The 195,963-nt window shown below is 60.6% G+C and carries 177 protein-coding genes, 2 tRNA genes and 1 pseudogene (1 of these 180 only partly in view); 74 read left to right on the plus strand and 106 right to left on the minus strand.

Annotated features, from left to right (window positions below; genetic code table 11):
- On the minus strand, positions 1–407 hold the 5' portion of the coding sequence (locus CW354_RS15100) for a beta-helix domain-containing protein (protein ID WP_133162330.1). 2,428 nt of this gene lie to the left of the window's left edge; the window shows 407 of its 2,835 coding nt (coding positions 1–407); its start codon is at positions 405–407; the stop codon falls past the left edge of the window.
- Between the two features lie 324 nt (positions 408–731).
- Here CW354_RS15100 and CW354_RS15110 point away from each other — a divergent pair, with 324 nt between their 5' ends.
- Entirely contained in the window at positions 732–1,544 is an 813-nt protein-coding gene (locus CW354_RS15110) for a prepilin peptidase (RefSeq protein WP_104830930.1), read from the plus strand.
- A gap of 2 nt (positions 1,545–1,546) precedes the next feature.
- Here CW354_RS15110 and CW354_RS15115 read toward each other — a convergent pair whose 3' ends face one another.
- Positions 1,547–2,317 carry an enoyl-CoA hydratase/isomerase family protein gene (locus tag CW354_RS15115; RefSeq protein WP_165793743.1) on the minus strand — a complete coding sequence of 257 codons (771 nt, stop codon included), beginning with the start codon at positions 2,315–2,317 and terminating at the stop codon, positions 1,547–1,549.
- A 122-nt stretch (positions 2,318–2,439) separates the two neighbouring features.
- Between CW354_RS15115 and CW354_RS15120 the strand changes: the two genes are divergently transcribed.
- Positions 2,440–3,897 (plus strand): NAD-dependent succinate-semialdehyde dehydrogenase, encoded by a 1,458-nt coding sequence (locus CW354_RS15120; RefSeq protein WP_104830932.1) that lies wholly within the window; start codon positions 2,440–2,442, stop codon positions 3,895–3,897.
- A 633-nt stretch (positions 3,898–4,530) separates the two neighbouring features.
- Here CW354_RS15120 and CW354_RS15125 read toward each other — a convergent pair.
- The 7 genes from CW354_RS15125 to gyrA form a co-directional block, all read right to left on the minus strand.
- Complete coding sequence (locus CW354_RS15125; RefSeq protein ID WP_207764837.1) at positions 4,531–5,757, minus strand: glycosyltransferase family 4 protein; 1,227 nt, start codon at positions 5,755–5,757, stop codon at positions 4,531–4,533.
- 40 nt (positions 5,758–5,797) lie between these two features.
- Complete coding sequence (locus CW354_RS15130) at positions 5,798–6,193, minus strand: hypothetical protein (RefSeq protein ID WP_133162331.1); 396 nt, start codon at positions 6,191–6,193, stop codon at positions 5,798–5,800.
- A gap of 15 nt (positions 6,194–6,208) precedes the next feature.
- Positions 6,209–6,658, minus strand: a complete 450-nt coding sequence (locus CW354_RS15135) for a peptidylprolyl isomerase (protein ID WP_104830934.1) — start codon at positions 6,656–6,658, stop codon at positions 6,209–6,211.
- Positions 6,655–7,557, minus strand: coding sequence for a peptidylprolyl isomerase (locus CW354_RS15140; protein ID WP_104830935.1), 903 nt, complete (start codon positions 7,555–7,557; stop codon positions 6,655–6,657). Before CW354_RS15140 ends, CW354_RS15135 begins: the two co-directional genes overlap by 4 nt.
- Before the next feature lie 77 nt (positions 7,558–7,634).
- Positions 7,635–8,135 carry a pantetheine-phosphate adenylyltransferase gene (coaD, locus tag CW354_RS15145; protein WP_104830936.1) on the minus strand — a complete coding sequence of 167 codons (501 nt, stop codon included), beginning with the start codon at positions 8,133–8,135 and terminating at the stop codon, positions 7,635–7,637.
- Positions 8,136–8,150: 15 nt separating this feature from the next.
- Positions 8,151–8,894 carry an aspartate/glutamate racemase family protein gene (locus tag CW354_RS15150; protein ID WP_207764838.1) on the minus strand — a complete coding sequence of 248 codons (744 nt, stop codon included), beginning with the start codon at positions 8,892–8,894 and terminating at the stop codon, positions 8,151–8,153.
- Positions 8,891–11,596, minus strand: a complete 2,706-nt coding sequence (gene gyrA / locus CW354_RS15155) for a DNA gyrase subunit A (RefSeq protein ID WP_423793539.1) — start codon at positions 11,594–11,596, stop codon at positions 8,891–8,893. Before gyrA ends, CW354_RS15150 begins: the two co-directional genes overlap by 4 nt.
- A gap of 230 nt (positions 11,597–11,826) precedes the next feature.
- On the opposite strand from gyrA, the gene CW354_RS15160 reads away from it, so the two are divergent.
- The 5 genes from CW354_RS15160 to CW354_RS23490 all read left to right on the plus strand — a co-directional run bounded on the left by CW354_RS15160 (position 11,827) and on the right by CW354_RS23490 (position 16,521).
- Complete coding sequence (locus CW354_RS15160) at positions 11,827–13,251, plus strand: VPLPA-CTERM sorting domain-containing protein (protein ID WP_104830937.1); 1,425 nt, start codon at positions 11,827–11,829, stop codon at positions 13,249–13,251.
- Positions 13,252–13,362: 111 nt separating this feature from the next.
- On the plus strand, positions 13,363–13,962 hold the full coding sequence (locus CW354_RS15165; protein ID WP_104830938.1) for a superoxide dismutase family protein: 600 nt from the start codon (positions 13,363–13,365) through the stop codon (positions 13,960–13,962).
- Positions 13,963–13,996: 34 nt separating this feature from the next.
- Complete coding sequence (locus tag CW354_RS15170; RefSeq protein WP_104830939.1) at positions 13,997–15,058, plus strand: Kelch repeat-containing protein; 1,062 nt, start codon at positions 13,997–13,999, stop codon at positions 15,056–15,058.
- Between the two features lie 417 nt (positions 15,059–15,475).
- Entirely contained in the window at positions 15,476–16,204 is a 729-nt protein-coding gene (locus CW354_RS15175; protein WP_133162332.1) for a hypothetical protein, read from the plus strand.
- A gap of 170 nt (positions 16,205–16,374) precedes the next feature.
- Positions 16,375–16,521 carry a hypothetical protein gene (locus tag CW354_RS23490; protein WP_165793744.1) on the plus strand — a complete coding sequence of 49 codons (147 nt, stop codon included), beginning with the start codon at positions 16,375–16,377 and terminating at the stop codon, positions 16,519–16,521.
- Between the two features lie 50 nt (positions 16,522–16,571).
- Here CW354_RS23490 and CW354_RS15180 read toward each other — a convergent pair whose 3' ends face one another.
- Positions 16,572–17,030 (minus strand): hypothetical protein, encoded by a 459-nt coding sequence (locus tag CW354_RS15180; protein WP_104830941.1) that lies wholly within the window; start codon positions 17,028–17,030, stop codon positions 16,572–16,574.
- A 93-nt stretch (positions 17,031–17,123) separates the two neighbouring features.
- Between CW354_RS15180 and CW354_RS15185 the strand changes: the two genes are divergently transcribed.
- From CW354_RS15185 to CW354_RS15200, 4 genes are all read left to right on the plus strand, one after another.
- Positions 17,124–17,564, plus strand: a complete 441-nt coding sequence (locus CW354_RS15185) for an Rrf2 family transcriptional regulator (protein ID WP_104830942.1) — start codon at positions 17,124–17,126, stop codon at positions 17,562–17,564.
- On the plus strand, positions 17,564–18,016 hold the full coding sequence (locus tag CW354_RS15190) for a group III truncated hemoglobin (RefSeq protein ID WP_104830943.1): 453 nt from the start codon (positions 17,564–17,566) through the stop codon (positions 18,014–18,016). The genes CW354_RS15185 and CW354_RS15190 overlap by 1 nt, the downstream gene beginning before the upstream one ends.
- A 2-nt stretch (positions 18,017–18,018) precedes the next feature.
- Positions 18,019–18,306 carry a TehB family protein gene (locus CW354_RS15195; protein ID WP_207764839.1) on the plus strand — a complete coding sequence of 96 codons (288 nt, stop codon included), beginning with the start codon at positions 18,019–18,021 and terminating at the stop codon, positions 18,304–18,306.
- A 179-nt stretch (positions 18,307–18,485) separates the two neighbouring features.
- Entirely contained in the window at positions 18,486–19,469 is a 984-nt protein-coding gene (locus tag CW354_RS15200; RefSeq protein ID WP_104831090.1) for an NAD-dependent epimerase/dehydratase family protein, read from the plus strand.
- Here the strand turns inward: CW354_RS15200 and CW354_RS23495 are convergent, their stop codons facing one another.
- Together CW354_RS23495 and CW354_RS23130 are read right to left on the minus strand one after the other, a co-directional pair.
- Entirely contained in the window at positions 19,470–19,616 is a 147-nt protein-coding gene (locus CW354_RS23495; protein WP_165793745.1) for a hypothetical protein, read from the minus strand.
- A gap of 28 nt (positions 19,617–19,644) precedes the next feature.
- Entirely contained in the window at positions 19,645–20,022 is a 378-nt protein-coding gene (locus tag CW354_RS23130; RefSeq protein ID WP_133162333.1) for a hypothetical protein, read from the minus strand.
- Positions 20,023–20,101: 79 nt separating this feature from the next.
- Between CW354_RS23130 and CW354_RS23500 the strand changes: the two genes are divergently transcribed.
- Complete coding sequence (locus CW354_RS23500; protein WP_165793746.1) at positions 20,102–20,671, plus strand: hypothetical protein; 570 nt, start codon at positions 20,102–20,104, stop codon at positions 20,669–20,671.
- Positions 20,672–20,769: 98 nt separating this feature from the next.
- On the opposite strand, the gene ssb is transcribed toward CW354_RS23500, so the two are convergent.
- Positions 20,770–21,234 (minus strand): single-stranded DNA-binding protein, encoded by a 465-nt coding sequence (gene ssb, locus CW354_RS15215; RefSeq protein WP_104830946.1) that lies wholly within the window; start codon positions 21,232–21,234, stop codon positions 20,770–20,772.
- A 198-nt stretch (positions 21,235–21,432) separates the two neighbouring features.
- Between ssb and uvrA the strand changes: the two genes are divergently transcribed.
- Entirely contained in the window at positions 21,433–24,366 is a 2,934-nt protein-coding gene (uvrA, locus tag CW354_RS15220; RefSeq protein ID WP_104830947.1) for an excinuclease ABC subunit UvrA, read from the plus strand.
- 15 nt (positions 24,367–24,381) lie between these two features.
- On the opposite strand, the gene CW354_RS23135 is transcribed toward uvrA, so the two are convergent.
- From CW354_RS23135 to CW354_RS15235, 4 genes are all read right to left on the minus strand, one after another.
- A complete protein-coding gene (locus CW354_RS23135; RefSeq protein WP_133162334.1) occupies positions 24,382–25,527 on the minus strand; it encodes a hypothetical protein in 1,146 nt (381 codons plus the stop codon).
- Positions 25,528–26,119: 592 nt separating this feature from the next.
- Positions 26,120–26,410 (minus strand): GIY-YIG nuclease family protein, encoded by a 291-nt coding sequence (locus CW354_RS15225; protein WP_104830948.1) that lies wholly within the window; start codon positions 26,408–26,410, stop codon positions 26,120–26,122.
- 208 nt (positions 26,411–26,618) lie between these two features.
- Positions 26,619–27,005 (minus strand): hypothetical protein, encoded by a 387-nt coding sequence (locus CW354_RS15230; protein ID WP_104830949.1) that lies wholly within the window; start codon positions 27,003–27,005, stop codon positions 26,619–26,621.
- Positions 27,006–27,124: 119 nt separating this feature from the next.
- Complete coding sequence (locus CW354_RS15235) at positions 27,125–29,473, minus strand: TonB-dependent receptor (RefSeq protein WP_104830950.1); 2,349 nt, start codon at positions 29,471–29,473, stop codon at positions 27,125–27,127.
- A 57-nt stretch (positions 29,474–29,530) separates the two neighbouring features.
- On the opposite strand from CW354_RS15235, the gene CW354_RS23140 reads away from it, so the two are divergent.
- Positions 29,531–29,881 (plus strand): hypothetical protein, encoded by a 351-nt coding sequence (locus CW354_RS23140; protein ID WP_133162335.1) that lies wholly within the window; start codon positions 29,531–29,533, stop codon positions 29,879–29,881.
- Between the two features lie 224 nt (positions 29,882–30,105).
- On the opposite strand, the gene CW354_RS15240 is transcribed toward CW354_RS23140, so the two are convergent.
- Entirely contained in the window at positions 30,106–30,540 is a 435-nt protein-coding gene (locus CW354_RS15240; RefSeq protein WP_104830951.1) for a disulfide bond formation protein B, read from the minus strand.
- 271 nt (positions 30,541–30,811) lie between these two features.
- Between CW354_RS15240 and CW354_RS15245 the strand changes: the two genes are divergently transcribed.
- Complete coding sequence (locus tag CW354_RS15245; RefSeq protein ID WP_104830952.1) at positions 30,812–31,741, plus strand: TauD/TfdA dioxygenase family protein; 930 nt, start codon at positions 30,812–30,814, stop codon at positions 31,739–31,741.
- A gap of 80 nt (positions 31,742–31,821) precedes the next feature.
- Here CW354_RS15245 and CW354_RS15250 read toward each other — a convergent pair whose 3' ends face one another.
- The 3 genes from CW354_RS15250 to CW354_RS15260 form a co-directional block, all read right to left on the minus strand.
- Positions 31,822–32,703: a PRC-barrel domain-containing protein gene (locus CW354_RS15250; RefSeq protein WP_165793747.1), complete on the minus strand. Its 882-nt coding sequence runs from the start codon at positions 32,701–32,703 to the stop codon at positions 31,822–31,824.
- A 127-nt stretch (positions 32,704–32,830) separates the two neighbouring features.
- Positions 32,831–33,391 carry an NnrU family protein gene (locus CW354_RS15255; RefSeq protein ID WP_104830954.1) on the minus strand — a complete coding sequence of 187 codons (561 nt, stop codon included), beginning with the start codon at positions 33,389–33,391 and terminating at the stop codon, positions 32,831–32,833.
- A 40-nt stretch (positions 33,392–33,431) separates the two neighbouring features.
- Positions 33,432–33,959: an adenine phosphoribosyltransferase gene (locus CW354_RS15260; RefSeq protein ID WP_104830955.1), complete on the minus strand. Its 528-nt coding sequence runs from the start codon at positions 33,957–33,959 to the stop codon at positions 33,432–33,434.
- Between the two features lie 251 nt (positions 33,960–34,210).
- Here CW354_RS15260 and CW354_RS15265 point away from each other — a divergent pair, with 251 nt between their 5' ends.
- From CW354_RS15265 to cobT, 3 genes are all read left to right on the plus strand, one after another.
- Positions 34,211–36,280, plus strand: a complete 2,070-nt coding sequence (locus CW354_RS15265) for a M13 family metallopeptidase (protein ID WP_104830956.1) — start codon at positions 34,211–34,213, stop codon at positions 36,278–36,280.
- A 147-nt stretch (positions 36,281–36,427) separates the two neighbouring features.
- The gene (locus CW354_RS15270) at positions 36,428–38,140 is read left to right on the plus strand and encodes a sensor histidine kinase (protein WP_104830957.1); all 1,713 of its coding nucleotides are present in this window, start codon (positions 36,428–36,430) and stop codon (positions 38,138–38,140) included.
- Between the two features lie 54 nt (positions 38,141–38,194).
- Positions 38,195–40,042 carry a cobaltochelatase subunit CobT gene (cobT, locus tag CW354_RS15275; protein ID WP_104830958.1) on the plus strand — a complete coding sequence of 616 codons (1,848 nt, stop codon included), beginning with the start codon at positions 38,195–38,197 and terminating at the stop codon, positions 40,040–40,042.
- A 178-nt stretch (positions 40,043–40,220) separates the two neighbouring features.
- Here cobT and CW354_RS15280 read toward each other — a convergent pair whose 3' ends face one another.
- The 3 genes from CW354_RS15280 to CW354_RS15290 form a co-directional block, all read right to left on the minus strand.
- The gene (locus CW354_RS15280) at positions 40,221–41,414 is read right to left on the minus strand and encodes a cytochrome b/b6 domain-containing protein (RefSeq protein WP_104830959.1); all 1,194 of its coding nucleotides are present in this window, start codon (positions 41,412–41,414) and stop codon (positions 40,221–40,223) included.
- A gap of 6 nt (positions 41,415–41,420) precedes the next feature.
- A complete protein-coding gene (locus CW354_RS15285; protein WP_165793748.1) occupies positions 41,421–42,119 on the minus strand; it encodes a YceI family protein in 699 nt (232 codons plus the stop codon).
- A gap of 79 nt (positions 42,120–42,198) precedes the next feature.
- Positions 42,199–42,759 carry a nitroreductase family protein gene (locus CW354_RS15290; RefSeq protein WP_104831091.1) on the minus strand — a complete coding sequence of 187 codons (561 nt, stop codon included), beginning with the start codon at positions 42,757–42,759 and terminating at the stop codon, positions 42,199–42,201.
- 185 nt (positions 42,760–42,944) lie between these two features.
- Between CW354_RS15290 and CW354_RS15295 the strand changes: the two genes are divergently transcribed.
- Both CW354_RS15295 and CW354_RS15300 read left to right on the plus strand, forming a co-directional pair.
- A complete protein-coding gene (locus CW354_RS15295) occupies positions 42,945–45,158 on the plus strand; it encodes a dehydrogenase E1 component subunit alpha/beta (RefSeq protein WP_104830961.1) in 2,214 nt (737 codons plus the stop codon).
- Entirely contained in the window at positions 45,158–46,186 is a 1,029-nt protein-coding gene (locus CW354_RS15300; RefSeq protein WP_104830962.1) for an acyl carrier protein, read from the plus strand. Before CW354_RS15295 ends, CW354_RS15300 begins: the two co-directional genes overlap by 1 nt.
- Positions 46,187–46,474: 288 nt before the next feature.
- Here CW354_RS15300 and CW354_RS15305 read toward each other — a convergent pair whose 3' ends face one another.
- From CW354_RS15305 to CW354_RS15330, 6 genes are all read right to left on the minus strand, one after another.
- On the minus strand, positions 46,475–47,539 hold the full coding sequence (locus tag CW354_RS15305) for a hemolysin family protein (RefSeq protein ID WP_104830963.1): 1,065 nt from the start codon (positions 47,537–47,539) through the stop codon (positions 46,475–46,477).
- 126 nt (positions 47,540–47,665) lie between these two features.
- Positions 47,666–48,367: a Crp/Fnr family transcriptional regulator gene (locus CW354_RS15310; protein ID WP_104830964.1), complete on the minus strand. Its 702-nt coding sequence runs from the start codon at positions 48,365–48,367 to the stop codon at positions 47,666–47,668.
- A 923-nt stretch (positions 48,368–49,290) separates the two neighbouring features.
- Positions 49,291–51,534, minus strand: a complete 2,244-nt coding sequence (locus CW354_RS15315) for a CHASE2 domain-containing protein (RefSeq protein WP_104830965.1) — start codon at positions 51,532–51,534, stop codon at positions 49,291–49,293.
- 13 nt (positions 51,535–51,547) lie between these two features.
- On the minus strand, positions 51,548–53,965 hold the full coding sequence (locus tag CW354_RS15320; protein WP_104830966.1) for a FecR domain-containing protein: 2,418 nt from the start codon (positions 53,963–53,965) through the stop codon (positions 51,548–51,550).
- Positions 53,966–53,974: 9 nt separating this feature from the next.
- On the minus strand, positions 53,975–55,402 hold the full coding sequence (locus CW354_RS15325) for a tetratricopeptide repeat protein (protein WP_133162336.1): 1,428 nt from the start codon (positions 55,400–55,402) through the stop codon (positions 53,975–53,977).
- Between the two features lie 213 nt (positions 55,403–55,615).
- Entirely contained in the window at positions 55,616–56,008 is a 393-nt protein-coding gene (locus CW354_RS15330) for a DUF3307 domain-containing protein (RefSeq protein ID WP_165793749.1), read from the minus strand.
- A 400-nt stretch (positions 56,009–56,408) separates the two neighbouring features.
- On the opposite strand from CW354_RS15330, the gene CW354_RS15335 reads away from it, so the two are divergent.
- The 9 genes from CW354_RS15335 to CW354_RS15375 all read left to right on the plus strand — a co-directional run bounded on the left by CW354_RS15335 (position 56,409) and on the right by CW354_RS15375 (position 74,825).
- Complete coding sequence (locus CW354_RS15335) at positions 56,409–58,859, plus strand: cyclic nucleotide-binding domain-containing protein (RefSeq protein WP_104831092.1); 2,451 nt, start codon at positions 56,409–56,411, stop codon at positions 58,857–58,859.
- A 3-nt stretch (positions 58,860–58,862) separates the two neighbouring features.
- Positions 58,863–59,729 carry a hypothetical protein gene (locus tag CW354_RS15340; RefSeq protein WP_104830969.1) on the plus strand — a complete coding sequence of 289 codons (867 nt, stop codon included), beginning with the start codon at positions 58,863–58,865 and terminating at the stop codon, positions 59,727–59,729.
- Positions 59,730–59,736: 7 nt separating this feature from the next.
- A complete protein-coding gene (locus CW354_RS15345) occupies positions 59,737–61,554 on the plus strand; it encodes a cytochrome c3 family protein (RefSeq protein ID WP_104830970.1) in 1,818 nt (605 codons plus the stop codon).
- On the plus strand, positions 61,551–62,891 hold the full coding sequence (locus CW354_RS15350) for a multiheme c-type cytochrome (RefSeq protein WP_104830971.1): 1,341 nt from the start codon (positions 61,551–61,553) through the stop codon (positions 62,889–62,891). The genes CW354_RS15345 and CW354_RS15350 overlap by 4 nt, the downstream gene beginning before the upstream one ends.
- 71 nt (positions 62,892–62,962) lie before the next feature.
- Positions 62,963–64,492, plus strand: a complete 1,530-nt coding sequence (gdhA, locus tag CW354_RS15355) for an NADP-specific glutamate dehydrogenase (protein ID WP_243396427.1) — start codon at positions 62,963–62,965, stop codon at positions 64,490–64,492.
- A 24-nt stretch (positions 64,493–64,516) separates the two neighbouring features.
- Positions 64,517–66,541, plus strand: a complete 2,025-nt coding sequence (locus CW354_RS15360; protein ID WP_104830972.1) for a heme-binding protein — start codon at positions 64,517–64,519, stop codon at positions 66,539–66,541.
- A complete protein-coding gene (locus CW354_RS15365) occupies positions 66,541–68,271 on the plus strand; it encodes a hypothetical protein (protein ID WP_104830973.1) in 1,731 nt (576 codons plus the stop codon). Before CW354_RS15360 ends, CW354_RS15365 begins: the two co-directional genes overlap by 1 nt.
- A complete protein-coding gene (locus CW354_RS15370) occupies positions 68,271–72,206 on the plus strand; it encodes an LVIVD repeat-containing protein (protein ID WP_104830974.1) in 3,936 nt (1,311 codons plus the stop codon). Before CW354_RS15365 ends, CW354_RS15370 begins: the two co-directional genes overlap by 1 nt.
- A gap of 93 nt (positions 72,207–72,299) precedes the next feature.
- The gene (locus CW354_RS15375) at positions 72,300–74,825 is read left to right on the plus strand and encodes a cation:proton antiporter (RefSeq protein ID WP_104830975.1); all 2,526 of its coding nucleotides are present in this window, start codon (positions 72,300–72,302) and stop codon (positions 74,823–74,825) included.
- Between the two features lie 177 nt (positions 74,826–75,002).
- On the opposite strand, the gene ccmI is transcribed toward CW354_RS15375, so the two are convergent.
- The 6 genes from ccmI to aspS form a co-directional block, all read right to left on the minus strand.
- A complete protein-coding gene (gene ccmI / locus CW354_RS15380; protein WP_104830976.1) occupies positions 75,003–76,583 on the minus strand; it encodes a c-type cytochrome biogenesis protein CcmI in 1,581 nt (526 codons plus the stop codon).
- A complete protein-coding gene (locus CW354_RS15385; protein ID WP_104830977.1) occupies positions 76,583–77,041 on the minus strand; it encodes a cytochrome c-type biogenesis protein in 459 nt (152 codons plus the stop codon). The genes ccmI and CW354_RS15385 overlap by 1 nt, the downstream gene beginning before the upstream one ends.
- On the minus strand, positions 77,038–77,571 hold the full coding sequence (locus tag CW354_RS15390) for a DsbE family thiol:disulfide interchange protein (RefSeq protein WP_104830978.1): 534 nt from the start codon (positions 77,569–77,571) through the stop codon (positions 77,038–77,040). The genes CW354_RS15385 and CW354_RS15390 overlap by 4 nt, the downstream gene beginning before the upstream one ends.
- Positions 77,568–79,553, minus strand: coding sequence for a heme lyase CcmF/NrfE family subunit (locus CW354_RS15395; protein ID WP_104830979.1), 1,986 nt, complete (start codon positions 79,551–79,553; stop codon positions 77,568–77,570). The genes CW354_RS15390 and CW354_RS15395 overlap by 4 nt, the downstream gene beginning before the upstream one ends.
- Before the next feature lie 233 nt (positions 79,554–79,786).
- Entirely contained in the window at positions 79,787–80,908 is a 1,122-nt protein-coding gene (locus CW354_RS15400; RefSeq protein ID WP_207764842.1) for a M14 family metallopeptidase, read from the minus strand.
- A 27-nt stretch (positions 80,909–80,935) separates the two neighbouring features.
- A complete protein-coding gene (gene aspS, locus CW354_RS15405; RefSeq protein WP_104830980.1) occupies positions 80,936–82,735 on the minus strand; it encodes an aspartate--tRNA ligase in 1,800 nt (599 codons plus the stop codon).
- A gap of 200 nt (positions 82,736–82,935) precedes the next feature.
- Between aspS and CW354_RS15410 the strand changes: the two genes are divergently transcribed.
- From CW354_RS15410 to CW354_RS15430, 5 genes are all read left to right on the plus strand, one after another.
- On the plus strand, positions 82,936–84,039 hold the full coding sequence (locus CW354_RS15410) for a S49 family peptidase (RefSeq protein WP_165793750.1): 1,104 nt from the start codon (positions 82,936–82,938) through the stop codon (positions 84,037–84,039).
- Positions 84,040–84,176: 137 nt separating this feature from the next.
- On the plus strand, positions 84,177–85,322 hold the full coding sequence (gene rnd / locus CW354_RS15415; RefSeq protein WP_104830982.1) for a ribonuclease D: 1,146 nt from the start codon (positions 84,177–84,179) through the stop codon (positions 85,320–85,322).
- A 654-nt stretch (positions 85,323–85,976) separates the two neighbouring features.
- Complete coding sequence (locus CW354_RS15420; protein WP_104830983.1) at positions 85,977–86,714, plus strand: N-formylglutamate amidohydrolase; 738 nt, start codon at positions 85,977–85,979, stop codon at positions 86,712–86,714.
- 26 nt (positions 86,715–86,740) lie between these two features.
- Entirely contained in the window at positions 86,741–87,883 is a 1,143-nt protein-coding gene (locus CW354_RS15425) for a carboxylate-amine ligase (RefSeq protein ID WP_165793768.1), read from the plus strand.
- Positions 87,884–88,048: 165 nt separating this feature from the next.
- Positions 88,049–88,125 (plus strand) — tRNA-Met (locus CW354_RS15430).
- A 304-nt stretch (positions 88,126–88,429) separates the two neighbouring features.
- Here CW354_RS15430 and mdlC (CW354_RS15435) read toward each other — a convergent pair.
- The 5 genes from mdlC (CW354_RS15435) to CW354_RS15455 form a co-directional block, all read right to left on the minus strand.
- The gene (gene mdlC, locus CW354_RS15435) at positions 88,430–89,986 is read right to left on the minus strand and encodes a benzoylformate decarboxylase (RefSeq protein WP_104830985.1); all 1,557 of its coding nucleotides are present in this window, start codon (positions 89,984–89,986) and stop codon (positions 88,430–88,432) included.
- A gap of 94 nt (positions 89,987–90,080) precedes the next feature.
- The gene (locus tag CW354_RS15440; RefSeq protein ID WP_104830986.1) at positions 90,081–90,560 is read right to left on the minus strand and encodes a DUF3237 domain-containing protein; all 480 of its coding nucleotides are present in this window, start codon (positions 90,558–90,560) and stop codon (positions 90,081–90,083) included.
- Positions 90,557–92,230, minus strand: coding sequence for a CocE/NonD family hydrolase (locus CW354_RS15445; protein ID WP_165793751.1), 1,674 nt, complete (start codon positions 92,228–92,230; stop codon positions 90,557–90,559). Before CW354_RS15445 ends, CW354_RS15440 begins: the two co-directional genes overlap by 4 nt.
- A gap of 2 nt (positions 92,231–92,232) precedes the next feature.
- Complete coding sequence (locus CW354_RS15450) at positions 92,233–92,727, minus strand: DUF3237 family protein (RefSeq protein WP_104830988.1); 495 nt, start codon at positions 92,725–92,727, stop codon at positions 92,233–92,235.
- 50 nt (positions 92,728–92,777) lie between these two features.
- Positions 92,778–95,642, minus strand: coding sequence for a TonB-dependent receptor domain-containing protein (locus CW354_RS15455; protein ID WP_104830989.1), 2,865 nt, complete (start codon positions 95,640–95,642; stop codon positions 92,778–92,780).
- Between the two features lie 179 nt (positions 95,643–95,821).
- Here CW354_RS15455 and CW354_RS15460 point away from each other — a divergent pair, with 179 nt between their 5' ends.
- From CW354_RS15460 to CW354_RS15475, 4 genes are all read left to right on the plus strand, one after another.
- Complete coding sequence (locus CW354_RS15460; RefSeq protein WP_104830990.1) at positions 95,822–96,337, plus strand: MarR family winged helix-turn-helix transcriptional regulator; 516 nt, start codon at positions 95,822–95,824, stop codon at positions 96,335–96,337.
- Between the two features lie 200 nt (positions 96,338–96,537).
- Positions 96,538–97,986 (plus strand): carotenoid oxygenase family protein, encoded by a 1,449-nt coding sequence (locus CW354_RS15465; protein WP_104830991.1) that lies wholly within the window; start codon positions 96,538–96,540, stop codon positions 97,984–97,986.
- Positions 97,983–98,504, plus strand: coding sequence for a nuclear transport factor 2 family protein (locus tag CW354_RS15470; protein ID WP_165793752.1), 522 nt, complete (start codon positions 97,983–97,985; stop codon positions 98,502–98,504). The genes CW354_RS15465 and CW354_RS15470 overlap by 4 nt, the downstream gene beginning before the upstream one ends.
- A gap of 38 nt (positions 98,505–98,542) precedes the next feature.
- Positions 98,543–99,403 carry an alpha/beta hydrolase gene (locus CW354_RS15475; protein WP_133162337.1) on the plus strand — a complete coding sequence of 287 codons (861 nt, stop codon included), beginning with the start codon at positions 98,543–98,545 and terminating at the stop codon, positions 99,401–99,403.
- 12 nt (positions 99,404–99,415) lie between these two features.
- On the opposite strand, the gene CW354_RS15480 is transcribed toward CW354_RS15475, so the two are convergent.
- Genes CW354_RS15480 through CW354_RS15490 form a run of 3 tightly spaced genes read right to left on the minus strand, consistent with a single transcriptional unit; the run spans position 99,416 to position 101,682 of the window.
- Complete coding sequence (locus CW354_RS15480) at positions 99,416–99,829, minus strand: nuclear transport factor 2 family protein (protein ID WP_104830993.1); 414 nt, start codon at positions 99,827–99,829, stop codon at positions 99,416–99,418.
- Positions 99,830–100,240, minus strand: a complete 411-nt coding sequence (locus CW354_RS15485) for a nuclear transport factor 2 family protein (protein ID WP_165793753.1) — start codon at positions 100,238–100,240, stop codon at positions 99,830–99,832.
- A 47-nt stretch (positions 100,241–100,287) separates the two neighbouring features.
- The gene (locus tag CW354_RS15490; RefSeq protein ID WP_133162338.1) at positions 100,288–101,682 is read right to left on the minus strand and encodes a spinster family MFS transporter; all 1,395 of its coding nucleotides are present in this window, start codon (positions 101,680–101,682) and stop codon (positions 100,288–100,290) included.
- A 167-nt stretch (positions 101,683–101,849) separates the two neighbouring features.
- Between CW354_RS15490 and CW354_RS15495 the strand changes: the two genes are divergently transcribed.
- A complete protein-coding gene (locus tag CW354_RS15495; RefSeq protein ID WP_104830996.1) occupies positions 101,850–102,761 on the plus strand; it encodes a ketopantoate reductase family protein in 912 nt (303 codons plus the stop codon).
- A 9-nt stretch (positions 102,762–102,770) separates the two neighbouring features.
- On the opposite strand, the gene CW354_RS15500 is transcribed toward CW354_RS15495, so the two are convergent.
- Positions 102,771–103,613 carry a TauD/TfdA dioxygenase family protein gene (locus CW354_RS15500; protein ID WP_165793754.1) on the minus strand — a complete coding sequence of 281 codons (843 nt, stop codon included), beginning with the start codon at positions 103,611–103,613 and terminating at the stop codon, positions 102,771–102,773.
- A 206-nt stretch (positions 103,614–103,819) separates the two neighbouring features.
- Here CW354_RS15500 and CW354_RS23835 point away from each other — a divergent pair.
- Together CW354_RS23835 and CW354_RS15515 are read left to right on the plus strand one after the other, a co-directional pair.
- Positions 103,820–104,070 (plus strand): annotated as a pseudogene (locus CW354_RS23835) (integrase core domain-containing protein); the annotation flags it as partial.
- A gap of 774 nt (positions 104,071–104,844) precedes the next feature.
- Positions 104,845–104,921: transfer RNA gene (locus CW354_RS15515), tRNA-Met, on the plus strand.
- A 6-nt stretch (positions 104,922–104,927) separates the two neighbouring features.
- On the opposite strand, the gene CW354_RS15520 is transcribed toward CW354_RS15515, so the two are convergent.
- The 6 genes from CW354_RS15520 to CW354_RS23510 all read right to left on the minus strand — a co-directional run bounded on the left by CW354_RS15520 (position 104,928) and on the right by CW354_RS23510 (position 107,946).
- Positions 104,928–106,016 carry a Ppx/GppA phosphatase family protein gene (locus CW354_RS15520; protein WP_104830999.1) on the minus strand — a complete coding sequence of 363 codons (1,089 nt, stop codon included), beginning with the start codon at positions 106,014–106,016 and terminating at the stop codon, positions 104,928–104,930.
- 102 nt (positions 106,017–106,118) lie between these two features.
- Positions 106,119–106,283 (minus strand): hypothetical protein, encoded by a 165-nt coding sequence (locus CW354_RS23505; protein ID WP_165793755.1) that lies wholly within the window; start codon positions 106,281–106,283, stop codon positions 106,119–106,121.
- Between the two features lie 91 nt (positions 106,284–106,374).
- Positions 106,375–106,848, minus strand: coding sequence for an envelope stress response membrane protein PspC (pspC, locus tag CW354_RS15530; protein WP_165793756.1), 474 nt, complete (start codon positions 106,846–106,848; stop codon positions 106,375–106,377).
- Entirely contained in the window at positions 106,841–107,086 is a 246-nt protein-coding gene (pspB, locus tag CW354_RS15535) for an envelope stress response membrane protein PspB (protein ID WP_104831002.1), read from the minus strand. Before pspB ends, pspC begins: the two co-directional genes overlap by 8 nt.
- Before the next feature lie 23 nt (positions 107,087–107,109).
- Entirely contained in the window at positions 107,110–107,793 is a 684-nt protein-coding gene (gene pspA / locus CW354_RS15540; RefSeq protein WP_104831003.1) for a phage shock protein PspA, read from the minus strand.
- A gap of 12 nt (positions 107,794–107,805) precedes the next feature.
- Positions 107,806–107,946 carry a hypothetical protein gene (locus CW354_RS23510; protein ID WP_165793757.1) on the minus strand — a complete coding sequence of 47 codons (141 nt, stop codon included), beginning with the start codon at positions 107,944–107,946 and terminating at the stop codon, positions 107,806–107,808.
- Between the two features lie 205 nt (positions 107,947–108,151).
- Here CW354_RS23510 and CW354_RS15545 point away from each other — a divergent pair, with 205 nt between their 5' ends.
- The gene (locus tag CW354_RS15545) at positions 108,152–109,165 is read left to right on the plus strand and encodes a sigma 54-interacting transcriptional regulator (RefSeq protein ID WP_104831004.1); all 1,014 of its coding nucleotides are present in this window, start codon (positions 108,152–108,154) and stop codon (positions 109,163–109,165) included.
- Positions 109,166–109,218: 53 nt separating this feature from the next.
- Positions 109,219–109,449: a DUF1413 domain-containing protein gene (locus CW354_RS15550; protein WP_104831005.1), complete on the plus strand. Its 231-nt coding sequence runs from the start codon at positions 109,219–109,221 to the stop codon at positions 109,447–109,449.
- A gap of 12 nt (positions 109,450–109,461) precedes the next feature.
- Here the strand turns inward: CW354_RS15550 and phhA are convergent, their stop codons facing one another.
- The gene (gene phhA / locus CW354_RS15555; protein WP_104831096.1) at positions 109,462–110,349 is read right to left on the minus strand and encodes a phenylalanine 4-monooxygenase; all 888 of its coding nucleotides are present in this window, start codon (positions 110,347–110,349) and stop codon (positions 109,462–109,464) included.
- Positions 110,350–110,456: 107 nt separating this feature from the next.
- On the opposite strand from phhA, the gene CW354_RS15560 reads away from it, so the two are divergent.
- Positions 110,457–110,921 carry an Lrp/AsnC family transcriptional regulator gene (locus CW354_RS15560; RefSeq protein WP_104831006.1) on the plus strand — a complete coding sequence of 155 codons (465 nt, stop codon included), beginning with the start codon at positions 110,457–110,459 and terminating at the stop codon, positions 110,919–110,921.
- 62 nt (positions 110,922–110,983) lie between these two features.
- Here CW354_RS15560 and CW354_RS15565 read toward each other — a convergent pair whose 3' ends face one another.
- The 9 genes from CW354_RS15565 to CW354_RS15605 all read right to left on the minus strand — a co-directional run bounded on the left by CW354_RS15565 (position 110,984) and on the right by CW354_RS15605 (position 119,227).
- Positions 110,984–111,517 carry a hypothetical protein gene (locus CW354_RS15565; protein ID WP_104831007.1) on the minus strand — a complete coding sequence of 178 codons (534 nt, stop codon included), beginning with the start codon at positions 111,515–111,517 and terminating at the stop codon, positions 110,984–110,986.
- A 167-nt stretch (positions 111,518–111,684) separates the two neighbouring features.
- Entirely contained in the window at positions 111,685–112,629 is a 945-nt protein-coding gene (locus CW354_RS15570; RefSeq protein WP_104831008.1) for a sterol desaturase family protein, read from the minus strand.
- Positions 112,630–112,633: 4 nt separating this feature from the next.
- The gene (locus CW354_RS15575) at positions 112,634–113,038 is read right to left on the minus strand and encodes a hypothetical protein (RefSeq protein WP_104831009.1); all 405 of its coding nucleotides are present in this window, start codon (positions 113,036–113,038) and stop codon (positions 112,634–112,636) included.
- 9 nt (positions 113,039–113,047) lie between these two features.
- Positions 113,048–113,266 (minus strand): hypothetical protein, encoded by a 219-nt coding sequence (locus CW354_RS15580; protein ID WP_104831010.1) that lies wholly within the window; start codon positions 113,264–113,266, stop codon positions 113,048–113,050.
- 71 nt (positions 113,267–113,337) lie between these two features.
- Positions 113,338–113,919 carry a hypothetical protein gene (locus tag CW354_RS15585; RefSeq protein WP_104831011.1) on the minus strand — a complete coding sequence of 194 codons (582 nt, stop codon included), beginning with the start codon at positions 113,917–113,919 and terminating at the stop codon, positions 113,338–113,340.
- A gap of 100 nt (positions 113,920–114,019) precedes the next feature.
- Entirely contained in the window at positions 114,020–115,096 is a 1,077-nt protein-coding gene (locus tag CW354_RS15590) for an alpha/beta fold hydrolase (protein WP_104831097.1), read from the minus strand.
- 130 nt (positions 115,097–115,226) lie between these two features.
- Entirely contained in the window at positions 115,227–115,649 is a 423-nt protein-coding gene (gene ndk, locus CW354_RS15595; RefSeq protein WP_104831012.1) for a nucleoside-diphosphate kinase, read from the minus strand.
- Positions 115,650–115,788: 139 nt separating this feature from the next.
- A complete protein-coding gene (locus tag CW354_RS23950; RefSeq protein WP_104831013.1) occupies positions 115,789–117,990 on the minus strand; it encodes a 3-hydroxyacyl-CoA dehydrogenase NAD-binding domain-containing protein in 2,202 nt (733 codons plus the stop codon).
- A gap of 28 nt (positions 117,991–118,018) precedes the next feature.
- Positions 118,019–119,227 carry an acetyl-CoA C-acetyltransferase gene (locus tag CW354_RS15605; RefSeq protein WP_104831098.1) on the minus strand — a complete coding sequence of 403 codons (1,209 nt, stop codon included), beginning with the start codon at positions 119,225–119,227 and terminating at the stop codon, positions 118,019–118,021.
- A 205-nt stretch (positions 119,228–119,432) separates the two neighbouring features.
- On the opposite strand from CW354_RS15605, the gene putA reads away from it, so the two are divergent.
- The 3 genes from putA (at position 119,433) to CW354_RS15620 (ending at position 125,244) form a co-directional block, all read left to right on the plus strand.
- A complete protein-coding gene (gene putA, locus CW354_RS15610; protein ID WP_104831014.1) occupies positions 119,433–123,116 on the plus strand; it encodes a bifunctional proline dehydrogenase/L-glutamate gamma-semialdehyde dehydrogenase PutA in 3,684 nt (1,227 codons plus the stop codon).
- A gap of 104 nt (positions 123,117–123,220) precedes the next feature.
- Positions 123,221–124,432 carry a sensor histidine kinase gene (locus CW354_RS15615; RefSeq protein ID WP_104831015.1) on the plus strand — a complete coding sequence of 404 codons (1,212 nt, stop codon included), beginning with the start codon at positions 123,221–123,223 and terminating at the stop codon, positions 124,430–124,432.
- Positions 124,429–125,244, plus strand: coding sequence for a LytR/AlgR family response regulator transcription factor (locus CW354_RS15620; protein WP_104831016.1), 816 nt, complete (start codon positions 124,429–124,431; stop codon positions 125,242–125,244). Before CW354_RS15615 ends, CW354_RS15620 begins: the two co-directional genes overlap by 4 nt.
- Here the strand turns inward: CW354_RS15620 and mobA are convergent.
- From mobA to CW354_RS15690, 14 genes are all read right to left on the minus strand, one after another.
- Positions 125,241–125,798, minus strand: coding sequence for a molybdenum cofactor guanylyltransferase (gene mobA / locus CW354_RS15625; RefSeq protein WP_165793758.1), 558 nt, complete (start codon positions 125,796–125,798; stop codon positions 125,241–125,243). The genes CW354_RS15620 and mobA overlap by 4 nt on opposite strands.
- Positions 125,799–125,810: 12 nt before the next feature.
- Positions 125,811–126,986 carry a molybdopterin molybdotransferase MoeA gene (locus tag CW354_RS15630; RefSeq protein ID WP_104831018.1) on the minus strand — a complete coding sequence of 392 codons (1,176 nt, stop codon included), beginning with the start codon at positions 126,984–126,986 and terminating at the stop codon, positions 125,811–125,813.
- Between the two features lie 131 nt (positions 126,987–127,117).
- Positions 127,118–127,600 carry a cyclic pyranopterin monophosphate synthase MoaC gene (gene moaC, locus CW354_RS15635; protein WP_207764843.1) on the minus strand — a complete coding sequence of 161 codons (483 nt, stop codon included), beginning with the start codon at positions 127,598–127,600 and terminating at the stop codon, positions 127,118–127,120.
- Positions 127,601–127,616: 16 nt separating this feature from the next.
- Positions 127,617–128,147, minus strand: coding sequence for a molybdenum cofactor biosynthesis protein B (moaB, locus tag CW354_RS15640; protein ID WP_104831019.1), 531 nt, complete (start codon positions 128,145–128,147; stop codon positions 127,617–127,619).
- Positions 128,147–128,608, minus strand: a complete 462-nt coding sequence (locus CW354_RS15645) for a molybdenum cofactor biosynthesis protein MoaE (protein ID WP_104831020.1) — start codon at positions 128,606–128,608, stop codon at positions 128,147–128,149. The genes moaB and CW354_RS15645 overlap by 1 nt, the downstream gene beginning before the upstream one ends.
- Before the next feature lie 18 nt (positions 128,609–128,626).
- A complete protein-coding gene (locus CW354_RS15650; RefSeq protein ID WP_104831021.1) occupies positions 128,627–128,878 on the minus strand; it encodes a MoaD/ThiS family protein in 252 nt (83 codons plus the stop codon).
- Between the two features lie 3 nt (positions 128,879–128,881).
- On the minus strand, positions 128,882–129,886 hold the full coding sequence (moaA, locus tag CW354_RS15655; RefSeq protein WP_104831022.1) for a GTP 3',8-cyclase MoaA: 1,005 nt from the start codon (positions 129,884–129,886) through the stop codon (positions 128,882–128,884).
- Between the two features lie 71 nt (positions 129,887–129,957).
- Positions 129,958–130,683, minus strand: a complete 726-nt coding sequence (locus CW354_RS15660) for a class I SAM-dependent methyltransferase (protein WP_207764844.1) — start codon at positions 130,681–130,683, stop codon at positions 129,958–129,960.
- Between the two features lie 28 nt (positions 130,684–130,711).
- Positions 130,712–132,412 carry a formate--tetrahydrofolate ligase gene (locus tag CW354_RS15665; protein WP_104831024.1) on the minus strand — a complete coding sequence of 567 codons (1,701 nt, stop codon included), beginning with the start codon at positions 132,410–132,412 and terminating at the stop codon, positions 130,712–130,714.
- A gap of 59 nt (positions 132,413–132,471) precedes the next feature.
- On the minus strand, positions 132,472–133,281 hold the full coding sequence (gene fdhD / locus CW354_RS15670) for a formate dehydrogenase accessory sulfurtransferase FdhD (protein ID WP_104831025.1): 810 nt from the start codon (positions 133,279–133,281) through the stop codon (positions 132,472–132,474).
- A 53-nt stretch (positions 133,282–133,334) separates the two neighbouring features.
- Positions 133,335–136,184, minus strand: a complete 2,850-nt coding sequence (gene fdhF, locus CW354_RS15675) for a formate dehydrogenase subunit alpha (protein ID WP_104831026.1) — start codon at positions 136,182–136,184, stop codon at positions 133,335–133,337.
- Positions 136,185–136,195: 11 nt separating this feature from the next.
- A complete protein-coding gene (locus CW354_RS15680; protein ID WP_104831027.1) occupies positions 136,196–137,752 on the minus strand; it encodes a formate dehydrogenase beta subunit in 1,557 nt (518 codons plus the stop codon).
- A complete protein-coding gene (locus CW354_RS15685; RefSeq protein WP_104831028.1) occupies positions 137,749–138,207 on the minus strand; it encodes an NADH-quinone oxidoreductase subunit NuoE family protein in 459 nt (152 codons plus the stop codon). The genes CW354_RS15680 and CW354_RS15685 overlap by 4 nt, the downstream gene beginning before the upstream one ends.
- A gap of 59 nt (positions 138,208–138,266) precedes the next feature.
- Complete coding sequence (locus CW354_RS15690) at positions 138,267–139,511, minus strand: LysR family transcriptional regulator (RefSeq protein WP_133162339.1); 1,245 nt, start codon at positions 139,509–139,511, stop codon at positions 138,267–138,269.
- Between the two features lie 105 nt (positions 139,512–139,616).
- Here CW354_RS15690 and CW354_RS15695 point away from each other — a divergent pair, with 105 nt between their 5' ends.
- From CW354_RS15695 to CW354_RS15740, 10 genes are read left to right on the plus strand one after another with little or no spacing between them, the layout of a single operon-like run.
- Positions 139,617–140,318, plus strand: coding sequence for a 4-carboxy-4-hydroxy-2-oxoadipate aldolase/oxaloacetate decarboxylase (locus CW354_RS15695; protein WP_104831030.1), 702 nt, complete (start codon positions 139,617–139,619; stop codon positions 140,316–140,318).
- Entirely contained in the window at positions 140,312–141,406 is a 1,095-nt protein-coding gene (locus tag CW354_RS15700) for a 4-oxalomesaconate tautomerase (protein ID WP_423793540.1), read from the plus strand. Before CW354_RS15695 ends, CW354_RS15700 begins: the two co-directional genes overlap by 7 nt.
- On the plus strand, positions 141,403–142,284 hold the full coding sequence (locus CW354_RS15705) for an NAD(P)-dependent oxidoreductase (RefSeq protein WP_104831032.1): 882 nt from the start codon (positions 141,403–141,405) through the stop codon (positions 142,282–142,284). The genes CW354_RS15700 and CW354_RS15705 overlap by 4 nt, the downstream gene beginning before the upstream one ends.
- Positions 142,281–143,303, plus strand: a complete 1,023-nt coding sequence (locus tag CW354_RS15710; RefSeq protein WP_104831033.1) for an amidohydrolase family protein — start codon at positions 142,281–142,283, stop codon at positions 143,301–143,303. Before CW354_RS15705 ends, CW354_RS15710 begins: the two co-directional genes overlap by 4 nt.
- A gap of 7 nt (positions 143,304–143,310) precedes the next feature.
- Entirely contained in the window at positions 143,311–144,222 is a 912-nt protein-coding gene (locus CW354_RS15715) for an amidohydrolase family protein (protein ID WP_104831034.1), read from the plus strand.
- Positions 144,222–144,626, plus strand: a complete 405-nt coding sequence (gene ligA, locus CW354_RS15720) for a protocatechuate 4,5-dioxygenase subunit alpha (protein WP_104831035.1) — start codon at positions 144,222–144,224, stop codon at positions 144,624–144,626. Before CW354_RS15715 ends, ligA begins: the two co-directional genes overlap by 1 nt.
- A gap of 4 nt (positions 144,627–144,630) precedes the next feature.
- Positions 144,631–145,479 carry a class III extradiol dioxygenase subunit beta gene (locus tag CW354_RS15725; protein ID WP_104831036.1) on the plus strand — a complete coding sequence of 283 codons (849 nt, stop codon included), beginning with the start codon at positions 144,631–144,633 and terminating at the stop codon, positions 145,477–145,479.
- Positions 145,480–145,509: 30 nt separating this feature from the next.
- The gene (locus CW354_RS15730) at positions 145,510–146,460 is read left to right on the plus strand and encodes a Gfo/Idh/MocA family oxidoreductase (protein ID WP_104831037.1); all 951 of its coding nucleotides are present in this window, start codon (positions 145,510–145,512) and stop codon (positions 146,458–146,460) included.
- A gap of 35 nt (positions 146,461–146,495) precedes the next feature.
- Positions 146,496–147,494: an aldo/keto reductase gene (locus tag CW354_RS15735; protein WP_104831100.1), complete on the plus strand. Its 999-nt coding sequence runs from the start codon at positions 146,496–146,498 to the stop codon at positions 147,492–147,494.
- A 60-nt stretch (positions 147,495–147,554) separates the two neighbouring features.
- Positions 147,555–148,793 carry a multidrug effflux MFS transporter gene (locus CW354_RS15740; protein ID WP_165793759.1) on the plus strand — a complete coding sequence of 413 codons (1,239 nt, stop codon included), beginning with the start codon at positions 147,555–147,557 and terminating at the stop codon, positions 148,791–148,793.
- Positions 148,794–148,800: 7 nt separating this feature from the next.
- Here CW354_RS15740 and CW354_RS15745 read toward each other — a convergent pair whose 3' ends face one another.
- Positions 148,801–149,910 carry a 5-methyltetrahydropteroyltriglutamate--homocysteine S-methyltransferase gene (locus CW354_RS15745; RefSeq protein ID WP_104831039.1) on the minus strand — a complete coding sequence of 370 codons (1,110 nt, stop codon included), beginning with the start codon at positions 149,908–149,910 and terminating at the stop codon, positions 148,801–148,803.
- On the opposite strand from CW354_RS15745, the gene CW354_RS23515 reads away from it, so the two are divergent.
- Complete coding sequence (locus CW354_RS23515; protein WP_165793760.1) at positions 149,909–150,067, plus strand: hypothetical protein; 159 nt, start codon at positions 149,909–149,911, stop codon at positions 150,065–150,067. The genes CW354_RS15745 and CW354_RS23515 overlap by 2 nt on opposite strands.
- A 60-nt stretch (positions 150,068–150,127) precedes the next feature.
- Here the strand turns inward: CW354_RS23515 and fghA are convergent, their stop codons facing one another.
- The 12 genes from fghA to CW354_RS15805 form a co-directional block, all read right to left on the minus strand.
- Complete coding sequence (fghA, locus tag CW354_RS15750) at positions 150,128–150,955, minus strand: S-formylglutathione hydrolase (protein WP_104831101.1); 828 nt, start codon at positions 150,953–150,955, stop codon at positions 150,128–150,130.
- Positions 150,956–151,025: 70 nt separating this feature from the next.
- Entirely contained in the window at positions 151,026–151,409 is a 384-nt protein-coding gene (locus CW354_RS15755) for a VOC family protein (RefSeq protein ID WP_104831040.1), read from the minus strand.
- A gap of 109 nt (positions 151,410–151,518) precedes the next feature.
- Complete coding sequence (locus tag CW354_RS15760) at positions 151,519–152,631, minus strand: S-(hydroxymethyl)glutathione dehydrogenase/class III alcohol dehydrogenase (protein WP_104831041.1); 1,113 nt, start codon at positions 152,629–152,631, stop codon at positions 151,519–151,521.
- A gap of 197 nt (positions 152,632–152,828) precedes the next feature.
- A complete protein-coding gene (locus CW354_RS15765) occupies positions 152,829–153,707 on the minus strand; it encodes a kinase (RefSeq protein WP_104831042.1) in 879 nt (292 codons plus the stop codon).
- A 3-nt stretch (positions 153,708–153,710) separates the two neighbouring features.
- Complete coding sequence (locus CW354_RS15770) at positions 153,711–154,673, minus strand: 2-hydroxyacid dehydrogenase (protein WP_104831043.1); 963 nt, start codon at positions 154,671–154,673, stop codon at positions 153,711–153,713.
- Positions 154,674–154,720: 47 nt separating this feature from the next.
- On the minus strand, positions 154,721–156,001 hold the full coding sequence (locus tag CW354_RS15775; protein WP_104831044.1) for a spinster family MFS transporter: 1,281 nt from the start codon (positions 155,999–156,001) through the stop codon (positions 154,721–154,723).
- Positions 156,002–156,227: 226 nt separating this feature from the next.
- On the minus strand, positions 156,228–157,355 hold the full coding sequence (locus tag CW354_RS15780; protein ID WP_207764845.1) for a cobalamin-independent methionine synthase II family protein: 1,128 nt from the start codon (positions 157,353–157,355) through the stop codon (positions 156,228–156,230).
- A gap of 4 nt (positions 157,356–157,359) precedes the next feature.
- Positions 157,360–158,208, minus strand: coding sequence for a CmcJ/NvfI family oxidoreductase (locus CW354_RS15785; RefSeq protein ID WP_104831046.1), 849 nt, complete (start codon positions 158,206–158,208; stop codon positions 157,360–157,362).
- A 16-nt stretch (positions 158,209–158,224) separates the two neighbouring features.
- Positions 158,225–158,650 (minus strand): acyl-CoA thioesterase, encoded by a 426-nt coding sequence (locus CW354_RS15790; RefSeq protein ID WP_104831047.1) that lies wholly within the window; start codon positions 158,648–158,650, stop codon positions 158,225–158,227.
- A 2-nt stretch (positions 158,651–158,652) separates the two neighbouring features.
- Positions 158,653–159,081, minus strand: coding sequence for a nuclear transport factor 2 family protein (locus CW354_RS15795; protein WP_104831048.1), 429 nt, complete (start codon positions 159,079–159,081; stop codon positions 158,653–158,655).
- Positions 159,082–159,083: 2 nt separating this feature from the next.
- A complete protein-coding gene (locus CW354_RS15800) occupies positions 159,084–159,803 on the minus strand; it encodes a nuclear transport factor 2 family protein (RefSeq protein WP_104831049.1) in 720 nt (239 codons plus the stop codon).
- 15 nt (positions 159,804–159,818) lie between these two features.
- A complete protein-coding gene (locus CW354_RS15805; RefSeq protein ID WP_104831050.1) occupies positions 159,819–161,207 on the minus strand; it encodes an MFS transporter in 1,389 nt (462 codons plus the stop codon).
- Positions 161,208–161,592: 385 nt separating this feature from the next.
- On the opposite strand from CW354_RS15805, the gene CW354_RS15810 reads away from it, so the two are divergent.
- Positions 161,593–162,204 carry an NAD(P)-dependent oxidoreductase gene (locus CW354_RS15810; RefSeq protein ID WP_104831051.1) on the plus strand — a complete coding sequence of 204 codons (612 nt, stop codon included), beginning with the start codon at positions 161,593–161,595 and terminating at the stop codon, positions 162,202–162,204.
- A gap of 15 nt (positions 162,205–162,219) precedes the next feature.
- Positions 162,220–163,128 carry an SDR family NAD(P)-dependent oxidoreductase gene (locus CW354_RS15815; RefSeq protein WP_104831052.1) on the plus strand — a complete coding sequence of 303 codons (909 nt, stop codon included), beginning with the start codon at positions 162,220–162,222 and terminating at the stop codon, positions 163,126–163,128.
- 156 nt (positions 163,129–163,284) lie between these two features.
- On the opposite strand, the gene CW354_RS15820 is transcribed toward CW354_RS15815, so the two are convergent.
- The 5 genes from CW354_RS15820 to CW354_RS15840 form a co-directional block, all read right to left on the minus strand.
- A complete protein-coding gene (locus CW354_RS15820) occupies positions 163,285–163,824 on the minus strand; it encodes a 2,4'-dihydroxyacetophenone dioxygenase family protein (RefSeq protein WP_104831053.1) in 540 nt (179 codons plus the stop codon).
- A 21-nt stretch (positions 163,825–163,845) separates the two neighbouring features.
- On the minus strand, positions 163,846–164,394 hold the full coding sequence (locus CW354_RS15825) for a 2,4'-dihydroxyacetophenone dioxygenase family protein (RefSeq protein ID WP_207764846.1): 549 nt from the start codon (positions 164,392–164,394) through the stop codon (positions 163,846–163,848).
- A 35-nt stretch (positions 164,395–164,429) separates the two neighbouring features.
- Complete coding sequence (locus CW354_RS15830; RefSeq protein ID WP_104831054.1) at positions 164,430–165,671, minus strand: MFS transporter; 1,242 nt, start codon at positions 165,669–165,671, stop codon at positions 164,430–164,432.
- 177 nt (positions 165,672–165,848) lie between these two features.
- Entirely contained in the window at positions 165,849–166,727 is an 879-nt protein-coding gene (locus tag CW354_RS15835) for an SDR family NAD(P)-dependent oxidoreductase (RefSeq protein ID WP_104831055.1), read from the minus strand.
- 42 nt (positions 166,728–166,769) lie between these two features.
- On the minus strand, positions 166,770–167,648 hold the full coding sequence (locus CW354_RS15840; RefSeq protein ID WP_104831103.1) for a beta-keto acid cleavage family enzyme: 879 nt from the start codon (positions 167,646–167,648) through the stop codon (positions 166,770–166,772).
- Positions 167,649–167,856: 208 nt separating this feature from the next.
- Between CW354_RS15840 and CW354_RS15845 the strand changes: the two genes are divergently transcribed.
- The gene (locus tag CW354_RS15845; RefSeq protein WP_165793762.1) at positions 167,857–168,660 is read left to right on the plus strand and encodes a helix-turn-helix transcriptional regulator; all 804 of its coding nucleotides are present in this window, start codon (positions 167,857–167,859) and stop codon (positions 168,658–168,660) included.
- A 47-nt stretch (positions 168,661–168,707) separates the two neighbouring features.
- Here CW354_RS15845 and CW354_RS15850 read toward each other — a convergent pair whose 3' ends face one another.
- On the minus strand, positions 168,708–170,237 hold the full coding sequence (locus CW354_RS15850) for an AMP-binding protein (RefSeq protein WP_104831056.1): 1,530 nt from the start codon (positions 170,235–170,237) through the stop codon (positions 168,708–168,710).
- Between the two features lie 246 nt (positions 170,238–170,483).
- Between CW354_RS15850 and desA the strand changes: the two genes are divergently transcribed.
- Together desA and mdlC (CW354_RS15860) are read left to right on the plus strand one after the other, a co-directional pair.
- Positions 170,484–171,878: a syringate O-demethylase gene (desA, locus tag CW354_RS15855; protein WP_104831057.1), complete on the plus strand. Its 1,395-nt coding sequence runs from the start codon at positions 170,484–170,486 to the stop codon at positions 171,876–171,878.
- Positions 171,879–172,042: 164 nt separating this feature from the next.
- The gene (gene mdlC / locus CW354_RS15860) at positions 172,043–173,599 is read left to right on the plus strand and encodes a benzoylformate decarboxylase (RefSeq protein ID WP_104831058.1); all 1,557 of its coding nucleotides are present in this window, start codon (positions 172,043–172,045) and stop codon (positions 173,597–173,599) included.
- 7 nt (positions 173,600–173,606) lie between these two features.
- On the opposite strand, the gene CW354_RS15865 is transcribed toward mdlC (CW354_RS15860), so the two are convergent.
- Positions 173,607–174,575 carry an AraC-like ligand-binding domain-containing protein gene (locus tag CW354_RS15865; RefSeq protein WP_104831059.1) on the minus strand — a complete coding sequence of 323 codons (969 nt, stop codon included), beginning with the start codon at positions 174,573–174,575 and terminating at the stop codon, positions 173,607–173,609.
- 259 nt (positions 174,576–174,834) lie between these two features.
- Between CW354_RS15865 and CW354_RS15870 the strand changes: the two genes are divergently transcribed.
- Positions 174,835–177,051 carry a PQQ-dependent dehydrogenase, methanol/ethanol family gene (locus tag CW354_RS15870; RefSeq protein ID WP_207764847.1) on the plus strand — a complete coding sequence of 739 codons (2,217 nt, stop codon included), beginning with the start codon at positions 174,835–174,837 and terminating at the stop codon, positions 177,049–177,051.
- 8 nt (positions 177,052–177,059) lie between these two features.
- The gene (locus CW354_RS15875; RefSeq protein ID WP_104831060.1) at positions 177,060–177,485 is read left to right on the plus strand and encodes a GFA family protein; all 426 of its coding nucleotides are present in this window, start codon (positions 177,060–177,062) and stop codon (positions 177,483–177,485) included.
- Between the two features lie 3 nt (positions 177,486–177,488).
- Here the strand turns inward: CW354_RS15875 and CW354_RS15880 are convergent, their stop codons facing one another.
- Entirely contained in the window at positions 177,489–178,376 is an 888-nt protein-coding gene (locus CW354_RS15880; RefSeq protein WP_104831106.1) for an SDR family NAD(P)-dependent oxidoreductase, read from the minus strand.
- Positions 178,377–178,643: 267 nt separating this feature from the next.
- Here CW354_RS15880 and CW354_RS15885 point away from each other — a divergent pair, with 267 nt between their 5' ends.
- Entirely contained in the window at positions 178,644–179,444 is an 801-nt protein-coding gene (locus CW354_RS15885; RefSeq protein ID WP_207764848.1) for a CmcJ/NvfI family oxidoreductase, read from the plus strand.
- A 23-nt stretch (positions 179,445–179,467) separates the two neighbouring features.
- Positions 179,468–179,680, plus strand: coding sequence for a carotenoid oxygenase family protein (locus CW354_RS22810; protein WP_279303130.1), 213 nt, complete (start codon positions 179,468–179,470; stop codon positions 179,678–179,680).
- On the opposite strand, the gene CW354_RS15890 is transcribed toward CW354_RS22810, so the two are convergent.
- Positions 179,677–180,591: an SDR family NAD(P)-dependent oxidoreductase gene (locus CW354_RS15890; protein WP_104831061.1), complete on the minus strand. Its 915-nt coding sequence runs from the start codon at positions 180,589–180,591 to the stop codon at positions 179,677–179,679. The two genes, CW354_RS22810 and CW354_RS15890, sit on opposite strands and share 4 nt — an antisense overlap.
- Positions 180,592–180,671: 80 nt before the next feature.
- On the opposite strand from CW354_RS15890, the gene CW354_RS15895 reads away from it, so the two are divergent.
- Entirely contained in the window at positions 180,672–181,355 is a 684-nt protein-coding gene (locus CW354_RS15895; protein WP_104831062.1) for a nuclear transport factor 2 family protein, read from the plus strand.
- A gap of 10 nt (positions 181,356–181,365) precedes the next feature.
- Here the strand turns inward: CW354_RS15895 and CW354_RS15900 are convergent, their stop codons facing one another.
- Positions 181,366–182,205: a class I SAM-dependent methyltransferase gene (locus CW354_RS15900; RefSeq protein WP_104831063.1), complete on the minus strand. Its 840-nt coding sequence runs from the start codon at positions 182,203–182,205 to the stop codon at positions 181,366–181,368.
- Between the two features lie 278 nt (positions 182,206–182,483).
- Here CW354_RS15900 and CW354_RS15905 point away from each other — a divergent pair, with 278 nt between their 5' ends.
- Entirely contained in the window at positions 182,484–183,245 is a 762-nt protein-coding gene (locus tag CW354_RS15905) for a glutathione S-transferase family protein (RefSeq protein ID WP_104831064.1), read from the plus strand.
- The gene (locus CW354_RS15910) at positions 183,246–184,028 is read left to right on the plus strand and encodes a glutathione S-transferase family protein (RefSeq protein ID WP_104831065.1); all 783 of its coding nucleotides are present in this window, start codon (positions 183,246–183,248) and stop codon (positions 184,026–184,028) included.
- Here CW354_RS15910 and CW354_RS15915 read toward each other — a convergent pair.
- Positions 184,025–184,924 carry an SDR family NAD(P)-dependent oxidoreductase gene (locus tag CW354_RS15915; RefSeq protein ID WP_104831108.1) on the minus strand — a complete coding sequence of 300 codons (900 nt, stop codon included), beginning with the start codon at positions 184,922–184,924 and terminating at the stop codon, positions 184,025–184,027. The two genes, CW354_RS15910 and CW354_RS15915, sit on opposite strands and share 4 nt — an antisense overlap.
- A gap of 278 nt (positions 184,925–185,202) precedes the next feature.
- On the opposite strand from CW354_RS15915, the gene CW354_RS15920 reads away from it, so the two are divergent.
- The 3 genes from CW354_RS15920 to CW354_RS15930 are packed head-to-tail and all read left to right on the plus strand — an operon-like array spanning position 185,203 to position 189,358.
- The gene (locus CW354_RS15920; protein ID WP_104831066.1) at positions 185,203–186,633 is read left to right on the plus strand and encodes an NAD-dependent succinate-semialdehyde dehydrogenase; all 1,431 of its coding nucleotides are present in this window, start codon (positions 185,203–185,205) and stop codon (positions 186,631–186,633) included.
- Between the two features lie 5 nt (positions 186,634–186,638).
- Positions 186,639–187,697, plus strand: coding sequence for an amidohydrolase family protein (locus CW354_RS15925; protein ID WP_104831067.1), 1,059 nt, complete (start codon positions 186,639–186,641; stop codon positions 187,695–187,697).
- Positions 187,698–187,711: 14 nt separating this feature from the next.
- On the plus strand, positions 187,712–189,358 hold the full coding sequence (locus tag CW354_RS15930) for an MFS transporter (protein WP_207764849.1): 1,647 nt from the start codon (positions 187,712–187,714) through the stop codon (positions 189,356–189,358).
- Here the strand turns inward: CW354_RS15930 and CW354_RS15935 are convergent.
- Entirely contained in the window at positions 189,355–189,813 is a 459-nt protein-coding gene (locus CW354_RS15935; protein WP_104831110.1) for a DUF3237 domain-containing protein, read from the minus strand. The two genes, CW354_RS15930 and CW354_RS15935, sit on opposite strands and share 4 nt — an antisense overlap.
- A gap of 8 nt (positions 189,814–189,821) precedes the next feature.
- Positions 189,822–191,291, minus strand: coding sequence for a lignostilbene-alpha,beta-dioxygenase (locus CW354_RS15940; RefSeq protein ID WP_104831068.1), 1,470 nt, complete (start codon positions 191,289–191,291; stop codon positions 189,822–189,824).
- Between the two features lie 60 nt (positions 191,292–191,351).
- Here CW354_RS15940 and CW354_RS15945 point away from each other — a divergent pair, with 60 nt between their 5' ends.
- Positions 191,352–191,840 carry a Saro_0803 family transcriptional regulator gene (locus tag CW354_RS15945; RefSeq protein WP_207764850.1) on the plus strand — a complete coding sequence of 163 codons (489 nt, stop codon included), beginning with the start codon at positions 191,352–191,354 and terminating at the stop codon, positions 191,838–191,840.
- Between the two features lie 15 nt (positions 191,841–191,855).
- Here the strand turns inward: CW354_RS15945 and CW354_RS15950 are convergent, their stop codons facing one another.
- The 5 genes from CW354_RS15950 to CW354_RS15970 form a co-directional block, all read right to left on the minus strand.
- A complete protein-coding gene (locus CW354_RS15950; protein WP_104831069.1) occupies positions 191,856–192,485 on the minus strand; it encodes a glutathione binding-like protein in 630 nt (209 codons plus the stop codon).
- Between the two features lie 20 nt (positions 192,486–192,505).
- Entirely contained in the window at positions 192,506–193,837 is a 1,332-nt protein-coding gene (locus CW354_RS15955; protein ID WP_104831070.1) for an MFS transporter, read from the minus strand.
- Between the two features lie 30 nt (positions 193,838–193,867).
- A complete protein-coding gene (locus CW354_RS15960; RefSeq protein WP_104831071.1) occupies positions 193,868–194,344 on the minus strand; it encodes a MarR family winged helix-turn-helix transcriptional regulator in 477 nt (158 codons plus the stop codon).
- 71 nt (positions 194,345–194,415) lie between these two features.
- Positions 194,416–195,117, minus strand: a complete 702-nt coding sequence (locus tag CW354_RS15965) for an alpha/beta fold hydrolase (protein ID WP_104831072.1) — start codon at positions 195,115–195,117, stop codon at positions 194,416–194,418.
- A gap of 24 nt (positions 195,118–195,141) precedes the next feature.
- On the minus strand, positions 195,142–195,963 hold an 822-nt coding region (locus CW354_RS15970), incomplete at its 5' end, for a p-hydroxycinnamoyl CoA hydratase/lyase (protein ID WP_243396374.1).

A 195,963-nucleotide genomic window follows, 5' to 3' on the forward strand; every position in this document is an offset into this window, starting at 1 on the left:
AGGGTGACGCCCGGCTGAATGGTCAGGACCGCCGGGTCGCCGCCAGAGGCATCCGCGCCGACGTCTTCGCCGACATTGACGCGGCCGCTGATCCGGTACGCCACCGGAATACCGTCGCCATCGTCATCTTTAAAGGGAAGCGCAATATTGGAAAGAATTGTGCCGGCGACGTCGCAGACGACCTGATCGACGCCGGTCGGATTGGCACCGGTAACCGGCAGGTCGAGCGCGTCGCCCTCGGCGAAACCGGTCGGACAGGCGTCCGCCGACACGGCGCCGCCTGTGCTTCCGCCGCCGCCGCCGCTCGGCGGCGTGCCCGGGTCTGTCGCTCCCGGCGATTCGATATCGCTGCCCTGCGTACAGGCGACCAGCGTCATCGCTGCGCCCGCAAGAAGAAACTTTTTCATGTTCGAGAATTGGCTCATTGAAGAGACCCCCGGGGGAAAGTGTTACAAAGCATGATCGGCGGCGCCCCACGCGCCGGACGGACTGCCGATAGAGGAGGCGTTTGACAGCGGCGTGACATGTTTGTTTCAGTTCGATGACAATTGGCGCGGCGGCGATAATCCGTATGCGCACGGGGTGCATAGGTTAACAAGCGCACCCAGCGCGCACATCGCAACGCACCCAATGCGCATGCGTGAAAAAAGCCTCCATAAAGTCATGCGATTGCGCCGCGGCGGCAAATCGGACAGTTTCCCTCACGGCAAACCGGGGCGGTCTTACAAACCATGCTGAATGGCGGCGCAAACATCGCGGACTGGGTCTTTTACGCCACAGCGGCAATTGGCGGCGCCCTCCTCGGCAGCTTTCTCAATGTCGTCATCCATCGCGGGCCGGTAATGTGGAAGCTGGTCGAGGAACCGGCCCGCGGAAACCTCATTTCGCCCCGCTCGTCCTGTCCCGCCTGCGGCGCGAAGATCCGCGGCTGGCGCCTGATTCCGCTTGTCAGCTATGCGATTCTCGGCGGCAAATGCGCGGACTGCGGCGCGAAGATTTCCCTGCGCTATCCGCTGGTGGAGCTCATGGGGGCGGCGGCGGGCGTCGTCGCGCTGCTGTTATTCGGACTGACAGGCGAAGCCGGGCTCGCCTTTGTCTTTTTTCTCTTTCTTATCGCGCTCGGCGTCATCGATCATGAAACCGGCTATCTGCCCGACGCGCTGACGCTGCCGCTCATTCTCCTCGGTTTTCTCGCCAACGCGTTCTCGCTTTTTGCACCCGTGACGGACGCTTTGCTTGGCGCGATCATCGCCTATGGCGCGTTCCGTCTTATCGATTTGGCCTTCACGCGGCTGCGGGGGCTCGAAGGGTTGGGCCAGGGCGATGCGAAACTCCTCGCCGCGCTCGGCGCCTGGCTCGGCTGGATGATGCTGCCCGTCATCGTCTTCCTCGCCGCGCTTCTCGCGCTCGCCGGGGTTCTCGCAATGGCGCTTGGCGGCGCGAAGATGGAACGCGAGACGCCGGTCGCTTTCGGCCCGGCGCTCGCCGCCGCCGGGGCGCTGGCCATGATCGCGCAGGGGCTGCGCCTGTCTTTCTTCTTCTAAACCTATTTCCCTTTGAAGGCCGGCTTTCTTTTCTGGAAAAGCGCGGCGACGCCTTCGGCGCAGTCTTCGGTGGCGATGGCCTGACGCTGCAGCATGGCTTCATAGGCCATGGCGTTTTTCAGCCCATCCTGCGCCGCGGCGCGGAAGGCGCGCTTGGTGAGCGCCAGGGCGACCGGCGCGCGCGTCGCGATCTCCGCCGCCCAGCCCATCGCGTTTTCCAGAACCTTGTCATCGGCGACCACGCGATTGACGAGCCCCCACTCGGCGGCGCGTTTCGCGTCGATCTTCTCCGCCTCTATGGCGAGTTGATAGGCGCGGGCGTAGCCGATCTCGCGGGTCAGCAGAAAGGAAAGCCCGCCATCCGGCACGAGCCCGATATTGGAAAAGGCGCTCATCAGATAGGCGCCCTCGCCCATCACCCGCAAATCGCAGGTCAAGGCGAGCGTCATGCCGATTCCGGCGGCGGGACCGTTGATCGCGGCGATCACCGGCTTCGGCGCGGACTGAACGATGTTCAGGAAACCGGCATATTCCGTATTCAGAATATCTTCCACATTGCTCATTTCGTCCACGGCGGAGACGTCCGCCCCGGCGCAGAAGGCCCGTCCCTCTCCCGTGACGACCACGGCTCGTATCTTGTCATCGGCGGAGGCTTTGGCGAGCGCCGCCGTCAGGTCCGCCCGCAATTGCCTGTTGAAGGAATTGAGCTTGTCCGGCCGGTTCAGCGTGATCAGCGCGACGCCGTCTCCGGGGCTGTCATAATTGACGGTCATGGAACCATTTTCCTTGTCTTTTCGTCCCTTAGTCAGCGCCATCATGCCGCTGCCCATAACTGATTGCAAAACGCCTGCGCAGTGCTAAGCCATTGATGAAAAACACCCCGGAGGCCCCTACGATGACCCAAGCGATTACCGACAGCCGTTTCTTTCGCCAGGAATGCTATATCGGCGGAGACTGGCGCAGCGGCGGCGAGACCATCGACGTCGTTAATCCCGCCAATGGCGAGACCATCGGGACGGTTCCGGATTTCGGGCGCAACGAGGCGCGCAACGCGATCGCCGCGGCGGCGGAAGCTTTCCCCGCCTGGCGCGCCAGGACCGCCGAAGAGCGCGGCAAATTCTGCCGCGCCTTTTACGAAGCGCTGATGGACAACCAGCAGATCCTTGGCGAAATCCTCACCCTCGAACAGGGCAAGCCGCTGGCCGAAGCCAAGGGCGAGATCGCTTACGGCGCCGCCTTTTTCAAATGGTTCGCCGAAGAGGCCGTGCGCGTTTACGGCGACGTCATCCCCTCGCCCTGGACCGACAAGCGCATTGTGGTCACCAAAGAACCCGTGGGCGTCGTCTGTTCGATCACGCCCTGGAACTTTCCGACCGCGATGATCGCGCGCAAAGCCGCCGCGGCGCTCGCCGCCGGCTGCCCCATTATCGCGAAGCCGGCGAGCCAGACGCCCTATTCCGCGCTGGCCATGGGCGTCATCGCCGAAGACATCGGCCTGCCCAAAGGCGTCTTCTCGGTCATCACCGGCGAAGCCGCGCCCATCGGCGATGAATTCTGCGAAAACCCGGCCGTCAAAAAGATCACCTTCACGGGCTCCACGGCGGTCGGCGAAGAGCTTGCCTCGAGGGCGATCAAAACCATGAAGCGGGTCTCCATGGAGCTCGGCGGCAATGCCCCGCTGATTATTTTCGACGACGCCGATCTCGACAAGGCGGTCGAGGGCGCCATCGCCTGCAAATATCGCAACGCCGGTCAGACTTGCGTCTGCGCCAACCGCATTCTCGTCCAATCCGGCATCTATGACGCCTTCGCCGAGGCCTTCGCCAAGCGCGTCTCCGGGCTCACCGTCGGCGACGGCCTGAAAGACGGCGTCGATCAGGGCCCGCTGATCGAGGAAAAAGCCGTCCAAAAAGTCGAAGACCATATCGCCGACGCGCTGTCGAAAGGCGCGCAAACGGCGGCGGGCGGACACCGCCACCAGCTCGGCGGCACCTTCTTCGAGCCCACCGTCCTCACCGGCGTCACGCCGGAGATGGTCATCGCGAAAGACGAAACCTTCGGCCCCGTGGCGCCGCTCTTCAAATTCGACACCGAAGAAGAGGCCGCGCACATGGCGAACGACACCGAATACGGCCTCGCCTCCTATCTTTACACCAACGATTTGGGCCGCGCCTGGCGCATGATGGAGGCCCTCGAATACGGCATGGTCGCGATCAATGAGGGCATTCTCTCGACGCCCGTCGCGCCCTTCGGCGGCGTCAAGGAATCGGGCGTCGGCCGCGAGGGCTCCAAATACGGGCTCGAGGATTACCTCAACATCAAATACGCGCTCTTCGGCGGGCTCGGGAAATAGTAGCCCGTTTTCTTTTTTCTGCGTCATGGTCGGCTTGAAGGCTGATGTTGCGCCGATGGACATTTCATCCCATCCGCCTGCGACTCGCCACGGCTCGACCGTGGCGTCCAGAATGTTGGGCCGCTGGACCCCACGCTTGAAGCGTGGGGACTCGGCGACGGATAGGGCCGGAACTTCCTGGCGCTACGCTTGCCGTGAAACATTTTACGTAAAACGGATTCTCCTTTTCTTTTTTCTCCCGTCTTTGCTGGCTTTCAGCCAAGTTTGGCGCCTTTTGCGGTAAATGTTCCACGGGAATTTCTCCTCTTCCGCCTGTCATCCCGCGCGCTGCGCGGCATGAAATGACGCGCCGCAGACACGGGATCCAAACTGGATCCCGTGGTCTGACTTCGTCAGCCCCGGGATGACAGTGAATGATAATAAAGCAACCAGCGAACCCGTGGATAACTCCGCACCGAATGCGGGTTTCCGGCAAGAATTCATCACATAGGATGTAAGCTGACGAAACCGTTCGCGTTATTGGGGCGGTGTGACAATCTCCGCTCATCCCCGCGAAAGCGGGGATCCAGAGTGTCGGCAACCCTGAAATGGATCCCCGCTTTCGCGGGGATGAGCGGGAGGGAAGATCGCCGCCTAAAGCCGGTGGCGCTTTACGACGTCGACGAACAGGTTGCCGAGTTTTTCCGCTTCCTTGTCGACATCGTGGCGTTCCTCGACGCGCGCGCGGCCTTCGCGGCCCAAGGCGGCAAGCTCGTCCGGCGAGGCGGCGAGCGCGGCGCCCATGGCTTCCGTCAAGGCCACGCTGTCGCCTGCCGGAATGATCCAGCCGCAGCCCTCGTCGACGAGTTCGGGAATGCCGGCAATGTAAGTGGAGATAACCGGTCGGCCGAGCGCCAGCGCCTCCATGATCACCACCGGCAGGCCTTCAGCGAAAGTCGGCAGGAGAAACGCGCGCGCGTTTTTCACCGTTTCGCGCACCTGCGCGTTCGCCATCCAGCCCTTGATGATCACCTGATCTGCAACGCCGCAGCGCGCGATTTCCGCCTCGATCTCGGGCCGGCTTTCCCCGTCGCCCACAAGGATGATTTTAAGATCCGGAAACTCGTCTTTGAGCGCGGCGGCGGCGGCCGGTATCTGCGCCTGACCCTTTTGGGGGCAAAGCCGCCCGACGCAGACAAAAGTCTGGTTGTCCGGCGGCGGCGTCGCCTCGAAGTCTTCAAGATTGAGACCGCAATGAACGATCTTGATTTTTTCGCCCATGGCGATGGAAGAAAAGCGGATGAGCTGCGATTTGCAGAAATGCGTAATCGCCGCGATGAAAGAGGCGTGCTCGATCTTCGCCGGAAAATCGAGCAGCGGCGCGTCCACAAGCTCGTCGGGCCCGTGCACCGTCGAACTATAGGTCGGCCCGCCCATGATCCGCGCCAGCATGGCGACGGCTGTGGAGTTCGTCAGGAAGTGCACATGCACATGATCGATATGATCGGTCTCGGCGCGCTGGCGGAAATAGCACGCCTCCATCAGATAGGCGACATGACGGACGACGCCGCCGCGCGCAGCTTTAAGGAGCGACCACCACGGGCCTAAAGCCTTCATCAGGCCGCGGGGATTGCCGATCAGTTCACGGAAGAACGCCTTGACGAGGCCGACGGCGTTGCCGGAAAGAATGTAATGGGTGCGGTCCACATCGGCGATGTCGAGCGGATCAACAAGCGCGCCGTCCCATTTACGCACCGCATAGCGGTGGATCTTCATCCCCCTGCGCTCATGAGCCTCGATCTCCCGCCGGATGAACGTCGTCGACGTCAGCGGAAAGGTGTTCATGAGATAGGCGATGTTGATGTGGCGGCCTTCGGTCATATTCGCTCTTCACTATCTTCTGCAAACTGCCCGCAAACCGTTAAAAGTCCTTATCCTTGAAGGGAATCGCCGCCACCTGCCAGTCATCTTCATAGATGATCATGCCCGGCTTGGCCGTCGTCAGCATTTCTGACATCACGCCATGCCTCCCCAACAGTGCAAGTAAGACTCTCGCTCTATCAATATGTTCATCCGCTTCAGGCTTGAACCATGATAAAGCCTTCTCATGCGCATGCTTGTTTTTGGAGCGCGCAAACCGCGTCGGCGCATCAAGATAGTCGTCGAACCAGCTTAAGAGCTCATTCAACTCTTCGACCTCATGCGCCTGCACTCGATTTTCTCGCCGCAAAGCATAAGCCGCTCTAAAAAAGCCAACCAGTTGCCCTGTCACTCCATCTTTCTGATGGGTGACGAAACGTACAAACTTGTCAGCCATGGGCGGGAAGGCGGCTTACGCCGCTGTGCGGAACTTGACGATTTTGGTCGGGTTCGCGGGCGGTTCGCCGCGCTCGGCCGCATCCACATGCTCCATGCCGTCGACCACCTTGCCCCAGGCCGTGTACTGGCCGTCGAGGAAAGAGGCGTCATCGAAAACGATGAAAAACTGGCTGTTGGCGCTGTTCGGGTTCTGGGCGCGCGCCATGGAACAGACGCCGCGCGAATGGTTCACGTCGTTAAACTCGGCCTTGAGGTTCGGCTTGTCGGAGCCGCCGGTGCCGTCGCCGCGGGGGCAGCCCATCTGGGCCATGAAGCCGTCGATCACCCGGTGCAGCGGGATGCCGTCATAAAAGCCTTCGTCGGCGAGCTCTTTGATGCGCGCCACATGGTCGGGCGCCTTGTCGGGGAAGGTTTCAATGGTCACGTCGCCCGTATCGAGGGTCAGGATCAGTTTATCGCTCATCGTTCAATCTTTCCGTCTACTTTGACCGGCACTTTGATTTCGCAGATGTCCTTGACATAGCCGTCATCGCTGACGTCGCCGGTCGCCTTCAAATAATCCATGAAGATCTTCTCATCGGTCTTCATGACCTTGATGTCTTCGCGGTCGCTGGCGGGAATATCCGCCGCGACGCGCATGCGGATGATCGGCGTCGGGCGCGAAGGCGGCTCGCCGCGCACGATGCGCCGCGTCGCCTCATAGCCGTCGACGATCCAGCCCCAGGTGGTGTAGCGCTGGTCGAGATTGAGGCGCGCATCGCCGATCATCAAAAAGAACTGGCTGTTGGCGCTGTCCGGCGGGGTCGCCCGCGCCATGGACATGACGCCGGGACAATGCACGCCCCACAGATCCGCATGGCCGTCGGTGAGAAAGGTTTTGAGACCCTCCGGCTGCGCGGCGACGGGCATGCCGTCGATATAGCCGATGCGCGGCGCGATGCGGTCGCGGCCGATTTCCTTGAAGCCCTCGACGTCGCTCGTATGGCGGGTGAATTCCGCTTTGAGATTCGGCTTGTCGGAACCGCCGGTGCCGTCGCCTTTCGGATCGCCGCCCTGGGCCATAAAGCCTTCGATCACCCGGTGAAAGGTGAGGCCGTCATAAAAACCCTCGCGGGTCAGCTCCTTGATGCGCGCAACATGAGCGGGAGCGAAGTCGGGCCTAAGCTCGATCACCACCGTGCCCGCAGGCAGGTACATATAAAGAGTGTTCTCGGGGTCGAGCGGGCGCCAGTCGGCGTCGGTCGCGCGCTCGATCACCTCTTTCGCGGTCGGCCCCTTGTCTTCCTCGTCGTCGGCCGCAAACGCCGCCGGCGCCGCTAGAGCGATGGCCGCGACCGCCCATGCCATTGATTTTAAATGCATATAAACTCCTTACCGGGGCCCGCCAGCATGTTTCCGGTCATCATATAGGCCGTTCTGCGGGAAAATGCGACCGCGCCTCATTTCGAGAATTTCGCCCGCAGCGCCGCGGCGGCGTGGTCCGGCACGAAGGAGGAGATGTCGCCGTCAAGACGGGCGATCTCCTTGACGAGGCGCGAGGCGATGGACTGGTAGCGCGCGTCGGCCATGAGGAAGACGGTTTCGATCTCGTCATTCAAGGCCTGGTTCATGCCGACCATCTGGAACTCATATTCGAAGTCGGAGACCGCCCGGAGGCCGCGCACGATGATGTTCGCTTTCACCTCTTCGGCGAATTTCATCAGCAACGTTTCGAACGGCTTGACGGTGATCGGCACGCCGCTCGCTTTGGAGATGCGCGCCATCTCCTGTTCGACCATGGCGACGCGCTCCTCGAGAGAAAAAAGCGGGCTCTTGTCGCGGTTGATGGCGACGCCGATCACAAGCTCGTCGACGAGCTTCACCGCGCGTTCGACAATATCCACATGACCGAGCGTCAGCGGATCGAACGTGCCGGGATAAAGGCCGATGAGCTTGGTCATGATCGTGAACTTTCCTTAGGCGGTCTCAACGGGCCCGCCGCGCCATGTCGGCATGGGGGCCCTCCCTGTCGCAACATCGAGCGCTGCTTTGGCCAGGAGCCGGGTCGAATCGAGCGTCGGCAGCGCGGTTCTCACGCTGTCGAGCAGGATCGGAATTTCGGTGCAGACCATGGCGACGCCGTCGCATCCCTCATCGGCGAGTTTTTCGATGACGCCGGCGTAAAACGCCTTCGATGAATCGAGAAACTTGCCGCGCACCAGTTCTTCAAACACCACCCGGTCGATCTCGGCGCGGTCTTTGTCATCGGGGATGGCGCGTTCGATGCCTTGCGCCGCCAGCGCGCGCTTATAGGCCGGACCTTCCATGGTGAAGCGCGTGCCAAGAACGCCGACCTTTTTCATGCCTTGTTTCTTTGCTTCCGCCGCGACCACGTCGGCGATGTTGAGCCCCGGAATCACAAAATCCGGCCCCTCATGCTCCAGCGCGATATGGCTCGTATTGTCGGCGCAGGCGAAAAAATCTGCTCCGGCCCCGGCGAGGTTCAAGATCGACTGGGCGTGGATATTGCGGATGAAGTCGTGATCCCCCTTGTCCCACGCGTCCATGGATTGGCCGAAGGCGATGCAGTCGACGGTGACGTCGGGATGCATGTCCGGCCCCAGACGCTTGCCGCCTTCATGGCAGAAGGTCGTGAAGCAGAGCGCGGCGCCTTCAGCGCTGTGGGCGAGAATGCCGAAATGTTTCAGCCCATCGCTCACGCTTCGCCGTCTTCCCCGTCTTCTTCTTCGCCGTCCTCCTCATCCACATCCTCGATGCGGCCGACGGAGACGACTTTTTCGTCGTCGCGCGTGCGGAAGATGGTGACGCCTTGCGTATTGCGCCCGGCGATGCGGATGTCGTTCACCGGCGTGCGGATCAGCTGGCCGCGATCGGTGACGAGCATGATCTGGTCGGTGTCTTCGACGGCGAAGGCCGCAACCACGGGCCCGTTCCGGTCCGTCGTCTGAATCGCGATGATGCCTTTGCCGCCGCGCCCCGAGGTCCGGTATTCGTAAGACGAGGTGCGCTTGCCGTAGCCGTGTTCGGTGACGGTGAGGACGAACTGCTCGTTGGCGCCGAGTTCGGCGACGCGCTCCGGGCTGATCGCCACATCCGCGACATCCGAATCTTCCGGATCTTCCGCATCGGTCTCGCCCACGGCGCGGCGCATGGCGGCGGCGTGTTTAAGATAAGCCCGCGCTTCTTCGGACGTCGTCTCCACATGGCGCAGGATCGCCATGGAGATGACGTGATTGCCCTTGTCGAGCCGGATGCCTCTGACGCCGGTCGAGGTGCGGCCGGCGAAGACGCGCACCGTATCCACAGGGAAACGAATGCACATGCCCGATGCGGAGGTCAAAAGCACGTCCTCATCCTCGCGGCAGACCTTGACGCCCACAAGCCGGTCGCCTTCGTCGAGCTTCATGGCGATCTTGCCGTTGCGGTTGATGCGCTGGAAGTCCGACAGCTTGTTGCGCCGGACATTGCCCGACTTGGTGGCGAACATGACGTGCAGCTGCTCCCAGGCGTCTTCGTCTTCGGGCAGCGGCAGGATATTCGTCACGCGCTCGTCGGGCCCGAGCGGCAGCAAGTTCACAAACGCCTTGCCGCGCGATGACGGCGCGCCTTCCGGCAGGCGCCAGAGCTTCAGCTTGTAGGCCATGCCCGTGGACGTAAAGAACAGGAGCGGCGTGTGGGTGTTGCCGACAAAAAGCTGGTTGACGAAATCCTCGTCCTTGAACTTCATGCCGGCGCGGCCCTTGCCGCCGCGTTTTTGCGCGCGATAGGTCGACAAGGGCGTGCGCTTCACATAGCCCGCATGGGTGACCGTGACGACCATGTCTTCCTGGGCGATCAGGTCTTCGTCCTCGACCTCGCCTTCGGCCTCGATAAACTCGGTCTTGCGCGGCGTCGCGAATTCATCGCGCACGGCGGAGAGTTCGTCTTTGACGATCGTCAGCACGCGGTCGCGATTGCGCAGAATGTCGAGATAGTCGGCGATCTTTTCGGCAAGCCCGGTCAACTCGTCGCCGATCTCGTCGCGTCCCAGCGCCGTCAGGCGCTGCAGCCTGAGATCGAGGATCGCTTTCGCCTGCTCCTCCGAAAGCTTCAGCGTATTGCCGTCGCTCATGAGGTGGCGCGGATCGGCGACCAGCAGCACCAGCGGGGCGAGGTCCTTCGCCGGCCAGTCGCGCGCCATCAACTGCTCTTTCGCGGTCGCCGGATCCGGCGCATTGCGGATCAGCGCCACGACTTCGTCGATATTGGCGACGGCGATGGCGAGACCGACCAGGATATGCGCCCGGTCGCGGGCCTTGTTGAGTTCGAATTTCGTGCGGCGCGTGATCACTTCCTCGCGGAAGTCGATGAACGCCGTGAGCACGTCGCGCAGCGACAATTGCTGCGGCTTGCCGCCATTCAGGGCCAGCATGTTGACGCCGAAACTCGTCTGCAGTTGCGAGTGGCGGTAAAGCTGGTTCAAAACGACGTCGGGCGAGGCGTCGCGGCGCAGTTCGACGACGACGCGAATGCCCTGACGGCTCGACTCGTCGCGAATGTCGGCGATGCCTTCGATCTTTTTCTCGCGCACCAGATCGGCGATGCGCTGGACCATCATCGCCTTGTTCACCTGATAGGGAATTTCCGTGATGATGATCCCGTAGCGGTCCTTGCGGACCTCTTCGATGGTCGCGCGCCCGCGCATGACGACAGAGCCGCGCCCGAGCAAAAGCCCCGCCTTCGAACCGGCGCGGCCGAGGATCATGCCCCCGGTGGGGAAGTCCGGACCCGGCACGATCTCGATCAGCTCTTCGTCGGAAATGCCGGGATTGTCGATCATAGCCATGGTCGCGTCGACCACTTCGCCGAGATTGTGCGGCGGAATGTTCGTCGCCATGCCGACGGCGATGCCGCCGGCGCCGTTGACCAGGAGATTGGGATAGCGCGCCGGCAGAACCGTCGGTTCTTCGCGCTCGTTCGAATAGTTCGGAATGTAGTCGACCGTGTCTTTCTCGATGTCTTCGAGAAGCGACTGCGCGACTTTTTCAAGACGGCATTCCGTATAACGATAAGCCGCGGGCGGATCGCCGTCGATGGAGCCGAAATTGCCCTGCCCGTCGATCAGCGGCAGGCGCATGGAGAAATCCTGCGCCATGCGGACAAGCGAATCGTAGACCGCCATGTCGCCATGGGGGTGATAGCGGCCCATGACGTCCCCGACCACGGTGGCGCATTTGCGGTACGGCTTGTTATGCAGCATGCCGTTTTCGTGCATGGTGTAGAGAATGCGCCGGTGCACGGGCTTCAACCCGTCGCGCGCGTCGGGAATCGCGCGCGAGACAATGACGCTCATCGCATAGTCGAGATAGGACTTGCGCATCTCGTCTTCGATCGAAATGACCGAGACGCCGTCATGCTGGATCGGGGTCGGCTCGTCGGAATTATCGGGGGTTTCGCCGTTGTCTTCGGCCACGGAATCTATCCTTTGGAATCAGTCGGAAAAGAAGGGTTTGGCATAGCATCCGCGCCCCGCCAAGGCCATGGTTTTGCGACATTTATGTGAAAAATCGGCCTCTGCGCAGCGACCTATAATTTTCCGTCACAAACCCCGTTTAGGAGGACTGTTTTTGTCACTTTTCGGGGGGTTTTCTCATGTTCCGATCCGCGCTTTTCGTTTCAACCGCCTTGGCCGCGCTGGGATTTTCCACATCCGCGGCCTTCGCCGACTGCACGCCGGACAGCCCGGGCGGCGGCGACACGGTGACTTGCGCGAGCGACGACGCGGACGGGCTTGAAGACGGCAGCGACAATGTCACGGTCAATATCAATGCCGGCGTCACTGTCTCCAATCCCGGCGGCGACGCCATCAAGCTCAAGGGCGACGCCAATATCATCAATAATGACGGCGCCCTCGACGGCGACGATGAAGGCGTCCAGATCGAGGGCGCGAACAGCGAAGTCCGCAACAACAGCGGCGCCTCCATCGCGGGCGGCGACCGCGGCGTCCAGATCGAAGGCGACGGCACGATCCTGACCAACGCCGCAGGCGCGACGATCACCGGCGGCGACCGCGGCGTCGAAGCCGAAGATGCGGACAATGTCGAAATCTACAATTCCGGCCTGATCGAGGGCGAAGACAAGGACGGCGTGCGCGCCGGCTCCGGCGCAATCATCCAGAACAACGCCGGCGCGACGATCCTCGCCGGCGATGACGGCGTCCAGATCGCCGGCGACGGCGCGACAATCACCAATAACGGAACCATCTCGGCGCTTGTGGATCAGGGATCGGGCGGCTCCAGCGAAGGGATCACCGGCGATGACGACATCACGCTGATCAACCATGGCACGCTGGAAGCCGATGACGACGCATTCCAGACCCAGCTCAACGCGAACGTCACCAATACGGGAACGATCCGCTCCATCAACAATGACGGGATCGACATCGATACCGGCGCCATCGTCAATTCCGGAACCATCATCGCCGAAGGCGTCGAGGACGGCGTCGATTACGATGCAGGCGTCGATCCCATATCCATCTCCACCATCGACAACCAGGCGGGCGGCGTCGTCGGCGTCAATGTGGACGCGGGCAACGATGCGCGCCAGTTCGTCACCAATGCCGGAACCATCACCGGCACGGGCGGCACGGCGCTGTTCCTCGAAGAAGGCGAAGACAGCCTGACCATGCTCGGAACCGGCGTCATCAACGGCGTCGCCGATCTCGGCGAGGACGACGACCTCCTGACCGTCATGGGCCCGCAACTGGCGGCGGTCGGCGGCGGAAACCTGTTCGACGGCGGAGCGGATATCGACACCATCGCTTTCGACGAGATCGCGTCGGACGATCTCATTTCACTGACCGTCGCGTCCCTCGCCTCGACCCTGACCTTCCGCAATTCGGACGATACGGTCAGCACGCTGCTCTTCGCGAATTTCGAGTATTTCAGCCTGACGGACGGGATTTTCAGCGTTGAGGAGTTCGCCTCGGCCGTGCCGGTCCCGGCGGCGGGCTTCCTGTTCGCGGGCGGGCTCGGCCTGTTCGGCTTCCTGCGCCGGCGGGCCCGTCCCAAAGTCTGATCGGGGCCCGTTCGAGAAACGGTCCGCGTCTGCGTCAAGATGCGGCTGCAACGAGTTTATTCCTAGGCGTGTCTGCTATAGTGTCATCAGCAGAAAGCCTAGGAGCACCTCATGACCTCGGCATCAAAAATTGCAGGAATATCAGCAGCTTCGGCTATAATCCTCGCTGCTTGCGGAAATCCGGGCGAGACCGGATCGGCCCAGGCCGCAGAAACCGACCCGGAAAAAGCCGCTGTTTCACTCGCCGGCTGGGGCGACGCTTCGGCCGCGTTCGTCAATACGGACGGCGAAAAGGCCGGCGACGTCGCTTTCAAGCAAACGCCTCATAGCGGCGTTCTCGTCCGGGTGTCGCTTTCCGGCCTCTCCGAAGGCTGGCACGGCGTTCACCTGCACCAAGTCGGCGATTGCAGCGATGGCGCCGAAGGCTTCAAGGCCTCGGGAAGCCATATCGATCCGGAAGACAAAGCGCACGGCCTTTTGAATCCCGACGGGCCCGAAGCGGCCGACATGCCGAACATCTATGCGGGCGCGGACGGCCTCGCCGTCGCGTCCATTCTCAATCCAATGGTTTCGATGGATTCCGGCGGGCCGCTTGCCGACGAAGACGGCTTTGCAGTCATCGTGCATGCGAATCCGGACGATCACATGGCGCAGCCGATCGGCGGCGCCGGGTCGAGGGTCGCCTGCGCGGCGGTCGCGCTCGGGGAATAAAACAGGTTTCGTGGCGTAAGGGGGGAACCAAAAAATGAGAAACATCGACAGGCGCGCGGTGCTGGCGGGCGGAACGGCGCTCGGCGCCGGCGCGTTTTTGCCGGCCCGCGCTTTCGCGGATGGCGGGCCCATGGGCGCCTGGACGCCGCTCGCCCACATGCCGTTTCCGGTGCAGGAGATTTATCCCGCGCCCTTCCGCAAGTCCTCCGATCCCGGCACGTCGTTGAAACCGAAACCCCTCGACCTTCTTGTCAACGCCGGCGGCCTGACGCCCGACGGCGCGTTCAACGTTACGCCGAAAGTCACGTTTTACGATCCGGCTTATGACGCCTGGGGGTTCGCGACCTTCCTGCCCGAGCCGCGCCATCATCTCGCGCTCGTCAATAATAACGGCTTTCTTTACGGCGTCGGCGGCTTCGCCCGGGACCGTAATGGCGGCTGGCAGATGCGCGCGAACAACTGGCGGCTGACCGAGCTTGACGGCGACTGGAAAGAGATGGCGCCCCTGCCCCATCCGCAAGCGGAAAGCGTGACGCAATCCCTGAACGGCTTCATTCACATGGCGGGCGGACGCGCGCCGGCGGGCAGCCACAACACCGAATGGGCCGATCATATCGATACGGACGAGCACTGGTATTACGACCCGCGCGATAATCGCTGGCGGTCTCTCGCGCCCATGCTGACGCCGCGCAACTCCGCCGCCGGCGCCGTCGTCAACGGCGTGCTCTATGTCATCGGCGGACGCACCGTGAGCGACGGCAATCTGAACGCCGTCGAAGTCTACGATCCGCTTTCCGACCGCTGGGAACAGGCGCGGCCCATGCCGAAGCGCCAGGGAGGGCTCGCGGCGGCGGTCTTGAACGGCAAGATTTATGTGTTCGGCGGCGAATATTTCGACCCGCGTCCCGGCGGCGTTTTCGCGGAAAGCTGGGAATATGATCCCGACAAGGACGAATGGCGCGCCGTCGCGGCGATGCCGCATCCGCGTCACGGTCTTGGCGCGGTGAAACTCGGCGAAGCGATCTATGTTCTCGGCGGCGCCGCGAAACCGAGCGGCGAAGAAACCAGCGCCGCCCTCGACAAGTTCGAGATTTAGGCGGCCGTCCAAATAGGGAAGGAGTTCCTCATGCGCTCGGTCGTCCTTCTCTTCATTGCCTTCTTCGTCGCGCTTATCTTCGGCTTTTTGCCAAGACCGCTGATCACGCCGGACTGGCGCGCGCCCTATGAAAAAGCGCTCGCCGCTGAGAATTGCGAGGCCCTCCGCCGGGCGTTTGGCATTCAAAGGATCACGGACAATCTGCCTGGGTGGATTGAAATACAACTCACATTAGAGCGAAAGGAACTATGCGGCGCAAAACGAAACCCTGATACGGGTTATGAGTTAAACGAAATAGATTTATATGGATCCTCAAATTTCTTTCAGCGCGCGCGCGCAAGTTCATATCTGTGGCCGCGCATTGAACTTTTGCTGAAAAAAGAGCCGCATACAGAAAACCCTATAATAAAAGCATCGATGAAACGCGCCAGATCCGTCCGGCTTCGATGCCGCGGGCATATGTGGCCGGCGCTTTCCTATCCGGATTACCGCCTCATGGCCTATGCGCTCGATCATGACGACTTGAGCCTGGACGAGATTAACCAGATCGCCATGGACCAAACGACAGCTTGCGCCTCCATGCTGTTGGGCGAATCCGTGCTCATGCTCAATGCATCGAAAACCGCTGAAGATTACGCAGTCGCCTTGTCTCACGGCGCCAGCTTCGCCCGTTTAGCCTATGCGGCGCCTGAAATGTTTAGCGAGATGATACGCATCACAAATGCGCTTCCCGACACAATCAAAGAGGACAATGATTTCAGCGTCGGCTTTATTCTCGAATACAGCCTCACACGGGATTTTTTACAAGCCGAGATCGGATGCAAGACTGCGTATGAAAACACCCTCGCCGGCGCGATCGCATGCGCCAATGTCGCTGCTGAAAAAATCGGGGAACGGCCGCTAACAGCGGCTTACGCCTATTATTACGCGCTCAGAGCGAAGCGCCTTGGATGGGAAGATGTCGCCAATGCAGAGAAAGCGGCGCAAGGCGTGCTCACGCCTGACTGCCTCGCCGCCATCGCGACGCTCGAAGAAGCTCATACCCGTGAAAGCCTGGATCACCGGCAGTATCTGACCCTAAATCAGCCCTATGAGCTGAGAAGGCTCCCTGCCTGTGACAATCTTCAGCCCGATTCGCCGGATTGATAACGCCGCAGCGGCGCACGCAACCGTCATGTTGGCTTTGAGCGGTTAACCTCTCCCGCAGGACGCGTAAAACCGCTTCTCCTCCCATGCTTGCTGGCTTTTCTCAGGAGAAAGTCAAGATATAGAACATGGTAGTTAACTGCGCCCGCCTGCGCCGCGCGGATTGCTGATTGCTGATTGCTGAAAAAGCAAAGACCCGCCCGCAGCGCGGAAGCGTAAATAGGGAAGGCATGTTCCAGCAGGCTCTCGACATGCCGCCGGTTCCGGACACCAACCGCTACATCGCTTTCGCCCTGCCAAAGGAAGACATCGAATAAGCGATCAAACTTCAGGGCCGGGCGTTTGCCCGGTCTGACCGCGAGACGGATCACCGGCTCATGGCGATGATCAGCCCCATGCCGGCGCCGGCGATGAGGACGGCCGACGGCACAAGCAGGATTTGCAGCATCGCTTCGCGTCCTGAAACGACGCCGGTCCAGGTTTCGAACGGTTCTTTCAGGAACGCCGCAAAAGATTTTTCCTGAACCGGGTCCACGCGCCCGCCGACGCGGCTCAACATGAAAGGCGTTCCCATATAAGCGGCGAGATAAACGGCGCTGATCGCCACCATGAACAGCGCTTCTTTGTCGCCCGCAAAAGTCAGCCAGAAAACCGCGAGCAGCGCCGCATAGATCAGCGCGAGCGCCTTGAAGACGCCGCCGTGAAGGCTCGTATTCGCCTGTTCTATTTTGACAAGGGTTAAGGCCGGCGCGGCCCGCTCTTTTAGCGCCGACTCGATTTCAGCCTCTAAAATCTGCGTTTCCATCACTTCCGCCGGATATCCCATGACCGTCATCCTTTTCATGTATATAAGATACATCTTTTATATTGCATTCCCGGCCGATATCCAATATATAAGATACATCTTTTAGGAGCGACCATGCGTCTCAATCTTCAAACCGACTACGCCTTGCGCATGCTGATGCATCTCGCCGTCAACCAGGACCGGCTGTGCACCATTGCGGACATCGCCGAGCGCTACGGAATTTCGAAAAACCATCTGATGAAAGTCGCGCATCTTCTGGGGCGGGACGGCTTCATCGAAACGGTGCGCGGGCGCGCCGGCGGATTGCGGCTTGCGCGCCCCGCGTCCGAGATCAATGTGGGCGACATCGTCCGCCGCATGGAGGCGGATTTCGCCGTCGTCGAATGTTTCGCGGGCGGCGCCGGCGAATGCGCCATCACCCCCGCCTGCCGGCTGAAATCGGTATTGAAAGAAGCCCTGGAGGCGTTTTTGACGGCGCTCGACGCCTACACGCTCGACGATCTCGTGAGACGCAATCCGCGCCTGCGCGACTTGCTTGCAGAGGAGGCCGCCTGATGGAGACCCGCATCCGCACCGCCGACGAACGCCGCCGGGAGATCGAGGCGGCCGCCGTGAAAATGGGAATCGACGAAGCCTACATCTCGGTTCTCGTCGACACATTCTATGGAAAAGTCCGCGCCCACCCCGTGCTCGGGCCGGTCTTCGCCGAAAAAATCAGCGACTGGGGCCCGCATCTTGCGAAAATGAAGGATTTCTGGGCGTCGGTGGCGCTGAACGCTGGGCGTTATTCGGGCAAGCCGGTCCCGAAACACGCGGCTCTGACCTCGGTTCAGGAACGGCATTTCGACATCTGGCTCGGGCTTTTCCGCGAGACGCTCGACGAGACCGCGCCGACGCCGCAAGCCGCCGATTATTTCATGGAGCGCGCGATGCGCATCGCAGAGAGCCTGAAACTCGCAATGTTCGGCCTGCCTGGACTTCGCGCGCCGGCGCAAGCGGAGACCTGATTTTGCGTGAAGACCTGCCAGACGGTCTCGTCAATTATGGCGGCACGCCGGTTTTTACCGAAAAGACCGTGCCGGCGAAACTGACCCGCGCCCACGACACCAAGCCCGGCGTGTGGGGCAAGCTAGTCGTCATCGACGGCGCGCTCGATTATGTCATCCCGGGCCCGCCGGAAGAACGAATGCGCATCGAGGGCGGCGATTTCGCAATCATCGAACCGGAAATCGAACACTATGTGACGCCGCGCGGCGCCGTGAGCTTCCGCGTCGATTTCTATCGCGCCGCTCGGTAGCGTCTCAGTTTGCCTTCGCCCTTCGAGACAGCCCCGCTCCTTCATCCTGAGGAGCAAGCCGCAGGCTTGCGTCTCGAAGGACGAAGGAGCGGGGCCTCCTCAGGATGAACGCAAACTGAGACGCTACCCGCCGCTCAAACCGATTGACGCTTTGCGATCATAGCGGCAAAAGCCGCCTCATGACCTTTCTCGTCACCGGCTCCTCCGGCCATCTCGGCGAAGCGCTCTGCCGCACGCTCAAGGCGCAGGGGCGCGGCTATGCGAGCGCCGACATCAAGCCCGGCCCTTACACGACGCATCAGGGCGACCTCGCCGATCCCGATTTCACTACGCGCATCATGAAAGGCGTCAGCGGGGTTCTCCACGCGGCGACGCTGCACAAGCCCCATGTGGTCACGCACAGCTTTCAGCAATTCGTCGATGCGAACGTCACCGGCACGCTCAATCTCCTGGAAGCGGCGGCGCGCGAAGGCGTTGAAAGCTTTATCTTCACCAGCACCACCAGCACCTTCGGCGAAGCCATGCGCCCGTCTAAAGGATCGCCGGCGGTGCTGGTGACCGAAGATCTCGCCCCGATTCCGAAAAACATCTATGGCGTCACCAAGCTCGCGGCGGAAAATCTCTGCCGGCTTGTTCACAAGAAACACAAACTCCCCTGCCTCGTGCTCCGGACCTCGCGTTTCTTCCCCGAAGAAGACGACAGCGCGGCGATCCGCAATGGCTATGACGATCTCAACGCCAAGGTGAACGAGCTTCTCTATCGCCGCGCCGACATCGAAGACATCGTATCGGCGCATATGCTGGCGCTGGACCGCGCGCCGGAGATCGGTTTCGCCCGCTACATCATCTCGGCGACGACGCCTTTTAGGGCGGACGACCTAGAAGAACTCGGTCGCGACGCGCCCGCGGTTCTGAAACGCTATGTGGATTATGAAGCGGACTATGCGCGGCGCGGCTGGCGCATGTTCGATACGCTCGACCGGCTCTATGTGAACGATCTGGCGCGAAAAGAGCTTGGATGGAAGCCGAAAACCGACTTTTCAGCCGCGCTCGACCGGATGAAACGCGGCGAAAGCCCGTTCAGCGCCCTCGCCGGCGCCATCGGCAAGAAGGGCTATCACGACGAGGTTTTCGAAAACGGCCCGTTTCCCGTGGATGAATAATCAGTGCCGATCCACCGGCAGGCAGTCGGCGTAAACCGGATGGCCCACGACCTGGCGGCTCATCCAGTCTTCGCCGGCGGCGATGCAGTCTTCTTTATTGTCATAAACGCCGATGATTTCCGGCTCGCCTGTCGGTCCGGGGGACAAATACCCTTGAGCCGTCCATTCATAGATCTCAGGCTGGGTTGCGCAGGCGGATGCAGCAACAGCGAAAATGATTATTGCAACGCAAAATGATTTTGATTTCATAAGACCTCTCCCCGATCCGGAAATATCGATCGTAAGCGAGGCTGAAAAAGGGCGCAAAAGCGAAATCGCCGCCCCAAAATGCTTTTCTTGTGGAAAACCACTTCAAACGCTTCCTGAAAGATGGAATTTTTTTTGAAGATTGCGCCTCAGGGCTGCGAAAAATCGGGCGGAGCGGCGAAAAAAACGGCCCGGCGCCGTAACGATCCCCAAAAGTAAAGCCCCGGCGATGATACGCGCCGGGGCTTTGAGCGAATAACAACCGTTTAGACAGCTGAATTCTGATTTGGACGAATGCTTTGCGCATTCCGTATTCTGTTTGCGGAGCGCCCCCGCATGTCATCGGCCCGCTACTTTGAACGCCGGCCCGATGAAAAGCCCCTCTTTTGCGCTTCCTCGTGCTTCAAAACACGGTCCTGCGCGAGCGGCTATGCAACAAAACGCTTATAAATCAAGCGCTTCGCGCATTCAAACCCAAGCCGTTAGCGACGCTTGCGCTTCGTGGTTTTGCGCTTGGTCGTCTTGCGCTTCGCCGTTTTGCGCTTAGCAGGCGCTTTGCGCTTCGCGGTTTTGCGCTTGGTCGCTTTTTTCTTGGTGGTTTTGCGCTTGGCTGTCTTGCGCTTCGCGGTTTTACGCTTGGCAGCCTTTTTCTTGGTCGCCTTGCGCTTCGTCGCTTTACGCTTCGTAGCCTTTTTCTTTGCGGTGGTTTTCCGCTTTACAGCCTTGCGCTTGGTCGTCTTGCGCTTGGTTGCTTTCTTCTTTGTGGCCTTGCGCTTGGTGGTTTTGCGCTTAGCAGCCTTGCGTTTTGTCGTCTTACGCTTGGCCGGGGCCTTTCTTGTCGTCTTACGCTTTACAGTTTTTCTTTTCGCGGTTTTTTTCGCCGCTTTTCTCTTGGTCGTTTTTCTTTTGACCGCCATGGTTCACCTCCGAATCATGTGTCGAAAGCGGAAACATAACGCAATTTACTAAAAAAGTATTGTATGCACGCTTTGTTATAGGCGTGCAGCAGCATTTTTTTGCATTTTTTGATTCGTTTTCGCGTTTTACAGCGCGATTAAAACGGAATGTCGTCGTCTAACTCGTAACTTTGTCCGCCTGAAGACCCTCCTCGTTCGGACATTCCGCCCCCATCGCGATTTGAGTCGCGGTCAAAACCGCCGCCGCCGCTTCTTCCGTCGAGCATGGTGAGGTTCGAGTTGAACCCTTGCAGCACAACTTCCGTCGTATAGCGGTCATTGCCGTCCTGGCCCTGCCATTTGCGCGTTTGCAGCTGGCCTTCGATGTAAACTTTCGATCCTTTGCGCAGATATTGCTCTGCAACACGCGCGAGACCTTCATTGAAGATAACAACGCGATGCCATTCGGTTTTTTCGCGCCGTTCGCCGGTGTTTTTGTCTTTCCAGCTGTCCGATGTGGCGACGGAAAGATTTGCGATGCTCTTTCCGTCTTTCGTCTGGCGAATTTCCGGATCGGCGCCCAAATTGCCGACGAGGATGACTTTGTTGATGCTGCCTGCCATGAAATTCTCCTGAAATCTCGCTTTAGAGAGCTAATCGCGCGGATTCGGCGCCGGCTCAATAAATCGTTCTCCCCAATCGGGCGCCTTGCGAACTTGCAAATGTTCACACCTTGTTCTTGCTGTCAACGTCGATATATAGAAACGCTGAGCATCAAGGTTCCACAACGCCCCTATATATAAAGAGGCTCCGCCTTTCTTATGAGTTTGAAATCGATCCGCGTCGCCGGCGCGCGCGAGCACAATCTGAAGAACGTCACGCTGGAATTTCCGCGCGACGAATTGATCGTGATGACGGGGCTGTCCGGCTCCGGCAAGTCGTCGCTCGCCTTCGACACCATCTACGCCGAGGGTCAGCGGCGTTATGTGGAAAGTCTTTCCGCATATGCGCGCCAGTTCCTGGAGCTGATGCAAAAGCCGGATGTGGACCAGATCGACGGACTTTCGCCCGCGATTTCCATCGAACAGAAGACCACATCGCGCAATCCGCGCTCCACCGTGGGCACGGTGACCGAGATCTACGACTATATGCGCCTTCTCTGGGCGCGCATCGGCGTTCCCTATTCGCCCGCGACGGGCGAGCCGATCTCCTCACAAACTGTTACAGAAATGGTCGACCGGTTGATGGACGAAGGCGACGGCGCGCGCTTTTACCTGCTCGCGCCGATCATTCGCGGCCGCAAGGGCGAATATAAGAAGGAATTCGCCGAGCTTCAGAAAAAAGGCTTCCAGCGCGTGAAGGTCGACGGCGAGTATTACGAAATCGCCGACGTTCCCGCCCTCAACAAGAAGCTGAAGCACGATATCGAGGTCGTGGTCGACCGCGTCGTCATTAAAGAGGGCCTGCAATCGCGCCTTGCGGAAAGCTTCGAAACCGCGCTCGAACTCGCCGACGGCATCGCCATTGCGGAGTCGGCCGATAAGAAAGACGCGAAAGGCGCGCCGCAGCGCAGCATTTTCTCCGCGAAATTCGCCTGCCCCGTCTCCGGCTTCACCATCGACGAGATCGAACCGCGGCTTTTCTCCTTCAACGCGCCGGCGGGCGCCTGCCCCCAATGCGACGGGCTCGGCACGGAAATGATCTTCGACGAGGAGCTCGTGGTGCCCGACGGGTCGCTCGCCTTGAACAACGGCGCGATCGCACCCTGGTCCAAGGGCACCTCGCCTTATTATGCGCAGACGCTGCAGGCGCTGGCCCGCCATTACAAATTCAAGGTGACTGTGCCCTGGGACGAGCTTTCCGAAGAGGCGCAGGAGGTCGTCCTCTGGGGCACCGACGAAGAGGAAGTGAAGTTCATCTACGCCGACGGCGCGCGCAAATTCGAGACGGTGAAGCCCTTCGAAGGCGTCATCCCCAATCTCGACCGGCGCTGGCGCGAGACCGACTCGGCCTGGGTGCGCGAGGAGCTGTCGCGCTTCCAGTCCGTCACCCATTGCGAGGCCTGCAACGGCATGCGCCTCAAACCCGAAGCCCTCGCGGTGAAAGTGGGCGGGCTTTCCATCTCCGAAGCGACGGAATTTTCCATCAGGCGCGCGGGCGAATGGTTCGAGGCGCTGGAGAAAAAGCTCACCAAGAAGGAAACGGAGATCGCCGTGCGGGTCCTCAAAGAGATCCGCGAGCGCCTGACCTTTCTCAATAATGTGGGGCTCGACTATCTGACCCTGAGCCGCGCCTCGGGCACGCTGTCGGGCGGCGAGTCCCAGCGCATCCGCCTCGCCTCGCAGATCGGCTCGGGGCTCACCGGAGTCTTATATGTGCTGGACGAGCCCTCCATCGGCCTTCACCAGCGCGACAACGCCCGGCTTCTCGAAACGCTGATGCGCCTGCGCGACCTCGGCAACACGGTGATCGTCGTCGAGCATGACGAAGACGCGATCCGCGCCGCCGACCATATTGTCGATATCGGCCCGGGCGCCGGGGTTCATGGCGGCGAGATCGTCGCGCAAGGGTCCGTCAAGGACATCATGAACGAGAAAGCCTCGCTCACCGGCGATTATCTCGCCGGGCGGCGCGAGGTCCCCGTTCCCGCCGAGCGCCGGCCTTTCGTCAAGAAGAAGACGATCAAGGTCAAAGGCGCGAAGGCCAACAACCTCAAGAATGTCACGGCGGAAGTGCCCGTGGGCCTCCTCACTTGCGTCACCGGCGTTTCCGGCGGCGGCAAGTCGACGCTTGTGATCGAGACTCTCTACAAGGCCGCGGCGCGCCGTCTTTATAATAGTAAGGATGCGCCCGCCGAGCATGACAAGATCACCGGGCTCGAACATTTCGACAAGGTGATCGACATCGACCAGTCGCCCATCGGCCGCACGCCGCGCTCGAACCCCGCGACCTATACGGGCGCTTTCACGCCGATCCGCGACTGGTTCGCAGGGCTCCCCGAGTCGAAAGCGCGCGGCTACAAGCCCGGGCGCTTCTCCTTCAACGTCAAGGGCGGGCGCTGTGAGGCGTGCCAGGGCGACGGCGTCATCAAGATCGAGATGCACTTCCTGCCCGACGTCTATGTCACCTGCGACGTCTGCAAGGGCGCGCGCTATAACCGCGAAACCCTCGAAGTGAAGTTCAAGGGCAAGTCCATCGCCGACGTGCTCGACATGACGGTTGAGGAAGGCGCCGAGTTCTTCAAGGCCGTGCCCTCGATCCGCGAGAAGATGGAGACGCTGAACCGCGTCGGCTTGTCTTACGTGAAGATCGGCCAGCAGGCGACGACCCTTTCCGGCGGCGAGGCGCAGCGCGTGAAGCTGTCGAAGGAATTGTCGAAGCGCGCCACCGGACGCACATTATATATACTGGACGAACCGACCACCGGCCTTCATTTCGAGGACGTCAGGAAGCTCATGGAAGTCATCCAGGAGCTCACCGACGGCGGCAACACCGTCGTCGTCATCGAACACAATCTCGACGTCATCAAACAGGCCGACTGGATCCTCGACCTCGGCCCCGAAGGCGGCGACGGCGGCGGCGAAATCGTCGCCGCCGGCACGCCCGAAGACGTCGCAGAGACGCAAGGCAGCTATACCGGCAAATTCCTGAAGCCGCTTCTTAGCAAGAAGAGCTCAAAAGCCCCGGCGAAATCCGCCGCCGCGAAGCGGAAGAGCGCGACGAAGAAAAAGGCGGTGAAACGCAAGGTGGCTTAGATAAGCTCAAATTACTTATGGGCTGGCATGTAACTGCCTTTTAACTTCCTCAAGGAATTCTGTTCTACATGCTTCAAGATAGTCCATGTTCTTCTCGAAACGAACTTTTCCACCATCAACAAACACTTTTACCGGGCTATTTCTTGACTTTGTATGGCACACAGAAGTGAGCAGTACATATCGCAGCTCATTAAGACGAATATAAAAATGATTGCAATTCCACTCTGCAAGATAATCTATTTCTGCAGACTCAATAGCATCTTCTTGTTTTGGTACAAATCCTAAGCGACGAACTAGCGGTTGGACAGGATACCTTTTTTCCAACAAAAGGTGACTTTCGTTTTGTTCCAACGAATCTGAAATAAGAAGTCGGTTAATAATCAGGTCGTCATTTTTATAGTTGCATTTTGTGACCCCATTCCAAAGGATTGGGGGCTTGGACAGATCGTTCACATCAAAATACCAACAGAAATGGACGACATCATCGATCTTTGTCATACCCGTTTCATTTCCAGCATACGCAACTTCAAAACCGCCGCCGTAATAACTGAAAAGTGTATCACCTGATACTAATTCCAAAGCCAACAAACGCCACGCGGTCCCAGCAGGATCAAGAAGATCTTGTGGGTACCTATTTGGATTATGCCTTTGACGTGACCCGATGCTAAAATTCATCAAATGTTCGTAATACTGAAATTGCCCTGAGCCTGCATATATGAATTCATCATACCCTGGCACGTCAAACATGTGGGCATTTTGAAAAAATGCAGCCACCACACCATTAGACATTCGCAGCATGCCAATAAGAGATACTTTATCCTCTATGACATCGCTATGTTTATCTAAGATTTTTCGAATTAGGTCATACGATAAATCTGAATCTGCCGTTTCATCTCGCAAAATTCTGAGAATTATTCGTGCACGAATGTAATCACCTGACCAAGCGATAACAAGATTTTCAGATAGTATATTTATTTTCTGGGCAAGTCCTACTTGGGTGGTTTTTTCTCGCCTGTTCCAGTTGACTATTCGATCAAAATGCCGCAGCTCGCCTAGCGTAGGCACGTCAACACTTGGAAGTTCAGAATTTTGCCTGGATAGCAATAAGTCACCGATTAATATTGGTGTGCCAGTTGGATTTATCGAGGCTATCAAGGTCATAAATTTTCTAACGCCTTGTATGAAAGCTCTATGTCTAGATAATAATCTGATTTTATTAGAACGTAGAGCAAGCTTATTTCAGTGTTTGATTCGAATCCAACTAAGGTTTGTATCCTATAACTTTGTGCCCTTTAGCACTTAGCAGCTTTCTGTCTCTATCTGGTTTATAGTCTCAATTTTTCGCGAAAACGTCTCTCACCGCATCCGCCGCGAGCACATCCAGCAAGCGTAGGGCGGGTTAGCGAAGCGTAACCCGCCATTCCTTGATGGACCCCACGGTTCCCGGATCAAGTCCGGGGCAAGCAAGCCGTGGCGAGGCGCCGGTGGGTATGTTGGACCCTCTGTTCGCCGACTCCCAGTTTGATGGAGCCCACGGTTCCCCGATCAAGTCCAGAACAGGTAACCCGCAGCGAGGCGCCGGTTGCTGAAGCTCGATCTCTCCCCCATCGACTCCCCACGCTTTAAGCGTGGGGTCCAGCGCCCGCCAGCAAGGTTCCCGCATCTTTTCTATAGGATGCGAAGGCCGAGGCATTGAGGATGGACTCCACAGGCAAGCCGTGGAGAGTCGCTTGAGGCAGTCTCTCATCTTTTTTCAAAACAAGGGCAGATCGTCCCAGTTCGGATTAACCGATTCAATGAGATCGATCTTCCATTTTCGCGGCCAGCGCTTCAGGCGTTTTTCATATGCGATGGCGGGCTCCATTTCGTCGAAACGTTCATACCAGACGAGGCGATTGCAGCCATATTTGGCGGCGAACCAGGAGCCGCGGCCCGTCTTGTGCGCGTCCATGCGCGCGACAAGATCAGCCGTTGAGCCCGCGTAAAGCGTTCCGTTCTTACGGTTCGCGAGCATATAGGCGGCTATGAAGTCAAAGCGGGGCATATCTTAGCGTATCATATGCGCATTGTCCCGCAGATGGACCCCACGGTCGAGCCGTGGGGAGTCGGTTGCGGCTGGCATCACCTTCCAAAATAGACTGCTTAAAAGAGTGGCAAGCCGCCTGATGTCAGCAAGCGTAGAGCGCAGCGATACCCGCCGCCCTCAAACACAAGGCGGGTTACGCCTTCGGCTGACCCGCCCTACGAACTACTTAATTGCCCACCAGCCACGCCCTCGCAGCATCCGCAACGACCACATCCAGCCCGACAAGAACGCCGAGCCCGATCGCGCCGCCGAGCGCGAATTGAAGGCGCGCGGTCCGCTCTTCGGGCAGGAACAGCGTGCTGATGAAAATCGCGCTGTAGATCACGGCGCCGAGCATCACCGCGACCATGGCCCCGGCGCGGGCGCCCTCGAAAAGTTCGACGCCGCCGACGCCCGGCTCCACGAAGGAAAAGAACAGCGCCGCAACCGCGCCGAAGACAGGCAGCATGATCATGCAGAAAAACCCGGCGATTATCGGATTTGAAAACAGAAATCCCGGCAGGCCGCCGAGCTTCGCGACGGCGTCAACCACCGGTTTCGGATTGGGAAACATCGCGCCCCTCCCCTGACTTATATTTACTCTATATTGGGTCAAAGGCGCGCGGTCGCAAGACATGAAAAGGCCCCGGCGCCGGGAGGGCGCGCGGGGCCGCTTTGCTCTGTCTGTCCGCCTTAGAATTCGGCGGTGATGGAGAACTGGAAGGTTCTCGGCGCCAGCGGGCGATAGAAGGCCGTGCCGTTGACGGTGGTGAAGGTGAAGGACAGCGTGTCCTCGTCGGTGAAGTTGGTGACGTTCATGCGCAGCTTGATGTTTTCAAGCGGGCCGTAGCCGCCGACATCGCCGATATCCACATAGGCGTCGAACACGGTGTAGGATTCCATCACCTGCGTGTTGATGAAATCCGCATAACGCTCGCCGGTGCGCCGCGCGGTGACATTGGCGATCATCCACGGCGTCGGCTCCACCGTGACGCCGGCGGTGACGAGCCAGTGCGGCGCGTCGGGCAGCTCGTTGCCCGGCAGGCCCAGCGGATTGCCGCTCCCGTCGAGGAAGTCGTCCTGGAACTCCGCGAAGTTATAGGTGACGTTGGAAGTGAAATAGGCGTAGCCGTTGAGGAATTCCGGCTTCCAGTTGCCGGTGAACTCGACGCCGTAAGCCTCGACCGCGCCGACATTCTGCGCCACGGTTTCGATGGCGCCCATCTGGCCCGCGACCTGAATGCCCGCGGATTCGATGCGGTCCTTGAACTTCACATAGTAAAGCGCGAGGGCGGCGTTGAAGGTCGGCCGGTTGGAGCGAAAGCCAAGCTCGTAATTGGTGGAGCGCTCGCCGCCGACCATGGGCGTGTTGATGTCGTCATAAAGATCGTCGGCCGAGCGCGGGAACGCAAAGTTCTGCGCATAGGAGGCGAAGACCTGTTCGGTATCGGTCAGCGCGTAAACGGCGCCGGCCATGGGCAGGAAGTTGTCGTTGAACTCGCGCGAGATCACCTGCGGGCCATAGCCGATGGTGGGAACGCCCTCGACCAGCCGGGCGTAATCGTCGAAATCGCGATAGCCGTCCAGCGTGTAATCGAGATTGAGTCCCTTGAACCCCGCCTCGATCGTCAGCCGGTCGTCGAGCAGCGACACGGTGTCTTTCAGATAGAACTGAAGGAACTCGCGGTCGGAGGTGTAGTCGCGCCGGTAATAGGCGACTTCATACGGCATGATCAGCGCCCCGGCGGGATTGCCGCCTTCCTTGTTGAGGCGCATCTGCGTGCGGTTATAGGTCTCTTCTTCATACCAGCCGCCCACATCGATGGTGTGGTTGGCGAAGCTTAACGTGAAACCGCCGGTGACGCCGTAACGGTCGCCGCCGACCTCGGACAGGCCGTATTGAACGCCGCGCGGCGCGCTGAGCGGCAGGCCGAACGCGGTCTCGACGCCCGCCGCGAGCTGGCGCTCATAATAACCGAGCGTATTGGAATAGCTGTCCGGCGACACGCCGAACCCGTCCTTGTTCTCCCAATAGCCGGTGAGATGAAAATCGATATTCTCGGTGACGTCAGTGAGAAAGGTGAGCCCGAGCAGCAGATCCTCGCGCACATTCACCCGGTCGATGTAATAGGCGGTGTAGCCGCTGTCCTGGAAGACGACGTCCGGCCCGGCGCCGAGATCGGGCACGGTCCCCGCATAGGTGATGTAGCGCCCCTGCGCCTCGTAGCCGGCGCGCGAGGTCGACGGCGAATCGTAATCGAAAAAGTCGTTATAAACGAGGTTCGCGCGCAGGAGCGTGTCGTCGTCGAATTCGTATTGCGCTTTCGCCTCGATATGTTCGCGGTCGATGGTGCCCGGCCCCCGCCACAGATCGCTGTCGGTTTTCGAGCGGCTTACATAAGCGGAAAAGCCGTTGATGTCGCCGGTCTGAAGTTTGACGAAAGTGCGCTGCAGATCGTCGTCGCCGAAGGTGACGGAGACGATCGCCGAAGGCTCGTCGGAAAGGTCCGTGGTGAAATATTGAACGATGGGCCCGAGCGACGTGGCGCTCGGCAGGGAGACGTCGCCGGCGCCGGGCGAAGCCGTCACGCGCTGCAGGTTTTCATTGTCCACATAACGGAAAATCGGGCTGCCGCCGAACGGGTCCGGCCGGCCCATGGGAATGCCGTCGAGAACGAAGCCGATCTGGCCGAAATCGAACGCGCGCACAGTGACGGAGTTGCCGAATTCGTAAAGCCCGAGCGCGCCGTCGGTCTGCACGTTGAAGCCCGGCAGGCCTTCCAGCGCTTTCAGGCCGGAAACGCCGGCCGGCGCCGAGAGCAGCGCTTCGCGCGTCACGGACACGGTGTTGCTCGCCTCATCGACGCCGACCGCAAGGCTGGCGTTCGAAACCCGGCGGCCGGTGACGACGACCACGTCCTCAGCGCTTTCGGTCTCCTCGGACGGCGTCTGCGCGAGCGCCGGCGCGGCAAGCGCCAGGAACGCTGTCGTCGTCAAAAACCGGGTCGTCAGTTGGCGTTTTGTTTTTTTGCGTGCAGGCATGTGATGGGCTCCTTTAATTTGCACATCACGGCGTCTTCATCCCCTCAGGCGCCGCTCATGGATCGCCGGCCGCGCAAAACCGCCGGCGAAGCGTTCAGTCGATTGGTTTCAGATGGTTTGGCCTTGTCCGGATACGGCGCAGAAGCCGCCGGGCGTAAAGCCGTTGACGATAAGTCAGGGCAGTCCCTCGCCGATCCGCAAAACCGAACATTGCTTCCATGCGCCGTCAGCCTTCGCACAGACAAAAGCCACCCCTCATGCCGGCGCGCAGCAATGCCGACGCCGGCAAGCCTCAAAATCCGCATGCGGCCACATCGCGCAAAACGCTGCGGCGTTGCGAATAAACTGTTGATTTCCACCCTAGAGAAATATGGAAGCTGGCTTAGACGATTACCGCTTCTTTTATGACGTTAATGGTAGGTCATGCTTTTGTGCTTCGCAACAAAAACATGACAAATGACCGGCGCATGACGACGATAATTTTTGTCATAGCAATCAGAAAATCTTTACGTTGCCAATGCGCAACATCTTTGAACCGGCGTTGCATTTTCATTTGCGCGCTGTAATGACGGTTACGACGCTGTGAGCGGCGGCCGCGGCGCGCCCGCTCGGGCGAAGCCGCAATGTTCCGGCTACGCCCGATTCTCGAGCGGGGACTTTCCGCCAAAAGGCTTAGCAAGCCCCAGAATTAAAAAGAGAAGCCAGACCAGCGCCGTGACCGCGAGGCCCGATAATATCCAGGGATGATCGAAGGTCAGCGCCGCCCAGTCGAATTCGCCCTTATTGATCTTCTTGACGTGATTGAAATTCTGCATGACGCCGACGATCAATCCGTAGACCCCGGCCAGCGCGGCGATGAACCGCCAGAACAGCGCGTGCTCGCCTTTCAAGAGAAGGATGAGGGAAAGAATGCCGAGCGCCGCCCGCTCCGTTCGGCAATAAGGGCACGGATGCACCAGCCCCATGACATCGAGGGTCAGCGTGATCGCCACGATGACGAGCACGAAGCCGCCCACAAGATAGCGGTTCATGAAGACCTTGCCCGCCAGATCGTTTATTTTGTTCATTGTCCGCCTCACTCCCAACGCCGCGTCTTTATTATACCGCCGGGTCTGCGGCCAGCCATATGGGCGCCTCACTGACAGTCATTCAATAAAATTCTTACTCATGGCTGGCGGCCCTGCTTATGACGCGTTAGCGCATGACATCGCCCCGCATATCGGCCTTTTCTTTTCTTCGTCCGGCTCTTTCCGGTTCGCCATGCCGCATTGCGCGCCGCTGAAATCCGGCGGAAAATGACGGAAAATCCTCAAGGAAGGCCCAAAAGGAAGACGCCCCATGCTGATTCACCCTACCGGCAAGTTCGATAATACGGCGCGGGACTATAAGACGATTACCGCGCACCCCCTCGCCGCCGCCATGGGCGCGGAAATCCGGGGCGCCGATTTCACGAATATGTCGGACGACCAGTTCGCCGAGATCGAAGACGCGCTCTTCCATCATAAGATGATCTATTTCCGCGATGTCGAGTGGAGCCACGATGAGCACGAAGCTTTTTCGCTGCGCTTTGGAGATTGGGCCGAGGACGCTTATACGGACGGCATTCCGGGACATTTGAACATCCAGCCGCTGGTGCGCGAAGCAGACGCTAAAGGCGCGCATATATTTGGATCGGGCTGGCATTCGGACGGGCCTTTTCTTGCAAACCCGCCAGCGATCGCGCTTCTTTATGGCGTCGAGATTCCGCCTTTCGGCGGCGATACGATCTGGGCGAACACCGTCCTCGCCTATGAAACGCTGTCCGAGACGATGAAAGAGCTGCTCGCGCCCTTGCGCGTCCACATGTCCATGAAGCACGCCTTCGAAAGCTCCATGGATTATGGCGAGGCGGACGACAGCCCTGTGGGCAAACTCGCGAAACTAAAAGGATTAGGCGTCAATGACCTGCCCGAACATGTCGTCAGGAAGGTCAAAGGCAATTTTCACCCGCTGATCCGCACCCATCCGCGTTCCGGCGAGAAGTCGATCTATTTCGATCCATCCTACACCATCGGTTTTGAAGGCATGACGCCGCCGGAGGCTGAAGCGCTCATGGGTTTCCTCACCGCGCATCTGACACAGCCCGCTTTCACCTGCCGCTTGCGCTGGGCGCCGAAAACGCTCGCCGTCTGGGATAACCGCATTTCGATCCACCAGGCCTTCAACGATTATGACGGCTATCGCCGGGAGCTTTACCGCACCACCATCGCCGGCGAGGCGCCGGCCTGATCCCCTTTTATCTTTGCGCATGAAAAAGACCGGCGGGGTGCGCGCCGCCGGCCTTTCCGAGATCGCTGTCCTCGCGGGGATTAATCGACAGCGTCTTCGATCGCGTCGCCGGTTTTTTCGGCGGCGTCTTTCACGCCCTGCCTGGTCTTGTCCCAGGCTTTCTCGACGCCAGACCGCTTCATGGCGAATATCGGCGCGGCGTTCAGCTCGTCTTCGCTCATGTCGAGGACTAGGCCGCCATCGCCTTGCGCCACGGTCAGCTTGTTGTAAGCGACGGCGTATTTGTCGCCGGCGCCGATGGGGCCGATCGCGGTTTTCTGAACGAGCAGATATTCAACGTCGCCGTCGGCGTCGAAGATGATGTCGTTGATCACCACATCCGTCGCGCCCTCGCCGCCCGGCGTCAGCTCAAGCTCGGCGCCGAGAAGTTCGGATGCAAGGCTGTAATCGTTCATCTTGTCGGTCTTGAACTCCGCGACCGCCTTGATGCCTTCCTCGTTGAGGGAGGCGTGGACGTCGGGCTCATAGTCGCGGTTCACGTCAATGTCGACGGCGCGATAGTCGAGCGCGCCGCGCTTGCCGCCGAGACCGAAGATCCCGCCCGACAGGAAAACGACGTCCTCAGCGCGGCCATTCTTGTCGATGACAATGTCGTCGATGCGGGCGATGCGCTCGCCATTGGCGCCTTCAATGCCTTCGCCGAGAAGCTCCTTGGCGCTCAGCGACGCGGCCGGCATGTAAATGACGGCGGCGTCATTCGTCATTTCCGCCCCGGCGGTTTTGTCTTTTTTCGCCTTGTCCTTGTCGTGCTTGTCCTTGTCATAGGCGTTCATGTCGGCGTTCGCCTTCATCTCCGCCTGGGTTTCGGTCTTGGCTGCATCGGTTTTCGGCTTTTCGCCGGCGCTGGCCGCCATCGGCGTCAGCAGCGCAAAAGCAGCTGTAGAGAGCAACAGCTTGTTCATGACAAACCTTCCTTTCCAATCTGATACGCGGTTAACAGCCGCGCCGGCGGATCGTTCCCCGCTCCGGATTGACGATTGGAAAGGTTCGCAAGCGGCTTTTTCAGCTCCCGGCGCCGGCCCTCTTTGTTTAAAACAGCGCGACGCCGGCGATATATTTGTGCGCCCAGAAGGCGATGGCGGCGTAGGCGCCGGCCCCGACGACGACGGCGAGCCCATCGTTCATGACCGGCCCGGCGGCGCGGCCGGTCTCGCCGCGTTTTTTCACGGCGATGCGGTCGATGACGCCATAGGCGAGGAATGCGCCGAACAGAATGACCGAGCGGACTTCGCCGTTCACCAGCAAATGCGCAAAGGCCCAGAGCTTGACGCCCGCGAGCATCGGGTGCTTGGCCGCCGCCGCAATTTTTCCGGCGGGAAGATAGGCCGCCGCCAAGAGGATGAAGGCGATAAGCACCAGCAGATAGGTGATGTGGCGCGTCCAGGCGGGCGTCACATAAAGCACGCTCGCATCCGCCGTCTTCCAGCCGATGATGATGAGAACGAACCCCGCCAGCGAAACCAGAGAATAAAGCCCCTTATACGGCATCTCGCCGAGCTTCGCGACCAGCGCGCCGCGCGCCCCCCGGGCGAGCCCCGTAAACAGGTGCGCGCCGAAAAAGATGATGAGACCGACAAGAAAGAGAGTCATGTTTTGCGCTTCCCTTTTTTCGGACGGCGCAAGCTCGAGGCTATTCGCCCTCGAATTCCACCAACGCCGTCACTTTTTTCCCTAACGCCCGCAACTTGTCGGCCCCGCCGAGATCCGGCAGGTCGACCACGAAAGAGCATAGCATAACTTCGCCCCCGGCGCGCTCCAGCAGCTTGATCGCCGCGCCCGCCGTGCCGCCGGTGGCGATGAGGTCGTCCACCAGAAGAATGCGGTCGCCTTTCTCCACGGCGTCCACATGGATCTCCACCTCGTCGATCCCATATTCGAGTTCATAGGATTCGCTCATGGTCTTGTAGGGCAGCTTGCCCTTCTTGCGGATCGGCACGAACCCGACGGAAAGCTGATGCGCGATGGCCCCGCCGAGAATGAAGCCCCGGGCCTCGATTCCCGCCACCTTGTCTATTTTCTGGCCCGCCAGCGGCTGGACCAGCTCGTCCACGGCCCGGCGAAAGCCGCGCGCGTCGGTTAAGAGGGTCGTGATGTCCCGGAACATGATCCCCGGCTTGGGATAGTCCGGGATGGTCCGGATGACGGATTTCAGGTCCATGGGCCTCGCCTCTTCTCTTCAGTCAAACAGGGCGCACCATGGCCGAAACCGCCCCGCCCGGCAAGAAAGATGCGGCGGTGCAGCATGGAGGCCGCCAACCTCTCCAAACACCGCAAAAGTGAACGCTTCACCCCTGAAACTATTCGTCTCATCCCGCCAGACTTGCCCTGCCGGCTGAATTGGCGACATTCACCTCAAGCAAACCCTTATCTGATCTTGTGATCACCGGACTTCACGCGAGGAGAACACCCTTGAAAAAGCTTTTCTTGTGCGGCGCGGCCGCCTTCGCTCTCGCCGCCTGCGGGCAGCAGGGAGGCGAAAGCCAGGACGCGCGCGCTGACAAAACCGAAACCGCCGCTGTTGAGACAACGCCGGAACTCGGCGACTGGGGCGTCGAGACGGACGACATCGACCCGGAAGTCGATCCCGGCGACGACTTCTTCCGTTACGTCAACGGCAAATGGCTCGACACGTTCGAGATCCCGGAGGAGTATTCGAGCTACGGCTCCTTCACCGTCCTGTTCGAGCGCTCCGAAGACAGAGTGAAGAAGATCATCGAAGACGCCGCGGCGAGCGACGCGCCCAAAGGCTCGCTTGAGCAGAAGATCGGCGATTTCTACGCCGCCTATCTCGATACGGACGCAATTGACGCCAAAGGCTTCGCCGTCGTCGCTGACGACTTTGCGGCGATCGACGCGCTTCAGACCCATGAAGACGTCGCCCGCCTGATGGGCGATCCAGGCTTCGGCGCGGACACGCCTGTGGGCGCCTATGTCGGCGTCGACGCCAAACGCACCGACCGGTACATTACGTACATCACCCAGTCGGGACTCGGCCTGCCGAACCGCGATTATTATCTCGACGACAAATTCGCCGACAAGCGCCCGAAATACATCGCCTATATCGAAAAGGCGCTGAGCCTCGCCGGGGTCGAAAACGCCGGGGAAAAAGCGCAGGCGATTTTCGATCTCGAAAAACGCATGGCCGAAGCCCATTGGGAGCCGGCCAAGCAGCGCAATCGCGATCTCACCTATAATCTCAAGAGCATCGACGAATTAAAGGCGTTCGCGCCGGAAATGCCCTGGGACGTCATGCTGGAGACCGCCGGCCTCGGCGGCGAGACGCAGTTCGTGGTGCGCGAAGACGACGCCATTCAGGCGCTCGCGGAAATCTTCGCCGACACGCCGGTGGAGACGTGGAAAGCTTATCTCAAATTCCATGATCTCAACGATCACGCCGACGTCCTGCCCTCCGACCTCGACGAGGCGCGCTTTGAGTTTTTCGGCACTGAGCTTCGCGGCACGCCGAAACAGCGCGAACGCTGGAAGCGCGGCGTAGCAGCGGTGAACGGCGCCATGGGCGAAGCGGTCGGCAAAGTCTATGTCGAACACTATTTCCCGCCCTCGTCCAAGAAACAGATGGAGGCGCTGGTCGCCAATCTCAGAACGGCGCTTAAAGAACGCATCGCGACGCTCGACTGGATGGGCGAAGACACCAAGGCGCAGGCGCTGGAGAAGCTTTCCAAATTCACGCCGAAAATCGGCTATCCCGACAAATGGCGCGATTATTCCGATCTCGACGTCAATCCCGGCGAAGCCTTCGCAAACGACAAGAACGCGGGCGCGTTTCAATGGAACTGGTCGGTCTCGCGGCTCGGCGGGCCGGTGGACGAAACCGAATGGGGCATGACGCCGCAAACGGTGAACGCCTATTACTCGCCGCCGCGCAACGAAATCGTCTTCCCGGCGGCGATCCTGCAGGCGCCGTTCTTCGATCCGAACGCCGACCCGGCGGTGAACTATGGCGGCATCGGCGCCGTCATCGGCCATGAAATCGGCCACGGCTTCGACGATCAGGGCCGCAAATCCGACGGCGACGGCGTGTTGCGCGACTGGTGGACCGAACAAGACGCGGCGAATTTCCATAAGCTCACCGACAAGCTCGGCGCGCAATACGAAACCTATGAGCCGGTTCCCGGTTTTCCGATCAATCCGGAACTGACCATGGGCGAGAATATCGGCGATGTCGGCGGGCTCGCCATGGCCTATCACGCCTACAAATTATCGCTGAACGGCCAAGAGGCGCCGGAGATCGACGGCTTTACCGGCGACCAGCGTTTCTTCCTCGCTTGGGCGCAGGTCTGGAAGCGCCTCAACCGTGAAGAAGCGCTCAAAAACCAGGTCGCCACCGACCCGCATTCGCCGGCGCAATATCGCGTCAACGGCGTCGTCAGAAACATGGACGCCTGGTACGACGCCTTCACCGTCACCGAAGAGGACGATCTCTATCTGCCGCCCGAAGACCGGGTGCAGATATGGTAAGATAGACGGCAATTTCTTCGGAAAAGCCCCGGCCGTCCGGGGCTTTTCTTTATCCGCCATTGAGGATGTTTCTTACCCGTTACAGCTAAGCATTATTAACCAAATCCGAAGAAACTACGGCGCAGTGTTTGTTAGTAAGGCAGCCAAATGCGCAAGACGTCGTCCGCCGGGGCCTCCGCCTCGCCTTCCATCATCGATCAGCACCGGGACGCCATTTTTTATCTGGTTTTGGCGGTCTTCTTCGCGATGGGCGTGCTGCAGAACACGCTTCCCATCCTGTTCGCCCCGGGGCTCACGGGCGCGCGCATCGCCGGCTATGCGACCCTGGCTTGTTTTGCGGCGATATTCGCCTTCTTTCATTTTACGAAAAAGCTTGAAGCCGCCGCCATCGCGCTCTTAACGGCGACGTATCTCGGGCTTGGCTGGGCCGCGCTCAACCAGGGCGGCGGGCCGGCGACGGCGCTGATTTACATCCCTTTCCTGCCGATGGTCGCCACGGTGCTGCTGGGACGGCGCGCCGGGATTATTTCAGCCGCAATCTCAATCATCATGATGACGGTTTACACGGCCGCCAATGTGAACGGCTACACAACGCCCACGCCTCACACGCCGCACCAGATGAGTCTGCTCTACGCTTCCGGCGCGATTCTTTTGACGATCGGCGTCGCCATGCACGCCGTCATCTACGAACATCTCGTCAAAAACGCCATGAACGCCGCCCAAAAGGCGCAACGCGAATTGCAGGAGAAAGCGGACGAGCTCGCTGAGAACCGTGAATTCCTGTCGACCGTCATGGACTCGATCAATGAGGGCATCGTCGCCGCCGATGCAAACGGCAAGCTTTCGGTGTTCAACAAACAGGCGCGCGCCATGCACGGTCTTGACGCCATGCCGCTCGCCTCATCGGCCTGGCCGCAGACCTACAGCCTTTACGATGCGGACGGCGAAACGCTCCTCGCCGAAAAAGACGTGCCGTTGTTCCGCGCCCTGAACGGCGAAAAGGTTTCCGGCCAGCATCTCGCCATTGTCGCGCAAGACAAGCCGAAACGGTTTTTCTGTTCGAACGCCGCGCCCATGAGGAACGCCAAAGGCGAGCGCATCGGCGCCGTGGCGACCATGCGCGACATCACCCGCGAGCGCGTGCAGGAAGAAAAAATCAGCCGGCAGAACCGCGAAATCGACCAGTTCGCCCGCGTCGCCTCGGTCGACCTTCAAGAGCCCTTAAAACGCATCGTCGCCACGGCCGACACGCTTCGCGACGCGCCGGAAGTGAAAGACTCGGGCCGCATGCGCAACGAACTCGCCTCCATCTCCTCGGCGGCGAAAAGAATGGGCGCGCTGATCAAGGACGTTCTCTACATGTCGCGCCTTCCCATCGGCGAGATGTCGCTGCAGCCCGTCGCCGCCCGCGAGTGCATCGAGGCGGCGATCGATCTTCTGGACATCAACGAGGCCAACTGCCGGCTCGATTTCCGCTTCGCCGGTTCGCCCGAGATCGTCGCCGATCCCCACAGTCTGACGCTCGTCTTCAAACATCTCATTGAAAACGCATGGAGACACGCCCCGGAAGGCGTGAAGCCCCATGTGGAGTTCACCTGGATCGTTGAAGACGGCGCCGCGGTGCTGGGCGTCAAGGACAACGGCGCGGGGCTGACGAAAGAAGAGGCCGAGCGGGTGTTCCTGCCGCTGGAGCGGGTGCGCACGAGCGAGAATGAGGAAGGCTCAGGCCTCGGTCTGGCGATCTGCCGCAAATCCCTGACGCGCATGGGCGGGGAGTTCTGGCTCGAAACCGAACCCGGCGAAGGCTGCCATTTCCGCCTGCGCCTGCCGCTCGCCGAAGCAAAAGCCATGGCCTCGTAGCCCAAGGCGCCGCGCCCCCTTGGTCCGGGCGGGCCGGAGCCCTATAACGGCCCCATGATGGACAAGGAACAGATCCGCGAGGCCTTCAAACGGGCGCTTTTGCAGTCGACCCGGGCGCTCTCCGCCCAGCGCGACGTCGAGGTCGCCTTTGGCGGCGAACATGCGGCCGTGCAGGGCAAATCGGCGCGCATTCCCCTGCCCGCCCGGGTGCTCGACCCGGCCTCGGCGGCCATCGCCCGGGGCGAAAGCGACGCCGCGGCGCTTCGCCTCGCCCATCACGACAGCGGGGCCCACGCCCGTCTTTCTCCGAAAGGCGCGGAGGCGCGGGCCGTCTTCAACGCCCTCGAAAACGCCCGCTGCGAGGCCATTGGCGCCCTTCATCTGAAAGGCGTCGGCGACAATCTCGCCGCCTCGCTGGAAAAGACCATTATCGACAAAGGCTATGACCGCCAGTCCGCAACCGACGCCATGCCCATGGCCGACGTCGCCGCGCTGCTCCTGCGCGAAAGGCTGACCGGCCGCGCGCCGCCGGCCGCCGCCGCCGGGATCATGAAAATCTGGCGCGACGAGCTTGAGGAGCGCGCCGGCCCGGCGCTCGACGCCCTCGCCGACGCGGCCTCCATCGACGACCAGGAAGCTTTCGCGTCGCTCGCCCGCGACTTCATCCGCGATCTCGATCTCGACGACGAGGACCAGGGCGACGAGCAGAGCGACGAAGAACAAAACAGCGACGAGTCGGAAAGCGAATCCGAAGACGACAGCGAGAACGGCGACGACGAAACCGGCGCCGACGAAATGCCCGACGATCCGGGCTCCGGCGAGTCCGAAACAAGCGACAGCGACATGTCCGAAGACGACATGGAGAGCCAGGCCGAAGAAGACGACGGCGCGTCGGAAAACGCCAAGGTCTCCGCGCTGCGCTCGCAATTCGAAGGCGACACGGGCGAAACCTACAAAGCTTACACGACGGCGTTCGATGAAATCGCCGACGCCGTCGATCTATGCGACGCCGAAGAGCTGCAGCGCTTGCGCCGCTCCCTCGACCGCCAGCTTGAAAATCTCCACGCCGTCGTGGCGCGGCTCGCCAACAAATTGCAGCGAAAATTGCTGGCGCAGCAGAACCGCAGCTGGATGTTCGATCTCGACGAGGGCGTTCTCGACGCGGCGCGCCTCGCGCGCGTCATTGTCGATCCGATGCAACCGCTTTCCTACAAGATGGAGCAGGAACAGGATTTCCGCGACACGGTGGTGACGCTGCTCATCGACAATTCCGGCTCCATGCGCGGACGGCCGATCACTATCGCCGCGATCTGCGCCGACATTCTCGCGCGCACGCTGGAGCGCTGCGGCGTCAAGGTCGAGATTCTCGGCTTTACGACGCGCGCCTGGAAAGGCGGCCAGTCCCGCGAAAAATGGGTCGCCGACGGTCGCCCGCCAAAGCCTGGGCGACTCAACGATCTCCGGCACGTCATCTACAAATCCGCCGACGCGCCCTGGCGGCGCGCGCGCACCTCGCTCGGCCTGATGATGAAAGAAGGCCTTCTGAAAGAAAACATCGACGGCGAGGCGCTGATGTGGGCGCATCAGCGCCTGATCGGGCGCCCCGAATCGCGGCGCATCCTGATGGTGATCTCCGACGGCGCGCCGGTGGACGACACCACCTCATCGGCGAATGGCGGCGCTTATCTCGAACGTCACCTGCGCGAGGTGATCGGCTATATCGAGAACAAGTCGCCCGTGGAGCTGCTCGCCATCGGCATCGGCCATGACGTCACCCGCTACTATCGCCGGGCGCTGACCATCGTCGATGTGGACCAGCTCGGCGGCGCCATCATCGACAAGCTCGCCGAGCTCTTCGACGAAGACGCAGCCGAACAAAACGGGCGCGGACGCGCGGCTTAAGGCGTTGCGCTAGTATGCCATCGCACGGTCTCTCAGCAAGCGCGTCCCCACGCTTTAAGCGTGGGGTCCAGTTTTACGGTCAATCTTGGCTGGCTCAGTCATGCGCTTGCAAACATAGACCCCACGGTCAAGCCGTGGGGAGTCGCCCGTTGCATATCCAGCATGACAGCGTCAGCAATCAGTCCTTGCGCGTAGCCTTGATCTCGAATTCGACGCGCACGTTCAGCGCGACGCCTTCCTCCTCCAGCCAGTCGTCGTTTTCGCCGAGGCCGAAATCGGTGCGGACAAGATCGACGCCGCCGGCCGCCGCCGCCGCGTCGCCGTCAATGTCGAGATCGAAGGCAAGCGTCACCGGCTTTTCGTAATCCTTTATTTTGAGGACGCCGTCCGCTTCGTACCCGTCGCCGACGGCGCGGATATCCGTTGAAACGAAACGCGCTTCCGGATGATCCTTGACGTCGAACCATTGCGCATTCGGCAGGTTGGAATCGCGCAAGCTGTCGCCGGTCGAGGCGGACGCGGTCCTCACCGTGACGTCTATGGAGGATGCCTCAAGGTCTTCGGGATAAAACGCGATGACGGCCGTAAAGTCGTTAAAGGCGCCCTCGAAAGGCCTGCCTTTTTCCGAACCGATGAAGGCGAGACTGCTCGCGCCGTAATCGACGGCCCAATTGCCGCCCGCCGCATCTTCATGACCCCCGTCTTCATGCGTATGGGCGGGAAGCGAGACGACGCCGGGCTTCGGCGAGGCGAAATAAACGATGACGCCGGCGCCCAGCGCGGCGAAAATCGCGGCGAAGCCCAGCCACGGGCCCTTGCGTTCGGGAAGCATGCTCTCGAACACGCCGTCCTTATCCATGAACGCGTGCTTCAGCGCCGCGCCCACATGCAGGACCAGAAGAACAAGAATGATCTTCGCCAGCAATTCATGGCGTTCTTCGAACAGATGCTCCGCGGCTTCCCTGTCTTCCACGCCGCCGAAAAACGGCAGATGCGGCACGGGTATGACGCCGAACCATTTGGTCGGAATATCCGTGGGCGAGACCGAAACGATCGCCCAGCCGGCGAGCGGCGTTAAAATCATCAGGGCGTAAAACGCCCAGTGCGTCACGCGCGCGGCGATCTTCTGCCAGCCGGGCGTCGAGGCGGGCAACGGCGGCGCCTTATGGGTGAAGCGCCAGCCGAGCCGAACCAGCGACAGCGCCAGCACCGTCAGGCCGAAAGACTTGTGAAGCTGATAGAGATCGAACTTCACGGGCGAGGAATTCGGCAGGCCGTGCATGTACATGCCGCCGAAAATCTGGCCAATGATAAGCGCCGCAATCGTCCAGTGGAGGATTGCGGCGACAGGGGTGTAGCGCGCCGCCGTCACGCGCCGTTACTCGCTCTCGGGCGCGGGCATCTCCCACTCGGTTTCGATCGTGATGTCGACCTCGTCGCTGACGACCGGGACGAAGGCGCCGACTCCGAAATCGGACCGCATAACGGTGGTCGCGCCGGAAAACCCGAGCTTGTAAATGTTGTTGCGTTCGTCATAAGCGCCCTTGCGGAAGGTCACGTCGAGCGTCACCGGCCTGGTGGCGCCCTTGATCGTCAGCTCGCCGGTGATCGTGCCGGTGTCGGCGCCGGTTTTCTCAACTTCCGTGCTGACGAAAGTGATTTCAGGATAGTTGGCGACGTCGAAGAAACGCTCGCCTTTCAGATGCCCGTCGAATTCCTCGACGCCGCTGTTAATGGACTCGGCGTCAATGGCGATGCTGACGGAGGAGTCGGCCGGCGCCTCGGCGTTCCAGTCGAGCTCGCCGGTCCAATCGTCCCATCTCAGAATCGGCCGTGAATAGCCCTGATGGAGATAGGAAAAAACGATATAACGATGACCGTCGTCCGGCGAATAAACGCCCGAGGGCGCATCATATTCAACAGTGTCCGCCTCTTGCTGCGCGCTGGCGGCTTCGCTCGAGGCGGACGCCTCGCTGGCCGCAGCCTCTTGCGTCGCGGCGTCCCCCGAAGCGTCCTGGCCGCAGGCGGCGAGCGCAAACGCAGCGGCGCCGGCGAAAGCAATTCGTTTGAAATTCATGATCTGTCCTTCTCTTTCACATCCGGTAGGCGCCGTATTTATGAACGCTTTCGCGCAACCGCTCCTCACACTGACGTGATCAGCCCTCATAATGAGAAATAACCGCGGTCATGTCCGGGCGCCCGCGCTCCTTCGGGGCCTCCTGCGCCGTGCCAATATAGATGAATCCGGCGATTTTCTCACCCGGCGCGAGGTCGAGCGCGGCCAGCGCCGCCTCGTCATAGGCGTACCATTCGGTGAGCCATTGCGCGGCGAAGCCATGGGCGGAGGCGGCGAGCAGCATGTTCTGGCAGGCCGCCCCGGCGCACAGGATCTGCTCCCATTCCGGCGTGCGATGGTCGGGATCGGTTTTGGAAATGACCGCCACCACCACAGGCGCGCGCAAAAAGCGGTTCTCCTCATAAGCGGCCTTTTTCTCGTCCGCCTCCGGCTCGTTTTTCAAAAAGGCCTGTTTCAGGGCCCTGCCGAAACGCGCCCGCGCCTCGCCCTGAAACACGATGAAGCGGAAGGGAACGACCCGGCGGTGATCGGGAATCCGCGCGGCGATGGTCAGAATGTCCTTCAGGGCCGCCGCATCCGGCCCCGGCTCGCCGAGGAAATCCGCCGGGCAGGACCGGCGCAGCCTGAGCGCCGTCAGCATGTCGTCGCCCGGATGCGCCGGCGCCAGGCTTTCGCCTAATTCGGGATACCGCACCGTCTTTGTCATTCTGTCTCCTTGGACCCTCTTGGAAAAATTCATGCGCCTGATAGGAGATAGACGCTGCCCCCGCCCGGCCACAAGGGCGGGGCCGGAAATGACTGAAATACGGGCGGGAAATAGATTTTATGGCGGGCGCAATCGCCGCTTCCAATGACGGGTTTTTAACACGGCTCCGGGCCGGGCGTCTGCCGGCGCCGGTCTCGGCGGCGCGCCTCGAGGCCGCCGGCGTGACGGCGCGCGATCTCGCCGCCCTGTTCGAAAGCCAGCTGACGAGCCGCCGGCTCGATCTCGAAGCGCGCCGGCTCGGCGCGGAAAAGCGCGGCTTTTACTCCATCGGCTCCTCGGGCCATGAGGGCAACGCCGCCGTGGCGCGGACCTTCCGCGTCGACGACATGGCGTTCCTGCATTACCGCTCCGGCGCCTTTTACATCGAGCGCGCGGCGAAGCTCGCGGGCGAAACGCCGATCTGGAACATGGCGCTGTCCTTCGTCGCCTCGTCGGAAGATCCAATCTCCGGCGGACGCCACAAGGTGATCGGATCGAAAGAGCTTTTCATCCCGCCCCAGACCTCGACCATCGCCTCGCATCTGCCGAAAGCCATGGGCGCGGCCTTCTCCGTCGCGCTGGCGCGCACCCATAAAAAACCGGATGCGGAGCTTCCCCGCGACAGCGTGGTCCTGTGTTCTTTCGGCGACGCCTCGGCGAACCATTCGACGGCCGTCGGCGCTATCAATGCGGCGGCGCATACGGGCTATCGCGGCCTGCCCCTGCCCCTCGTTTTCATCTGCGAGGACAACGGGATCGGCATTTCAGTGAAAACGCCTGAGGGCTGGATCGCCGCGAATTACGGAAACCGCGCGGGACTGCGTTACATTTACGGCGACGGACGCGACCCCGTCGACGCCATGCGCGCGGCGAAAGAGGCGGAGCAATGCGCCCGCGCCGCCAGGAAACCGGTCTTTTTGCATCTCAGAACGGTGCGGCTCATGGGCCATGCGGGCTCCGACATCGAAACCGGCTATCGCGACAAGGCGGCGATCGAGACGGAAGCCGATCAGGATCCGCTGCTGCATACGGCGCGCCGCCTCGTCGAAGCCGGCGTCCTGTCGCTTGAAGACATCGAAGCGCTTTACGAACAGATTGGCGGGCGCGTCGCTCGCGCCATGGAGGAAGCGACCACGCGACCGAAACTGACGAGCGCCGCGGAGGTAACCGCCTCGCTCCTGCCGCCGAAACGCGTGCGCCGCGCCTTGCGGCCCGGCAAGCCGGCCGCGAATGCGCCGGACGATGCGCGCGCCAAATCCGAACCGCAGCACATGTCGCGGCTGATTTCGCTGGCGCTCGCCGAACAAATGGAGCGCGACGCCAATGTGGTCGTCTTCGGCGAGGACGTGGCGAAAAAAGGCGGCGTATACGGCGCCACGACCCGGCTGCAGCCGAAATTCGGGCCGTCGCGGGTTTTCGATACGATCCTCGACGAGCAATCGATTCTCGGCATGGCCATCGGGCTCGGCCATAACGGCTATATCCCGGTTCCGGAGATTCAGTTCCTCGCCTATGTGCACAACGCCGAGGACCAGCTGCGCGGCGAAGCGGCCTCGCTCTCCTTCTTCTCCAAGGGGCAATATCAAAACCCCATGGTGGTGCGCATCGCGGGGCTCGCCTATCAGAAAGGCTTCGGCGGACACTTCCACAATGACAATTCCGTCGCAATCTTCCGCGACATTCCGGGGGTCGTGCTCGCCTGCCCGTCTTCCGGCGCGGAAGCAGTGAAAATGATGCGCGAGGCCTTCCGGCTGGCGCGCGAAGAGGCGCGCGTCGTCGTCTTTCTCGAACCCATCGCGCTTTATCCGGTGAAGGATCTTTACGAAGACGGAGACGGGCTGATGACCTCGGTCTTCAACGATGTTGAGGGCGCCGCCGCGTTCGGCGCCGTCAACCGGATCGGCGACGGGAAGGACCTTGCGATTCTTACTTACGGCAACGGCGCCTATCTCTCACAGCGCGCGGCGGCGGCGTTGAAAGAACAAGGCGTGAAGGCGCGCATTATCGATCTCAGATGGCTGGCGCCGCTTCCCATGGATGCGGTCATCGAGGCCATCGGCAAGGTGAAGAACGTCCTTATCGTCGATGAATGCCGCAAATCGGGCTCGCTTTCCGAAGAGCTGATCGCGCAATTCGCCGACCGCGGCCTTTCCTACAATCTTGCGCGCGTCACCGGCGTCGACACGTTCATTCCGCTCGGCCCCGCCGCCAATGAAGTGCTGGTGAGCGAAACCGACATCGTCAATGCGGCGCTGGCGCTGACGGGCAAGGCGACGAAGAAGGCGGCGGAATAATGAAACAATCCGCCGTCGTCATATTCCCGGGCCGCGGAACCTACGGCAAGGACGAGCTCGGCTATCTCGCCCGTCATCACGACGACAAGGCGGCGTTCATCCAGGGCGTCGACGACTGGCGCGCGTCCCAGAACCGCGAGACCGTCTCCGCACTCGACAACGCCAAAACCTACTCCGCCGCCAAACACGCATCCAGCCTCAACGCCTCGGCGCTGATTTACACTTGCGCCCTCGCCGATTTCGCCGCCATCGACCGCGAGACATATGACATCGTTGCGGTTTGCGGGAATTCGCTCGGCTGGTATCTGACCCTTGCCGGCGCCGGCGCGGTGAACGAGGCCAACGCCATCCGTCTTGTGGATACGATGGGCGCGCTGATGGAGGCTGAAGGCAAAGGCGGCCAGCTCATCTATCCTTTCGTCGGCGAAGACTGGCGCGAGGCCCGCGCCAATGAAAAGGCCATCGGCGAAGCCTTGCATGCGGGCCGCACGGCGGGCGAGGCTTATCTCTCGATCCGGCTCGGCGGCATGGCGGTGCTCGCCGGCGACGAAGCCGGCATGACGGCGATGGAAAAATCGCTGCCAAAGGCGGAAGGGCGCTATCCGTTCCGGCTGGCGCGCCATGCGGCGTTTCACACGCCGCTGCTCACCCATGTCTCCGACGCCGCTTTCGATGCGCTTTCCGCCGATATATTCGAGGCGCCCCAACTTCCCATGATCGACGGGCGCGGCGCGGTCTGGACGCCGCACGGATCCGATCTCGATGCGCTTTATCAGTATACGCTCGGCCATCAGATCATTGAGACCTATGACTTCTCGAAATCCGTCGAAGTCGCGGTGAAGGAATTCGCGCCGGACAGGCTTATTCTCGCCGGCCCCGGCGCCACGCTCGGCGCGCCCATCGCGCAGGAGCTGATCCGCTGGCGCTGGAAGGGCCTGACCTCGAAAGCAGACTTTTCGGCCATGCAAAAGCAAGACCCGTTCCTCATCGCCATGGGCCGCGAGGACCAGCGAAAGCTGGCGGTGTAGGATTCGCCCCGCCCGCTCATCCCGGCGAAAGCCGGGACCCAGATCAGTTGGCGTTTATCAACACAACTTCTCCGTTATCGATTCCCCACGGCTTGACCGTGGGGTCCATCTTACAACGCATTTGACGTTCTGGACGCCACGCTTAAAGCGTGGCGAAGCGCGGTGGCAGGCTTCAGGCTTCTAATAAAAACTTTCATACTGGATCCCGGCTTTCGCCGGGATGAGCGGGGTTAATTGCGATGCACAACATATCCCTGGACGCTCTTTCGCAGACGAGCGGAGCAAGGCTTATTCCGCTTTTTCTATGCTGTCGGGATCGACGCCGATGGCCTCCATGCGCTGGCGCCAGCGTTGATGGGCGAGCGCCTGCATGTCTTCGACCTTGTCGAGCTCGTCGGTGATTTCGAGCCCGATCAGGGTTTCGACAATGTCTTCGAGCGTGACGAGCCCCTGCACCGAGCCGTATTCGTCGACCAGAAGGGAGATATGACTCTTTTCATGCATCAGCTTGTCGAAAAGCTCCGATGCTGAAAAGACGTCGAGCAGCACAAGGAGGTCGCGCTTGAAATCGGATAGCGGTCTGTCAACTTCGCCATTCGCCTGCGCGATCAGAAGATCGGATTTCAGAACGAACCCGATCACCTCGTCGGAATTTTTCTCGTAAACAGGAATGCGCGAAAACGGCTTGTCCGAATGCTGATCGAAAAACGCGCCGACGCTCATGGATGCGGGCGCCGAAAAAATCACCGAGCGCGGGGTCATGATGTCGCGCGCAGACAGCATTCTGAGGCGCATGAGGTTTTGGACGATTTTCAGCTCTTTTCTTTCGAGCATTCCTTCCTTCTCGCCGATTTCCGCCATGGCCTCGATTTCGTCGCGGCTGAAGGAATAGCCGGCGTCAGGGCGCGACAAGAGCCGCGTCAGTTTCTCCGACAGCCAGACGAACGGAAAAAGAACGATGGTCAGCCCCTCGATCAGCCGGCCGAAGACGGGCGCCAGCGCTTTCCAGTAAGTGGCGCCCAGCGTTTTCGGAATGATCTCCGAGAAAATCAGGATCAGTAGCGTCAAGACGGCGGAGGCGACGCCCACATAGGCGCTGCCGAAGACTTTCGCCGATTGCGCGCCGACGCCCGCGGCGCCGACCGTATGCGCGATGGTGTTGGCCGTCAGGATGGCGGCGAGCGGCCGGTCGAGATTGTTTCTGAGGCGCGTCAGGGCTTTCGCGCCTTTCACGCCCTTGCGCTCGAGCGTCTTGATGTAGGACGGGCGCACGGAGAGCAGCACCGCTTCCGCCACCGAACAGAAAAACGAAACGCAGATTGCGAGCAGGAGATATAAGACAAGCAGCGTCATTCTAAAGAACGCGCCGAATGCTGCGGTAAGCGTGGGGAATCATTTGGAAATTTTAGCAGCCTTCCATGGATAGGCAAGCAAACACGCCCTGGCGCGTTTCGATCCGCCGGCGCCTGAGAGCCCGGCCTATTCCTCGCCGATATGTTTGAACGTGTCCGGCGCGAGAAGGACGATGACGCCGCCTTCCTGACGGATGAGGCCTTCCGACTCCCAGAGCTTTAATTGGCGGTTGACGTTCTCGCGCATCATCCCCGCATGGGCGCCGAGATTGCCCTGGGAAAGCTTCATGTCGATATGGAGCGCGCCGTCGCCGTCCCGGTGGCCGTAGGTTTCGCCGAGGCGCAACAGCGCGCGCGCAAGCCGCGGCGCCGCCGGCAGGGTGGCGATGTCTTCCAGGAGGAAATTGGTGTGGCGGATGCGCTGGCAGAGCGCGGCGATGATCTGCAGCGCGACGCCGTGATTGCGCTCGAGAAAATCGAGCACGTCGCGCCGGTAAAGCCTTAACGCGCGGGTTTCCTGAAGCGCGCTCGCAGAGGCCGACCGGGCCCCGCCGTCGAAAACGCCCATTTCGCCCAGGACCTCGTTCTCGCCCATGAAGGCGAGCACGGTCTCCTTGCCGGCGTCGGAATAGCTCGAGATCTTCACCCGGCCGGAAAGGATGATGTAAAGGCAGTCGCTGTCGTCGCCTTGCGCGAAAATCTGCTTGCGCCCGGCGAAGACGACAGGATGCGCGGACTCAAGCAGGCCCTGCAGCTTGTCGTCCGACAAAGCCTCGAAAAAGGGATGCCGTTTCAGCTCCCAGATCAATCCGGCGTCGGCGCCTTTCATGGGGTCTCGCGCCCTCTCCCACTGCGCTCGCCGGGAAGTCTACCGAAAAATCAGCCTGTTGTCGCGTTGCAATAAAGAAAGGCGGCGCGCCCCTCCCCCAAGGGACGCGCCGCTCTCAAGAGCCCGTCTCATTAGCCCGCAGCGCCGCGCGGCGCGGGATGGACAAATGTTCGCCAGCAGCAATCCCGATGCCCTAAAGGCTCTTAATTCTTAAAGAATCAGAGCCGAAGCTGTATCGGGACGCGGAAAGGACCATCTGGTTTTCCCTCTTTGCATGACGTTGCCGGACCTATCGATCAGGCTCTGGGCGAGGCCGGGACGGGGCGATTGTCCTGACCTCTGGGGCTCTGTTTGTTTCAGCGGCTCACCGTGAACAGGCTGGAAACGCCGAGGGCCGCATTGAGGCCGATGAAACCGATGATGATGATTTCGATGACGCCCATGATGCTCTCCTGTTTCCCTTTGTTCCGGTCTCTCCCGACCGCCGATGGTTAAAAGATAAAAGCGCCCTGGATTTTCCGCTGTGATGGCGGTCACAGGCGCCGCCGGTTTTCGTTAATTCCTGTAGTCTCCTGTTTTTCCTAGACTTTCCGCCCGCATGCGGCGCGCCCTTCCCCCGATGGGCGCGCCGCGTCTCCCCCTGCTTGGGCGGCGCAACGCTTCTCGCTTGGCGTTGCTATCAGCGGCGGACCGTGACGAGGCTGGAAAGGCCGAGGGCCGCGTTGAGGCCGATGAAACCGATGATGATGATTTCGATGACGCCCATTTTGATCTCTCCTGCTTTCCGTCTTCCGGTCTTTCCCGACCGCCGATGATTGAAGGATAGGAGGAGCCCCGATTTATCGCTGTGATGGGCGTCACAGGCCGGACCACATCCTTAAAAAAGAATGAACGCCGGCAGTTTTTGCTGATTTTACAGGGGGTTAGCTTTGGCCTTGGTGACGCATGGCCTCGGCCTTGGCGACAAAAAAGGCGATGGCGTCGTCGAACCCGTAAGTCTCGCCCTGCCCGCAGGCCCCGAAATGTTCCAGCGCTCCATAGGCGTCGCCTTCTTCAAGGGCGAGGATTCCCGCTTCAAAGGCGCGGCGAAACTGCTGGAAAGCGGGACTTGCGGCGAGGGCTTCGTCGCCCGCCAGGGCGAAGATCACCGTCGGGTCGGAGCGCCCCTTCACCGTAAAGGCGCCAAGCGGCACGGCGGCGAAATCGGGAATGCGCTGGCGCATCTCGGCTGAAATGATGATCGGCACGCCATATTGCTTGGTGAGCGATTCCAGCCGCGAGGTGAGGTTCACCATATCGCCGAGCATGGAATATTCGAGCTTGTCTTCGGAGCCGAAATTGCCGACCCGCGCTTCGTCGACATGAAGGCCGATGCCGATGCGGATCTCCGGCACGGGCAGCTCCTTCGTCGACCGCCATCCGTCATTCAGCTTGTCGAGCGCTTTCATCATGTCGAGGGCGGCGCGCGCCGCTTCCGCCGGATGGTCGGCCACGTCGATCGGCGCGTTCCACATGGCGGCGAGGCCGTCGCCCATATATTTGTCGACGAGCCCCTTATGGACGACGACGATACGCGTCATCTGGGTGAAATACTGGTTGAGCATCGCCGTCACCTGTTGCGGCGTCAGCTGCTCCGAAATCGAGGTGAAGCCGCGAATGTCGGAAAAGAAGGCGGTGATCTCGCGCTGCTCGCCTTCGAGCTTCAACAGCGTCGGGTCGCGTTCAAGACGCTCCAGGAGAAGCGGCGACAGGAACTTGCCGAAGGCGCCGCGGATAAAGCGCCGCGCCAATTGCTCCTGCTGGAACATCACCACGAAAGCCGGCACGAACGCCGCCGTGACCACTAGGCCCGGCGTCACCGGATCGATCAAAAGGCGCGAAGACTGAAAGGCGTAAAAGGCGCCGCCGAAAAGCGCGGCGGTGAGGACCGCCCAGATGCCGAAGCCCGCCGCCGCGGAAAGGCGCGGCAGGAAAAGCAGGATCATGAGCGAGACGATCGCCGCAAGGCCGATTTCGATGGGGCGCATCAGATCCCAGGCGCGGAACAGCGTCTTGCCCGCCAGCGCCTGTTCGATGACTTCCGCATGGATGTGCACGCCCGGACGCTCGTCGCCAAGCGGCGTGACAAGGACGTCGCGCAACCCCTCCGCCGAGGCGCCGATCATGACGATCCTGCCCTTGACCGCATCGGCGATATCGGACGGATCTCCTTCGAGAATATCGACGACCGACAATCGTCTTTTCGCAACGCTGTCGGGCCGCGAATAATGCACCCAGAGCTGGCCGTCTTCAGTGGTCGGAAAATGCAAGCGGCACATCACCACTTCGGACACCGACTGGCGCGCAATGCCGGTGACATGGGCGCGGCACTGGCCGTTCTGCGCCGCCTTCACGAAAGCCGGCGTCGCATATTGCGGATCGAGTTTCGGCGCGGCGACGCGGATCGCCTCAAGCGCAAGGCTCGGATAGACTTCCGTCCCGTCGCAGGCGAGCGCGATCAGGGGCACGCTCCGGACAATCGCGTCCTCGGCGAGGCCGGCGCGCGCGAAGCCCTCGCCGCTCGCCGCTTCGCGGAACATCTTCAGCGGCGGCACCACCTGGCGAAAGCTCGGCGCCACGCGCGCAAGATCGCTCGCCGGCATGCCCTGCACGCGGGAGGCGCCAAGCGCCGGCGGACAGCCCCCGTCGGAAGCGCCGGCGCGCGCCGTCAGATGCAGAACCGTCGGCGCCGATGCGAGCGCCGCCGCAAACCGTCGGTCGTGATCGACTGCGGCGAGATCGGAAGCGCCAAGCTCGGCGACAATGGGCGCAAGCACCGGCGAATCGAGCCAGCTCTTGGCGACATTGCCGGGGCTTGTGCGGTCAGGCTCGGCCAGAATGACGTCGAAAACGATGGACGCCGCGCCCGCCTCATTCAGCTTGTCGATGATGGTTGCGAAACGGTGGCGCGGCCACGGCCACTGGCCGTATTTTTCAAGCGCCGCGTCGTCGATTTCGACGACGCGCACCGGATCGGCGTCGTAATCGCGCGGAGCCAGGCGCTGGAACTGGTCGAACACGCGGTCGCGGGCGATGTTGACGAGCGCCGGGTCGTTGAAAACCAGCGCGAGCGCCAGGACCGCGCCGACCAAACCGGCGATGCGAGGCCCGAGGTGATGGCGCCCCATGGGGTCCGCTCCCCTAAAGCGGCGGCGGCGTCGCGCCGGGAACGCGCGGCATCAGTTCGATCTGGCCGGTCCCCTCGCCGCCGGCGCCGTCATTGAAGTTGAAATAGATGTCGGCGTTTTCGCCGGCCCCGCCATTGCCGTCGCGGATCAGGAACAGGGCGTTTTCGATATTCGTCCCGCTGAAATCATCCGCGCCGAAACCGAACACCCCCTGGCCGCCGGCCGCGTCGTCAAAACTGACCGCGCTTAAGTTTTCGAAAATATCGAGATTGAAGTTGTTGAACGTATCGTCGATGGCGACCGACACATAGGATTCGCCGCCGCCCACCGTGCGGTTGGCGAAATTGATGTCGATCTCGGCCTCCGCATCGCCGGAGGAAAACGTCCCGTTCGCCCGCTCGATCGCTGCATAGCCGGCAAAGCCGCGCCCCGCCGCCGTGCCGTCGAAATGGTACGTGCCGGCGCCGAGCGAACCCGCCAGCGCCTCAAGTTCGGCGATGGTCGAAAGCGGCGGAACGCCGGAATCCTGAAAGGCACCCACTTCCGTATACAGATGATTTCCGGCGTCGTCGGACACGATCGCCGCAATATCGGCCTCGAGCCCGTCGCCGTCGCCGATGATCGCCTGACCTTTCAGCGCGTTCGGATCGGAACTAATCGAGGCCAGCGTATGGAAGGCGAGCCCGAAAAGACCGCTGTCGAATGACGCCGCCTGGTCGAGGGCGACATATTGCACCGTGTTCTCGCCGCCGATCGCCGCGTCCGCCGCCGCGGAGACAGCGAGGAAGGACGAGCCCCCGCCGACCGTGCGATTGTCGAAATCGATTTCAAGCTGGACATAAGAAACGCCGGTCAGGGGCGTCGGCGTTCCCAGGGTCGAAATGACATTGGTCGAAAAACCCGTCACCAAAGTCGTGCCGGCGCCGCTCAACCCGTCAAGTTCGGTTATCGACAGGGCGAAGCCGAGCGGCGTCGTGAAATAGGCGAGGTCCCCCTCGCCCGGCGTAAACATCAGGTCGTCGGCGCCGCCTGTAAGCGCAATATTGTTGTTCTGGGCGTCGACGTCCGAATAGTCGATGCTGACATCCGCCGTCACCGTGTCGTTTTCCCCCTGACGGATGGTGAGGTTGTATGTCGGCGTCATATAGACGGCGAGATCGTTGTCGCCGGCGGAGAACGGAACGCCGGCGCTGTCGAACAGGGCGTTCAGATAACCGTCTTCAAAAGCGGCGCCGCCGCCGGTGAAGCCGGAGAAATTGCGCTGGGTGAGATCGTCCGGATCCGTCACCGTCCCGTCAAAGCGCGCGAAACTCGCCAGCGCTTCCGGCGCGATGGTGCGCGAGGCCCAGTCCACATGGATCTGGAAGATCACGACGCCGTCTTCGATGCTCGTCCCATTGTCGATCTGCGCCGGCGCGACGGCGAAAAGCACCCCGTCCGGATTGTTGGTCTGCGCATCCGCAAAATCGTCGAGAACATCGAGCGGCAGGATATCGCCCACGGGGATCGTCACAGGCGGCGGTGGCGGGGGCGGCGGCGGCGGCGGCGCATCGTCATCGCCCACCGAAGGCTGCTCCGGTTTGTTTTCGGTATCCTCGTCGTTCTTTTCGTTCTTGTTTTCGGCGTATCGCCGTTCGTCGTCGCCTTCCTGCGCGCCCTGGCCCGAATTGTTCAGAGGATCGCCCGCATAGTCGAACGCAGAGCCCTCGCTTTCGGGAATGACCGGCACGAAGGCCTCGTAAATGCGCCTCAACAACTCGTCATCGGCGCGGAACGGTTCGGAAACGCCGTCGGGGCCGATGCGCACCGCGAAGCCGGAGCGTTTCAGCACCGCTTCAATCGCTTCGCGATTGCCGTCGGTCCAGAATTCAACAAGGCCTTTCGGCGCCAGACCGCTATTGTCGCGCACCGGCCCTTCGAGCAGCGCGTAAACATACCCGTCGAGCTCCACCAGAATGACATTGGTGCCGCGCACGCCCATGGTGACGCCGCTCTCCTGGATCTCGACTTCCGTCGAGCCCGGTTCGGTGTCGCGCCCGGAGGAGAACCGGAACCCGCCGCGGAAGAAATTGATCACCCGCCGGCGGCCCGCGCCTTGCGCGTCGAAAAATTCGTTGATCGCGGACTCGCTGTTGGGCGAGAAGGTGTAGGTGCTCCAGTCGCACAGCTTTAATTGCAGATGCGAGGCGTCGCCGGTGCGCACCGTGTCCCCGGTAAACATGTCCGCGCCGCTGGACGGGCGGAAAGCGTTTTCGCGGTTAAGGCGCTCAACGTCGACGGCGGGGCCGACGACGGCGGTGGCGTTGCCGGCCTTCGGATCGTTGGTGTCGCGGTCGAAACATTCCGCGGCCTCTGCGCCAAACGGCGCGAGCGCGAGAACAGCGGCGGATGCGGCGGCTTTCAGCGTCAGCATTGAAATGCGTTTCGTCATGATCGCCCCCTAAAACGCAATGCGTTTCGACAGCAAAAGCGCGGCCTTGTGCGCCTTGTAGTCGAAGTTCAAAATATTGGAGTCGACGGTCTCATATTCATACTGAGCGATGAGATTGATGTCCTTCACTCCTTCCGGCGCTTTCGGGAAGAAGAAGGAGAACGGCACGCCCAGCGTCGCGCGCGCGCGATAAAGCCATTCGTCCCGCACTGTGGGGCCGATGAACGGGTCATTGCCGTCATATTCTGATTTTTCCGCCCACAGACCAATCAGCGAAAAGGCGCCGCGCCCTAAAAGCCAGCTATGCTGAACATTAGCGCCATAGCGGTCATAAGACTCGAAAGCGACTTCGCCGTCCTTTATCATGTAGAGGCCTTCGACCTGGACGGCCTGGGTCGGGCTGAACCGCCATTTGGTTCCGCCGCGCAGGCCGATGCGCTTGCCCGAGCGCAAATAAGCAGCCCCGAAATTCGACGTCGCGCGGAATTTTTCATCCTCAACCCGCACCGCGCCGTAAGACGTGATTTTCGGGTTCCAGCGATAGGCGGTCCGCACTTCGCCGCCCCAGCTTGAGAGGTAATCGTCGCCGCCGAGCCAGTAGAAACTCCCGCGCGCCGTCGGCGTGAAGGACCATTTGCCCGAATAGAACGTGCCGCCGGCCGCAACGGTCGCGGCGTCGAGATCGAGCGTGTCGACCTCGACCTTGTCGGAGCGGTAGTAACCGACATCCGCATGCAGCATATGGCCTTCCTGCGATCCGAGATCGTGCAGGAGCCTTCCTTGCGCGGAGAAGACATAGGCCGCATCGCCGTTGCGTTGATTGGCCGGCACGATCGCCTCAAGATAGGCCGTGGGATTGACCGGATCGTTCGGGATCGCGAATTGCAGCATGCCGCTAGACGGCGCCTGATTGCGGTTTGAATCGTAATCGACGCCGGCGGTGACGGTTAATGAGCCGCGCGTCCTGCGCTGCTCGTATTTGATGCGGTTCAAATAAGCTTCGGCTTCGGCGGCGAGCGCCGAGGGCAGCAAGCCGCTTTCCAGCGCCAGCTCCAGCTCATAGCGCGCGCGGTCGTAAAGCCCGAGCCGGTAAAGCACGAACCCGTATAAGACGCGCACGTCATAAAGATCCGGGTTTATAAGAAGGATCCGTTCGAGCGTCGCGCCGGCTTCCTTAAGATCGCCCGCCGCGATCTGCTGGCGCGCATAAGCGATGTTAAGCCGGATATCTTCCGGCGCTCTCAGAATTTGCTCGAAGGGGATCGCCGCCTCGCGCGCCGTATCGCTTTCTTCCGCACGCCGCTGGACGTCCATGAGCCCCTGATCGGCCGCCTCGCGCGCCGATTCCTCCGGCTCCTGCGCCAGCGCGGGTCCAAGCAGGCAAAGCGTCCCGGCGACCAGCGCTCCGGATGCGCGACATGCGGACCATTTCACCATGAAATCCCCCTGATGAGCGTGCGCCCGCATGTTGCAGCGCACAGCAATTCTCTCCCAAATCCCCGTCATGCAAACAGCGCGCCTTTTATCTTCATAGAGACGCTGCAGGCCGTTCTTAATCGCAACTATGCGCCGCGCTCCTTTGCGCCGCAACCGTTTTCTATTCGGCTGGACGCTGAAATTATTGTAAAAACTGGCCGTAAGACGCCGCATTCAGCGGTGCATGAACAACTGCCAGATGATGAAATAATGAGTGCAGTGATGCACCATCTGATCAAAACCAAGCGGTATCCAGAAAGATTGTTTCGTCATGTCCTTAAAGCGGCCCAGATATTTCGGGCCCGATTTGATCCGGTCCATAAGGAAATGGACGGCGAAATCGAAAAGCGCCAGAAACCAAAGACTTGGGTTCACAACCATGAGGATTCCAAGCGTCGTCAGGGCGTGAACGCCCACATGCACGCTCAAAGGCCAGACAAAGCCGGGACCGGGCCGCGCCTTGCCGCGCACCATCCAGCCTGTCTGCAGCACATAATCGCCGATAAAGTGTTTGATCTGAAACGTAACCAGCATCGCAAAGATGAACTGGCTATCGCTCATGCTCATGATCATGGCATCCCCCGCGATGAGCGGCCAACGGCGCCGCAAATGACGCAATGGCGCGGATCGCGCTAGCTTCTTCTCCAGCGCGACGTCGCCCCGCGCCTTGCCCCCGGTTCGCGGCCGCGCGCACTCCATGCGCAGATGATGGAGAGCGCGCCGCCGCTAACAAAAAGGTACGCATAGTTCCGCCAACGAAGCAAGCTGGCGTTAACGATATTTGTGCAGCACTTATGCGGCGCTGCACCTAAAGCTGATCGCCCAGGATTTCCGCTGAAACGGCGCGCGCAATCGTCAGGGTCCCGCTGAAATGCAAGCAAGAGGCAATGAAAAGGTGGATTGAGGGGGCGATATTGGGTATGGGGTTTAATGAGAGGGTTGACCGGGGGACCCGTAGTTGGAGAGCGTGAAAATCGCCATTGTCGGCTCAGGCCCTGCCGGGCTGAGCGCGGCGGGCCGCGCCGCGGCCCGGGGGATTTCGCACGTTCTCCTGGAAAAGGCCCCTCACCTTTCCGACACGATCTACAAGTACCAGCGCGGCAAATACATCATGGCGACGCCGGACCAGTTGCCGCTCAGGTCCGACATCGAGTTTCAGGCGGGCTCGCGGGAAAGCATCATCACCCGCTGGGACGACGACGCCGAAGACCTCAAGATCAATGTTCGCCATAATTCCGAAGTCACCGCGATTTCCGGTTCGAAAGGCGCCTTCCAGATCTCGCTCGCCGACGGCGAGACAATCAACGCCGACTTCGTCGTTCTTGCGGTCGGCGTTCAGGGCAACCCGAACAAACTGAAAAATCCGGGTACGGACCAGCCCTTCGTCCAATATCAGCTCGACGATCCGCGCGAATATTACGATGAAAACATCATCGTCATCGGCGGCGGCGACGCGGCGATCGAAAACGCGCTCGGCGTCGCCAATCCCGACCAGGGCAATATCGTCACGCTGCTTCAGCGCTCGGACGGCTTTCCCCGCGCCAAGGAAGCCAATGTGCAAACGCTTTACAAGGCGCGCGACGAAGGCCGGCTCGACTTCATCACCGAAGCCTCGCTCATCCGCCTCGAACGCGGCGGCTCCGGCGAAAATTTGTGGATCGCCGTTGTCGATACGAAAGACGGCGAAGCGCGGCTTCCCTGCGACCGCATCATCGCCCGCCTCGGCGCCGCGCCGCCGCGCAAATTCGTCGAGGCTGCTGGCGTCGAGTTCACCGGCCCCGACCGCGAAGCTTTCCCGGTCCTGACGCCGCAATACGAAACCACCGTGCCGGGGCTGTATGTCATCGGCGCGCTCGCCGGTTTCCCCCTGATCAAGCACTGCATGAACCAGGGCCATGACGTGGTCGAGTTCATCGCCGGCAACACCGAGCTGCAACCGCCGGACACGCCGCTCCTTGAAAAACTTTTCGAAGGCGCGCCCGCGAAACGCAGCGTCGATCAATGGCTCGAGCATATCCGCTCGACCGTGGACGTGTTGCAGGACGTTTCCCCCCTGCAGATGCGTGAATTCCTGCTCGCCTCGACCATCCATTATAAAAAGCGCGGCGACATTATCATGAAGCGCAACGACACAGGCTCGTCGATCTTCGCGATCATCGAGGGCTCGGTCGCCGTCGAGGTCGATCCGAAAAACCCGTCCGTCACCGTGCCGATCAAGAAAGGGAACATTTTCGGCGAGCTCGGGCTCATCTCCGGGCGCCGGCGCACCGCCACCATCCGCGCGGCCGAGCCCGCCATGCTGCTCGAAATTCCGCGCAATGCGACGCTGAAATTGATGGCCTCGGTGCCGGGCGTCAAACGCCGCATGGACCGGCTTTCCATGGAGCGCCAGGTCGGCCAGATCTTCGGCCAGCTCCTGCCTCAGAGCGCCATTGACGAAATCGTCGATGCGGCGGAAATCATTCCTTTGAAAGCCGGCGACGCCTTTATCGAAGAAGGCGAGCGCAACACCGATATTTTCATCATCCGCTCCGGCAGCGCCGTCGTTGAAAAGCGCATCGGCGGCAAGGACGTTTTTCTCTCTTACGTGCTCGCCGGCAATTATGTGGGCGAGATGTCGCTGTTTTACGAAGGGCTCAGGACCGCGACCGTGCGCGCGGCGATCAAATCGGAAGTGGTGCGTCTGCCCGGCGAAATCTTCGAGCGTCTGCTCAATCAGAATCCGGATCTGTACCGCGCCGTCGACGACCTCGTCGCCTCGCGCCGCAAGCTCAACGATTATGTGGAGGCGAAACGCGAAAGCTTCTCCTCCGTCGTCGACATGCACACCTCCATCGCGCGCTTTCTGCTCGAAGAAGAAGGCCTGTCGGAAGCGACCGACGCGCTGGTCATCGACGAAACGTTATGTGTGGGTTGCGACAATTGCGAAAAGGCCTGCGCCGACATTCACGAAGGCATTTCCCGCCTCGACCGCGAAGCCGGCAATTCCTACGCCTATATTCACGTCCCGACCTCCTGCCGCCACTGCGAACATCCGCACTGCATGACCGACTGTCCGCCGGATGCGATCCATCGCGGGCCCGACGGCGAAGTCTTCATCGACGAAAAATGCATCGGCTGCGGCAACTGCCAGCGCTATTGCCCTTACGGCGTCATTCAGATGGCCGCCGTGCCGCCGGAAAAACCCGGCATCCTCTCCTGGCTTTTCTTCGGCCGCGGTCCGGGGCCTGGCGAACCGGATAAGGACTGGATCGAGAAGACGCGCAAGAAAGACGACGCACCGCCGAAGCTCGCGGTCAAATGCGACATGTGTTCAGGGCTGAAAGGCGGACCCGCCTGCGTGCGCGCCTGCCCCACCGGCGCCGCCCAGCGGGTTTCGCCGGAGGACTATCTCTCCATCGCCGAAGGGAAGGGCTAGGCCATGGCGGACCACATGCGCTCTTCCGGTTTGCCCATCTCCCATGAAGGGTTTTTGAACCACAAAGGCTTTCGCTATCTGAAAGTCGCGCTTGTCGTCAGCCTGATCGCAATCATCGGCTATCTCGCGGCCGATGTGCGCCTCAGACCCAATGGCGGCACCTGGTACGGCTATAGTCTCGGCGCGATCTCCGCTTTGCTTATCGTCTGGCTGATGCTGCTCGGAATCCGCAAGCGCGCCATGACGTCAGGCCACTGGTCCTTAAAAGCGTGGACGTCGGCCCATGTCTATCTCGGCGCGTCGCTTCTGGTGCTGGCGACGCTGCACACCGGTTTTCAGTTCGGCTGGAACGTGCACACCCTCGCCTATGGGCTGATGGTTGTGGTCATTCTCTCCGGCTTTGTCGGGATTTATTATTACGCGACCGTGCCGCGCAAAATGAGCGACAACCGCGCGCATCGCACCCAGAAAGACATGCTGGACGCAATCCGCGCGCTCAATCGTGAATTGCGCGAGGCGGCCCAGCCGCTCGACCAGAAATATGTCGAGGTGGTCAAGCGCGCGATCCGCAACACGAAGCTGAAGCCCGGCCTCTTTCAGTCCATCGCCGGCGCCCAGCGCCAATGCGCGACGACGCGCGCCGCAAAACGCCTCAGGAAAGCCGCGGCGAACGCCGATCCCGAGATGCGCCGCCCGCTCGAAGCGGTGACCGCGATCCTCGAGCGCAAGTCCGCCCTTCTCCTCAGGACCCGCCGCCATATCCGCAACAAGACGCTGTTGCAGCTCTGGCTTTACATCCATGTGCCGATCTCGTTTGCGCTGCTCGCGGCGCTGACGGCGCATATCATTTCCGTCTTCTTCTACTGGTGAGGCGGAAATGGGCATTCGCGTAGAATTCATCAAAAGACGGCCCGGCGGACGCATCACGGTGCGGCCCACGATTTACGACAAGAAAGACGTCACCCTCGGCCGTGCCACCGACTGCGATGTTTTCCTGAGCGATCTTCGCGTCGGCCTTTATCACGCCAAGCTGACCCAGCTTTCGGCGAACAAGGCGCGCCTCGAAGCCAACGGCGATCATCGCGTGCGCGTCGACGGCGCCCAGGTGCGCCGCCGGGAGATCGGCCTCAAGGACGGTTCGACCATCCGCATCGGCCCTTATAAAATCGCTTTAAGCCCGGCAGACAACAAGGGCGACATGCTCATCACCATCGAGCTGGTGGAGGAGCCGACGCCGGTGCGCGACAAGCGCGACGAAGAGGCCGTCTTCACCATGCGCGGTTATGCGCCCGACAAGCGGGCGAGCGCCTGGGTTTTGCTGTCTTTGATCGCCATCGTCTTTCTGGCGGCGCCCGTCGTCCTGCATTTCCGCGCCAAGGATCCGGAAACGCCGGGCCTCGCGGCGCATCTCGCGATGACGACGAACCAGACCTGGCTCGCCGGCTCCATGGCGTCGTCCCACGCCAACCTCACCGAGGATTGCCGCTCCTGTCACGTAACGCCTTTCGAGCGGGTGACGGACGCGGCCTGCCTTTCCTGTCATGAAGACATGCGCGATCACGCCGATCCGCACGCCATGCTGGCGGCGATGCCGGACCATAAAGGCGCCGATATCGTGCCGGCGGCGTTGCGCAAAGGGCTTTCCATTCCCGAAAGGCGCTGCGGCTCCTGCCATTTCGAACATAACGGGCCGACCGGCGTCATCCCGTCGGACGCGCAGCTTTGCGTCGATTGCCATGACGAACTCGACCAGCGTTTCACGGAAACGACGCTGGTCAATGTTTCGAATTTCGCGCGCCGCCATCCGGAATTCTCGCCCGCCATCGTGCTCGACCCTGAGGCCGAGCCGCCGGAGACGACGCGCATCTCCCTCGTCAAACACCCGAAAGAAAACAACGGCCTCACCTTCCCGCACGATCTTCACCTCAAAGACGAAGAGGTCATCCGCAAACTCGAAACTCTGCCGGCCAATGTAAGGGCGCGCTATGGCGACGAACTCGATTGCGCGGACTGCCACGAAACCGACGCAGCGGGCGCGCTCATTAAACCCATCGAGATGGAAGAGCATTGCAGCGACTGCCACTCTCTTGCTTTCGCCGCGAGTGATGATGAAGTGCGCAACCTCCCCCATGGCGAGCCGACGGAAGTGCGCCGCGTGCTCGAAGATTTCTATCTCGCGCAGGCGACTAATCTTTTGCTCGGCGACCGGCCCGACACCCTTCTCGAACGCCAGTTGAGCGCCGAAGCGCGCGCCCGGCGCGAACGGCTGCGCGCGCAGGCCTTCGCCGACGCCAAGAAAAACACCGATGAAATGATCGCGCGCATCTTCTCCGAGGAAGGCGTCTGCCGGAAATGCCATGACAACGTTGATCCGGCGACGCGGCAGGGCCTGCCCGAACTGACGCCGGTGCGGCTCACCACGCACTATCTGCCCATGGCGCATTTCAATCACGCCGATCACATGACCGGCAACATCAAGTGTCAGACCTGCCACAAGGCCGAGACATCCGCCTCCTCAGAAGACGTCCTGATGCCCTCGATCACGGTCTGCCGGGCCTGCCATGACGATACGGCCGGGCGGACCGCCATCGCTTCGGATTGCTTAACCTGCCATTCCTATCATGATGAGGATGAGGAAACGCCGCTGATGAGCCCTGCGGGGCTCAGGTCGGCGATGAGCGGGGGACGGCGATGAGTAGAGTTTTCATTGTCTTAGCGCTGACTTTTGCGAGCCTGACTGCGCCCGCCGCGGCGCAGGCCCCTTTCGGGGACCATCCCGTTCCGCTGAATGACGGCCTCACCCATATGGGCGTCGCCAGCTGTTCGACCGCCGGCTGTCACGGCGATCAGGTCTCCGGCGTCGGCGCCGGTCCCGTGGTCGGCCAGAACGAATATTTCCAATGGGCCTCGCGCGGCGAAAAAGGCGCCCATTCGCGCGCTTACGAAGTCCTTCTGACGCCGCATGGGAAACGCATCGCCGCCAATCTCGGGGTCGGCCGCGCGGAAGCCGCGCCCGAATGCCTTTCCTGTCACGCCGACGCGGCGCCGAACAAAACGGCGCGCTTCCAGATTTCCGACGGCGTCGGCTGCGAGGCCTGTCATGGCGGCGCGCAGGAGTGGCTCGCCTTTCACCGCATCGGCGCCGGCCATGAAGCCAACATCGAGGCGGGGCTCTATCCCACCGAGGACCCGGCGGCGCGGGCGCGCCTTTGCATGGGCTGTCATTTGGGCTCCAGTTTCGAAAACCAGTTCGTCAATCACCGCATTATGGGCGCCGGTCATCCGCGCCTTAAATTCGAACTCGATCTTTATACGACCATTCAGCAGCATCACGTCGTCGATGACGATTACCGCACGCGCAAAACCGTCGCGCCGGGCGCGCAAGTCTGGGCCGTGGGGCAGGCCATGGGGCTTGAACGCACGCTCGAGCTTCTTCTCGACAATGACACGGGCTCGGCGGGCGCTTTTCCCGAACTCGTCTTTTTCGATTGCCACGCCTGTCACCAGCCGATTTCCGAAGGCGACGGCCAGTTGAGCTGGCGGCCGAATCCCGGCCGCGCCCTCGGCCCCGGCGCGCCGATCCTGAACGACGCCAATCTCATCATGCTGCAGGCGGCGATGCGCGTCGTCGATCCCGCCATTGCGGAGAGACTCGACAGCGAAGGCCGCGTCCTCCACGCCGCCTCGCAGCATTCGGGCGATCATTTCCATAATGCGGCGCGAACGCTCAAAGGCACCGCAAATGAGGCCGTCGCGCGCATACTGGGCTCGGATCTTTCGAGCCCTTCAGCCGCACGCGCCATGCTGGTCCAGGTGACCGACGCTAAATTCGCCAAGCGCTACACGAATTACGCCGCCGCCGAACAGGCGCTCTTCGCCGTGCAGCGGCTGACGGCGGCGATGAATGCGGACAATGCGGCCATGCGCGCGGCCATTGAAAAGGCGAGCCGCGCGGCGCAGAGCCCTTATGCGTATAATCAGAATGCGTTCACAGCCGCCCTCGCCGATATCGGGGCCATGGCGGGCGGTTGAGAGAACAACAAGCGCCGGACGCGGGCGTTACTGTCATCGCGTCGGTTTTGGGGATAGCGGGAGAGACGACTATGTTCTGGCGTAAGAAAAACAAGCAGTCGTTCGATGCGGCGCCGGCGGAAACGCCGCCGCGCGAGACGAAGGAAACGCCTGCGCCGATCGCAAAGGCGCACAAAGATATGAGCCTCGATCTGAGGCGCAAAACCGGCGAGCCCGTGCAGCGCTTCGCGGTCGGCATCGCCGGCGGCGGCAATGTGGTCAGCGAGATCGATCACTTCATGGACGGGCTGATGCGGCGCAATCCGCATGAGCCGGAATTCCATCAGGCGGTGTTCGAATTCGTCGAAACGGTGATGCCGTATTATCTCGATCACCGCAAATACACCGATGCGCGCATTCTCGAACGCATGACCGAGCCGGACCGCATCGTTTCGTTCCGCATCGTCTGGGAAGACGATAATGGCGTGCCCCACGCCAACAAGGGCTTCCGGGTGCAGTTCAACTCCTCCATGGGCCCTTACAAGGGCGGGCTGCGCTTCGACCCGAGCGTTAATGTCAGCATTCTGAAATTCCTTGGCTTCGAGCAGACCTATAAAAACGCTCTCACCCGCCTGCCCATGGGCGGCGGCAAGGGCGGCTCGAACTTCAATCCGAAAGGCCGCTCGGACCGCGAGATCATGCGGTTCTGTCACGCCATGATGAGCGAGCTGTTCCGCCATATCGGCGAGAGCACGGACGTGCCCGCCGGCGACATCGGCGTCGGCGCGCGCGAGATCGGCTATCTTTTCGGCAAGTACAAACAGCTCTCGAACCATTTCACCGGCGGCGTTCTCACCGGCAAGGGCCTCTCCTTCGGCGGCAGCGAAATCCGCAAGGAAGCGACCGGCTACGGCGTCGTCGTTTTCGCCGAAGACATGCTGAAACACCATGGCAAGACCATGAGCGGCAAGACCGTCGCCGTTTCCGGATCCGGCAATGTCGCGATCTACGCCGTGCAGCGCGCCATGCGCATGGGCGCGAAAGTCGTCACCGTTTCCGACAGCCGCGGCTTTGCGCATCTGCCGAACGGCTTCACCGATGAAAGCTTCGCGATCCTGCAGGACATCAAGGAGAACCGGCGCGAAAGCCTCGCCGTCTTCGCGCAGGAAGCCAAAGGCGTCACTTACCACGCCGGCAAGTCGCCCTGGTCCGTCCCGGCGCAAGTGGGCCTGCCCTGCGCCACGCAGAACGAAGTCGACGAAACCATGGCGCGCGTTATGGCGAAGAACGGCATGGAATGTCTCGCCGAAGGCGCGAACATGCCGCTCACCGCGCAGGCTATACACGTACTGAAAGACGCCGGCGTCATTTTCGGCCCGGCGAAAGCGGCGAACGCCGGCGGCGTCGGCTGCTCCGGCCTTGAACAGGCGCAGAACGCCCAGCGGCTTTTATGGACCCGCGACCAGGTGGAGCAGGAGCTCGAGAAAATCATGCGCTCCATCCACGAGCAATGCGTGGAATACGCGCCGGTGAAAAACGGCGTCACGGACTATCAGGCCGGCGCGAATATTGCGAGTTTCGCGCGGGTCGCCGACGCCATGATCGGCTACGGCTATCTCTAGGCGCTGAGGGGGAAGAAAACAGGCATGACGGGCGGAAGACATCTCTTCTTGGCGGGCCTCTTGGCGCTGACGCTCAGCGCCTGCCTTTCCGCTTGCGGGGGCGGCGCGGAAGAAACCGCCTTGCCCGATCCGGGAACGCCGCCGCCGGCGCCGCCCGCCTCTTCGCCGCTTTTCAAACCGGTCGTCCGCAGCCTGACGGCGTCCGAGGTCGAGACCATCATTGCGCAGGCCGTCGGCGAAGCGAACGCCCGCTCGACGCCCGCAACCATCGCGGTCACCGACCGCGTCGGCAATGTGCTCGGCGTTTTCGTCATGAACGGCGCGCGCACGACAACAACCGTGCGCGAAGGCCCTTCCGGAACGCCCGACACGAGCCTGCAGGGCGTCGAGGTGCCGGCGACGCTCGCCGCAATCTCGAAAGCCATTACCGGCGCCTATCTGTCCTCCGGCGGCAATGCGTTTTCTTCACGCACAGCAAGCCAGATCGTGCAGGAGCATTTTCCGCCCGCGCCCTCGACAACCGGTCTTGAAAGCGGCCCGCTTTTCGGCGTGCAGTTCTCGCAGCTTCCCTGCTCCGATTTTGCGACGCGCTTTTCCATGGGCGGGCCGGGGATCGGACCGAACCGCGCGCCTTTGGGCCTTTCCGCCGACCCGGGCGGCTTTCCGCTCTACAAGAACGGCGCCGTCGTCGGCGGGATCGGCATCGTCACCGATGACGATTACGGCTTCGACCCGAACATTCTCGATGTGGATGAAAGCGACGAAGAAGCCATCGCCTGGGCGGGCGCATTCGGCTTCACGGCGCCCAAAGAGATCCGCGCCAATCGCATCTTTGTTGACGGCACGGCGCTGCGCTTCACGGATGCGGGCAATGAAGACCTGATGAGCGATCCCGCTTCGGCCCCGGCCTATGCGGCGATCGCCGCCGGCGTCGAAGGCGACTTGACTGACGTCACCGCTTATTTCGACGGCGCGTCCGGCGGCGGCGTTTATGCGGGAACGGCTTACGGCGCCGAAAGCTCCGGCATTCGTCCGGCGACGCCTGCTGAATATTCCAACGAAGACATTTATGTTCTCACCGACGGCGCGGGAACGAACCGCTACCCCGCAACCGGCGGCACGGACGGCGCCAGCGTCGCCGCGCCGCTGACGGCCGCAGAAGTCACCGCCATTCTCGAAGAAGCTTACGGCGTGATGACCGCGGCGCGCGCACAGATCCGCCAGCCGCTCGAAAGCCGCGCGCAGGTTTCGATCTCGGTCGTCGACACGAACGGGCAAATCCTCGGCATCATTCGCGGCCCCGACGCGCCGATTTTCGGCACGGATGTCTCGTTGCAGAAAGCGCGCACGGCGGCGTTCTTTTCCGGCGCCGAGGCCGCCTCGGATTTGACCGGAACGGCGGGCCCCGCCGTCGCCGGGTTCAATACAACGAAGCCGGTCGCCTCCTATGTGCAGGATGTGCGCGACTTCATTCCCGATCCGGCGGCGCTCACCGGAACCGTCGCTTTCGCCGACCGCTCCGGCGGCAATCTTTCGCGTCCCTATTTCCCGGATGGCGAAGTCGGGACGGCCAACGGCCCCCTGTCGCTGCCCATCACGGAATGGAGCCCCTTCGCCACGGGTCTTCAATCGTCCTTGATCGTCGACAACATCCTTGAGCATGTGATTCATGTGCTGGGCGGCGGCGCAGATACGGCCATCGGCTGCACGGGCCTGCCTGACATTCCCTCGCTTGCGGGCGTGCAGAACCGCCTGCAGAACGGCATTCAGATTTTCCCGGGCTCGGTGCCGGTCTATCGGGGCGACACGCTGATCGGCGGCGTGGGCGTTTCCGGCGACGGCATCGACCAGGACGACATGATCTCGTTTCTCGGCGTTCATCGCGCGGGCGAGCGCCTCAATGGCGCCCTCGGCAACGCGCCCGAAGCGATCCGCGCCGATCAGATCGTGATTTCCGTCAACGGGGCGCCGGTGCGCCTGCGCTTCGTTAATTGTCCGTTCAATCCGTTCGTCGGCTCGAACGAACAGAATGTCTGTCAGGGGAAATGATGATCCGCAAACTCATCATATCCCTTTCTCTCGCCGCGCTTGCCGCGCCTGCGCTCGCACAGGAAGAAGCCCCCTTAAACCCCGGCGCCGTGGCGCCGCCGCGCATTGGCGATTACCCAGATTGCCGCGACGACGGCCGCGAGTTCACCGAATGCGCCCCGGCGATTCCCGACCGCTGGCGCCTTGCGGAAACTCTCGGGCTCGTCAAAACCCGCTGGTGGGACCCTTACAATCAAAACACGTTGAAGGGCGACCGGCCCATCTTCGGCGATGACTGGTTCTTTGTCGCCGCGCTCGTTTCCGACACAGTGGTGGAGCCGCGGTCCTTCCCGATCCCCGTGGGCGTGCAGACGACGACCGACGCGGGCGACATCGACGTTTTCGGCGATAGCGACAGTTTCGCTTTTAATCAGAACCTCATCACCAGTTTTTCGCTGATCAAGGGGTCGACGGCGTACAAGCCGCAGGATCTGGAATTCCGCGTCACGCCGGTCTTCAATTTCAATTTCGCCCATGTGAACGAAAAGCGCATTCTCTATGTGGAGCCCTCGGAGAAGCTGAACCGCAAGGACGGCTTTATCGGCCTGCAGGAAGCCTTTGTCGATTATCACCTGCGCAATGTTTCCGAACGCTACGATTTCGATTCCGTGCGCGTCGGCATCCAGCCCTTTTCGTCGGACTTCCGCGGCTTCCTCTTCCAGGACAACCAGCTCGGCGTCCGCTTTTTCGGCAATCGCGACAATAACCGCTTCCAGTACAATCTCGCCGCCTTTATGCGCGTCGAGAAGGATACAAATTCCGGTCTTAATGACGTATCGCGCCGCCCCCGCGACGATTTTGTTTTCCTCGCCAATCTCTATCGCCAGGACCTGCCCTTCCCCGGCATGACCAGCCAGGTGACGGCGGTTTACAATCTCAATCGCGAGGCGGACGACATCGAGATCGACAAGAACGGCTTTCCCGTGCGCCCGGCGCTGATCGGCAATTTGCGCGGGCGCGACTATGACGTCGTTTATCTCGGCTATAACGCCGACGGGCGCATCGGGCGCATCAACCTCACGGCGTCGGCCTATTACGCCCTCGGAGAAGACCGCAATTCGATCTTCACCGACGAGAAAGCGAAAATCCGCTCTTTCTTTGCGGCGGTCGAGCCGTCTTATGATCGCGGCTGGGGCCGGGTGCGCCTGTCGGGCCTCATAGCCAGCGGCGACGGCGACCCGTATGACGATACGGAGCACGGCTTCGACGCCATCTTCGAAAACCCGCAATTCGCCGGCGCCGACACGTCTTACTGGATCAGGCAAAGCGTGCCGTTTATCGGCGGCGGGCGCGTCATCGGGCTTAACGGGCGCAACAGCGTCTTGCCGGATTTGAGATCGACCAAGGAACAGGGCCAGTCCAATTTCAACAATCCGGGGATCATCCTCGCCGGCGCCGGCGCCGATTTCGATATTCTTCCTGAACTGCGCGTTTCGGTGAACCTCAACCGGCTCTGGTTCCACAAGACCGATACGATAGAGGCGCTGCGCGTTCAGGGCGGGATCGACCGATCCATCGGCTGGGATTATTCCGGCGCGATCATCTACCGCCCAAATTTCATCCAGAACATCGTCTTCCGGCTTTCCGGCGCGGCGCTAGAGCCCGGCGACGGCTTCCGCGCGCTTTACGACAACAATGAGGACCGGGACCTTTATTACTCCGTCCTCTTCAACGCGGTCTTAAGTTACTGATGCGCGCGCTCCTGACCATACTCCTCGCTTTTGCACTCTTCCCGGGCGCCGCCTTCGCATCGGGCGAAGAAAAGCCCGTCGAGCGCGATTATTCGCGGGTCACGGCGCCGCCCACGCCGGTCTATCAGACGCAAGCGGACGTCGAAGCGAAAAGCGCTGGCTGCCTCACATGCCATACGGCGACGGACGCGCCGACCATGCACAACCCCGCCGCCGATCTCAGGATCGGCTGCACCGACTGTCATGGCGGCGCCGCGGACGTCTTTGCCAATGGTTTAACGAGCGGGAGCGAGGCTTACGAAAACGCGCGCGACCGCGCCCATGTGCTGCCGACCTATCCGGAAAGCTGGCATTTCCCGCATTCGGCCAATCCCAAACATTCCTATGCGCTCCTCAATAAGGAGTCGCCGGAATTCATCCGTTTCGTGAACCCGTCCGATTATCGCGTGGCGCGCGAGGCCTGCGGCAATTGCCATATGCGCGAGATTCTCGCCTCGGAACGCTCGCTGATGGCGACGGGCGCCATGCTGTGGGGCGGCGCCGCCTATAACAACGGCATCCTGCCTTTCAAGAAATATGTGATCGGCGAGGCTTACACCCGCGACGGCGAACCGGCGGCGATCTGCTCCCCGGGCGAACCGGTGGAAGGCGACCATCCCCTTGGCTGCCCGACGGCGCCCTCCGAAGCGGCTCAATTGCGCGGCGCCCTGCCTTATCTCGCGCCGCTGCCCACCTGGCATGTCCTGCCGCCGGCGGACATTTTCCGCGTTTTCGAGCGCGGCGGGCGCAACATCCTGACGCAATTCGCCGAAGTGGGCCTGCCCAACGCCGCGGGCCAGTTGCAGCGTCTCGAAGAGCCGGGCCGCCCGGACATCCGCCAGTCGAACCGCGGCCCCGGCACCGGCCTGCGCGTCGCGATCCCGGTCTTGAATATTCACAAGACGCGCCTCAACGACCCGTTCACCTGGTTCCTCGGCACCAATGACAATCCGGGCGATTACCGCTCCTCGGGCTGCGCATCCTGCCATGTAGTTTACGCGAACGACCGCGAACCGCGCCATGCGCTCACCTATGCGCAATATGGCCGCGACGGCGAGACCATCACCAAGGACCCGACCATTCCGAAAGGCGAGCCCGGCCACCCTTTAAAGCACGCTTTCACGCGCGCCATCCCGACCTCGCAATGCATGATCTGCCACATGCACCAGCCGAACATGTTCCTGAACACGTATCTCGGCTACACCATGTGGGATTACGAATCCGACGCGCCCTTCATGTGGCCGGAAGAACAGAAATACCCGACCATTAAAGAGCAGCGCGAAGTCCTCGATCGCAACCCGGAAGGCGCGGCGCCGCGCGGCAAATGGGCGGATCTCGATTTCCTGCGCGACGTCTACGATCTCAACCCCGAGCTCAACGACACGCAGTTCGCCGATTATCACGGTCATGGCTGGAACTTCCGCGCGATCCTGAAACGCGACCGCGAAGGCAACCTTCTCGACGCCGACGGCAACATTGTTGCGAATGACGACCCCGAAAAATGGCGCAAGGACGGCGAAGGCAAGTTCGTCGAGGCCGGGACCAATCCCGGCAAGACCGTCCACATGATGTCGATCCACGCCGAGGTCGGCATGCAATGCGTCGACTGCCATTACGCCCAGGACAGCCACGGCAACGGCTATATCCATGGCGAAGTCGCGAGCGCCGTCGAAATCCGTTGCAAGGATTGTCACGGCACCGTCGACGCTTATCCGAACCTCAAAACCACCGGCCCCGCCGCGGGCCCCAATGGCCGCGATCTCGCCGTCCTGAAAAACCCGGACGGGCGCAACCGCTTCGAATGGATGAAGCGCGGCGGACGCAATGTCCTGATCCAGCGTTCGATCATCGACCCCGATCTCGAATGGGAAGTCTCGATGGTCAAAGACAGCGTCACGCCCGGCTCGCCCAATTACAACGCCAAGGCCGCGCGCGCGAAAACCATGTCCATGGGCGCCGACGGCAAGCTGGCCTGGGGCGTCAAGTCCGACAAATCCAACCTCGCCCACAAGGACGACGAGATGGAGTGTTACACCTGCCATCTTTCCTGGACGACCTCCTGCGGCGGCTGTCACCTGCCCATCGAGGCGAACTGGAAAGCGGAAATCCACAAATATGAAGGCGGCGAGACGCGCAATTACGCCACCTACAATCCGCAGGTGGCGCGCGACCAGATGTTCCAGCTCGGCAAGCATCAGGACACCAAGAACAACACCGTCGCACCGGTCCGCTCGTCTTCGGCGCTGGTCTTGTCGTCGACCAACGTCAATCGCGAACGCATCTATGTGCAGCAGCCGCCGATTTCCGCCGCCGGCTTTTCAAGCCAGGCCTTCGCGCCGCACTTCCCCCACACGGTCAGGAAAACCGAGACCAAGACCTGCACCGACTGTCATTTGTCAGCCGATAATGACAACAACGCCATCATGGCGCAGCTCATGCTGCTCGGCACGAATTTCGTGAACTTTGTCGGCATGCACGCTTATACGGGCCTCGACGGCGCCATCGAGGCGGTGCGCGTCACCGAATGGGAGGAGCCGCAAGCGGTGTTCGGCTCCTATCTCCATAAATACGCCTATCCCGATTATTACAAAGCCCATGTGGAGCGGAACGGCCGCGAACTCGTCAACTGGACCCGCGGCAAGACCTTCGGCGAAGGGCTTTCCGGCGAGACCGGCGCCTTGGAAGAAATCGCCAATGTGACCCAGGACGCCGGCGGCGCCGTCAACTGCCTGCAACTGCGCGGCGAATATCTCTACGCCGCCGAAGGCAAGGGCGGCTTTCGCGCCTATGACGTGGCGTCCATCGCCAATAAGGGCCTTTCGGAACGCTTCATCACGGCGCCCTTCTCGCCGCTCGGCCATGACACCCATGTGAAGACCGAGAACGCGACCTGCATGGTTCTGCCGACGAACCAGCCGATTAATCCGGCGCGCAACACCGAAGACTTACGTGAGCGCAACCACGAACAAGCGATCCATCCGATCTACAATTACGCGGTCATCACCGACGCCGAAGAAGGTCTCATTCTCGTCAACATCAACACCCTGGCCGACGGCGAGCCGCGCAACAATTTCTTCAAGCGCGCGCTCACCTGGAACGAAGGCGGCGTCTTAAACGGCGCACGGCACATCACGCTTGGCGGGACTTACGCCTATATCGCCGCGGACGCCGGGCTCGTCGTCGTCAATCTCGACGATCCGCTCCATCCGAAAACGGAAAGCGTCACCCCCGTGGCCGGCATGCGCGCCAGCGCGCTGCAGTTCCGTTATCTTTTCGTGACAGACGCGCAAGGTTTGAAAGTCTTCGACGTCACCGATCTCGCCAAGCCCAAACTTGTCGAGGGCGCGAGCGTTGCCCTCGCCGACGCACAGAAGATCTATCTTGCGCGCACCTACGCTTATGTGGCGGCGAAAGCGCAAGGTCTCGCCATTATCGACATCGAAAACCCGGAAACGCCGAAGCTCTATCAGGCCTTTACCGGCGGCGGCGCGCTGGGCGATGCGCGCGACGTGATCGTCGCCACCACCAACGCCTCGCTCTTCGCTTATGTTGCGGACGGGAAAAACGGCCTTAAGGTCCTGCAACTCACCAGCCCGGAATCGCAGCCCAATTTCTACGGCTTCTCCCCCGAACCGAAGCCGGAAATCATCGCCTGGGCGAAAACGCCTAAACCCGCGCTGGCGCTCTCGAAAGGCCTCGACCGCGACCGCGCCGTGGACGAAACCGGGCACCAGATGGCGGTTTTCGGCCGTTTCGGCTCGCGCCCCTTCACCCGGCCGGAAATGGAGCGGCTTTTCCTGAAAGAGGATGGCGAGCCCTATTTCGTGAGCGACGACGTCGAGAAAACAGCCCGGGGCGCGCGAACGGAAACGACCGTGAAAAGCAGCGGGCGATAGGCTAGACTGATCTTGGGGCGCGCCGGCATGTAAATTTGGCGGCGCGGGACGCCGCAGGGGCGAAACGCGGCGCTTGAAAATGGGGTGACGGCCATGTGGGGCGTAGTCTTTGGACTTGCGGCCGTATTGACGCTGGCGGTGCTGCTGTTGCCGGTGGCGCGGCGGAGCAATATTCCTTACACGGTGCTTCTCGCCGTCGCCGGGATCGCGCTCGGCTTCGCGGCGCAGCATCTCGGCGTCGGCGCTGTAGAAGCCGCACACGCCCCTGTTGAGCATGGGGGCGCCCATGGCGGCGGCCCGATCTGGATGCAGATCGCCGAAGCCATTGGCGGGCTCAGGATCACCTCCGACGTCATTCTCTTTCTCTTCCTGCCCGCCCTGGTCTTCGAAAGCGCCATGTCGCTCGATTTGCGGAAGCTGATGGCGGACATGCGCTCGATCCTTTTCCTCGCGGTCGTCGGGGTCCTCATCTCTACGGCGATTGTCGGGCTTTCCATCTGGGCGATTTCCGGCATGGCGCTGGTCCTCTGCCTTCTGCTCGGCGCCATTCTCTCCGCGACGGACCCGGTGGCGGTGATCGCGCTCTTCAAGGACCTCAACGCCCCAAAGCGCCTCACCGTGCTGGTCGAGGGCGAAAGCCTGTTCAACGACGCGACCGCCATCGTCATTTCGTCGATTTTCATCGCCATGCTTGCCGAGGGAACGAGCCCCGATGTGGCGGCGAGCGCGCTCGACTTTCTCGTCGTCTTTCTCGGCGGCGTCGCCGTGGGCGTGGTCGTCGCCCGTCCCGCCATCTGGCTGATGCGCGCGTTCCGCCGCGATACGATGATCATCCTGACGCTCACCGTCACGCTGCCCTTCGTCGCCTTCGTCGCCGCGGAGCATTTCCTTCATGTCTCCGGCGTCATGGCGGTCGTCGCGGCGGGCCTCACCATCGGCTCCATCGGCCGCCGGATGATCCCGCCGCAGGTCTTCGTCGAGGTCGAACACGCCTGGCATCAGCTCGGCTTCTGGGCGACATCGCTCATCTTCATGCTGGTCGGCCTCGCCATTCCGCGCATGTTGGGCCCGCATGTGCTCGATTATGTCGACGACATCGTCATCGTGGTCGTCGCCGCGACGGCGGCGCGCGCCTTCATCCTCTATGTGCTGCTGCCGCTGCTCGATCGTTTCGGCGCGCAACAGAAAGTCAGCCTCGGCTATCAGACCATCATGTTCTGGGGCGGGCTTCGCGGCGCGGTCTCTCTGGCGCTGGCGCTGATCGTCCTCGAAACGCAGGCGATTCCGACGGAGGGCCGCGCTTTTGTCGGCGTCCTCGTCACCAGCTACGTTCTCTTCACGCTCTTGTTTCAGGCGACGACCATCCACGCCGTCATGCGCGTCTTCGGTCTCGACAAGCTGTCGCCCGCCGACCAGGCGCTGCGCGACCGCTCCGTCGCCAGCGCGCTCAACAGCGTCTCCGCCGAGCTCGACCGTTTCGCTGAATTTCACGATTTCGACGAAGCCGAACGCGCCGCAGCGCTGAAACGCTTCGAAACAGCGGCTGAAGAAGCGCAGCGCAAAAGCGCCGCCGGCGACCTTTCTCCCGACGATTGGGTGCGCACCGGCCTCGCCATGGCCCTCGCCCAGGAACGGCAGATGTATCTGACGCGCTTCGGCGAAGGCTTTACAACGACGACGCAGCTGCAGGACGCCCTCGCCCGCCTCGACGATATTGTCGACGAATTGAAGGACGGTCCCTTTAACTGGCGCGAAGCCGCCCTGAAAGGCGTTGCTTACAGGAAACGCTTCCGCATGGCGCTCGAGGCCCAGCGCAATTTCGGGATCACGCGCCCGCTTGCGACGCTGCTTTCACGCCGCCTCGGCGTGCTTGAATTCATCCGCCAGGTGCTGCGCGAACAGAAAGAAAAGGGGATCGGCGAGATCGAAGCGCTGCTGCCGCTGAATGCGCGAGAGCGCTTTCAGCAGTATTTCGACGAGCGCTTCAACATCGTCTCGCAAAACGCCGAAGCCCTCGCCGTGCAATATCCCGATTACGCCGCGGCGCTGCACCGGCGCGACCTTGCGCTGGCCGGTCTGCGGCTCGAGGAAGACGCTTATGACCGCCTCCTCGACCAGTCGATCATAGGGCCTGAAATTCACGGCGATCTCGTCAAGCGTCTGGAAAGCGCGGGCGCGAGCGAAGGCCGCCTGCCGCCCTTGAAGCTGAAGCTCAACACGGCCGATCTTGTCGCCAGGGTTCCCTTCTTCGACGAGCTCGACAAGGGCCGCCAGAAGCGGATCGCACGGCTTTTGAAAACCCGGCTCTTCGCGCCCGGCGACCGCATCATCACGCGCGGCGAAATCGGCGATGAAATGTTTTTCATCGCCGACGGCGCGGTGCGGGTCATGCTCGACGATCGCGAAGTGACGCTCGGCACCGGCGATTTCTTTGGCGAGATTGCGCTCATCACCGACCAGCCGCGCAACGCTGATGTGGAGGCGCTCGGCTTTTCAACGCTGCTGGCGCTGAAACGGCGCGACTTCGCCCGCTTCGTCAAACGCCATCCCGACTTGCGCGACAAGATCAGGAAGATCGCCGCGGAACGGGTCAATGGCGGCGTCGCCATCGACCTTTGAAGCTTTCCGATGCAGATGACTTGATCTTGATGAACGTGCCATCCTTCGCGACGCCCAATTTCCTCATCCTGAGGATCGGGCAAACATCGTCAGAATGTTTGTCCGATGTCGCGAAGGACGAGGAAATTGGGCTCCTCAGGATGAGGACCGAGTGAGACGTCTGATCTTCAGAACGCGCTAAAGCCCGTCGATCATGTCCTGGATCTGCGCGGTTTCCGGCGCGCCTTCGGGCATCGCCTCTTTCAACTGCGTCCAATATTTGCGCGCTTCTTCCGCATCCCCGCGCTGGCTGGCGGCGAGTCCCTGAAAATAGAGCGCGAAAGGATGATCCGGCGCGCGTTTTGCAATCTCCGCGACGGCGGCTTCGGCTTCCGCGTCGATGGGCTTTCCTTCGGCGTTGAGCGCATTCAGCAACGCTTCGGCGCGGCCAAGACGCAGGTCGAGATTATCCGGCGCCAGCTCAATGGCGCGCGCGAAAGCCTCGGCGCTTTTCTCATGCTCGTTCATGACGCCGTAAGAGCGCGCCAGCATGGTCCAGCCTTCAAGATCGTCGGGCTCGTTTTCAAGACGCGCGGCGAGCCCCGCCACCATGCCTTCAATCATCGCCTCGCGATCTTCCGGGCTCATATCGGACGCGGCCTGCATCTGTTCGGTGGTCGGCCCGCGGCGCGCGGAGGCGCCGCCTTCGATCCGGGCTTCAGCTTTGGCGATCTCCTGCAACACGAACGGCGCGCCGGCGTAACGCTCTTTGGCGCGCGCTGTTGCGTCTTTCGCCTTTTCCGTCTCGCCCGCCGCCGCATAAGCATCGATCAGCGCAATCCAGCTTTCATAAGGCGCGTCGCCCGCGGCGATTTCCGCTTCGAGCGCGTCGGCGCCTTTTTGGGGCGCGCCGGCGACGGGACGGCCCAGCTCTGCGGAAATCATTTCAATCTGTGAGCGGACGGTGGGCAGCCAGCCTGCATTCGGCGGCGCGTCTTTTTCAAGCGCGATCAGCGCATCGAGCGCGTCTTCCCGGCGGCCTTCCTGGTAAGCCGCGATGGCGAGATAAAACCGCGCCCGCGGCTCCTGCCGGTCGAGCTCCAGCGCGCGATCGAACGCCGCGCGCGCTTCAGCGTTGATGACGCCGCCCGCCGCCATGGCGAGAGACTCGCCTTCCGCGGCGTGAAGGTAAGACTCGTTCGGCGCAAGGTCGCGCGCCTTGCCGAATGCCTCCGCCGCCTCGGCGAAGCGGTTCATATTGGCGTAGCTTTCGGCGAGCAACACCCAGTCGTCGACATTGTCCGGGTCTTTTTCGAGCCGCGCTTCAAGCGCCGCCACGGATTCCGCAAGCGGACGCGCGCCGGCGCCGGTCCGGTCGGCCCCAGGCTGGGGCTGGCTGCGCGCGGCGAGACGCATCCCCTCGTCGGTTTCCTTTTGCGCCGGGTTGCCGAGTGCAAAATAAACCGCAAAGGCGACGGCGGGCGCGGCAGCGACGAGCATCACGCTTGCCTGCCGCGCCATGGGGCCGGTTTTATGGGGCGCCGTTTTTTCCGACGCGCGATGGGCGGCGAGCAGGCGACGGCGCGCCTCGGCGCTTGCGGACTCAGCTTCCTCTTCGGTGATCAGCCCCGCCGCGCGGTCGCGTTCGATATCGGCCACTTGCGCGGCGAGATAATCCTCTTCATCGAGATGATCGGCCTTTTTCGGCGTGCGGAAAAACGGCTCCACCAGAAGGAACAGCGCAGCGGCGGCGATGAGGAGAAAGACGGCCCAGAGCATCAGCCGCGCTCGTCCAGAATGCGATTGACGGCGTCTTCATCGTCTTCGGACAGAGGCGCCGACGCAGCCGCCGGTTTTTTACTGCCGCGCAGGAAGAAAAAGGCGCCCGCCGCGCCAAGAAGAAGCGCCGCCGCTGGAAAGCCCCAGAGGAAAAGCGTGTTGCCCTGCACCGGCGGCTTCAACAGCACATAATCGCCATAGCGCTCGACAATATAATCCATGACCTCTTCGTCGCTTTCCCCCATGGCGATGCGCTCGCGCACAAGAATGCGAAGATCCTTCGCCAAAGGCGCATTCGATTCCGCAATCGACTGGCTCTGACAGACGACGCAGCGCAAATGCGCGTCGATCTTTTCCGCGCGCGCTTCAAGCGCCGGATCGTCGAGCAATTCGTCCGGCTCGGCGGCGAACGCGGCCGCGCTGAACAAGAACGCCGCGAGAATGGAGAACAGTCTCATGACCGGCGCAGCTCCTCGATCAGCGGCTGGAGCGTGTCGGTCCAGTATTGTTCGGTGATCGGCCCGACCACCTTGAACCGCACCCGCCCTTGCCTGTCGACGACAAAGGTTTCCGGCGCGCCGGTGACGCCGAGATCGATGGCGACGCGCCCCTTCTGGTCATCGCCCACCGCCTTGTAGGGGTTGCCGTAGCGGTCGAGCCAGGCCTTGCCGTCGCCGGGAGCGTCTTTCCAGTTGAGCCCGTAAATCGGCACGGCGTTCGCTTTCGTCAGCTCCATCAGCACGGGGTGCTCGATATGGCAACTGACGCACCAGGAGGCGAAAACGTTCACCAATGCGACCTCGCCCTTGATGTCCTCCGTAGACAGACCGTCTTGCAGCCCTTGAATGGCGGGAAGATCGAATTCCGGCAGGGGCCGATCGATGAGCTGGGAGGGAATGTTCGACGGATCGCGCGTCAGCCCATAGGCGAAAAAGGCGCCGACGACGACAAAGACGAGAATCGGAAAGATGAAAACGATGCGTCTCATGCGGGCGCCGCCTCCGCCGCGACGGCTTTAGGCTGGCGATGGCGCAGCTTCGCGGGCTTCTTGCCCCGGTCGGCGAAGGCAATGAGCCCGCCAAGCGCCGTCACCGCCGCGCCGAGCCAGAGGAAATGCACGAAGGGATTGAAGAAGAGGCGCACGGGCCAGCCATTGCCCGACTTGTTCTCGCCGAAGGAAATATAAAGATCGCCGGGCCATTGCATGCGGATCGCCGCTTCGGTGGTTTCCATGCCGCGCACGGGGTAAAAGCGCCGCTCGCCTGAAAGCGCGATCGTCTCGCCGTTTTTGCGCGCGACAAAGTCGGCGCGCTCGGCAACGTAATTCGGACCGGAAAACGGCTCCACCGACTTGAGGGTCACTTCATAACCGGCGACTTCCGCCGTCGAGCCCTCGGCCATGAGGACGACGGTTTCCGATTTCCAGAGACTGATGCCCGCAGCGCCGAGCGCGAAGAGCGCGAGCCCGCCATGCGCAATCGCCGCGCCCCAGGCGGCGCCCGGAAGGCCCTTGACGCGGGTGAAGCTGTCGCCCGCCGGGGCGCGGAACAGCTTGACGCGGCCCGCAATGTCGATGGCGGCGCCGCCCACAAGCCAGACGACGAGCGCCAGCGCGAAAGCGCCGGAAACGCGCGCGCGGTCCGCCAGAAAGAGAACCAGCACCGCAATCACGAGCGCCGCGCCGGCGGCGGGGATGAGCCGTTTCAGGCTGGCGGGAAGATCGCCCTTCTTCCAGGCGAGGAGCGTTCCCACCGCCGCCAGCGCCAGGGTGATCGAGGCGATCGGCGCGAAGATCATGTTGAAGTAAGGCGCGCCCACGGAAATCTTGTCGCCGGACAAGACATCGATGAAGAGCGGATAGAAGGTGCCGACAAACACCACCGCGCAGGCGACCAGCAGCAATACATTATTGACCACAAGCGCGCCCTCGCGGCTCACCGCCGAAAAGGCGCCGGTGGCGCTCAGGGAATTTGCACGCAGCGCGAAGACCGTCAGCGACCCGCCGATGGCGGCGATGAGAATGGCGAGAATGAAGACGCCCCGCGTCGGATCGACGGCGAAAGCGTGAACCGACGTCAAAACGCCAGAACGCACGAGGAAAGTCCCCACAAGGCTCAACGAAAACGCCGTGATGGCGAGGAGCACCGCCCAGCCTTTCATGGCGTCGCGGCGCTCGACGACGCGCACCGAATGGATCAGCGCGGTGCCGGCGAGCCACGGCATAAAGGAGGCGTTTTCCACCGGGTCCCAAGCCCACCAGCCGCCCCAGCCGAGCTCGTAATAAGCCCACCAGCTTCCCAATGCGATGCCGATAGTGAGGAACACCCAGGCGATGAGCGCCCATGGCCTGACGAGCCGCGCCCAGACCGTGTCTGCCTTGCCGCGGATCAGCGCCGCCACCGCAAAAGAGAACGGGATCGAGAAGCCCACATAACCGAGATAAAGAAACGGCGGATGGATGGCGAGACCGGGGTCCTGCAGCAAGGGATTGAGACCGGTTCCGTCCGCCGGCGCCGGGATCAGCCGTTCGAACGGATTGGACGTAAACAGAATAAAGGCGAGAAAGGCGCTGATGATCAGCGCCTGAACGCCCAGCGTTAAGAGATGAAGGTCGCGCGGCGCGGCCTTGCCTTGCGCCGCCAGGACCGCGCTGAAGAGCGTCAGGATCAACACCCAGAGCAGCATCGAGCCTTCGTGATTGCCCCATGTGCCCGTCAGTTTGTAGATGAAGGGTTTCGCGGAATGAGAGTTCTCGTAGACATTGACGACCGAGAAGTCGGAAACCGCAAAAGCGTGCATCAGACTCGCGAAAGCGATGGCGACGAGCGCAAAGACGACAATCGCCGAGCGCCGCCCGAAAACCGCAAAACCGGCGTCGTCGCCGCGCGCGCCTGCGAACAGCGCCACGGATTGCGCCATGGCGAGCGCGAAAGCGAGGATCAACGCAAAATGGCCGATTTCCGGGGTCATAGGGTCCGCCCTTGATTTTGCGGTCCTTTTACCGGATTTGCCCCGGACAGGCTATGACTTCTCGACCATGTCAGGCGCGGTAAAAGGGCGCTGGCGGCTGGCCTGAGGCCAGCCAAAGCCCCTTGTGTGTCATCACCGGGCTTGTCCCGGTAATCCAGTCTTTAATGGCTCTGGATCGCCGGCATAAAGCCGGCGATGACACTAGGAGAGGTTTTCCCAGCCGAGCGGGCTTTCTATCGCACGATATCGGCGATTTCGGCCATCACCTCGAGATGCTCGCGGGCGAAATGGCGGCAGCGGGCCGGAGACCAGCCATAAACCGGGTCCGGATTCACATTGGCGTCCTTGAACGGCATTTCGAGGGTCATGGAAAGACAGTTCCAGGTCTCGCCCACATAGGAATTGGCGATGTCGAGATTGGCCTTGCCTGGCGCGGCTGACGGATAGCCTTCCTTGGTCTGGAAATCCTTCGAGATGTCGAGAAGGCGCGCCGAATAGCGGTTGAAGAGTTTTTCGTGGCGCTCCTCCCAGGCGGGGATGCCCTTGGCGCTGTCGAGAAAATTGTTGGCGATCGCCTCGTCGCCATGAACGTCGAGGAAGAAGTCGACACCGGTCTCTTGCATCTTTTCGCGCACGAGGAAAACTTCCGGGCTTTCCTCCATGGTCGCATTGCGCCAGGCGCGGTTTAAATCCTTGCCCGCCGCATTGGTGCGCAGATGCCCGCGCTTGGCGCCGTCGAGATTCATGCACGGAACGATGTGGAGCGTTGTTTTCTCCATCATGCCTTGCGCGGCGCCGTCATTTTCGTCCGTCAGCCGTTCCAGAAACCCTTCCATCCACCACGAGCCCATGGTCTCGCCCGGATGCTGGCGCGCGATCACCCAGAATTGGCGCGGGCCCTCCCCGGCGCGGAAATAATCGATCTCTTGGCCGTCGAGGGTCTTGCCGATCACCTCATGGGTAAGAAGCGACGCGGCTTTGACGTTCCCGATATAAGTGCGGTAGCGGCTCGTCGGATACGGCGCGAAATAGGCGTAATAGACCGGCTCTTGTTCCGGCGTGTGACGGATGACGACCTCGCGCCCGTCGAAACTCGTCTCCACCCGGAACCAGTTTTCCTGATCGTAAGAGGCGACAGCGCGGTAATCTTTCCAGCCGCCGATATAGGACGCGGCGTAGGCGTTTTTCAGCCGCATGGCGAGCGGCGCGCGCCCGGCGCCCTCGACCTTGTAGAAAAACCACTGAAAGAAGTCCGCCTTGCCGTCCGATTTGATCTCAAGCTGGATGTTCGAAGCGTCGGTTGCGTCGAGGCAGTTGATGTTGCCGCTGTCGAAATCGCTTGTGATCTTAATCATTACGCATCCCTGTTACCTGAAGCGAATTTAGTCTTTCTTCTCCGTAATCGGCATGACGACACGGACATGGACGTCCTTCAATTGCTGCTCCGTCGCCTCGATGGGCGCATGGAGAAGCAGGTCTTCGGCCTGCTGGTTCATGGGGAACATCGTCACTTCGCGAATGTTCTCCTGATCGCAGAGCAGCATGACGATGCGTTCGAGCCCCATGGCGCAGCCGCCATGCGGCGGCGCGCCGTATTTGAAAGCGTTCAGCATGCCGCCGAATTTCTCTTCCACGACGTCCTTGCCGTAACCGGCGATCTCGAAAGCTTTGTACATGACGTCCGGGCGGTGGTTCCGGATCGCGCCGGAGCCGAGCTCGTAGCCGTTGCAGACAAGATCGTACTGATACGCCTTGATCGAAAGTTTTTCGTCGTCGGTCTTGGCCGCTTCGAGCGCGCCGAGGCCGCCCTGGGGCATGGAGAACGGGTTGTGGCCGAACTCGACCTTCTTGTTCTCCTCGTCCCATTCATACATCGGAAAGTCGACGATCCAGGCGAGTTCGAAACTGCCCTTGCGGGTGAGCTCCAGCTCTTCGCCGATGACGGTGCGCGCTTTCGCGGCGACCGGCAGGAATTCCTCCGGCTTGCCCGCGAGGAAGAAGGCGGCGTCGCCGGCTTTCAGGTGGAGCTGCGCGCGCACGGCTTCGGAGCGTTCCGGGCCGATGTTCTTTGCAAGCGGGCCCTTCGCTTCGTTTTCATCGAAGATCATGTAGCCCATGCCCGGCAGGCCTTCCTTCTGGGCGAAGGAATTCATGCGGTCGCAAAAAGCGCGGGAGCCGCCGCCTGGCGCAGGAATGGCGCGGATCTCGTTTTCCGGATCGGCTTCGAGGATCTGCGCGAAGATCTTGAAACCTGACCCGCGGAAATGATCGGAGACGACCTGCATCTCGATGGGACAGCGCAAATCCGGCTTGTCGGTGCCGTATTTCAGCATCGCCTCGTCGTAAGGAATGAGCGGGAACGGATAGGGCGTCACTTTGCGCTCGCCCGCAAAGGCGCGGAAGGTGCGCTCCATCACCGGGCCCACCGCGTCGAACACGTCTTCGCGTTCGACGAAACTCATCTCGAGATCGAGTTGATAGAACTCGCCGGCGGACCGGTCGGCGCGCGCATCCTCGTCGCGGAAACAGGGCGCGATCTGATAATAGCGGTCGAAGCCCGAGACCATGATCAGCTGTTTAAAAATCTGCGGCGCCTGGGGCAGCGCATAGAACTTGCCGGGATGCAGGCGCGACGGCACGAGGAAGTCGCGCGCGCCTTCCGGCGAAGACGCCGTCAGGATCGGCGTCTGGAAATCGACGAAGCCCGCCTCCTCCATGCCGTTGCGGATTTCGCGCACGACCTTGGAGCGCAGCATGATGTTCCTGTGCAGCGTCTCGCGCCTCAGATCGAGATAGCGGTGACGCATCCGGATGTCTTCGGGGTAATCCGGCTCGCCAAACACAGGGAGCGGCAACTCGTCCGCCGCCGACAGAATTTCGAAAGATTCAAGGCGCACCTCGACCTCGCCCGTGGGCAGGTTCGGGTTCACCACCTCGGCGTCGCGCGCCACCACCTTGCCGCCGATGCAGATGACGCTTTCCTGGCGCACTTTCTCGGCTTCCGCGAAGAATGGCGATTCCGGCTCCACCACGATCTGCGACAGCCCGTAATGATCGCGCAGGTCGATGAACAACAGGCCGCCATGATCGCGCTTGCGATGGACCCAGCCCGACAGGCGAACGGTCTCGCCGACCTCGGATTTGCGCAATTCTCCGCAAGTGTGGCTACGATAGGCGTGCATCGATTTCCTCAAATGATTCAGTCGCGTCGGAGTGGCGGCAGAGCCCCTTATTGTCAAGGGCGGGCGGCGGCTTTGGCCCCCCGCCCGCCGGATTCCCGGGCCCCGCGGAAAGCGCCGCTGCTGTCAAATAGACTTTACATTGCATAGGGCCGCCTTATGCCCCCATATGAGACAACGTTGTTGCAGCAATGGAGGGCGATATGGCTGAAAGGCCGCCACTGTTACCTGACCTTTTCCGGATGGTCGTGAAGATGATCGTCGGGGGCGTTCTCGTGATCGGACTTGTCTCCTGCGGGGTCGGCTGCGTCGCGGGCGCCGGCGCGGGCGGCAAAACCGCCAAGAAGGAGCCGGTCGCCAAAACCATTTATGGAAACAAGGACAGCGACAACGCGATCGAGCGGATCGACATTGTCGGCCCGATCCTCACCCACGCGCCGGACGAAACCGATGGCGGCTTTTTCTCATCGATCCAGGTCCTGACTTACGGCTACAAGGTCAAAGAGCAGCTTCTCAAAGCCGCCAAGGACGATGACGTGAAAGCGGTGATGCTGTTCGTCTCGACGCCCGGCGGCACCATCGTCGGCAGCGAAGCGATCCATGACGGCGTCCTCGCCGTGAAAGAAGCCGGCAAGCCGATCGTCGCTCATGTGGACATGATGTCCGCCTCCGGCGGGGTCTGGTCCACCGCCGCAGCGGACAAGATTTTCGCCGATCACGGCAGCCTCGTGGGCAGCGTCGGCGTGATCTTCGGCAATTTCATGTATTATAAAGACCCCGTGGCGATCGACGGCGGGCTTTTCCGCGGCGGCGTCACCACAAGGGGCGGCGTCAAATCTACGGTCATCGCAGCGAGCGAAGGCAAGGATCTCGGCAACCCCTTCCGCCCCATGACCGAGCGGGAGAAAACCCTGCTCGAAGCCTCGGCCAAGGAATTTTACGAGAAGTTCCTCGATCATGTGACCCAATACCGTCCCCTCGACCGCGACGCGCTGGTCGACGATTACGGCGCCATGATCTTCGCCAATGACGCGGCGGAGGCCCGCGGCTATATCGACGGCTCCAGGACCTATCAGGAGAGCATCGCCTATATCGCCGGGGAAATCGGCGCGGAGGGCGATGACTGGAAACTGGTCCTGCCGCCGGAGGTCCCGAAATCGCCCCTGGAGAAAATGTTCGGGGCGAGCCTCGCCGCCCTCAGTTCGGGCCGGATGGAAGCCGCCCAGGACGCGGCGGTCTGCGCCGAGCTCAAAACCGGGCCGGTGGCCATCACGGCCCAGTCCCTGACCTCCCTTTGCGGGCTTTAGGCCCCCCGCCCTGGCGTTCCAAACCCGGGTGTTTTCCACAGGATAGACGGAAACCGCGCCCCTTTCCCGGGGCGCGGTTTTTTGCGGCGCCGAAGGCCGCTTGTCTCCGCCCGCGCACGCCGATAGAAGCCCCGTTCATGCAAGTGATCTCCACCACCGACGATTTGGCCAAATTCTCCAAGGCGCTGCGCGCGCAGCCCTTCGTGGCGGTGGATACGGAGTTCATGCGCGAGAAAACCTACTGGCCGATCCTTTGCCTCATCCAGGCGGCGGGGGACGGCGAAGAAGCGATTATCGATCCTCTCGCCGACGCTATCGACCTTGCGCCCTTCCTCGAGCTCCTCTCCGACAAAAAGGTCGTGAAGGTGTTTCACGCGGCGCGCCAGGATCTCGAAATCTTCTACAAGCTCCTCGGCGAAGTCCCGGCGCCGCTGTTCGACACGCAGATCGCGGCTATGGCCTGCGGTTTCGGCGACCAGATCGGCTACGAGCCGCTGATGCGCACGCTCCTGAAAGCGAAGATCGACAAGGGTTCGCGCTTCACCGACTGGGCGCGCCGGCCGCTGACCGAGGCGCAGCTTTCCTATGCGCTCTCCGACGTCACCCATTTGCGCGCGGCCTATCCGATCCTCGCCGAAAGCCTCGAAAAGCGCGAACGCAAACACTGGGTCGAAGAGGAGATGGAGGCGCTCAATAACGGCGATCTCTATCACGTCAAACCGGAACAGGCCTGGAAGCGGCTGAAGCTGAAAGGCGTGCGGCCCAAGGAAATGGGCGTCGTCATGAAACTCGCCGAATGGCGCGAGCGCGAAGCCCAGACCAAAGACACGCCAAGGAGCCGCGTTCTTAAAGACGAAGCGATTTTCGAACTGGCGCGGCTTCAGCCCAGGGACGCCAAAGGCCTCGGTCGCGCGCGCTCCATCCCGTCCGGCTTCGAACGCTCACGCGCCGGCGCCGCCATTCTCGACACCATCAAGGAAGGCGCCGAGCTCCCGCGCGAAGACCTGCCGCGCATCGACAAGCCGGAACGCGAAAGGGCGCCCGCCGACGTGGTCGAGCTCTTAAAGGTGCTGTTGAAGCGCCAATGCGAGGCCTTCAGCGTGGCCCCGAAACTGATCGCCTCGAGCGCCGATCTCGAAGCCATCGCCCTCGACGACGAGGCGGACGTCGCCGCCCTCGCCGGCTGGCGCCGGGAAATCTTCGGCGAGCCGGCGCTGAGGCTGAAGCGCGGCGAAATCGCGCTCAAACTCAAAAAAGGCGCCGTCGACATTATCGAGGCGTGACCGGCGCCGGCGAGGCGTTCAACAAGAGATGGGCGCCACGGTTAAACCGTGGCGAGTCGTCCATTGCTGGACCGGGAATTTCCCGTCACCGATTCCCCACGCTTTAAGCGTGGGGTCCAGCATTCGACAAGGGTTTCGCCAAGCCGCCGCCGGGCGGGCCGAAGGATAAAGCCAAACGCGCCGGCGGGGATAAAATTTAATCCATGAAATTTCGTCCCCGCTCTCGCTGGCGGGCTTATGATGCGTCCTGCCGATGAAAGCCATGAGGCGCAGTTCGTCCTTGCGCCGGCGGAAAGGAGACCGAAAGCCCCCGTGAAACATTTTTACGCAAATGGCGCCAAATCGGTCTGAAAGCCAGCAAGGACGCCAGAAAAAGAAGAAGATGAAAACGAGATGACGCAAATTGTTCCACGGGAAGATATGGTGCCAACACACTCTGGCCCGCCTTTTTTCGACTCGCCACGCTTTAAGCCTGGCGTCCACAAGGTTTGGCGCCGGACCCCACGGTCAAGCCGTGGGGAATCGGAGACGGAAGAATCTCCGCCGGTGATGGCGCCCCGACAAGCAACTGGCGCTGGGGAACTGGCGTGAATCTTCCGAGCATCCCGCAAGGGCCCCTTCCCTGAACCCGAAACCGCGATAGAATTTGATCTTATGACCGACGAGACCATCGCCCGCACCGAGCATTTCGGAGAAGCGCCCTTCTTCATCTTCTGCGACCACGCCTCGAACGCCATTCCGGACGATCTGAACCGGCTCGGCCTGCCCGACGACATTCTTGAGACTCACATCGCCTGGGACATCGGCGCAAAGGCGCTCGCCGAAAACCTGGCCCGCGCGCTTGAGGGGACGTTCTTCCACTGCGGCTTTTCGCGCCTCGTTATCGACCCGAACCGCGCGCCCACCTCTCCCGACCTCATCCCGCATACGAGCGATCAGATCCCCGTGCCCGGCAATCAGATGATGAGCGAAGCGGACTGCAAGGCGCGCATTGCGCGCTTTCATGTTCCCTATCACGACCGGCTGGACAAGGCGCTCGACGATGCGATCGCGCGGACCGGCGCCCCCTTCGTCATCTCCATTCACAGCTTCACCAACCGCCTTCTCGGCGCGGCGGAGGACCGGCCCTGGGGCCTCGGCCTTTTATGGCGCGAAGACGAACGCTCCGCCCAGGGAATGATTAACTATCTAAGGCGGGAAACCGCTTTGGTCATCGGCGACAACGAACCCTATGACGCAAGGGAGTTCAATTATTCCGTTGACCGCCATATCGACCCGCGCAATCTTTCTCATATCACGGTTGAGGCGCGTCAGGATTTGATCTGCGACAAGACGGGTGCTGAGGAAATCGCTGAGATTCTGAGCGCCGGCGTTCGCAGCCTCGGCGATTAGGCCGGCGACCGGTCGGAAAGGGGCCCATTATGATGCCTGCGCTGACATTAGGGATCGAGGAGGAATATCTCCTCATTGACCCCGAGACCCGCGACCTCGTGCCCGACCCATCGCCCGACTTCATGAAAGACTGCAAGGACCGGCTCGGCGAGCGGGTGACGCCGGAATTCCTGAAATGCCAGGTGGAGATCGGCACGCCGGTCTGCACCGACATCAACGACGCGCGCAATCACCTCACGGCGCTGCGCTCGGTCATCATCAACACCGCCGAAAAGCACGGCATGAAACTGATGGCGGCCTCGACCCATCCTTTCGCGCAATGGGGCCGGCAGAAACACACGGCGGCGCCGCGCTACGACCTGCTCGATGCGGATATGGGCGGCGCCATCCGGCGCATGCTGATCTGCGGCATGCATGTTCACGCCGGCATCGAAGACAAGGAAATGCGCATCGATATCCTCAACCAGGCGCGCTATTTCCTGCCGCTTCTGCTGGCGCTCTCCACCTCCTCGCCCTTCTGGGGCGGGCACGACATGGAGATGCGCTGTTCGCGCCTCGGCATTTTCGATTCCATGCCGCGCACCGGCATTCCCGACCGCTATGAAAGCTGGTCGGAATATGAACGCATGATCGAGCGCCTCGTGAATGCGGGCGTCATGGAGGACTCCACAAAGCTGTGGTGGGACATGCGCCCGAGCGCACGCTTCCCGACGCTCGAAATGCGCATCACCGATGTCTGCACCCGGATCGAGGACGCGCTTTGCATCGCCGCGCTTTATCAGTCGATCTTGCGGATGCTCGCCCGTATCAAACAGAAAAACATGCGCTGGCGGATTTATCCGCGCATCATGCTCGAGGAAAACCGCTGGCGCGCCCAGCGCTATGGCTGCACCAAGAGCATGATCGATCTCGGCCGCGGCGAATGCCTGCCCTTCGCCTCGCTGATCGAGGAAGTGCTCGAAATGATCGCCGAGGACGCGACCGCGCTTGGCTGCGTCAAGGAAGTCCAGCACGCCCGCACGGTCCTGAAACGCGGCACCAGCGCCTGCCGTCAGGTGGAAACCTTTAAAAAGGCGCGTGACGACGGCGCGGACGAGCCAGAGGCCTATATTCAGGTGGTCGACATGCTGGTGCGCGAGACCGCCGCGGACCTGCCGGAATCGGCCTGATTTCAGCGCTTTAGGCGGGCGCGAAATATTCCGCCGCGGGCCTTGCGGCGGGGCGCGCGCTTCGCTATACCCCGCTCTCCCATTCGCGGGGCGCGCCGGTTGCGCCTCTTTCATATGCGGATGGGAACGCTGATACGCCGTCTCTCGTTCGGTCAGCAAAGTTGGCGCGGGGTGGAGCAGTCCGGTAGCTCGTCAGGCTCATAACCTGAAGGTCAGAGGTTCAAATCCTCTCCCCGCACCCAATTATTTCAATAGCTTATTTGAACAATTGCAGCTTTTGTCTAAGCTGAAATTCCGCTTCGGCATCATATAGGAAGCAGTAGAAGCACATTCCCTGCTGCAGGTGGTGATTGCTCTAAACGAGAAAGTGCGTGGCTGTCGCATGACGTTTGCGCGTCACCCGCCGGATGTTTTGACTGTCTTTTCGGCCGATCCTTCACGCCCGGATTTATGTCTCATCTTCGCTCCTCCTCAGAGCTGCGATGAACCAAAACCCTCCGCTAATAAAATACCTCAAAACGTCTCATGATCGTTGACGGGATACGCTCAAGAGACCCGCATCTCCAACAGCGCAGGGCCTTTAAGACTGAACATCTTCTCCAGTTCCACGCGCGCGCCCGCCTCCGTCTCCGCCGACGATGCTGCAACGCCAAACCCTTGTGCGAGCGCTGTGAAATTCACGCCGGGCAGATCGGCGCCGACGGCAGGCGTCTGCATCATTGCCGAAATATGCTTCAAAGCCTCGTAACTTTGATTGTTCAGGATAATAAAACCCACATCAAGATTACGCTGGGCCGCCGTCCAGAGCGCCTGCACCGTATAGAGCGAAGAGCCGTCGCCGACGAGCGCAATCGTTTTCCGGGAACTGTCCGCCAGCGCTGCGCCGACCGCAGCCGAAAGCGCAAAACCGAGCCCGCCTGACGCTGTTGCAAAGAATGAAGCGGCATGATTCATTCGCAGCCGGGCCTGAATAACCGAACGGGCGCTTGGCGCTTCTTCAAAAATCCTGGCGCACTCCGGGCGAAGCTCTTCTATCAGGTCGATGGAGGCCGGAAGCGTCAACGCTTGTTCATCGCCGCGCCGCAGGGCCGGCGCCTCCCGCAGCGCGCGTTTAAAAATCGGACGCGCCGGCGCCATAGAGTCAAACGTCAGCAAGGCGTCGCGGACATTGCCGACAATAGCGACGCCACGCGGCGTGTATGACGTCGTATTTTGGTCTTCCGAAAACTGAATGATAGTCCCACCCAGCGGCGACGCCGCCGGCGCATGAAAATGATATTGAAAGGCCGGCGCGCCAAAAACCAGGACGAGATCGTGCTTCGACAGGCGAGCCACGATCTCGTCCTCGCGGGCGGGAAGGAAGCCCGCGAATTGGTTATGGCTTTCAGGAAAACAAATCCGGCTGGCCATGGGACTGGCCCAGACAGGACAGGCCAGCTTCTCCGCCAGCGCGACCAAAGCCTCCAAGCCGCCGGCGCGATCGACTTCCGGCCCGCTGACGATCACGGGCGAGCGCGCCTTTGAGAGCAGATCAGCGGCATGCGCGACAGCCCCCTTCTCAGGCGCCGGCGCGCCGAATAGGGAGACCGGCTGGACAGGTTCGGCGCGCTGATCCCAATCGTCAACTGGCACGGAAATAAACACAGGACCGCGGGGCGCGGACATGGCGATAGAATAAGCCCGCGCAAAAGCTCTCGGCACATCTTGCGCGCGGGCAGGCTCGCAAGCCCATTTCACATAAGGCTTCACATGAGCGGTAGGATCAGTCGCGCCGAGAAAAGGCTCATAAGGAAGAATGCTTCGGGCCTGCTGACCCGCAACGACAATCAACGGCGTGTTATTCTTGTAAGCCGTCACCAGCGAGCCCATCGCGTGACCAAGGCCAGCCGCAGAATGCAGGTTTACGATCGCAGGCTTGTCCGCGACTTGCGCATAACCGTCGGCCATGGAAAGCGCCGCCGATTCCTGAAGCCCCAGCACATAATCGAAATCGGCCGGCCAGTTCTTGAAATAGGGTAATTCAGTAGAGCCCGGATTGCCGAACACCGTCGTCAGGCCGGTCTCGCGCATAAATGCGTAAACGCTTTCTCTGACCGTCATCATGGGATGAAGAACCTTCCGAAATACATCGAATCGTTGCTGCAGCGTGATAGCCGCGCCGGCGATGCTATGGCGCTGCAGATCTCAAGGCAGGAGATCAAACCACTTTGTAGTAGCGGAAAAGCGAGCGGTCGGGATCGGACAGGCGCTCGCCGCCGCCCACAATGCAGGTTCGCATCAGCCAATCATGCGGACCTTCGGGAACGCGAAAATACGGCGTAAGACGGAAATAAGAAGGCTGCGGCTGTTGCTGCGGCCCTTGCTCCGACTTCGGCTTTTCAGACGGGACGAGATAGCCCTTATTCATGATGTAAATCGGCGTCCCGTCCTCCGCTTTCAAAAGATAATGCGCGTTAAGCTCAATCACGCCGTCAGGGCGCACCGTCGCATAATCGGCGCCGGAGTTCGGCACAACCGCACCGTTCAACAACGGGCCGGTAATCGCGCCGCCGATGGGCGGCGTATAGCCTTGCGCCGCGCCGCCCGGCGACGGCGGAAAGATCACCCGGTCCGCACCGAAAAAAACAGTGATGTCGAACGCATGCTCCAGGGTTACGTCGGCCGGCCCTCTGCTCATGAAAGGCTCCTTTCCGGAATAACCGGAACGAGAAGATGGGAATCATACTCCCCGCCCCCGTGGATCACATGTTCGCCTTTGTTTCTCAGATTCTCATGACGGGCAAAGGGAAGGTTCGGCAGGCTGTCCTTATAGATATCGCTGCCTTGAACGACGACGCGCAGCGTTTCGCCGGGCGTGAAAACCGTTGAAGACGGCCATATTTCAATTTCAACCGGCGTCGGTTCGCCGGGTACGAGCGGTTCCTCGCGGTCATGCTTGTGAAACGGCTGCTCCGGCGTGGAACGATCTTCGTCAAGCGCCCGATGGCTCGCGCGCAGCCACCCCAACGCGGCGGGTCCATTGTCGTAAAAAGCGTAAAACATGAAACCGACATGATCTTTTGCGGCGTCGAGCTTTTGTACGGCGACGAAAATATCCATGTCTTCGGCGCCATCAGCCTCCACCCACAATTTCAGTTTCATATGACCGGTAATTTCGATTTTTTTGTCGAAACGGATGTCAAAAACCGCACGGCCTGTTTCGGCATCATATCTGAATGACGACGCCGCGGACTGCTCAAGCTGCAAAGCCTGCCGCTCGGGATCGAGCCAGAGCTTTTGATAGGCGGCGCGCGCAAGCGGCCATTCGTTTTCCACGCGCTCTTCGAATTCATGCGCGCTTTTGCGAATTTCGAGACGCACCTTGGGCCATGCCGGCACCAGCGTGTTTTCCGCCTTCAGGAAGTGATCGAAGAAGGCTTGACGCTTCTGCCGGTTTTCCGGCGCGTAATAATGGGCCCATTTTTTGCGCCCATGAACTTCCAACCATTTTTGAGCGGAGCCAATGCGCTTAAAAGCTTCAAGCGTGCCCCGCGAATGAAGCCCATGGTCCGACCAGCTCGCTACAACGAATGCGGGCGCGGTGATGTTTTCAAGCTCGATATCCTTGGAACGCCAGAACTCGTCTATCAACGGATGCGCCTGAACATTCGTCCAGGTGTCTTCCGTACGCCCTGTCGAAAAGCGGATATTATCCGAAGCACGCGGAATAAATCCGGTTTCGGGGATTCCGCCATGATAAGCGAACTCGCGGTACCAGTCCGAAAAGGCTTCCCAAGGATTAATTGCGGCCAGCGGCTGCGGCTGCAAGGCGGCGACATAATATTGAATCGCCGCAAGATAGGACACGCCGGTCATCCCGACCTTGCCGTTCGACCAGGGCTGGCTGGCCAGCCATTCGATGACCTCAGCGCAGTCCCGGCTTTCCCGATCGCCATTATGATGGAAGACGCCTTCGCTCAGCCAGGCGCCGCGCGGATCGACGACGGCGACGGCGTAACCGCGCGCACACCAGAAGACGGGATCCGGAGCCTCGAATGGCGTCAGCGGAGAAAGCCAGTCAGGCTGAACGCCGGAAGCGGGCCAGAAAACCTGATTTGATCGCCCATGCTTGCCGTACGGCCCCCAGGCGAGAAGCACAGGCAAGTCACTCACAAATCTGTTTGGCCGATGAATATCCGCATAGATATGAACGCCGTCGCTCAGCCGGATGACCGCGTTTCTTTCAGTCAGCAGCCCGTGCTCTTCAAAGCAAAGGTAATCCGCAGGCGGCAATGGAGGCTTGTTCGGCGCCGTTGCGGGATCGACGCCGGGGCGTGTAGCCCATTCAGGAGACGCTTCTTTCGCCATGTCTACAGCAGTACATAATAATGGATGCGGTTGGCGTTGGGAACCTTCTCCGCAACGCCGACGAAAACATGCTTGCCGAGCCATTCGTGGGGCCCCGCCGGCGGTTCGAACCGGGGCGTCACACGCATGTAATAGTCAGAAGGATCGACATCTTCATTGCGCGACATGCGCTCAGCGATCTCTTCCGAACACGCCCAGCGATAGCCGCGGTTTTGCATGTAGATGACAGCGCCGTCATCGGCTTCGAGCATGTAACGCGCATCGAAGTCGATGACGCCGTTGGGACGCTGCAACGGGAAATCGCCGCCCGACATCGGAATCACTTTCCCGTTGAGTTTCGGTCCGCTGATCTCGCCACGCGCCGCATAGATCGCCGCCCTTGTGGCGCCCATCGATGTCGGCGTGACCCATTGCAGCCCCGCAAGATCGATCGAGATCGTAAAGGCGTACTCGAACTTGGGAAAGAATTGATCTAACGGGACGCTGGGATCGCTCATGACTTCCCTTTCTTTTCGTCTCGGACTGGCCTCAAGATTTTAAAGCGGCGTTAAAAGGAAACCCTGGCGCCGACTTTAAACACGCGCCCAAGAACGTCGTAAAGGGCGGGGTTCGTCACGCCGAAGCTGGACGGGAGCTTGTTCGGCGGATCCTTATCCAGCACGTTGTCGATCGCGCCGTAAAGCCTGATCGTCGAGTCGCCGCCGACCGATAAGTCGTAATAGGCGTTCAAATCGAAATAAGCGTAGGCGGGCACCGAGTTGTCGCTGATGCTGTTGGTGAGCGTCGGATCGTAGCCCGTTTGGCTCGGCCCTATCTTCGTTACATCGTAGAGACCGGAGGCAATGAAGCGTACTCTGGCGCCTGCGCCGAAAACGTCGTTCGACCAGCGAAGATTTGTGCTCGCCTGGAATTCCGGCAGGCCCGATTGCTGCGAAACCGGATAGCCGACCTGGCCGGCGTAATCGACCGCGCCGTTAGAATCGACGGTGATGAGATCGATTAGATAGGTGCCGTAGGCATTGAGCGAGATTTCGCCGTTAAACGCAGGCGCCGTATACCCGAGCTCGAAATCAATGCCGCGCGTTTTGATGCTGTTGAGGTTAAGCCCCACCGACCGCACCGATTCGAGCGCGCCTCCTGATGTGCGCGTGATCAGATCGCAGAAATCGTTGGCGCCGCCGTAGCAGCGGTCGACGATCACCTGCGCGCCGACGCTGGCGATCGCGCCGTCGATGTCGATGTCGAAGTAATCAGCCGAGAAGCGTACGGCGCCGAAGCTGAACACCGCGCCCGCCGTGAAGGTCTTCGCTATCTCCGGATCGAGGTCGGGGTTGCCGCCGCTGAATATCTGGGTCAGCGAGGAAACGCCGCCATTCTGCGGATCGGTCAGGAAGTTGAAGCTCGCTCCCGTCGGATTGTAGAGCTCGAAGAAATTCGGCGCCCGGATGTCTTTCGAGCGCGTGACGCGAAGGGTCAGGAAGTCGAGGGGCTCCCATACGCCGCCCACTTTCCAGCTCGTCACCGTCCCGCTTGTCGAATAATCGGTCAGGCGCACGGCGCCGTTGAGATCAAGCTGGCCGATCGCGCTGTCAGACGCCGCAAGCGGAACGCCGGCCTCGAAAAAGCCTTCCTTGACCTTGACGGCCGGGCCGGAAATCGGACCGGCGTTGTTGGTGTAAAAACGCAGATCCGTAGAAATCGGATCAGCCTCGCCGGTGACGTCCTCGACGCGGTATTCGACACCGGTCGCGACCGAGACGGGTCCGGCCCAGAGGTCGAACAAATCGCCGCTGACCGTCAGTGCGGCGACATGCTGCGACAGCTTGTTGCGCTGATCGGCCGTGCCGAAAGAATAGCCGGTATTGGCCGGATCGAAGTTGTATTCGCCGAGAATGTTCAGCGGCAAACACCCGTCGACGAGGGGATTTGTCGGATCGGTCAGCGTGGACCGGCAGACTATGTTGCCGTTGGGCGTTCCGCTCATAAACTCGCCCTCGTCCACCGCATCGACAGCTCGCGCGAAGTTGGATGTGATCAGCGTGTTGTAGCCGATCTGATGGTATTTCGTTCTGCCGAACTGATAGTAGCCGTCCAGCGACCAGCTTCCGCCGAGCGCGGCCTCAAACCCGGCCGTCGTCCTGAACGTGTTCCTGTCCACTGTGCCGAAGGAAGGACCGAAATCGTTGGTGATGCGCCCCAGGCTGAACGACGTCACGCCGGCGTCGTCCATGGCGTCCGCGAGTCCGTCTGAAAGATAGGGGTTGTCGCGGTAAATCGTCGGCGCCGTGCCGAAGAACAGACGTCCCTGCGCTGAGGTCGATGTGGCGCTAACGTCCGCGTAGGACCCCTCCGCAAAAACCTTGATCGCGTCCGTCGCCTGATACTCGGCGCGGCCCATGAGCGAATAACGCTCGACCGGGGCATAGAGCGGGAAAAACTGATAGAAAGCATGCTGCGGATCGGCGCTGCCGCCGGACTGGAAAATCGGCGCCCCGTAATACTCGCCGTAATCGTGCTGGAAGATGGAGCCGTCCGACGCAATCTCGGTTCCGGCCAGCGGGCCACCGGCGATGAGGCCGCCCCAGCTCGCCACCGAGGGACGCACATCAGGCAGAATCAATTGCCGGGCGAGACCGTTAAGCTGCGGCACGGGGTTCGACACCGGACCGTATTCTTCGCGGCACCAGTCGCGCTCATAGCAATCGCCGACGCCCTTATTGTCAACATATTCGCCGCCAATCAGAATATGGCCCTTGCCGTCCGCAAAGTCTGCACCATACGCCGCCGAGAGGAGAAGTTCCTTCGCGTCGTTGTTATCGCTCATCCCATATTGGACTTTTCCGTCGAAACCGTTGAGGTCGCTGCGCAGGATGACGTTTACGACGCCGGCGACCGCATCGGAGCCGTAAGCGGCAGAGGCGCCGCCGGTCACAACCTCGACCCGACTCACAAGCGATGACGGAATGGTGTTGAAATCGACGCCGCCGGCCGTTTTGCCGAGGCTGCCTCGCGCCGTGCTCGCCACCACGCGCCGCCCGTCGATCAGGACCAGCGTGCGCGAACCGCCGAGACCGCGAAGGTCAAGGGTTTGCGCGCCGACTTCGCCAAGGAAGACACCGGTCGCCGCTGGCGTTCCCTGCGCCCGGAAAGCCGGCAGATCGTTCAGCACATCCGCGACATTGGTCTCAGCCGCTTTCTGAATCGAATCGCCGTCGATCACCGTGGTCGGCGTTGGCGCGGAAAAACCGCTGCGCGAAAGGCGCGTTCCTGTGACGACGATCGTATCGTCGTCTGCCGTGGACGCCTCTTCGCTTTGCGCATAGGCGGTGGAAAAAAACAAAGACGCCGCGACCACGGCCGGGCTTGCAGTCATGGCCAAGATATTGGCGCAGCTATATTTTCTAGGCTTCATAAGATCCTCCCTGAGCGCAAACTGTTGTTTTATTTTTTAATTTTGCATGATGTTGATATATCAACAACCTGAGGCTGACAAGAGGGGACGACACTTTTCTATGGTTTTTTGAAGGAAACCGATGTTGATTGAGCCCTTGGCGACACACCAACGCATCTCAGAGAAAAAAATTAACGACCATGCCACGCAATAATGATGATAACGACGAACTTGCCGTTTGGAGTCTGTTTGGCCAGACCCACATCCCCTACAGAATACTTTTTCTCGGCAAGATGCTGGACCGCCTGACCACGACGCAGGTGAAAACGCTCGCCGACCTGACGCTGGCCGAATGGCGCGTGATTGCGCATCTGGGCGTCATGGGAAAAAAGAGCGCCAGCGAAATTTGCTCCGCAGCCATGCTGGATCGCGCCGAGGTGAGCCGGTCCGTAACGCGCCTCGTAGATCGCGGCTTGCTGAAGCGCTCCCCAAACCCGCGGAACAAGAAAAGCCAATTGCTTTCGTTGACGGCAAAAGGAACGAAGACCTATCTCGGGGTGCAAAAGCACCGCCTTGGATTTTTCGGATATCTCACCGAAGACCTCAACAAGAAGGAACTGGCGCTGCTCGACGATTTTCTGTTGCGCATCGCAAAGCGCGCCACCCGTATCGACGATACGCCCGAGACCCTGACAAAACTTATCGAAAAGTCCTGACGCTGCTCCACCATGGAAAACTGCACCGCACCATGGTCGCGGCGCTTCTATGGCGCCGCCGCAAAAGGCGCCTTGGTTATGAGCGCGCGTTGACAACGCTGTCGTTGTATTGAACAATCAACATTGTGGCGCTTGGGACCATCCCTTGCGCCGCGTTGCTGTTCTGCAAACAGCCTAACCTCCCGCGCCAAAGCATCGCCATGAGCATCGTGTTCTCCAAAGAAAATCCGCTTTTTCAGGGCTGGGGCCGCCCGCTCCGGCTTGAAAGCAATATCGCCGGACTTGAACTCGTGTCGGGCGAGGTGCCGGACGGCATAAACGGATGCTGGTTTCGCGCCGGCCCGGACTGGCAGTATCCGAGCGGTCGAGACGATGACATTTTCATCGACGGCGAAGGCATGATCCACCGTTTCAATTTTGAGAACGGCGCCGTTTCTTACCGTAGCCGCTGGGTGCGCACTGCCCGTTTTGAAGCCCAGGAAAAGGCGGGAAAAGCGCTTTTTGGACGCTATAGAAATCGTTACACGAACGATGCCTCGGTCGCTAATATCAGCATGGGCACCGGCAACACCAACGCGATCTTCCATGCCGGAAAGCTCCTTGCCCTGAAAGAAGACGACCTTCCCTATGAAATCGATCCCGAGACGCTGGAGACGATTGGAAAATACGGCCATCGCGGCGCCGTAAAATCCGTGTGCATGAGCGCGCATCCGAAAGTCGATACAGTCGAAGACAAACTGCTGACCTACGCCTATCAGGCGAAAGGCGATGCGACGAAAGACATCGTCTATTACGAGTTCGACAGCGACGGAACGCTCGGCAGCGAGATCTGGTTCGAGATGCCCTTCCCCGGCATGGTCCATGATTTCGCGATTACGCCAAGTTACGCAATATTTCCGATTTTTCCGCTGATCGCCGATCTTGAGCGTATCAAAAGCGGCGGCGACTATTACGCTTATTATCCCGACGAACAGATGCATGTCGCGATCGCGCCGCGCAATGGCGCCGCTAAAGACGTGAAATGGTTTAAAGGTCCAGCCTGGACTGCGGGACACATGCTGAACGCGTTCGAGGAAGACGGCCGCGTCTGCCTCGATCTTTGCCTTTATGACGGCAGTTGTTTCACCTTTCTCAAGACAGACAAAGGCGAGCCAACAACGTTCTGCCCACCCATTCTGTCGCGCCTCAGCTTTGACATGAAGCAACAAGACGACACGTTCGACCGCCGGCCCATCATGCCGGTTCCCTGCGAAATGCCGCGCACCGACGACCGCTATCAGGGCTATCCCTTACAACATGGGTTTATGATTGTTTACCGCGCCCAGGACGGAACAAGCGCGCTCGGCAAAGTCGACATGTCCACAGGCGAGATGAAGACCTGGTCGCCCGGCCCCCGCTCGTCGATCCATGAACCGCAATTCGTTCCCCGCGCGCCCGACGCGCCGGAGGGAGACGGCTGGCTGCTGGTCATTGTCAACCGGCTCGATGACAACCACAGCGACCTTGCGATTGTCGACGCGACGGACATCGAGGCCGGCCCGGTCGCCTTGTTGCGGCTGCCGGTGCGCGTGCGATCCACCTTTCACGGCACATGGGTTCCAGCCGATACTTTGGAAACCGGCCATCACGCGATGAAGAGGACCGCATGAACCCGACCTGCTGGCCTGACGGCGTTCCGGCGACAATGCCCGCGCAGGACCGCGCGGATATTATAGAGCTCTATGCGCGTTACGCCTGGGGGCTGGATCTGGCCGACGAAGAGATGCTGTTATCGGCATTTGCTGAAGACGCGTGGTTCGACCATCTCTGGCAAGGCCGCGTACAGGGCCATGAGGCGATCCTCAAAAACATGCATGAACTGTGGGGCGAACGCTTTCACTGGTGGTTCGGACGTCAGCATGTCTTCAATCATCACATCATGACGCCGACAGAAGACGGCGCCGATGTGCGCTGTTTCTTTCAGATTCTTCAGTACAACCCCGAATACAAAAACAATTTTGTGTTTGGGGTCGGAACGAGAGAGGACAAGCTCGTTAAACGCGATGGGCGCTGGCTGTTTTACAGCCTCTATGTCAACGCCTGGACAAGCGCTGATGAAATCCCGTGGAAAGGCGTCCGCCCGGCCGCCAAGGGACCGAGCAAAACAAAGCCCGCCTCAAGCTCATAAAGGTCTGCCGGTTGCGGCCGGCGGCATGTGGATCGGATATGACGACGATACTCGACAGAATTGCAGAGATCGGGTTTGAATTTTCGCCGGCGCTTGTTCAGAAATCCATCGCTCTGTTTGCGCCCACGGCGCCCTCCCCCAACGAAAAGCGCGTGCTGCGCGACTGCGCGTATGGTCCGGATGCGCGTCACCGTCTCGATATTTTCCTTCCCGAAGGCGGCAACGAAAAGCGCGGAGTCGTCGTTTTCGTTCACGGCGGCGGTTTTATCGGCGGCGACAAAGGCGCGCCCGGCGCGCCGTTCTATAACAATATCGGCGCATGGGCGGCGGCGAACGGCATGATCGGGGTCACCATGACCTACCGGCTTGCGCCCGACCATCCATGGCCCGCCGGCGCGGAAGATGTCGCGGCAGCGATCGACTGGCTGCACGCTCATGTCGCAGAACACGGCGGCGACCCGGACATGGTGTATCTTATGGGCCAATCGGCCGGGGCTGCTCATGTCGCCGCCTACGTCGCCCATGACGCTTGGCGCGAACACGCCGAAAGGCGCCTCGCCGGCGCAATCATGCTGTCTGGCCTATATGATATTGCCCGGGCCGAAAGAAATGCGTTCCAAGCCGCTTATTACGGCGAAGACGATGGAGATTACGCTTCCCGCTCCTCCCTAGAAGGCTTCGCCAAGGTTTCAGTCCCCTGCTTTTTCACCATGGCCGAGCATGACCCGGCGGATTTCCAACGGCAGGCCGAATGGGCGCGCGGCGTCTATGCGCGAAACCATGGCGGCAGTTGCGGCTTTGCTGTCTGCAAAGGGCACAATCACATCACGCCCGTGCTACAGATCGGCGGCCCCCATGACGAGTTGGGGCCTGTCCTTTTGAACTTCATAAACCGTTAAAAGGCATGACGGCTATTCAGGCCGGTCCTCAGCCCGCATCCAACGCCGCTCAAAAATCGCCGCGCGAATTTTCACATAAAGCCCGTCAGCGATATCATAAAACACGAAGGAATTGATGTAGAGCTGGTCGCCTTTCGCCATCGGCCCCGATGGAAAATCCGGCGCATCCTGCATCGCCGTAAATGTCGACTTCAATTCCGCCGCCAGCGTTTGGCCATCGGACACACAGGCGCAAATGGCTATCTTGCGCGATGCGCGCTCGTTCACCTTGGTGTAGCAATCGACGATTGCATCGCGGCCAATAAGCTCGCGGCCCGTTCCGTTCATCAGTTTGATGTCCGGCGAATAAAAGGTGATGAGCTTTTCGTAGTTCCTGTTGTTGAATGTGTCGATATAGTCAGCGAACCGTTCTTCAGGCGACATCATTTAGCGCTCCCGAATGACGCAATATCGAGAAGAGCGAATGCGCGTGAATAGCCCTTCCGCATTAAGATCGTAAAAAATAAAATTGACAGTCTGGCGACGATCGCCCGCCTTCATGGGGCCAGGCGCGAAATCAGGCCAGTCTTTTCGGAAATCGAGGGTCGTGACAATTTCTACAGCAACATGGGTTTTGGACCCCACAAAGGTTTTCAGCTCGATATGCTCGTCAAGCCGTTCCATGACCATGCGATAAAACTTCACAATCTCTGCCGGCCCTTTAAGGTTCGCAGCCTGTCCGTAAAACTCCACATCAGGCGCATAAAAAGCGCTAAAGCCGTTAAAATCGTTATTATTGAACGCATCTAAATAACGCTCGAACCATTCGCGCCCACCAGCGGCGTCAATATTTTCCATGGTCCACCTTTCCATCATATTTTATTTGGAATTCAGAAAACCGCTCACTATGCGGCGTCGGCTCCGGCTTTTGCCTCTTCGTAGAAATCGTTGCGCAGCCTCACCGATGCAAAGAAGTACAGGAGCGCCGCGATGAAAAAGATGCATACAGCTACATTCAACGCCCTTTGAATGCCCAGCGCGCTTGCTTCAAGACACGCCGTAACCGCTGACGCGCTCGCCCCAGCGATTGCCACCCCGCCGGGACAAGCCGCATGGAAATCACCGTCAAATGCGCCGGTCGCCATAAGGTCGCTCACCCAGCCTATGAAAGTTGGCCCAAGGCCCGAGCCTATCATGGTGTAAAGCATGGCGAACATCGCCGCGCCGGTCGCACGCATGCGCGGATGAAGCAGATTCTGAATCATGCCAGAGGTTGGCGCATAAAAAATAAGCAGCATAGAGCCGGCAATTACGAGCAGTATGGTCGCCAAAGTAATATTATGAACATTGAATGCTGCGAAATAGAAAAACGGCGCAATGCTAAGGCCAATCGCAGCCCCCCAAGCCGGCCACCGCTCGTCGCGTTTGGCAAGCCAATCGGTTCCAAATGATCCAAGCATAAGACCTATGGTAAGAAACGTCGCCGAGATAAACCCGTAATATAAAGCCGCTTCGCGCACCGGCATGTCGTAAGTTCTTGCCAGGAAAACCGCGAGAAACTGCGAAATCGATGTCATCCCAAACCCAGCAGTCGATCCGCCCGCTATGATGAGCATCAAGGATGGTTTGGAGCGCATCGTTTTCAAAAAAGCTGGGAAATCCGGAGGCGGAGAAACGCCCGGCGGAGCGCCATCGGCCAGACCGCGACTCGGTTCGCGGACGATCAAAAGAACAGACAGCGCAACGATCAATCCGGCAGCGCCTAAAATGTAAAACGCATAACGCCAGTTCCAAGCCTCAGCAAAATAACCGCCCACAAGCGAACCGGTCAGGATGCCCGCTGGCGTGCCAAGCATTATTATGCCCATAATCGAGGAGCGCTTGTTCCTTTTAAACCTGTCGCCGACCATGGAGTTCACGGTCGGAATAAAACCCGCCTCGCCAACGCCGACGCCAATCCGTCCCAGCGCTATATGTAAGAATGAATGCGCAAAGCCGCAAAAAACCGTCGCCGCCGACCAAACAGCCGCACAGGTCGCCATGATTTTTACCCGCGATTTGCGTTCAGCCAAACGCGCAAGGGGGACGCCAAGCATCGAGTATAAAAACGCAAAGGCGAGCCCCTGCAACAGTCCGAGCTGCAAATCGCTGAGGAGAAGTTCTGTCTTGATTGTCTGGGCAAGCACCGCAAAAACCGAACGGTCCGCAAAATCGAACAGACAAACAAGAAACATCAGGAAGACGAATAACCTCTGGCTGGCAGGAGCTAACAACCCCTCCTGTCCGGATTGATTTGACACGTATGCCTCCCTATGTTGATTATTCAACACCTAGCGCGCCAGGAACCAAATGTGAAGCAGCCAATCACGCAACCACAGAACATAACCGTAACGATAACTGCACAAGCGCGACGGGCCCGGGAAAGTCACACGTCATCGCCTTCGGCAGTTAGAAGCAAGCTCAGCCTATGCTCGTTTATATTCTAGGCGCAGGCGCCATGGGCTGCGCGTTCGGCGCAAAGCTTTCAGCAGCCGGCTGGCGGATACACCTGATCGACGTAAACAAGGACCAAATCGACGCCATTAACCGGAACCGCCTGACGCTTCAGACCGATAGCGGCGAACAGACCTATGCTGTGGCAGCGAACACGGCGATTGACGCCGCCATGCCGGCGGATCTCATAATAGTCTTTACGAAATCTCTGCACACGACAGACGCCATGGCAAGCGTCGGCCATCTTATCACCGACGATACACATGTGCTAACCCTACAAAATGGGCTTGGAAATGCGGAAAAAATTTCCACCTTTATCGCCGGAGACCGCATACTGGAGGGTGTGACAACGGTTCCCGCCGAGATAGTCCGGCCGGGCGTCGTATCGTCTCATGGAGAAGGCGAAGTCCAGTTTTATCCTTATGGGGATGAAGTAAACGCCATGGCGGAAACAATCGCCGCCACGCTCAACGCCGCCGGAATCGCCGCGACACTAGAACCCGCCGTAAAAAGCGCGATCTGGACAAAGGCAATTTTCAACGCCGCCATGAACGCAACATGCGCCCTGCTCGACACTACGCCGGGGCCCCTTGGCGATCAGCAAGACGGCGTCGCCCTCATAAAAGCGCTTATCGATGAAGGCGTGCTGGCGGCGAAGGCCGCAGGGTGTCATCTTGATCCGCTGAAAATTCACGCCATGGCCAAGATGTCCATGACAGAGCATCGCGGCCATATCGCCTCCATGCTGCAAGACATCAGAGCCGGCCGGCGAACCGAAATCGACGACATCAACGGCGCGCTCGTAGAACAGGCGCGCGCGCATGGCGCAACCGCGCCCATGCATGAAACACTATGGCGGCTCATGCGCGTACGCGAGCGGCTGTAAAATTCTGGCTTATCTTGGCGCTTCTCCGGCGATCGTCGTCCGGTACATTTCGCGCCTGAACCCGTCATAATCATTGAGCGCTTGATGAATGCACAGGCGGTTGTCCCAAAGCGTCAAGGTTTTCGGCTCCCAGCGCAAACGGCACATAAAGGCCGGCTGCGTGATGTGCCCCACCAGGTAACCGATGATCGGCGCCGCTTCCTCCTCGGCGAAGCCTTCAAAATTGATCGCGTATGACCCGTCCACATATAGGCACTTTTCGCCTGACACCGGGTGAGTCCTGACAAGCGGGTGATACGCGCCTTGAATCTTTTCTTTTAAGTCTTCGGGCAGCTCGGCGGCGGCGCGCAACTTTACCAGTTTGCCGATAGGATCGTCGCCCGGATTGCCTTTCGTCTGGGCGCCAACAAGCACGTCTCGCATGGACATGTGAACCTTCAGCGACTCGATCAGGTCTTTCATGGCGGGACTGAGCAAACGGTACGCCAGCGCGGAATTCGCCCATACCGTATCGCCGCCATAGGGAGGAATGTCTACGCCATACAGAATGCTGATTGCCGGAGGACGCTTAAGGAATGGCGAATCGGTATGCCAACCCGCGCCGAAAACCCAGCCCGTCTTTACGTCTGCTTCCTTGATGATCGGCTGCACATTTCGATGCCCGTCAATACCGTCGGTATACGCGTCATCTGCAAATTCGCCAAAGCGAGCGCTGAACGATTCAAGCACGCCTGCGTCGATCTCCTGGTTGCGCAGATAAATCATTTTGTGACGGAACAAGGCGTCTTCAACTTCTTTGAAGGCGTCATCGGAAAGATTTCCGACATCGACGCCCTTGATTTCCGCCCCCATCGCCGCGCAATGGGGCGCTGCTTCGATATGCCGGTATGTCTTGGCGGCGTTATACTCACGCCCGAAAGATGTGGTCATCTGTTTCCTCGCACAGTTTCCGTCAGACTTATGTTGTCTGACGGGAGACTAACGCATGATGTTGATAAATCAATAACCTGAGTGACGCTCCACTACGGGAACGCCGCCCCGAAAGCGCATCCCGCATTGCCGTGAAAAACGATGTCGTCCTGGACTTCTCATGGCCCGGCAAGCCAACCGACAACGCTTTCATCGAGTCGTTTATGGGAAGTTCAGAGCCGAGCGCCTGAACGCACATTGGTTCTAAAGCCCTGACGACGCGCGTCAGAAAATGGAGGAATGGTGCAGAGACTACAATGAAGCACATCCGCACAGCGCAATCGGATATAAACCGCCGATCTCGCTGATCACTCCCGCGACGGACGCAAATCCGCCGTGAAACTGAAACCCGGAAATCCCCCAGCCGGGTGGCCCAACATCGGGTAGCACTTCATTATTGTGAGGTGACATTATTAAAGTAGCCCATGAGAATGGGGCTGGACAGATGTATTCTTTATATTTACGAAATAAAAGAATGTAAGTTATTGCAATTCGCCAGTCATCGGCGCCGTTATCGCTTGCTTAAAACAGCCTCGCCGCTTGCGGCCGCTACGGTACAAGCCGGGAATGGGCGTCTGGCGCAAAAGCTATCTGTCCTGCAAGCCTTGACGGCGAAGAATGCCGGCGCCGGTAAGGATTGTTAGCGAGACCACAAGCCATCCGAATATCGTGTAAAGCGTCTTGCCGCAGTCCACCAGCTTGGATCTTCGCGCATGGCCTTCGCTCGTCCGGCCATATGTTTCAGCGGATGCATGAAGAGCGACGGCAAATTCCGGTATCGGTCCTGGTCCGCCTGCGCCACCGAACGAAAAGTGCATCGTTCGGCCTGCTGGACTTCCACAATCGGAATGACGACGTCTGCGGCGTAGCTGAAGAACTCTACTGCACTATTGCATCGCGCTAATTGCGGCGGGCCGCGCACTTCGCTATACTCCGCTTTCCGGTTCGCTAGGCGCGCCGGTTGCGCTCCTCAAAACGCGAATGGAGGCGCTGAAATCAAGGTTTCAGCGAAGTCGGCGCGGGGTGGAGCAGTCCGCCCTTCGGCGAAGGCCGAAAAACCAAAATCTGCGATCTTGCGGCGAACGCCGATTTGGCGGAAACCGTAAAAAGTTGGCGCGGGGTGGAGCAGTCCGGTAGCTCGTCAGGCTCATAACCTATAGGTCAGAGATTCAAATCCTCTCCCCGCGCCCAATTCTATCACCGCTTTCTCGATTGACGCGCCTGTCTTGCGAGATCGGCGAGGATGCCTTCGCGCAGGCCTCGGTCGGCGACGCGCACGCGGCTTGCGGGCCATTCCGCCTGCAACGCTTCGAGAATGGCGCAGCCCGAGACCACAAGGTCTGCGCGCTCTTCCCCGATGCAGGGCTCCGCTGCGCGCTCCTCAAACCTCATGACACGGAGTTTTTCCGTGACGCCCCTGGCGTCTTCGATGGTCAGCCAAAGGCCGTCCACCTTGTCGCGGCGATAGCGCGGCAGGCCGAGATGAACGCCGGCGATCGAGGTCACCGTGCCGGAGGTGCCGAGGAGATGCGCGCGGTCGCTGACGAAGCTTTCCCTCATCCCCGCCGGATCGCCGATGCGCGCGACTGCGGCGCGCGCCTCCGCGACAACCGCCGCATAGGTTTGCGCGTTCATGTCGCGTCCGCCCCATTTTTCGGCGATGGAGACGACGCCGAAAGGCAGCGACGTCCAGGCGGCGATCTCGATGCGCCCGTCTTTTTCGTTGCGGCGCACCCAGGAAAGCTCGGTCGAGCCCCCGCCGATATCGAAGACCAGTCCCGCTTCGGCGTCTTTATCGAGCAGCTCCGCGCAGCCGGCCACCGACAGCCGCGCCTCCTCCTCCGTCGAGATGATGTCGAATTGAAGGCCGGTTCGCGCCGACGCTTTTTCAAGAAATTCAAGACCGTTGCGCGCGCCCCGGCAGGCCTGCGTCGCGATGCAGCGCATATGGGTGACGCTGCGGCGCTCGATTTTTTCCGCGCAGACCGCAAGGGCGGCGATGGTTCGCTCCATGGCGTTTTCCGACAGGACGCCGGACTGCGAGAGGCCTTCGCCCAGCCGCACGATGCGCGAAAACGCATCGACGATGCGGAAATCGCGACCGCGCGGGGCGGCGATGAGAAGACGGCAATTATTAGTGCCGAGATCGAGCGCGGCGAGCCGCACCGGCTCCCGCCGCCCGCCGCCGCGTCTTCTTGAATTTCGTTTTTTCGATTTTTTTTCGCCGGGCGCGCGGCCTGAAGAATCCTCGCCGCCCGCGCGCCTACCGCGCTTGCCTTCATCCATCACTTTCGCGTCCTCGCTGGAGCCTCTTGGCCGGGCTCTGATGTGTGATGTGAAAGCTTAGTCGGCGCGCCTCGTCGCGGCAAGCGCCTTATGGAAGGCGCGTCAAAGAATGGTGAAAAGACAGACCGGCGCCGGCGTAGCGTTGCATTTTGCAATCTCATCCGCGCCCGCCGGCTCAAATCCCAGCGCCATGGCGAGACCGGCAAACGCAGCCAAGGCCAGCACGATCAGCATCACTCCTTTTGCAAGCATGATCAACGCAGTCATGATCTCTCTCCTTTGCGCGCGCGACAGACGCACGTTCCCCATGTCCGCCTGTCGAAAACAGGCATCTCTTCTCTCTTCAGCTTGTCTTTGTTCAGGCGCCGCGTTCGAGGTCGCGGAACGCTTTTCTTAGTCCGTATTCGTCAGACGTCACCGCCCGCTCCAGATCGGCAAGCCGGGCGTCGAGCGCGCGAAAACGATGCTTCAGTTCAGAGAACGTCGCCTTCGGGCGTGTCGAAAAAGTGCGCCAGAAACGCTCCTCTTCCTGATCGCGATATTCCACGGGCGGGCCGTCATCCGGCTTGATGAAGATCGCCGCCGCAACATAAGCAAAAATCGGGAACGGGAAGAAGAACACTGTCAACAGAATGGACAGGACCCGCACCCATTTGACACTCCACCCGAAATAATCGGCGAGACCGGCGCACACGCCGGCAATCTTGCCGCGCCGCGTATTCCTCCGCAGACGGTGGAAATTCGGTCCAGGCCCAGGCTGTCCGGCGCGATAGGCGTAGCTGTCCTTGTCGCGCCAGTGATGATGATGGTGATGATGGTGATAATCAGGCATGGGGACGCTCCGGATAATCCTTGCGCCAGTCCGGCGCCTCCTTGTCCAGAATGGTCTCCAACGCCTCCACGCGGCGCTCAAGGCGCTGCGCGGTCTTCCAGAGATCGTCCACAAGCCGCTCATCGTCGGCGGAAATCGTCTTCGTCTTTCTCAGCTCCGTCCGGTAGTGCAAAAACACCGCCGGACAGGCGACGAAGATGATCGCCACGATCGCAATAGGTCCGATCATTTCTTCCATGATGTCGCCCCTTCGCCCTTGTTTTAACCTTGCCCGCCGGAGGATGTGCGGTTCGCGACCCTCTGTTTCAAGGCTTCAAGCTCCGCATTGATGGCATCTTCGGCCTCAAGCTCGGCGAATTCGTCCTCCAACGTGCGCGGACGGCCCAAAGACCAGCTTTCGGCTTCGCCCTCCAGCTCATCTATGCGGCGTTCATAGCGGTCGAACTTGGCGAGCGCCTCTTCAATGCGGCCGTCATTGACCTGGCGGCTGACGCGGACGCTGTCGGAGGCGGCGTTGCGGCGGATTTCGAGGGAGCGCTGTTTGGCGCGCGCCTCTTTCAGCTTGGCCTGCAGCCGGGCGAGATCGTCATTGGCCTTGCCGACGGTCTCGTCGATGGCTTTGAGCTCCTGGTCGAGAAGCCCGATCATCTCTTCGGCCTTGCGTTTGGCCGCCACAGCGCCGCGGGCGAGGTCTTCCCGGCCCTTGGCGATGGCGAGTTCGGCCTTCGATTCCCACTCGGCTGCGCGTTTGGCGAATTCGGCCTTCTTGCGGTTCACTTCCTTCGAGTCGGCCAGCGCCCGCGCCGCATTGGAGCGGACCTCGACAAGCGTGTCCTCCATCTCCTGGATGATGAGGCGCACGACCTTTTCCGGATCCTCCGCCTTGTCGAGCATGGCGTTGAGGTTGGAATTGATGATGTCGCTCAGTCTTGAAAAAACGCCCATGGCGAAAAACTCCTAGAAAATGATGCCGCCGAGAATGAAGCCGAGAAAGAAAGCGCCCCAGGCGAAGCCCGCCCGGCCGCGCAGCGCCGTGTTGAGACGATGGTCCCAATCCCGGTCGTAACTGCCGCGATCTTCGTATCTGTATCGGCTCATCGTTTGATCTCCTCAGCGGTCTGGGTTGCTTGATAACCCCGTCACGGATTCACTACGCCAAAGCGAAGGCTCGCCGGAGATATTTTTTTAGGATGTTGTTTTCAAAGGGAAAAATAGATTTGACGGTTTTCTGCACCTTCATAGGCAGGCTTATAATCCCGTTTTTTAGGTTTTTAATACCATTTTTTGGTGGTATTTTTCACCTATGGCTGACCCTCAAACCCCTCCCGACCTGATCGGACAGTCGAAAGTCTTTCTCGACGCGCTGGATCACGCCTCGCGCGTCGCAATGATCGACCGCCCGGCGCTCGTTTTGGGCGAACGCGGGGCCGGCAAGGCGCTGATCGCCGCTCGCATCCACTTCCTGTCGCCCCGCTGGGACGGCCCCCTCGTCAGGGTGAACTGCGCGGCCATGGCCGAAGGCCAGCTCGAGGCCGAGCTTTTCGGCCTGGCGGGCGGCTCGCGCCGGCCGGGACGATTGGAGCGCGCGGAAGGCGGGACGCTGTTTCTGGAGGATATTGCCGCCGCGCCTGTCGCTGTTCAGGAAAAACTTCTGCGCGTCATCGAAGACGGCGAGTATGAACGGCCAGCCGGCGAGGAACCCCGCAAAGCGGATGTGCGGATTATCGCCTCGGCGACGGACGATCTGCGCCGCCTCGCCCATGAAGGAAAAATGCGCGCCGAGTTTCTGGACAGGCTGGCGTCAGAGCTTGTCTTCGCGCCGCCTTTGCGCGACCGGCCCGATGACATTGCGCTTCTCGCCGCTCATTTCGGCGCGCGCGCCGCCGCGGAGCTAGGATTGAAATTTCCGGGCTTTGCCCCGGAGGCTATGGTCGCGCTGAACGCCCATGACTGGCCGGGCAATGTCCGTGAGCTGAAGACTGTCGTGGAGCGCGCCGCTTTTCATTGGGGCGAAGGCGCCGCCGAAGGAGCAATCTCGCAGATTGTCATAGATCCGTTTGAAGGTTTTTACGGCAAGTTTGACGCCAGCAAAGCGGCGCCCAAAAAACAGCTTACAGGCGCGCCCGTCAGCTTTACGCATCCGGAAACACCGCACGACGCTTATGATTTGCGCGCCTATATGAGTAAGCTGGAAAAAGCGATTGTCGAAGACGCGCTCGCCAAGAACGGCGGCAGCCAGAAGCGCGCGGCGGAAGCGCTCTCCCTCACCTATGACCAAATCCGCGGCATCATCAAAAAGCATGAAATCGCGGCGTAACGAGCGCCGTACAAACGTGTTAGAAATCCGCTCTGAACTGTCCGGTGAGACTCATGGATGAAAAAGAACTGAGTCGTCTCCACAAACGCATCGCCAGGCGCGCGCCGGGCGAGTTTCATTATCCTGAAATCTACGGCGCCGGCTGGAACGATTTGTGGATCGGCGACAAGGTCCGCTTTGGCCGGGAGTTTCTGGAGGCGGTGCGCGCCGGCCGCCTGCCCGGCGTTGAGGATACGGGCCGCAAGAAAGGCGGCGGCCGGGTTTACCGTTGGCGGGGCGCTTAACGCCCCGCGCCATTACCACTGGCCGCGCGTGATCACCTTGTCCGTCGGCAGGAGTTTTTCCGGATTGATGGGGTCCTTGCCCGCCCCGCGCTCATAGAACGGCGTGAAATCGCAATCGCAGATTTCGAAAAGCTGCTCGAAACTGTCGATGACGAAATAAGTCTTCTGGAAGTCGTCGACCATGTAGGCGGTGTTCAACACACGTTCCAGATCGAAGGCGACGCGGTTTGGTTTCGGGCTCTCGACCGAATAGATCGTCTCGTCTTTCGATGACAGCATGCCGGCGCCGAAGGCGCGCAGGCCGTCTTCGGTATTGATGAGGCCGAACTCGACAATGTACCAATAGAGCCGCGCCAACATATGCTGCGCGCCGTACTCCATCGCTTTCGGCCCGCCCTTGCCGTATTTCTCCATGTAACTTGCGAACACCGGATTGGAGAGAAGCGGCACATGGCCGAAAAAGTCGTGGAAGATGTCCGGCTCCACAAGATAATCGAGCTCATGCTCCTCGCGCATCCACCAGGCGACCGGAAAGCGGCGATTGGCGAGGTGGTCGAAAAACACGCCGTCCGGGATAAGCCCCGGCACGGCGATCAATTGCCAGCCGGTCGCCTCGCCCAGAACCTTGTTGGCGTCTTCAAGCCGCGGGATCGCATCGCCGGCGTTCAGCGCCTCAAGCCCGTCGATATATTCCTGCGCCGCATAGCCCGGCAGCAGCTTCTTCTGGCGGTCATAAAGAATGCGCCAGCGCGCCTGCTCCGCCTCGGTGTAGCGCTCATAGGGCTGCTCCACCGTGTAATCGGCGCGCATATGCTCGTAATCTCCGCGCAGCGCATGGCTGGTGTTCGCGGCGAAAGGATTTTTCGGGGCCGTCGCGGCTTCTGCGGATGCCTGGGTCATGCCGTAAACATAAGAATTTCCGCTGGGATTTCTTTTCATAAATCCCGAAAAGTCAGATATTTTTGATAAAATTTCCTGTATAAACTAGAAAAACAGGAAAATATTCCATGATTGACGAATCCGACAAGAAAATCCTCGATCTCCTCCAGCGCGACGGGCGACTCACCAACGCCGAGATCGCCGACAGGGTCGGCCTTTCGGTCTCCGCCGCCCACCGGCGGGTGAAACAGCTCGAAGCGGAAGGCGTCATCACCGGCTATTCGGCAAAGGTCGACCGGAGCGCCGCAGGACTGAACGTCCTCGCCTATATCTTCGTGAAGCTCGATTTTCACACGGAGGAGCACCTCGCCATCTTCGAAAAACAGGTGAACCTCATTGACGAGGTTGTTTCCTGTTCGGCGATTTCCGGCGCCGCCGGGGATTACATTTTGCAGGTTGTAGCGCGCGACATGGACGCCTTTGCTGAGGTGGCGCTGAAAAAGCTGGTCCGCCTGCCGGGCGTCAAGGACTCATCTTCCAACTTCGTTTTGTCGACGATGAAACAATCCGCCGGTTGGCCGCTGTCGATCTAGGGCATGGATCAACAGCGGCCGCCGGAGTGCGTCAGGCTTGGGAGCTCAGCCTCCAAAAGGATCTAAGCTCTGGGGCGTAGATAAGCCTGGCGCTGTGCAAAAAGCGACAGTTCGGTGCGCGTCAGCGCGCCGTTCGCATTGAGGTCCGAAGACGCGAAGATCGCGTCCTGGAGCCCCAAAAACTCCCCCTGCTGCATTGTGCCGTCTTCGCCTGCAAAGGCGTAAAAAGTGTGACGCGCCACCGCGTCGATGCGCGTCTGTTCAGCATCGCCAAGCGCGCCCGGCGCGCTGATCGGCAATGCGATGGTTTCGACCGCGCCTTCCTTTTCGACCGAAATAAATCCGTTGAGATGGGCGAGCTCCGCGGTGACGACGGTCAGCGCTGCGAACTCGTCAACGCCCAGCGCGGCGTCGCCGTCGCGGTCCGCGCGCTGGAACACGGTTTCAGCGTAAGTCGCGGCGTCGGCTTGGGAGAGCGCTTTCACAGCCCCGTCTTCATAGGCCGGGCCGGTTTTCACCCCGACCAGCGAGGCGGCCGCGACAAAAACGGCTGCGGCTGCTGCGGCGGCGGTGTTCGTGATGATGGCGGCGGGCATGGGTGCGCTCCCTTGTCTCTCTCAGGAGCCAAGATGGCGGCGGAGCGAGGCCGTTCTTCGAAGAAATTAAGGATTTATCCGGGCGCCGGCGCGCCCTATGGGGCCGGAATGGGGCGAATGCGGCGAAATCGGGGAGATTTCAACCGCCGGGCGAACGCCGCGCCCGCTTACTCGGCGGGCTGGACCGCCGGCGCGTCTTTTTTGGCGGCGGGCTCGAGATTTTCCCCATGGATGCGGGCCCAGCGCTCCTTAATCATGGCCGAGGTCATGCGCGAACCGTCCGGCGACCAGCCCGGCGGGCCGAAGGTGTAGCCAACGACTTCTTTCAGGGACTTCGCCCGAAAGACGTCCTTCGCGATCCCGATCCATTCATGGAAGGAGATCACCAGCGGGTTGAAGGTGCCGAGATTTTTGACGATGCCGTAGCGCGGCTTTTCCGACCGCTCTTCGGGAATGAAAGTGCCGAACATCCGGTCCCAGATGATCAAGATGCCCGCATAATTGGCGTCGAGATAGCGCGGATTAGTGGCGTGATGCACGCGGTGATGGCTCGGCGTGTTGAATATCCATTCGAAAGGGCCCATCCGGTCAATCAACTCCGTGTGGATCCAAAACTGGTAAAGCAGGCTAATAGCGCCGACGAAAGCGACCATCGCCGGATGAAAGCCGATAAAAACCAGGGGCGTCTTGAACAGGATCGACGCCAGAATGTTGCCGGTCCATGTCTGCCTCAGCGCCGTGGTCAGGTTGTAATGTTGGGAGGAGTGATGGATCACATGGCTCGCCCAGAACCAGCGCCGCTCATGGCTGATCCGGTGAAACCAGTAATAACGGAAATCATCCAGCACCAGACATAGAAGAACCGCCCACCAAGTGTTCGGGATGGTCGTCAGGCGGAACTCATAAGCGGCGACGAACACGGCCCCGATAACGGCGAGCCCGCCAAGCAGCGGCGCAATCTGGCTGCCGAAGCCCATGATCAGACTGGCCGCGGAATCGCGCGCTTCATAACGCCCCCGGCCCGTGAAGCGCGCAGTGATGATCTCGATGATCACCAACACCAGAAATGCGGGCACCGCGTAAGAGATGATATCCGGATAGTTGAAATCCATAGGCCTATTTTGCCCCGGCCGGGGCCAGTTTGCGAGCCCATTCAGCAGCGCCTTCCGCCTCGATTACAAGCCGGCGCGAGCCGGGGTCGGTCTGGCGGATCACCAGCGCCCCCGCCTCCTCCGCCGCACGTACAGCTTCAGCCGGAAAACGCCGGGTCACGAGATCGATCCCAAGGCGCGAAACAAGGGCGATGTCGCCGCCCGCCCCTTCCGCCATGGCGGCGCGCCCTTCCCGGTCGATGAGCCAGCGGACGGGCCGGAAATCGGGTTCGTCGAAGGCGAGCCTTTCCGCCGCCGCCGCCTCCGTGACGGGCGCCGGGGGACTGCGAAAGAAGGCCCAGGCGACGCCCACCATCAGCGCGATCGCTGCAAGAGAAATCAGGGAATCGATAAGAAGATTGCCGCTCATGAACCTCGATCAGTCTCGCTCGCTTTGCGGTTGTTCAAGCCCGGCAGGCGCGCCCGCATGAGGCTCCGCCGCCTTCTCGAAATGGGCTCCCAGAAAATATGGCCACACAAAAAGCGCAAGCAAGCCCTTCCAGAAGCTCATTTTCAAAAAGCCGAGTGAAAACAGCCAGCCGAGAAACCACAGCATGCCAAGGCCGCTATGCTGCTCGATCCTGATCGCTTTGTTCATGGCGCACCCTGTTTTGGCGATCCCCAAGCTTAACCGGCCGGAAGCCTTTCCATGTTGATTTAAGTCAACATTTACTCAGCGCAAGGAATCCGCGTTGCGGCGAGCTTGTACTGCTTGACCCATTCGCCCCCATCATCCTTGACGTAGCTGATCCGACTCCAGTGATCTTCATCGTCAATGTGGAACGTCGCCTTGAAATCCGGCCTTTCCGGATAAACCTGCCACATGGTGAGAACGCCGTCGATCATTTTGGCGCGCAGATCCTGCACCTGACGCCCGCTCGTTGCGACCCACATCATGTCCCATTCTTCCGCTTCCGGATCATACATGCGGACATTGATCCCGCGGGGACTGTCGGCGTCTTGCGCCGGGTCCGGATTATACCACTCATCAACCACCGCCATGCCTTCAAGGCCGTACCAGCCGTTCCAGCGCGCCGTGACGCCCGGTTTCGGCGGCGACCAATGGCCCTCCCGCCAGGCGTGGAGATTGATCGTGTAATCGCCGATCAGAAAGGCGAACTGTTCTATCTCTTCCGGCGCCGAAGGATGCGGCGCGCCGGGCTCGCAAGCTTCAGGCGGCGCGATATCCTGCGCAGAGGCGGGCCCGGCATAAAACATGCCCGCCATCATGGCGGCAAACAGTCTTTTCATATTTTTTCTCCCGATTTCAGTCCCGGAGAAAATACCGCCGCCCCGCCCCTCGGTCACGCCGCCGCTGGCGAAATCGCAATCGCAGCAACGCCAATGCGCGCTACTTCGTCGTCTCAAGCAGCTCTTCGAGATACGGCGCCCAGATTTTCGCGACCGTATGCGTCCCGTGGCCCCGTGTTTCATCCGTGATCGGCAGAACGATCGCCTTGCCGTTCGGGACTTTCTCGATTTCGCGCTCGAGGATTTTCAGCTCCGGCGGATTGACCTGATCGTCGGCGGAATTGATCGCGACAAGCCTCGTCTCGATGTCACCGAGATGGGGCGCCGGATTGTAGTTTCGCGAAGCGTCGAAGGCGTAAATCGTATCATTCGGCTCGAGCGCGCTCGTATAGCGCTCCACAAGCTGATCGAGAAACGCTTCGGCCTCTTCGCGCGTCGGCGCCTGTTTTTGATATTGCAGCGGGCTCGAAACCATGAAGATCAGCGGATACATCGCCGCCGTCATGCCGCGCATGGGCTTTTCTTTATAATCGCCGCCTTTCCACGCCGGATCGTCCATGATGGCGTCGATCACCATCTTGCGCTGCATGCGGTTGCGCCCGGCGATTTCGACGGGAAGGCTTGCGAGCGGCATCGCGGCGTCCATGAATTCAGGATACATGTAAGCCCACATCCATGTGTGCATGCCGCCCATGGACGTCCCCATGACGAGGCGCAGATGATCGACATCGAGCCCGCCGGTCAAAAGCGCATGCTGGGCGCGGACCATGTCTTCATAATCGTATTTCGGGAAATCCATCGCCATCCCGTCGGACGGCTTTGAGGAATCGCCATGACCGATCCCGTCCGGCAGGATGATGAAATATTCTTCCGCATCGAGAAGACCGCCCGGCTTGAAAAGGTAATCCGCAAAGATCGGGCGCAAAAGGGATGCGCCCGAACCGGTCGTGCCGTGCATAATGAGAACCGCGTTCGTCGCGCGGCCGGAGGCGTCCCGGCGCAAGGTCCCGATGGTGCGATAGTGGAGATTGAGATCCATCGTCTCGCCCGTGCCGAATGCAAAATCCTCGATGAGAAAATCGCCTTCGGCCGGCTGCGGATATGCGTCCTGCGCCGCAGCGCCGGAAAAGATGGGCGCCATCGCGACGAAGAGAACAATAAAGAACCGGATTGTCATGAGCGCTCCCTTATCATTTTGCGGCAAAGCATAGCCCAGGCCGCAAACCGCGTCACGGCGCGGATACATAACAAAACGGCGCGTCCCTTTGCGGGCCCGCGCCGTTTCGTTTCGTCAGCCAGCGTGCGGCTTAGCCGACAATCTCGTCTTTCGAGAAGAAGAACTCGATCTCCTGGGCGGCGGTGTCCGGGCCGTCGGAGCCGTGCACGGAGTTTTCGCCGATGGATTCGGCGAATTCGGCGCGGATCGTGCCCGGCGCGGCTTCGGCCGGATTGGTCGCGCCCATGATTTCGCGGTTTTTCGCGATGGCGTTTTCTCCTTCGAGCACCTGCACGACGACCGGCTCGGACATCATGAACTCGACGAGTTCGCCGAAGAACGGACGGTCTTTATGGACGGCGTAAAACCCTTCCGCCTGATCCTTGGTCATGCGGATGCGCTTGGAGGCGACGACGCGCAAGCCGCCCTCTTCCAGCTTGGAGATGATCTTGCCGGTGATGTTCCGGCGCGTCGCGTCGGGTTTGATGATCGAAAAGGTGCGTTCGAGCGCCATGATGCGGGGTCCTTGAGCTTTGTGGAAAAAATCCGATTCGGGCGGGTTCCTAGCAACGCTTTTGCGGTGCGGCAAGCCTTAAAGGAAAAGGGCGGCCGAAAGGCCGCCCTCTTAACGAATATTATGTTTTGGCGACGGGTCAAGCCGCCTTTTTGTAGAGCTTGTCGCCAGCTTTCGCCATCTCGCGGAAGCTCTCCGGCGGGTTGAAACGGGAGCCGTATTTCTGAGCGAGGCTTTCGGCCTTCCTGACAAACGTCTCGACCCCGATCGTGTCGATATGGCTCATGGGCCCGCCGGTCCAGGGCGCAAAGCCCCAGCCGAAAATCGCGCCGAGATCGGCCGACTGCGGATCGGAAACGATGCCTTCGGCGTAGCATTGCGCCGCCGGAATAAGCTGGGCGTAAAGCAGGCGCTCCTTGGCTTCGTCGAGCGAAGGCTGCTCCGCCGCGACTGGGAAATATTCCGAAAGGCCGGCCCAGAGATGTTTCTTGCCGCCTTCGGGATATTCATAAAACCCGCCGCCGGATTTGCGGCCCTTGCGCCCGAGGTCTTCCACCATCTTCACGAGAAGGTCCTCGACGCCTGTGGGCTTGTAGTCGTCACCGAGTTCTTTCTTGGTGGAGTTCATGATGCGAAGCCCGAGCTCCAGCGAGGTCTCGTCGGTGAGCGCCAGCGGGCCCACGGGCATGCCCAGCGACTTCGCGGCGTTTTCGATGAGCGCCGGTTTGATCCCTTCGGCGACCATGAGCATCGCCTCGTTCAAGTAAGGCGGCACGACGCGGTTGGTGTAAAAGCCGCGCGTGTCCTTGACGACAATCGGCGTCTTCTTGATGAGGCGCACATAATCGAGCGCGGTCGCGAGCGCTTTGTCGCCGGTTTTACCGCCGGGAATGATTTCAACGAGCGGCATCTTGTCGACGGGCGAGAAAAAGTGAATGCCGATGAACTGGTCCGGGCGTTCGGAATGTTTGGCGAGCCCCGTGATCGGCAGGGTCGAGGTGTTCGAAGCGAAGATGACGTCCTTGCCAATCACCGCTTCGGTTTTCTTGATGACGTCGGCCTTGACGTCGGGGTCCTCGAACACCGCCTCGATAATGAGATCGACGTCTTTGAGATCGTCATAATCCGTCGTCGGCGTGATCCGCGCCAGCAGCTCTTCGCCTTTTTCCTTCGTCACCTTGCCGCGCGACACGCCTTTTTCGACGATCTTTTGCGAATAGCCCTTGCCTTTTTCGGCGTATTCGAGGTCGCGGTCGATCAATACGACGTCCGCGCCGCCTTTGGCGGTCACATAAGCAATGCCGGCGCCCATCATGCCGGCGCCGAGAACGCCGACCTTCTTGATCTCAGACGGCGGGACGTCTTTCGGGCGTTGTTCACCCTTCTCCGCCGCCTGCTTGTTGATGAACAGGGTGCGGATCATGTTGCGGGTCTGGTCGCTCGACAAAAGCTTCAGGAAATATTTCGACTCGACGCGGATCGCCGTGTCCATAGGCACGATCGAACCTTCATACATGCAGGAAAGGATATACTGCACGGCCGGGTAATTGTGCTGGGTCTGCTTTTGCGCCATGGCGTTGGCGCCGATGAAGAACTGCACGGCCCGCGGATCCATGGCGCCGCCGCCGCCCGGGAACTTGAAGCCTTTCTTGTCCCAGGGCTGCGTGGTTTTGGGATTGGCCTTCACCCATTCCTTCGCCTTGACGACGATGTCGTCTGCGGGAACGACCTCCTGAACAATGCCTTGCGCTTTCGCGGTCGCGGGATCGATGGGTTTTCCTTGCGTGGCCATCATCGCGGCGTTCTGAAGGCCGGCGAGACGCGGCAAACGCTGGGTGCCGCCGCCGCCGGGCAAAAGCCCGACCTGCACTTCCGGCACGCCGAGCTGGATTTTCGGGTTGTCCGCAACGACGCGGTGATGGCAGGCGAGCACAAGCTCAAGCCCGCCGCCGAGCGCAAGGCCGTTCACCGCCGCCGCGACCGGCTTGGCGTGCGCTTCGCCCTTCTGCAGCGCTTTCGCCGGGTGACCGCCGGTTTCCAGCTTGCGCAGCGTGGCGTTGAGCGCAAAGGCCGATTCAAACTGTTCCTTTTTGCTGGCGCCGCCGCCCATGCCGCCGCCGCCGAGCATGTTGAGATCGGCGCCGGCCAGGAACCCCGAGGGTTTGCCCGAGGTGATCACCGCGCCTTTCACATTCTCGTCGGCGATGAAGGCGTCGACCCATTTGGCGAAATCCTCCATCAAATCCGCATCCCAGACATTCATGGATTTTCCGGGAAGATCGATTGTGACGAGCGCGATGCCGTCGCCGTCAACGTCAACATTCATTGCTTTGTAGGTCATTGTCCGTATCCGTCCTGAATTCTTCTGGTTAAACGCGCTCGATGATCGTCGCCGTGCCCATGCCGGCGCCGATGCACAGCGTGATGAGCGCCGTTTCCTTGCCGGAGCGTTCGAGCTCATCGACCATGGTGCCGAGGATCATGGCCCCGGTGGCGCCCAGCGGATGGCCCATGGCGATGGCGCCGCCGTTTACATTGATGTCGGAATGATCGATGTCGAGCGCCTGCATGAAGCGCAGGACAACGGAAGCGAACGCTTCGTTCAGCTCCCAGATATCGATGTCCTTTTTATCCATGCCGGCGCGTTTCAGGGCCTTTTGCGCGGCGAATTCGGGTCCGGTGAGCATGATCGTCGGCTCGGACCCGATTGACGCCGCGGCTCTGATCCGCGCCCGGGGTTTCAACCCCAGCTTCTTGCCGATTTCTTCATTGCCGATCAGCACCGCCGCGGCGCCGTCGACAATGCCGGACGAGTTGCCGGCGTGATGGACATGGTTGATCTTTTCAAGCTCGGGATATCTTTGCGTCGCCACGGCGTCGAAACCGGGAAAGTCGCCGAGTGCGGCGAAAGACGGGTTGAGCGCGCCGAGCGACTGCATGTCGGTGTTGGCCCGCACTGTCTCGTCATGATCGAGCAGCACCTCGCCGATGACGTCCTTCACCGGCATGATGGATTTGGAAAAACGGTTTTCCTTCCAGCTTTGCGCGGCGCGTTTCTGGCTTTCGACCGCATAGGCGTCCACATCGTCGCGGGAGAAGCCGTATTTCGTCGCGATGAGATCGGCGGAGATGCCCTGCGGCACGAAATAGGTCTTGAAGGCCGTCGCCGGGTCCGTGGGCCAGGCCCCGCCGTCGGAGCCCATGGGCACGCGGCTCATCGATTCGACGCCGCCGCCGATGGTGAGGTCGGCTTCGCCGGCTTTCACCTTCGCCGCGGCGATATTGATCGCTTCGAGGCCGGAGGCGCAGAAACGATTCACCTGGATGCCCGAGGTGGTTTCCGGATAGCCGGCGTTCAAGACCGCCGTGCGCGTGACCACCGCGCCCTGTTCGCCTACCGGCGAGACGCAGCCAAGGGCGACGTCCTCGATCTCTCCGGCGTCGATTTCGTTGCGGTCGCGCACCGCCTGGAGCACTTGCGTCGCCAGTTCGACCGGCGTCACCTCATGGAGGGAGCCGTCCGCCTTGCCCTTGCCGCGCGGCGTGCGGACTGCGTCATAAATATAGGCTTCGGTCATTAGGGGCGTCCTTTCGGCCTTAAAGGTCTTGTCATCGTCAAACGCTTCGCCCGCGCGCCTCAAATCGCGGGGCTCGCCTCGTAGTTAGAACCCGCTGAGGACGCTGGCAATGGCGCAATGCAGCAAGGTTTGCGGCCTTCCTTCCCGGCATTCCCTTGGCTTTCGGGATGCGGTAAGCGGGACCAAACCGTCTCATAAGGCTGTGATGTCCCAAAACGCTCCATTAGCGCCCCTGCGCGCCCGTATTCGTGATCACTATCTTGCTCCCGAAGACATGCTGTTCCCGGCGCTCGCCGCTGCTGCGGGCCTTGACGACGCGACCCGCGACGAAGCCCAGGCCCGCGCGGCGGATTTCGTGCGCGCCGCCCGGGCGAATGCGGAGCGCTCGGGGCTGATCGACAAATTCCTGCAGGAATACGGGCTGTCGACGGCTGAAGGGGTGACCCTGATGCGCCTTGCCGAGGCGCTGCTTAGAACCCCGGACGCGACGACCGCCGACAGCCTCATCGAGGACAAGATCGAGGCCGGCGACTGGGGCGCGCACAAAGGCAAGAGCCCTTTCCCGCTGGTCAATTTCTCGACCCGGGCCTTGATGCTCACCGCCTCCTGGCTCGACGAGATCGAGGCGAAAGATCCCTTAGGCCGCATGGCCAAGGCGACGAAAGACGCCCTCGACCGGCTGGGCGAGCCGGTGATCCGCGCCTCGGTGGCGCAGGCCATGCGCATCATGGGCGAGCATTTCGTGCTCGGCGAAACGATCGAGTCCGCCCTGAAACGCGCCCGGCGTTTTGAAGACAAGGGTTATGTCTTCTCCTACGACATGCTTGGCGAAGCGGCGCACACCGACGCCGATGCGCTGAAATATTTCGACGATTACAAAACCGCCATCGCGGCGATCGCCAAACATTCAAAACACGACTACGCCCCGGCCAATCCCGGCATCTCGGTGAAGCTTTCGGCGCTGCATCCGCGATATGAATACGGCAAGAAGACGCGCGTCCTTTCCGAACTCGGGGGCCGGGTGTGCGACCTCGCCATCGAAGCCAAAGCCGCCAATATGGGGTTTAATATTGACGCGGAAGAAGCCGACCGCCTCGATCTCTCCCTCGACATTATTGAGCAGTTGATGCGCGACCCGGCGCTTGACGGCTGGGATGGCTTCGGCGTCGTCGTGCAGGCCTATCAGCGCCGGGCGCCTTACGTCCTCGACTGGCTCGCGGCGCTGACGCGCGAAACCGGCCGGCGGATCACGGTCCGCCTCGTCAAGGGCGCCTATTGGGATTCCGAAATCAAACGCGCGCAGATGATGGGGCTTGAAAGCTATCCCGTCTTCACGCGGAAAGCGCTCACCGATGTGAGCTACCTCGCCTGCGCGCGCAAACTCTTCGACAATATCGACGTCTTCTTCCCGCAATTCGCCACCCACAATGCGCTCTCCGCCGCGATGGTGCAGAAAATGGCGGGCGCGCATAAAGATTACGAGCTGCAGCGTCTTTACGGCATGGGCGAGGCGCTGCATGACAGCCTGATTGAGACCGGCGCACGCTCGCGCATCTATGCGCCGGTGGGCGGGCACCGGGAGCTGTTGCCCTATCTTGTACGCCGGCTTCTTGAAAACGGCGCCAATTCCTCCTTCGTCAATCAGCTCATCGATCCGGATTTGTCTGTAGACGACGTGGTCGCTGATCCGCTGGAAGAGATCGCCGGCCTTTCCGCTTACGCCAATCCGCATATTCCGGCGCCGCGCGACACGCTCGGCGGCGAACGCCTTGCCGCGAAAGGCTGGGACGAGACGCACCCGCCGACCGCCGAGCAGATGTCGCCAGCGGCGCGCAGTATGCTGGCGCCAGTGGAGGCGCAACCGATCGTCAATGGCGAAACGCTCTCCGGCGCGCGCGTGTCAGTAACCAACCCCGCTTTCGAAAACGATCCCGTGGGCGCCGTTCACAACGCCGGCGAAGCCGATGTCGACGCGGCTTGCGACGCCGCCGCTGGTTACGCGAAAGACTGGGCTGCAACGCCCGCGGCGGAGCGCGCCGCGCCTCTCCGCCGCGCCGCGGACATGCTTGAAGACCGCGGCGAGCATTTCATGGCCCTCGCCATCTATGAGGCGGGCAAGACCTGGCCCGACGCCATCGCCGAAGTGCGCGAGGCCGTGGACTTTTTGCGGTATTACGCCGACCGCAGCGAAGAACTCCCCGGCGCGCCGCTGGGCGTCGTCGCCTGCATTTCGCCCTGGAACTTTCCCCTGGCGATTTTCCTCGGCCAGGTGAGCGCCAGTCTTGCCGCCGGGAATTGCGTCATCGCCAAGCCCGCCGAACAGACGCCGCTGATCGCTTTCGAGGCCGTGAAGCTCTTGCACGAGGCGGGCGTGCCGGCGGGCGCGCTGCATTACCTCCCGGGCGACGGGCCGTCGGTGGGCGCGCCGCTGGCCACGCACCCGCATGTCGCCGGCGTCGTCTTCACTGGCTCCATCGAGGTCGCGCATATCATCAAGAAAAGCCTCGTCGCCGCCGGCAAGCCCGATGCGGCGCTGATCGCCGAGACCGGCGGGATCAATGCGATGATCGTCGATTCCACCGCGCTCCTCGAACAGGCGGTGATGGACGTCGTCTCGTCGGCTTTCCAGAGCGCGGGCCAGCGATGCTCCGCCTGCCGAGTCGTCTGCGTGCAGGAAGACGTCGCTGAGCGTTTCAACGAAATGCTGGCCGGCGCAATGGCCGAACTCGCCGTGGGCGATCCGGCTGAACTTTACACCGATGTCGGCCCCGTCATCGACGAAGAGGCGCGCGAGACAATCCAGCACTATGCCGACCATATGAAATTTGAGGCGACGCCGGTCGCCTTTGCGCCGGAGCCCGATCATGGCGTCAGCGGAACCTTCGTCAGGCCCGCGGCCTTCGAGATCCGCAAGCTGTCCGATCTGAAGCGCGAGATTTTCGGGCCGGTCCTGCATGTCCTGCGCTTTAACGGCGACAAGCTCGACGGGCTCGTCGACGACATCAACGCGCTCGGCTACGGCCTCACCATGGGCGTTCACACGCGCATCGACGAAACCATGGAGCGCGTGGCGCGCCGGGCCCGCATCGGCAATGTCTATGTAAACCGCAACCAGATCGGCGCCGTTGTCGGCGTGCAGCCTTTCGGCGGCGAAGGGCTTTCCGGCACGGGGCCGAAAGCCGGCGGCCCGCATTATCTTTCCGCGCTTCAAGAGCGCCCGCGCCCTGACGGCGAAGCCCCGGCGCCGGTGATGGAAAGCGAAGAAAGCTCGCTTGAAAAAGCCGCGCGCGAAAATGCGCTCCATGCTTTGCGGGCCTGGAACGCCGTGGAGCGCGGACCCGTGCTCGACAAAACCATGCAGCGCCTCGACGGCGTTGATGAAAGCCTCGCGCGCGAAATCGCCGACGCGCATGCGGTCTTTGCAGCGAATACGGAGCTTCCGGGCCCGACCGGGGAATCCAACACGCTGAAACTGCGCGCCCGCGGGCTTGCGCTGTGTCTCGGCGGCGGCGGTCCGGACGGCGCCGATCTGAAACAAATGCTGCTCTGCCTCGCCGCCGGCAACACCGTCATCGCCGTTGAGGGCGACGCCGCGAAAAATCTCGCCGCCGCGCTCGCGGCCGCCGGCGCGCCCAAAGGCGCCCTCGCTATCGCCGGCCCCCACCTCTCTCACGCGCTCCTCAAAGACCCGCACATCCGCCTCGCCGCCTTTGACGGCGCCGCCGCGGGCCGCGCGGAAATCGAAAGGGTTCTCGCCCAGCGCAAAGGCCCGATCATCCCGCTGGTCTCAAGCCTCGACGCCCCCTGGCGCTTCGCCGCCGAACGGGCCTTAACCATCAATACGACCGCGGCGGGCGGCGACGTCAGATTGTTGTCCCTGGGGGAATAGGGCTACAATTCCTGTTTGAAGACAGGCGCCTGCGACATTCATCGCATGTGAGGAGCGGTTCGCCGCAGCGCGCTTGGCGCACGCGGCGAGAGAGGTCAATTTCAATGAACAAGATCGAGACCGTGAATATGACCTCCATCGCAGCCTCCCCGGCCGGGGCGGGACCGTTCATCGACAGCGACGGGCGCAGCCGCGCCTGGATGAACTGGATCTTCGCCGACAAAGCCCGGATGTTCTGGATTCTCCAGATCGCCGGCTGGCTCGGCTTTTTCGCGCTGCATATTCTGAGCGTCTCGACCTTCGTCGCCGGCCGGTCGACGGACTCCCTCCTCTATTCCGTCGCCTCCTCTCTCATCGGCTTTCTGACGACCAGCATTCTTGCGCGCCCGATCTATCGTTTCGCGCGCCGTCAGGGACCGGCGCTCCTCCTCGTCATCGTTTTGACCTCGACCATCCTCATGGCCGTCGCCATGTCGGCGATGAAAGCGCAGACTTTCGGCATTCTCTTCGGCAACGCCTGGATGGATTTGCGCGGCGCGAGCCTCGGCACCACGAACTATCTTCTCCTCATCGTGCCGGACCTGCCAGTGAACCTCTTCCTGCTCGGCTCATGGGCGGGCTTTTATTTCGGCGTCAACTATTACCTGAAACTCCGCAACGAGATGGAGCGCGCGATCCTGTCGGCGCGGCTCGCCGATCAGGCACAACTCAAAATGCTGCGCTACCAGTTGAATCCGCATTTTCTCTTCAACACGCTGAACGCGATTTCGACGCTGGTGCTCGAACAGGACGGTCGCCAGGCAAACTCCATGCTGACGAAGCTGTCGGCGTTCCTGCGCTACTCTCTCGACAGCGACCCGTTGCAGAAAACCTCCCTCGCCGAAGAAGTGCGCGCACTCGAACTTTATCTCGCCATCGAGAAAACCCGCTTCGCCGACCGGCTGAATGTCATCTTTGACATCGACGAGGACGCCATGAGCGCCTATGTGCCCTCGCTCATCCTGCAGCCGGCCATCGAAAACGCCATCAAATACGCCATCGCCCAGATGGAATCGGGCGGCGAGATCCGCATCGCCGCGAAACGCGAAGGAAACATGCTTTGCATGAGCGTGTGCGACAACGGCCCCAATGCGCCGGAAGACCCGTCGGCGCTTTTGAGAGACGTCAAAACCGGCGTCGGTCTCGTCAATATGCGCGACCGCCTCAACTATCTTTATCAGGACCGCGGCGATTTCCGCCTCCGCCATGTGGAGCCCCAGGGGCTTTGCGTGGCGCTCAGAATTCCGTTTGAAACACGGGGGAACCCATCCTCATGACCGATGAAAAAATCCGAGTCCTTCTCGTCGATGACGAGCCGCTCGCCTTGCGCGGCCTCAAACACCGATTGCAGAATTTTCCGGAAATCGAGATCGTCGGCGAATGCTCGAACGGTCGCGAGGCGGTGAAAGAAATCAAGGCGCAATCGCCGGATCTCGTCTTTCTCGACATTCAAATGCCGGGGCTCGACGGTTTCGGCGTCGTGCGCGCGATGATCGGCGCGCCGGCGCCTCTCTTCGTCTTTGTCACCGCCTACGACAAATACGCCATCGATGCTTTTGAGGCAAACGCCCTCGATTACATAGTGAAGCCAGTGGAAGAAGAACGCCTGAACGACGCCCTCCATCGCGCCCGCGAAGCCCTCAAAAGCAAAGCCGCCGCAGACCGTGAATCAAAGCTCATAGAAATGCTGGCCTCGCTGTCCGACGACGACCGCGACCGCATCAAGGAGCTGATCGCCGATCCCGATTGGTCCGACAAACAGCGCTACACCGAGCGCCTGTCCTTTAAGGACGGCTCGAAAGTCGTCGTGCTTGACGCCCATGAAATCGAATGGATCGATGCGGCGGGCGATTATATGTGCATCCATGCGCGCGGAAAGACGCACATCATCCGCGAAACCATGAAAGCGCTGCAGACTCGGCTCGATCCGGCGCGTTTTCAGCGCGTGCACCGTTCCGCCATCGTCAATATCGACCGGGTGAAGGAGCTGCACCCGCATTCGAACGGCGAATATTTCCTTATTCTCGACAACGGCGCCGAGCTGAAACTCTCGCGGTCTTATAAAGACGTGGTGGCGCGGTTTCTCTAACCGCGAAGCTGGTCTTCGGCGCGTTTCAGGTCTTCCGGCGTGTTGATGTTGAGGAACGCCTTTTCGTCGGCGAAGAGGACGCGGCGCGCGCCGATTTCCGCCGCCAGCGCTTTTAAGGACAGCCCTTCCCCTTTCGGCGCGGCGTCAAGCGCCGCGCGCAAGGCGTCGTTGCGCCACCAGGCGAAGGTTGGATGAACGCCGCCCGCCGTCGCGGCGATGACGCATTTGCCTTGCGCGGAAAGCCGTTTGAAAAGATCGTCCGGCGCGAAAGGCCCGTCCGCGGGCGCCGTCAGGAAACCGTCCGCCTGCGGCGCGTTTTCTTCGATCCACTTGAGCGCCGCCCACAACCCCGCAGCCGGGCCCAGCGGGCCGTCTTCAAGATCGGGAAGCGCTGTGAGGCCGGTTCCGTAATCATGGGGACCGGAAATCAGGATGCGGTCGACTTGCGGGGTAAGGCGCGCCGCGGCGCGGTCGATCATCCGTTCGCCCAGAAGTTTCAACGCGCCCTTGTCGGCGCCGCCCATGCGCCGCCCGCCGCCGCCGGATAAGATCACCGCAATCCGCATTCAGCGCAGCCAGACGAATTCGACTTCGCCGTCAACCTCAAGAGCGGGCGCATGGGCCGGACGGCGGATCAGGGCGTTGGCCGCGGCGAAGGGAAAAAGCAGCGAGCTGTCCTGGTTGGGCGCGGGTGCAATCCGGCCGTTCTTTGCTTCCGCCCGCAGATAGGCCTCGCGCCCGCCATTGGCGGCCAGCGGCGCCGCAAGCCGCGCTGTCGCAAAAGGCGCGGCCCAAGTCTCGCCCGCAAGGCGGCGCACCAGCGGCTGCACGAAAAGCGCCGCCGTCACCAGCGCCGAAGCGGGATTGCCCGGCAGGCCAACGACGCGCGCGCCTTTTAACGCGCCGCACCAGGTAGGCTTGCCGGGACGCACGGCGACTTTTTCAAAGCGGATCTCGCCGCCTTCTTTCGCAAAAGCCGATTTCACGTAGTCGTAATCGCCCACCGAGGCGCCGCCCACAGGGACGATCACATCCGCTTCCGCGCCGCGCCGGAAATAGTCGCGGATCGATTCCTCGTCATCGGACGCACAGCCGAAATAGGCCGCCTCGCCGCCCCAGGCCGCGATCATGGCCGACAGCGCGTAATGATTGGAATTGACGATCTGGCCGGGCTTTAAATCGGTTCCCGGCTCCATTAGTTCGTCGCCATTGGAGAAAACCGCGACTTTCGGGCGTCGACATACCGAAATTTTCACGATATTCGCCGCCGCAAAGATCGCGCCGTGGATTTCATGCAGCCGTTCCCCTGCATGGGCGAGCACATCGCCTTCTTTGAAATCGATCCCCGCCGCGCGGATATTGCGCGGTTTTTCTTGAGACGCATTGACGGTGATTGTCTCGCCGTCGCGCGTGACGTCTTCCTGAATGATCACATGATCGGCGCCTTCAGGGACGGCGGCGCCGGTGAATATCCGCACCGCCTCTCCTTCGCCCACCGATCCGTCAAAAGGCGCGCCCGCCGGCGCCTCGCCCATAACCTTGAGCGCCGCGCCTTGCTTCATGTCAGCGAAGCGCACCGCATACCCATCCATCGCCGAGGCGGCGAAAGGCGGCTGCGTCAGCCGGGCGATCACATCCTGCGCGGCGATGCGGCCCGTGAGGCCGTTTAGAGAAACGCTCTCCGCCGAAAGCGCTTCCGCATCCGTCAAAACAGCCGCAATTGCTTCTTCGACGCTCAGCATAAAAGACAGCGTATCCTTTAAAAATCTCTCCGCTCATTCCCGCGAAAGCGGGAATCCACAGCAAACTTTTCTGGATCCCCGCTTTCGCGGGGAAGAGCGGGAATAAAAATCATGTAAGCATAAAACATGGCTTAGCCGTCCCGCTTGAAGTCGCCGGACTTGCCGCCGGCTTTCTCGATCAACTTCACGTCCTCGATCACCATGGATTTATCGACCGCCTTCGCCATGTCGTAAATCGTCAAGCACGCCGTCATTACGGCGGCAAGCGCCTCCATCTCGACGCCGGTCTTGCCCGTGGTTTTGACGTCCGCCGTCACCACATAGGCGTGCGCCGCGTCGTCCGGCTCGATGCGCACATTGAGCCCCGTAATGGGCAGCGGATGACACAGCGGGATAAGATCGCTCGTGCGTTTGGCGCCCATGATACCCGCAAGTTCCGCGACGGACGCCACGTCACCTTTCTTGACGCCGCCTTCGCGCACGGTTTTGTAACTCTCCGGCGTAAACACAACCCGTCCCTGAGCGACCGCGCGGCGCGCCGTGTCGTCTTTTGCGGAGACGTCAACCATGCGCGCCCGACCGGCTTCGTCGAAATGGGTGAGGTCTTTGGTCACTTATTTTTCCATCAAACTATTTTTCAGTGAGCCGGGGCATCAGCTCCACGAGGTTGCAAGGCTTGTGGCGAGAATCGAGCTGATAGGAAATCACCTTGTCCCAGCCGTCTTTCACCGCGCCGTTGGAGCCCGGCAGGCAGAAGATAAACGTGCCCTTCGAGACGCCGCCGCAGGCGCGCGACTGCAAGGTCGAAAGCCCGACGCTCTCATAGCTCACCTGGTGAAAGATCACCGAAAAGCCTTCGATCTCTTTTTCGAAAAGCGGGCGGACAGCCTCCACTGTCACGTCGCGGCCCGTGAGCCCGGTGCCGCCGGTGGAAATGACGACATCGACAGTCGGATCCCCGATCCAGCCGCCGACAATTTCCTTAATGGCTTTCACATCGTCGCGCACCAGATCGCGCGCAGCCAATTCATGGCCCACCGCTTCGATCCGCTGCTGAAGCACGTCGCCGGAGGTGTCATTGGCGCGGGTGCGGGTGTCCGTGACGGTCAGCACCGCGATGCGCACCGGCTTGAATTCCAGCTCTTCATTAATGCCGTGCATTATTCTTCCTCGTCATCTTTCCAGCGGGCGGCGTCCTTATAATCCGCATCCCGGGGCTCGATCCACGCCTCGCCGTCCTCGCGGATTTCCTTTTTCCAGAACATGGCCTCGGTTTTGAGGTAATCCATCAGAAAATCCGCCGCCTCAAAGGCGTCGCGGCGATGCGCAGCAGCGACGCAGACCATGACAATGGGCTCCCCGGGGCCGAGCTCGCCGACCCGGTGGATGATCAGCACGTCGTCGATCGCCCAGCGTTTCGCGGCTTCCTCTTTGATCTCGGCAATGGAGCGTTCGGTAACGCCGGGATAATGTTCGAGATAGAGTCCCGTAACGGCGCTGTCGCCCGCCGCCTCGCGCACTTTGCCGATAAAACTCACCACAGCGCCGGCCGCCCCCGCCTTGGTCTCGAAGACGGACAGCTCCGCCCCGGGGTCAAAGGGGTCTGTGCAAACTCGAATCATAGGGTTCGAATCATGGGGTTAGCCCCCGCTCACTGGCGGTAGGAAAGCGATCTCGTCTTTATCGCCGATGGCGGCGTCACGGCTGGCGAGTGTTTCGTTGACGATAAACCGCACGGATTTTTCGTTAAGCGACGCCCCAAGCGCAGCGTCCTCATCGCCGAGCACGGCGACAAGATCATCGATCGTCCGGGTTTCGGGCTCAAGCTTGACCTGTCGGGCGCGGGCGCCGGCGGCGTCCGCCAGTTTGCCGAAGAACAGAAGGCGCGCCATGGCTCAGCCTCCCGTGACGGACATATGCCGCGCCACGGCGGGCGCGGCGCCACGTTCGGAAATATCAAAGCCGTGGCGTTCGGGTTTTTTGAGCATCGCCCGGTCAAGCGCGGCGTTGAGCGCCTCGTCGGGATTTTCCCCGCGCATGGCCGCGCGCAGGTCGATCTTGTCGCCATGCCCGAGACACATATAGATCTCGCCGGTGCAGGTGACGCGCACGCGGTTGCAGCCGGCGCAGAAATTATTGGTGAGCGGCGTGATCAGGCCGAGCACGCCGCCGGTCTCCTCGATCTTCACATAGCGCGCCGGCCCGCCGGTCTTCTTGTCGATGGGCGTCAAGGTCCAATGCGAGGCAAGCGCATCCTGCACGGCGGTGAGCGGCAGATACTGATCGACGCGGTCCCCCTCGATTTCACCGAGCGGCATCACCTCGATCAAAGTCATCTCCATGCCGCGGCCATGGGCCCATTCGATCATGGGCGCTATCTCATTCTCATTGACGCCTTTCAGCGCCACGGTGTTGATCTTGACCTCAAGCCCTGCATCCTGCGCCGCATCTAGGCCTTTCAGAACCTGAGAAAGCCGGTCGCGCTGCGTCAGCATTTCGAACTTCGCATCGTCCAACGTGTCGAGCGAAACATTGATGCGCTTGACGCCGAGCGAACACAGAACATCCGCATGGTGAGCAAGCTGGGTGCCGTTGGTGGTCAGCGTCAGTTCGTCGAAGTCGCCCGCCTCCAGCCTGCGCCCGAGCCGCGCCATAAGGGTCATGATGTCCCGGCGCACCAGGGGCTCGCCGCCGGTGACGCGGATTTTCTTGACGCCGCGATCGATAAATGCGCCGGCCAGCCGTTCCAGTTCTTCAAGGGAGAGCACATCGCGCTTGGGCAGGAACTTCATGTCCTCCGCCATGCAATAGGTGCAGCGCAGATCGCACCGGTCCGTCACCGAAAGGCGCAGATAGGTAATCTGGCGGCCGAATGTGTCAGTCAATGATTTCAGCAGCATAGGCGCTTACTCTTACACAAGTCTCGATCTGTCGGCAATTTGGCCCTTATGGCTCAGCGTTCAAGAAGGCGTTAACCGCTTTCCGGCTTTCGGCCCGAAACGCCGGTGGCGCAACCAAAGAAATAGGGCCGCACCTCCGCCAACAGGCCTTCCTCCTCAAGTTTCTCAGCGAAAGGCCGGATATCCCCGAAATTCATGCAATAGGCGCCTATCATGGAGAAATCCTGCGCGCCTCGAAGCATGGTCTTTTCCACCAGCGGAAGCACCCTTTTGAGGTGAAAAAGGTAGAGCGGCCGCAAGCCCCAGCCTTTCGGGTCTGAGGCTTCAATAAACGAATAGACGCCGCCAGGTTTGAGGACGCGCGCCGTCAATGAGGCAAGCTTTTCCTGCTGATCAAGATTGAATGTCTTCAGCCCGAACGTGGAAATCACGAAATCGGCGCTTTCATCAGGCAAGGCGCTTTCGAGAACATCGTCTTCTATGAAGTCAATCTTCTCGGAACGCATGGCGTGCAGCCGTTTCATGGCGCGCCGGTGCATGCCCGAAGAAATATCAACCGCGGTAATGCTTTCGATATTCGGTTTCGCCTTAAACAGATGCGGCCAGACTTCGCCGGTGCCGGCCATCAGGTCGTAACCGCAGAGCGCATCTCCGGCTATCGGCGAAAGCGCTTCGACGCTTTGCCGCCGCCATCTCTCGGTGAAGCCTAATGAGCAGGCGTAACTGAAAGCGATGTAGCGGCCCGAGCAGCGATCAAACACGCCCTTCACATAGGAAGGGTCATAAATGTCCTGCACGTCTCGGGCCCCGCAGCCCCGCGCCTGTCTACGCAAGTCCCACGATCTGACCATCGGGGCCAAGGCCGATTTCGAGCGCCGCCGGTTTCTTCGGAAGGCCTGGCATGGTCATGATGTCGCCGCAGACCGCCACGACAAAGCCCGCGCCCGCGGAAAGCCGCGCCTCGCGCACCTCCAGCGTATGGCCCGACGGCGCCCCGAGATTGGTCGGGTCCGTCGAGAAGCTGTATTGCGTTTTGGCGATACACACGGGAACGTGACCGAAGCCGAGCTTTTCGAATTCCTTGAGGCTGTTCTCCGCCGCCTTGGAAAGCGAAATCCCGCCCGCGCCGTAAATTTCTTTCGCCACGGTTTCGATCTTTTTCGCCAGCGGCGCATCGTCGGAATAGATGAACTTGCCTTCGGCCTTATCCTTGTCAAGCTCTTCCTTGACCGCGGTCGCGAGATCGACAGCGCCCTTGCCGCCTTCGGCCCAGTGCTTCGACAATACGACTTTCACACCCAACTCTTCGCCGAGCTTCTTGATCACCGCGACCTCTTCATCCGTATCGTGAATAAAGTGGTTGATGGCGACAACCGGATTGAGGCCGTATTTCTTGAGATTGGTGATGTGGCGCTTGAGATTGACCGAGCCCTTTTCGACAGCGCCCGGATTTGCATCGCCGAGATCGCCCTTGGCGACGCCGCCCTGCATTTTAAGAGCGCGCACCGTGGCGACCAGCACCACTGCGTCCGGCCACAGGCCAGACTGGCGGCATTTGATGTCGAGGAATTTCTCCGCGCCGAGATCGGCGCCGAAGCCGGCTTCGGTCACGACCACGTCGGCGAGTTTCAGCGCCGTCTTGGTCGCCATCACCGAGTTGCAGCCATGAGCGATGTTTGCGAACGGACCGCCATGGATGAAGGCCGGGTTGTGTTCGATGGTCTGAACGAGGTTCGGCTGCAGCGCGTCTTTCAGCAGCACCGCCATGGCGCCGTCGGCGCCGATGTCGCCCGCCGTCACCGGCGTCTTGTCGCGCCGCCGCCCGATAATGATCTTCGACAGACGATCCTGCAGATCGGCGATGTCGTTGGCGAGACAGAGGATCGCCATGATCTCCGAGGCGACGGTGATGTCGAAGCCGTTCTCGCGGGGCACGCCGTTGGCGGGGCCGCCAAGACCGATGACGATGTTCCGGAGCGCGCGGTCGTTCATGTCGACGACGCGGCGGAACGCAACGCGGCGCGGGTCGATGTCCTGCTCGTTACCCCAATAAATGTGATTGTCGATCATCGCCGCGAGCAGCGAATGCGCCGAGGTGATGGCGTGGAAGTCGCCGTTGAAATGAAGGTTGATGTCTTCCATGGGAATGACCTGGGCGCGCCCGCCCCCGGCGGCGCCGCCTTTCATCCCGAAGCAGGGCCCGAGCGACGGCTCGCGCAGGCAGACCATGGCGTTGACGCCGATTTGGTTGAAGCCGTCGGTGACGCCGACGCTGGTCGTCGTCTTGCCCTCGCCCGCGGGGGTCGGCGTGATGGCTGTGACGAGCACCAGCTTGCCGTCTTTGCGGTCTTTCACCGAATTGATGTAATCGAGCGAGACCTTCGCCTTGAAATGGCCGTAGGGCGCCAGCGCCTCGGGCGGCACGGAAAGGCGTTTTTCCGCCAAAGGCAGGATCGGATCCATCTTGGCGGCGCGCGCGATTTCAATGTCCGGAGCACCCGGAGCAGGCAGATTATCTTGCGTCATGCGATAAATAGCCGGATCTCCCGGCCCTCCCTTCTTTTGATTGTATGTATAACATACATTTATGGGGCGGCGCGAACAAAACTGTTTCCGTTCCGGCAGTAAAGCGCAATATTTGCTTCCTTCGCTTTCGCAATTGCGAAGCCCGTGGGGCCCGAAACGCTGGCCACGGCGCGCACGCCGAGGCGCGCCGACTTCTCGATGATTTCATAGGAACAGCGGCTCGACATCAACACGAAACCGTCAGCCATCTCCGTCTTGTTTCGGGCGAGTGCGCCGAGAAGTTTGTCGAGGGCGTTGTGGCGGCCGACATCCTCGCGGGCGAGCAGAATCTCGCCATGGAGCGAGGCCCAGGCTGCGCCGTGCACCGTCTTGGTGAGCTGGTTCAAAGGCTGCCAGTCGCGCAAGGCTCCGAGTGCGCGAGTAAGCGCATCGGTCGCGAGCGCCATCGCCGTCTCGCTCGTCTTCGGCAGCGTCTCGAAAAAGGTTTCGGCGTTTTCCAGCCCGCAGACGCCGCAGCCGGCCCGGCCCACGAGATTGCGCCGCTGCTGGCGGATGTCGAGGCGTTCGAGTTTCTCCGGCGCAATGGCGATATGGAGTTCAACCCCGCGTTCGCTTTGGCGAATGTCGACCGAGGAAATCTCATCCGCCGCATCGACAACGCGCTCGGTCAGCGTGAAGCCGACGGCGAAATCCTCCATGTCGGCGGGCGTCGCCAGCATAACCGCATAATTGCGCTGGTTATAAACGAAGGCGACCGGGGTTTCTTCCGGCACATGCCATTGTCCGGTTTCGGCGCCGTCCGTGATCGCCGTCTCGCGTTCGAGCGGCGGCGCGTCGCCGGTCGTCGTGAATGAAATTCCCTTGCTCATGCTGATCTTCCCCGCTCACCCGACTCAAAGTCGGGTGAGTGGACTAGGAACCATCACTCCGCGGGCTCAACGACGCCGCGCTCAAGGATGCGCCGCAGATCCGGCGTCGTCGCTTCGTATTCTTCCTGCCACTCGGATTTGTGGTTCGCCGGCGTGATTTCGACGGCGGTCACCTTGTATTCCGGACAGTTTGTCGCCCAGTCGGAGTTCTCGGTGGTCACGATATTCGCCCCGCTCTCCGGATGGTGGAAGGTGGTGTAAACGACGCCCGGCGCCACGCGCTCGGAAATTTTCGCGCGCAGGGTGGTCTCGCCCTTGCGGCTGCGGATCGACACCCAATGCCCCTCATGAACGCCGCGCGCCTCGGCGTCCGAGGGGTGAATTTCAAGCACGTCCTCATGATGCCAGTCGCTGTTCTGGGTGCGCCGCGTCTGTGCGCCCACATTATATTGCGACAGGATGCGACCCGTCGTCAGGATCAGCGGGAACTTGCGGTTGGCCTGCTCCGTTGTCGGCACATAGTCGGTAAGGACGAAATGCCCCTTGCCGCGCACGAACTCGCCGATATGCATGACCGGCGTGCCGTCCGGCGCTGCTTCGTTGCAGGGCCACTGAACGCTGCCCTTCTCGTCCAGCATCTTAAAGGAAACGCCGGCGAAGGTCGGCGTCAGCCGCGCGATCTCGTCCATGATTTGCGACGCGTTTTCATAAGGCATCTTGTAGCCCATGGCTTCGGAAAGCGCGGCGGTGATGCGCCATTCCTCCATGCCCTGCTGCGGCTTAATCGCCGGGCGCACCCGGTTGATGCGCCGCTCGGCGTTGATGAAAGTGCCGTCCTTTTCGAGGAAAGACGTGCCCGGTAGGAAGACATGGGCGAAGCGCGCCGTCTCGTTGAGAAAAAGGTCCTGCACGATAAGACATTCGAGCGAGGAGAGCGCCTGCTCCACATGGTGCGTGTTGGGATCGGACTGGGCGATGTCCTCGCCCTGCACATACATGCCTTTATATTTGCCGGCGATCGCCTCGTCGAACATGTTCGGGATGCGGAAGCCGGGTTCGGGATCAAGCTCGACGCCCCAGTCGCCTTCGAACTCGCCGCGCACCGCATCGTCGGCGACGGAGCGGTAACCGGGAAGTTCATGCGGGAAGGAGCCCATGTCGCAGGAGCCCTGAACATTATTCTGGCCGCGCATGGGATTCACGCCGACGCCGAGCCGGCCGATATTGCCGGTCGCCATGGCGAGGTTCGCCATGCCCATGACCATGGTCGAGCCCTGGCTGTGCTCGGTGACGCCAAGCCCGTAATAGATCGCGCCGTTGCCGCCAGTGGCGTAAAGCCGCGCGGCGGCGCGGATGTCTTCGGCCGGAACGCCGGTGATCTTTTCTACATTCTCCGGCGAATTCACCGGGTCGGCGGCGAAGTCGCGCCATTCGGCGAACGAGTCGTCCTCGCAGCGCGCCTTCACGAATTCCTCATCGACGAGCCCTTCGGTCACCACCACATGGGCGAAGGCGTTGATCAGCGCGACATTGGTGCCGGGCTTCAATTGCAGATGATAATCCGCCTCGATATGGGGCGTGCGAACGAGATCGATGGCGCGCGGGTCGGCGATGATGAGCTTTGCGCCTTCACGCAGGCGGCGCTTCATCTGCGAGCCGAAGACGGGGTGCGCCTCGGTCGGGTTGGAGCCGATGACGACGATGACGTCAGCTTCCTCGACGCTGTCGAAATGCTGCGTGCCCGCGGACGTGCCGAAAGTCTGTTTGAGACCGTAGCCGGTGGGCGAATGGCAGACGCGCGCGCAGGTGTCGGTATTGTTGTTGTGAAACGCCGCGCGGATCAGTTTCTGGACCAGCCACACCTCTTCATTGGTGCAGCGCGAGGAGGTGATCCCACCGATGGACTTGCGGCCGTATTTGGCCTGGATTTCCTTCAACCGCTTAGCGGAATAGGCGATCGCCTCTTCCCAGCTCACTTCGCGCCAGGGATCTGTAGTCTTTTCACGGATCATCGGGCTCTTGATGCGGTCCTTATGGGTGGCGTAGCCCCAGGCGAAGCGGCCCTTGACGCAGGAATGGCCGTGATTGGCCTTGCCGTCCTTATCCGGAACCATCCGGATGACCTGATCGCCTTTTAGCTCCGCCTTGAAGGAACAGCCGACGCCGCAATAAGCGCAGGTGGTCAGGACCGTGCGATCCGGCACGCCCTCTTCGACCACGGATTTTTCCTGCAGCGTCGCCGTGGGGCAGGCCTGCACGCAAGCGCCGCAGGAAACGCATTCGGAATCGAAGAAATTAGCGCCGCCGACGGCGACTTTCGAGTTGAAGCCGCGACCTTCGATGGTCAGCGCCAGCGTGCCCTGCACCTCGTCGCAGGCTCTGACACAGCGCGAACAGACGATGCATTTCGACGGATCGAATTCGAAATAGGGATTGGAGACGTCTTTGGCCTGACCCAGGTGGTTCTCGCCTTCATAGCCGTAACGCACTTCTCTGAGGCCAACGGCGCCCGCCATATCCTGCAATTCGCAATCGCCATTGTCGGAACAGGTCAGGCAATCAAGAGGGTGGTCGGAGATGTAAAGCTCCATGACCCCGCGACGCAGCTTCGCCAGCCGGTCGGTCTGGGTATGAATCTTCATGCCCTCGCGCACCGGCGTCGTGCAGGAAGCGGGCGTTCCTTTGACGCCGTCGATCTCAACGAGACAGAGGCGGCAGGAGCCGAATGATTTCATCATGTCGGTGGCGCAGAGTTTCGGGATCGAAATGCCGATCTCAGCGGCGGCGCGCATGACGCTCGCGCCTTCCTCCACCTCCACATTGAAGCCGTCGATCTCCACCGTGACCTTTTTATCGGTCTTCGGTTTCGGGGTGCCGTAATCTTTTTCTTTCAAGAGGGCCATTTCGCCTTCTCCTACTCCGCCGCCTGTTTGGCGGGCTTGATCCCGAAATCTTCCGGGAAATGTTTCACAGCGCTCTGCACGGGGATCGGCGTCATGCCGCCCATGGCGCAGAGCGAACCGTCGACCATGAGTTCGCAGAGATCTTCGAGCACGTCGACATTCTTGCCGTGCTCGACGCCTTCCTTGATGCGGTCCATGATTTCAACACCGCGCACCGAACCGACGCGGCAGGGCGTGCACTTGCCGCATGATTCCTCGACGCAGAATTCGAATGCATAACGCGCCTGCTCTAGCAGGTTCACGCTGTCGTCATAAATCACAATGCCGCCATGACCGACGCCCGCGCCGTTCGCCGCCATGGTCTCGTAATCCATTTCAAGATCGAACAGCCGCGGCGACAAATAGGCGCCTAAGGGGCCGCCGATCTGGACGGCGCGCACCGGCCGACCGTTGAGCGTCCCGCCGCCGATATCCTCGACCAGTTCGCGCAGCTTGAGGCCGAAAGCGGTCTCGTAAAGCCCGCCATGTTTCACATTGCCGGCGATCTGGAACGGCATGGTGCCCGTGGACTTGCCCATGCCGTAATCGCGATAGAATTTCGCGCCCTTTTCGAGAATCGCCGGAACCGAGCACAGCGAGATGACATTGTGGACGAGCGTCGGCTTGCCGAAGAGCCCTTCGAGCGCCGGCAAAGGCGGCTTGGAGCGCACTTCGCCGCGCTTGCCTTCAAGGCTGTTCAGGAGCGAGGTCTCCTCACCGCAGATATAAGCGCCGGCGCCGATAAAGACTTCGATGTCGAACGCCTTGCCAGAGCCGCGCACATTCTCGCCGAGCAATCCGGCCTTGCGGGCGTCCGCGATTGCGTCGTTGAGAACGCGCGCCGCCACCGGATATTCCGACCGCAGATAAATATAGCCTTCCGTAGCGCCGACGGCGACGCCCGCAATGGTCATGCCCTCGATCAGGATGAAGGGGTCGCCCTCCATGATCATGCGGTCGGCGAAGGTGCCGCTGTCGCCTTCGTCGGCGTTGACGACGATGTATTTCTGATCGGCTTCAGCGCCGGCGACGGTGCGCCATTTGATGCCCGCCGGGAAACCGGCGCCGCCGCGCCCGCGCAGGCCCGATTCGAAAACCTCTTCGCAAATAGCGGCGCTGTCCATTTTGAGCGCCTTGTCGAGACCGGCATTGCCGCCATGCTTTTCATAATCCTCGACCGACAAGGGATCGATGACGCCGCAACGCCCGAAGATGAGCCGCGTCTGGTTTTTGAAAAACGGAATCTCTTCGACGGCGCCGACGGACTTTTCGTGTTTTCCGTCGCCCATCACAGCATCGAGGAGCGAAGCCGTGTCGCCTTCATCGACGGGACCGTAACCAATGCGCTTGCCGTCTTTCTCAACTTCGACAAGCGGCTCGAGCCAGTGCATGCCGCGCGAGCCGGTGCGCACGATTTTCAGATCAAGCTTGCGCTTGTCCGCTTCCCGGACAAGCGCGTCGGCAAGCTCGTCGGCGCCAAGGGCGACAGCGGCGGAATCCAGCGGCAGGTAAAGCGTGAGCGCCGTCATGATGCGCGCTCCTTCTTCGTCTTCTCGACGACTGCGCCGATTTTATCAGCATTCGCTCGCGCCACAAGCCGATCGCCGACCATGGCGGACGGCGCACAGGAGCAAAGACCGAGACAATAAACCGGTTCTAACGTTAAATCTTTCGACGCGCTGGTGTCGCCCATTTTCAGCGCGAATTTCTTTTCGAGCGCCGCGACGAGGGCGCGTCCGCCCGTCGCCTGACAGGCTTCCGCCGCGCACACGCGCACGACCGTTTCGCCTTGCGGCGCGCGCTTGAAGTCATGGTAAAAACTGATGACACCTTTCACCTCGGCGCGCGTCAGGTTGAACACGTCCGCGGCGACCGCTTCGGTGTCTTCGGGCAAAAACCCGTGTTCTTTCTGCACGGCGTGAAGCGCAGAGATGAGGCCGCCGGTTTTGCCGACGTATGGTTCTATTATGCTGGCTAGCGTCACTTATCGCTCGATTTGGTGGCTACAAAGCTGACTTATAACATATAATTGCCCAGGCGCCCTTATGAAAGAGGGCACAGAGGATGGCGCTTTTGCGAAGCCGCCGCGGCGCCCTGCGCCCGTACGGCGTCGACCAGCGCTTTTTGGGCTGCGGTGGGACGCCAGTTGCGCCGCATGGTTAATCCTATCAGCCGCGTTACCTGTCCCGCCGGATGCGGGCGCGAGGCGAGCATGCCCGCCGATTTTTCATAACCAATCTGGAGATCGGAAAGCAGCATCATGCGATTGCTGTTCAACATAAGCACGCGGGCGGCGCTTAGGGAGTTACACTCAATAACATCTTCCGGCGCCGGAACGCCGAGCCAGGTGAAAAGCGCGTCGAAATGGCGGCGCAAAGGCGATGTGGGGCGCGGCGCAATCCATGGATATTTTGCGAAAGCCGTAGCGCCGTCATCGCTTGCAAGTGCGGGATGCCCGGCGCGCATGACGATGGATAAAGGATCTTCGAACAGAGGCTCTTCGACAATGTCTTTGACGAGCGGGTTTTCACGCACGGCGCCGATGAGGAAATCGGTTTCGCCGCGCCTGAGGCCGATCAGCAGGTCTTCATAAGCGCCATCAAGGATTGAAATGCGGTGTTCGGGATAATCGGCGGCGAAGTCCGCCGCGGCGGCCGGCGCCAGATGGGCGCGCGCCAGGGGCATGGCGCCGATCACAGTGGCGCCTGCCTCCCGGCCGGACAGTTCGCGCAACTCGGCCAGCCCCTGACGCAATTCGCCAAAGGCGAGCCCCGCTTTCAACGCCAGCGCCTCGGCCCGCCTTGTGGGACGCACCCCATGACTGGTGGCTTCGAAAAGCGGCGCGCCCAGCGCCCGTTCGAGGTCTTTGGCGGAACGGTGAACGGTCGGCGCGGCATAGCCTTCCGCCTTGGCGGCGTTAGCAAAACCACCATGGCGGATGATGCTGATCAGCGTCTCGAGACGCCGCCCCGACATGGCCCTCAGGAGGCTCGGCGGCGCACCCTCCCGGCCCGCCGCCTCCCCCAGCCCTTCTTCAAGAAGCGCCAGCGCCGCACGCGCCCGGGGGGCCAGCGCCGCGCCCGCAGGAGTGAGCGCCAGCCTATTGTTTTTGCGTTCAAAAAGGGCCGCTTCCGTCCACTTTTCCAGAGCTTTCAAGGCCTGGCTGGCGGCGGGCTGGGTGAGCCCCAGCCGCGCGGCCGCCACAGAGACCGACCCCGTGGCCGCGATCTCAGTGAAGATTTTCACCCGCCAGATATTCGGCGCATTCGCCATAGTCGATATTACCAAGGCTAGCCATTAGCATTTTCTTATATTGCAGGAGGAATTTCAATTGGCCTTTTCGCGCAAGCAGGCCCATGTGGAACGCGAAATCGTAAATCCTGGGAGAACGCCATGGGCGTCGTCGTCACTAATATCAAACGCACGGATAAAGCGGTCGTAGACGCCTTCGCCGAGGGCAGGTACGGTGTCGCCACGGTGCACGAGGCGCAAGGGCGCAAGGGCCTGCTCGCCCCGGAAATCGGCCCCATCTATAAAGGCGCCTATGTGGCCGGGACCGCCGTCACGATTTCCGCGCCGCCTTGCGACAACTGGATGATCCATGTCGCCGTGGAGCAGTGCCAGCCCGGAGACGTGCTGGTCCTGGCTCCCACCTCTTATTCCGACGCGGGCTATTTCGGCGACCTCCTCGCCACTTCCCTGAAGGCGCGCGGGGTCAAAGGCTTGATCATCGACGCCGGCGTGCGCGATACGAAAGACCTCACAGAAATGGGCTTTCCGGTCTGGTCGAAATGCGTCTTCAGCCAGGGCACGGTGAAAGAAACTCTCGGCAGCGTGAACATTCCGGTGGTCTGCGCCGGCGCGCATGTGAACCCGGGCGATCTCATCATCGCCGATGATGACGGCGTCGTGGTGGTCTCGAAGGAAGAAGCCGCCGACGTCCTCAAAAAATCTCACGAGCGCGAAGCCAACGAGGAATCGAAACGCCAGCGCCTCGCCGCCGGCGAGCTTGGCCTCGACATCTACAAGATGCGCGAGCGTCTCGAAGAAAAGGGCCTCAAATATATCGACCAGAAGGATTACCAGAAATCATGATGACGGCGATCCCTGCGACCCTGATGCGCGGGGGCACATCGAAGGGTCTTTATTTCAACGCCAATGATCTGCCTGCGGACGAAGTGCAGCGCGACAAGGTGCTGCTCGCCGCCATGGGCTCGCCGGACGCGCGCCAGATCGACGGGGTCGGCGGGTCGCATCCTTTGACCAGCAAGGTCGCGGTCATCTCCGCCTCGTCGCGCGGCGACGCCGATGTCGATTATCTTTTCCTGCAAGTAGTCGTCGACAAGCCGGAAGTCTCGTCGAGCCAGAATTGCGGCAACATCCTCGCGGGCGTTGGGCCTTGGGCCGTTGAAAATGGTTTCGTCAAAGCACAGGATGGAACGACGCCGGTGCGCATTCACATGGTCAATACAGGCAGCGTCGCCCTCGCCCATGTGCCGACGCCGGGCGGGGTCGTGGAATATGAAGGCGACGCGCGCATTGACGGCGTGCCCGGAACCGCCGCCGCCATTCCCATCGATTTTCTCGACGTCGCCGGGGCGAGCTGCGGCGCGCTTTTGCCCACCGGCAATGTCGTCGACGAAGTCGACGGCGTGGAAATCACCTGCATCGACAACGGCATGCCGGTGGTGGTTCTGCGCGCCGCCAATTTCGGTCTTTCCGGCGCGGAAAGCCCCGATGAGCTCGAAGCCAATGACGCGCTGAAAAAGCGCATCGAAAGCATAAGGCTTCAGATCGGCCCGAAAATGAATCTCGGCGACGTCGAGAAAAAGACAGTGCCGAAAATGACGCTCGTCTCCCCGCCGCTCTCCGGCGGCGTCGTCAATACGCGAAGTTTCATTCCTCATCGCGTCCACGAAGCCATCGGCGTTCTCGGCGCGGTCTCCGTCGCGACCGCCTGCGTGCTGCCGGGCTCGGTTGCGGAAGGGATTGCTAAAGCCAGCGCCGGGGGCGGCGAACAACGCCTCGACATCGAACACCCCACCGGCTTTTTCACGGTCGACATGGATGTCGCGGTCGAAAACGGCGCGGTCAATGTCAAACGCTCCGCCCTGCTCCGGACCGCGCGCAAGCTGATGCGCGGCGAAGTCTTCATTCCAGGAAAGGTCTGGGACGGGAAATGAACGCTGATCTGAATATTTGCCTCCTGGGTTTCGGCGAAGTGGGCCAAACGCTCGCCGAGGATCTCGCGCCAAAGAATGTCTCGCTTTCCGCTTGGGACATCCTTTTTCTCGACCCCACATCCGAAACATCGAAAGCCGCCGGCGCGCTGACCAAAAGCGAGCATGCGGAAGACGCCGCGAAAAACGCGGACATCATCATCTCCGCCGTCACTGCCGCGCAAACCTTGGATGCGGCGCAAAGCGTCGCCGGGGCTTTAAAGCCCGGCGCGGTCTTCCTCGATCTCAACTCCGCCTCTCCCGGCGTTAAAACCAGAACGGCCGAGCTCATTAACGCCTCCGGCGGGCGGTATGTGGAATCGGCGGTGATGTCGCCCATCGGTCCGAAACGCATCGCCTGTCCCATGTTGTTCGGCGGGCCCTACGCGGAAGAGTTTCTGCCGCGCGCCTATGAACTCGGCTTTACAGGTGCGAAAGTCTTTTCAGAGAAATACGGCAAAGCATCGGCGGCGAAGATGTGCCGCAGCGTCGTCGTCAAAGGCGTCGAAGCGCTGCTGACCGAATCTCTTCTCTCTGCGCGCCATTACGGCGTCGAGGATACGGTCGTCGCGTCGCTGTCCGATCTCTTTCCCGGTCCGGACTGGGAAAAGCTTTCCGCCTATATGATTTCCCGCGCGCTCGAACACGGGAAACGGCGCGCCGAAGAGATGCGCGAAGTCGCTAAAACCGTTGAAGACGCAGGCCTTTCACCCCTGATGAGCTCGGCCTGCGCAGAGCGGCAGGACATTTCCGCCGCTTATCGCTATGCCTTGGAAAACAAAGACCTCCCCGACATGCTGGATGCAATTTTGAAGGGCGCGGGCCCGGAGCGAGCCTTATGATCATCGACTGTCACGGCCACCAGACCATCGTCCCGAAGGCGCATACGGATTTTCGCGCGGCGCAAAAAGCGCGGCTGAAAGACCCATCGCTCCCGAAGCCCATGCAGCCGCAGATGAGCGATGACGAAATCGCTGAAGGCATCGAACAGAACCAGTTGAGACTCCTCAAAGAGCGCGGCGGCGACATGACCATATTCTCCCCGCGCGCTTCGGCCATGGAGCCCCATGTGGGCGACGCCGACACGGCGCTCGAATGGTCCATCGCCTGCAACAACATGATCCACCGCGTCACGCAAATCTTCCCGGAAAACTTCATCGGCGTGTGCATGCTGCCGCAAACGCCGGGCGGCACGCTCGACAATTCCATCGCGGAACTTGAGCGCTGCGTGAACGAGCTCGGCTTTATCGGCTGCAATCTCAATCCCGACCCCTCGGGCGGGCACTGGAACGCGCCGCCGCTGACCGACAAATACTGGTATCCGATCTACGAAAAGATGGTGGAGCTCGAAGTCCCGGCGATGATCCATGTGTCGGGATCGTGCAACCCGACTTTCCACGCCACCGGCTCCTATTACATTGCGGCGGACACCAACGCCTTCATGCAGTTTATCCAGGGCGATCTCTTCAAGGACTTCCCGGATCTGAAACTCGTCATTCCCCATGGCGGCGGCGCCGTGCCTTATCATTGGGGCCGGTATCGCGGGCTCGCCGACATGCTGAAACAGCCGCCGGTGGAAACCCATGTGATGAAGAACGTCTATTTCGACACCTGCGTCTATCACCAGCCGGGCATCGACTTGCTGTTCGACGTGATCGAGATCGACAATATTCTGTTCGGCTCGGAAATGGTCGGCGCCGTGCGCGGCGTCGATCCGCAGACGGGCCAGTATTTCGATGACACAAAGCGTTATGTGGACAATTTGGGTCTCTCGAAAGACGACCTATATAAAGTCTATGAAGGCAATGCGCGGCGCGTTTATCCGCGTCTCGACAAATTCCTGAAGGCGAAAGGCAAGTAACGCCCCCATGAGCGCAGCTAGCGAAATATTCGAAAAGACGCCGGGCTGGCTCGACTGGTTCGAAGGGCCGTCAAAGCCGAAATTCACGCCGCCGCCGGGCGCCGTCGACGCCCATTGCCATGTCTTCGGGCCGGGCCATGAATTTCCGTTTGCGCCGGAGCGCAAATACACCCCCTGCGATGCTTCGAAGGCGCAACTCTACGCCCTGCGCGATCATCTGGGATTTTCGCGCAATGTGCTGGTGCAAGCGACCTGTCACGGTGCGGACAACAGCGCGACCGTCGACGCCGTCATGAGTTCCGGCGGAAAAGCCAAGGGCATTGCCTCGGTCAAACCTTCCGTCACCGACGAAGAGCTCGACTATCTGAACGCCAACGGCGTCAAGGGGGTGCGTTTCAATTTCGTCAAACGCCTCGTCGATCCGCTGCCACCCCCTGTGCTCGCGGAACTCGTCGAGCGCATCAACAAATTCGGCTGGCATATCGTCATCTATTTCGAAGCGCCGGACCTGCCTGAACTTTACGATTTCATTTCCGGCATTTCGACCACGGTCGTCGTCGACCATATGGGCCGGCCCGACGTCACGAAGGATGTGGACGGACCGGAGTTCTCTCTTTTCCAGAAACTTCTGGAGGAGAACAAGCATATCTGGTCGAAGGTCACCTGCCCGGAGCGACTCTCGAAATCCGGCCCGCCGACTTATGACGACTTCGTTCCTTTCGCGCGGCGCATCGTCGAACGCTTTCCAACCCGTGTCCTGTGGGGCACGGACTGGCCGCATCCGAATCTCAAATCGCACATGCCCGACGACGCCTGGCTCGTTGACATGATCCCGCGCATCGCGCCGAGTGAGGCGCTTCAGCAAAAACTACTCGTCGATAATCCCATGCGGCTCTACTGGCCGGAGGAGTGCAACTAATGAAACAGGACATTCACGAATATCTGGCCGAGCTGGAGGATATTCCCGGCACGCGCGTCTATACGACGGCGCGCGCGCGCAAGGGCTACTGGGTGAACCAGTTCGCCATGAGCCTCATGAAAAAGGAAAACCGCGACCGCTGGCGCGCCGACGAACGGGCCTATCTCGACGAATGGCCCATGACCGAAGAGCAAAAGCAGGCGCTCTTAGACCGCGATTACGACAAGCTCCTCGATCTCGGGGGCAATATTTATTTCCTGGCCAAAGTCTTCTCGACCGACCGGCTGTCCTATCTGCAGGCCGTCTCCACAATGACCGGCATGAGCGAAGAAGATTATCGCAATATGATGCTGTCGGGCGGACGTTCGCCCGAGGGCCTGCGTTCCAAATCGAAAGGTTACTAGTTTAATGGCCCACATCACTGCAGGCATTGCATCAAGTCACGTTCCGGCCATCGGCGCGGCGGTTGATCTCGGCAAGACCGAAGAAGACTACTGGAAGCCCGCCTTCGCCGGTTTCGACTGGACGAAAGAATGGATCCTGAAACCGGAAAACAAGCCGGACGTGGTGATCCTGGTCTATAATGACCACGCCAGCGCTTTCGACATGAATCTCATTCCGACTTTCGCCATAGGCTGCGCGGACGAGTTCAAACCGGCCGACGAAGGCTGGGGCCCGCGCCCGGTGCCGGTCGTGAAAAACCACGCCGATCTCGCCTGGCATATCGCCCAAAGCTGCATCCTCGATGAATTCGACATGACCATCATCAACAATATGGATGTGGATCACGGCCTCACCGTGCCGCTTTCCCTGATGTTCGGTCAGCCGGAAGAGTGGCCCTGCAAGATCATTCCGCTCGCCGTGAATGTCGTCACCTATCCGCCCCCGACGGGCAATCGCTGCTATAATTTGGGCAAGGCGATCCGCGACGCGGTTGAAAGCTTCCCGGAGGACCTGAAAGTCCAGGTCTGGGGCACCGGCGGCATGAGCCACCAGCTTCAAGGCAAGCGAGCCGGCCTGATCAATAAGGAATGGGACCAGAAATTCCTCGACGACCTCAGCGCCGATCCCGAACGTTTACGCAAGATGCCGCATATCGAATATCTCCGTGAAGCGGGCTCGGAAGGCATTGAGCTCGTCATGTGGCTGATCATGCGCGGCGCGCTCGGCGACAAGGTGAAAGAGCTGCATCGCCATTATCATGTGGCCGCCTCGAACACCGCGCTCGGCCATATCGTTCTCGACCCGCAAGACTAAACGCAACGCAAGCAAGAAAGGACCGATAGAATGAAAGTAGTTCTCGCCGGCGCCGGCGCCTTCGGCCTTAAACATCTCGACGGCATCAAAAACATCGACGGCGTGGAAGTCGTCTCCATCGTGGGCCGCCGCCTCGAGCCCACGCAGAAAGTCGCCGACGAATACGGCATTCCTCACGCGACCACGGAGCTTTCCGAAGCGCTGGAACAGCCCGGCGTCGAGGCGGCGATCCTGTGCACGCCAACGCAAATGCACGCAGAGCAAGCGATCCAATGCATGGACGCCGGCAAACATGTAGAAGTGGAAATCCCGCTCGCCGACTCATGGGCCGACGCCGAGGCCGTAATGAAAAAGCAAAAAGAAACCGGCCTTGTCTGCATGGTCGGCCATACGCGCCGGTTTAATCCGTCGCATCAATGGGTTCACAACAAGATCACGGCGGGCGAGCTCGCGATCCAGCAGATGGACGTGCAGACTTACTTTTTCCGCCGCAAAAATATGAACGCCAAGGGCGAGCCGCGGTCCTGGACGGACCACCTTCTGTGGCACCATGCGGCGCATACGGTCGATCTCTTCCAGTATCAGACCGGCGAGAAGATCACGGTCGCCAACGCCATCGAGGGCCCGATCCATCCGGAGCTCGGCATCGCCATGGACATGTCGATCCAGCTCAAGACGGAGAAAGGCAAGATCCTGACCCTGTCCCTGTCCTTCAATAATGACGGGCCGCTTGGCACCTTCTTCCGCTATATCTGCGACAACGGCACATACATTGCCCGCTATGACGATCTCGTGACCGGGAGGGAAGAGCCTGTTGACGTCTCGAACGTGGATGTTTCCATGAACGGCATCGAATTGCAGGACCGGGAGTTCTTCGCCGCCATCAAGGAAGGACGCGAACCAAACTCCAGCGTCGCGCAAGTGTTGCCTTGCTACAAAACGCTCTACGATCTTGAGGAGCAGTTGAAAGCGCAAGACTGAATGTCAGACAAGCAGGGGCATCAAGAGCCATGACCATGAAACGCCGCCTTGCCGGACACGCCGTCAATCCGATCGGCCTCGGGTGCATGAATTTAAGCCATGCCTACGGTCATCCGCCCTCGCCCGAAGACGGCGTTAAGCTGTTGCACAAGGCGATTGAACTCGGCGTCGATCATTTCGACACAGCGGCGCTTTATGGATTCGGCCGCAATGAAGAGCTGGTCGGCCCGGCGTTGAAACCTTATCGCGACGACATCCTGCTCGCCAGCAAATGCGGCATGCAAGGCGTCGACGGCAAGCGCGTCATTGACGGCCGCCCAGAAGCGCTGCGCGCCACGCTGGAGGATTCGCTCCGGCGCCTGCAAACCGACCGGATCGATCTCTGGTATCTCCACCGCTTTGACAAGCTGAACGAGGTGCCCATCGAAGACAGCGTCGGCGAAATGGCGCGCCTTGTCGAAACCGGCAAGGTCGGGGCCATCGGCCTTTCGGAAGTCTCCGCCGAGACGTTGCGCAAAGCCCATGCGGTTCATCCCATCGCCGCCGTGCAGTCGGAATACTCGCTCTGGTCGCGCAATGCGGAAATCGCCGTTATCGACGCCTGCGCCGACCTCGGCGCCGCCTTTGTCGCCTTCTCGCCTGTGGCGCGCGGCTTTCTCGGCGGCGGCGATCTCGATCCTGAGAATTTCGCCGAGAAGGACATTCGCCGCGGCATGCCGCGTTTTCAGGAGCCGCATTTTTCGCAAAACGCCGTGCTCCTGCCGGAATTCCGCCGCATCGCCAAGGAAGCAGACATCACCCCGGCGCAACTCGCCATCGCATGGACATTATCAAAGGGACAGCACATTCACGCCATTCCCGGCACCACTTCCATAGCCCATCTCGAGGAGAACATCGCCGCCGGCGATGTGGAGCTCAGCGCCGAGATCGTGTCCCGCGTCGAAACGCTGATCAATCAGAACACGGTTTCCGGGCCGCGTTATCCGGCCGGAACGCAAGCGGAAATAGATACGGAAGAGTTCGCCGGGGCCTAAGACCTATGCCAATGGTTAGGGCGGGTCTTTAACACCCGCCCTTTTATGGACCGACATAATATGGCGCGCACCCAATTTTCGCAGGCAGACAAGCGCGCCTCGCTTTCAAAAATCGAGCTTGTCGGCCTCACCGCTTCGGTCATGGCGCTGACGGCGCTGACCATCGACATGATGCTCGCCGCCCTTGGCGACATCAGCGCCGATTTCAACCTCGCCAATGAAAACGACCGCCAGCTCGTGGTCACCGTTTTCCTCCTGGGCTCGGGCGTCGCGCAGCTTTTCTACGGTCCCCTTTCCGACCGTTTCGGCCGGCGCGCGGTCTTCACCTGGTCGATCTCCGGCTTTATCGCCGCGACGCTGCTTTGCGTGATCGCGACCCATTATTCCTTTTTCATTGCGGGCCGGGCGCTGCAGGGCGTCGCCGCCGCCGGCGGACGGGTTGTGGCGCTGGCGCTGGTGCGCGACCTCTTCAAGGGGCGCGAAATGGCCAGCATCATGTCCATGGCGATGACCGTCGGCATGATTTCGCCGATCATTGCCCCGGGCATCGGCCAGCTCATCCTGTTTGTCGCCCCCTGGCGTTATGTTTTCGTCGTATTGTTTGCTTATGGCGCGATCCAGCTCGCCTGGGTGTTGTGGCGCCTGCCGGAAACGCTGGCGCCGGAAGACCGCCAGCCCTTACGCCTCAGCGCGATCAGCGGCATGCTCCGTTTCTTTTTCTCGCACCGCGTCGCTGTGGGATATACGTTCGCAAACGCCTGCATCATGGGCACGCTGATGACCTATATCATTTCGGCTCAGCAGGTTTATGTGGAGACATACGGGCTCGGTGCGAAATTCCCGCTTGCGATCGGGAGCGCCGCTCTCGCCGTCGGCGCCGCTGCCATGTTAAATTCACGCCTTGTCCGCCGCATCGGCACGCGGCGTCTGTCTCACGGCGCGCTTGTGGCGCTCGCTCTTATCCACGCCGCCAATGCGATGCATTTGTCGCTCACCGGCGGCGGGACGATCATCAGCTTCATGTTGTTCTTGATCCCGGCGTTTTTCGCAATGGGCCTCATCAACGCCAATTTCAGCTCCATCGTCATGGAGCCCATGGGCAATATGGCGGGCACGGCATCGGCGGTTTACGGCTTCGCCACCATGACGGGATCGTCGCTTATCGGCGGCTTTGCGGCGCGTTTTTATGACGGCACGGCCATTCCTATCGTCGCCGCTTTCGCGCTGCTCGGGTTTGCGGCGCTCATTTCAGTTTTCCTGACGGAACGCGGGCGTCTCTTTTCAGAAACGCCCGCGTAAAATCGTCTTAGAAACCGCCCCAGACGTCGTTCACCACGTCGATGATGAAGCGCATTTTGGCCGCCTGCTGCTCGACCAGGATGTCGTTGCCGTGTTCGGTCGAAGAAAAGCCGCATTGCGGCGACAGGGCGAGCTGATCGAGATCGGCATATTCCGCCGCCTCGTGAATGCGCCGGACAATGTCCTCTTTCTTTTCAAGCTCGCCGAGCTTGGTGCTCACAAGGCCAAGAACAACCGTTTTGCCTTTCGGCACGAACCGGAGCGGGCGGAAATCGCCGGAACGGTCGTCGTCATATTCGAGGAAATAGCCGTCGACGCCGAGCTCGTTGAAGAGGACTTCGGCGACCGGCTCATAGCCGCCTTCGGCCGCCCAGGAGCTTTTGAAATTGCCGCGGCACAGATGGATCGCCACGCGCATATTGTCGGGCTTTGTCTTGATCGCTTCGTTAATCCACTTCGCATACATGCGCGGCAGCTCGTCCGGATCCTCGCCGCGCTGGCGCGCGCCTTCGCGTTGCTCCGGATCGCACAGATAGGCGAGGTTGGTGTCGTCAAGCTGGAGATAGGCGCAGCCCGCGTCGGCGAGCGCAGTGATTTCCTCCTGATAGGCTTTCGCCACATCCGCGTAGAATTCTTCCATGTCCGGATAGGCTGTTTCGTCGACCGCGTTCCGGCCGCCGCGGAAATGCAGCATAGTCGGCGACGGGATCGTCACTTTCGGCGTCTGCTTGGTGATCGATTTCAAAAATTTGAAATTCTCAAGCTCGACCGGCTTGGAATGGCGGACCTTGCCGTTGACCTTCATGGCCGGCGGGGCGAAATCGACTTCGCCCTTGGCATTCTGGAATTTCTTGGACATGCCGCCTTCCTCGACGACGCCGTCGAGCTGAGTCAGGAAATCGACATGGAAGAAGCGCCGGCGATATTCGCCGTCCGTGATGCCTTTAAGGCCCAGCTCTTCCTGGAACTTGACGACGCCCTTGATCGCTTCGTCTTCGACTGCGCGAAGCTCCGCCGCTGAAATGTCGCCGCTTTTGAATTGAGCCCGGGCTTCGGTCAGTTCTTTCGGACGTAGGAAACTGCCCACATGGTCGGCGCGAAATGGCGGTGTCTTCATGACGATACGGTCCTTTCAAAATTTATTTCAAATCAACGGCTTGCAGCTGAAAAGCGCAGAAACCGCGATGGATGGCGGGCGGATCGGCGACCCAAATCCCACTGCTGTCCCACAGGGCATGGTTTCAACGCAGATCGCATCGAAACGCAAGTGGTAGTAAAACTACCACTTAGACTTCTTTATATGTTTATGAGCTTATGAAATTGGCCGCTAAAAATCAGAGCCGCCCAGCATGCCAGCGAAGGTGATCCTCAATGAAGCTGGCGATAAAATAATAGGAATGGTCATAGCCTTCCTGCATGCGCAGGGTGAATTTTTGGCCCGCCTTGGTCGCCGCCTCGGCAAATATCTCCGGCTTCAACTGTTCTTCGAGGAAATTGTCCGCCGTTCCCTGATCTATCAGAATTTCCGCATCGCTTGGCCGGGCGGAGACGAGCGCCGCCGCGTCATAGTCGATCCAGGTTTTTTCGTCAGGTCCCAAATAATTCGAGAAGGCTTTCTTGCCCCAGGGGACCTGCGACGGCGCGACGATGGGCGAAAAAGCCGAGCAGGTTTTGAACGTGGCCGAGTTTTTCAGATGAATGGTCATGGCCCCGTGCCCGCCCATGGAATGCCCGAAAATCCCGGCGCGCGCGGCGTCGACAAGAAATTCCTTTTCGATCAGCGTCGGCAGCTCCTTCGTCACATAGTCGTACATCTTGTAATGCGTCGACCATGGCTCTTCAGTGGCGTTCAGATAAAACCCCGCGCCGAGCCCAAAATCGTAAGCGCCGTCCGGATCGTCAGGCACGCCTTCCCCGCGCGGAGAGGTGTCCGGCGCGACAATGACGAGCCCCAGCTCGGCGGCGACGCGCTGCGCGCAGGCCTTGGTGATGAAGTTTTCTTCCGTACAGGTGAGGCCCGACAGCCAGTAAAGCACCGGAAACGGCCCCTTCCCTTCGGGAACATAAACCGCAAAGTTCATGTCGCAGGAAAGGGTCTCGGACGCATGGGAATAAACGCCTTGCGTTCCGCCGAAGGATTTCACCGCTGACTTCTGTTCCATGTCCTGCCTCATCTTTCCGTAACAAAAACCGCGCGACTCAAAAGCCGCGCGGCGCATATGTCAAACCGTCCTACTCCGCAGCCATGCAGTAGGTGCAGATCTTGTTGCCGTCTGGATCACGCAGATACGCCGCATAAGCGTTCGGCATGACCTCGCGCGGGCCCGGCTCGCCTTCGCAGACGCCGCCATTGGCTAAGCCCGCTTCGTGAAAGGCGTGCACAGCTTTGCGCGACGGCGCGACGAACCCGATCGTGCCGCCATTGGCGTGCGTGGCGGGCTTTCCATCTCTTGGCTTCAGCACAAGAAATTCAGGCGCCTCAACGCCATAGGCGACGGCGCTGTCGCCGAACGCGCCGAGATTTTTAACGCCCAGCGCGCCAAACACGGCGTCATAAAATTTCGACGCCTGTTCGAGATCGTTCGTACCGACAGTGATATGCGTATAGATCGACATTATCGTGCTCCTGACTGGTCCGCGCCATCTTTAGCGCGGAAACCCAACTGCTCCATAAACCTCTTCCCGCCGTCAGCAGCCGGACGGCGGAACGCGCCTTCAGTGAAAATCAGTAAACCACCACGGACCGGATGGACTTGCCTTCATGCATCAAGTCGAAAGCCTTGTTGATGTCCTCGAGCGGCATGGTGTGCGTGATGAGCGGATCGATCTCGATCTTCTTGTCCATATACCAGTCGACGATTTTCGGCGTGTCGGTGCGCCCGCGCGCGCCGCCAAAGGCCGTGCCTTTCCAGACCCGGCCCGTCACCAGCTGGAACGGGCGCGTCGAGATTTCCTTGCCGGCTTCGGCGACGCCGATGATGATCGACTCGCCCCAGCCGCGATGGCAACATTCAAGCGCCTGGCGCATGACGTCTGTGTTGCCGGTGCAGTCGAAGGTGTAATCCGCGCCGCCGCCGGTGAGTTCGATCACCTTGTCGACGACATTGTCCATGCCGATTTCCTTCGGATTGACGAAATCGGTCATGCCGAAATATTCGCCCATCTTGCGCTTTTCCGGATTGATATCGACGCCGACGATCTTGTTGGCGCCGACAAGCCGCGCGCCCTGAATGACGTTGAGGCCGATGCCGCCAAGGCCGAACACCGCAATATTGGCGCCGGGCTCGACGCCAGCCGTCCAGACAACGGCGCCGACGCCGGTCGTCACGCCGCAGCCGATATAGCAGGCCTTGTCGAAAGGCGCGTCCTTGCGGATTTTCGCCACTGAATATTCTGATAAGACGGTGAAGTTCGAAAATGTCGAACATCCCATATAGTGATAGAGCGTTTCGCCTTTCCAGGAGAAGCGGCTGGTGCCATCGGGCATGACGCCCTTGCCCTGCGTCGCGCGCACCGAGGTGCACAGGTTCGATTTCTGCGACAGGCAGGTTTTGCACTGACGGCATTCGGCGGTGTAGAGCGGAATGACGTGATCGCCGGGCTCGACACTGGTCACGCCGGAGCCGACCTCGCGCACGATCCCCGCCCCTTCATGGCCGAGGATCGAGGGGAAGATGCCTTCGCTATCCTTGCCTTCCAGGGTATAGGCGTCGGTGTGGCAAATGCCGGTCGCCATAATCTCGACCAGCACTTCGCCGGCCTTGGGACCTTCCAGATCCACCTCTTCAATAACCAGCGGCTTGTTCGGTTCGACGGCGATCGCGGCTCTCGTTTTCATCTTTTCCCTCTTCTGAAACGTTCCGGGCCTTCAGGGCGGCGGCATAACACCATGTGCAAAACAAGTCTTTCTTTTGCCAGAAAAAGAATGCCGCTGGAAAGGCCCCGATGTGGAGTTTTCCACAGGGGGCCTCCTGATTCAGGGGCGATAATCATGCGCATAGCCGATATGCGTCCCATCACGGAAATCACTGGCCTTTATTCGCCCTGACGCTGGCGCAATTCCTCAAGATCGAAGACGAGATCGGCGCGGGCGGGCATTTCAGCCAGCATATGGCGCGTAAGGCGTTCGTAGAACTGCACGAAGCGGGCGACTTGCCCGTCGCTCATCACGCCTTCGGCCCCGGGACGGCCTTCGCGCAATTTACGCTCCTGCTCGCGGCGGTTTTCCAGAATGGTCTCCATGTCCGGCGCGCGCAACATGACGAGATAATCGATCAGGGCGAACACCGTCTGATAGTCAGACGCCAGCCGCTCATTGACCCGAGCGCGCCAGACGCCGTCCGCATCCTCTTCGCGCTCAAGCCTGTTCACCGGCGCCGTCAAGGCCTCTTCGTCCTGCGCCGCCGCACCGACGCACCAGCCTTCGAAGAGAATGATATCCGGACCGTACTCGATGCGCCGCCACTCGCTTTCCGGCGCGCGGTCGTCACACGACTTGTCGAAGACCGGCATTGTGACTGCGACGCCGGCCTTCAATGCTTTCAAAATGCGGCCCATCTCCGCCACGTCGTGGGTTCCCGGCGCGCCGCGGGTTGCAAAAAGCGGATGCGTGTTTTTTGCGAGTTCGGAACGATCCGTCTTCGGAAGATAAAAATCATCGAGCGAAACTGTGACAGCGGCGAGGCCCTGCTCCGGCAAAAGGCATTTTTCGAGAAACTTGCAGACGGTCGTCTTTCCGCTGCCCTGCCCGCCATTGACGCCGACAATGATCGGCCGGTTTTTCTCGCGCCGCCATCCAGCGATTTTCACCGCAAGCGGGCGCCAATAGGCGTCAACCAGAATGCGATAGGAATCGGGAAGTTTTCCCGCGGCGATCAACGCATCAATGCAAGGGGCTGACGCTTCACTGCTCATAGCTCAGACGACCGGGTCCGGCAGGGCGGCGCCGGACGCAAAGGCCTCGACATTCGCCGCCGCGCGCATCCCCATGGCCGTACGGGTTTCTTCCGTCGCACTGCCGAGATGCGGCATGAGGACGACGTTTTCGAGCGCCAGAAGCGCTTCTGGAACCTTTGGCTCTTGCGGATAAACATCGAGCGCGGCCGCCGCAAGCGGGCCTTCTTTCAGCGCTGTCGCCAGCGCATCATGATTGACGACGCCGCCGCGCGCCGTATTGATGAGAACCGCGTCGGGCTTCATGCGCGCGAGTTCGGCCGCGCCGATCATGTTTTGCGTTTCCGTCCCGCCCGGCACATGCAGCGAAACGAAATCGCTTGTCGCCAGCAAGGCGTCCAGCGTCTCCATTCTTTTCGCGTCGAGAGCGCGCGTTGCCTCTTCCGGCGCGGCGCGGCGGGAGAAATAGACGATGGTCATGCCGAAGCCGTCGCGCGCGCGCTTCGCCGTCGCCTGCGCAATGCGCCCAAAGCCCACAAGGCCCAGCGTTTTGCCCGTGACAGAACGCCCGAGCAGATGCGTCGGGCGCCATCCCGTCCACGCTCCCGCCCGCACTTCCCGTTCGCCCTCGCCGGCGCGCCGGGCGGCCATCAGCATCAAAGTCATGGCGAGGTCCGCTGTCGCATCGGTCAAGACGCTCGGCGTGTTCGCAACCTTAACGCCTGCCTTTTCACAGGCGGCGATATCGATATGGTCGAAACCGACGCCGAAATTGGCGAGCAGCTTGGCGCGGCGTCCGGCCTCGCCGATGACGCCGGCGTCAAGCTTGTCGGAGACCGTGGGACAAATGACGTCATAAGCGTCGAAGGCCGCTGACAGCTCGGCGGCGCTCATCGGCGTATCGTCTTTATTCAGCGTAACGTCGAAACGCGCTGAGAGATGATCCTCCACGGCTTTCGGCCATCGCCGGGTCAGCAAGACTTTCATTATCCGATCCGTCCCCGCGCTCGCCCGCGCGTCCGGCGGCCAGCCGGTTATTCTTCCTGTTTGGCGGCGGCGATGTCCCGCCGCACGGTGCGCGAGCCCAGATAATAATGCAAACCGGCCCAAAGGTTAAACAGGACGAGCGTGACCAGCGCATAGCGCAAAGCGCTCTCTCCAAAATAGGGCGTGAAGAAGTCTGACAGCACTCCGCCGAAGAGCGGCCCGAGACCGAGACCAATCATGGTCTGGATGAAAAGCAGCAGGGAGGCCGACAGCGCCCGCTGATTGGGACCGACAAGCGACTGCGCCATGGCGAAGGACGGCCCGAAGAAGATCGAGGCGAAGAACGCGTTGGTTGCAAAGGACAGCATGACAATGATGGTCTCATCGCTGAGATAGGCCAGGAACTGAAACGGCACGCAGATGATCACGGCAATGCCAGGCACCCACATGTAAAACCGTTCATCCTCGAACCGCCTTGAAAGCCAGTCGGAAAGATAGCCGCCGAAAAACGTGCCGAAGGCGCCGACAAAAGAGAACATCGCCAGCCAGGTGCCGATCTGGCTCGTGGTCATACCGTGGCTTTCGACGAGAAAGACCGAATTGAAATTGGCGGCGCCGTACCAGACGAAAGCGTGCATGGCGGCGGCGAGCGCCATATTCAGGAAGGCGGGACGCGCGATGACGAATTTAAAGGCGGCAAAGGGGTTGCGCGACTTGGCCGCCGGCGGGTCTGCGCGCTTCGGCTCTTTCACCGTGAAGGCGACGAGAGCCGCGACAATCAGGCCGGGAAGCCCTGCTGCAATGAAGGTTGTGCGCCATCCCCACCAGTCATTGCCGTGACCGCCGAGGTAAAGCCCGATCATCCCGCCGAGCGGCACGCCCAAAGCATAGATCGACAGCGCCGTGCCACGGCTTCGCAAGGAAAAATAATTTGAAATCAGAGAATGCGAAGGCGGCGACCCGCCCGCCTCACCGATGGCCGTGCCGACGCGCGCGGCCAACAGCATGGGAAAGTTGCGCGCCAGGCCGCAAAGGGCGGTCATGATGCTCCAGAAACCGATGGAAGAAGCGAGAATCCATTTACGGCTTGTCCGGTCTGCAAGCGCCGCGATGGGAATGCCGCAGGTGGCGTAAAAAAGCGCGAAGGAAAGGCCGCCAAGCAAGCCGAGCTGGGTGTAGCTCAGTGAGAATTCTTGTTGGATCGGCGGCAGCAACACGCCGAGGATCGCCCTGTCCATGGCGTTCACGACATAGCCCAGAAAAAGAACGAACAGGACGTAATTGCGATAACGCGGCTTATACGGCTCAGCGGTCGCTGGCTCCGCCATAACTTCCCTCCCGGACGTATAGTTGCTTCTTTTTATACAAGAGCAGGCGTGTTGAGCAGCCTGAAACCCTTTCTCAACGCTGGATTCAGAACAATAGAAAGCATATAATTAGAATCGAAACAATATAATCGTCCAGAAAACATCATGGGCGAGGCTTAATCGTGAAGGGTTGCAGCTGGCGCGACGCGTCATGCGCGGCCAGCCGCATTAGCACGTGTACTGAGCGTCAAGCCGCCGCCGCGATGTCCGCGCCTTCGCGCAGCGCGCGCAGCTTTTTCCAGGTGACGTCCGGATCGATCTTGCCGTAACCGGCGAAGGTGCCGAAGCCGCAATCGGTGCTGGCGATAACGCGATCCTTGCCGACAATGGGAATAAAATGTTCAAGGCGTTGGGCAATCAGCTGCGGGTGTTCCACATAGTTCGAGCACGTATCAATAAGGCCAGGCGCGAGTTTTTTCTCGTCAGGAATTTTCGTCTCTTTCCATACGGCCCATTCATGTTCGTGACGCGGGTTCGCCGCCTCGAAGAGGATGGTGGCCGGGCGCGCCTTCAAAATGATGTCGATGATTTTCTCCAACGAGATGTCGCAATCATGGGGGCCTTCGTAATTGCCCCAGCACACATGCATGCGCAGGCGATCCGCGGGAAAGCCTTCGGTGGCGGCGTTCAACGCCTCCACATTGGCTTCGGCGATTTTCAGGAACTCTTCGTCGCTGGCGTCTTGGTAACCCGTATGCCGCGACATGGCGAGGTCGGGACAGTCGAATTGCAGATCGAAGCCGGCCTCGATAATCGCCTCGTATTCCGGGCGCATGGCCGTCGCAAGATCGGCGAGATAGGCTTCGTGACTCGGATAATACTGGTTCGGCTGAAAAGCGGTGATGAGCCCCGGCGAGGCGGCGTTCAGAAATCCTTTGACGCCTTTGCCGTTCTTTTCCATGGCGTGCTTGAAACGGCGGACGTCTTCATGCGCCGGTTCGAGGTTTTTCAGCTTCACCGGCCCGATGCAGGCGGCGCGGGTGAATTCCTGCGAGCCCATGATCGCCGACAGTTTTTTGACGAGATCGGGATGCGCGGCGAGATCGCGCGCCGGCTTGCGGTCGATATGCCCGCCAAAGCCCTCGAGACGCTCCGTCATGTAGGTCGAATAGCCGACCTTGCCCAATTCGCCGTCGCTGACGATGGTGACGCCCGCTTCGACCTGTTTCGCCACGGCGTCGTCGATGGCCGCCTGCACAAGACGGTCGAATTCTTCAACGTCGTATTCTTCGCCATGATCGCGCGCCAACAGCGGCTCGACCAGTTCGGGCCCGCGCGGAAGGCTGCCAACATGCGTCGTATCGATTTTGCTCACCAGATTAACTCCGTTCTTTCGAGAAATAAGCGATCCCGCGCACTTCGAAACTCTGGCGCTGCTTCGCGCCTTCACGGCCAGCATCATGAAACGCCGTATGCGGCGTGCGCCAGGCGCGTGAATGGTCGGAATCGTGAAACTTGATGAAGACGATTTCGTCCTTCGTCATATCCGGGTAGTACCACCACCGGTGTTCAGGGTTATGAAAGAAGATCGTCGCCGCGACCATTTCCTCTTCGCCCGGGATCGGTTTGAAGCGCTCTTCATAAGGCGGGATCTCGTCGACGTCGACCTTGACATTGGAAACGCCTTCATCGTCCTTGACGCTTGCCGCTTCGCACAGCGCCAGCGGCCAGTCCTGCGGCGGATCGCTCAAGACGCGCCAGAGACTGAAGATGATGAAGCGGTCGTAACCGGACCCGTCCTGCGCGGTTTTGTCGTAGAGCGTCTTCGCGATTTTCTGCGACGTGAATTCGTTGAAATCCACATGGGCTTCCGCCGCCGGCGGCTGGATGACGTCGCCGGTCTGACCGCTTGAACGGATTTGCCCGCCCATGATCGCCACATGATCGGCGCCGGTCATTTCCATGGCGATTTTCTTGATTTCAGGGAAATAGATTTCCTCGATGCGTTCTTTATTTTCAAAGTCATCGAGCTTTGTGGGATAATCGGCGATGGCGAAGCCATGCTCATCAAGCGTAAAAGGTTTCGAAGCCTGACGAGCATTGCGAATAACGACCGGATATGGCTCATATTCGCCGGTGTTCACCTCTTCGCCCGGAGCCCAGAAACGTCGGTTCACAAGCGATGTGGGCTTTAGATAAGAAATCTGGGCGTCAACGCTTTCCATCATCGCGGGTTTCCTCCTCTTACGTTTTTTGAAACAGGCGCCGCACGTCCTCCGGCGTCGGCGCCGATTTGATCCCGCCCGGCGCGACCTCGTCATAGACCGTCCAGACGCGTTTTTCAGTTCCCTCGACGCAAACGGAATCACCCAAGAGGATGCGGTGCGCGATGGTGAAGCTCGAGCGGCCGAAGTCCGGCGCCGCGCTTTCAACAATCACATCGTCGCCATAAGCGGCCGGGCGCACGAACCGCGCCTGCAAATCGACCAGCGGATAGCCGACGACGCCCATAGCTTCACGCATGTCGCGCTTTTTCGGCAGGCCGGCGAATTCGAACATCTGAACGGTGTTCTCGCTGAACATATCGATAAAGCGCGGCGCGAAAACGATGCCCGCCGGATCGCACCAGCCCCACTCAATGCGGAGCCTTCTTTGAAAAAACGCAGCCATGATTACGGCCTGAAAGTCAGGGCGCCGCGCCGCTCGCTGAACCGCCAGCCCTCCTGCGTCAGCTTGAACCGGTCCTTGTAATAACCGACCAGCGGGCCGTCATTCTTATGCGGCAAGCCGCCATCCTCAGCCTCCTTGCCGGTGAAGAGCAGGATGACGCTGTAGGCGGAAGCTTCACTTTCGCTTTCCACCGTCACCACGACATTGGCGCAGACATGCTGGCTGATGCGCGGCGGACGGGATGTAAACGCCTCCATGAGCGCGTCCCTGCCGACAATCGGGTCGTCCGGCGCAGTGGGGCGCGTCATCAAACCGTCTTCGGTGTAAAGCGCGACGATCGCCTCCCAGTCATGGGCGTCGGTCAGATTGGCGTAATGATGGATGAGGCGCGCGCACTCCCATTCGATGGCGCAACGGTCTTCGGGTTTCATCGTCAGTCCTTAAAGCCTTCTCTTGCGCGGCTGTTGTCGATCTTGATCGGCTTGCCCGTCACCGGATGCTCATAATGGAACGGCACGACGTCCGTCGCCGGCCAGAGCCGCGGCGCCGGATCGATTAGTTCGTCCGGACCGAGCGGGTCTTCGGGATAACAGACCTTGGCCATGGGAATAAAATCGATCGGCGTTTTGCCCCAGCCTTCCTGAAAACTGCCGTGCCAGTGCGGGAAATAACCGAGCCTTTTGATTTTCCAGACGCCGTCTTCGCGGACATATTCATTTTCGTAAATGCCGCCTTCCCACCACTGGCGCTGTTGTCCCGCGGCGGTTTCATGGGTGCCTGCCTGCATCATGGAACGCCCGCGCGCTTTGGCGGTTTTCCGGTCCTCGGCGACGTCGATGATCATCTGTAATTGCGGATGGTCGAGCAGCCAGCCATACCGCGGACCGTTATGGCCGTCTGTAAATTGCGTGCGGAAGCGCTCGATATAAAGGCGTTCGACACCTTTCTTGCCTTTGTAAATGCCGCCAAGAAACCAGACTTCGCCGTCATCGGAGAAAAGGTCGGCAACTTCATTATACTGCGATTTGTCGATGAAGTAGCCATAGGCGTATTGCAGCTTGCGGATGTCGTTGACATCGCGAAGCCTTCCCACTTCATCCTCCAATGCGTCGAGTTTCTTTTCGAGTTTCTTGAGTTTTTTTTCGTCGGACATGAGTCTTTCCTAACGTTAGGTTGATTTATTTTTCAAAGAAGGCGGCGGCGGCAGAACGCCGCCCGCCGCCATGGCGCGGCCATAAGGCTTCATGCCGTACCAGAAGACGAAAACCGCAGGCGGACCCATCAAAGTCGCGGTCAGGAAGATCGAATAGCGGATATTCGCTTCCGAGAACACAAGGTCCGTGAATGTCGCCACGATCAAAGGACCAAGCCCCATGCCGACAACATTCATGATAAAAAGGAAAAGGAAAGTCATCTGCCCGCGCAACTGGTTCGGCGTCACGCTTTGCAAGGCCGCATTTTCGACCGGCGCCGCCATGCCGGCAAACGCCGCAGCAACAAGAGCCATGCCCGCCGCAAGCCATGGGGTCGGCATCAGCGGCTGAAGCATCGCGAGCGGAACGGCGATCGCCGTCGAGTAGACGACCACGCGGATATTTGCATCATAGACTTTATTCTTCCACCAGCGCTCGGCGATCCAACTGCCCGTGAAAAGGCCGATAGGCATGGCGACAAGCAAGCTAAAACCCGACACATAGCCGATAAGCTCTGGCGACCATCCATAGGTGCGGCCATAAAAGGCCGGCCCCCACATCTGCATGCCAAACATCTGCACCGAGCGCAGCGCAAGTCCGACAAAGAGCGGAACATAGACTTTCCAATGATAGAAAAGAAACTGAAAGACTTCCGTGATCGGACTCGATTCTTTCTGCACCACGCCGCGGCGCTTGGGCTCTTTGACGGTCAGCATCAGCCCGGAAACGACGAGCCCCGGCGCGCCGACGAGGACAAGCACAACCTGCCAGCCGCGCAGATGAATGCCGAAAGGCAGATCGTAGCCCGCGCTCGTGCCCACTAGGCCGATGACCGCGCCGCCGATGATCATGGCGAGGCCGGACCCGGCGACAAAGCCGAGATTCATGCCTGCAATCGCGCGCGGCAATTTATGCGGCGGAAAGTAATCGGATAGTAGCGAATAGGCCGAAGGCCCGCTCGTCGTCTCGCCGACGCCGACGCCGACCCGCGCCAGAAACAAATGCCAGAAATTGCCGGCAAGCCCGCACATCGCCGTCATCACGCTCCAGATCGCGATGCCGACCGCCATAATGTGCTTGCGGCTCTTGCGGTCCACCATGCGCGCCACCGGCAGGCCAAGGACAGCGTAAAAGAACGTGAACGCAAAGCCCATGACGAGGCCCATCTGGACGTCCGTCAAACCAAGGTCGGCTTTGATGGGCTCGACCAGAAGGGTGAGAATCCCGCGGTCGAGAAAATTAACCATCACCGCAAGCGCGAGAATAGCGACGCAATACCAGCCTTGCGCGGGCGGCGGATACGCCTCTTCGTCGATTTTCGGCGCTTCGTCTTCAGCCTTGTCGGCCTCAGCGGCGATGTCCATAAATCGGTCCCTTCCCGAACACTGACCTACCCGCCTTTAAAACATTGAAGCCTTCGGCGGTTTTCATGTTGTTGCAGCGCAAATCAAAAGCCTTAGCCTCCCGCCTGACGGCGAGCCGGCGGCGGCGGACCTCCTTTGCAAGTCGCGGAAAGTATAAATGAACTGCGCCTCTTCGCCAGTTGTTTGGGCCGCCGATACGGGCTCAAGCGGGCCTTCTTGCGCCTCACGGCGCAAAGGGTTTTTTCTTTTCGCGCAAGGCGGAGCAGAAACGCACGGGACCCTCTCCCGCCCCCTGGGCTCAACAGTTGTTTCGCAGGCGGTGGCGAAGCGCGCCAAGCGGCCCCTAGGCTCTGGTCAGACGCAATCGACTTAACGGGAGGTTCAGATGAAAATCGCCATCGTCGGCGCAACCGGCAATGTCGGCCAACGGCTGACCGCCGAAGCCCTTTCCCGCGGCCATGAAGTGACCGCTCTCGCCCGCAAGACGGACGGTCTGCCAGAACAAGATAATCTCCATGTCGCCGCCGCCGATATTCTGAGCGACGAAGCGGCCTCGATCCTCAACGGCCACGACGCAGTGATCTATTCCCTGCGTTTCAAGGATTTCGATTACGGCAAGGCGATTGAAACCTTCCGCAAGTCGGACGCGCCGCGGCTGCTCATCGTCGGCGGCGCGGCGTCTCTGCTCTCCGGGCCCGGCGGAACCGCCCTTATCGACACGCCGGGTTTTCCGGAAGAAGTCAAAATCGAAGCCGAGCCGGCGCGCCAGGTGAAAAACAAGCTTGTCGAATCGGGAACCGATGATTGGACCTATCTCTCGCCCTCGATCATGATCGGCCCCGGCGAGCGCACCGGCAAATTCCGCCTTGGCGACGACGTCGTTTTAAAGGACGCGGAAGGCAACAGCCACATCAGCTATGAAGATTACGCCGTTGCGATGATCGACGAAGCGGAAACCCCGAAACATCAGGGCAAGCGCTTTACGGTCGGCTATTAAATCAAGGACAAGACAATGAAGGATTTTGCAGGAAAAACCGCGTTCATCACCGGCGGCGCCTCCGGCGCGGGCTTCGGCCAAGCCTGCGTTTTCGGCGATGCGGGCTGTCGTATCGTAATCGCTGACATTCGCAAGGACGCTGTAGACGAGGCGCTCGACAAACTGAAAGCGCGCGGCATCGATGCTTACGGCGTCGAACTCGACATCACCGACCGCAAGGCCTATGCGGCGACAGCGGACAAGGTCGAGAAAGATTTCGCGCCGGTCGACCTCCTCTTCAACACGGCGGGGGTGTCGATCTTCGGCCCGCTCGAAAAAGCAAGTTATGACGATTACGACTGGATCATGGGCGTCAATTTCGACGGTGTCGTCAACGGCATGCAGACCTTCGTCCCGCGCCTCATCGAACGCGGAAAAGGTGGGTATATCGTCAACACCTCGTCTCTCGGCTGTTTCGTAGCGGCGAGCGTCGCGGGCATCTATTCTGCTTCGAAATTCGCCGTACACGGCATCACCATGGCCATGCGCGACGCCCTGACGCCTTACGGCATCGGCGTCTCGGTGCTGTGCCCGGCCAATATCCGCTCCAACATCGCCGAGTCCGTCGATACGCGGCCCGCCCATCTTTCCAATTCAGGCTATGAAGTCGATGAGGCTGAGATCGCGGCGTTACGCGAGATTTACGCGCAAGGCATGGACCCGGAAGAACTCGCCGGCCATGTCAAAGACGCCATGGAAAAAGAACAGTTCTACATCATCCCCTATCCCGAAGCCCGTCCGATGCTGGAGATGGCGTTCAAACAGGTGCTCGACGCCCTGCCGCCGATTGACAGCGACAAGGAAGGCCAGGCCAAGCGCCACGCCGCCATGATGAAATATCAGGAAGCACGCAAAGAAATGGACGCCAAGCGCTATAAGAAATAACGCGTGAACTTCCTCCCCCCGCTTGCGGGGGAGGTGGTCCGAAGGACTGGAGGGGGTGGACGCCCCCCCATCCCACGCTTCGCGGGAACTTCCCCTGTGCGCGAAGGCGCACAATTGAAGAATCACGCCTTTCGGCGGGAGCGGGGGAAGAAAGTCTTACCGGTAAAGCTGTTCGTTGATCGGCAGGCCGTTCTCCCGGCAATAAGTCTCATAGTGGTTGATGAACCACCACACATCGAGGGTTTCGATGTGCTCGCCGTTTTCATCGTAAAACTCGTTAGAGCCTTGCATCCAGCCGAAGAGCTTCACGCCTTGCGGATGTTCGGTGACGAGCGTGTGGGCCTGCCCCGGCGCCTCAGAGATGAAATCGCCGGGCTTGGCCAGCCAGTCATATTCGAGATACCGCACGCTGCCTTCGAGGCACATCATGATCACCTGCCCGCGGTGCTTGTGCGTGCCGATGACGCCGGGCTCCTTGATCCAGAGAATATTGCCGTACCAGTTCTGGCGGACGTCGAAAGCGAGATGCCGGATCGCCGCATTGTCCCCGAAAGGCACCCACGGGCTGTCCACTTCTTCGTGACCGACGAAACCGCCGGGCACGAGATGCCGGTCGAGAACCTTCTTGTGGTTTTCCGGGACGTCGATGATTTTGTAATTCGAATTCGATTTCGTAACCGCGCCAATGCCGCTCATGATCGCTCTCCTTTTCGGCGCTTAAATATAAAGCTGCTTGTTGACCGGGATGCCCTGCTCCTCGCAGTAGCTTTCATAGTGATCGAGGAACCACCAGACATCGACCGTGTCGATGAGATTGCCTTCTTCATCGTAGAACTCGTTGGCGCCCTGCATCCAGCCGAACAGCTTCACGCCGTTTGGATCGTCGGTGACCAGCGTATGCGCTTCGCCGGGCATCTCGTGAATAAACGCGCCGGGATAAGCCACCCAGTCATATTCGAGATAACGGAAGCTGCCTTCGAGACAAAGCATCAGGACCTGCCCGCGGTGCTTGTGGGTCGAGACGACGCCGGGCGATTTCACCCAGAGCACGTTGCCGACCCAGTTGTTGCGGACGTCAAAGGCGAGATAACGGATCGCCGCGTTTTCGCCGAATGGCACCCAGGGGCTTTCCACGTCATTGTCGCCCACATAGCTGCCTTCGACGCCGCGCCGCTGGATAAGCTCTTTAAACGGCTCGGGCACATCGACGATTTTGAAATCGCCCGATTCCGGCGCCTTCATGGTCGCATCGCCTACTTTCGCCATATCCTGTCTCCTCTATCCTAATTCGTACGCAGTAACTATGCGGCCGCGGCTTGCGTCTTGGCCCGCTTGATGGGCGCCGTTTCCGTGAGCGCCATGGCCGCAAACCCCGCGATGATCGCAAGACCGAAAATCATCCAAAGCGGCGCTTGAAGCCCGAATGTATCAGCCGCAAGACCCGCTATGAAAGGGGACAAGACGCCGCCGAAGACCTCGCCGGTCGCCATCACCAGCGCCAGGACGCTCGCCACATGTGCGGAATCGATCGTCTCGGAGGGGACCGTCGCCATGAACAAAGGAAAACACCCGTTCAGCGCCCAGCCAAAGAAGAACATGACAGCGAGCATCCAGACCGAACCGTCGTAAAACATCGCGCCAAGCGGCAGAATGACGCCCATGAAGGGAATGGCCACTAGCACCGGCTTGCGTCCGATCCGGTCGGAAAGACCCGCCACGACGAAACTGCCGATGGTCGCCGAAATGCCAAGCGTGCCCATGAGCCAGCCCATGGTTTCCGGTTCGACGCCTTTCACTTGCGTCAGATAAAGCGGCATGAACGCCCAGGTGATAACCAGAAACGAAACCAGCAACACGGAAACGAACGAACAGACGACAATATTCTTATAGGAGAAAGCCTCTTTCAGGGTCAGCCGGTCAGGGCCCTCTTTCTTTTTGGCTTCTTCCGGCGGCTCCTCGATGAATTTCCAGATCAAAAGCGCCGTGATGATCCCCGGCACGCCGGCGAGGAAAAACGCCGTGCGCCAGCCCCAGGCGGCCGCAATCGCCACGAGCACCACAGGCGCGACGAAGGACCCGAAAAAGTTCGAGCCGAAATTCTGCATCACCCCCATGGCGAGGCCGCGATGGCGCGGATCGACCTCGCGCACCACCAGCGTCTGCGAGATCGGATTGATCGGCCCTTCCGCGGCTCCCATCAAAAGCCTTGCGCCGAGCAACAACAGGAACGACGTCGCCAGCCCGGAGAGAAACGAGCACAGCGAGAAAACGAAAATCGCGACGATCAGGAAGCCCTTGCGGTTGCCCGCCTTATCGGAGGCCGCGCTGATGAGAAAGCCGGCGATCGCCCAGGTCAGGGAAAGCGCCGAAGCCAGAATGCCCACATGGGTGTTGGTGAGATTAAGATCCGGCTGCACATACGGCATCAAAAAGTTGAGCGCGTTGCGGTCGAAAAAGACAATGCCGAAATTAAGACTTAAAAGCGCAACCAGGACGAACTGATAAACAGGTCCCTTTTTCGTTGTCTGCAGCCCCTGTTCCACGTTTCCCTCGCCTTATGGGTTGTTGTTATATTTCTCGATCACGCTAGCCCCGGTTACGGGGCATGACAATGAACAGGAGCGCAATCACAGTGGACATGCGCGCACCTATTCCGCTCCCGATCATTTCCAATCAGGATGATTTTCAGTTGTTTTTGTGATGGCCTTCCGGCCCGCGTCTTAATCGCCGCCTCCTCCGGGAACGCCGTGGGAGACGCGCTTTTCATATTCCGGATCGTCCTCCGGTTTCGCCAGCGCCGCCATCACTCGGGCGTGAATGTCTTCTAGCGTCTTTCGGAACTCAGGATAGGGAAGAATATAGAGTTCGTCCTTCTCGACCCCTTGCAGCACATATTCAGCAAGACGGGCGGGCTTCATACCGACCTCGATGACTTTTTTCAAATGCGCCATCACCGTTGGGTCTTCGCCGTAATAGCCCGTGTTCTGAAGATGCGCCGGCCGCGTCTTTACGGCCTCATGGATGTTTGAATCGACCGCCCCGGGGCACAGCATGGAGACTTTGACCGCAGTGTCTTTCAAGTCCATGGCGAGGCATTCGGTAAAACCGCGCACCGCCATTTTCGTGGTGCAATAAATTCCGGTGCCCGGTAGCGCCACAAAGGCCGACATCGACGCCGTGTTGACGATATGGCAGTCGTCGCCGCATTTCAGCATGCGGGGCAGGAATGTCTGCACGCCGTTAATGACGCCATAGACATTGACGTCTATCTGCCATTCCCAGTCTTCGGGCGTCGCCTGCTGCAATGCGCCGAAGATCGACACGCCCGCCGTGTTGAACAAAAGCTGCACCGGGCCAAGCTTACCCTCGACATCGTCGGCGGCGCGGGCGTAGGCGTCGCGGTCGGTGATGTCGAGCTTCACCGGCGTCGCCTCGACGCCTTTTTCGCCAAGCTCTTTCACTGCGCTGTCGAGATGATCGTCCCGGATGTCGGCGATGGCGATCTTCGCGCCCGCCTTGCCGAACACTTCCGCCTGACCGAGCCCGACCCCGGAGCCGCCGCCTGTAATGAATGCGACCTTGCCTTTGACGTCCGTCACTTCTCTCTTCCTTCCCTTGCGTCTTACTGACTATCCGCCCGACTATTCAGCGAGGCCGAGCATTTTGCGCGCTTCGCCGGGCGTGGCCACTTCGCGGCCGAGTCTTTCAATCAGTTCGACGCTCCAGTTGACGAGATCGGCGTTGTCATCCGCCTTGCGCCCGCGCTTCAGGTAAATCGTGTCTTCAAACCCGGTCCGCACATTGCCGCCAAGCAGCACCGACTGCGCCGCCATGGGGAAGGAATGCCGGCTGACGCCGAACCCGGTAAAACGCGCGCCGCGGGGGATCTGGTTCTTTGCATAAACCATCGCGTCCGTCGTCGCTGGCAGGCCGTATTTCGTTCCGAGCACGAATGAAAAAGGCGCGTTTTTCGGGATCGCGTTCTTGGCCATAAGGTCGTCGGCGAAAACAAAATCGCCGGCTTCGAAACATTCGATTTCCGGCAGCACGCCAGCGTCCTGAATCATGGCGCCCATGCGCGTGATCATCGGATCGAGATTGATGGCGACGCCGCCCCAGAGCTGCATAGTGCAGATATCGAGCGTGCACATTTCCGGTTTCAGATCGAGAATGTGCTCAAGCCGCTTCTCGGCGGTGAACATCATCGTCCTCTCTTCCGCCGGCATTTTCGGGTCTTCGTCGCTCTGCATCCAGGTGCAGCCCGGCCCCGTGGTGACGTTGAAAATCACCTCGCTGTTTTTCTCGCGGATCAGGGAGACCGCCTCCCGGTAATGCTCCAGCTCCGTCGACATGCCGCCTGTTTCGGGATTGCGCACATGGATGTGCAGGAGCGACGCCCCGGCCTCAGCGGCGGCGAGTCCTTCGTCTGCGATCTGGCGCGGCGTGATCGGGAAATTCGGGTGATCGGGAAGCGGCGCGGAGCCGGTCACCGCGCACGTAATGAACACCTTGTCTGTCAAAACCGCCTCCATGCCAGCGTTTGTTTTCAGGAAAACGCGTCTCCTGCTGGAACAGGAAGTAGCGCGGTTTTCCGCGGGTTTCCTCACTCTAGGGCTAGTGGAACTCCACCGGGGCGGAACAAGCCCGGAACCGGTTTCTGGAATAGTCGCAAGAAAATGCGGTCTCGCGCAGGCGAACTCCGGTACTATTATGAATACTACGATAATCATGGAACAAAATAAGAAAGAGATCTCGCGGTTCCTGAGAAACGCGCGCCAACGGCTCAATCCGGAAGATTACGGCATCACCGCTTCCGGGCGTCGGCGCACGCCGGGCCTCAGGCGCGAGGAGGTGGCGAGTCTCGCCGGGATCAGCCTTACCTGGTACACTTGGTTCGAACAGGGACGCGACATTCGCCCCTCAACGGAAGTCCTCGAAAATCTCTCCATCGTCCTGCGGCTCGACGACAAGGAGCGGGAGTTTCTGTTCCAACTGGCGCAGGGCCGCCCCTCGCCGCTCAGCCCCAACCTTCATAACGAAATCAGCATAGGCACGCGTCTGCTTCTCGACACTGTGGACGTGCCGGCCATCGTCATGAATGAACATTGGTCCGTCATCGGATGGAACAAGCTGGTGACGAAAGTGCTACGCGATTACGGCGCCGTCCCGCCCAGCGAGCGCAATCTCTTCAAGATCCTGCTGACGTCCGACGCCTATAAACACGAGCCGGACGAATATCGCCGCATGGTTCGCCGCCTGACGGCGCGCCTGCGCTGGGATTACAGCCGCGCCAAGGATCGTGCATTTTTCGACCAGCTCATCGGCGACGCCCGCGAGCTTTGCCCGATCTTCGACGAATGCTGGCAAAGTCCGGACATTATAGACCGCTTCGAGGCGTCTCATTCAATCAATGTCAAAGATGTGGGGCGCGTCGATTTACGGCACACTTCCTACGCCATCGAAGGCGCGCTCGGCCAGCGCATGGTGTTCTATGCGCCCGAGAACGAGGAAAGCCGCGCAAATCAAGGCTGAACTCGATAAGGAAGAAGAAGAACCGCGCAAAAGCGCCTGACCGCGCCTTAACCCTGCGCCGCCAGCCACTGATCCTTCAGCTTGTGTTTTTGCACTTTTCCCGACGGCGTGCGCGGCAGTTCTTCCACAAACTCCACATGTTTCGGCGCCTTGAACGCCGCGAGCCGCGACTTCACATGAGCGATCACGTCTTCTGCCGACAAGGTTTCGCCTTTGCCTTTCAAGAGAATGTAAGCGACGCCGACTTCGCCCCAGCGTTCGTCCGGCACGCCGATAACCGCGCAATCGAGAATTTCAGACATCTCCGCCAGCGCCGCTTCGACCTCCACCGGAAAGACGTTCTCGCCGCCGGAGATGTACATGTCCTTGGTGCGGTCGACGATGTAGTAATGACCGTCCTCGTCGACGCGGGCCGAGTCGCCGGTCTTGAACCATCCGTCCTCGAACGCCGCTTTGGTTTCCTCCGGCCGGTTCCAGTAGCCCGGAGTCACATTCGGCCCTTTCACCCAAAGCTCGCCAACTTCGCCTGTCGGGGCTTCGGTTCCGTCAGGCTTCATGACCTTGGCGCGCATGCAGAAAGCGGGAAACCCGACGGAGCCGGCCTTCTTTTTGATGACGTCAAGATCGTGATGCGGCATCGAGAAAGCCGAGCCGATTTCGGTCATGCCGAACCCGTCCACCTGGGGCACGCCGTCCGCCGCCCATTGGCGCACGGCCGCCGGCGGGTTCGGCGCGCCGCCGGTCTGAATGACCTGAAGCCGCGAGAGCTTGCGAATGGTTTCCGGCGGATTGTTGGCGCGCATCATGGCCGCCATCTGGGTGACGCAGAAATAATGGGTGACGCCGTACTCTTCGTTCAGAAGATTTTGAACGCTGACGACGGGATCGAACTTCGGCGAGACCAGAACCGTAGCGCCATATAAAAGCGGCGTGCGCGAAGCGGCCATCAGCCCCGCCACATGAAACAACGGCATGTCACACAAGAACACCGAAGATGACGAAACTTCCGCCGAGAGGCCGTAATTGAGGCTGGAATAGAGCGCCGTGCTCGAGGTGATGATGACGCCTTTGGCGCGTCCCGACGTGCCTGACGTGTAAAGCAGGATGATCGGCGCATTGGCGTCCGCATTTATAGCAAGGTAGATCGGCGCCGCTTCTTTCGCGGCGACCAGAATATTCACGCCATCGCCTTCGATGATGAAACTGCAATCGCCCGGAATGTTCTTAACCGCAGGCGCGGCGTGGTCTTCAAACTCCGGTTGCCAGAACACCGCGGCGGGCGCCGCATCCGCGATCAGCTTTTCGACTTCCGGCGGCGCAAGGCGCCAGTTCAGCGGCACGAAAATATGGCCGGCGCGCGCGCAGGCGAATTGCGCCAGCAACATGAAAGAACTGTTGCGCGAAAGCATGACGACGCGCTCGCCCTGTTTGTCGCCGAGCCGCTCGCGCAGCATCCCCGCCAGTTTCGCGATGCGTTCGTTCGCCTCGGCGTAGCTGATCGCCTCGCCAGAAATCAGATCCAAGATCGCCAGTTTTTCAGGCTGTGTTTTGGCGTGAAAATCGATCGCGTCAGACATGAATCCTCTCCAAACTTCCCTTCGCGGGTTTCGCCCGGACCGGCGAAAATGACAAGCGTATGCAGAGCGTACTTAGCCCCGAAACGGCGCCGGGATCGTACTTAATGTACAGTATCATATTATCCCCCCTAACACCTTTCTCTGGCAATGGCTTTTTCTCGCGCTCCTCAGCCTTTGAAGAGTCGACAAATGCGATAACATCAGCACAAAGCTAATCTTGTAAAATCAAAATGGGAGCATGGCGCAATGACGTCAAAAAATCTTGAAGAGGCAATCAAGACCAAGGGCAATCCGGTCGAGATGCTTCGCAACTCGCAGGCCGGACCGAACGTCTATCCCGGCGTGCCGCCGGAATACACCAACTGGCGGGACGAACAGCGCGCCTGGCAGGAAACCTGCATCCTCTTCAACCAGTCTTATCACATGGCCGATCTCCTTGTAGAGGGACCGGACGCCTTCAAGATGCTGAACTATATCGGCATCAACAGCTTCAAGAATTTCACGGTCGACAAGGCCAAACAGTTCGTTCCCGTGACGCCCGACGGCTATGTCATCGGCGACGTCATTTTGTTCTATCTCGCTGAAAACAAATTCAACCTTGTAGGCCGCATCCCGACCCTCAACTGGATCATGTACCAGGCCGAAATCGGCAAATGGGACGTGAAAGTCGAACTCGACGAACGCACCGCCATGCGCTCCGACGGCAAGCGCAAATCCTACCGCTTCCAGATTCAGGGCCCGAACGCCATGGCGGCCATGGAAAAGGCGCTTGGTAAGAAGCCGCCGGAACTGAAATTCTTCAACATGACCACGGTCGAGATCGCCGGCAAAAAAGTCGGCGCCCTGCGTCACGGCATGGCCGGCCAGCCGGGCTTTGAGCTTTACGGCCCCTGGGAAGATTATGAGGCTGTGCATACGGCCCTGGTTAAGGCCGGCGAAGAATTCGGCCTCAAACTTGTGGGCGGCCGGGCCTATTCATCGAACACGCTGGAATCGGGCTGGATCCCCTCACCGCTTCCGGCCGTTTATTCCGGCGACAGCCTTAAGGAATACCGCGAATGGCTCCCGGGCTCGAGCTATGAAGCGAACGCCTCCATCGGCGGCAGCTTCGTTTCCGACAAGATTGAAGACTATTACTTCACGCCCTGGGATCTCAGCTACGGCGCCTTCGTGAAGTTCGACCATGACTTCATCGGCAAGGAAGCGCTGGAGGAAAAATCCAAAGCCGACCACCGCAAGAAAGTGACGCTGGCCCTCGACAGCCAGGACGTCATGAAGTGCATCGGCTCGCAGCTTGAAAAAGGCGAGCGCGCGAAGTTTATGGAATTCCCCTCCGCAGTCTATTCCATGCACCCCTTCGACCGGGTCATGGCCGGAGACAATGTCGCCGGCGTTTCGACCTGGGTCGGCTACAGCTCCAACGAACGCTGCATGCTGACGCTGGCCGTGCTCGACGCGAAATACGCCGAGCCGGGCACCGAAGTGACCTTTATCTGGGGCGAAGAGAACGGCGGCACCACGAAGCCGACGGTCGAACCGCACACCCAGGCCGCAATCAAGGCCACCGTCAGCCCGGTTCCCTATTCGGAAGTCGCCCGCACCTCTTACGCGGATGTCGAAGGCTGGCGCAGCAAGAACTAAGCGTCAAAACGACTGTGAATTGAAATCGGCGGCTCCTCATGAGCCGCCGATTTTTATACGCCCGCCGCTCATGTCTGTTCCGGTTTCGCGGGGAACGCTTGGCCCCGAAGCCATGACGGCCTAGCATTACCTGAAAGAAGCCAAAAGACGATGAGAACAACGCCATGACCAATGTCCGCGACAGCGTCATCGATTTTCTGCGCCAGACCGGCATGACCGTAATGTTTGGCAATCCCGGCTCCACCGAGCTGCCGCTCTACCGCGACTGGCCGGAGGACTTCCGCTATGTGCTCGGCCTTCAGGAATCGGCGGTTCTGTCGATCGCCGACGGCTACGCCCAGGGAACAGGCAAGGCGGCCATCGTCAATCTTCACTCCGCCGCCGGGCTCGGCCACGCCATGGGCTCGCTCGTCACCGCTTACAAAAACCAGACGCCGCTGATCGTCACCGCCGGACAGCAGGCCCGCAGCCTGCTCCTCGCCGAACCGTTTCTCGGCGCCGTTGACGCGACAGAGATGCCCAAGCCTTATGTCAAATGGGCCTGCGAACCGGCGCGCGCCGAAGATGTTCCCAAAGTCCTCGCCCGCGCCTACGCCATCGCCATGACCGCGCCGCGCGGACCGGTCTTCGTCTCCCTTCCGGTGGACGACTGGGAAGCCCCCTGCGAGCTCGTCTCTCCCCTGGCCATTCACGGCGCGCCCGAACCAGGCCCCGGCGCCATCAAAGAAGCGGCCCGCAAGATCGCCGCGAGCAAAAAGCCGGTGATGGTGGCGGGACCGGAAATCGACCGCTGCGGCGGCTGGGCGGCGGCTGTCGCTTTCGCTGAAAAGCTGGCCTGTCCGGTCTGGGCGAGCCCGATGTCGCCGCGCTGCTCTTTTCCCGAAAGTCACGCCCAGTTCGCCGGTTTTCTCAGGGCGGACGAAACCAGCGTCGCCGAAGCGCTATCTGACCATGACCTTGCCATCGTCATCGGCGGACCGGCCTTCACCTATCATTTCGAACAGCCCATGGCGGGCGGCTTCGACAAAGACATTCTTCAGATCACCAACGATCCGAATACGGCGTCATACACGCAGCGCGGCACGGCGATCATCGGGGACGTCGCCGCGGCCATGGAAAAGCTGACGGAGATGAGCGAAGCGCGCGCGGCTTTCCCAGGAACCGCCCGCCCCGCCGCGGAGCCGCCCTCAGAATCGGAACTCACCAGCGTCCTTGCGGTCAGCATCCTTCAGGAAATGCGTCCCGCCAACGCCCTTATCGCCGAAGAAGCGCCGAGCGCTCGCGGCGACGTGCAAAACCGTTTACGCATCGACAAGCCGGAAAGCTTTTTCGCCACCGCTTCGGGCGGGCTTGGTTTCGCCGGCAGCGCCGCCGTAGGACTGGCGCTCGCCAAACCGGACCGGCGGGTGATCGCGCTTCTTGGCGACGGCTCGTCGCTCTACACGATCCAGGCGCTGTGGTCGGCGGCGCAGGAATGCGCGCCCGTCACCTATGTCATTCTCAGCAATGGCGGTTATGAAGCGCTGAAAGGCATCGCTCGGCGCTGGCAGACGCCTTCGGTGGGCACGGACCTGCCGGATCTCGACTTCATCGCGCTCGCCAAAGGGTTCGGCATGCCGGCCTGCCGGGCGCAAAGCGCGGCTGACCTGCGCGAAGCGCTGGACAAGACATTCGCCCTGCCCGGCCCTTCGCTGGTCGATGTCGTCGTCAGCGACGGTTGATTTGTGTTTAGTGCAGCGCCTGCTTTTCGGCGATGCTGGCGTTGCGATATTCGCGCGGGGAGACGCCATACCGCTCGCGGAAGACGCGAGCGAAATGAGTCGTGTTGTTGAAGCCCCAGGCGTAAGCCAGCTCGGTGATCGAACGATGGCGCCACATGGGATCGGCAAGGCGTTTCTTGCACTCTTCAAGCCGTCGCCGGCGGATAAAGCCGGAGATCGTCTCGTCTTCTTCCGCAAACAGCATATGCAGATAGCGCGGCGAAATCCGGAAGGCGGCGGCGATGGAGGCGACCGTCAGTTCCGGATCTTTGAGGTTGGATTCGATGTAACAGCGGATATGGCTGCGACGCGCCGAGGCCACCGCCGAATCGGCGATGCGCGAGCCGAAAGCCTCCATGCAGGAGGTCGCGAACATGTCGAGAAGATTATTGCCGACCCGCTCGCCGATCTCCTGATCCATGCCGTTTTTGACCTGGCCCCAGACGCTGGCGAGCATGCCGGAGAGCGTCGCCGAGAGGCCTTCCGATCCACTCATACGCTGGCCGAGCGCAATCTCCGGCGCCGGCAGACGGCGCTTCACATCATTCGGCGATGCAATCATCACGAGCGTCGATGCGTCAGTGTCATATTCAAGGGTGTACGGAAGAGCGCTGTCCGTCAGAACCATGTCGCCCTGTTTCAGGAGAGCTTCGCGGCCGTCCTGCGCGACGCGCATGTCGCCTTCAAGCTGGAGATGGAAAAAGTAATGGCGTTCGCGGCTCGATGCGGCGTGGCGGGCGGTGCGAGTCACCACCGCCGGACTCGCCGTCACATTGGCGAGGAAAACATCGCCGAGCTGTACGCTGTCTACTGCGCCTTCAAACTCATCCGGATGAAATGGCCGCGTTTCCAGCGGCGTAAAGACCTCGGCGACAATGTCATTCCAGCGCGTCACTTTCGAGGCGCCGGCGAAATCACGAGTCGACAGGTGCAGCATCTTCCTACTCCTCCCTATTCCCTATGTGTGTTGGTCTTTTTGTTATGTCGTATCACAAATTTTCAGGCACGGCAATTTTGTATGTAAGACAAACATATTTTTCGGCCGCGCGCGACTAAATTCGTTGCTGCGCCGCAACGTAATGCTGCATCGCAACATCTCCGCCGATGGCGGGTTTGTTCGGCCTAGGTGGCGTTTTCCCCGCCAGAACAGGGCGTTATCCCCTGCCTGAGCATGGGGATTTAGGGAAGGTTTCCTGATGTTTGAGCGGCTATTTTCACAATCGGCGCAACTCTTTAGCGCCGCCGCCTTAACCATGGCGGCGCTGCTGTCCGGATGTGGCGGGCAAGATGATGCGAACGAGGCGCCGGACGAAACCGCCGCCGAAACGGCGGCTGAGCCCGCCCTGGAGACTGGCGAACAGCCAGCCCACGCGAATGTGAACGCCGCCCGGCTGCTCTATGCAGACGAAAACCCCGGCCAGTGGATGTCCCATGGACGCACTTACAGCGAGCAGCGTTACAGCCCTCTCGACGACATCAATACAGGCAATGTCAGCCGTCTCGGCCTCGCCTGGCATCAGGACCTCGACACCAATCGCGGACAGGAAGCGACCCCCCTCGTCATCGACGGGGTCATGTATGTCACCACCGCCTGGTCGAAGGTCAAAGCCTATGACGCGGCGACGGGCGAAGAACTCTGGGCGTATGATCCGCAGGTGCCGGGCGAATGGGCCGTGCACGCCTGCTGCGACGTCGTCAATCGCGGCCTCGCAGCCTGGAATGGCAAGCTTTATCTCGGCACGCTGGACGGACGCCTCGTCGCGCTCGACGCAGAAACCGGCGAGGAAGTCTGGAGCAAAGTCACCATCGACCGCTCCAAGCCCTATACGATCACCGGCGCGCCCCGGATCGTCAAAGGCAAGGTGCTGATCGGCAATGGCGGCGCCGAGTTCGGCGTGCGCGGCTATGTGACCGCCTATGACGCGGAAACCGGAAAAATCGCCTGGCGGTTTTACACCGTTCCCGGCGACCCGGCGAAAGGCTTTGAGAACGAAGCCATGGCTGTGGCGGCGCAAACTTGGAACGGCGAGTGGTGGAAGCTCGGCGGCGGCGGCACCGTCTGGGACTCCATGGCCTATGATCCCGATACGGATCTTCTCTATATCGGCGTCGGCAACGGCTCGCCCTGGAACCAGTCCTACAGGAGCCCCGGCGGCGGCGATAACCTGTTCCTCTCTTCCATCGTCGCGCTCGACCCCGACACGGGCGAATATGTGTGGCACTTCCAGACGACGCCCGGCGAAACCTGGGACTTCACCGCGACCCAGCAGATCATCGTCGCGACGCTCGAGATCGATGGCGCGCCGCGCAAGGTCGTCATGCAGGCGCCGAAAAACGGGTTCTTCTACGTGCTTGACGCCAAGACGGGCGAGTTTATCTCGGCGAACAACATCACCGACATCAACTGGGCGACGGGCGTCGATCCCGAAACCGGGCGGCCGATCGAAAATCCTCAGGCGCGCTTCGACGAAACCGGAAAGCCTTTTGTCGTCAGCCCGGGCCCCGGCGGCGCTCATAGCTGGCACCCCATGAGCTATAATCCCGAAACGGGCCTTGTTTACATTCCCGTCAATATCGGCGGCTTCCCTTACGCGCCCGATCCCAATTACGAACCCGAACCGCGCGGCTTCAATAATGGTGTCAACTTCGCGGCGGCGGCCCTGCCCGCCGACCCGAACATCAAAGCAGCGGTCAAGGCGACGGTGGGCGGGCGCCTCGTCGCCTGGGACCCTGTCGCGCAAAAAGAAGTCTGGGGCGTTCCCTATCCGGGCGCCGGCAATGGCGGCACGGTGACCACCGCCGGCGGCCTTGTGTTCCAGGGCACGAAATTCGGCGAATTCGCCGCCTATGACGCGGCGAGCGGCGATAAATTATGGTCCATGGACGCCCAGACCGGCATTGTTGCGGCGCCGGTGACGTATGAAATCGACGGCAAGCAGTATGTGGCCGTCCTCGCAGGCTGGGGCGGCGTCGAAGCCCTCGCCCCCGGCGAACTTGGCGCCATCGGCTCGACCTCGCCAAATTACAGCCGCGTGCTCGTCTTCAAGATCGGCGGAACCGACAGCCTGCCGCCGAAACCGCAGATCGCAGCCAAACACCTCGCCCCGCCGCCGCTGACAGCGTCAGCCGAGACGGTGAGTGACGGCGCTTATCTTTATGCGCGCTATTGCGGCGTCTGCCATGGCGACGCCGCCCACAGCGCCGGCGTGCTGCCGGATCTGCGCCTGTCGGACATTCCCAAGGACCCGTCGCAATTCGCCGACGTCGTCCTCGGCGGCGCGCTCTCCGCGAACGGCATGGTCTCTTTCACCAGCGTCCTTGATGCGGACAGCGCGGAAAAGATCCGCGCCTATATCATCGCCCGGGCGAATGAAGACCTGAAATATCAGGAAGAAAGCTCCTCGGGTCAGTAGAGAACGCCATGAGCGAAAGTGCAAAGCTTTACCACGGCTCCTGTCATTGCGACGCCGTGGCGTTCACGGCGAATCTGACGGAAGGTCTGTCGAAACCGAGGCGCTGCACCTGTTCCATCTGCCGGATGCGCGGCGCCGTGGCGGTTTCGGCAAAGCTGGACGACCTCAACGTAACCAGGGGCGAAGACAAGCTCTCCCTCTATCAGTTCAACACCGGAACGGCGAAACACTATTTCTGCTCGATCTGCGGCATCTACACCCATCATCAGCGCCGGTCCGATCCGAGCCTTTACGCCGTCAATATCGCCTGCCTTGAGGGCGTCAGCCCGTTCGATTTCGAGGAAGTCGAAGTCTATGACGGCGTCGCCGCCCATACGAGCGACACCGGCGGAAAGCCAGTGCGCGCGGGCGTTTTGAAATTCATCAAAGACTGAATTTCAGCCTCCGTTGATCTCGTCAAAGATCGGATTGCGCAGGAGAAACGAGATGGCCTTCGCCCGCTCTTCGTTGATCGGCTCGTCGGGGAAAGATTTCAGGATCGCGTTGAAATGCTCTTCTGCGCCTTTTTTGAATTCAGCATGCGTCAGAATATAGAGATCGTTGTTCTGTACGCCTTTCAGGACACGCTCGCCGCATTCCTCCGCGCTCATCCAGAGATCGGAAACCGGACGCTGGGCGAGCTGTTCCTCGGCTTCGGCGAGCCCCGTATCCTTCTTGTATTTATCCGGCCTGATCTTCCCGGTCTCGGCGATATTCGACTGCACCGGACCGGGGCAGAAAACCGAAACGCCGATATTGTCCGGCGCTAACTCTCCGCGAATGGATTCGGAAAGGCCGACCATCGCCGCTTTCGCCGTGCCGTAAATCGAAAACGCCGTCACTGGAACGAGCGCCGCCTTTGACGAGGTGTTGACGATATGCCCGCCCTCGCCGTGTTTCTGGATATAAGGCAGGACGATCTGGATGCCGTTGATGACGCCGCCGATCATCACGCCAAGCCCCCAGTCCCAGTCGTCGAAACCGAGATTTTTCAAAGGCCCGCCGACGCCCATGCCGGCATTGTTGAACAGCATGTGGATCTTGCCGAACTTGTCTTCCGCCTGTTTCGCCGCCGCCGCATAGGCCGCACGGTCGGTTACGTCGAGCTTCAGGCAAAGGACGCGATCCGGATCGTTGAAAAACGCTTCTGCGCTTTTGAGATGATCTTCGCGGATATCCGCCAGCACGAGATTCGAGCCGGCGTTGTAAAACGCCTTGGCGATGCCGAGCCCGATGCCGCTGGCGCCGCCAGTGATAAATGCGGTTTTTCCTTTGACGTCTTTCATATCGCGCAAACGCTCCTTCCCTTTCCGGCGCGCTGTCTCCCGCGGGGCCGGTTTATTTTGCCTTGACGCGCAGCCTATCACCTGCGCCGCTCGCGGCCACAACCCGAAGCGCGGCCTAAGGCGGCGAATTGTGCAATCGCACAAGGGGGGGGCGCCCGACAGCCATTCCACCCTGGGCGAACATGCTGCCTGCTTGTCGCGAAAGTTGCAGCCCAATGACGGTTTGCCGCCTTTTCATTTGCCCGAGCGCGGGCCACAGTAGGCTTCATGACTGAGACAATCCGGGCGGAAATCAACTATACGGCGCCGATGAACACCCGTCCGCGCTACCACGCCAACGACCAGTCCCGCGACGTCATCGATCTCGATCCGAAAACCGTTCCCATCATCGACGGCCGCGCCGACCCGCCCTCGCTAGACCGGGAAGGCTTTGCGCTCGTTTCGCACCGCAGCACAATTTCGGATTTCCGCGCGCCGGAAGCGCAGGAGATTTACAAGTCAGAAGTCGAAGCTTTCATAAGCGAGCTGACCGGCGCCGATGCGGTCGTTATTAATTCGCCGGGCATTTTCCGCTTCGGCGAAAAGTCAGGCGAAAGCGGCCAACATAACAATTCCCGGCCCGCGCGGTTCATACACGTCGATGTCAATGACGAAACGGCGGACGGCTTTTCCAAAACCTCTGTGCCGCCGGACGCGAAAATCAAACGCGCCGTGCATTACAATATCTGGCGCGCCGTCACCCCGCCGCCCCAGGACGTGCCGCTGGCGCTTTGCGACGCCCGGTCCGTCGCCCCGGAAGACTTGATCGAAGCCGATGCGGTTTTCGATCAGGAAGGCCAGCCGGACTGGTCTTTCGCCGGGCTTGTGGTCGGCGCATCGCCGCGCCACCGCTGGGTCTGGTTTCCGGATATGAGCATTGACGAAGCCATTATCTTCGTCACCAATGACAGCGCCCCCGGCCGGCCCCATTGCGTCCCCCATAGCGCTTTCGACAATCCGCTTTGTCCGGCGGACGCCGTTCCTCGCGCCAGCATCGAAATGCGCGCCATCGCTTATTGGTTTGAATAGACTCTCGCCTCAGGGAAAAAGGAATCGTCTCCTCAGAGGCGGATCATTTCGGCTGGCTTGTGACCATCATCGACCGCCAGACCGGCGAAAGCGATTACGAACACGAAGCCTGGGTCCTCAACGCCGGCGCGGTGAGCGACGCACCGGTCGCCAGGATCGCCATTCCCCATGGCCTCCGCCCGCAGGTCCATGGCTGGTGGGTCTCGAAAGCTCAGCTCGAGGCCGCGAGGTCTTAAGTCAAATCGTCGAGATCGACCTTTTTGCCGGAGGCGGCGGCGCGGTTCGCCTCGCGGCGCAGCCTTTCGATTTCAAGGCGGCCCTCCGGCGCCGGTTCGTCCGGCAGGGCGGCCATCGAGGCTTCATAGATCTCTTTGAAGTCGGGCCCATGCTCAGGATGGGTGAGAATAAGCCCGCGATTTTCCGTCATGCCCTTCAGCACCTTGTCGCCCACTTCGCGCGGATCCATGCCGAGATCGAAGGCGCCGCCGAATTTTTCAAGCTCGGCCTTGTCGACCTCTCCGAGGCCGCTCTCCTTGAATTCCTCGGGGCGGCGCAACGCCGAGTCCCAGGCGTTGGTGTTGGTAAGACCCGGACAGACCAGCGACACGCCGATATTATAAGGCGCAAGATTATAGCGCAGGCATTCGGTCAGTCCGCGCACGGCGAATTTGCTGGCGGTGTAGATCCCTGCTTGGGGGCCTGAAATAAACGCCGCCATGGACGCCACATTGACAATATGCCCGCCTTCGCCATGGGCCTTGATCTTCGGGATGAAGTTCACAAGCCCGTTGACGTTGCCGCCGAAATTAACGCCCATGATCCAGTCGTAATCGTCATAGGTCGCCTCATCCGTGGGACCGAATACGCTGACGCCTGCATTGTTGACGAGCACATGAATCTTGCCGAAATGCGACTCGACTTCATCGGCGACTTCGGCGAAGCGCGCGCGGTCGGTGACGTCGAGCTTGAGGAACAACGGCGCCTCGCGCCCCTGATCGGCGAACCATTTCGCGGCGTCTTCCTTGTAGGATTCATTGCGATAGCTGAGCGCCAGCCGCATGCCCGCATCGGAAAAAGCGCGCGCGATCCCGAATCCGATGCCGGACACGCCGCCGGTGATGAAGGCCGTTCTTCTCTGCCAGTCCATGATCTCTCGCCTCCATAGTGGTGTGCGTTGCGCATGATGGTATCCATAATGCTTGGAGGAACGCCATCTGGGAGGAAGCCATGAGTGAACTCGAAGAGATGAAATCAGCGCTCGCCGCATTGCAGCATCGGGTCGGCGCGCTGGAGGACGTGAACGCCATCCGCAAGCTGCATTACGCTTACGGCTATTACATGGACTTCTGCCAGTATGACGAGGTGGTCCAGCTTTTCGCCAAGGACGGCGAAGCGGTGTTTCTGTCGGGCGTCTATAAAGGCCATGAAGGCGTCGCGCGCCTCTACAAGACCTGGTTCCAGAACTACTTCACCAAGGGCGAACCCGGACCGAAATACGGCTTTCTGCTCGATCATTTCCAGATGCAGGACATCGTCACTGTCGCCGACGACCGCAAGACGGCAAAGGCGCGCTTTCGCGCCCTGCTTCTCGGCGGCAATCACGAAAGCCGGGATTATCATCCCGAAGGCCTGCCCGATCAGTTTTACGAAGCCGGTCTATATGAAAACGACTATGTGCGCGAAGACGGTGTCTGGAAGATCAAGCGTCTCGACTATGTGGTACAATGGCAGGCCGAATATGAAAAAGGCTGGGCGCACACCATCGCACATCTCCAGCCGGCGGAAAAAACCTATCCGCAAAATCCCATCGGCCCGGACGAACTCCTGCCGGAACAGCGGCAGACCTGGCCTTATCGCCAGGACATGCCGCTACACTTTGCACACCCGGTTGTCGGCGCGAAAATGAAATAGGCGCCCGGCTTTAAGCCTTCGCGGTTACGATCCAGGCGGCGGCGTCCATGCGGATGGAGCCGTCCTTGTGGAACGGCTTCAGCGCCTTGACGATATCCGCGCGCGCCTTTTCGACAAGCTCCGGACCGCCTTCCTCTTCGAGAGGTTCGCCGATGGCGAGCGCTTCCAGCACGAACCCAGCAGCGCTTTCTGGACTCGCCCCTTCGCCGCCCACCAATTGCTCGCCGCGCCAGAGCGTACACTTAACATCTTTCCAGCCGGCGCCTTCAAGCAGCGCCTTAGTCGCGTCCGGGTCGGCCATGCGGAACGGGCCCGGTCCTTCCGGATCGCGTTCGGGCATTTCCACGTACTCGCCGGCGATGGCGCCGACGATGCCGATCCACGGGTTCATGTCCGGCACAGCCCAGCAGGAGAAGACGAAATCGCCGCCGGGCTTCACCCAGCTGCGGATATTGGCGAAGGCTTTTTCCGGATTGTCAAAGAACATGACGCCAAAACTTGAAAAGGCGCGGTCGCGCGGCGCATCGAGCTTGGCCGCCCCGGCGTCGGCGCACAGGAAGGATGCATTTTCGACGCCCGCTTCGGCGGCCCGCTTCCTGGAATGATCGACCAGAATTTCGGAGATGTCGACGCCGAGATAATCGCCCGAGGGGGCTGTGGCTTTTGCGATTTCGACAGCATTCTTCCCGCCGCCGAAACCGACCTCCACGACGCTCTCGCCCGGCTTGAAATCCGCCGCCTTCATCAGCGCCGCATTCACCGGCGAAATCATCGATTCGAAAGGATCGAGATGTTTCAGCCAGCGTTCGCCGACTTCGCCGTTCCAGTCTTCCACCGCCTGATCCGTCATGATTTTCGCTCCTCGACTTCGCTCGACAACCTTAGCCGCTCACGGTGGCCAATTGGCGCTGACAGCGAAACAGTTTTTGCATGCGACAAGATGGACTTGCGACTTGTGCGGCGCAACAATCCCAGACGACCCGCTTCGCTCTCAGCCTTTTGCCGCTTCCGTCCGGTGAAGCTTGGTTTTGTTGACTTCGCCCGGCGCGCTCCCACACTCTTTTTCATAAGCTTATCAAGAACCGGCATTGCAAGATTCACCATGCGCGCCGGCGTGAGGAAGGGAAAATGAGCGACGTCACCCTCTACCATTGGGAACCGAACGCCAATTCCGGCAAACCCATGCTGGCGCTGATGGAGAAAGGCGTCGAATTTGACAGCCATTATCTCGATCTTCTCAATTTCGACCAGCACAAGCCCGACTATCTCGCCGTTAACCCGCAAGGCACGATTCCGGCGATGACTCATGGCGAGCGCGTGCTGACGGAATCGACCGCGATGATGGAATATGTGGACGAGGCGTTTCCCGGCCCAAAGCTGATGCCGGAAGATCTGAAAGATCAGTGGCGCGCGCGCTGGTGGATGAAGTTCATCGACCAATGGCTGGCGCCGTCCTTCTCCATGATCGGTTGGAGCGTGTTTATCGGACCCGCGGTGCGAAAGAAGGACCCCAAAGAACTCGAAGCCGCGATTGACCGCATTCCGTTACCCGAACGCCGCACGGCTTGGCGCAAAGCGATTTACGGAACTTTCAGCGACGACGAGATGGCCGAATCCCAGCGCCGCGTCGCCGTCGGAATCCGCATGCTCGAAGACGCGCTTTCCGAACGCAAATGGCTGGCGTGCAATTCCTACAGCCTTGCCGACATCAACGGCTTTAACTCCACTTACGCCTTGCCGCTGTCGCAGCCCGATCTCGCCAATGACGAGAAAACCCCGCACATCATGGAATGGCTGCGCAAAATCTACGAACGCCCCGCCGCTAAGAAAACCTGGGCGATGGGCAAAACGGACATGGTCAAGCGCGTGCAACTCCTGGAGCGTTCTTAAATGGCGATGACTCTCTATCATGGCGAACCGAACGGACCGTCGCTGACCGTTCTGGCGGCTCTCTTTGAGACCGGGCATGAGGCTGAACTCAAAGCGATTGACCTGACAAAGGGCGAACGCCACGGGAGCGACGTTCCGCGCAGCGTCGAAGTGGATATGAGTATCGAGGGCGAAGGTCCAGTGCTGGTCGCCGACGGCGAGCCGATGGCGGACGCCGTTTTCGTCGCCCGCTATCTGAATGATGCAGCGGAAACTTCGCCGATTGTTCCGACAGACCCTTATGCGCGCTGGGAGATGATGACCTGGTGCCGCCAGATTATCGAACGCACGGCGCCGGCCGCCGCCTATCTTGGCGTCAAAGCGACGCTTGCAGACAAGCTCGCCGTCATGGGTGAAGACGGTTTCAATGCGATGATTGCGCCGATCAGAAGCGAGGATCTGAAAGCGCGCTGGATCGCCGCTCGTGCTGGCGATTTTGAAGACGACAAGCTCGAAGATTCGCACGCGAAAATCAAAGCCGCGCTCGAGAAAATCGAGTCTCAACTAAAAGATGGGAGAGACTGGCTCTTCGGCGCATTCTCTATCGCCGATCTCGAAACCTACGCCTGGACCGCAGGCATGCGCGGTATTGTCCCGGAAGCATTTGAGAACAAGTCGCGCACGGCCGCATGGCTGGGCCGGATGCAGGCGCGGCGTTCGGTGGCGCGCGCGCTTAGCCTCGCCAAAAGCGCGGCGCCGCAATCGGTCTGGGCGCCGGGACCGGAAATCAACCGCTGGGGCTAGTCCTGCGCCTTGCGCGAAGCTTCCCTATAGCGCCGGTAATTTTCCCGCCGCCCGCGCTCGAACACCATGCGGTGCGCCGGCGCTTCCTCGCCCTTCGGAAAGTCGTCGAGGATTTCATTGAAAATTTCTTTGAGTTCGTCTTTGAACTCGGGATGGGTGAAGATGTAAAACTTGTTGGCGCGCACCGCTTCAATCGTTTTCGCTGCCACTTCGTCCGGCTCCATGCCCGCTTCATGCACTTTGGCGAGTTGGGCGTTGAAGGCCTCGTCGACGGGCTTTCCACGATCTTCAAGATTTTGCGGGCGTATGGCGTCGCTTGCGTGAATGTTGCTTTTGACGAGCCCCGGACACAGGAGCGAAACCCCAATGCCATGCGATGTCAGGGAATAGCGCAGCGATTCCGAAAGCGCTCGCACGGCGAATTTCGCGCAGGTGTAAATCCCGGGCGACGGGCTAACGAGGAAAGCCGCCATAGACCCCGTATTCACGACATGGCCGCCCTTGCCCCGGTCCTTCATGCGCGGAAGGAAAGTCTGAACGCCGTTGATCACGCCATTCAGATTGACGCCAAGCACCCAGTCCCAGTCGTCGTAAGTGCTTTCGTCGATGGTCTGGAAGAGATTGACGCCGGCGTTGTTGAAGAGGAGCGATACCGGACCCAGCCGGTCCTCTGCTTCATCGGCTGCCGCGGCGAACTCCTCCCGCGAAGAAACGTCAAGCTTCAGCCCGATCACTTGCTCGCTGCCCAGCGTTTTGAGCGCCGCGTCGAGCGAGTCCTGGCGGATATCTGCGATGGCGACCTTGGCCCCTTCTGCGAGCAAGGCCCGCGCCAGCCCCAGCCCGATGCCGTTCGCACCGCCTGTAATAAATGCTGTTCGCCCGGCAATTTCCCTCATCAAGCGCTCCTTCATTCCCAGAGATTTGACTTGCGGATTTCATCCACGCTTCCTACGCCTCACCAGATGCCGGCTCTTTGTCTCCGCTATTCACCTGTGGTGGTAACATGACTACCATATAGGCATAGAACGCCTTGTCCTTTCAGCTATATTCATCATGATTTCACTGACGGAAAGCAATTACCGCCTAACGCGCGGATCGAAGAAAGACCACGAACCCAGGGCGGTAAGGCGTCAACCGAACGAAACTTTGCCCTTGAAATGAAAGAATCGAAACAATGAGCGCTTATCCCGAACTCTATATGATCATCGACGGCGAACGGGTTTACGCGGGAGATCGCAGAACTCACCGCGTCGTCAATCCGGCGACCGAAGAGACGCTTGGCGAGCTGCCGCTCGCCGAGCCCGCCGATCTCGACCGGGCGCTCGCCGCCGCTGAGAAGGGATTCAAAATCTGGCGCAATGCGCCCGCGCAGGAACGGGCCGCCGTGCTGCAAGGCGCGGCGCGGCTCTTAAACGAGCGCGCCGACGATCTCGCGCGCATCGCCACAATGGAGGAAGGCAAGCCCTTCCCTGAAGCGCGCATCGAAGTGATGATGAATGTCGGCCTCTTTAACTTTTATGCAGGCGAATGCCAGCGCATATATGGCCGCACATTGGTGCGCCCCGCCGGCATGCGCTCCACTGTGACGAAAGAGCCGGTGGGACCGGTCGCCGCGTTCGCGCCCTGGAACTTTCCCATCGGCAATCCGGGCCGCAAGCTTGGCGCGCCCATCGCGGCGGGCTGTTCGGTGATCCTGAAATCTGCGGAAGAAGCCCCGGCATCGGCGCTCGGCGTCCTGCAGGCGCTGCTCGACGCCGGCCTGCCGAAAGAGGTGGCGCAAGCGGTCTATGGCGTTCCCGACGAAGTCTCGCGCCACCTGCTCGCCTCGCCGATCATCCGCAAGCTGTCTTTCACCGGCTCGACGGTCGTGGGCAAGCATCTCGCCAAACTCGCCGCCGAAGACATGAAGCGCACCACCATGGAGCTTGGCGGCCATGGCCCTGTGCTGGTTTTCAAAGACAGCGATCTCGACAAAGTGCTTGATACGGTCGTGCCGCAGAAATTTCGCAATGCAGGCCAGGTCTGCGTCTCGCCAACGCGTTTCATGATCGAAGAAGACGTCTATGACGATTTCGTCTCCGGTTTCACCGAACGCGCGAAGGCGCTGAAAATCGGCAACGGCCTCGATGACGGCGTGCAGATGGGGCCCATGGCCAACCCCCGCCGGCCCGATGCCATGGAAAAGTTGATCGGCGACGCGAAAGACAAGGGCGCCAAACTCCATTGCGGCGGCGAACGCATCGGCAATCAGGGCTTTTACTATGCACCGACCGTGCTGTCCGACGTGCCGCAGGAGGCGGAGATTATGAACACCGAACCTTTCGGGCCGGTGGCGTTGTGCAATTCCTTCCGCAGCGACGACGACGCCATTACCGAAGCCAACCGCCTGCCTTACGGCCTCGCCGCCTATGCCTGGACGCAGGATGCGACGCGCCAGAAACGGCTCGCCCGCGAGATCGAAACCGGCATGCTCGGCATCAACACGGCGATGATCGGCGGCGCCGACTCGCCCTTTGGCGGCGTCAAATGGTCCGGCCACGGGTCTGAAGACGGCCCCGAGGGCGTCGAAGCCTGTCTCGTCACTAAAGCCGTACACGAAGGATAGCGGACATGACGCATGAACTCAAAACCGGCGGCGATCGCGGTTACTTACGCATCGCCACAGAGGAGGCTTTCGCCACGCAGGAGCAGGTAGACGCCTATCTGCGCATGGTGCGGGACGGGACAGCGGATAAAGGCATGGTCTCGCTCTGGGGCTTTTATGCGACCTCGCCGTCGGAGCGGGCGACCCAGATCATGGACTGCCTGCTGGACCTCGACGACAAGCGTCTCGCCGACATGGACAAAACAGGCATCGATATCGCGATCCTGTCGCTGACCTCGCCGGGCGTGCAGCCCTTGCCGGCGGAAGAAGCCAAAGGCATTGTCTCACGCGCCAATGACTATCTTGCCGAAGCCGTGGCGCGCCATCCGACGCGTTACGCTGGCATGACCAGCATCGCCCCGCAGGATCCGGAGTGGAGCGCGAAGGAAATCCATCGCGGCGCTGAGCTCGGCTTTAAAGGCGTCATGGTCAACAGCCATACGCAAGGGCGCTATCTCGATGAACCGGAATTCGATCCGATCTTTCGGGCTCTCGCCGAAACCGGCCAGCCGCTCTACATCCATCCGCAGACGCCGCCGGATTCGATGATCGATCCCATGCTCGAGGCCGGTCTTGACGGGGCGGTGTTCGGCTTCGGCGTCGAAACCGGCCTGCATCTTCTGCGCCTCATCACCATCGGCATTTTCGACCGCTATCCGGATTTGCAGATTATTGTCGGCCATATGGGCGAAGCGCTGCCTTACTGGCTCTACCGGCTCGACTATATGCATCAAGCCGGCGTGCGCTCTAAGCGCTATGAACGCATGAAACCGCTGAAAAAGACGATTGCGGACTATATGCGCTCGAATGTCTATGTGACGACCAGCGGCATGGCCTGGGAGCCGGCGATCAAGTTCTGCCAGAACGTCGTCGGCGAAGACCGGGTCATGTATGCGATGGACTATCCTTATGAATATGTCGCTGACGAAGTCAGGACTCATGACCTCCTCGACATCTCGCCGGCGGCCAAAAAGAAACTGATGCAGACCAACGCCGAGCGGGTCTTTAATCTCACGAAAAAATAACAGGGCGGGGACAGATGAGGGCAACGGAAAACGAAGCGCCGGCGAGCGCTCCGGGCGGGGTCAAGCTTGGCGGACCCATGGCCTGGTACGGGCTGTTTCTCGTCACCATGACGGTCGCCATGTCGCTTCTCGACCGCCAGATCCTCGCCATCCTGGCCCCGCGCATCAAAGCCGACCTCAATATCGGCGACGCCGAGATGGGCGTTCTTTACGGTGCGGTCTTCGGCTTATTTTATTCGGTCTTCTCCCTGCCGCTGGGCCGTCTCGCAGACGGCTGGGTCAGGACAAGACTCCTCAGCCTCTCGATCTTCGGCTGGTCGATCATGACGGGCCTTGCGGGCTTTGCAAACAGTTTCGGCATGCTCGCCCTCTCGCGTCTTGGGGTCGGCATTGGCGAGGCGAGCTCGCAGCCCGCTGGCATGTCGCTTCTCTCAGACTATTTTCCGAAGAAACAGCGCGGCATGGTGACCTCCGCCATGGCGGTCGCTGTGGCGCTGGGGCTTGGCGGCGCCATCGGCCTTGGCGCCCTTATCGCTGACTGGTGGGAGAACGCCTTCGCCGATGGCGGCGCGCCGCTCGGCCTAAAGGGCTGGCAGGCCGCGTTTGTGATCGCCGCGTCGCCGGGTTTCCTCCTGAGCTTTCTCTTGCTGAAACTGCCCGAACCGCTCCGCGGCGCCGGAGACGGCGTTTTTTCAAAACCGGACCCGGCGCCCTTCCGCGCCAGTCTCGACACGCTCGTCGGCATCCTGCCCGGCTTCGCCTGGGTTGAATTCGCCCGCCGCAAGGCGCCGGTGAAAATCTGGATCGTCAACATTATCGCCGCCGTCGTCATCGCCTCGCTCGCCGTCTTCCTCGCCCACTGGACCGACAGCCTGCGTCCGGACAATCCGATTGCACTAAGGATCGGCGCGCTCGAACTCACCGGCAACGCCCTGCAATGGACCATCAGCGGCGCCGGCGCCTATATCGTGATCTGCTGGATGCAGTCGCTGGCGCTGCGAGACCGTCCCGCCTTCTCGATTATCGTGAAACAGCCCGCCATCGCCATGATCATTGCCGTCGCGGCGCTTCAATCTGTAATCAATTACGGCGTCATGTCCTGGTCGGCGGTTTATGCGATCCAGAATTTCGAAGGCGCGCAGACGACCATCGCCGTGCAGTTCAGCATCCTGATCACCGTGCTCGGCATCACCGGTCCGCTGATCGCCGGGCTCGCCTCCGACTGGATGAACCAGCGCTTCAAGGGCGGGCGGATTTATCTCGCCCTCTTCGCCCTTGGCGTCTCGCCGTTTCTCGCCTTCGCGGTGTTCAAGGCGCCGACGCTTGGCGGCTTCTTCTCTTGGTTCGTCGTCTATTCGCTGGTGCTGACCATGTGGATCCCACCGATCTACGCCTCGATGCTCGATCTCGTCCTGCCGCGCATGCGCGGCATGATCATGAGCTATTACATCCTGATGATGACCATCACCGGCATGGGGCTCGGCCCTTACGCGGTCGGCATGATCAGCGATGTCAATGAAGGCAATCTCGGCGACGCGATCCTCAATGTCTATTGGGTCGCGCCGGCGATTATCACGCTCCTCGTCGCGCTTGTCTGGCGGTTGCCGAAAGACGAAGCGATGTTGGCGGAACGGGCGCGCGAAGCCGGCGAGCCGGTTTAAGTGACGCGCCACACCCAGAGTTTAATGGCGTTTGCGTAGCGCGCGCCGGCGCAGACAAAGACCGACTTGTTCAACCAGTCATATTTGCCGATGGGCGCAATGAATTCCGGGATCGTGCGGAAATAATAGTCCGCCGGATCGACCTCCTCGCCGGCGATGAGACGCTGCATCACCTCTGCGGGCCCATGACGAACCCCGCGATTGCGGATCTGGATGACGACGCCGTCATCGGTTTTCAAAGCGTAAATCGCATCGGCGACGGTAACGCCGTCATGGCGCGTCACCTGCCAGTCGGCGGCGTTGCCGAGTAATTCGCCCTGTATCTTCGGCCCCTTCACCGGGCCGGAAAAGATCGGAATGATGCGGCGTGTTCCGTCGGCCGTTTCTCCGATGGGAATGGGATCGCCGAGGGCCCCGCCAGCTTCATAAACGAATTCGAGTCCCGGCTTGATCATGGCGCCGCTCAAGCCGACAGGCCGATGTCTTCGGCGTTCGCCCAGTTGCCATGAAGGCCGAAACGCAGGCGGACCGGAATTTTCGCCGTCGCAATCGGCCCTTTTTCGATCTCAAGCGCATCGAACACCAGAAGATCGCTGCGGTGCTCTGCAAGACGGTTGCAGACCATGACGATCCAGCCGTCGCCTTCTGCGGCGTCCTTTGAGCGCGGAATGAAACATGGCTCCTGCAGCGTCGATACGGGCCCGCACCACCATTTCTGTTCTTCGCCGGTTTCATGATCGACCTTGCCGAGCGTATTCATCAGAAAGCCGCCGGCGCTGCCGCCCTGAAGTTCGCAGGGTTGCTCCATATCCACGACCAGCATCCAGCCATGGCGGTACTTCTGCCCGGCGAAGCGGTCGTCAATACGCGGGAATTCGCCAAACATATCCGTAAGGCGCGTCTGGCTCTCAAACGCGTCGGAATTGGACGCCATGTTCACCGTCCAGCGCGTCAGATAGCTGCAGGCCTCCTGCGGATTGAACGGCGCGCCATGCACGTCCGGGAAGAAGGGGAACATATTGTTCTTCGCCTGCGGCGTGTCGAAATGAATGCGGTCGCCTTCCTGATAGGCGTTCATCACATGGCTGGCGAAGCAGGTGTCGGTCTTGAACCAGCGGATGTCGTCTTTGGTCGCATCCTTGCGGCGCGGCAAAACGCCGAAATAGACCGGCATCGTGGTATCGAACCCGAAATGCGGCAGGCCTTTTTCGAGCCGCTCCCAGTTCGAGGTCGACGGCACGACGTGAAACAGCGCGTAATCTTCCGTAATCGCGAAATCGTGCATCATCGCGTAATAGGGATTCTCGAACCAGATTTCATAGAGCAGCTCCCCTTCGGGACTGATCTCGTAATAGGTCATGTCGAGGGTCAAAATTCCCTTCGACGCATAGCCGAAGGCGCACATATTCCCGGTTTTCGGATCGACTTTCGGGTGAGCCGTAAAGGTCTCGCCCGTCATCTTGCCGCCGAATTTCGTATAGCCTTGCGTCTGCAGCGTCACCGGATCCATGACGAGAGCCGGCGAATCCTCCTTCAGTGCATAGAGCTTGCCGCCATAGACAAAAGCGTTGGTGTTGGCGGTGCCGCGAATCTGTCCTTTTACGGACGGATCGTCCGTTAACGGGTTGCGATAGGCGCCGAAAAGCGCCCGCCCCGCTTCATGTTCAAGCTTCCATTTATCGGTCTGGGCCCAGCGTTGGCGAAAGCTGACCTTTCCATCAGCGAAGCGAAACTGCGTGATCATACCGTCGCCGTTAAAGGCGATGTCGTCGCCCAGAAGCGGCGGAAATTGCGGATCCGGCTGGACTCTGTAGAAAGCGCCATTCATTTCCTTCGGGATATCGCCGTCGATATCGAGATCGGCAATATCGCCTTCAATGCGGGACGGGGTGTTGAATCCCGTAAAACTCGGCGTATCAGGAAAATGGGTCATGGCTTTCTCCTCTCAGAGAAGTGTATATTGTAGGCCCTCAGGGAGCCAAGGGACCGGGGCGTGACAAAACGCAATCAAAATACAAAAAAAGCGCAGTCGGGATTTGATCCGCATCAAACCGATGACCTGGACGATCTTGGGGAGATTGACGATATTGTCGGATTTCACATCCGCCTCGCCTATACGGCGGTCTATCGTCACTTCATGGACACCTTCGCCGATCTGGACATGACCCAAAAGCAGGTCTCTGTCCTGTGGCTGGTGGACGATCATCCCGGGATCGCGCAGACCGACCTCGCCAAGCGGCTGAGGATGGACCGGGCGACGGTGATGGCGATCATCAACCGGCTCGAAGGCCGCCGGCTGCTGCGCCGGGGCCAGTCGGCCAGCGACGGGCGCAAGCAGACGCTTAAGCTGACGCCGACCGGAGTGAAAATTCTCGCAGAGGCGAAAAAAGCCATTCACGAACACGAGTCATGGCTGAAAGGCCGTTTCACCAAACAGGAAGTGAAAACCCTGATCGAGTTTTTAAGACGCATTCACGATTAGGAGTGAGTGCGCAGCCTAGGTCTTGTCTGGAACGATCGCCAGCGCGCCCCGCACCGCATCCCTTGCTTCGATGCGGTCGAACCAGGCTTTGACGTTCGGATAGTCGTCAAGATCGACCCCCTGCCAATCATGCCGACGCGCCCACGGAAACGCCGCCATATCGGCTATGGAGTAATCGCCGGCGAGAAAGTCGCGGTCGGCGAGGCGCTTGTCCATGACGCCGTAAAGCCGGTTCGTTTCTTTCGAAAAGCGCTCTACGGCGTAGGGAATTTTATCCTTCATGTAATGGATGAAATGATGCGCCTGACCGGCCATGGGGCCAAACCCGGATGTCTGCCAGAAAAGCCACTGATCGGTCTCAACCCGGCTTTTCTCATCCTGAGGATAGAACTTGCCCACCTTGCGGCCGAGATATTGAAGAATGGCGCCGAACTCGAAGATGGAAAGCGGCTCCCCGCACGGCGCACCGTGATCGACAATGGCGGGCATCTTGTTGTTCGGAGAAATTTTCAAAAAATCCTCCTTGAACTGATCGCCCTCGAAGATGTTCACCCATTTGAGCTCGTAATCGAAACCGCACTCCTCGAGCATGATCAGGATTTTGTAGCCGTTCCCAGTCGGCCACATATAAAGATCGATAGACATCGCCGGACTCGCGATTCGGTTTACAATGTCGTCGATTTTTCGGCGACGATTTCAGGCTTTTTACTTGGCAGTAAAAACAATGCCGCCGCCGCAAAGATCGATCCCATCGCCATGAAGACCGCAACAAGTTCGAGACTGAAACCGCTCTCGAACAAAAAGCCTGCGATGATAGGCCCAAGCGCGGCGCCGCCGCGCCCGACCCCGATGACGAAACCGGTGCCGCCCGCGCGCACCTCGGTCGGAAAGGCGAGCGCGAAGATCGCGTAAAGCCCGACAATGGCGGCGTTGGTAAAGAAGCCCGCAACACAGGCGATGAGCGACAATTGCGCCAAGTCGGCGCTGGCCTGGCCAAACAGCGTCACCAGGGCGCCGCCAAAAAGCATGGCGCCGATGACGAGCCCTTTCATGCCGAAACGCAATGTCAAAAGCCCCAGCACGATCGCGCCGGTCGCGCCGCCCACATTCGCCCAGACCAGCACGCTGCCGGCGAGCGACGGCGCAAACCCCATGTCCACGACGATCTTCGGGATCCATTTCAGATAGAAATAGAACGTCATGATATGCGCGAAATAGGCAAAGGTCAGCAAGGCCGTGGTGCGAATGAGCTCCGGCCCGAAGAGACGTCCGACGCCGATCTTTTTCGACGCTTCCGTGATCACCGGCAATGCGGAAACCGTTTCGTGCCCCATGCGCTTCAACGTGGCGTTGATTTTCTCCAGAGCGCCGGCCGGACGCTTCTGCGCCAGGAACTCGATCGATTCAGGCAGCAGGAACCAGATGAACGGGATGAAGAAGAAGGTCGTGCCTGCGCCGAAAATGAAAACCGCCCGCCAGTCGAAATAGGCGAGCAGCACGGACGCGATGGTGCCGCCGATAATGGCGCCGATGGGATAGCCCGCCGCCATGATCGTCACGGAAAGACCTTTGCGCTTGGCGTTCGAATATTCCGCCACCATGGCATTGGTCGCGGCGAGGACGCCGCCGATCCCGAGGCCGGTTGCAAAGCGGTAAGCTGAAAGTATGGCGATGCCGTTCGCCGTAGACGCCAGCGCCATGCCCACGCCCATTACGCCCAGACAAGCCAGAATCGTGGGACGGCGCCCGACAACGTCCGCAACGCCCCCCAGGAACACCGACCCGACGGCCATGCCGATAAGCTCCATAGAAAGCACGATGCCCAGCGCCCCGCGCTGAACGCCCCACTCCTCAGCAATGCCCGGCGCGGCGAAACTGATGGAAAGAACGTCGAAACCGTCAAGCGCATTCAGGAGAACGCACATGCCGACGGCGACGATCTGAAATACGCCCATGGGCGATTGTGCGAGAATCTCGCGAGGGTCTTTGGAGCTCATATTGATTTCATCCCTAAGAGGCTTAACCCGTTATATCTTTTTCAACACACGCAGCAATGTTTCCTTCTCGCTGCGGGTCAGCCTCTGAAGGGCGCGGCGCTCATGGACTTCGATTCTCGCCTTGCAATTGCGCAGGAGCGCCTCGCCGGCTTTCGTCAGGCGGACAATGACGGCCCGGCGGTCGGATTCGTCCGTGGTGCGCCGCAATAAGCGCATGCCCTCAAGCTCGGCCACCAAGGGCGCCATATTGGCCCGGGCGACGCCCAACGCCCTGCCGATCTCCCCCTGGCGGACGCCCGGATTTTCTTCGACGACGGAAAGAATAGAGACATGCACCGCCCGCAAGCCGGTGTCAGCCATGGAGGCGGCGAAATCCGACATGAAAGAATTGGACGCCTGGCGCAGCCGGTACCCGACCAGCCCGTCAAGGAAATCGGTGCTGACGCCCGGCGAGACATCCTCGCTCGTGCGCAGCGCCGTCCCTTTGTCCACCGTCATCACCGACATCGTGCCTCCCCCGGCTTTTCAGGACCGTCAGCGCGCCCCGCCTGCTTCGCCTAGCCCGCCCAAACGTAAATTTAAGCCGTTTCGTCAAACCACTCCGCAAGCGCAGAATTAACAGACTCAGGCGCCTCGAACGGGGCCATATGGCCGGCGTTTTCGAAGACGGCCAGCCGCCCGCGTCCGGTCTGCTCCAAAATATCTTTATGCTGATCAACCGGGCTCCACGCGTCCTCCCGGCCGACCCCGATGAGCAGCGGACAGCGAATGGCGGCGAGCACAGGCTCCGTATCAGGACGATTGAGCAACGCCTCGATCTGAGCCGCAAACCGTTCCGGCGTCGAGCGCGCCACCATGGCCCTGAGCGGGGCCATGAAAGCGTCGTCATGTCGCCGGTCCGGATGCACCATGGGCGGCAGCCAGGCCTCGCAAAGCGCATCCATGCCCTCTTCCCGCGCGAGGTCCACAAGCTGCATGCGCGTTTCGCGTTCATTGGGTTTTACGCCGTGAACGCCTGTGTCGAGCAAAGCCAGACGCTCCACCTGCTCCGGCGCCAGACGCAAGACCTCGAGCGCCACGCGCGCGCCCATGGAATGACCAGCGAGCGAGAAGCGCGCAGGCGCGCCTTCAAGCGCAATCTCCGCCATCGCAGTGATGCGGTCCGAGTCGCCATAATCCGGGACACGCACTTCTGCCTGGCTGGAGAAAGCCGCAACCTGGGCCCGCCAGACGGTCTCGTCGCACAGCAATCCCGGCAGCAATAGGAGCGTTGGCTTCACGGGTTACAGCCTTCTTCCTTGTGCTTACTTTTTCTGTTTCGACAGATCATAGGCGCCAAGGCCGGGCTTGTAGGTTTTGTCGTCAAGGAACTGCCGCATGCCTTCCTTGCGCGCTTCATTGTCGAAGAAATTGAGCGCCTCCTGCGCGCGGATCAGGTAATCCTCGGCATTCTCGTAGGTCATCTCGCCGACCCGGCGCATCGCGTCCTTGGTGGCTTTCAGCGCCCAGGGGTTCTTCTCGAGCAGCTTGTTGGCGACTTCGCCGACGCGCGCTTTCAGCTTGTCCGCCGGCAGCGCTTCATTGACGAGCCCCGCCTCCTCGGCTTCCCTGCCGGTGAGGTTCTCGCCCAGCATGGCGTGATACATCGCCTTGCGGAAGGGCATCAGAACCTGCGCCACCTTGGTCGCGCCGCCGCCGGGCAGAATGCCCCAGTTGATTTCGGAAAGGCCGAACTGGGCGTCTTCCGAGGCGTAAGCGAGGTCGCAGGCGAAGAGCGGGCCGTAGCCGCCGCCGAAACACCAGCCGTTGACCATGGCGATGGTCGGCTTTTGGTACCATCTGAGCCGCTTCCACCAGGCATAGGCTTCGCGCTGCGCATGCCGCGTGCCCTGAAGACCGAGCGCTTCGGTTTCCCGGAAATATTCTTTCAGGTCCATGCCCGCCGACCACGCCGTCCCCTCGCCGGTCAGCACCAGAACGCCCACATTGTCGTCGAATTCGAGCTTTTCGATCACCCGCAGCATCTGCCGGTTCAGCTTCGGGCTCATGCAGTTGCGCTTCTCAGGGCGATTGAATTTCACCCACGCCACTCGGTCCACAATCTCGTAGGATACCGTTTCTTCTTC

The sequence above is a fragment of the Hyphococcus luteus genome (assembly GCF_002943565.1).
In the GTDB taxonomy this organism is placed as follows: domain Bacteria; phylum Pseudomonadota; class Alphaproteobacteria; order Caulobacterales; family Parvularculaceae; genus Hyphococcus; species Hyphococcus luteus.

Excerpts from the sequence above, each read along its gene's own strand:
- CW354_RS15110 (WP_104830930.1), top strand. The coding sequence starts at position 732 with ATGCTGAATGGCGGCGCAAACATCGCGGACTGGGTCTTTTACGCCACA.
- CW354_RS15115 (WP_165793743.1), bottom strand. The coding sequence starts at position 2,317 with ATGACCGTCAATTATGACAGCCCCGGAGACGGCGTCGCGCTGATCACG.
- CW354_RS15120 (WP_104830932.1), top strand. The coding sequence starts at position 2,440 with ATGACCCAAGCGATTACCGACAGCCGTTTCTTTCGCCAGGAATGCTAT.
- CW354_RS15125 (WP_207764837.1), bottom strand. The coding sequence starts at position 5,757 with ATGACCGAAGGCCGCCACATCAACATCGCCTATCTCATGAACACCTTT.
- CW354_RS15130 (WP_133162331.1), bottom strand. The coding sequence starts at position 6,193 with ATGGCTGACAAGTTTGTACGTTTCGTCACCCATCAGAAAGATGGAGTG.
- CW354_RS15135 (WP_104830934.1), bottom strand. The coding sequence starts at position 6,658 with ATGAGCGATAAACTGATCCTGACCCTCGATACGGGCGACGTGACCATT.
- CW354_RS15140 (WP_104830935.1), bottom strand. The coding sequence starts at position 7,557 with ATGCATTTAAAATCAATGGCATGGGCGGTCGCGGCCATCGCTCTAGCG.
- coaD (WP_104830936.1), bottom strand. The coding sequence starts at position 8,135 with ATGACCAAGCTCATCGGCCTTTATCCCGGCACGTTCGATCCGCTGACG.
- CW354_RS15160 (WP_104830937.1), top strand. The coding sequence starts at position 11,827 with ATGTTCCGATCCGCGCTTTTCGTTTCAACCGCCTTGGCCGCGCTGGGA.
- CW354_RS15165 (WP_104830938.1), top strand. The coding sequence starts at position 13,363 with ATGACCTCGGCATCAAAAATTGCAGGAATATCAGCAGCTTCGGCTATA.
- CW354_RS15170 (WP_104830939.1), top strand. The coding sequence starts at position 13,997 with ATGAGAAACATCGACAGGCGCGCGGTGCTGGCGGGCGGAACGGCGCTC.
- CW354_RS15175 (WP_133162332.1), top strand. The coding sequence starts at position 15,476 with ATGAAACGCGCCAGATCCGTCCGGCTTCGATGCCGCGGGCATATGTGG.
- CW354_RS15180 (WP_104830941.1), bottom strand. The coding sequence starts at position 17,030 with ATGGGATATCCGGCGGAAGTGATGGAAACGCAGATTTTAGAGGCTGAA.
- CW354_RS15185 (WP_104830942.1), top strand. The coding sequence starts at position 17,124 with ATGCGTCTCAATCTTCAAACCGACTACGCCTTGCGCATGCTGATGCAT.
- CW354_RS15190 (WP_104830943.1), top strand. The coding sequence starts at position 17,564 with ATGGAGACCCGCATCCGCACCGCCGACGAACGCCGCCGGGAGATCGAG.
- CW354_RS15200 (WP_104831090.1), top strand. The coding sequence starts at position 18,486 with ATGACCTTTCTCGTCACCGGCTCCTCCGGCCATCTCGGCGAAGCGCTC.
- CW354_RS23130 (WP_133162333.1), bottom strand. The coding sequence starts at position 20,022 with ATGCGCAAAGCATTCGTCCAAATCAGAATTCAGCTGTCTAAACGGTTG.
- ssb (WP_104830946.1), bottom strand. The coding sequence starts at position 21,234 with ATGGCAGGCAGCATCAACAAAGTCATCCTCGTCGGCAATTTGGGCGCC.
- uvrA (WP_104830947.1), top strand. The coding sequence starts at position 21,433 with ATGAGTTTGAAATCGATCCGCGTCGCCGGCGCGCGCGAGCACAATCTG.
- CW354_RS23135 (WP_133162334.1), bottom strand. The coding sequence starts at position 25,527 with ATGACCTTGATAGCCTCGATAAATCCAACTGGCACACCAATATTAATC.
- CW354_RS15225 (WP_104830948.1), bottom strand. The coding sequence starts at position 26,410 with ATGCCCCGCTTTGACTTCATAGCCGCCTATATGCTCGCGAACCGTAAG.
- CW354_RS15230 (WP_104830949.1), bottom strand. The coding sequence starts at position 27,005 with ATGTTTCCCAATCCGAAACCGGTGGTTGACGCCGTCGCGAAGCTCGGC.
- CW354_RS15235 (WP_104830950.1), bottom strand. The coding sequence starts at position 29,473 with ATGCCTGCACGCAAAAAAACAAAACGCCAACTGACGACCCGGTTTTTG.
- CW354_RS23140 (WP_133162335.1), top strand. The coding sequence starts at position 29,531 with ATGGATCGCCGGCCGCGCAAAACCGCCGGCGAAGCGTTCAGTCGATTG.
- CW354_RS15240 (WP_104830951.1), bottom strand. The coding sequence starts at position 30,540 with ATGAACAAAATAAACGATCTGGCGGGCAAGGTCTTCATGAACCGCTAT.
- CW354_RS15245 (WP_104830952.1), top strand. The coding sequence starts at position 30,812 with ATGCTGATTCACCCTACCGGCAAGTTCGATAATACGGCGCGGGACTAT.
- CW354_RS15250 (WP_165793747.1), bottom strand. The coding sequence starts at position 32,703 with ATGAACAAGCTGTTGCTCTCTACAGCTGCTTTTGCGCTGCTGACGCCG.
- CW354_RS15255 (WP_104830954.1), bottom strand. The coding sequence starts at position 33,391 with ATGACTCTCTTTCTTGTCGGTCTCATCATCTTTTTCGGCGCGCACCTG.
- CW354_RS15260 (WP_104830955.1), bottom strand. The coding sequence starts at position 33,959 with ATGGACCTGAAATCCGTCATCCGGACCATCCCGGACTATCCCAAGCCG.
- CW354_RS15270 (WP_104830957.1), top strand. The coding sequence starts at position 36,428 with ATGCGCAAGACGTCGTCCGCCGGGGCCTCCGCCTCGCCTTCCATCATC.
- cobT (WP_104830958.1), top strand. The coding sequence starts at position 38,195 with ATGATGGACAAGGAACAGATCCGCGAGGCCTTCAAACGGGCGCTTTTG.
- CW354_RS15285 (WP_165793748.1), bottom strand. The coding sequence starts at position 42,119 with ATGAATTTCAAACGAATTGCTTTCGCCGGCGCCGCTGCGTTTGCGCTC.
- CW354_RS15290 (WP_104831091.1), bottom strand. The coding sequence starts at position 42,759 with ATGCTGACGGCGCTCAGGCTGCGCCGGTCCTGCCCGGCGGATTTCCTC.
- CW354_RS15295 (WP_104830961.1), top strand. The coding sequence starts at position 42,945 with ATGGCGGGCGCAATCGCCGCTTCCAATGACGGGTTTTTAACACGGCTC.
- CW354_RS15300 (WP_104830962.1), top strand. The coding sequence starts at position 45,158 with ATGAAACAATCCGCCGTCGTCATATTCCCGGGCCGCGGAACCTACGGC.
- CW354_RS15305 (WP_104830963.1), bottom strand. The coding sequence starts at position 47,539 with ATGACGCTGCTTGTCTTATATCTCCTGCTCGCAATCTGCGTTTCGTTT.
- CW354_RS15310 (WP_104830964.1), bottom strand. The coding sequence starts at position 48,367 with ATGAAAGGCGCCGACGCCGGATTGATCTGGGAGCTGAAACGGCATCCC.
- CW354_RS15315 (WP_104830965.1), bottom strand. The coding sequence starts at position 51,534 with ATGGGGCGCCATCACCTCGGGCCTCGCATCGCCGGTTTGGTCGGCGCG.
- CW354_RS15320 (WP_104830966.1), bottom strand. The coding sequence starts at position 53,965 with ATGACGAAACGCATTTCAATGCTGACGCTGAAAGCCGCCGCATCCGCC.
- CW354_RS15325 (WP_133162336.1), bottom strand. The coding sequence starts at position 55,402 with ATGGTGAAATGGTCCGCATGTCGCGCATCCGGAGCGCTGGTCGCCGGG.
- CW354_RS15330 (WP_165793749.1), bottom strand. The coding sequence starts at position 56,008 with ATGAGCATGAGCGATAGCCAGTTCATCTTTGCGATGCTGGTTACGTTT.
- CW354_RS15340 (WP_104830969.1), top strand. The coding sequence starts at position 58,863 with ATGGCGGACCACATGCGCTCTTCCGGTTTGCCCATCTCCCATGAAGGG.
- CW354_RS15345 (WP_104830970.1), top strand. The coding sequence starts at position 59,737 with ATGGGCATTCGCGTAGAATTCATCAAAAGACGGCCCGGCGGACGCATC.
- CW354_RS15350 (WP_104830971.1), top strand. The coding sequence starts at position 61,551 with ATGAGTAGAGTTTTCATTGTCTTAGCGCTGACTTTTGCGAGCCTGACT.
- gdhA (WP_243396427.1), top strand. The coding sequence starts at position 62,963 with ATGTTCTGGCGTAAGAAAAACAAGCAGTCGTTCGATGCGGCGCCGGCG.
- CW354_RS15360 (WP_104830972.1), top strand. The coding sequence starts at position 64,517 with ATGACGGGCGGAAGACATCTCTTCTTGGCGGGCCTCTTGGCGCTGACG.
- CW354_RS15365 (WP_104830973.1), top strand. The coding sequence starts at position 66,541 with ATGATCCGCAAACTCATCATATCCCTTTCTCTCGCCGCGCTTGCCGCG.
- CW354_RS15370 (WP_104830974.1), top strand. The coding sequence starts at position 68,271 with ATGCGCGCGCTCCTGACCATACTCCTCGCTTTTGCACTCTTCCCGGGC.
- CW354_RS15375 (WP_104830975.1), top strand. The coding sequence starts at position 72,300 with ATGTGGGGCGTAGTCTTTGGACTTGCGGCCGTATTGACGCTGGCGGTG.
- ccmI (WP_104830976.1), bottom strand. The coding sequence starts at position 76,583 with ATGCTCTGGGCCGTCTTTCTCCTCATCGCCGCCGCTGCGCTGTTCCTT.
- CW354_RS15385 (WP_104830977.1), bottom strand. The coding sequence starts at position 77,041 with ATGAGACTGTTCTCCATTCTCGCGGCGTTCTTGTTCAGCGCGGCCGCG.
- CW354_RS15390 (WP_104830978.1), bottom strand. The coding sequence starts at position 77,571 with ATGAGACGCATCGTTTTCATCTTTCCGATTCTCGTCTTTGTCGTCGTC.
- CW354_RS15395 (WP_104830979.1), bottom strand. The coding sequence starts at position 79,553 with ATGACCCCGGAAATCGGCCATTTTGCGTTGATCCTCGCTTTCGCGCTC.
- CW354_RS15400 (WP_207764842.1), bottom strand. The coding sequence starts at position 80,908 with ATGATTAAGATCACAAGCGATTTCGACAGCGGCAACATCAACTGCCTC.
- aspS (WP_104830980.1), bottom strand. The coding sequence starts at position 82,735 with ATGCACGCCTATCGTAGCCACACTTGCGGAGAATTGCGCAAATCCGAG.
- CW354_RS15410 (WP_165793750.1), top strand. The coding sequence starts at position 82,936 with ATGGCTGAAAGGCCGCCACTGTTACCTGACCTTTTCCGGATGGTCGTG.
- rnd (WP_104830982.1), top strand. The coding sequence starts at position 84,177 with ATGCAAGTGATCTCCACCACCGACGATTTGGCCAAATTCTCCAAGGCG.
- CW354_RS15420 (WP_104830983.1), top strand. The coding sequence starts at position 85,977 with ATGACCGACGAGACCATCGCCCGCACCGAGCATTTCGGAGAAGCGCCC.
- mdlC (WP_104830985.1), bottom strand. The coding sequence starts at position 89,986 with ATGATGACGGTCAGAGAAAGCGTTTACGCATTTATGCGCGAGACCGGC.
- CW354_RS15440 (WP_104830986.1), bottom strand. The coding sequence starts at position 90,560 with ATGAGCAGAGGGCCGGCCGACGTAACCCTGGAGCATGCGTTCGACATC.
- CW354_RS15445 (WP_165793751.1), bottom strand. The coding sequence starts at position 92,230 with ATGGCGAAAGAAGCGTCTCCTGAATGGGCTACACGCCCCGGCGTCGAT.
- CW354_RS15450 (WP_104830988.1), bottom strand. The coding sequence starts at position 92,727 with ATGAGCGATCCCAGCGTCCCGTTAGATCAATTCTTTCCCAAGTTCGAG.
- CW354_RS15455 (WP_104830989.1), bottom strand. The coding sequence starts at position 95,642 with ATGAAGCCTAGAAAATATAGCTGCGCCAATATCTTGGCCATGACTGCA.
- CW354_RS15460 (WP_104830990.1), top strand. The coding sequence starts at position 95,822 with ATGCCACGCAATAATGATGATAACGACGAACTTGCCGTTTGGAGTCTG.
- CW354_RS15465 (WP_104830991.1), top strand. The coding sequence starts at position 96,538 with ATGAGCATCGTGTTCTCCAAAGAAAATCCGCTTTTTCAGGGCTGGGGC.
- CW354_RS15470 (WP_165793752.1), top strand. The coding sequence starts at position 97,983 with ATGAACCCGACCTGCTGGCCTGACGGCGTTCCGGCGACAATGCCCGCG.
- CW354_RS15475 (WP_133162337.1), top strand. The coding sequence starts at position 98,543 with ATGACGACGATACTCGACAGAATTGCAGAGATCGGGTTTGAATTTTCG.
- CW354_RS15480 (WP_104830993.1), bottom strand. The coding sequence starts at position 99,829 with ATGATGTCGCCTGAAGAACGGTTCGCTGACTATATCGACACATTCAAC.
- CW354_RS15485 (WP_165793753.1), bottom strand. The coding sequence starts at position 100,240 with ATGGAAAATATTGACGCCGCTGGTGGGCGCGAATGGTTCGAGCGTTAT.
- CW354_RS15495 (WP_104830996.1), top strand. The coding sequence starts at position 101,850 with ATGCTCGTTTATATTCTAGGCGCAGGCGCCATGGGCTGCGCGTTCGGC.
- CW354_RS15500 (WP_165793754.1), bottom strand. The coding sequence starts at position 103,613 with ATGGGGGCGGAAATCAAGGGCGTCGATGTCGGAAATCTTTCCGATGAC.
- CW354_RS15520 (WP_104830999.1), bottom strand. The coding sequence starts at position 106,016 with ATGGATGAAGGCAAGCGCGGTAGGCGCGCGGGCGGCGAGGATTCTTCA.
- CW354_RS23505 (WP_165793755.1), bottom strand. The coding sequence starts at position 106,283 with ATGACTGCGTTGATCATGCTTGCAAAAGGAGTGATGCTGATCGTGCTG.
- pspC (WP_165793756.1), bottom strand. The coding sequence starts at position 106,848 with ATGCCTGATTATCACCATCATCACCATCATCATCACTGGCGCGACAAG.
- pspB (WP_104831002.1), bottom strand. The coding sequence starts at position 107,086 with ATGGAAGAAATGATCGGACCTATTGCGATCGTGGCGATCATCTTCGTC.
- pspA (WP_104831003.1), bottom strand. The coding sequence starts at position 107,793 with ATGGGCGTTTTTTCAAGACTGAGCGACATCATCAATTCCAACCTCAAC.
- CW354_RS23510 (WP_165793757.1), bottom strand. The coding sequence starts at position 107,946 with ATGAGCCGATACAGATACGAAGATCGCGGCAGTTACGACCGGGATTGG.
- CW354_RS15545 (WP_104831004.1), top strand. The coding sequence starts at position 108,152 with ATGGCTGACCCTCAAACCCCTCCCGACCTGATCGGACAGTCGAAAGTC.
- CW354_RS15550 (WP_104831005.1), top strand. The coding sequence starts at position 109,219 with ATGGATGAAAAAGAACTGAGTCGTCTCCACAAACGCATCGCCAGGCGC.
- phhA (WP_104831096.1), bottom strand. The coding sequence starts at position 110,349 with ATGACCCAGGCATCCGCAGAAGCCGCGACGGCCCCGAAAAATCCTTTC.
- CW354_RS15560 (WP_104831006.1), top strand. The coding sequence starts at position 110,457 with ATGATTGACGAATCCGACAAGAAAATCCTCGATCTCCTCCAGCGCGAC.
- CW354_RS15565 (WP_104831007.1), bottom strand. The coding sequence starts at position 111,517 with ATGCCCGCCGCCATCATCACGAACACCGCCGCCGCAGCAGCCGCAGCC.
- CW354_RS15570 (WP_104831008.1), bottom strand. The coding sequence starts at position 112,629 with ATGGATTTCAACTATCCGGATATCATCTCTTACGCGGTGCCCGCATTT.
- CW354_RS15575 (WP_104831009.1), bottom strand. The coding sequence starts at position 113,038 with ATGAGCGGCAATCTTCTTATCGATTCCCTGATTTCTCTTGCAGCGATC.
- CW354_RS15580 (WP_104831010.1), bottom strand. The coding sequence starts at position 113,266 with ATGAACAAAGCGATCAGGATCGAGCAGCATAGCGGCCTTGGCATGCTG.
- CW354_RS15585 (WP_104831011.1), bottom strand. The coding sequence starts at position 113,919 with ATGAAAAGACTGTTTGCCGCCATGATGGCGGGCATGTTTTATGCCGGG.
- CW354_RS15590 (WP_104831097.1), bottom strand. The coding sequence starts at position 115,096 with ATGACAATCCGGTTCTTTATTGTTCTCTTCGTCGCGATGGCGCCCATC.
- ndk (WP_104831012.1), bottom strand. The coding sequence starts at position 115,649 with ATGGCGCTCGAACGCACCTTTTCGATCATCAAACCCGACGCGACGCGC.
- CW354_RS23950 (WP_104831013.1), bottom strand. The coding sequence starts at position 117,990 with ATGACCTACAAAGCAATGAATGTTGACGTTGACGGCGACGGCATCGCG.
- CW354_RS15605 (WP_104831098.1), bottom strand. The coding sequence starts at position 119,227 with ATGACCGAAGCCTATATTTATGACGCAGTCCGCACGCCGCGCGGCAAG.
- putA (WP_104831014.1), top strand. The coding sequence starts at position 119,433 with ATGTCCCAAAACGCTCCATTAGCGCCCCTGCGCGCCCGTATTCGTGAT.
- CW354_RS15615 (WP_104831015.1), top strand. The coding sequence starts at position 123,221 with ATGAACAAGATCGAGACCGTGAATATGACCTCCATCGCAGCCTCCCCG.
- CW354_RS15620 (WP_104831016.1), top strand. The coding sequence starts at position 124,429 with ATGACCGATGAAAAAATCCGAGTCCTTCTCGTCGATGACGAGCCGCTC.
- CW354_RS15630 (WP_104831018.1), bottom strand. The coding sequence starts at position 126,986 with ATGCTGAGCGTCGAAGAAGCAATTGCGGCTGTTTTGACGGATGCGGAA.
- moaB (WP_104831019.1), bottom strand. The coding sequence starts at position 128,147 with ATGCACGGCATTAATGAAGAGCTGGAATTCAAGCCGGTGCGCATCGCG.
- CW354_RS15645 (WP_104831020.1), bottom strand. The coding sequence starts at position 128,608 with ATGATTCGAGTTTGCACAGACCCCTTTGACCCCGGGGCGGAGCTGTCC.
- CW354_RS15650 (WP_104831021.1), bottom strand. The coding sequence starts at position 128,878 with ATGGCGCGCCTTCTGTTCTTCGGCAAACTGGCGGACGCCGCCGGCGCC.
- moaA (WP_104831022.1), bottom strand. The coding sequence starts at position 129,886 with ATGCTGCTGAAATCATTGACTGACACATTCGGCCGCCAGATTACCTAT.
- CW354_RS15665 (WP_104831024.1), bottom strand. The coding sequence starts at position 132,412 with ATGACGCAAGATAATCTGCCTGCTCCGGGTGCTCCGGACATTGAAATC.
- fdhD (WP_104831025.1), bottom strand. The coding sequence starts at position 133,281 with ATGAGCAAGGGAATTTCATTCACGACGACCGGCGACGCGCCGCCGCTC.
- fdhF (WP_104831026.1), bottom strand. The coding sequence starts at position 136,184 with ATGGCCCTCTTGAAAGAAAAAGATTACGGCACCCCGAAACCGAAGACC.
- CW354_RS15680 (WP_104831027.1), bottom strand. The coding sequence starts at position 137,752 with ATGACGGCGCTCACGCTTTACCTGCCGCTGGATTCCGCCGCTGTCGCC.
- CW354_RS15695 (WP_104831030.1), top strand. The coding sequence starts at position 139,617 with ATGGGCGTCGTCGTCACTAATATCAAACGCACGGATAAAGCGGTCGTA.
- CW354_RS15705 (WP_104831032.1), top strand. The coding sequence starts at position 141,403 with ATGAACGCTGATCTGAATATTTGCCTCCTGGGTTTCGGCGAAGTGGGC.
- CW354_RS15710 (WP_104831033.1), top strand. The coding sequence starts at position 142,281 with ATGATCATCGACTGTCACGGCCACCAGACCATCGTCCCGAAGGCGCAT.
- CW354_RS15715 (WP_104831034.1), top strand. The coding sequence starts at position 143,311 with ATGAGCGCAGCTAGCGAAATATTCGAAAAGACGCCGGGCTGGCTCGAC.
- ligA (WP_104831035.1), top strand. The coding sequence starts at position 144,222 with ATGAAACAGGACATTCACGAATATCTGGCCGAGCTGGAGGATATTCCC.
- CW354_RS15725 (WP_104831036.1), top strand. The coding sequence starts at position 144,631 with ATGGCCCACATCACTGCAGGCATTGCATCAAGTCACGTTCCGGCCATC.
- CW354_RS15730 (WP_104831037.1), top strand. The coding sequence starts at position 145,510 with ATGAAAGTAGTTCTCGCCGGCGCCGGCGCCTTCGGCCTTAAACATCTC.
- CW354_RS15735 (WP_104831100.1), top strand. The coding sequence starts at position 146,496 with ATGAAACGCCGCCTTGCCGGACACGCCGTCAATCCGATCGGCCTCGGG.
- CW354_RS15740 (WP_165793759.1), top strand. The coding sequence starts at position 147,555 with ATGGCGCGCACCCAATTTTCGCAGGCAGACAAGCGCGCCTCGCTTTCA.
- CW354_RS23515 (WP_165793760.1), top strand. The coding sequence starts at position 149,909 with ATGACGATACGGTCCTTTCAAAATTTATTTCAAATCAACGGCTTGCAG.
- CW354_RS15745 (WP_104831039.1), bottom strand. The coding sequence starts at position 149,910 with ATGAAGACACCGCCATTTCGCGCCGACCATGTGGGCAGTTTCCTACGT.
- fghA (WP_104831101.1), bottom strand. The coding sequence starts at position 150,955 with ATGGAACAGAAGTCAGCGGTGAAATCCTTCGGCGGAACGCAAGGCGTT.
- CW354_RS15755 (WP_104831040.1), bottom strand. The coding sequence starts at position 151,409 with ATGTCGATCTATACGCATATCACTGTCGGTACGAACGATCTCGAACAG.
- CW354_RS15760 (WP_104831041.1), bottom strand. The coding sequence starts at position 152,631 with ATGAAAACGAGAGCCGCGATCGCCGTCGAACCGAACAAGCCGCTGGTT.
- CW354_RS15765 (WP_104831042.1), bottom strand. The coding sequence starts at position 153,707 with ATGAGCAGTGAAGCGTCAGCCCCTTGCATTGATGCGTTGATCGCCGCG.
- CW354_RS15770 (WP_104831043.1), bottom strand. The coding sequence starts at position 154,673 with ATGAAAGTCTTGCTGACCCGGCGATGGCCGAAAGCCGTGGAGGATCAT.
- CW354_RS15775 (WP_104831044.1), bottom strand. The coding sequence starts at position 156,001 with ATGGCGGAGCCAGCGACCGCTGAGCCGTATAAGCCGCGTTATCGCAAT.
- CW354_RS15785 (WP_104831046.1), bottom strand. The coding sequence starts at position 158,208 with ATGATGGAAAGCGTTGACGCCCAGATTTCTTATCTAAAGCCCACATCG.
- CW354_RS15790 (WP_104831047.1), bottom strand. The coding sequence starts at position 158,650 with ATGGCTGCGTTTTTTCAAAGAAGGCTCCGCATTGAGTGGGGCTGGTGC.
- CW354_RS15795 (WP_104831048.1), bottom strand. The coding sequence starts at position 159,081 with ATGAAACCCGAAGACCGTTGCGCCATCGAATGGGAGTGCGCGCGCCTC.
- CW354_RS15800 (WP_104831049.1), bottom strand. The coding sequence starts at position 159,803 with ATGTCCGACGAAAAAAAACTCAAGAAACTCGAAAAGAAACTCGACGCA.
- CW354_RS15805 (WP_104831050.1), bottom strand. The coding sequence starts at position 161,207 with ATGGACATCGCCGCTGAGGCCGACAAGGCTGAAGACGAAGCGCCGAAA.
- CW354_RS15810 (WP_104831051.1), top strand. The coding sequence starts at position 161,593 with ATGAAAATCGCCATCGTCGGCGCAACCGGCAATGTCGGCCAACGGCTG.
- CW354_RS15815 (WP_104831052.1), top strand. The coding sequence starts at position 162,220 with ATGAAGGATTTTGCAGGAAAAACCGCGTTCATCACCGGCGGCGCCTCC.
- CW354_RS15820 (WP_104831053.1), bottom strand. The coding sequence starts at position 163,824 with ATGAGCGGCATTGGCGCGGTTACGAAATCGAATTCGAATTACAAAATC.
- CW354_RS15825 (WP_207764846.1), bottom strand. The coding sequence starts at position 164,394 with ATGGCGAAAGTAGGCGATGCGACCATGAAGGCGCCGGAATCGGGCGAT.
- CW354_RS15845 (WP_165793762.1), top strand. The coding sequence starts at position 167,857 with ATGGAACAAAATAAGAAAGAGATCTCGCGGTTCCTGAGAAACGCGCGC.
- CW354_RS15850 (WP_104831056.1), bottom strand. The coding sequence starts at position 170,237 with ATGTCTGACGCGATCGATTTTCACGCCAAAACACAGCCTGAAAAACTG.
- desA (WP_104831057.1), top strand. The coding sequence starts at position 170,484 with ATGACGTCAAAAAATCTTGAAGAGGCAATCAAGACCAAGGGCAATCCG.
- mdlC (WP_104831058.1), top strand. The coding sequence starts at position 172,043 with ATGACCAATGTCCGCGACAGCGTCATCGATTTTCTGCGCCAGACCGGC.
- CW354_RS15865 (WP_104831059.1), bottom strand. The coding sequence starts at position 174,575 with ATGCTGCACCTGTCGACTCGTGATTTCGCCGGCGCCTCGAAAGTGACG.
- CW354_RS15870 (WP_207764847.1), top strand. The coding sequence starts at position 174,835 with ATGTTTGAGCGGCTATTTTCACAATCGGCGCAACTCTTTAGCGCCGCC.
- CW354_RS15875 (WP_104831060.1), top strand. The coding sequence starts at position 177,060 with ATGAGCGAAAGTGCAAAGCTTTACCACGGCTCCTGTCATTGCGACGCC.
- CW354_RS15880 (WP_104831106.1), bottom strand. The coding sequence starts at position 178,376 with ATGAAAGACGTCAAAGGAAAAACCGCATTTATCACTGGCGGCGCCAGC.
- CW354_RS15885 (WP_207764848.1), top strand. The coding sequence starts at position 178,644 with ATGACTGAGACAATCCGGGCGGAAATCAACTATACGGCGCCGATGAAC.
- CW354_RS15890 (WP_104831061.1), bottom strand. The coding sequence starts at position 180,591 with ATGGACTGGCAGAGAAGAACGGCCTTCATCACCGGCGGCGTGTCCGGC.
- CW354_RS15895 (WP_104831062.1), top strand. The coding sequence starts at position 180,672 with ATGAGTGAACTCGAAGAGATGAAATCAGCGCTCGCCGCATTGCAGCAT.
- CW354_RS15900 (WP_104831063.1), bottom strand. The coding sequence starts at position 182,205 with ATGACGGATCAGGCGGTGGAAGACTGGAACGGCGAAGTCGGCGAACGC.
- CW354_RS15905 (WP_104831064.1), top strand. The coding sequence starts at position 182,484 with ATGAGCGACGTCACCCTCTACCATTGGGAACCGAACGCCAATTCCGGC.
- CW354_RS15910 (WP_104831065.1), top strand. The coding sequence starts at position 183,246 with ATGGCGATGACTCTCTATCATGGCGAACCGAACGGACCGTCGCTGACC.
- CW354_RS15915 (WP_104831108.1), bottom strand. The coding sequence starts at position 184,924 with ATGAGGGAAATTGCCGGGCGAACAGCATTTATTACAGGCGGTGCGAAC.
- CW354_RS15920 (WP_104831066.1), top strand. The coding sequence starts at position 185,203 with ATGAGCGCTTATCCCGAACTCTATATGATCATCGACGGCGAACGGGTT.
- CW354_RS15925 (WP_104831067.1), top strand. The coding sequence starts at position 186,639 with ATGACGCATGAACTCAAAACCGGCGGCGATCGCGGTTACTTACGCATC.
- CW354_RS15930 (WP_207764849.1), top strand. The coding sequence starts at position 187,712 with ATGAGGGCAACGGAAAACGAAGCGCCGGCGAGCGCTCCGGGCGGGGTC.
- CW354_RS15935 (WP_104831110.1), bottom strand. The coding sequence starts at position 189,813 with ATGATCAAGCCGGGACTCGAATTCGTTTATGAAGCTGGCGGGGCCCTC.
- CW354_RS15940 (WP_104831068.1), bottom strand. The coding sequence starts at position 191,291 with ATGACCCATTTTCCTGATACGCCGAGTTTTACGGGATTCAACACCCCG.
- CW354_RS15950 (WP_104831069.1), bottom strand. The coding sequence starts at position 192,485 with ATGTCTATCGATCTTTATATGTGGCCGACTGGGAACGGCTACAAAATC.
- CW354_RS15955 (WP_104831070.1), bottom strand. The coding sequence starts at position 193,837 with ATGAGCTCCAAAGACCCTCGCGAGATTCTCGCACAATCGCCCATGGGC.
- CW354_RS15960 (WP_104831071.1), bottom strand. The coding sequence starts at position 194,344 with ATGTCGGTGATGACGGTGGACAAAGGGACGGCGCTGCGCACGAGCGAG.